205 protein-coding genes and 5 pseudogenes (2 of these 210 only partly in view) are annotated in these 227,603 nt (G+C 73.3%); 109 read left to right on the forward strand and 101 right to left on the reverse strand.

What is annotated here, in order from left to right:
• Window positions 1-42: the start of an acetyl/propionyl/methylcrotonyl-CoA carboxylase subunit alpha gene (locus RVR_RS23065; protein ID WP_202235706.1), read on the reverse strand. 1,719 nt of this gene lie to the left of the window's left edge; the window shows 42 of its 1,761 coding nt (coding positions 1-42); its start codon is at window positions 40-42; its stop codon lies beyond the left edge, outside the window.
• A gap of 444 nt (window positions 43-486) precedes the next feature.
• On the opposite strand from RVR_RS23065, the gene RVR_RS23070 reads away from it, so the two are divergent.
• Window positions 487-912, forward strand: coding sequence for a hypothetical protein (locus tag RVR_RS23070; RefSeq protein ID WP_237404906.1), 426 nt, complete (start codon window positions 487-489; stop codon window positions 910-912).
• Between the two features lie 4 nt (window positions 913-916).
• On the opposite strand, the gene RVR_RS23075 is transcribed toward RVR_RS23070, so the two are convergent.
• The 4 genes from RVR_RS23075 to RVR_RS23085 all read right to left on the reverse strand — a co-directional run bounded on the left by RVR_RS23075 (window position 917) and on the right by RVR_RS23085 (window position 3,760).
• Window positions 917-1,528, reverse strand: coding sequence for a nucleoside triphosphate pyrophosphatase (locus tag RVR_RS23075; RefSeq protein WP_202235708.1), 612 nt, complete (start codon window positions 1,526-1,528; stop codon window positions 917-919).
• A gap of 94 nt (window positions 1,529-1,622) precedes the next feature.
• Entirely contained in the window at window positions 1,623-1,757 is a 135-nt protein-coding gene (gene mmpB, locus RVR_RS38660) for a morphogenic membrane protein MmpB (protein WP_272933099.1), read from the reverse strand.
• Between the two features lie 135 nt (window positions 1,758-1,892).
• Window positions 1,893-2,102: an acyl-CoA carboxylase epsilon subunit gene (locus tag RVR_RS23080; protein WP_430393164.1), complete on the reverse strand. Its 210-nt coding sequence runs from the start codon at window positions 2,100-2,102 to the stop codon at window positions 1,893-1,895.
• Window positions 2,103-2,170: 68 nt separating this feature from the next.
• Complete coding sequence (locus RVR_RS23085) at window positions 2,171-3,760, reverse strand: acyl-CoA carboxylase subunit beta (protein ID WP_202235710.1); 1,590 nt, start codon at window positions 3,758-3,760, stop codon at window positions 2,171-2,173.
• Between the two features lie 184 nt (window positions 3,761-3,944).
• Between RVR_RS23085 and RVR_RS23090 the strand changes: the two genes are divergently transcribed.
• Both RVR_RS23090 and RVR_RS23095 read left to right on the forward strand, forming a co-directional pair.
• Window positions 3,945-4,823, forward strand: coding sequence for a biotin--[acetyl-CoA-carboxylase] ligase (locus tag RVR_RS23090; protein ID WP_202235712.1), 879 nt, complete (start codon window positions 3,945-3,947; stop codon window positions 4,821-4,823).
• Window positions 4,824-4,917: 94 nt separating this feature from the next.
• Window positions 4,918-6,402, forward strand: coding sequence for an adenylate/guanylate cyclase domain-containing protein (locus RVR_RS23095; protein WP_237404907.1), 1,485 nt, complete (start codon window positions 4,918-4,920; stop codon window positions 6,400-6,402).
• A gap of 665 nt (window positions 6,403-7,067) precedes the next feature.
• Here RVR_RS23095 and RVR_RS23100 read toward each other — a convergent pair.
• Together RVR_RS23100 and RVR_RS23105 are read right to left on the reverse strand one after the other, a co-directional pair.
• Window positions 7,068-8,222 carry a GGDEF domain-containing protein gene (locus RVR_RS23100; protein WP_202235714.1) on the reverse strand — a complete coding sequence of 385 codons (1,155 nt, stop codon included), beginning with the start codon at window positions 8,220-8,222 and terminating at the stop codon, window positions 7,068-7,070.
• Window positions 8,223-8,310: 88 nt separating this feature from the next.
• Window positions 8,311-9,126 (reverse strand): enoyl-CoA hydratase/isomerase family protein, encoded by an 816-nt coding sequence (locus RVR_RS23105; RefSeq protein ID WP_202235716.1) that lies wholly within the window; start codon window positions 9,124-9,126, stop codon window positions 8,311-8,313.
• 196 nt (window positions 9,127-9,322) lie between these two features.
• On the opposite strand from RVR_RS23105, the gene hutH reads away from it, so the two are divergent.
• Window positions 9,323-10,876, forward strand: a complete 1,554-nt coding sequence (hutH, locus tag RVR_RS23110; RefSeq protein ID WP_202235717.1) for a histidine ammonia-lyase — start codon at window positions 9,323-9,325, stop codon at window positions 10,874-10,876.
• 35 nt (window positions 10,877-10,911) lie between these two features.
• Here the strand turns inward: hutH and RVR_RS23115 are convergent, their stop codons facing one another.
• Window positions 10,912-11,241 carry a hypothetical protein gene (locus RVR_RS23115; protein ID WP_237404908.1) on the reverse strand — a complete coding sequence of 110 codons (330 nt, stop codon included), beginning with the start codon at window positions 11,239-11,241 and terminating at the stop codon, window positions 10,912-10,914.
• 295 nt (window positions 11,242-11,536) lie between these two features.
• Here RVR_RS23115 and RVR_RS23120 point away from each other — a divergent pair, with 295 nt between their 5' ends.
• On the forward strand, window positions 11,537-12,937 hold the full coding sequence (locus RVR_RS23120) for a L,D-transpeptidase (RefSeq protein ID WP_430393165.1): 1,401 nt from the start codon (window positions 11,537-11,539) through the stop codon (window positions 12,935-12,937).
• A gap of 154 nt (window positions 12,938-13,091) precedes the next feature.
• On the opposite strand, the gene RVR_RS23125 is transcribed toward RVR_RS23120, so the two are convergent.
• Together RVR_RS23125 and xylB are read right to left on the reverse strand one after the other, a co-directional pair.
• On the reverse strand, window positions 13,092-14,219 hold the full coding sequence (locus RVR_RS23125) for an ROK family transcriptional regulator (protein ID WP_202238972.1): 1,128 nt from the start codon (window positions 14,217-14,219) through the stop codon (window positions 13,092-13,094).
• A gap of 208 nt (window positions 14,220-14,427) precedes the next feature.
• The gene (xylB, locus tag RVR_RS23130) at window positions 14,428-15,837 is read right to left on the reverse strand and encodes a xylulokinase (protein ID WP_202235720.1); all 1,410 of its coding nucleotides are present in this window, start codon (window positions 15,835-15,837) and stop codon (window positions 14,428-14,430) included.
• Window positions 15,838-15,928: 91 nt separating this feature from the next.
• On the opposite strand from xylB, the gene xylA reads away from it, so the two are divergent.
• From xylA to RVR_RS23145, 3 genes are all read left to right on the forward strand, one after another.
• The gene (gene xylA / locus RVR_RS23135) at window positions 15,929-17,110 is read left to right on the forward strand and encodes a xylose isomerase (protein ID WP_202235721.1); all 1,182 of its coding nucleotides are present in this window, start codon (window positions 15,929-15,931) and stop codon (window positions 17,108-17,110) included.
• 340 nt (window positions 17,111-17,450) lie between these two features.
• The gene (locus RVR_RS23140) at window positions 17,451-18,926 is read left to right on the forward strand and encodes an ABC transporter permease (RefSeq protein ID WP_202235722.1); all 1,476 of its coding nucleotides are present in this window, start codon (window positions 17,451-17,453) and stop codon (window positions 18,924-18,926) included.
• 205 nt (window positions 18,927-19,131) lie between these two features.
• Window positions 19,132-19,815, forward strand: coding sequence for an ABC transporter ATP-binding protein (locus RVR_RS23145; RefSeq protein ID WP_202235723.1), 684 nt, complete (start codon window positions 19,132-19,134; stop codon window positions 19,813-19,815).
• 148 nt (window positions 19,816-19,963) lie between these two features.
• On the opposite strand, the gene RVR_RS23150 is transcribed toward RVR_RS23145, so the two are convergent.
• The gene (locus RVR_RS23150) at window positions 19,964-20,308 is read right to left on the reverse strand and encodes a winged helix-turn-helix transcriptional regulator (RefSeq protein ID WP_237405380.1); all 345 of its coding nucleotides are present in this window, start codon (window positions 20,306-20,308) and stop codon (window positions 19,964-19,966) included.
• A 294-nt stretch (window positions 20,309-20,602) separates the two neighbouring features.
• Here RVR_RS23150 and RVR_RS23155 point away from each other — a divergent pair, with 294 nt between their 5' ends.
• Together RVR_RS23155 and RVR_RS23160 are read left to right on the forward strand one after the other, a co-directional pair.
• On the forward strand, window positions 20,603-21,289 hold the full coding sequence (locus RVR_RS23155) for an NADPH-dependent F420 reductase (protein ID WP_202235725.1): 687 nt from the start codon (window positions 20,603-20,605) through the stop codon (window positions 21,287-21,289).
• 94 nt (window positions 21,290-21,383) lie between these two features.
• Entirely contained in the window at window positions 21,384-22,550 is a 1,167-nt protein-coding gene (locus RVR_RS23160) for a cystathionine gamma-synthase (protein ID WP_202235727.1), read from the forward strand.
• Window positions 22,551-22,989: 439 nt separating this feature from the next.
• Here RVR_RS23160 and RVR_RS23165 read toward each other — a convergent pair whose 3' ends face one another.
• The 3 genes from RVR_RS23165 to RVR_RS23175 form a co-directional block, all read right to left on the reverse strand.
• Window positions 22,990-23,196 (reverse strand): hypothetical protein, encoded by a 207-nt coding sequence (locus tag RVR_RS23165; RefSeq protein ID WP_202235728.1) that lies wholly within the window; start codon window positions 23,194-23,196, stop codon window positions 22,990-22,992.
• A complete protein-coding gene (locus RVR_RS23170; RefSeq protein ID WP_202235730.1) occupies window positions 23,193-23,660 on the reverse strand; it encodes a sigma factor-like helix-turn-helix DNA-binding protein in 468 nt (155 codons plus the stop codon). Before RVR_RS23170 ends, RVR_RS23165 begins: the two co-directional genes overlap by 4 nt.
• Window positions 23,661-23,742: 82 nt before the next feature.
• Window positions 23,743-24,252, reverse strand: a complete 510-nt coding sequence (locus RVR_RS23175) for a MarR family winged helix-turn-helix transcriptional regulator (protein WP_202235732.1) — start codon at window positions 24,250-24,252, stop codon at window positions 23,743-23,745.
• A 203-nt stretch (window positions 24,253-24,455) separates the two neighbouring features.
• Between RVR_RS23175 and ilvA the strand changes: the two genes are divergently transcribed.
• From ilvA to RVR_RS23190, 3 genes are all read left to right on the forward strand, one after another.
• Window positions 24,456-25,676, forward strand: a complete 1,221-nt coding sequence (gene ilvA, locus RVR_RS23180; RefSeq protein WP_202235734.1) for a threonine ammonia-lyase — start codon at window positions 24,456-24,458, stop codon at window positions 25,674-25,676.
• Window positions 25,677-25,904: 228 nt separating this feature from the next.
• Window positions 25,905-27,035, forward strand: a complete 1,131-nt coding sequence (locus RVR_RS23185) for an ATP-binding cassette domain-containing protein (RefSeq protein WP_202235735.1) — start codon at window positions 25,905-25,907, stop codon at window positions 27,033-27,035.
• Complete coding sequence (locus tag RVR_RS23190) at window positions 27,032-27,895, forward strand: ABC transporter permease (protein ID WP_202235736.1); 864 nt, start codon at window positions 27,032-27,034, stop codon at window positions 27,893-27,895. Before RVR_RS23185 ends, RVR_RS23190 begins: the two co-directional genes overlap by 4 nt.
• Before the next feature lie 91 nt (window positions 27,896-27,986).
• On the opposite strand, the gene greA is transcribed toward RVR_RS23190, so the two are convergent.
• Entirely contained in the window at window positions 27,987-28,484 is a 498-nt protein-coding gene (greA, locus tag RVR_RS23195) for a transcription elongation factor GreA (RefSeq protein WP_202235737.1), read from the reverse strand.
• Between the two features lie 177 nt (window positions 28,485-28,661).
• On the opposite strand from greA, the gene RVR_RS23200 reads away from it, so the two are divergent.
• Window positions 28,662-29,180: a hypothetical protein gene (locus RVR_RS23200; RefSeq protein ID WP_202235738.1), complete on the forward strand. Its 519-nt coding sequence runs from the start codon at window positions 28,662-28,664 to the stop codon at window positions 29,178-29,180.
• An 88-nt stretch (window positions 29,181-29,268) separates the two neighbouring features.
• On the opposite strand, the gene RVR_RS23205 is transcribed toward RVR_RS23200, so the two are convergent.
• On the reverse strand, window positions 29,269-29,697 hold the full coding sequence (locus tag RVR_RS23205) for a DUF4307 domain-containing protein (protein ID WP_202235739.1): 429 nt from the start codon (window positions 29,695-29,697) through the stop codon (window positions 29,269-29,271).
• Window positions 29,698-29,825: 128 nt separating this feature from the next.
• Between RVR_RS23205 and mca the strand changes: the two genes are divergently transcribed.
• Both mca and RVR_RS23215 read left to right on the forward strand, forming a co-directional pair.
• A complete protein-coding gene (mca, locus tag RVR_RS23210) occupies window positions 29,826-30,698 on the forward strand; it encodes a mycothiol conjugate amidase Mca (RefSeq protein ID WP_202235740.1) in 873 nt (290 codons plus the stop codon).
• A gap of 38 nt (window positions 30,699-30,736) precedes the next feature.
• Window positions 30,737-30,949, forward strand: a complete 213-nt coding sequence (locus RVR_RS23215; RefSeq protein WP_237404909.1) for a hypothetical protein — start codon at window positions 30,737-30,739, stop codon at window positions 30,947-30,949.
• Window positions 30,950-31,127: 178 nt separating this feature from the next.
• On the opposite strand, the gene RVR_RS23220 is transcribed toward RVR_RS23215, so the two are convergent.
• Entirely contained in the window at window positions 31,128-34,607 is a 3,480-nt protein-coding gene (locus tag RVR_RS23220) for a tetratricopeptide repeat protein (protein ID WP_202235742.1), read from the reverse strand.
• 282 nt (window positions 34,608-34,889) lie between these two features.
• Here RVR_RS23220 and RVR_RS37820 point away from each other — a divergent pair.
• A pseudogene (locus tag RVR_RS37820) lies at window positions 34,890-35,032 on the forward strand (Uma2 family endonuclease); the annotation flags it as partial.
• A 192-nt stretch (window positions 35,033-35,224) separates the two neighbouring features.
• The gene (locus tag RVR_RS23225) at window positions 35,225-35,770 is read left to right on the forward strand and encodes a Uma2 family endonuclease (protein ID WP_202235743.1); all 546 of its coding nucleotides are present in this window, start codon (window positions 35,225-35,227) and stop codon (window positions 35,768-35,770) included.
• Between the two features lie 128 nt (window positions 35,771-35,898).
• Here the strand turns inward: RVR_RS23225 and RVR_RS23230 are convergent, their stop codons facing one another.
• Window positions 35,899-36,465, reverse strand: a complete 567-nt coding sequence (locus RVR_RS23230; protein WP_202235745.1) for a Uma2 family endonuclease — start codon at window positions 36,463-36,465, stop codon at window positions 35,899-35,901.
• A 160-nt stretch (window positions 36,466-36,625) separates the two neighbouring features.
• On the opposite strand from RVR_RS23230, the gene RVR_RS23235 reads away from it, so the two are divergent.
• A complete protein-coding gene (locus RVR_RS23235; RefSeq protein WP_202235747.1) occupies window positions 36,626-38,659 on the forward strand; it encodes a thioredoxin domain-containing protein in 2,034 nt (677 codons plus the stop codon).
• An 81-nt stretch (window positions 38,660-38,740) separates the two neighbouring features.
• Here the strand turns inward: RVR_RS23235 and RVR_RS23240 are convergent, their stop codons facing one another.
• From RVR_RS23240 to trhA, 3 genes are all read right to left on the reverse strand, one after another.
• Window positions 38,741-39,370, reverse strand: a complete 630-nt coding sequence (locus RVR_RS23240; protein WP_346731471.1) for a TetR/AcrR family transcriptional regulator — start codon at window positions 39,368-39,370, stop codon at window positions 38,741-38,743.
• Window positions 39,371-39,375: 5 nt separating this feature from the next.
• On the reverse strand, window positions 39,376-41,001 hold the full coding sequence (locus RVR_RS23245; RefSeq protein WP_202235751.1) for an MFS transporter: 1,626 nt from the start codon (window positions 40,999-41,001) through the stop codon (window positions 39,376-39,378).
• A gap of 208 nt (window positions 41,002-41,209) precedes the next feature.
• Window positions 41,210-41,908 (reverse strand): PAQR family membrane homeostasis protein TrhA, encoded by a 699-nt coding sequence (gene trhA, locus RVR_RS23250; protein WP_202235753.1) that lies wholly within the window; start codon window positions 41,906-41,908, stop codon window positions 41,210-41,212.
• A 238-nt stretch (window positions 41,909-42,146) separates the two neighbouring features.
• Here trhA and RVR_RS23255 point away from each other — a divergent pair, with 238 nt between their 5' ends.
• Window positions 42,147-44,039: a phosphoenolpyruvate carboxykinase (GTP) gene (locus tag RVR_RS23255; RefSeq protein ID WP_202235754.1), complete on the forward strand. Its 1,893-nt coding sequence runs from the start codon at window positions 42,147-42,149 to the stop codon at window positions 44,037-44,039.
• Window positions 44,040-44,133: 94 nt separating this feature from the next.
• On the opposite strand, the gene RVR_RS23260 is transcribed toward RVR_RS23255, so the two are convergent.
• Window positions 44,134-45,345 carry a pyridoxal phosphate-dependent aminotransferase gene (locus RVR_RS23260; protein ID WP_202235755.1) on the reverse strand — a complete coding sequence of 404 codons (1,212 nt, stop codon included), beginning with the start codon at window positions 45,343-45,345 and terminating at the stop codon, window positions 44,134-44,136.
• 153 nt (window positions 45,346-45,498) lie between these two features.
• Here RVR_RS23260 and RVR_RS23265 point away from each other — a divergent pair, with 153 nt between their 5' ends.
• Complete coding sequence (locus RVR_RS23265; RefSeq protein ID WP_202235756.1) at window positions 45,499-47,847, forward strand: P-loop NTPase fold protein; 2,349 nt, start codon at window positions 45,499-45,501, stop codon at window positions 47,845-47,847.
• 76 nt (window positions 47,848-47,923) lie between these two features.
• Here RVR_RS23265 and RVR_RS23270 read toward each other — a convergent pair whose 3' ends face one another.
• Window positions 47,924-49,525, reverse strand: coding sequence for an N-acyl-D-amino-acid deacylase family protein (locus RVR_RS23270; RefSeq protein WP_237404910.1), 1,602 nt, complete (start codon window positions 49,523-49,525; stop codon window positions 47,924-47,926).
• A gap of 48 nt (window positions 49,526-49,573) precedes the next feature.
• The gene (locus RVR_RS23275) at window positions 49,574-50,857 is read right to left on the reverse strand and encodes an alanine racemase (protein WP_202235757.1); all 1,284 of its coding nucleotides are present in this window, start codon (window positions 50,855-50,857) and stop codon (window positions 49,574-49,576) included.
• Window positions 50,858-51,027: 170 nt separating this feature from the next.
• Between RVR_RS23275 and RVR_RS23280 the strand changes: the two genes are divergently transcribed.
• The 3 genes and pseudogenes from RVR_RS23280 to RVR_RS23290 all read left to right on the forward strand — a co-directional run bounded on the left by RVR_RS23280 (window position 51,028) and on the right by RVR_RS23290 (window position 53,641).
• Window positions 51,028-52,209 carry a sugar kinase gene (locus tag RVR_RS23280; RefSeq protein WP_272933100.1) on the forward strand — a complete coding sequence of 394 codons (1,182 nt, stop codon included), beginning with the start codon at window positions 51,028-51,030 and terminating at the stop codon, window positions 52,207-52,209.
• A pseudogene (locus RVR_RS23285) lies at window positions 52,206-52,961 on the forward strand (IclR family transcriptional regulator); the annotation flags it as partial. The gene RVR_RS23280 and the pseudogene RVR_RS23285, both read left to right, overlap by 4 nt.
• Window positions 52,962-53,182: 221 nt before the next feature.
• Window positions 53,183-53,641: a RidA family protein gene (locus tag RVR_RS23290; RefSeq protein ID WP_202235758.1), complete on the forward strand. Its 459-nt coding sequence runs from the start codon at window positions 53,183-53,185 to the stop codon at window positions 53,639-53,641.
• Between the two features lie 116 nt (window positions 53,642-53,757).
• Here the strand turns inward: RVR_RS23290 and RVR_RS23295 are convergent, their stop codons facing one another.
• Window positions 53,758-55,287 carry a chitinase gene (locus tag RVR_RS23295; protein WP_430393166.1) on the reverse strand — a complete coding sequence of 510 codons (1,530 nt, stop codon included), beginning with the start codon at window positions 55,285-55,287 and terminating at the stop codon, window positions 53,758-53,760.
• A gap of 268 nt (window positions 55,288-55,555) precedes the next feature.
• Between RVR_RS23295 and RVR_RS23300 the strand changes: the two genes are divergently transcribed.
• The 11 genes from RVR_RS23300 (at window position 55,556) to RVR_RS23350 (ending at window position 65,000) form a co-directional block, all read left to right on the forward strand.
• The gene (locus RVR_RS23300) at window positions 55,556-56,404 is read left to right on the forward strand and encodes a hypothetical protein (protein ID WP_202235760.1); all 849 of its coding nucleotides are present in this window, start codon (window positions 55,556-55,558) and stop codon (window positions 56,402-56,404) included.
• Between the two features lie 12 nt (window positions 56,405-56,416).
• Window positions 56,417-57,142, forward strand: coding sequence for a Flp pilus assembly protein CpaB (gene cpaB / locus RVR_RS23305; protein ID WP_202235761.1), 726 nt, complete (start codon window positions 56,417-56,419; stop codon window positions 57,140-57,142).
• A gap of 79 nt (window positions 57,143-57,221) precedes the next feature.
• Entirely contained in the window at window positions 57,222-58,808 is a 1,587-nt protein-coding gene (locus RVR_RS23310) for a CpaE/TadZ family protein (RefSeq protein ID WP_202235762.1), read from the forward strand.
• Window positions 58,805-59,320: a TadE/TadG family type IV pilus assembly protein gene (locus tag RVR_RS37825; RefSeq protein ID WP_237404912.1), complete on the forward strand. Its 516-nt coding sequence runs from the start codon at window positions 58,805-58,807 to the stop codon at window positions 59,318-59,320. The genes RVR_RS23310 and RVR_RS37825 overlap by 4 nt, the downstream gene beginning before the upstream one ends.
• A complete protein-coding gene (locus RVR_RS23320; protein ID WP_202235763.1) occupies window positions 59,317-60,651 on the forward strand; it encodes a TadA family conjugal transfer-associated ATPase in 1,335 nt (444 codons plus the stop codon). The genes RVR_RS37825 and RVR_RS23320 overlap by 4 nt, the downstream gene beginning before the upstream one ends.
• Window positions 60,652-60,713: 62 nt before the next feature.
• Window positions 60,714-61,670 carry a type II secretion system F family protein gene (locus RVR_RS23325; protein ID WP_202238990.1) on the forward strand — a complete coding sequence of 319 codons (957 nt, stop codon included), beginning with the start codon at window positions 60,714-60,716 and terminating at the stop codon, window positions 61,668-61,670.
• A gap of 13 nt (window positions 61,671-61,683) precedes the next feature.
• Window positions 61,684-62,583: a DUF5936 domain-containing protein gene (locus tag RVR_RS23330; RefSeq protein ID WP_202235764.1), complete on the forward strand. Its 900-nt coding sequence runs from the start codon at window positions 61,684-61,686 to the stop codon at window positions 62,581-62,583.
• Window positions 62,584-62,769: 186 nt separating this feature from the next.
• The gene (locus tag RVR_RS23335) at window positions 62,770-63,027 is read left to right on the forward strand and encodes a Flp family type IVb pilin (protein WP_237404913.1); all 258 of its coding nucleotides are present in this window, start codon (window positions 62,770-62,772) and stop codon (window positions 63,025-63,027) included.
• Window positions 63,028-63,062: 35 nt separating this feature from the next.
• Complete coding sequence (locus RVR_RS23340; RefSeq protein ID WP_488165673.1) at window positions 63,063-63,611, forward strand: pilus assembly protein TadG-related protein; 549 nt, start codon at window positions 63,063-63,065, stop codon at window positions 63,609-63,611.
• A gap of 251 nt (window positions 63,612-63,862) precedes the next feature.
• A complete protein-coding gene (locus tag RVR_RS37830; RefSeq protein ID WP_237404915.1) occupies window positions 63,863-64,222 on the forward strand; it encodes a hypothetical protein in 360 nt (119 codons plus the stop codon).
• A 160-nt stretch (window positions 64,223-64,382) separates the two neighbouring features.
• Entirely contained in the window at window positions 64,383-65,000 is a 618-nt protein-coding gene (locus RVR_RS23350; protein WP_237404916.1) for an OmpA family protein, read from the forward strand.
• Between the two features lie 106 nt (window positions 65,001-65,106).
• Here RVR_RS23350 and RVR_RS23355 read toward each other — a convergent pair whose 3' ends face one another.
• A complete protein-coding gene (locus RVR_RS23355) occupies window positions 65,107-65,457 on the reverse strand; it encodes a DUF192 domain-containing protein (RefSeq protein WP_202235770.1) in 351 nt (116 codons plus the stop codon).
• 102 nt (window positions 65,458-65,559) lie between these two features.
• Here RVR_RS23355 and RVR_RS23360 point away from each other — a divergent pair, with 102 nt between their 5' ends.
• Window positions 65,560-66,273, forward strand: a complete 714-nt coding sequence (locus RVR_RS23360) for a prepilin peptidase (protein ID WP_202235772.1) — start codon at window positions 65,560-65,562, stop codon at window positions 66,271-66,273.
• Between the two features lie 71 nt (window positions 66,274-66,344).
• Here RVR_RS23360 and mgrA read toward each other — a convergent pair whose 3' ends face one another.
• On the reverse strand, window positions 66,345-67,388 hold the full coding sequence (mgrA, locus tag RVR_RS23365) for an L-glyceraldehyde 3-phosphate reductase (RefSeq protein WP_272933101.1): 1,044 nt from the start codon (window positions 67,386-67,388) through the stop codon (window positions 66,345-66,347).
• Window positions 67,389-67,571: 183 nt separating this feature from the next.
• Here mgrA and RVR_RS23370 point away from each other — a divergent pair, with 183 nt between their 5' ends.
• The 4 genes from RVR_RS23370 to RVR_RS23385 all read left to right on the forward strand — a co-directional run bounded on the left by RVR_RS23370 (window position 67,572) and on the right by RVR_RS23385 (window position 72,659).
• Window positions 67,572-68,333: an isoprenyl transferase gene (locus RVR_RS23370; protein WP_202235774.1), complete on the forward strand. Its 762-nt coding sequence runs from the start codon at window positions 67,572-67,574 to the stop codon at window positions 68,331-68,333.
• A 171-nt stretch (window positions 68,334-68,504) separates the two neighbouring features.
• Window positions 68,505-69,824, forward strand: a complete 1,320-nt coding sequence (gene phoH2 / locus RVR_RS23375) for an RNA 5'-3' helicase PhoH2 (RefSeq protein WP_202235775.1) — start codon at window positions 68,505-68,507, stop codon at window positions 69,822-69,824.
• Window positions 69,825-70,244: 420 nt separating this feature from the next.
• Window positions 70,245-70,931: an aggregation-promoting factor C-terminal-like domain-containing protein gene (locus RVR_RS23380; RefSeq protein WP_237404917.1), complete on the forward strand. Its 687-nt coding sequence runs from the start codon at window positions 70,245-70,247 to the stop codon at window positions 70,929-70,931.
• Between the two features lie 135 nt (window positions 70,932-71,066).
• Window positions 71,067-72,659: an AI-2E family transporter gene (locus tag RVR_RS23385; RefSeq protein ID WP_202235777.1), complete on the forward strand. Its 1,593-nt coding sequence runs from the start codon at window positions 71,067-71,069 to the stop codon at window positions 72,657-72,659.
• Window positions 72,660-72,756: 97 nt separating this feature from the next.
• On the opposite strand, the gene RVR_RS23390 is transcribed toward RVR_RS23385, so the two are convergent.
• The 18 genes from RVR_RS23390 to RVR_RS23470 all read right to left on the reverse strand — a co-directional run bounded on the left by RVR_RS23390 (window position 72,757) and on the right by RVR_RS23470 (window position 90,900).
• Window positions 72,757-75,222 (reverse strand): ABC transporter permease, encoded by a 2,466-nt coding sequence (locus RVR_RS23390; protein WP_237404918.1) that lies wholly within the window; start codon window positions 75,220-75,222, stop codon window positions 72,757-72,759.
• Window positions 75,219-75,887: an ABC transporter ATP-binding protein gene (locus RVR_RS23395; RefSeq protein ID WP_202239005.1), complete on the reverse strand. Its 669-nt coding sequence runs from the start codon at window positions 75,885-75,887 to the stop codon at window positions 75,219-75,221. The genes RVR_RS23390 and RVR_RS23395 overlap by 4 nt, the downstream gene beginning before the upstream one ends.
• Before the next feature lie 92 nt (window positions 75,888-75,979).
• Window positions 75,980-76,504 (reverse strand): PadR family transcriptional regulator, encoded by a 525-nt coding sequence (locus RVR_RS23400; protein ID WP_202235778.1) that lies wholly within the window; start codon window positions 76,502-76,504, stop codon window positions 75,980-75,982.
• A 98-nt stretch (window positions 76,505-76,602) separates the two neighbouring features.
• Window positions 76,603-76,830, reverse strand: coding sequence for a type II toxin-antitoxin system antitoxin (locus RVR_RS23405; RefSeq protein WP_202235779.1), 228 nt, complete (start codon window positions 76,828-76,830; stop codon window positions 76,603-76,605).
• A 15-nt stretch (window positions 76,831-76,845) separates the two neighbouring features.
• Entirely contained in the window at window positions 76,846-77,790 is a 945-nt protein-coding gene (locus tag RVR_RS23410; protein WP_202235780.1) for an SPFH domain-containing protein, read from the reverse strand.
• A gap of 537 nt (window positions 77,791-78,327) precedes the next feature.
• On the reverse strand, window positions 78,328-78,771 hold the full coding sequence (locus RVR_RS23415; protein WP_202235781.1) for a catalase-related domain-containing protein: 444 nt from the start codon (window positions 78,769-78,771) through the stop codon (window positions 78,328-78,330).
• A gap of 233 nt (window positions 78,772-79,004) precedes the next feature.
• Window positions 79,005-81,200, reverse strand: coding sequence for an ATP-binding SpoIIE family protein phosphatase (locus RVR_RS23420; protein ID WP_202235783.1), 2,196 nt, complete (start codon window positions 81,198-81,200; stop codon window positions 79,005-79,007).
• Between the two features lie 67 nt (window positions 81,201-81,267).
• Window positions 81,268-81,966 (reverse strand): class I SAM-dependent methyltransferase, encoded by a 699-nt coding sequence (locus RVR_RS23425; protein WP_202235784.1) that lies wholly within the window; start codon window positions 81,964-81,966, stop codon window positions 81,268-81,270.
• Between the two features lie 320 nt (window positions 81,967-82,286).
• Entirely contained in the window at window positions 82,287-82,973 is a 687-nt protein-coding gene (fomD, locus tag RVR_RS23430) for a cytidylyl-2-hydroxypropylphosphonate hydrolase (protein WP_202235786.1), read from the reverse strand.
• 65 nt (window positions 82,974-83,038) lie between these two features.
• Window positions 83,039-84,424, reverse strand: coding sequence for a class II fumarate hydratase (locus RVR_RS23435; RefSeq protein ID WP_202239007.1), 1,386 nt, complete (start codon window positions 84,422-84,424; stop codon window positions 83,039-83,041).
• Between the two features lie 276 nt (window positions 84,425-84,700).
• A complete protein-coding gene (locus tag RVR_RS38925) occupies window positions 84,701-85,003 on the reverse strand; it encodes a hypothetical protein (RefSeq protein WP_346731472.1) in 303 nt (100 codons plus the stop codon).
• Window positions 85,000-85,803 (reverse strand): methyltransferase domain-containing protein, encoded by an 804-nt coding sequence (locus RVR_RS23440; protein WP_346731473.1) that lies wholly within the window; start codon window positions 85,801-85,803, stop codon window positions 85,000-85,002. The genes RVR_RS38925 and RVR_RS23440 overlap by 4 nt, the downstream gene beginning before the upstream one ends.
• A 242-nt stretch (window positions 85,804-86,045) precedes the next feature.
• Window positions 86,046-86,885 carry a DUF5753 domain-containing protein gene (locus RVR_RS23445; RefSeq protein WP_237405384.1) on the reverse strand — a complete coding sequence of 280 codons (840 nt, stop codon included), beginning with the start codon at window positions 86,883-86,885 and terminating at the stop codon, window positions 86,046-86,048.
• Window positions 86,882-87,406 (reverse strand): DUF6879 family protein, encoded by a 525-nt coding sequence (locus RVR_RS23450; protein ID WP_202235790.1) that lies wholly within the window; start codon window positions 87,404-87,406, stop codon window positions 86,882-86,884. The genes RVR_RS23445 and RVR_RS23450 overlap by 4 nt, the downstream gene beginning before the upstream one ends.
• Window positions 87,393-87,584: a hypothetical protein gene (locus RVR_RS23455; protein ID WP_202235792.1), complete on the reverse strand. Its 192-nt coding sequence runs from the start codon at window positions 87,582-87,584 to the stop codon at window positions 87,393-87,395. The genes RVR_RS23450 and RVR_RS23455 overlap by 14 nt, the downstream gene beginning before the upstream one ends.
• Before the next feature lie 235 nt (window positions 87,585-87,819).
• Complete coding sequence (locus RVR_RS23460) at window positions 87,820-88,041, reverse strand: DUF397 domain-containing protein (protein ID WP_202235794.1); 222 nt, start codon at window positions 88,039-88,041, stop codon at window positions 87,820-87,822.
• A complete protein-coding gene (locus RVR_RS23465) occupies window positions 88,038-88,874 on the reverse strand; it encodes a helix-turn-helix domain-containing protein (RefSeq protein WP_202235796.1) in 837 nt (278 codons plus the stop codon). The genes RVR_RS23460 and RVR_RS23465 overlap by 4 nt, the downstream gene beginning before the upstream one ends.
• A gap of 370 nt (window positions 88,875-89,244) precedes the next feature.
• Window positions 89,245-90,900, reverse strand: coding sequence for a fumarate hydratase (locus tag RVR_RS23470; RefSeq protein ID WP_202235798.1), 1,656 nt, complete (start codon window positions 90,898-90,900; stop codon window positions 89,245-89,247).
• A gap of 162 nt (window positions 90,901-91,062) precedes the next feature.
• Between RVR_RS23470 and RVR_RS23475 the strand changes: the two genes are divergently transcribed.
• Window positions 91,063-91,809, forward strand: coding sequence for a DUF1707 SHOCT-like domain-containing protein (locus tag RVR_RS23475; RefSeq protein WP_430393167.1), 747 nt, complete (start codon window positions 91,063-91,065; stop codon window positions 91,807-91,809).
• Window positions 91,810-92,311: 502 nt separating this feature from the next.
• Window positions 92,312-92,665, forward strand: coding sequence for a WhiB family transcriptional regulator (locus RVR_RS23480; protein ID WP_202235800.1), 354 nt, complete (start codon window positions 92,312-92,314; stop codon window positions 92,663-92,665).
• A 232-nt stretch (window positions 92,666-92,897) separates the two neighbouring features.
• Here RVR_RS23480 and glpX read toward each other — a convergent pair whose 3' ends face one another.
• Entirely contained in the window at window positions 92,898-93,929 is a 1,032-nt protein-coding gene (gene glpX, locus RVR_RS23485) for a class II fructose-bisphosphatase (protein ID WP_202235802.1), read from the reverse strand.
• Between the two features lie 160 nt (window positions 93,930-94,089).
• On the opposite strand from glpX, the gene RVR_RS23490 reads away from it, so the two are divergent.
• The gene (locus RVR_RS23490; protein ID WP_237404919.1) at window positions 94,090-94,626 is read left to right on the forward strand and encodes a DUF4245 domain-containing protein; all 537 of its coding nucleotides are present in this window, start codon (window positions 94,090-94,092) and stop codon (window positions 94,624-94,626) included.
• A 15-nt stretch (window positions 94,627-94,641) separates the two neighbouring features.
• Here the strand turns inward: RVR_RS23490 and RVR_RS23495 are convergent, their stop codons facing one another.
• Complete coding sequence (locus RVR_RS23495; protein WP_202235806.1) at window positions 94,642-94,881, reverse strand: exodeoxyribonuclease VII small subunit; 240 nt, start codon at window positions 94,879-94,881, stop codon at window positions 94,642-94,644.
• Between the two features lie 99 nt (window positions 94,882-94,980).
• The gene (locus RVR_RS23500) at window positions 94,981-95,322 is read right to left on the reverse strand and encodes a cupin domain-containing protein (protein WP_202235808.1); all 342 of its coding nucleotides are present in this window, start codon (window positions 95,320-95,322) and stop codon (window positions 94,981-94,983) included.
• A gap of 95 nt (window positions 95,323-95,417) precedes the next feature.
• On the opposite strand from RVR_RS23500, the gene RVR_RS23505 reads away from it, so the two are divergent.
• Window positions 95,418-95,606: a hypothetical protein gene (locus tag RVR_RS23505; protein ID WP_202235810.1), complete on the forward strand. Its 189-nt coding sequence runs from the start codon at window positions 95,418-95,420 to the stop codon at window positions 95,604-95,606.
• Between the two features lie 16 nt (window positions 95,607-95,622).
• Here the strand turns inward: RVR_RS23505 and xseA are convergent, their stop codons facing one another.
• Complete coding sequence (gene xseA, locus RVR_RS23510; RefSeq protein ID WP_202235813.1) at window positions 95,623-96,858, reverse strand: exodeoxyribonuclease VII large subunit; 1,236 nt, start codon at window positions 96,856-96,858, stop codon at window positions 95,623-95,625.
• Window positions 96,859-96,917: 59 nt separating this feature from the next.
• On the opposite strand from xseA, the gene RVR_RS23515 reads away from it, so the two are divergent.
• Both RVR_RS23515 and ppgK read left to right on the forward strand, forming a co-directional pair.
• Window positions 96,918-97,913 carry a 4-hydroxy-3-methylbut-2-enyl diphosphate reductase gene (locus RVR_RS23515; protein WP_202235815.1) on the forward strand — a complete coding sequence of 332 codons (996 nt, stop codon included), beginning with the start codon at window positions 96,918-96,920 and terminating at the stop codon, window positions 97,911-97,913.
• 30 nt (window positions 97,914-97,943) lie between these two features.
• Window positions 97,944-98,681 (forward strand): polyphosphate--glucose phosphotransferase, encoded by a 738-nt coding sequence (ppgK, locus tag RVR_RS23520; protein WP_202235817.1) that lies wholly within the window; start codon window positions 97,944-97,946, stop codon window positions 98,679-98,681.
• On the opposite strand, the gene RVR_RS23525 is transcribed toward ppgK, so the two are convergent.
• Window positions 98,602-99,408 carry a DUF6542 domain-containing protein gene (locus RVR_RS23525; RefSeq protein WP_202235819.1) on the reverse strand — a complete coding sequence of 269 codons (807 nt, stop codon included), beginning with the start codon at window positions 99,406-99,408 and terminating at the stop codon, window positions 98,602-98,604. The two genes, ppgK and RVR_RS23525, sit on opposite strands and share 80 nt — an antisense overlap.
• A 236-nt stretch (window positions 99,409-99,644) precedes the next feature.
• On the opposite strand from RVR_RS23525, the gene ychF reads away from it, so the two are divergent.
• Entirely contained in the window at window positions 99,645-100,733 is a 1,089-nt protein-coding gene (gene ychF, locus RVR_RS23530; RefSeq protein ID WP_202235821.1) for a redox-regulated ATPase YchF, read from the forward strand.
• Window positions 100,734-100,840: 107 nt separating this feature from the next.
• Here ychF and RVR_RS38665 read toward each other — a convergent pair whose 3' ends face one another.
• Complete coding sequence (locus RVR_RS38665; protein ID WP_272933102.1) at window positions 100,841-101,497, reverse strand: tyrosine-type recombinase/integrase; 657 nt, start codon at window positions 101,495-101,497, stop codon at window positions 100,841-100,843.
• A gap of 42 nt (window positions 101,498-101,539) precedes the next feature.
• The gene (locus tag RVR_RS37835) at window positions 101,540-101,767 is read right to left on the reverse strand and encodes a hypothetical protein (protein ID WP_237404921.1); all 228 of its coding nucleotides are present in this window, start codon (window positions 101,765-101,767) and stop codon (window positions 101,540-101,542) included.
• A gap of 469 nt (window positions 101,768-102,236) precedes the next feature.
• Here RVR_RS37835 and RVR_RS23545 point away from each other — a divergent pair, with 469 nt between their 5' ends.
• The 3 genes from RVR_RS23545 to RVR_RS23555 all read left to right on the forward strand — a co-directional run bounded on the left by RVR_RS23545 (window position 102,237) and on the right by RVR_RS23555 (window position 104,959).
• Complete coding sequence (locus RVR_RS23545; protein WP_202235823.1) at window positions 102,237-102,674, forward strand: MarR family winged helix-turn-helix transcriptional regulator; 438 nt, start codon at window positions 102,237-102,239, stop codon at window positions 102,672-102,674.
• A gap of 133 nt (window positions 102,675-102,807) precedes the next feature.
• The gene (locus RVR_RS23550) at window positions 102,808-104,214 is read left to right on the forward strand and encodes an MDR family MFS transporter (RefSeq protein ID WP_237404922.1); all 1,407 of its coding nucleotides are present in this window, start codon (window positions 102,808-102,810) and stop codon (window positions 104,212-104,214) included.
• Between the two features lie 172 nt (window positions 104,215-104,386).
• Window positions 104,387-104,959 (forward strand): YbhB/YbcL family Raf kinase inhibitor-like protein, encoded by a 573-nt coding sequence (locus RVR_RS23555; protein WP_202235827.1) that lies wholly within the window; start codon window positions 104,387-104,389, stop codon window positions 104,957-104,959.
• Between the two features lie 260 nt (window positions 104,960-105,219).
• On the opposite strand, the gene RVR_RS23560 is transcribed toward RVR_RS23555, so the two are convergent.
• The 4 genes and pseudogenes from RVR_RS23560 to RVR_RS23575 all read right to left on the reverse strand — a co-directional run bounded on the left by RVR_RS23560 (window position 105,220) and on the right by RVR_RS23575 (window position 106,750).
• Complete coding sequence (locus tag RVR_RS23560) at window positions 105,220-105,450, reverse strand: hypothetical protein (RefSeq protein ID WP_202235829.1); 231 nt, start codon at window positions 105,448-105,450, stop codon at window positions 105,220-105,222.
• Window positions 105,451-105,526: 76 nt separating this feature from the next.
• Window positions 105,527-105,850 carry a DMT family transporter gene (locus RVR_RS23565; protein ID WP_202235831.1) on the reverse strand — a complete coding sequence of 108 codons (324 nt, stop codon included), beginning with the start codon at window positions 105,848-105,850 and terminating at the stop codon, window positions 105,527-105,529.
• A gap of 88 nt (window positions 105,851-105,938) precedes the next feature.
• Window positions 105,939-106,205, reverse strand: a pseudogene (locus RVR_RS23570) (DMT family transporter); the annotation flags it as partial.
• Complete coding sequence (locus RVR_RS23575; RefSeq protein WP_202235833.1) at window positions 106,202-106,750, reverse strand: TetR/AcrR family transcriptional regulator; 549 nt, start codon at window positions 106,748-106,750, stop codon at window positions 106,202-106,204. The gene RVR_RS23575 and the pseudogene RVR_RS23570, both read right to left, overlap by 4 nt.
• 251 nt (window positions 106,751-107,001) lie before the next feature.
• On the opposite strand from RVR_RS23575, the pseudogene RVR_RS23580 reads away from it, so the two are divergent.
• The 3 genes and pseudogenes from RVR_RS23580 to RVR_RS23590 all read left to right on the forward strand — a co-directional run.
• Window positions 107,002-107,609, forward strand: a pseudogene (locus RVR_RS23580) (transposase); the annotation flags it as partial.
• Window positions 107,610-108,031: 422 nt separating this feature from the next.
• Window positions 108,032-108,316 carry a hypothetical protein gene (locus tag RVR_RS23585; protein WP_202235835.1) on the forward strand — a complete coding sequence of 95 codons (285 nt, stop codon included), beginning with the start codon at window positions 108,032-108,034 and terminating at the stop codon, window positions 108,314-108,316.
• Entirely contained in the window at window positions 108,298-108,711 is a 414-nt protein-coding gene (locus RVR_RS23590; RefSeq protein WP_202235837.1) for a DNA-binding protein, read from the forward strand. The genes RVR_RS23585 and RVR_RS23590 overlap by 19 nt, the downstream gene beginning before the upstream one ends.
• 479 nt (window positions 108,712-109,190) lie before the next feature.
• On the opposite strand, the gene RVR_RS23595 is transcribed toward RVR_RS23590, so the two are convergent.
• The gene (locus RVR_RS23595; RefSeq protein WP_202235839.1) at window positions 109,191-109,508 is read right to left on the reverse strand and encodes a helix-turn-helix domain-containing protein; all 318 of its coding nucleotides are present in this window, start codon (window positions 109,506-109,508) and stop codon (window positions 109,191-109,193) included.
• On the reverse strand, window positions 109,505-109,747 hold the full coding sequence (locus tag RVR_RS37840; protein ID WP_237404923.1) for a hypothetical protein: 243 nt from the start codon (window positions 109,745-109,747) through the stop codon (window positions 109,505-109,507). Before RVR_RS37840 ends, RVR_RS23595 begins: the two co-directional genes overlap by 4 nt.
• A gap of 153 nt (window positions 109,748-109,900) precedes the next feature.
• Between RVR_RS37840 and RVR_RS23605 the strand changes: the two genes are divergently transcribed.
• Together RVR_RS23605 and RVR_RS23610 are read left to right on the forward strand one after the other, a co-directional pair.
• Window positions 109,901-110,818, forward strand: a complete 918-nt coding sequence (locus RVR_RS23605) for an NADP-dependent oxidoreductase (protein WP_202235841.1) — start codon at window positions 109,901-109,903, stop codon at window positions 110,816-110,818.
• 129 nt (window positions 110,819-110,947) lie between these two features.
• Entirely contained in the window at window positions 110,948-111,484 is a 537-nt protein-coding gene (locus tag RVR_RS23610; protein WP_202235843.1) for a MarR family winged helix-turn-helix transcriptional regulator, read from the forward strand.
• Between the two features lie 88 nt (window positions 111,485-111,572).
• Here the strand turns inward: RVR_RS23610 and RVR_RS23615 are convergent, their stop codons facing one another.
• Window positions 111,573-112,175, reverse strand: a complete 603-nt coding sequence (locus tag RVR_RS23615) for a TetR/AcrR family transcriptional regulator (protein WP_202235845.1) — start codon at window positions 112,173-112,175, stop codon at window positions 111,573-111,575.
• 149 nt (window positions 112,176-112,324) lie between these two features.
• Between RVR_RS23615 and RVR_RS23620 the strand changes: the two genes are divergently transcribed.
• Both RVR_RS23620 and RVR_RS23625 read left to right on the forward strand, forming a co-directional pair.
• Window positions 112,325-113,581 carry an alpha/beta hydrolase family protein gene (locus RVR_RS23620; protein WP_202235846.1) on the forward strand — a complete coding sequence of 419 codons (1,257 nt, stop codon included), beginning with the start codon at window positions 112,325-112,327 and terminating at the stop codon, window positions 113,579-113,581.
• A gap of 29 nt (window positions 113,582-113,610) precedes the next feature.
• Entirely contained in the window at window positions 113,611-114,429 is an 819-nt protein-coding gene (locus tag RVR_RS23625; RefSeq protein WP_202239011.1) for a dienelactone hydrolase family protein, read from the forward strand.
• A gap of 128 nt (window positions 114,430-114,557) precedes the next feature.
• Here the strand turns inward: RVR_RS23625 and RVR_RS23630 are convergent, their stop codons facing one another.
• Window positions 114,558-116,804 (reverse strand): RICIN domain-containing protein, encoded by a 2,247-nt coding sequence (locus RVR_RS23630; protein ID WP_202235847.1) that lies wholly within the window; start codon window positions 116,802-116,804, stop codon window positions 114,558-114,560.
• A gap of 474 nt (window positions 116,805-117,278) precedes the next feature.
• On the opposite strand from RVR_RS23630, the gene RVR_RS23635 reads away from it, so the two are divergent.
• Window positions 117,279-118,625, forward strand: coding sequence for a chitinase (locus RVR_RS23635; RefSeq protein ID WP_202235848.1), 1,347 nt, complete (start codon window positions 117,279-117,281; stop codon window positions 118,623-118,625).
• 89 nt (window positions 118,626-118,714) lie between these two features.
• Here the strand turns inward: RVR_RS23635 and RVR_RS38670 are convergent, their stop codons facing one another.
• Window positions 118,715-121,150, reverse strand: coding sequence for an ATP-binding SpoIIE family protein phosphatase (locus RVR_RS38670; RefSeq protein ID WP_202235849.1), 2,436 nt, complete (start codon window positions 121,148-121,150; stop codon window positions 118,715-118,717).
• A gap of 669 nt (window positions 121,151-121,819) precedes the next feature.
• Between RVR_RS38670 and RVR_RS23645 the strand changes: the two genes are divergently transcribed.
• Genes RVR_RS23645 through RVR_RS23655 form a run of 3 tightly spaced genes read left to right on the forward strand, consistent with a single transcriptional unit; the run spans window position 121,820 to window position 124,867 of the window.
• Window positions 121,820-122,509: a hypothetical protein gene (locus RVR_RS23645; RefSeq protein WP_202235850.1), complete on the forward strand. Its 690-nt coding sequence runs from the start codon at window positions 121,820-121,822 to the stop codon at window positions 122,507-122,509.
• Entirely contained in the window at window positions 122,506-124,113 is a 1,608-nt protein-coding gene (locus RVR_RS23650; protein WP_237404924.1) for a hypothetical protein, read from the forward strand. The genes RVR_RS23645 and RVR_RS23650 overlap by 4 nt, the downstream gene beginning before the upstream one ends.
• Before the next feature lie 4 nt (window positions 124,114-124,117).
• Window positions 124,118-124,867, forward strand: coding sequence for a TIR domain-containing protein (locus tag RVR_RS23655; RefSeq protein WP_237404925.1), 750 nt, complete (start codon window positions 124,118-124,120; stop codon window positions 124,865-124,867).
• Window positions 124,868-125,036: 169 nt separating this feature from the next.
• Here the strand turns inward: RVR_RS23655 and RVR_RS23660 are convergent, their stop codons facing one another.
• On the reverse strand, window positions 125,037-125,873 hold the full coding sequence (locus RVR_RS23660) for a macro domain-containing protein (protein WP_237404926.1): 837 nt from the start codon (window positions 125,871-125,873) through the stop codon (window positions 125,037-125,039).
• A 260-nt stretch (window positions 125,874-126,133) separates the two neighbouring features.
• Here RVR_RS23660 and RVR_RS23665 point away from each other — a divergent pair, with 260 nt between their 5' ends.
• The 9 genes from RVR_RS23665 to RVR_RS23705 all read left to right on the forward strand — a co-directional run bounded on the left by RVR_RS23665 (window position 126,134) and on the right by RVR_RS23705 (window position 140,139).
• Window positions 126,134-127,522 carry an AfsR/SARP family transcriptional regulator gene (locus RVR_RS23665; RefSeq protein ID WP_237404927.1) on the forward strand — a complete coding sequence of 463 codons (1,389 nt, stop codon included), beginning with the start codon at window positions 126,134-126,136 and terminating at the stop codon, window positions 127,520-127,522.
• 564 nt (window positions 127,523-128,086) lie between these two features.
• On the forward strand, window positions 128,087-130,453 hold the full coding sequence (locus RVR_RS23670) for a carbohydrate-binding module family 20 domain-containing protein (RefSeq protein ID WP_202235852.1): 2,367 nt from the start codon (window positions 128,087-128,089) through the stop codon (window positions 130,451-130,453).
• Window positions 130,454-130,754: 301 nt separating this feature from the next.
• Window positions 130,755-131,543 carry a ferritin-like domain-containing protein gene (locus RVR_RS23675; protein ID WP_202235853.1) on the forward strand — a complete coding sequence of 263 codons (789 nt, stop codon included), beginning with the start codon at window positions 130,755-130,757 and terminating at the stop codon, window positions 131,541-131,543.
• 88 nt (window positions 131,544-131,631) lie between these two features.
• A complete protein-coding gene (locus tag RVR_RS23680; RefSeq protein ID WP_202235854.1) occupies window positions 131,632-132,147 on the forward strand; it encodes a DinB family protein in 516 nt (171 codons plus the stop codon).
• 26 nt (window positions 132,148-132,173) lie between these two features.
• The gene (locus RVR_RS23685; RefSeq protein ID WP_202235856.1) at window positions 132,174-133,208 is read left to right on the forward strand and encodes a DUF4190 domain-containing protein; all 1,035 of its coding nucleotides are present in this window, start codon (window positions 132,174-132,176) and stop codon (window positions 133,206-133,208) included.
• A gap of 230 nt (window positions 133,209-133,438) precedes the next feature.
• Window positions 133,439-134,191 (forward strand): GntR family transcriptional regulator, encoded by a 753-nt coding sequence (locus tag RVR_RS23690; RefSeq protein WP_202235858.1) that lies wholly within the window; start codon window positions 133,439-133,441, stop codon window positions 134,189-134,191.
• Between the two features lie 205 nt (window positions 134,192-134,396).
• Complete coding sequence (locus RVR_RS23695) at window positions 134,397-134,585, forward strand: SPOR domain-containing protein (protein WP_202235860.1); 189 nt, start codon at window positions 134,397-134,399, stop codon at window positions 134,583-134,585.
• Window positions 134,586-134,701: 116 nt separating this feature from the next.
• Window positions 134,702-137,341, forward strand: coding sequence for a SpoIIE family protein phosphatase (locus RVR_RS23700; protein ID WP_202235862.1), 2,640 nt, complete (start codon window positions 134,702-134,704; stop codon window positions 137,339-137,341).
• Between the two features lie 236 nt (window positions 137,342-137,577).
• A complete protein-coding gene (locus tag RVR_RS23705) occupies window positions 137,578-140,139 on the forward strand; it encodes a SpoIIE family protein phosphatase (protein WP_430393168.1) in 2,562 nt (853 codons plus the stop codon).
• A 143-nt stretch (window positions 140,140-140,282) separates the two neighbouring features.
• On the opposite strand, the gene RVR_RS23710 is transcribed toward RVR_RS23705, so the two are convergent.
• From RVR_RS23710 to RVR_RS23735, 6 genes are all read right to left on the reverse strand, one after another.
• Window positions 140,283-140,999 carry a PspA/IM30 family protein gene (locus tag RVR_RS23710; RefSeq protein ID WP_202235864.1) on the reverse strand — a complete coding sequence of 239 codons (717 nt, stop codon included), beginning with the start codon at window positions 140,997-140,999 and terminating at the stop codon, window positions 140,283-140,285.
• Window positions 141,000-141,127: 128 nt separating this feature from the next.
• Window positions 141,128-143,200: a TPM domain-containing protein gene (locus tag RVR_RS23715; protein WP_202239030.1), complete on the reverse strand. Its 2,073-nt coding sequence runs from the start codon at window positions 143,198-143,200 to the stop codon at window positions 141,128-141,130.
• A gap of 983 nt (window positions 143,201-144,183) precedes the next feature.
• The gene (locus tag RVR_RS23720) at window positions 144,184-144,957 is read right to left on the reverse strand and encodes a succinate dehydrogenase/fumarate reductase iron-sulfur subunit (protein WP_202235866.1); all 774 of its coding nucleotides are present in this window, start codon (window positions 144,955-144,957) and stop codon (window positions 144,184-144,186) included.
• Window positions 144,954-146,966: a fumarate reductase/succinate dehydrogenase flavoprotein subunit gene (locus RVR_RS23725; RefSeq protein ID WP_202235867.1), complete on the reverse strand. Its 2,013-nt coding sequence runs from the start codon at window positions 146,964-146,966 to the stop codon at window positions 144,954-144,956. The genes RVR_RS23720 and RVR_RS23725 overlap by 4 nt, the downstream gene beginning before the upstream one ends.
• Before the next feature lies 1 nt (window position 146,967).
• Window positions 146,968-147,843, reverse strand: a complete 876-nt coding sequence (locus RVR_RS23730) for a hypothetical protein (protein WP_430393169.1) — start codon at window positions 147,841-147,843, stop codon at window positions 146,968-146,970.
• Window positions 147,844-148,080: 237 nt separating this feature from the next.
• Complete coding sequence (locus RVR_RS23735; protein ID WP_202235868.1) at window positions 148,081-148,368, reverse strand: hypothetical protein; 288 nt, start codon at window positions 148,366-148,368, stop codon at window positions 148,081-148,083.
• Between the two features lie 592 nt (window positions 148,369-148,960).
• On the opposite strand from RVR_RS23735, the gene RVR_RS23740 reads away from it, so the two are divergent.
• From RVR_RS23740 to RVR_RS23795, 12 genes are all read left to right on the forward strand, one after another.
• The gene (locus tag RVR_RS23740; protein ID WP_202235869.1) at window positions 148,961-150,778 is read left to right on the forward strand and encodes an ABC transporter family substrate-binding protein; all 1,818 of its coding nucleotides are present in this window, start codon (window positions 148,961-148,963) and stop codon (window positions 150,776-150,778) included.
• Between the two features lie 332 nt (window positions 150,779-151,110).
• Window positions 151,111-152,976, forward strand: coding sequence for a translational GTPase TypA (gene typA / locus RVR_RS23745; RefSeq protein WP_202235870.1), 1,866 nt, complete (start codon window positions 151,111-151,113; stop codon window positions 152,974-152,976).
• Window positions 152,977-153,390: 414 nt separating this feature from the next.
• Window positions 153,391-155,025, forward strand: a complete 1,635-nt coding sequence (locus tag RVR_RS23750) for a peptide ABC transporter substrate-binding protein (RefSeq protein WP_202235871.1) — start codon at window positions 153,391-153,393, stop codon at window positions 155,023-155,025.
• Between the two features lie 78 nt (window positions 155,026-155,103).
• Window positions 155,104-156,027, forward strand: coding sequence for an ABC transporter permease (locus RVR_RS23755; protein ID WP_202235872.1), 924 nt, complete (start codon window positions 155,104-155,106; stop codon window positions 156,025-156,027).
• Complete coding sequence (locus RVR_RS23760) at window positions 156,020-156,958, forward strand: ABC transporter permease (protein ID WP_202235873.1); 939 nt, start codon at window positions 156,020-156,022, stop codon at window positions 156,956-156,958. The genes RVR_RS23755 and RVR_RS23760 overlap by 8 nt, the downstream gene beginning before the upstream one ends.
• A gap of 11 nt (window positions 156,959-156,969) precedes the next feature.
• Window positions 156,970-157,995 carry an ABC transporter ATP-binding protein gene (locus RVR_RS23765; protein ID WP_202235874.1) on the forward strand — a complete coding sequence of 342 codons (1,026 nt, stop codon included), beginning with the start codon at window positions 156,970-156,972 and terminating at the stop codon, window positions 157,993-157,995.
• The gene (locus RVR_RS23770; protein WP_202235875.1) at window positions 157,988-159,076 is read left to right on the forward strand and encodes an ABC transporter ATP-binding protein; all 1,089 of its coding nucleotides are present in this window, start codon (window positions 157,988-157,990) and stop codon (window positions 159,074-159,076) included. Before RVR_RS23765 ends, RVR_RS23770 begins: the two co-directional genes overlap by 8 nt.
• A 251-nt stretch (window positions 159,077-159,327) precedes the next feature.
• On the forward strand, window positions 159,328-160,962 hold the full coding sequence (locus RVR_RS23775) for a peptide ABC transporter substrate-binding protein (RefSeq protein WP_202235876.1): 1,635 nt from the start codon (window positions 159,328-159,330) through the stop codon (window positions 160,960-160,962).
• A 67-nt stretch (window positions 160,963-161,029) separates the two neighbouring features.
• On the forward strand, window positions 161,030-161,953 hold the full coding sequence (locus RVR_RS23780; RefSeq protein ID WP_202235878.1) for an ABC transporter permease: 924 nt from the start codon (window positions 161,030-161,032) through the stop codon (window positions 161,951-161,953).
• Complete coding sequence (locus tag RVR_RS23785; protein ID WP_202235880.1) at window positions 161,946-162,944, forward strand: ABC transporter permease; 999 nt, start codon at window positions 161,946-161,948, stop codon at window positions 162,942-162,944. The genes RVR_RS23780 and RVR_RS23785 overlap by 8 nt, the downstream gene beginning before the upstream one ends.
• Before the next feature lie 11 nt (window positions 162,945-162,955).
• Window positions 162,956-164,032, forward strand: a complete 1,077-nt coding sequence (locus RVR_RS23790) for an ABC transporter ATP-binding protein (protein ID WP_202235882.1) — start codon at window positions 162,956-162,958, stop codon at window positions 164,030-164,032.
• Window positions 164,001-165,086, forward strand: coding sequence for an ABC transporter ATP-binding protein (locus tag RVR_RS23795; protein WP_202235884.1), 1,086 nt, complete (start codon window positions 164,001-164,003; stop codon window positions 165,084-165,086). Before RVR_RS23790 ends, RVR_RS23795 begins: the two co-directional genes overlap by 32 nt.
• Window positions 165,087-165,216: 130 nt before the next feature.
• Here the strand turns inward: RVR_RS23795 and RVR_RS23800 are convergent, their stop codons facing one another.
• The 6 genes from RVR_RS23800 to RVR_RS23825 form a co-directional block, all read right to left on the reverse strand.
• Window positions 165,217-166,350, reverse strand: a complete 1,134-nt coding sequence (locus tag RVR_RS23800) for an ABC transporter ATP-binding protein (protein ID WP_202235886.1) — start codon at window positions 166,348-166,350, stop codon at window positions 165,217-165,219.
• 21 nt (window positions 166,351-166,371) lie between these two features.
• Window positions 166,372-167,433 (reverse strand): ABC transporter ATP-binding protein, encoded by a 1,062-nt coding sequence (locus RVR_RS23805; protein WP_202235888.1) that lies wholly within the window; start codon window positions 167,431-167,433, stop codon window positions 166,372-166,374.
• Between the two features lie 113 nt (window positions 167,434-167,546).
• On the reverse strand, window positions 167,547-168,530 hold the full coding sequence (locus tag RVR_RS23810) for an ABC transporter permease (protein WP_202235890.1): 984 nt from the start codon (window positions 168,528-168,530) through the stop codon (window positions 167,547-167,549).
• Between the two features lie 99 nt (window positions 168,531-168,629).
• The gene (locus RVR_RS23815) at window positions 168,630-170,411 is read right to left on the reverse strand and encodes an ABC transporter substrate-binding protein (RefSeq protein ID WP_202235892.1); all 1,782 of its coding nucleotides are present in this window, start codon (window positions 170,409-170,411) and stop codon (window positions 168,630-168,632) included.
• Between the two features lie 129 nt (window positions 170,412-170,540).
• On the reverse strand, window positions 170,541-171,572 hold the full coding sequence (locus RVR_RS23820) for an ABC transporter permease (protein ID WP_202235894.1): 1,032 nt from the start codon (window positions 171,570-171,572) through the stop codon (window positions 170,541-170,543).
• Window positions 171,573-172,109: 537 nt separating this feature from the next.
• Window positions 172,110-174,338 carry a S9 family peptidase gene (locus RVR_RS23825; RefSeq protein ID WP_202235897.1) on the reverse strand — a complete coding sequence of 743 codons (2,229 nt, stop codon included), beginning with the start codon at window positions 174,336-174,338 and terminating at the stop codon, window positions 172,110-172,112.
• Between the two features lie 259 nt (window positions 174,339-174,597).
• Between RVR_RS23825 and RVR_RS23830 the strand changes: the two genes are divergently transcribed.
• From RVR_RS23830 to RVR_RS23845, 4 genes are all read left to right on the forward strand, one after another.
• A complete protein-coding gene (locus tag RVR_RS23830) occupies window positions 174,598-174,792 on the forward strand; it encodes a hypothetical protein (protein WP_202235898.1) in 195 nt (64 codons plus the stop codon).
• A 68-nt stretch (window positions 174,793-174,860) separates the two neighbouring features.
• Window positions 174,861-175,808 carry an N-acetyl-1-D-myo-inositol-2-amino-2-deoxy-alpha-D-glucopyranoside deacetylase gene (gene mshB / locus RVR_RS23835; RefSeq protein WP_202235899.1) on the forward strand — a complete coding sequence of 316 codons (948 nt, stop codon included), beginning with the start codon at window positions 174,861-174,863 and terminating at the stop codon, window positions 175,806-175,808.
• Complete coding sequence (locus RVR_RS23840; protein WP_237404928.1) at window positions 175,805-176,245, forward strand: DUF6113 family protein; 441 nt, start codon at window positions 175,805-175,807, stop codon at window positions 176,243-176,245. Before mshB ends, RVR_RS23840 begins: the two co-directional genes overlap by 4 nt.
• A gap of 152 nt (window positions 176,246-176,397) precedes the next feature.
• The gene (locus RVR_RS23845; RefSeq protein ID WP_202235900.1) at window positions 176,398-178,773 is read left to right on the forward strand and encodes a hypothetical protein; all 2,376 of its coding nucleotides are present in this window, start codon (window positions 176,398-176,400) and stop codon (window positions 178,771-178,773) included.
• A gap of 247 nt (window positions 178,774-179,020) precedes the next feature.
• On the opposite strand, the gene RVR_RS23850 is transcribed toward RVR_RS23845, so the two are convergent.
• The 4 genes from RVR_RS23850 to RVR_RS23865 are packed head-to-tail and all read right to left on the reverse strand — an operon-like array spanning window position 179,021 to window position 182,967.
• Complete coding sequence (locus RVR_RS23850; RefSeq protein ID WP_202235901.1) at window positions 179,021-180,022, reverse strand: hypothetical protein; 1,002 nt, start codon at window positions 180,020-180,022, stop codon at window positions 179,021-179,023.
• A 13-nt stretch (window positions 180,023-180,035) separates the two neighbouring features.
• A complete protein-coding gene (locus RVR_RS23855) occupies window positions 180,036-181,253 on the reverse strand; it encodes a sensor histidine kinase (RefSeq protein WP_237405388.1) in 1,218 nt (405 codons plus the stop codon).
• A gap of 5 nt (window positions 181,254-181,258) precedes the next feature.
• Window positions 181,259-181,999: an ABC transporter permease gene (locus RVR_RS23860; protein WP_202235902.1), complete on the reverse strand. Its 741-nt coding sequence runs from the start codon at window positions 181,997-181,999 to the stop codon at window positions 181,259-181,261.
• A complete protein-coding gene (locus RVR_RS23865; protein ID WP_202235903.1) occupies window positions 181,996-182,967 on the reverse strand; it encodes an ABC transporter ATP-binding protein in 972 nt (323 codons plus the stop codon). Before RVR_RS23865 ends, RVR_RS23860 begins: the two co-directional genes overlap by 4 nt.
• A 201-nt stretch (window positions 182,968-183,168) precedes the next feature.
• Here RVR_RS23865 and RVR_RS23870 point away from each other — a divergent pair, with 201 nt between their 5' ends.
• Together RVR_RS23870 and RVR_RS23875 are read left to right on the forward strand one after the other, a co-directional pair.
• Window positions 183,169-183,498 (forward strand): nuclear transport factor 2 family protein, encoded by a 330-nt coding sequence (locus tag RVR_RS23870; RefSeq protein ID WP_202235904.1) that lies wholly within the window; start codon window positions 183,169-183,171, stop codon window positions 183,496-183,498.
• An 85-nt stretch (window positions 183,499-183,583) separates the two neighbouring features.
• Window positions 183,584-184,198, forward strand: coding sequence for a response regulator transcription factor (locus RVR_RS23875; protein WP_202235905.1), 615 nt, complete (start codon window positions 183,584-183,586; stop codon window positions 184,196-184,198).
• A gap of 27 nt (window positions 184,199-184,225) precedes the next feature.
• Here the strand turns inward: RVR_RS23875 and RVR_RS23880 are convergent, their stop codons facing one another.
• Window positions 184,226-185,110 carry a transglutaminase family protein gene (locus RVR_RS23880; RefSeq protein WP_202235906.1) on the reverse strand — a complete coding sequence of 295 codons (885 nt, stop codon included), beginning with the start codon at window positions 185,108-185,110 and terminating at the stop codon, window positions 184,226-184,228.
• On the reverse strand, window positions 185,107-186,174 hold the full coding sequence (locus tag RVR_RS23885) for a GNAT family N-acetyltransferase (RefSeq protein ID WP_202235907.1): 1,068 nt from the start codon (window positions 186,172-186,174) through the stop codon (window positions 185,107-185,109). The genes RVR_RS23880 and RVR_RS23885 overlap by 4 nt, the downstream gene beginning before the upstream one ends.
• A gap of 108 nt (window positions 186,175-186,282) precedes the next feature.
• Between RVR_RS23885 and fdxA the strand changes: the two genes are divergently transcribed.
• Both fdxA and dapC read left to right on the forward strand, forming a co-directional pair.
• On the forward strand, window positions 186,283-186,603 hold the full coding sequence (gene fdxA / locus RVR_RS23890) for a ferredoxin (protein ID WP_040248668.1): 321 nt from the start codon (window positions 186,283-186,285) through the stop codon (window positions 186,601-186,603).
• 111 nt (window positions 186,604-186,714) lie between these two features.
• Window positions 186,715-187,812, forward strand: a complete 1,098-nt coding sequence (gene dapC / locus RVR_RS23895) for a succinyldiaminopimelate transaminase (protein WP_202235908.1) — start codon at window positions 186,715-186,717, stop codon at window positions 187,810-187,812.
• 102 nt (window positions 187,813-187,914) lie between these two features.
• Here dapC and RVR_RS23900 read toward each other — a convergent pair whose 3' ends face one another.
• A complete protein-coding gene (locus tag RVR_RS23900) occupies window positions 187,915-188,868 on the reverse strand; it encodes a VldE C-terminal domain-containing protein (protein WP_237404929.1) in 954 nt (317 codons plus the stop codon).
• Between the two features lie 105 nt (window positions 188,869-188,973).
• Between RVR_RS23900 and dapE the strand changes: the two genes are divergently transcribed.
• On the forward strand, window positions 188,974-190,041 hold the full coding sequence (gene dapE, locus RVR_RS23905) for a succinyl-diaminopimelate desuccinylase (RefSeq protein ID WP_202235910.1): 1,068 nt from the start codon (window positions 188,974-188,976) through the stop codon (window positions 190,039-190,041).
• A 181-nt stretch (window positions 190,042-190,222) separates the two neighbouring features.
• On the forward strand, window positions 190,223-191,053 hold the full coding sequence (locus RVR_RS23910) for an LOG family protein (protein ID WP_202235912.1): 831 nt from the start codon (window positions 190,223-190,225) through the stop codon (window positions 191,051-191,053).
• 64 nt (window positions 191,054-191,117) lie between these two features.
• Here the strand turns inward: RVR_RS23910 and folP are convergent, their stop codons facing one another.
• Entirely contained in the window at window positions 191,118-191,930 is an 813-nt protein-coding gene (gene folP, locus RVR_RS23915) for a dihydropteroate synthase (protein ID WP_202239040.1), read from the reverse strand.
• A gap of 157 nt (window positions 191,931-192,087) precedes the next feature.
• On the opposite strand from folP, the gene RVR_RS23920 reads away from it, so the two are divergent.
• A complete protein-coding gene (locus RVR_RS23920; RefSeq protein WP_202235913.1) occupies window positions 192,088-192,579 on the forward strand; it encodes a DivIVA domain-containing protein in 492 nt (163 codons plus the stop codon).
• Window positions 192,572-193,159, forward strand: a complete 588-nt coding sequence (locus RVR_RS23925; protein ID WP_202235914.1) for a DNA-3-methyladenine glycosylase I — start codon at window positions 192,572-192,574, stop codon at window positions 193,157-193,159. The genes RVR_RS23920 and RVR_RS23925 overlap by 8 nt, the downstream gene beginning before the upstream one ends.
• Before the next feature lie 96 nt (window positions 193,160-193,255).
• On the opposite strand, the gene RVR_RS23930 is transcribed toward RVR_RS23925, so the two are convergent.
• Window positions 193,256-194,038, reverse strand: coding sequence for an enoyl-CoA hydratase-related protein (locus tag RVR_RS23930; RefSeq protein WP_202235915.1), 783 nt, complete (start codon window positions 194,036-194,038; stop codon window positions 193,256-193,258).
• 246 nt (window positions 194,039-194,284) lie between these two features.
• Here RVR_RS23930 and RVR_RS23935 point away from each other — a divergent pair, with 246 nt between their 5' ends.
• On the forward strand, window positions 194,285-194,452 hold the full coding sequence (locus RVR_RS23935; protein WP_073493047.1) for a DUF3117 domain-containing protein: 168 nt from the start codon (window positions 194,285-194,287) through the stop codon (window positions 194,450-194,452).
• A gap of 76 nt (window positions 194,453-194,528) precedes the next feature.
• On the opposite strand, the gene RVR_RS23940 is transcribed toward RVR_RS23935, so the two are convergent.
• Window positions 194,529-195,197, reverse strand: a complete 669-nt coding sequence (locus RVR_RS23940; protein WP_202235916.1) for an O-methyltransferase — start codon at window positions 195,195-195,197, stop codon at window positions 194,529-194,531.
• A gap of 162 nt (window positions 195,198-195,359) precedes the next feature.
• Here RVR_RS23940 and sigE point away from each other — a divergent pair, with 162 nt between their 5' ends.
• The 4 genes from sigE to RVR_RS23960 all read left to right on the forward strand — a co-directional run bounded on the left by sigE (window position 195,360) and on the right by RVR_RS23960 (window position 198,453).
• Window positions 195,360-196,127: an RNA polymerase sigma factor SigE gene (gene sigE, locus RVR_RS23945; RefSeq protein ID WP_202235926.1), complete on the forward strand. Its 768-nt coding sequence runs from the start codon at window positions 195,360-195,362 to the stop codon at window positions 196,125-196,127.
• Window positions 196,124-196,987 (forward strand): zf-HC2 domain-containing protein, encoded by an 864-nt coding sequence (locus RVR_RS23950; RefSeq protein WP_202235929.1) that lies wholly within the window; start codon window positions 196,124-196,126, stop codon window positions 196,985-196,987. Before sigE ends, RVR_RS23950 begins: the two co-directional genes overlap by 4 nt.
• Window positions 196,988-197,150: 163 nt before the next feature.
• Window positions 197,151-197,678, forward strand: coding sequence for a sec-independent translocase (locus tag RVR_RS23955; protein WP_202235930.1), 528 nt, complete (start codon window positions 197,151-197,153; stop codon window positions 197,676-197,678).
• 160 nt (window positions 197,679-197,838) lie between these two features.
• Window positions 197,839-198,453 carry a hypothetical protein gene (locus RVR_RS23960; protein ID WP_202235933.1) on the forward strand — a complete coding sequence of 205 codons (615 nt, stop codon included), beginning with the start codon at window positions 197,839-197,841 and terminating at the stop codon, window positions 198,451-198,453.
• A 94-nt stretch (window positions 198,454-198,547) separates the two neighbouring features.
• Here the strand turns inward: RVR_RS23960 and RVR_RS23965 are convergent, their stop codons facing one another.
• The 3 genes from RVR_RS23965 to RVR_RS23975 are packed head-to-tail and all read right to left on the reverse strand — an operon-like array spanning window position 198,548 to window position 201,788.
• The gene (locus RVR_RS23965; RefSeq protein ID WP_202235935.1) at window positions 198,548-199,717 is read right to left on the reverse strand and encodes an Mrp/NBP35 family ATP-binding protein; all 1,170 of its coding nucleotides are present in this window, start codon (window positions 199,715-199,717) and stop codon (window positions 198,548-198,550) included.
• 33 nt (window positions 199,718-199,750) lie between these two features.
• The gene (locus RVR_RS23970; protein ID WP_202235937.1) at window positions 199,751-200,407 is read right to left on the reverse strand and encodes a DUF1003 domain-containing protein; all 657 of its coding nucleotides are present in this window, start codon (window positions 200,405-200,407) and stop codon (window positions 199,751-199,753) included.
• A complete protein-coding gene (locus RVR_RS23975; RefSeq protein WP_202235939.1) occupies window positions 200,397-201,788 on the reverse strand; it encodes a magnesium transporter MgtE N-terminal domain-containing protein in 1,392 nt (463 codons plus the stop codon). The genes RVR_RS23970 and RVR_RS23975 overlap by 11 nt, the downstream gene beginning before the upstream one ends.
• 187 nt (window positions 201,789-201,975) lie before the next feature.
• Between RVR_RS23975 and RVR_RS23980 the strand changes: the two genes are divergently transcribed.
• Window positions 201,976-202,698, forward strand: coding sequence for a hypothetical protein (locus tag RVR_RS23980; protein ID WP_202235941.1), 723 nt, complete (start codon window positions 201,976-201,978; stop codon window positions 202,696-202,698).
• A 26-nt stretch (window positions 202,699-202,724) separates the two neighbouring features.
• Here RVR_RS23980 and RVR_RS23985 read toward each other — a convergent pair whose 3' ends face one another.
• From RVR_RS23985 to RVR_RS23995, 3 genes are all read right to left on the reverse strand, one after another.
• Window positions 202,725-203,273, reverse strand: a complete 549-nt coding sequence (locus tag RVR_RS23985) for a hypothetical protein (protein ID WP_237404930.1) — start codon at window positions 203,271-203,273, stop codon at window positions 202,725-202,727.
• Window positions 203,274-203,282: 9 nt separating this feature from the next.
• The gene (locus RVR_RS23990) at window positions 203,283-204,218 is read right to left on the reverse strand and encodes a DMT family transporter (RefSeq protein ID WP_202235943.1); all 936 of its coding nucleotides are present in this window, start codon (window positions 204,216-204,218) and stop codon (window positions 203,283-203,285) included.
• A 99-nt stretch (window positions 204,219-204,317) separates the two neighbouring features.
• The gene (locus tag RVR_RS23995; RefSeq protein ID WP_202235945.1) at window positions 204,318-205,463 is read right to left on the reverse strand and encodes a magnesium and cobalt transport protein CorA; all 1,146 of its coding nucleotides are present in this window, start codon (window positions 205,461-205,463) and stop codon (window positions 204,318-204,320) included.
• Window positions 205,464-205,885: 422 nt separating this feature from the next.
• Here RVR_RS23995 and RVR_RS24000 point away from each other — a divergent pair, with 422 nt between their 5' ends.
• The 4 genes from RVR_RS24000 to RVR_RS24015 all read left to right on the forward strand — a co-directional run bounded on the left by RVR_RS24000 (window position 205,886) and on the right by RVR_RS24015 (window position 209,022).
• Window positions 205,886-206,473 carry a suppressor of fused domain protein gene (locus tag RVR_RS24000; protein ID WP_202235946.1) on the forward strand — a complete coding sequence of 196 codons (588 nt, stop codon included), beginning with the start codon at window positions 205,886-205,888 and terminating at the stop codon, window positions 206,471-206,473.
• Window positions 206,474-206,643: 170 nt separating this feature from the next.
• Window positions 206,644-207,282: a DUF6758 family protein gene (locus tag RVR_RS24005; RefSeq protein ID WP_202235947.1), complete on the forward strand. Its 639-nt coding sequence runs from the start codon at window positions 206,644-206,646 to the stop codon at window positions 207,280-207,282.
• Between the two features lie 97 nt (window positions 207,283-207,379).
• The gene (locus RVR_RS24010) at window positions 207,380-208,243 is read left to right on the forward strand and encodes a PHP domain-containing protein (protein ID WP_202235948.1); all 864 of its coding nucleotides are present in this window, start codon (window positions 207,380-207,382) and stop codon (window positions 208,241-208,243) included.
• A gap of 170 nt (window positions 208,244-208,413) precedes the next feature.
• Complete coding sequence (locus RVR_RS24015) at window positions 208,414-209,022, forward strand: MarC family protein (RefSeq protein ID WP_202235949.1); 609 nt, start codon at window positions 208,414-208,416, stop codon at window positions 209,020-209,022.
• A 119-nt stretch (window positions 209,023-209,141) separates the two neighbouring features.
• On the opposite strand, the gene RVR_RS24020 is transcribed toward RVR_RS24015, so the two are convergent.
• The 3 genes from RVR_RS24020 to RVR_RS24030 all read right to left on the reverse strand — a co-directional run bounded on the left by RVR_RS24020 (window position 209,142) and on the right by RVR_RS24030 (window position 211,209).
• Window positions 209,142-209,282, reverse strand: a complete 141-nt coding sequence (locus RVR_RS24020) for a hypothetical protein (RefSeq protein ID WP_202235950.1) — start codon at window positions 209,280-209,282, stop codon at window positions 209,142-209,144.
• A 93-nt stretch (window positions 209,283-209,375) separates the two neighbouring features.
• A complete protein-coding gene (locus RVR_RS24025) occupies window positions 209,376-210,305 on the reverse strand; it encodes an alpha/beta fold hydrolase (RefSeq protein ID WP_202235951.1) in 930 nt (309 codons plus the stop codon).
• A 163-nt stretch (window positions 210,306-210,468) separates the two neighbouring features.
• A complete protein-coding gene (locus RVR_RS24030; protein WP_202235952.1) occupies window positions 210,469-211,209 on the reverse strand; it encodes a ferritin-like fold-containing protein in 741 nt (246 codons plus the stop codon).
• A gap of 458 nt (window positions 211,210-211,667) precedes the next feature.
• On the opposite strand from RVR_RS24030, the pseudogene RVR_RS24035 reads away from it, so the two are divergent.
• A pseudogene (locus RVR_RS24035) lies at window positions 211,668-213,215 on the forward strand (DEAD/DEAH box helicase); the annotation flags it as partial.
• 106 nt (window positions 213,216-213,321) lie between these two features.
• Here the strand turns inward: RVR_RS24035 and RVR_RS24040 are convergent.
• The 6 genes from RVR_RS24040 to RVR_RS24065 form a co-directional block, all read right to left on the reverse strand.
• On the reverse strand, window positions 213,322-213,591 hold the full coding sequence (locus RVR_RS24040; protein ID WP_202235953.1) for a hypothetical protein: 270 nt from the start codon (window positions 213,589-213,591) through the stop codon (window positions 213,322-213,324).
• A gap of 153 nt (window positions 213,592-213,744) precedes the next feature.
• Window positions 213,745-215,310 carry a DUF4832 domain-containing protein gene (locus RVR_RS24045; protein ID WP_202235954.1) on the reverse strand — a complete coding sequence of 522 codons (1,566 nt, stop codon included), beginning with the start codon at window positions 215,308-215,310 and terminating at the stop codon, window positions 213,745-213,747.
• A gap of 229 nt (window positions 215,311-215,539) precedes the next feature.
• Complete coding sequence (locus RVR_RS24050) at window positions 215,540-217,417, reverse strand: heparinase II/III family protein (RefSeq protein WP_202235956.1); 1,878 nt, start codon at window positions 217,415-217,417, stop codon at window positions 215,540-215,542.
• Window positions 217,418-217,484: 67 nt separating this feature from the next.
• Window positions 217,485-219,146: an extracellular solute-binding protein gene (locus RVR_RS24055; RefSeq protein ID WP_202235964.1), complete on the reverse strand. Its 1,662-nt coding sequence runs from the start codon at window positions 219,144-219,146 to the stop codon at window positions 217,485-217,487.
• Window positions 219,147-219,190: 44 nt separating this feature from the next.
• Window positions 219,191-220,081 (reverse strand): carbohydrate ABC transporter permease, encoded by an 891-nt coding sequence (locus RVR_RS24060; protein WP_202235965.1) that lies wholly within the window; start codon window positions 220,079-220,081, stop codon window positions 219,191-219,193.
• Window positions 220,078-221,058: an ABC transporter permease gene (locus RVR_RS24065; RefSeq protein WP_202235967.1), complete on the reverse strand. Its 981-nt coding sequence runs from the start codon at window positions 221,056-221,058 to the stop codon at window positions 220,078-220,080. Before RVR_RS24065 ends, RVR_RS24060 begins: the two co-directional genes overlap by 4 nt.
• A 153-nt stretch (window positions 221,059-221,211) precedes the next feature.
• Here RVR_RS24065 and RVR_RS24070 point away from each other — a divergent pair, with 153 nt between their 5' ends.
• From RVR_RS24070 to RVR_RS24085, 4 genes are all read left to right on the forward strand, one after another.
• On the forward strand, window positions 221,212-222,309 hold the full coding sequence (locus RVR_RS24070; protein WP_202235969.1) for a LacI family DNA-binding transcriptional regulator: 1,098 nt from the start codon (window positions 221,212-221,214) through the stop codon (window positions 222,307-222,309).
• Window positions 222,310-222,395: 86 nt separating this feature from the next.
• A complete protein-coding gene (locus RVR_RS24075) occupies window positions 222,396-223,454 on the forward strand; it encodes a hydroxyacid dehydrogenase (RefSeq protein WP_202235971.1) in 1,059 nt (352 codons plus the stop codon).
• Window positions 223,455-223,474: 20 nt separating this feature from the next.
• Window positions 223,475-224,512 (forward strand): family 43 glycosylhydrolase, encoded by a 1,038-nt coding sequence (locus tag RVR_RS24080; protein WP_202235973.1) that lies wholly within the window; start codon window positions 223,475-223,477, stop codon window positions 224,510-224,512.
• Window positions 224,509-226,473, forward strand: coding sequence for a DUF2264 domain-containing protein (locus RVR_RS24085; RefSeq protein ID WP_202235975.1), 1,965 nt, complete (start codon window positions 224,509-224,511; stop codon window positions 226,471-226,473). The genes RVR_RS24080 and RVR_RS24085 overlap by 4 nt, the downstream gene beginning before the upstream one ends.
• 95 nt (window positions 226,474-226,568) lie before the next feature.
• Here the strand turns inward: RVR_RS24085 and RVR_RS24090 are convergent, their stop codons facing one another.
• Window positions 226,569-226,799 carry a DUF3107 domain-containing protein gene (locus tag RVR_RS24090; protein WP_202235977.1) on the reverse strand — a complete coding sequence of 77 codons (231 nt, stop codon included), beginning with the start codon at window positions 226,797-226,799 and terminating at the stop codon, window positions 226,569-226,571.
• A 136-nt stretch (window positions 226,800-226,935) separates the two neighbouring features.
• Window positions 226,936-227,603 carry the 3' portion of a TetR/AcrR family transcriptional regulator gene (locus RVR_RS24095; protein ID WP_202235979.1) on the reverse strand. The gene runs 7 nt beyond the window's last position, so only the last 668 of its 675 coding nucleotides appear in the window; its start codon lies beyond the right edge, outside the window — the gene reads right to left on this strand; its stop codon occupies window positions 226,936-226,938.

A 227,603-nucleotide genomic window follows, 5' to 3' on the forward strand; every position in this document is an offset into this window, starting at 1 on the left:
GACAGCGATTTCACCGCGGTTGGCGATGAGCACCTTGCGCACGATGGCTCCCTCCTTGGAACAAGCAGAGTTTAGGCAATGGCCACACTTGAAACCGAGGCACCCCTACACGTGAGGTTGCCCACACAGAGGGTGATCCAGGGGCCCTGAGAACCCGTGAAAGCCTGCTCGTTCCAAGGTACGGCGCACATTGGCGCAATGTCCCGCACTCCCGTGTGTGGATCGCGTCTCGCATGTCGGTCTACCTGCGAAAGGCCGATCCTTTGTCGGGTTCCTACGAAGAGAGTGCGGAAAGTTTGCCACCCGGCGTTCCCGGACGAGTGGTTGGGTCCCGGCCCTTGCCGCCGCGCATACCCGCCAGTAGCCTGCGAGCCCGGGGTACCTGGGGTAACTCCCTTGTGGACTCCGGCGGGTCGGGCCGCGCCGCAGCCGCGCGCCGCGGGGACCAACCGGGCCGAACACGACCGGCACGACAAAGGGGACGATGTGCGCAGAGGTATAGCCGTGGCCACCGCGGTGGTGCTCGTGCTCGACGCGCTCACCATCGCGGCCGTCAACTGGATCCTCGGGGTGGCGGTCAAGCGCCAGGAGATGTCGCTCGGCGGGCTGCCGACCCACGCGATGGCCGTCGGGTCCTGGGTGGCCGGCGGGGTGTTCGCGCTCTTCCTGCTGTGCTGCGCGGTGCTGGTGGCCCGCATCGCGCTCCGCGACCGGATGGCCGGACGGGTGGGCCGCATCGTGCTCATCGTCTGCGCCGTCGTGCACGGCGTGGTCGGCGCCGCCGTGGTCGGTCTGGTCGGGTGGTACGCCTTCGCGGTGATGATGGTGATCCTGGCCCTGCTGGTCGGCACCCTGCTCATGTACGCGCCTGACGAACCGTCCGAACCGGCGGACGCCGCCCCGGCGACCTGAGCGGTCAGGTCCACAGGTCGGTGATCCGGGTGCCCAGTTCGGCCAGGAGGGTGCGCAGGAGGGGGAGGGACAGGCCGATGACGTTGCCCGGGTCGCCCTCGATGCCCTCGACGAAGGGGGCCGAGCGGCCGTCGAGGGTGAAGGCCCCGGCGACGTGGAGGGGTTCTCCGCCGGCGACGTAGGCCGCGACCTCGTCGTCGTCCGGGGTGCCGAAGTGCACCGTGGTGGAGGCGGTCCGGGAGACCCGGCGGCCGTCGGCCGTGTCGATGACGCAGTGCCCCGTGCGGAGCACCCCGCTGCGGCCGCGCATCTCCTGCCACCGCCGCGTGGCCTCGGCCGCGTCCTTCGGCTTGCCCAGCGCGCGGCCGTCGAGTTCGAGCACCGAGTCGCAGCCGACCACGAGTTCACCGCCCGCCAGCAGCCCGCCCTCCGCGACCGCGGTCGCCTTCGCCTCGGCCAGCACGCGGGCCAGCTCGGCGGGGGAGGGCGCGGTGATCGCCTCCTCGTCGACGCCGGAGACCACCACCCGGGGGTCGAGGCCCGCCTGTCGCAGCAGCCCGAGGCGGGCGGGCGAGGCGGAGGCGAGGACGAGGGCGCGGCGGGGTGTCGAGGTCACCGGGCCATCGTAGAGAACCCCGCGGCCGGGCCCGGGGCCCGCACACCTTCGTTCACGAGCCGGCCGGGCGGCCGGCCTCGCGGCGCCCGCCCGCTCACAGGTGCCAGGCGGCCACCGCCATGCCCACGACCGCCGCGACCGCGAGGACCAGCATCGCCCGGCGCACCATCACCTGGGCGCGGCGCAGCTCCTCGTCGCGCCCGCGGGGCTGATCGTCGGACCAGAGCATGCGGTCAAGGGTGGACCGCCGCGCGGACCCGCGCCTGAGTACGGGTACTCACTGCGCGGTGCCGCCCGCCCGGCCGCACACTCCGCCCGTCCGGACACCCCGCCCGGCCGCACACCCCGTCAGGCCGGCACCCCGTCAGGCCGGCCACCCCGAGGTGCGCCACGCCGCCGGCCCCGGGCGGGACGCGACGCCCGGCACCCTGCGCGCCGGGTCGGACCAGGCACTCCTGGCGGACGGTCGGCCGCCGCCGTCCGGGTCGGCCGCCGCCGCCCGCGCCTGGACCAGCGCGACCACCGCCGCCAGCTCCTCCGGGGTCGGCCGCCCCCGCTCCACCTTGATCATCATCTCTGCGGTCCTCCCTGCGAGCGTGCGGACGGCGCCGGTCACCGGCCGCCGGAGCGGCCCGGCCGGCGTCACAGCGGGATGTTGCCGTGCTTCTTCGGCGGCAGGCTCTCGCGCTTGTTGCGCAGCGTCCGCAGCGCCTTGACGAGGTGGGCGCGGGTCCTGGACGGCTCGACGACCGCGTCGACGTAGCCGCGCTCGGCCGCGACGTAAGGATTCAGCAGCGTGTCCTCGTAGTCGGTGACCAGCCGCTGGCGCAGCTCGTCGGCCTCCTCGGGGGTGGCCGCCTCGGCCAGGGTGCGGCGGTGCAGGATGTTGACCGCGCCCTGCGCGCCCATCACGGCGATTTGGGCCGTCGGCCAGGCGAGGTTGAGGTCCGCGCCCAGGTGCTTGGAGCCCATCACGTCGTACGCGCCGCCGTACGCCTTGCGGGTGATGATGGTGATGAGCGGGACGGTCGCCTCGGCGTAGGCGTAGATCAGCTTGGCGCCGCGGCGGATGATGCCGTCCCACTCCTGGCTGGTGCCGGGCAGGAAGCCGGGGACGTCGACGAAGGTGACCACCGGGATGTTGAAGCTGTCGCAGGTCCGCACGAAGCGCGCGGCCTTCTCCGAGGCGTTGATGTCCAGGCAGCCGGCGAACTGGAGCGGCTGGTTGGCGACCACGCCCACCGGCCGGCCCTCGATCCGGCCCAGACCGGTCAGGATGTTCGGCGCGAAGAGGGCCTGGGTCTCCAGGAACTCGCCGTCGTCCAGCACGTGTTCGACGACCTTGTGCATGTCGTACGGCTGGTTGGCCGAGTCGGGGATCAGCGTGTCCAGCTCGCGGTCCTCGTCGGTGGGCTCCAGGTCCGCCTCGGCGGGGAAGGCGGGCGGCTCCTCCAGGTTGTTGCTCGGCAGGTAGGACAGCAGCGCCTTGACGTACTCGAACGCGTCCTTCTCGTCGCCCGACAGGTGGTGCGCGTTGCCGGAGGTGGTGTTGTGGGTGCGCGCGCCGCCCAGCTCCTCCATTCCGACGTCCTCGCCGGTCACCGTCTTGATGACGTCCGGCCCGGTGATGAACATGTGCGAGGTCTGGTCGACCATCACCACGAAGTCGGTGATCGCGGGGGAGTAGACCGCGCCCCCGGCGCACGGGCCGACGATCAGGCTGATCTGCGGGATCACCCCGGAGGCGTGGGTGTTGCGGCGGAAGATCTCGCCGTACATGCCCAGGGACGTGACGCCCTCCTGGATGCGCGCGCCGCCGGAGTCGTTGATCCCGATCACCGGGCAGCCGGTCTTCAGCGCGAAGTCCATCACCTTGACGATCTTCTCGCCGAACACCTCGCCCAGCGCCCCGCCGAAGACCGTGAAGTCCTGCGAGAAGACCGCCACCGGGCGGCCCTCGACGGTGCCGTAGCCGGTGACCACCCCGTCGCCGTAGGGCCGGTTCGCCTCCAGCCCGAAGTTGGTGGAACGGTGCCGGGCCAGCTCGTCCAGCTCGGTGAAGGAACCCTCGTCCAGCAGCAGTTCGATCCGCTCCCGGGCGGTCAGCTTGCCCTTGGCGTGCTGTTTCTCCACCGCCCTGCGCGAGCCCGCGTGCGTCGCCTCCTCGATCCGGTGGCGCAGGTCGGCGAGCTTGCCCGCCGTCGTGTGGATGTCGTACTGCGGCTCGGCCATGGAGGCGGCTCCCCTGCTCTCGGCGGGTCGTACGCGTACCGTCCGCGCGTACGTGACTGGCGAGTAACGCTGTTGCGTAGCGTAGTGGTGACGCAGACGAACGAGCAGTGCGGCGTTCACCACATCGCGCCCGGGCCGGGCGGGCGCGGCGTCCGCCGGCGGGCGGGGCTCATAGGGTGGGGGCATGACCTCCAGCCGCTGGTCCGACCTGGAACGGCCCCCGCTCAACGCCGTGGCCCTGCGCAGGGCGGTGGTCGTGCCGGAAGCGGTGTGGACCTCGCTCGACGTGGTGCAGGCCACCGGCTCCACCAACAGCGACCTGTCCGCCCGGGCCGCGAGCGGCGCGCCGGAGGGCGCGGTGCTCGTCGCCGAGGAGCAGACCACGGGACGCGGCCGGCTGGACCGGCGGTGGAGCGCCCCGGCCCGCTCCGGGCTGTTCTTCTCGGTGCTGCTGCGCCCGGGAGAGGCAGCCGCGACCCCCGACGGCGTCCGCCCGCCGGTGCCCGTGCACCGGTGGGGGTGGCTGCCGCTGCTCGCCGGAGTGGCCACCGCCACCGCGCTGTCCCGCGCCGCCGGGGTGGACACGGCACTCAAATGGCCCAACGACCTGCTGCTCACCGTCGAGGGCGAGGAGCGCAAGGCCGGCGGCATCCTCGCCGAGCGGGTCGGGGAGACCGCCGTGGTCATCGGCATCGGGCTCAACGTGTCGCTGCGCGCCGAGGAACTGCCCGTCCCGACCGCCACCTCGCTCGCGCTCGCCGGCGCCGCCGGCACCGACCGCGACCCGCTGCTGCGGGCGGTGCTGCGCTCGCTCGGCGACTGGTACGACGCCTGGCGGGCGGAGGGCGGCGACCCGGCCGCGTCCCGGCTCCAGCAGACCTACGCGGCCGGCTGCGCCACCCTCGGCCGGCAGGTGCGGGCCGAGCTGCCAGGTGGCCGCGACCTGTCCGGCACGGCGGTGGCGGTCGACGGCGACGGGCGGCTGGTGATCGCCGGGCCGCAGGGCGAGCAGCCGGTCGGGGCGGGGGACGTCGTCCATCTGCGCCCCACCGAAGGAGAGTGAGCCAGGGCACACCTGCCGTATCGTTGAGGGGCTGCGTCGTCTCGATGATCGGAAGGGCTGTGCGCAGGGACTTCTCAGGGGCTGGACGGTAAACGTGGACAACGACAGCCCCCCACCGACCTCCTCCGGCGGCGACGCCGCCTCCGACGGTGCGCGTGCCGCGTCCGGCGGTGGCGACGCGTCGGGTGGTGCCGCGTCCGGCGACGCTCCTTCCGGCGATGCTCCTTCCGGCGACGCCGCGTCCGGTGACGCCCTCGCGGACGCGGCGGGCGACGGTTCCGGGGCCGGTTCCGGTTCCGGGGCCGGGGCCCGGGGTGCGGGCGCCGGGGAGCCGGCGTCCTCCGGCGAGCCGGGCGCGGAGGGCGCGCGTGGGTCCGGCGAGGAGCCCGGCGCGGGCGGCGGGGACGGGAGCGGCGGTGGAAGGGGCGGCGGGGACTCTGGCGAAGGGCCCGGCGGCGGCTCCGCGGACGGCTCCGGCGAGGATGTCCCGGGCGAGGTACCGGGCTGCGCCGCGGGCGACGGTCCGGCCGATCCCGAGGAGCCCGGCGAGGCGGGGGAGGCGGGGGAGCACCCGCTGGCGCTGCGGCTGGAGCAGCTGATCCTCGGCGCGCCGCGCCAGTACACCCCGTTCCAGGCGGCGCGCACCGCGGGCGTGTCGATGGACCTGGCCTCGCGCTTCTGGCGGGCCATGGGCTTCGCCGACATCGGCCAGGCCAAGGCGCTCACCGAGGCGGACGTCCTGGCGCTGCGCCGGCTGGCCGGCCTGGTCGAGGCCGGCCTGCTGAGCGAGTCGATGGCGATCCAGGTGGCGCGGTCCACCGGGCAGACCACCGCGCGGCTCGCCGACTGGCAGACCGACTCCTTCCTCGAAGGGCTCACCGAGCCGCCCGAGCCCGGCATGACCCGGGCCGAGGTGGCGTACCCGCTCGTCGAGCTGCTGCTGCCCGAGCTGGAGGAGTTCCTGATCTACGTGTGGCGCCGCCAGGTCGCGGCCGCCACCAGCCGGGTCGTGCAGTCCGACGACGAGGAGGCGGTGGACCGCCGGCTCGCCGTCGGCTTCGCCGACCTGGTGGGCTTCACCCGGCTCACCCGCCGGCTCGAGGAGGAGGAACTCGGCGAGCTGGTCGAGGCGTTCGAGACCACCGCGGCCGACCAGGTCGCGGCGTACGGCGGGCGGCTGATCAAGACGCTCGGCGACGAGGTGCTCTTCGTCGCCGATGACCCGGGCACGGCGGCGGAGATCGGCATGCGGCTGATCGAGACGATGACCGGCGACGAGACGATGCCGGCGCTGCGGGTGGGGATGGCCTTCGGCACGGTCACCACGCGGATGGGGGACGTGTTCGGCACGACCGTCAACCTCGCCTCGCGGCTCACCTCGATAGCGCCACGGGACGCGGTCCTGGTGGACGGGGACTTCGCGGAGGCGCTCGGTGCGGCGGGGGAGGCGCCCCTGTCCGAGGCGGACGTCGACGCGACCGCGGAGAAGTACCGCTTCGCGCTCCAGCCGATGTGGCGCCGCCCGGTCCGCGGGCTCGGCGTGGTCGAGCCCTGGCTGCTCTCCCGCCGCGACGCCTGACCCTCGGCGAACGCCGCCCGCGGGGAGCCCGGGCCCGCCCCGGCGGCGATGGCGACGGCTGGCCGTGGCCGTGGCCGGGCGTCCGGCCGTGTGGTGAGGGGCGGGCCGAGCCTGGTGGGGCGTCTGGCCGGGTGGCGAGGGGCGGGCCGAGCCTGGTGGGGCGTCTGGCCGTGTGGCGAGGGTGGACTCCCGCGGTGGCGCGGCGCCTGGTCCCCGTGGTGAGGGCGGGCCCCGGCGGTGGGGCGATGCGTGGCCGTGTGGTGCAGGCCGACTCCGGCTCTGGCGTGGTGCGTGCCCCTGGGGTGGCGGCTGTCTTCGGCGCCGGGGCGTTGTCCGGCCTTGCGGCCGGGGGCCCTCGGTCTGGCGCGACGTCTGGCCGTGTGGCGACGGTCAGACCCGAGCCTGGTGGGTCGCCTGGCCGTGTGGCGAGGGTGGACTCCCGCGGTGGCGCGGTGCCTGGTCCCCGTGGTGAGGGCGGGCCCCGGCGATGGGGCGATGCGTGGCCGCTCGGCGAAGAGGGCTCCCGCGGTGGCGTGGTGCCTGGTCCCGTGGCTACGGCCGGGCCCGGGCTCCGCGGGGCTGGGCTGGCTCCGCCGGGGCAGGCGGCGGTGGAGGAACGGGCGGGGCAGCGTGGGGGACGGACTTCGCGCCGGGCGGGAGCGGGCTCATGGGCGGTGGCCGCGCAGGGTGCGGCGCTCGGTGTCCGGGTGGGGCGGCGGCTTGTCGGCGAGGCGGACCACCGGGTCCTGGGGCCCCTCGCGGCCGGCGACCACCGGGTGGTCGGCGCGCAGCGCCTTCGCCCGGTACTGCGCCGCGTCCGCCAGCCGGAAAAGCCGCCGCGCGGACCGTACCGGCCCGATCGGGTCGCCGGTGGACGCCAGCCCGCAGGCGACCCCGTCGCCGACCTCCAGCTCGGCCGCCCGCCGGCACAACTCCTCCGCGGCCCTTACCACCTCGTCCGCGTGCTGCCCCACCGCCACGATGCAGAACTCGTCCCCGCCGAGCCGCGCGGCGAGACTGCCGGGGAGCATCGCCCCGCACAGCGACAGCAGCGAGCCGAACCGTTCCAGCAGCCGGTCCCCGACCGCGTGGCCGAGCCGGTCGTTGACCCGCTTCAGCCCGTTCAGGTCGCACACCACCAGGCTGACCACCACGCCCTGCCGCCGGTGCAGCTCCAGCGCCTCGTCCAGCCGGACGTCCACCGCCCTGCGGTTGCCGAGGCCGGTCAACGGGTCGGTGAACGCCAGGAGCCGGACCTCGGCCAGCCGTTCGGTCTGCGCGATGCCGGACGCGATCAGCGCGGCCAGCACCGTCGCGAAGTCCGCGTCCGCGCGGGCGAAGCCCGCCTCGCCCACCCGGCGCGCGACGTACAGCTCGCCCCAGGCCCGGCCGTGCAGCACGATCGGCGCGACCACGCAGCTCCCGCGGCCGCGCCGGCGCAGCGCCGCGGCCCGACCCCAGCTCCCGCCGCCCGGGGACGAACCCGTCGCGTCCTCGGTCTCCACCCAGGCGTGCGGCTCGCCGCCCGCGGCCCACGTGCCGTGCAGGAACTCGGCGATCTCCGGGAAGTCGTGCACCGAGTACGACTCGTCGGCCGGCTCCGCCTCCTCGCCGGGGGCGAGGTCGCCGTCGTTGACCAGCACCCGCAGCCGACCGGTGTCCCGCTCCCATGAGGAGACCGCGGCGAAGGCCCCCTGCATCGCCAGCCGGGCGCCGCGCGCCCCCGCCCGCACCGTCGCGCGCGGGCTCTGCGCCGTGGCCAGCGCCTGTGCCAGCTCGACGACCGCCCGCAGCCGTACATCGGCCGTACCTTCCGCCATCACTCCAGGCTAGGCACCTTTGCCCCGGCGCGACGCCCGACCCGGCCCCGCACTGGGCCGAACGGACCTCCGCTGTCGCGCGCCGGAATCAGAGCCCGGGCCAGGCCGGCCGCCGCTTCTCGTTGAACGCCGCGACCCCCTCGGCACGGTCCGCCGAGAAGGCGATGGTGCGCCAGGCCGCGTCCTCGACCTCCATGCCCGCGCGCAGGTCCAGGCCGTGGCCGAGCCGCAGCGCCCGCTTGGCGGCGCGCAGCCCCACCGGGGAGTTGGCCGCGATGCGCTCCGCGAGGTCGAGCGCGGCGCCGCGGGCCCGCCCCGCGGGCACCAGTTGGTCGACCATCCCCAGCTCCAGGGCCTCGGCGGCCGGCACGCGGCGGGCGGTGAAGACCAGTTCCGCGGCCCGGGCCGCGCCGACCCGGCGGGGCAGTAGCTGGGTGCCGCCGCCCCCGGGGATGACCCCCACGGAGACCTCGGGCAGCCCGACCACGGCGGCCTCGTCCGCGACGATCAGGTCGCAGGACAGGGCGAGTTCGTACCCGCCGCCGAGCGCGAAGCCGCCGACCGCGGCGATCGCGGGCATCGGCAGGTCCAGGACGCCGCCGTAGGCCGCCCTGGCCCGCGGGCGCTGGCGCAGCAGTTCCGCGTCGCTCAGCGCGTTGCGCTCCTTGAGGTCCGCGCCGGCGCAGAAGGCGCGCTCGCTGGAGGAGGTGAGGACCGCGACGCTCACCGTCGGGTCGGCGGACAACTCCGCGCACGCCGCCGCGATCGCGTCGGCCATCGCCGTGGAGACGGCGTTCATCGCCGCGGGACGGTCGAGCACCACCTCGGCGACGTGCCCGCCGTGCCGGCGGACATCGACGACGTCCCCGAACCTGCGCGTGCCCGCGTGCTCCTGCTCGCTCATTCCGCCCGTCCCTCCGGCACCGGTTAACGATCGCGAACCTCGCGCCATCCTCGCACGGCTCCCCGCCCGTCCGGCGCCGCGCTGCGCGTCGCGCGGCCGGCCGCGCGCGTGCGGCGGAGGCGGGAAGGGGCGGGGCGGTGCGGGGCCGCGGGGGGGCGGGTGACAGAGCGGGATTCAGTGCTTAGGGTTCGTGAATATGGATATGCAGAACGTGGTGGTGGGCGCGCACGGCGCATCGGCCGAGGACGTCACGGCCGTGGCCCGCGGGAACGCCCGCGTCGAGATCGGCCCGGAGGCGCTGGCGGGCGTCGCGCGGGCACGGGACGTGATCGACGCGCTCGCCGCGCGGCCGGAACCGGTCTACGGCGTCTCGACGGGCTTCGGCGCGCTGGCGGTGCGCCACATCAGCCCCGAACTGCGCGCCCAGCTCCAGCGCAGCCTCGTACGGTCGCACGCGGCGGGGATGGGGCCGCGGGTGGAGCGCGAGGTGGTGCGCGCCCTGATGTTCCTGCGGCTGAAGACGCTGGCGTCGGGCCGGACCGGGGTGCGCCCGGTGGTCGTGGAGACCATGGCCGCGGTGCTGAACGCGGGCATCACCCCGGTCGTGCACGAGTACGGCTCGCTCGGCTGCTCCGGCGACCTCGCGCCGCTCGCGCACTGCGCGCAGGTGCTGATGGGGGAGGGCGAGGCGGAGGGCCCGGACGGCACGGTGCGGCCGGCGGCGGACCTGCTCGCCGAGCACGGCATCGAGCCGGTCGAGCTGCGGGAGAAGGAGGGCCTGGCCCTCATCAACGGCACCGACGGCATGCTCGGCATGCTGGTGATGGCCTGCGCGGACCTGGCGGGGCTGTTCACCGCGGCCGACGTCACCGCCGCGCTCACCCTGGAGGCGCTGCTCGGCACCGACCGGGTGCTGGCGCCGGAGCTGCACGCGATCCGCCCGCACCCCGGGCAGGCGGCCAGCGCGGACAACATGCGCCGGGTGCTGGCCGGGTCCGGCCTGACCGGCCACCACCAGGACGACGCGCCGCGGGTGCAGGACGCGTACTCGGTGCGGTGCGCGCCGCAGGTCGCCGGTGCCGGGCGGGACACCCTCGCGCACGCCCGGCTGGTCGCCGACCGCGAGCTGGCCGCGGCGGTCGACAACCCGGTGGTGACCGACGCCGGCACCGTCGAGTCGAACGGCAACTTCCACGGCGCCCCGGTCGGCTACGTGCTGGACTTCCTCGCGATCGCCGCGGCCGACCTCGCCTCGATCGCGGAGCGGCGTACGGACCGGCTGCTCGACAAGAACCGGTCGCACGGCCTGCCGCCCTTCCTCGCGGACGACCCCGGCGTGGACTCCGGGTTGATGATCGCGCAGTACACGCAGGCGGCGCTGGTCAGCGAGATGAAGCGGCTCGCGGTGCCGGCGTCGGTCGACTCCATCCCCTCCTCGGCGATGCAGGAGGACCACGTGTCGATGGGGTGGTCCGCGGCGCGCAAGCTGCGGACCGCGGTGGACGCGCTGGCGCGCGTCGTCGCCGTCGAGATGTTCGCCGCGGCGCGGGCGCTTCAGATCCGCACCACCGGGACGCAGTTGCGCGCGGCGCCCGCGACCGCCGCCGTGCTCACGGCGCTGCGCGCCGCGGGGGTGCCCGGCCCCGGGCGGGACCGCTTCCTCGCGCCCGACCTGGAGGCCGCGCACGCCTTCGTCCGCGACGGCTCCCTGGTGCGCGCGGCCGAGTCCGTCACCGGCCCCCTGGCCTGAGGCACCGGGCGCCGCGGAGATCCGGGCGGAAAGCCCTAGTCCTCCGGGGCGGCTTCCTCCGCCTCCGCGGCCGCCTCCAGGGCGTGCCGGGAGCGGCGGGTGGCGTTGACGACGAGTCCGGCGCCGGCCAGGAGGAAGACGGCGCCGCCTATGACGTACGGCTTCGTGTCGATCATCCCGGTCTCGGCGAGCTGCCCGGCGGGCGCCGCCTGGCCGGTGGCCGCCGGTGCGGCGGAGGCGGTGCTCGCGGGGGCGGTGGCCGCCACGGGAGCCGTGTCCGCCGGGGTGTCCGCGTGCGCGGAGGGGACGAAGTAGAGCGCGGCCAGTACGGCGGCGGCGACCGCGGCGACGTACGGGCGGGGCATGGCCATCTGTTCCCCCAGCGGATGCGGCGAGTCGACCGTAGGGGCCGATGGTAGTGACTGGCGGCGGCCGGTGGGAAGCGGCGGGCCGGCCCGGCGGGCGGCCCGCGGTGTGCGCGGTGCGTGCCGGAGCCGCCACGGAAAGCCGCGTGACGGTCATCACGGAGACCACGTGTCAAAGCCCACAATTTCCAGCGGAAAGGACATACCCGGCGCGTCGGCTGTTTCCATGGGTGGTGGAAGAAGCCCCGCGCCGATCGCTTCGGCCTGCGGGCGACCCCGACCATGGGAGAGACGCGTGACGCCGCCCGACACCGGAAAAGCCCCCACCTCCGACCAGGACGGTCCCGCCGAGCACGGAGCCGCCGAAGCCGCCCGCCGGAAGCGGAAGGTCTTCCGTCGGAGCACCCTCGCCGCGCTCGCGGTGGTGGCCGGGGGCGCGGTGGCGCTGACCGCCTGCGGCGGGCACGACAGCACGGCCGACAGCCGGAACGCGGCCGCGACGGCCTCCCCGACCTCCGGCGCCGCGACCGGCACCACCGCCGCCGGCGCCAGCCCGTCCAAGCAGGCCAGCGCCGACGAGGCCGCCGCCAAGCAGACCTCGGCCGCGAAGATCACCATCACCCCGAAGTCCGGCACCACGGGTGCCGCGGTGAGCGGCGCGGTGAAGGTGAAGGCGACCGGCGGCAAGCTGACGAAGGTGACGATGGAGGGCGTCGCGTCCGGCCACACCGTGTCCGGCACGCTCTCCTCCGACGGCACCACCTGGACCCCGAAGGGGACCCTCGCGCACGGCATCGAGTTCCGGATATCCGCCACCGCCACCGACACGCAGGGGCGCACCACCAGCGCGCAGTCCACGTTCGGCACCAAGGCGGCCACCGGCAGCTTCGTCGGGTACTTCACCCCGGAGGACGGCTCCACGGTGGGCGTGGGCATGCCGGTCTCGATCAACTTCAGCAAGGCCATCTCCTCCGGCGACCGGGCCGCGGTCCAGCGCGGGATCACCGTGCAGTCCAGCAGCGGGCAGCAGGTCGTCGGCCACTGGTTCAGCTCCACCCGGCTCGACCTGCGGCCGGAGAGCTACTGGAAGGCCGGCTCGCACGTCTCGCTCACCCTGGACCTGGCCGGGGTCGAGGGCGCGCCGGGCGTCTACGGGACCCAGCACAAGACGGTGGGCTTCGACGTGGGCCGCTCGCAGGTCTCCACGGTGGACGCCGCCACGCACATGATGACCGTGGTCCGCGACGGCAAGGTGATCCGGACGCTGCCGATCTCCGCCGGCGGCGACGGGCACACCACCTACGACGGCCAGATGGTCATCGAGGAGAAGGACGAGACCACCCGGATGAACGGGGCGACGGTCGGCTTCACCGATGACGACGGCAAGGGCGAGTACGACATCCCGGACGTGCCGCACGCCATGCGGCTGAGCGACTCCGGGACGTTCATCCACGGCAACTACTGGGCCGACAAGTCCGTCTTCGGCACCGCCAACACCAGCCACGGCTGCATCGGCCTGAGCGACGTCAAGGGCGGCAAGGACGACACCACGGACGCGGCGTGGTTCTACAACAACTCGCTGCTCGGCGACGTCGTCGTGGTGAAGAACTCGCCGGACAAGACGATCCAGCCCTCCAACGGGCTCAACGGCTGGAACATGTCGTGGAGCCAGTGGGTGGCCGGCTCGGCGCTCTGAGCCGTCCCGGTGGCCTGAGCCAGCAGTCCCGCGCCCTGAGCGGCGCGCCCCGCCGACCCGGCGGGGCGCGCCGCTCAGGCGTCGCGGGCGGGACCGGCGTCGCGGGCGGGACCGGTGGACAGGGGCGGCCCCGGCGTTCCGCGCGGACCCCGCGTCACGCGGTGCGGTCGCGCTCCGCGGCGGCGTGGATCCAGGCGGCCGGGTCGTCCAGCACGGCCCGGACCGCGCTGTAGGCGGCGCCGCGCAGCACACCGTCGCGGCCCAGCCGCGAGGTGACCACGTCCTGCGGGCGCCACCGCCGGTCGGTGACACGGTCGGCCAGCTCGCGGCGTGCGCCGGGCAGCAGCCAGGGCGCGAGGTCCGCGAGCGGCCCGCCGACGACCACGGCCTGCGGGTCGAGCAGGTTGACCGCGCCGCTGAGCGCGATGCCCAGCGCCTCGCCCGCCTGCTCCAGGGCGCGGACGGCCGCGGCGGAGCCGGCGGCCGCGGCGGAGCGCAGCTCGGCCGCGGTGGCGACGCCGGCCGCGCGCAGCAGGGCCCGCTCGCCGGCGAAGGTCTCCAGGCAGCCGCGGGCGCCGCAGGAGCACGGCGGGCCGTCGGGGCGGACCGGCACGTGGCCCAGCTCGCCCGCGAAGCCGCGGGCGCCGCGGAAGAGCCGGCCCTCCACGACGAGGGCGGCGCCGATGCCGATCTCGGCGGAGACGTGCACGAAGTCGGCGAGGCGGTCGTGTCCGCCGAGCCACAGCTCGGCGAGCGCGCCGAGGTTCGCCTCGTTGTCCACGACGGTGGGCAACGGGCCCGGCGCCGCGACGGGGACGTCCTCCCAGCCGAGGTTGGGGGCGCGCAGCACGGTGCCGCGGTCCCGGCCGACCAGGCCGGGGACGGCGACGGTGACGCCCACCGGGCGCAGGTCCGTCGCGGCGGCGTCCCGCGTCACCCGCGCGATCAGGTCGGCGAGTTCGGCGAGGACCGCCGGGGCGGGGCGGCCGCGGTTCGCGGCGGGCGACGCGGTCCGGCAGCGGACCTCGCCGCGCAGGTCCACCACGCAGGCGGCGAGGTGGTCGACGCCGATCTCCGCGCCGATGCCCGCGGGACCGGTGGCCGGCAGCGCGAGGACGGTGCCGGGGCGGCCGACGGTGCCGGGGCGGTGGGCCCCGCGCTCTTCGAGGAGCCCCGCCGCGAGCAACTCGTCCACGAGCGTGGAGACGGTGGCGCGGGTGAGGCCGACCGTGGCGGCGACGGCGGCGCGGGTGAGGTCCTCCTCCGCGGCCAGGGCCCGCATGACCAGGGCGAGGTTGCGGTGGCGTAGTTCCGATTGGGCGCCGGTGCGTTTGATCGGGATCTCCTTCCTCGCCGTGCCGTCCACCCTATGTGCGGCTCCGCCCGGGGCTCCCGTCCGCCCACCCGCCTCCTTCCGGCCCCCCGGGCCCGCCCGCCGGGGTCCCCCGCCCGCCGGAGTCCCCGCGCCCCCGTACCCCCGCGCCCCGGGCTCAGCCCGCCAGCGGGAGGGCCGCGGCGAGGCGTTCGAGGGTCGCGTCGTCCCGGGGCACCGCCGGCAGCAGGTCGCCCCGGTCGGTGCCCCAGCGGGCGGCGACCTCCGCCGGCTCCTCCCGGGTGAGGAGGACGGCCGCTTGGACGGCCGCGCCGAGCGCGACGAGTTCGGAGGCGGCGGGCACCTGCACCGCCCGCCCGGACAGCCGGCGGACCGTCTCCCGCCACGCGGGCCCGCGGGCGCCGCCGCCGATCAGCAGGATCGGTTCGTCGGCGTCGCCCGCGCCGTCCACCGCGAGCACCAGGTCCAGCGCGGCGAGCAGCGCGTACACCGCGCCGTCGTAGGCGCCCTGGAGCACCTGCCCGGCGGTGGTGTCGTGGCGCACACCGGTCAGCAGGCCGGAGGCGTAGGGGAGGTTCGGGGTGCGCTCGCCGTCGAGGAAGGGCAGGAAGGCGACCGAGCCGCCCGGCTCGACCTGCTCGCGGTCCCGCCCGAGGAGCGCGGCGACCTTGTCCACGGCGAGCGTGCAGTTCAGCGTGCAGGCCAGCGGCAGCCAGCCGCCGTCCGCGGCGGCGAACCCGGCGACGGTGCCGGACGGGTCGGCCGGGCGCTGCCGGGCCACGGCGTAGACGGTGCCGGAGGTGCCGAGGCTGAGCACCGGCCGTCCCGGGGCGAGCCCGAGTCCGAGCGCGGCCGCGGCGTTGTCACCGGTGCCGGCGCCGACCAGCGCGCCGGGCCGCACGCCGGCGCCGTCCCGTACGGTGCCCGCCGCCGCCCCGGGCCCGAGCACCGCGGGCAGCAGCTTCGGGTCGAGTCCGACCTCGGCGAGCAGCGCGTCGTCGTACCCGCCGGTGCTGGACGCCCACCAGCCGGTGCCGGAGGCGTCGCCCCGGTCGGTGACCGCGGCGCCGCTGAGCCGTTCGGTGAGGAAGTCGTGCGGCAGCCGGATCGCGGCGGCGGCCGCGGCCGCGTCGGGCTCGTGGGCGCGCAGCCACTCCCACTTGGCGATGGTGAAGCTCGCCGCCGGCACCGAGCCGACCCGCTCGGCCCACCAGGCCGCGCCGTGCCGCTCCACCAGCGCCTGGGCCTGCGGGGCGGAGCGCACGTCGTTCCACAGCAGCGCGTCCCGCACCGGGCGGCCGCGGTCGTCGAGCACGACCAGGCCGTGCTGCTGGCCGCCGACCGCGATCGCGTCGGCACGCGCCGCGAGCCCGCCGAGCTGGCCCAGCGCGTCCTGGAGCGCCCTCCACCACACCTCGGGGTCGGTCTCGCGCCCGGCGCCGGTGCTCACGGTGTGCGCGGCCTGGCCGCGGCCGAGCACCTCGCCGCTGTCCACGTCCACCGCCAGCACCTTCGTGGACTGCGTCGAGCTGTCCACGCCGAGCACGATCTGCCCTTGTCGCGCCATGTGATCCGGGTCCTTTCCCACGGTCCCACTTCCCAACACCGGGCTCGCATACTAATTTGTTCAACAGTCTGACGAATAGGAGCCGGCCGCCATGACCTCCGCCACGAACCTCACCCCCACCCCCGCCGACAAGTTCACCTTCGGGCTGTGGACGGTCGGCTGGCAAGGACGCGACCCGTTCGGCGACGCCACCCGTGCGCCGCTCGACCCGGTCGAGTCGGTGCACCGCCTCGCCGAACTCGGCGCGTACGGCGTGACCTTCCACGACGACGACCTCATCCCCTTCGGCTCCTCCGACGCCGAGCGGGACGGCCGCGTCAAGCGCTTCCGGCAGGCGCTGGAGGCCACCGGCATGAAGGTGCCGATGGCCACCACCAACCTCTTCACCCACCCGGTGTTCAAGGACGGCGGCTTCACCTCCAACCTCCGCGAGGTGCGCCGCTTCGCGCTGCGCAAGGTGATCCGCAACATCGACCTCGCCGTGGAGCTGGGCGCCGAGACCTACGTCGCGTGGGGCGGCCGCGAGGGCGCGGAGTCCGGCGGCGCCAAGGACGTGCGGGTCGCCCTGGACCGGATGAAGGAGGCGTTCGACCTCCTCGGCCAGTACGTCACCGAGCAGGGCTACGACCTGCGGTTCGCGGTCGAGCCGAAGCCGAACGAGCCGCGCGGCGACATCCTGCTGCCCACCGTCGGCCACGCGCTGGCGTTCATCAACTCGCTGGAGCGCCCGGACATCGTGGGCGTCAACCCCGAGGTCGGCCACGAGCAGATGGCCGGGCTCAACTTCCCGCACGGCATCGCCCAGGCGCTGTGGCACGGCAAGCTCTTCCACCTCGACCTCAACGGGCAGACCGGCATCAAGTACGACCAGGACCTGCGGTTCGGCGCCGGCGACCTGCGCTCGGCCTTCTGGCTGGTGGACCTGCTGGAGCGCGGCGGCTACCAGGGCCCGCGGCACTTCGACTTCAAGCCGCCGCGCACCGAGGACATGAGCGGCGTGTGGGCGTCGGCGGCCGGCGGCATGCGCAACTACCTCATCCTGAAGGAGCGGGCGGCCGCCTTCCGCGCCGACCCGGCCGTCCAGGAGGCCCTGCGCACCTCCGGCCTCGACGAGCTGGGGCAGGGCACGCTCGGCGCCGGCGAGACGCTGGCCGACCTGCTCGCCGACCGCAGCGCGTACGAGGACTTCGACGCGGACGCGGTGGCCGAGCGCGGGATGGCCTTCGAGGCGCTGGACCAGCTTGCGATGGACCACCTGCTCGGCGTGCGCTGAGGCCGTCCCCCCGCGCCCCGGCACGCACCGCCGCACCCCGCCACGCCTCCGGTCCGGGCGACGGACGATCGTCCCGGACGGACCTGGGTACCGGCTGTGAACCGGCCGTGCGCGGGCTGTCCAAGGAAGAAATAACCTTCCTCCCAGCCCGCTCTCATTCTGGCGTGCTCATTCTCAACACTCCTTCACATTCGCCTCACCGCGCCCTCACCACCGATTCCTACCGTTGCGCGGCAGTGGGAGTGGGGGCGGACGCTTCGCCCTCCTCGCGTCCGTCCCGCTCTCCCGCACCCCTTCCCGGTGCGCTCCACTGCCTATCCCTGCCAACACGAGGAATCGGATGTTCTTCACGTATCTCCGGCGCGAGCTGCGCCGCCGGCGCAAGGCGGCGCTCGTGGTCGCGCTGGGCCTCGCGCTCGGCATCGGCCTCGTCATCACGGTCGACTCGGTCTCGTCCGGCATGGACCAGGCCCAGGGCAAGGTCCTCAAGTCGCTGTACGGCCTGGGCACCGACATGACGGTCACCAAGGCCGCACCCGCCTCGGGCACCGGCTCCACCACCCGGCCGAAGTTCAACTTCGACGCCAAGAGCGACGGCTCGTCGCAGAGCAGCGACCGGGTCACCGTGCAGGGCTTCCAGACCCTGGCCTCCTCGGTGGTCACGACCGTCGGCAAGCAGAAGAACGTGGCGACCGCGGTCGGCGGCCTCAACCTCCAGGTGCTGAAGATCAACGGCACCTTCACGCCCGGCCAGTTCCAGCAGAACAAGAGCAGCGGCACCGGCGGCGGTGGCGGCGGCTTCGGCGGCGGCTCCGGCAGCAGCACGCCGCAGGGCCAGGTCCGGGGCGGCGGCGCCCAGTTCGACGCCAACAGCTACACGCTCTACGGCGTGGACGTGTCGAACCTCACGCTCGGCCCGCTGTCCTCCTCCAAGATCACCTCGGGCGCGACCTTCACCGCGTCGGACACCGACGCCAAGGTGATGGTCGCCGACTCCGCGTACGCCAAGCAGAACAAGCTCAAGGTCGGCTCCACCGTCACCGTCAAGAGCACCAAGTACAAGGTGATCGGAATCGCCACCGCCGACAGCGGCGACGCGGCGGCCAACCTCTACCTGCCCCTGAAGCAGGCGCAGACCCTCGCCGCCTCGGCGAACAAGATCACCACGGTCTACGTCAAGGCGTCGGACTCCCAGCAGATTTCGGCCGTCAAGTCCGAGATCCAGAAGAACATCTCCGGCACCACCGTCACCACCTCCGCCGACCTCGCCTCCACGGTCTCCGGCTCGCTGTCCACGGCGTCCTCGCTGGCCAGCAACGTCGGCAAGTGGCTGTCCATCGCGGTGCTGATCGCCGCGTTCCTCGTCGCCGGCCTGCTCACCTCCTCGGCGGTCAGCCGCCGGGTCCGCGAGTTCGGCACGCTCAAGGCGCTCGGCTGGAAGAGCGGCCGGGTCACCCGCCAGGTGATGGGCGAGGCCCTGGTCAACGGCCTGATCGGCGGTGCGCTCGGGATCGCGCTGGGCCTGGTCGGCGCCTTCGTCGTCACCGAGATCAGCCCCACGCTCAGCGCCCAGCTCGGCTCCTCCGCCGCGACCGGCGGCGGCACGGGCGGCCCCGGCGGGGGCGGCGGCTTCGGCGGCGGCGCCCGGCAGGCCGCGGCCAAGACCCTCGACGTCGCGCTGACCGCGCCGGTCAGCGCCGGCACCATCGTGCTGGCCGTCGGCCTCGCCATCGGCGGCGGCCTGATCGCCGGCGCGTTCGGCGGCTGGCGCGCGTCCCGGCTGCGCCCGGCCGACGCACTGCGCCGCGTCGAGTAGCGGGCGCCGCGACCGGCCGCCGCCCGTTCCTCCCCTGGCCGGGCGGCGGCCGGCCCGCGGTCGCCGTCACCCCGGCGCCCGTACGACCCGCACGACCTGGCCGCCCCGGCGCCGCACGACCCGGCCGCTCCGGCGCCGTACGACCCGGCGGCCCCGGGGCCGCTCACCCCGCCGCACCTTCCCTTCCGCTTCCAGGAGTCCACCCATGTACCAGCTCAACGGCGTGACCAAGAGCTACCGCCGGGGCAAGACGAGCGTCGACGCCCTGCGCGGCATCGACCTCTCCATCGCCGACGGCGACCAGGTCGTCATCCAAGGCCCGACCGGCGGCGGCAAGTCCACCCTGCTCCAGATGCTCGGCGGGCTCGACCGCCCCACCTCCGGTGTGATCGACTTCGACGGCACCGACCTGGCCAAGCTGAGCGAGGCGCGGCTGACCCGGGTCCGCTCGGAGAACATCGGCTTCATCTTCCAGAGCTTCAACCTGATCCCCACGCTCACCGCGCAGGAGAACGTGGAGACCGCGCTGGTGCCGCTCGGGGTCAAGCCCGCCGAGCGCCGCACCCGGGCCGCGGCCGCCCTGGAGTCCGTCGGGCTCGGCGAGCGCCTGACCCACCTGCCCTCGGAGCTGTCCGGCGGCCAGCAGCAGCGCGTCGCCATCGCCCGGGCACTGGTCAAGGAGCCCAAGGTGCTGCTCGCCGACGAGCCCACCGGCAACCTCGACGAGAGCACCCGCGACGACATCATGGCGCTGCTCGAAGGGCTGTGGCGCGACCGCGGGCTGACGTTCATCCTGGTCACCCACGACTCCACGATCGCCAAGCGCGCGCCCCGGCTGGCCACCATCCGCAAGGGCACCCTGACGGTGCGGGAGTCCACCAGGAAGTGACGCCCGCTCCCCGGCCCGCCCCGCGCCCGGCCTCCGGGTGCCGCCCCGAGCCCTGACCCGTCGGCGCGGCGCCCTCCGAGGAGGCCGGGCGGCCCCGACCCCCTCGCCCCGCCCGTGCCCGGCTGCCTTGGGCACGGGCGGACCGGTGCTATCCCGCCGCCCGCCCGGCGGCGCGCTCCTGCGCTTCGAGCAGTTCCTCGCCGTGCTCCCGCGTCCAGTCGCCCATCGCGCGCAGCGGGCCCTCCACCAGGCTGGCGCCGAGCGGCGTCAGGCCGTAGTCGACCCGGGGCGGCGCGGTGCGGAAGGCGCGGCGCTCGACCAGGCCGTTGGCCAGCAGGCGGCGCAGCGACTCGGTGAGCACCTTGTCGCTGATCCCGCCGGAGAGCGCCCGCAACCCCGCGCGGCGCAGCGGACCCTGGCTCAGCCCGGCGAGGATCACCGGGTCCCAGGTGTGCGCGAACAGCTCGGTGGCCGCGCGCAGCCGGCAGTCCACGAGCGTGCGCTCGCAGGAGGAGTCCCGCCCGGCGGGGGGCCGGGACGCCTCCGGGGCCGTGGCGGTCGCCGGGGCCGGGGCGGTGGCCGGTGCCGGGGTCGTGGCGGTGGCCGGCGGGCCGGCGTGCTCGTCGTCCATGCTGCCTCCCCGTCCTTCCGCGGTTCCCCGCTCGATCCCCCGCCATTCTCCCGTATCCGTTTCCTACCGTCCGGTGCGCGTCGGTTCTCCTACGGTGGCGGTCCCGCGGCGGCCGTCAGAGGCAGGGCCGCCGCCCACACTTTCGGGAGCGACACCATGAGGATCGGGATTCTCGGCACCGGCGCCCTGGCGGCGTCCCTCGGCGGGGCCTGGGTACGGGCCGGGCACGACGTGCTGGTCGGCGGCCGTTCACCGGAGAAGGCGGCGGCCGCCGCGGCGGCGATGGGCGGCGGCGCGGGCGGCGGCAGCGCGCGAGCCGCCGCCGCCCCGGGCGAGGCCGTCGCCGGGCGGGACGCGGTGCTGCTCGCCGTCTCCTGGGCCGGGGTGCCCGACATCCTGCGCGCGGCGGGCGCGGCGGGCGGGGCGCTGGCCGGCACCGTGCTGGTCGACCCGGTCAACGCGGTGGACCACGGCGTCGGCGAGCACCTCCTGACCGACGGCCGCGCCGCCGCCGAGCACATCGCGGACCTCGCGCCGGGCGCGCACGTGGTCAAGGCGTTCCACCTCTTCCCCGCCGCCCGGTGGTCGGCGGCCGCCGCTTCGCCCACCGGACCGGCCGGCGGGCAGGTCACGGTGCCGCTCGCGGGTGACGACGAGGCGGCGCTGCGCACGGTCGGCGCCCTGGTGGCCGACGCCGGCGCGCGGCCGGTCACGGTCGGGCCGCTGCGCCGCGCCCGTCAACTGGAGGAGGCCGCCGGCCTGGTGATCGCCCTGGTCTTCGCCGGGCACGACCCGGGCGCGGTGGTCCCGCACGTGCCGGCCCGCGCGGCCGCGCGGGCCTGAGCGGGCGGCGACCCGGGCAGGCGGGTCCCGGCCCGCGGGCCGGCGGTCTGCGTCGTCCAGCGGGGGGCGGTGCCCGGCGGCTACGCTCGGCGGCATGAACGATAGCCCTCACCCCCCGCGTGCACACCAGCACTTCGAGACCCTGGCGATCCACGCCGGCCAACCGGCCGACGAGCAGACCGGTGCGGTGGTCACCCCCATCTACCAGGTGTCCACGTACAAGCAGGACGGCGTCGGCGGCCTGCGCGGCGGATACGAGTACAGCCGGTCGGCCAACCCGACCCGGACCGCACTCGAACAGAACCTCGCCGCCCTCGAAGGCGGCAGCCGCGGCCTCGCCTTCGCGTCCGGCCTGGCCGCGGAGGACTGCCTGCTGCGCACGCTGCTCACCCCCGGCGACCACGTGGTCATCCCCGACGACGCCTACGGCGGCACCTTCCGGCTCTTCTCGAAGGTCGCCGAGCGGTGGGGCGTGAAGTGGTCGGTCGCCGACACCTCCGACGTGCAGGCGGTGCGCGACGCCCTGCGGCCGGAGACCAAGGCCGTCTGGGTGGAGACGCCGTCGAACCCGCTGCTCGGCATCACCGACATCGCCGCGCTCGCCGGGGTGGCCCGGCAGGCCGGGGTGCGGCTCGTGGTCGACAACACCTTCGCCAGCCCCTACCTCCAGCAGCCGCTGGCGCTGGGCGCGGACGTGGTGGTGCACTCCACGACCAAGTACATGGGCGGGCACTCCGACGTGGTCGGCGGCGCGCTGGTGACCTCCGACGCCGCGCTCGGCGAGGAGTTGGCGTACCACCAGAACGCGATGGGCGCCGTCGCCGGGCCGTTCGACGCGTGGCTGGTCCTGCGCGGCATCAAGACGCTCGCGGTGCGGATGGACCGGCACAGCGCGAACGCCGGGCGGATCGCGGAGATGCTGGCGGGCCACGCCGAGGTCACCCGGGTTCACTATCCCGGGCTCGCCTCGCACCCCGGGCACGAGATCGCGGCGAAGCAGATGCGGGGCTTCGGCGGGATGGTGTCCTTCCAGGTGGCCGGCGGCGAGGAGGCGGCGGTCGCCGTCTGCGACCGTGCCCGGCTCTTCACCCTGGGGGAGTCGCTGGGCGGGGTGGAGTCCCTCATCGAGCACCCCGGGCGCATGACGCACGCGTCCGCCGCGGGGTCGGCGCTGGAGGTGCCGGCGGACCTCGTCCGCATCTCGGTCGGCATCGAGGCCGTCGACGACCTCGTCGAGGACCTGCGCCAGGCGCTCGGCTGACCTGCCCGCCAGCCCCTCCGGGCCGCCCGTCCGGCCGGCGGCGGACCGTACGATCCGGCGTGCCCGGTCGCGCGGTTCCGCCCGCCGGGCAAGTGTGGGCGCGGCCGGTTCCGCCCCGGGCGTGCGGGCGCGGTCGGCCCACCGCCCGGGCGTGCGGGCGCGGCCGGGCCCACCCGCGACCGGCGGGCGGTTCGCGTGCCGCTTCGGCCCGGTTCCCGGGGCGGCACCGTGCGGCCGGGCCCCGTCCGCCCCGATGGTGCGGGCGCGGTCGGCCCACCGCCCGGGCGTGCGGGCGCGGCCGGGCCCACCCGCGACCGGCGGGCGGTTCGCGTGCCGCTTCGGCCCGGTTCCCGGGGCGGCACCGTGCGGCCGGGCCCCACCACAGGCGGCCGGCCCCCGGCCGTCAGCACCGGCCGTCAGCACCGGCCGGCCCGGAGGGTCAGGCCAGCAGGACCGCCGCCGCGAGGGCGGCGGCGAGCAGCGCGGCGCCGAGCGCGTAGCGCAGGACGCGCCGCCGCCGCAGGAGCCCGCGGCCGCGGAGGGCGGCGCGCTCGGCGAGGTCGGGCGGCACCGCCGGGTGCGGGGTGTCCAGGAGCCGCCGCACCTCGGCCTCCCGCCGGTTCGGCGGCCGGCCGCCGGCACTCACCGGGCGGCCGTCCGGGCGGCGGCGGTCGCGCGGCCCGGTCCGCTGCGCAGCCGTGCCCCGCCGAGCGCGGCGATCGCCGCGACCCGCTCGCAGGCCATCCCGAGCACCGCCGCGGTCTGCTCCTCCCCGATCCCCTCGAAGTACCGCATGGTCACGACCAGCCGCTGGCGCGCGGTCAGCCCGTCGAGAGGGCCGCCGCGCGGGCGCCGCCACGGCCGGTAGGCGTAGCGCACGAACAACTCGGCGCGGGCCCGGTCGTAGGGGTCGTCGCCCTCCAGCCCCGGCCAGTCGGCGTAGAGCCGGGCGAGCGCGGCGGTGAGCAGCCGGTCGGCTTCGGCCGGGTCGCCGGTCAGCAGCACCGCGGAGTGCAGCAGCCGTCCGCCCGCGCCCGCGACGAACGCCGCGAACTCGGCGTCCCTGCGGGCCTCGTCAGCCGCCCGGCGGTTGCCACCTGGGGTTGCCACGCGGCCATGGGACGGCACGCGCGGGGGCGTGGTCAAGACCTGTGCGCACCCTGTGGCCCTCCCCGGGCCCCGGGGCGCGCGCTCAGCGGCCGACCGCACCCTCGTCGCGGTCCGCCTCGCGCTGCCCGAGCCCGGAGTGCCACTCGGCGAGCGCGATGTTGAAGCGGCCCAGCAGTTCGGTGAACAGCTCCCGCTCCTGCGTCGACCAGTCCTCGGTGACCTTGGCCATCAGCTGCCGCCGGGAGTCGCGTACCTCGCCGAGCCGTCCGCGGCCGCGCGGGGACAGCGCGAGGACGACCGCCCGCCCGTCCTCGGGGTGCGAGGTGCGCTTGACCAGGCCGGTGTCCACCAGCGGCGCGACCTGGCGGGTGACGGTCGAGGAGTCGATGCCCATCGCCTCGGCGAGGGCCTTGACGCCCATCGGACCCTCGTGGTCGAGCCGGTTGAGCAGGAGGTAGGCGGCGCGGTCCATGGAGTTGCGGGCCCTGCCGACACCGCCGAGCCGGGTCTGTTCGGCACGGCGGGCGAAGAGGGCGACCTGGTGCTGGAGGCTCTCGAGGAGTTCGGTCGAGGTCTCCGGAGGGTTGGACATGACCTTCAAGCTCGCGTTCTGTCGGTTCGGTGGGTGCGCCGGGGCGGAAGCCCGGTCGCGGGCCGGGCAGGCGGCGGTACGGCGCCGGGACGGCGGGAAGTTGGGAGAAGAGTACGCGGCCTCGGAGACCACCGGGAGCCCTCGCCGACTTCGCGTGCGAACGGTTGGCCGGGTTCGCCGGGCCGGACTGCGAGACTGGCCCCATGGACAACACGCGGTTCCAGCCGATCACCCTGGACGACGTGCGCGGGGCGCACAAGATGCTCTCCGGGGTCGCGCGGATCACCGCCATGGAGACCTCCCGCCACCTGTCGTCGCTGGTCGGGGCACCGGTGCACCTGAAGTGCGAGAACCTCCAGCGCACCGGGTCGTTCAAGATCCGCGGCGCGTACGTGCGCATCGCCGGGCTCCGTCCCGAGGAGCGGGCGGCCGGTGTGGTGGCCGCGAGCGCCGGCAACCACGCGCAGGGGGTCGCGCTCGCCGCCTCGCTGCTCGGGGTGCGCTCGACCGTGTTCATGCCGGTGGGCGCCCCGCTGCCCAAGGTCGCCGCGACCCGCGACTACGGCGCCGAGGTCCGGCTGCACGGCACGGTCGTGGACGAGACGCTGCGGGCGGCGATCGCGTACGCGGAGTCGACCGGCGCGGTCTTCATCCACCCCTTCGACCACCCGGACATCATCGCCGGCCAGGGGACGGTGGGCCTGGAGGTGCTGGAGCAGTGCCCCGAGGTGCGGACCGTGCTGGTCGGCGTCGGCGGCGGCGGGCTGCTGGCGGGGATGGCGGTGGCGATCAAGGCGCTGCGACCGGACGTGCGGGTGGTCGGGGTGCAGGCGGCGGGCGCGGCGGCGTACCCGCCCTCGCTCGCGGCGGGGCGGCCGCTGGCGCTGGGGTCGGTGGCGACCATGGCCGACGGCATCATGGTCGGCCGCCCCGGGGACGTGCCGTTCGCGGTGGTCCGGGACCTGGTCGACGACGTGGTGACGGTCTCCGAGGACGCCCTGTCGTCCGCGCTGCTGCTCTGCCTGGAGCGGGCGAAGCTCGTGGTGGAGCCGGCCGGGGCGAGTTCGGTGGCCGCGCTGCTGGCGTCGCCGCGGTCGTTCGAGGGCCCGGTGGTGGCGGTGCTGTCCGGCGGGAACGTCGACCCGCTGCTGATGCAGCGCATCCTGCGGCACGGCATGTCGGCGGCCGGGCGCTACCTGTCGCTGCGGCTGCGGCTCACCGACCGGCCGGGCGCGCTGGCCGGGCTGCTGGCCATGCTGTCGGCGGCCGACGCCAACGTGCTCGACATCAGCCACATGCGCACCGACCCCCGGCTCGGGCTCACCGAGGCGGAGGTGGAGGTCCACCTGGAGACCAAGGGGCCGGAGCACCGCGCGGCGGTGTCGGCGGCGCTGGAGGACGCCGGCTACACAGTGATCGGCTGACCCGTCGACCGACCCGCCGGAAAACCTGTTGACGCGATATATCGCGTCTGGCATGCTCGCGGACCATCGCGGGGGTGCCGGCCGGCCGATGAGTTCCGGTCGGCGCACCGGTCGAACGGGGACGAGGAGCGGGCCCGGCCGCGCGCACGGCCGCCGGGCACCGCGATCCGTGCGCCCCGGGCCGCCCCGCGGACGCGTACACACGGACAACCGACGGGAGCGAACGACATGGCCGGCGCCATCTACGCCGAGGGTCTGGTGAAGACCTTCGGAGAGGTCAGGGCACTGGGGGGAGTGGATCTCGACGTGCCGGAGGGCACCGTCCTCGGGCTGCTCGGCCCCAACGGGGCGGGCAAGACCACCGCCGTCCGCGTCCTGACCACGCTGCTGCGCCCGGACAGCGGCAAGGCGGTCGTCGCGGGCATCGACGTGCTCAAGCACCCCAACGAGGTCCGCCGGCACATCGGGCTGTCCGGCCAGTTCGCGGCCGTCGACGAGTACCTGACCGGCCGGGAGAACCTCCAGATGGTCGCGCAGCTCTACCAGCTCGACGCGAAGCGGGCCCGGGCGCGCGCCGACGAGCTGCTGGAGCGCTTCAACCTCGCCGACGCCGCGAACCGCGTCTCCAAGACCTACTCCGGCGGCATGCGCCGCCGGCTGGACCTTGCCGCGGCCCTCGTGGTGAGCCCGCCGGTGATGTTCATGGACGAGCCCACCACCGGCCTGGACCCGCGCAACCGGCAGCAGCTCTGGGAGGTCATCCAGGACCTGGTCGCCGGCGGCACCACGCTGCTGCTGACCACGCAGTACCTGGAGGAGGCCGACCACCTCGCGCACGACATCTGCGTCATCGACCACGGCCGGGTGATCGCCCGCGGCACCTCCGACCAGCTCAAGGCGCAGACCGGCGGCGAGCGGATCGAGGTCGTGGCCCACGACCCGGGACGGATCGAGGACACCGTGGCCGTACTGGTCCGGTACGGCAAGGGCGGGCGGGACGCCGTCAGTGTCGAGCGGCACACCCGCAAGGTCACCGTGCCGGTCGCCGGCGGCGCCAAGCTGCTCGCCGAGGTGATCCGCGAGCTGGACGCCGAGGGCATCGAGATCGACGACATCGGGCTGCGCCGCCCCACCCTCGACGACGTGTTCATCTCCCTGACCGGGCACGCCGCGGAGGCGTCCGAGACGTCGGGGACATCCGCGTCGTCATCCGGAGAATCCGAGGCATCCGAAGAATCCGGAGCATCCGCAGCGCCGGAGGGGGCCGAGGGCGCCGCGGCGCGGTCCGCGCGGTCCGCCGCCGGCACCGACCCCGGTGACGGCCCGCAGACCGACCAGTCGAAGGAGAGCACGAGATGAGCGCCGTCACCGGCACCCCGGACAGCCCGCGGACCACCCTCGCGCCCTCGGCGCGCGGCGGCCCGCTCGGCTCCCTGCACGACTCCCTGGTCGTCGCCAAGCGCAACCTGCTGCGGATGCTGCGCATCCCCGAGGTCGTCATCTTCGGCCTCTTCCAGCCGATCATGTTCGTGGTGCTGTTCAGCTACGTCTTCGGCGGCTCGGTCAACGTCGGAGGGTCCTTCAGCGCGGCGGACTACCGCAACTTCCTGATGGCCGGCATCTTCGCGCAGACCGTCACCTTCGCCACCGCGGGCGCCGGCGCGGGCATCGCCGACGACATGCACAAGGGCCTGATCGACCGGTTCCGCTCGCTGCCGATGTCCCGCGGCGCGGTGCTCACCGGCCGGACCCTCGCCGACCTGGTGCAGACGTCGCTGACCGTCGTCGTGCTCGCCTGCGTCGGGCTGCTGGTCGGCTGGCGCATCCACGACGGCCTGCCGAAGATGTTCGGCGCCTTCGCGCTCCTGCTGCTGCTCGGCTACGCCTTCTCCTGGATCGGCGCGCTGATCGGCCTGTCGGTGCGCACCCCCGAGGCGGCCACCTCCGGCGGCCTGGTCTGGCTCTTCCCGGTGACGTTCGTCTCGAACGCGTTCGTCTCCCCGGAGAACATGACGCCCTGGCTGCGGCACGTCGCCGAGTGGAACCCGTTCAGTGCCACCGTCCAGGCGTCCCGCACCCTCTTCGGCAACCCGGGCGTGGTCCGGTCCTCGGCCTGGCCGATGGAGCACCCGGTATGGGCGTCGCTGGCCTGGTCGGTGGTCATCGTCGCGGTCTTCCGCACCCTGGCCGTCCGCAAGTACCGCTCCGCGACGGCCTGACGGCCCGACGGTCCGCGCCCGCCCCTGCCGGGCGGACGCACGCGGCCCCGCCCGCCGGGTGGCGGGCGGGGCCGGGGCGGCGGGGGAGGGCTCAGCCCTGGTAGGGCTTCACGTCGAGGACCTGCACCGACGCCGTCTTGCCGTTCGGCAGTTCGTACGTGGCGTCCTCGCCCTTGCGCTTGCCGGTCACGCCGCGGCCGAGCGGTGACTGCGGCGAGTACGTGTCGAGGTCGCTGCTGACGCCCTCGCGCGAGCCGAGCAGGAAGGTCAGGGTGTCGTCCGGGTCGCCGTCGAAGGCGATGGTCACCACCATCCCGGGCGCGACCACGCCGTCGTCGGCCGGCGCCTCGCCGACCTTCGCGGTCTCCAGGATCTGGTTGAGCTGCCGGATGCGCAGCTCCAGCTTGCCCTGGTCCTCACGCGCCGCGTGGTAGCCGGCGTTCTCCTTGAGATCGCCTTCCTGACGGGCTTCCTCGATCTTGGCGACGATCTCGGCGCGGGCCGGACCAGACAGGTGCTCCAGCTCGGCCTTGAGCTGGTCGTACGCCGCCTGGGTGAGCCAGGTGACGTTGTCGCTGGTCTGGGTCACAGGTGCTCCTCGTCGGTACGGTCATGCGGTGTGCTCGTGCGCGTCCCTCCCCGGTGAACAAGTGCATTGCCAGCCGGTGCCGGGACGAAACCACGAGCCTAACAATTCCTGACCGGCGAGGCTGCACCATATGCGGTTACATCGTGGGGAGTGACGTTACGGCGCTAAGGGGCCACCATGCCGGACGACCCGGGCCAGGACACGGCGCACGTCCCCCCGGACGTGTCCAGGCAGCGCCTGCTGTTCGGCGGGGTGTACGGCACGGTGCTGGCCAGCTCGCTCGCCTCCGCGCTCGACCACGACAGCGGCCACCCCAACCCGGGCTACGACGCGCTGTGGATCCTGGTTGCCGCCGTCACCGCGGCCGCCGCCCACGGCTACGCGCACACCATCGCCCACTGGACGGCCGACGCGCGCCGGCTCACCGTCGAGACGGTCCGGTCGATGCTGTTCGAGTGGCCGCTGGTCGCCGCCGTCGTCCCCACCCTGGCCGCGCTGCTCGGCGCCTCGGCCGGGTGGTGGAGCGAGAGCGGCGCCATCAGCGTCGTCCTGGTCGTCAACACCGCGACCCTGTTCGGCTGGGGCCTGTGGGCGGCCCGCGCGGCCGGGCAGGGCTGGGGGCCGTCCTGCCGGGTCGGCGGCGTGGACGTGATGATCGGCCTGGTCGTCGTGGGTGCGAACGCGCTCAGCCACTGAACCGCCGGCCCGCCGGGGCGGCTGCCCCGTTCACCGCGGCCGGACCACCGCCGAGCCGCCGGCAGCCGGGACCGGCCGTCCCGCGGGCTCAGCCGCTCTTCGCGGACTGGCAGCCGACCAGCTCGCCGGTGGTGCCCACCGAGGTGGTGCGCAACGTCACGATCGTGTCGACGTCCTTGCTGTGCTGCGCGATCCGCACGTCCTTGCGGCCGACCTCGTTGTGGTCGGTGTCCTGGGAGCGGACCGTGCACACCACGGTGGAGCCCGCGCCCTTGTGGACCTCCAGGTGGATCTCCAGGGAGTGCGCCGACACCGCCTTGAAGGACACCACCTGCGCGCTGATCCTGCTCGCGTTCAGGGAGTGCCAGGCGAAGTACCCGATGGCGACGGCCAGGAGCGCGCCCAGCACGACCGCGGCCCTGCGCAGGACCCGGTCCTTGCGCGCGTCGGCGTCTGCGCCGCCGCCGTAACGCCCCTCGGGCAGCGACGGCGCCGGGCCCGGCTGCACGGCCGTCATGATCGTCCTCCCGTCGGGAACCGCGGAATTATTCGTCCCCGTCTCCCGTCACTATAGGGAGGTGCCCCGGGCCGACTTCGGAGGGGTTCGAGACTGTTGTGATGACCGGAGACCTAAGGAAGCCAGCCTTGACCGATCAGCTTCGACTGATGGCCGTGCACGCCCACCCCGACGACGAGTCGAGCAAGGGCGCGGCCACGATGGCCAAGTACGTGTCAGAGGGGGTCGACGTGCTGGTGGCGACGTGCACCGGCGGCGAGCGCGGCTCCGTCCTCAACCCCAAGCTCCAGGGCGACCCCTACATCGAGGAGCACATCCACGAGGTCCGGGCCAAGGAGATGGACGAGGCCCGGCAGATCCTCGGCGTGAAGCAGGCGTGGCTGGGCTACGTCGACTCCGGTCTGCCCGAGGGGGACCCGCTGCCGCCGCTGCCCGAGGGCTGCTTCGGCCTCCAGGACGTGGACACCGCGGCCGGCACGCTCGTGCGGCTCATCCGCGAGTTCCGGCCGCACGTCATCACCACCTACGACGAGAACGGCGGCTACCCGCACCCCGACCACATCATGACCCACAAGATCACGATGGTGGCGTTCGAGGCGGCGGGGGACCCCGAGCGCTATCCCGGGACCGGCGAGCCGTGGACGCCGCTGAAGCTCTACTACAACCAGGGCTTCAACAAGACCCGCACCCTCGCCCTGCACGAGGCGCTGCTCGCCCGCGGCCTGGAGTCGCCGTACGGGGACTGGATCAAGCGGTTCGAGCAGTCCGACCGCCCCGAGCGCAACCTCACCACGCACGTGCCGTGCGGCGACTTCTTCGAGGTCCGCGACAAGGCGCTGCTCGCGCACGCCACCCAGATCGACCCCGACGGCGGCTGGTTCCGGGTGCCGATGGACGTCCAGCGCGAGGTCTGGCCCACCGAGGACTACGAACTCGCCCGCTCCCGGGTGGACGTCTCGCTGCCCGAGGACGACCTGTTCGCGGGCGTTCGCGGGGCCTGACCGCAGGAGCCGCGCGGGGCTGAGCAACAATGGGGGGCGTGACCGACTACCACGCCCCCCACCCGCTCGTCCCGCTCGCCCAGGATCTCGACCCGAACAAGGTGACCCCCGGGCTGCTCGGGTTCGTGGTCTTCGCGGTGATCGCCGTGGGCCTGTGGGCCCTGATGAAGAACATGAACAAGCAGATGAAGAAGATCGACTTCGAGGAGCAGCCCGCCCCGGAGTCCAAGGTCCCCGCCCCGCGGGACTAGGTCCCCGCCCCGCGGGACCGGGGTCCGTCCGGCGGGACCGGGTCTCCGCCGCGCGCGACCTGCTCCTCCCGCGCCACGGCACGGCTTCCTCCCGCGCCACGGCACGGCTTCCTCCCGCGCCACGGCACGGCTTCCTTCCGCGCCGCGCGGCCACCGGTACCCGGTGTCAGGCGCGCCCTCACCGCGCCGGGACCGCCATCACCATGCGGGCGGACCTCGTCGGGGTCATGCCCAGCTCCCACGCGTTCCAGGGCGAGCCGGGCACGATGGAGCCGCGGGCGAGCAGCAGCAGGTGCGCCTCCGCGTACTCCGTGAGGTCGGGGTCGCGCCCGGGGAAGGGCTCGGCCAGCAGCGCCCGCAACTCCTCGGCCGCGCGGCTCGCGCCGTCCGGCCCGGCGGGGTCCGGCGGGAGCAGCGGCAGCACCGTGGCCCGCAGGAAGACCGCCCAGTCGTGGCCGCGCCGGTCGCCGAGACCGGCGAACAGCCCGCCCGCCTCGTCCAGCAGCGTCAGCGCCTCCAGCAGCCGTCCGTTGCCCGCGTCGATCACCGCCAGCTCCACGCACGACCACGCCTCGCCGTGCTCCACCCCGATCCGCCGGAAGTCCTGCCGCGCGTCCTGGAGCAGTTGCCGGGCGAACCCGCTGTTGCGCAGGTTCCCGGTGCGGGCCGCGCGCTGGTCGCGGGTCACCCGCGCGGAATGGTGCCGGGCGCACGCCAGCCCGTACACGTCCCGCATCCGGGAGAACATGCTGCGCGCCCGCTCCAGGGTGCGCAGCGCCGCGTCGGTGTCGCCGCTCTCCTCCAGCGCGTGCCCGAGGTAGTACAGGGTCCACGCCTCGCCGCGGGCGTCCTCGGTGGCCCGGTGCCGCTGCACCGCCTCGTCCAGGTCGGCGGCGGCCTCCCGCGCCTCGCCGCGCATCAGCCGCGCGCGGGCCCGCTGGGTCAGCGTCCACGCGGTGCCGCGCGGGTCGCGGGCCAGCGCGTAGCAGCGCCCGGCCGCGCGCAGCTCCTCCTCGCCCTCGTCCGCACGGCCCAACCGCAGGTAGACCTGGCCCAGTTGCAGGTGCGCCCACGCCTCGCCCTGCACGCTCTCGTTCCTCCGGTGCAGTTCCAGCGACTCCCGCAGCAGCGCGAGCGCCTGGCCGACCTGCCCCATGTCGCGCAGCACCGCCGCGAGCGCGTGCAGCGTCCACGCCCGGTCCTCCTCCAGCCCCGGCGCGGCCTGGATGTCGACCGCCTCGCGCAGCCGCCGCTCGGCCTCCCGCAGGTTGCCCTGGTGGTGCAGGGTGATGCCGAGGCTGTCCAGGGCGCGGGCGGCGCCGGCCGGGTGCTCGGCCTCGAAGTACAGCTCCACGACGGCGCTGAGGGTGGACTTCGCACGGTCCAGCTCGCCGAGCTGCCGGGCCGCGATGCCGGTGCGCCACTGCACCGACCGCACCAGCACCGAGCGGTCGTCCTCGGGGCCGGCGCGTGTCCCGGCCGCCTGCTGCGCCTGGGCCATCTCGCTGATCTCGCCCAGCCGGTACAGGTCGCCGCGCAGCAGGCAGTAGTCGCACAGCGCGCCCAGCAGCGCCTGCACGGCGGCCCGGTCCACACCGGCGGTGTCGCGCAGCGCCGCGGTGATGAAGGAGGACTCCTCGTCCAGCCAGCGCAGCGCGAGTTCGAGGGAGGCGAAGCCGTGCGGTCCGAAGCGCCCGGCCCGGGTCGAGGTCTTCCCCTCGACCAGCCGGATCACGGTGTCGGCCAGGTCGGCGTAGGAGCGGATCAGCCGCTCGTGGGCGGCGGCCCGCTCGACCGGGTCCTCCTCGTCGAGCAGCCGCTCCGCGGCGAAGGCCCGGACCAGGTCGTGCGGCCGGTAGCGGCTGCCGCGGACGTTCTCCAGCAGCCCGGCGGCGGCGAGTTCGGCCAGGCGGCGGCCGGCCTCCTGCTCGTCGGTGGCCAGCAGCGCCGCGGCCGCGGCCGCCCCGAAGCTGGCCCGGCCGGCGAGCGCGAGCCGGCGCAGCAGCCGGCGGGCCGGCTCGGGCTGGTCGTGGTAGCGCAGGGCGAGCACCCGGTCGACGGGGTCGCGCGGGCCGAACACCTCGATGTCGTCGGCCAGTCCGGCCGCGCCGCCGTGTACGGCGAGCCCGGAGGCCCCGATCCGCAGCGCGATCGGCAGGCCCGCGGTCAACTCGCGCAGCCGCTCGGCCTGTTCGGGCGGGGGAGTGTCGGTGCCGGCCGCGTCGGCGATCTCGCCGAGCAGCTCGAAGGTGGTGTCGAGGTCCAGCGGGCCGACCGGCAGGTGGTGCACCACCGCGCCCGGCACGTCGGGGTCGAACGGTTCCGCGGCCGTGACCAGCACCAGGCTCTCCGAGCGCTCGGGCACCAGCGGCCCGATCTGGTCGGCGCCGGCCGCGTCGTCCAGCACGATCACCACCGGCACGCCGGTCAGGTGCTGCTGGTACTGCTCGGCGAGGCGGCGCAGGTGCTGCCCGTGGTCCTGCCGCTCGGGCCGGTCCCGGAACAGGAGCTGGTCGCGGGGCGCGCCGAGCCGGTTGAGCAGGTGCAGCAGCGCGTCCCTGACCGGCAGGGGTGCGGTGCCCGCGCCGCGCAGGCCCACCACGCACGCCCCCCGGAACTGGTCCTTCAACTCCCGTGCGGCGCGCACCGCGAGGGCGCTGCGCCCGCTGCCCGCCGGACCGTGCAGCACAACGACCGTGGGGTGCACGGAAGTCGAGGCGCGCGCCTGGTGCACCCACTGGGCGATCCGGGCGAGGTGGGCGCGCCGACCGGCGAACGGCCCCTCGACCTCGGGGAGTTGCTGGAACGACTGCTCCAGGACGGCCCGGGCGCGGGCGGCGGCGCTGCGGTCACCGCCGCCGCGGCGCGCCTTCACGGGGGTGCGTTCCACAGCGCGGTGGGGCGGGGGGAGGGGGGCGCTCTCGCGGGCGGGGGCGGGGGCGGATGCGGCTGAGGTGATGGGTGCCGGTGCCGGTGCCGGTGCCGGTGCGGTCGGCGGTGCGGTCTGCGGTGGCGAGGCGGGCGTGGCCGTCCGCAGGGCGTGTTCCTGCCCGCGCTCCCGGGCGTCGTCCCGGGCGGGGAGGGGCGCCGGCGGCTGCGGCGTCGATCCGGTCCGGGCCCGGTCTCCGGCTTCGGCCCGGGCTTCGGCTCGGTCTCCGGCTTCGGCCCGGGCCCGGCGTATGAACGGCCCTATGGCGCGGGCCTCCACCGCCGACAGCCACGCCGCCCTGGCCTGCGCGGCGCCGGCCGGCAGCGCCTGGTGGGCCCGCAGGGTCCGCCACGCGGCCACGCCGAAGGTCGCGGCGCCGGTGACCAGGCCGGTGGCCACGGCCGCGCCGCCCGACAGCCCGTGGACGAGGTCGAGGCAGAACGCGGCCACCGCGGCCACGACCGCGGCCAGCCCGGGGACCGAGCCGGGCGCCGTAGCGGACACATGGGAGGCCGCGCGGCCCTCGCGCAGCGCCGTACGGTAGGCGGTGTACTCCTCGGGAGCGGCCCCGGCCAGTTCGTCCAACTGCCCCTTGCCGCGCGCCAGCAGCGCCCGCGCGTCGGCACCGGCCCTCCGGCCTCCGGCTTCCGGTTCGGCCACCGCCCGCCGCAGCAGCCGCTCCACCTCGGCCCGGTCCGCCGCCCGCAACGCGCTCCGCGCATCCGCCACATGCCCTCCCGACGCCTTCCGGCCCCCGTGGCACAGGACGGTCCACGGGTAGTAGGAGGTTCCCGTACGAGCCGCTCCTCAACCCCCGCCGCACACCGGCCCTTGACGGAGCAGGGCACACCGTCAGAGGACCCCCAGGTCCACGGAGACGGAGAACGGCGCGGACGGGGACAGGAGGCCGAGGCGCACCCGCACCGTGACCGACGGAAGGTCCTCGAAGGAGGGAGGCCGTATCCGCGGAGATGGCGGCACCCGCGTACATGCATACGCAGACCGGCGAGGGAGCAATACGCCAAGACCGGCATCCCCTTCTACTGGCGGGTCGAACAGACCGCGACCGGCGTCCCCATCACCTACACCTACGTTCTCGACCCTGGGCGCGGGACGGCCGACTTCGGAAGGGGACTGTTCGGCCCGCGTGTCCTGCGGATCGGGCGGGGGATCGGCTGCGCGAGGTCTCCTGGCCGGGGCCGCCGCTGTGGGAGGCTGACCCGTATGAACCGGCTGGCAGGCACGACGTCGCCCAGGGGCACGGTGCCTCAGTCGGCACTCTCGTTGCGGATGGCCGTAAAGGACAATCGTCCCATATCCTGAGAGGCGACAGGAAGGAGCCGTTGATGAGCGTTGACGCGGTCATGCACACCGAGTTCCCCGCCGGGTACGTGGTCTTCTTCGGTACCGACGGGAAGGTGGTCATGACTCCGCAGAGCTTTGAGCACTCCAGCACGATCAAGTCGATGCAGATCGACTCGCTCTCGCTCGGCCGGCACGCGAAGACCGCCTCCGACGTCTACCTGGACTTCCCGGCTGACGAGAACTCTGCCCCGGACTTCGCGATCCTGCGGGAGGACGCCCGGCGACAGGGCAAGCGCTACGGCTTCGACGACGTGCTGCTGATCGCCGAGGTGGTGTCGGTGTCCTCCGCGCGCAAGGACTACGACGACTGCACCGCGAAGTACGGCCGCTACGGTATCCCGGTCTACGTCGTGGTGGACCCGTACGCCGCGGAGGTCGTCGTCCACTCCCGGCCGACCGGCTCCGGCTACATCGCGGCGCACACGCACAAGTACGGCTCGGGCAAGCTTCCCATCGAGTTGGCCGACGGGCGGACGTACACCCTCGACCTGGACGAGTTGCCCCGGCCGGAGGACGACGCTCGCTGACGGACGTGCCGGCCTGCTTGACAGCGCCCGCCTCACGTCTTGCCGCTGCCCTCCACGCCTGCGGTTCGTGCAGCACCCTGATGCGGTCGCTGACGGTCAAGCCGCGATAGCGGGGCGGTTTCGGTTCCCTACAGGGCCCCAAGATCGACGGAGACGGAGAAGGGCGCGGTGGCCTTCACCGTGCCGGTGAACATCTCGCCGTCCCGGTATGCCTTGGTGGCGGGGTCGAGGACGTAGGTGTAGGTGATGGGGACGTCGGTCGCGGCTTGCTCGACCCGCCAGTAGAAGGGGATGCCGGCCTTGGCGTACTGGTCCACCTTCACGACGCGGTCCGTGGTCTCCGAACCGGGCGCAACGACCTCGACGACCAGGAGCACGTGCTCGGGCCGGGTGGGTGCGAGGTCGATGGTCTCCGCCCGGTAGACGACGACGTCCGGACGGCGGTTGGTGAGGGGGAGGTCCCGGAGGCGGACGTCGAAGTCCGTGTCGGCGTTCCAGTCGGTGCCCGCGGCGGCGTCCAGGGCGTTGGCCAGGACGCGGGCCAGCCGGCTGTGCCGCTTGGAGGCGCTGGGAGACGCCACGACCTTCCCGTCCACGATCTCGATCCCGGCGCACCGCTCCTCGGACCAGGAGTCGTACTGCTCCGCGCTGATCCGCGCGTGCATCCGCACGGGTGCCACCGTCTCCGCGGCCATGGCGTACCTCCTTCGAGGAGCTTCCGTCGTCACGGCGCGGGTGCGCCTCAGCCTATTGTTCCCGTGGGCGGGGGGCCGCCCGGTCCTTGCGGATCGGGCGGGGGAGATCGGCTCCGTGAGGTCTCCTGGCCGGGGCCGCCGCTGTGAGAGGCTGACCCGTATGAACCGGCTGGCAGGCACGACGTCGCCCTATCTGCTGCAGCACGCGGACAACCCGGTGGACTGGTGGCCGTGGGGGGAGGACGCCTTCGCCGCCGCGCGCAAGCGGGGGGTGCCGGTGCTGCTGAGCGTGGGCTACAGCAGTTGCCACTGGTGCCACGTGATGGCGCACGAGTCGTTCGAGGACGAGGCGGTCGCCGCCTACCTCAACGAGCACTTCGTCGCCGTCAAGGTGGACCGCGAGGAGCGCCCGGACGTCGACGCGGTCTACATGGAGGCCGTGCAGGCCGCCACCGGGCAGGGCGGCTGGCCGATGACCGTCTTCCTCACCCCCGACGGCGAGCCGTTCTACTTCGGCACCTACTTCCCGCCCACCCCGCGCGGCGGCATGCCCGGGTTCCGGGAGGTGCTGGAGGGCGTGGTCACCGCCTGGCGCGACCGCCGCGAGGAGGTCGGCGAGGTGGCCGGCCGGATCGTCCGCGAACTGGCCGAGCGGGCCGGGGCGTACGGCGACGCGACCGGCGGCGTCGGCGAGAGCGAACTCGCCGGCGCCCTGCTCGGCCTGACCCGGGCGTACGACGAGACGCACGGCGGCTTCGGCGGCGCACCGAAGTTCCCGCCGTCGATGGCGCTGGAGTTCCTGCTGCGGCACCACGCCCGCACCGGTGCCGAGAGCGCCCTCCGGATGGTCCGCGACACCTGCGAGGCGATGGCGCGCGGCGGGATCTACGACCAGCTCGCCGGCGGCTTCGCCCGGTACAGCGTGGACCGCGAGTGGGGGGTGCCGCACTTCGAGAAGATGCTCTACGACAACGCGCTGCTCACCCGCGTCTACGCGCACCTGTGGCGGGCCACCGGCTCCGACTTCGCGCGCCGGGTCGCGCTGGAGACCGCGGACTTCATGGTCGCCGAACTCGGCACCGCCGAGGGCGGGTTCGCCTCCGCGCTGGACGCCGACAGCGACGACGGCAGCGGCCGCGGTGTCGAAGGCGCCTACTACGTCTGGACACCCGCCCAGCTCGCGGACGTACTCGGCCCCGCCGACGGGGAGTTCGCGGCCGGCTACTTCGGCGTGACCGAGGAGGGCAGCTTCGAGGCGGGCACCTCGGTGCTGCGCCTGCCGCAGGGCAACGGTGTGGTGGACGCCGACCGGGTGGCCTCCGTACGCGACCGGCTGCTCACCGCCCGGGCGCGGCGGCCGCGGCCCGGCCGCGACGACAAGGTGGTCGCCGCCTGGAACGGGCTGGCCATCGCCGCGCTCGCCGAGACCGGTGCCTACTTCGACCGCCCCGACCTGGTGCAGGCCGCGGTCGACGCCGCCGACCTGCTGGTACGCGTCCACCTCGACCCGCACGGGCGGCTGCTGCGCACCTCCCGTGACGGCGCCCCCGGCGCCAACGCGGGCGTGCTGGAGGACTACGGCGACGTCGCCGAGGGCTTCCTCGCGCTCGCCTCCGCCACCGGGGAGGGCGTCTGGCTCGACTTCGCGGGGCTGCTGCTGGACACCGTCCTCGCCCGCTTCACCGCGCCCGACGGCACGCTCTACGACACCGCCGACGACGCCGAGGCGCTGATCCGCCGCCCGCAGGACCCGACGGACAACGCGGTGCCCTCCGGGTGGAACGCGGCGGCCGGGGCCCTGCTGTCCTACGCCGCGCACACCGGGTCCGAGCGGCACCGCACCACCGCCGAGCGCGCGCTCGGCGTGGTCGGCGCGCTGGCCGCCCGCGCGCCCCGCTTCGTGGGGTGGGGGCTCGCCGTGGCCGAGGCGGTGCTCGACGGGCCGCGCGAGGTGGCCGTCGTCGGCGCGGTCGGCGACCCGCTCACCGACGAGCTGCACCGCACCGCGCTGCTCGGCGCGGCGCCCGGCGCCGTGGTGGCGATCGGCGAGGAGGGGTCGGACGAGTTCCCGCTGCTGCGGGGGCGCCCGACCCGGGCGGGGCGGGCCGCGGCGTACGTCTGCCGCAGGTTCGTCTGCGACGCCCCCACCTCCGACCCCCGCGCCCTGCGCTCCCAACTGCGGGTGGACGGCTGACCGCCGCCCCGCCCCACGCCCGAGGCACGACGGAACCCGCCGGTCGGCGCCGTACCGCACGGGCTGCCGCGCCGGGACCGGTCAGCCGCGCGGGAACTCCAGGCCGGCGCGCAGCAGCCCCATGGTGCGGTCGATCAGCGCCGTCAGCTCCTCGTCCCGGCCGTGCTCGATCCAGTACATCGTGGTCTCGTGCAGCGCCCCGAACACGGCCGTGGTGAAGACCCGGACCTCCAGGGCGTCCGCCGGGCGGCCGGTGCGCTCCGCGATGATCCCGCCGAGCAGCCGCCCGGTGGTCGACATCGACTCGTGGGCGCGGGCGCGGATCGCCGGCACGTCGCGGACCAGTTCCTCGCGCCGGATCAGCTCCTCGCGCGCCTGCGGGTCGTGGAGCATCTGCCGCAGCACCTCGTGCATGACGTGCCGCACCGAGACCAGGGGCGGTTCGTCGACCGGCCGGGCCCGCAGGACGTCCGCCATGTCGTCGTCGTACTCGTCCGTGAGGACGATGTCCTCCTTGGTGGGGAAGTAGCGGAAGACGGTGCTCGGCGACACGTCCGCCTCGGCCGCGATCCGGTCGACCGGCGTCGCGTCGTACCCCTGCTCGGCGAAGAGCCGGTAGGCGGCGGTGCGGATGGCCTGGCGGGTGCGGACCTTCTTGCGCTCCCGCAGGCCGGGCGCGGGCGGTTCGGCGGGGGACGTACGAGGGCACATGCCGCTCATTGTCGGGCATCGGCGGCCCGCGCGGCCACGGGGGCGGCCGGCTCCGGCCGCGTCCCGTGCCCGTCGCCGCCGCCCTTCGCGCCGGTCTCCGCCCCGTCCGGCCGGCCGGGCAGGAGGAGTGCGACGAGTGCGGCGGCGGCCAGCGCGGCACCGCCGCAGACCACGAGCGCGACGTCCATGCCGTGCACGTACGCGGCGTTCGCGGCGGAGGCGAGCGCGCGGTCGCCGAGCGAGGCGGCCACGCCGTGCGCGCCGACCACGGAGTCCCGGGCGGTGCGGGCCGCCGAGCCGGTCAGCCCGGTGGTGCCGAGCCGGTCGCGGTAGCCCGCCGCCAGCACGCTGCCGAGGATCGCCACGCCGACGGCCGAGCCGGTCTGCCGCAGCGTCTGGAGCAGCCCGGAGCCGCTGCCGGCCCGGTCCCGGGGCAGCGCGCCGAGCGCGCCGTCCATCGAGGGCACGATCGCCAGGCCGAAGCCGAGCCCGGCCACCGGCTGCCAGGTCGCGGACAGGCCGAAGCCGTCGCCGCTGCCGGTGGTGGCGCCGAGGAAGGCCGCCGCGGCGAGCAGCAGCAGCCCGGTGCTGATCACCGGACGGGGACCGAACCGCCGCACCAGGGCGCCGCTGAGCCGGGCGGCGACCATGAGGCCGCCCATCATCGGCAGCAGCCGCAGTCCGGTGCCGAACGCGTCGTGGCCGAGCACGGTCTGGAGGTAGGACGGCAGCACGAACAGCAGCCCGGTGAGGATGAAGCTGACCAGGGTCGCGGCGACCGCGTTCCACAGGAAGCCGCGCTGGCGCAGCAGCGACAGGTCCAGCATCGGCCGCGCCACGCCGCGCTCGCGCAGCACCAGCGTGGTCAGCAGCAGCACCGACGCGGCCAGCGCGCCCAGCACCAGCGGGTCGGCCCAGCCGCGGTCGGGCGCCTCGATGATGCCGTAGACCAGGGCGCCCAGGCCCGCGGCCGCGCACACGGTGCCGATCGGGTCCACCCGCGGCGCGGCAGGGTCGCGGGTCTCCGGGAGCAGCAGCAGGCAGGCCACGATGCTGATCGCGACCAGCGGGATGTTGATCAGGAAGACCGAGCCCCACCAGAAGCGCGCCAGCAGCGCGCCGCCGATGATCGGGCCGAGCGGCATGCCCAGCGCCATCGCGGTGCTGGTGATGGCCACCGCCTTGGGCCGGTCGGCCGGGCCGAAGAGCGACGGGATCACCGACAGCGCCAGCGGCATCACGAACGCCCCGCCCACGCCCATCACGGTGCGGGCCGCGATCACCGTCCCGGGGCTGTGCGCGAGGGTGCCGACCAGGGAGCCGGCGAGGAAGACCACCAGGCCGGCCACCAGCATCCGGCGCCGGCCGAACCGGTCGCCGAGCAGGCCCGCGGGCAGCATCGCGGCCGCGAACACGACGGTGTACGAGTCCACGATCCACTGCATGTCGCCGGTGCCGGCGTGGATCTGCCCGGCCATGCTCGGCAGCGCCACGTTCAGGATCGTCATGTCGAAGCTGAGGACGAGGGTGCTGGCGACCAGGGCGCCCAGCGCCAGCCAGCGCCTCGGGTCGGTGCCCGGCGCGGCGGCGCCCGGCGGTGCGGTGGCGGGTGTTGCGGAGGGTGCGGACACGACGACTCCAGCGAGTAGATGTCAAATGACAGTGACTTCCAAAAAAGAGTAACCCTCATTCCGGGCATGCGAAAGCCCCGCACCCCCGGTGCCGGGGATGCGGGGCGGTGGGACGGGGCCGAGGGGACGGAGCCGAGGGGGACGGTCGCGGGGGTGGAGCCGCGGGGCCGCCGGCGGGGCCCGCCGGTGGGGTCGGCGGGTCGGCGGGTCAGTTGTGGCTGTAGGCGACCAGCGAGATCCCGACGTAGTGGACGATGAACGCCACCAGGGTGAAGGAGTGGAAGACCTCGTGGAACCCGAACCAGCGGGGCGAGGGGTTGGGGCGCTTGAAGCCGTAGACCGCCGCTCCGGTGCTGTAGAGGATGCCGCCGACGATCACGCAGACCATCACCGCGACGCCGCCGGTGCGCAGGAAGTCGGGCAGGAAGAACACCGCGACCCAGCCGAGCGCGATGTAGCAGGGCGTGTAGAGCCAGCGCGGGGCGCCGACCCAGAACACCCGGAAGGCGATGCCGGCGAGCGCGCCGGCCCACACCAGCCAGAGCAGCAGTTCGGAGGTGGCTCCGGGCAGCAGCAGGATCGTCAGCGGCGTGTAGGTGCCCGCGATGATCAGGAAGATGTTCGCATGGTCAAGTCGTCGCAAAATTCCGGCGCCCCGCGGACCCCAGTTGCCGCGGTGGTAGAGCGCGCTGACGCCGAAGAGCGCGCAGGCGGTCAGGGTGAAGATGGCGCAGGCGATCCGGCCCCGGGTGCTCTGGGCGAAGGCCGTCAGCACCACCCCGGAAATCAGGACAGCGGGGAACATTCCCGCATGGAGCCACCCTCTGAGCTTGGGTTTCGTGAGTGTGGGCGGCTCGACCGGAACAACGGCGGAGCGGGCGTCGTCGGTCTCGTCGGCAGCGGTCATGTCGCGGATCCTACCGACGAGATCGTAAGTTACTCGTAAGTAACATTACCGCCCTCCGAGTGGTGATGGTCACGGTGGGTGCTCTGGACAGAAGCATTTGGCGGGGACCACACTCATATGAGTGCGGTCGGCACCGGATGAGCACTCCACGAACGCGTCCGGGCCGCAGCCCCCAAGGGGCCGAGACAACACCCTCACACCACGCCGGTCTGTGCGGATCCGGCGGGACGGAGCGATCGTGGCGCGCGGTAATGCGGCTCCCACCAACCATCAGGAACTGATCGACTGGGTCGGCGAGATCGCCGAACTCACCCAGCCCGACGAGGTCGTGTGGTGCGACGGCTCGGAGGAGGAGTACCACCGCCTCGCCGAGGAACTCGTCGCCAAGGGCACCTTCGTCCGGCTCGACCCCACCCTGCGCCCCAACTCGTACTACGCGGCCTCGGACCCGACGGACGTGGCGCGGGTGGAGGACCGGACGTTCATCTGCTCGCGGCGCGAGGCCGACGCGGGCCCCACCAACCACTGGAAGGCCCCCGCCGAGATGCGGGAGATCTTCACCGGCCGGACGGACGGCGGCGCAGGCGCGGACGGCGCCGCGGAGAGCGGCCGAGAGAGCGGTGCGGACGGTGGCGCGGACAGCGGCGCTGGCGGGCTGTTCCGCGGTGCCATGCGCGGCCGGACCATGTACGTGGTGCCGTTCTGCATGGGCCCGCTCGGCTCGGAGCTGTCCGCGATGGGCGTGGAGCTCACCGACTCCGCCTACGTCGCGGTGTCGATGCGCACCATGACCCGGATGGGCCGCCCGGTGCTCGACGCGCTCGGCACCGACGGCGCCTTCGTCAAGGCCGTGCACTCCGTCGGCGCCCCGCTCACCGCCGACCGGGCCGACGTGCCGTGGCCCTGCAACGCGACGAAGTACATCTCGCACTTCCCCGAGGACCGCGAGATCTGGTCCTACGGCTCCGGCTACGGCGGCAACGCGCTGCTCGGCAAGAAGTGCTACGCGCTGCGGATCGCCTCGGTGATGGCCCGCGACGAGGGCTGGCTCGCCGAGCACATGCTGATCCTGAAACTCACCCCGCCGCAGGGCGAGCCCAGGTACGTCGCGGCGGCCTTCCCCTCGGCCTGCGGCAAGACCAACCTCGCCATGCTGGAGCCCACCGTCTCCGGCTGGAGCGTGGAGACCATCGGCGACGACATCGCCTGGATGCGGTTCGGCGCGGACGGCCGGCTGTACGCGATCAACCCCGAGGCCGGCTTCTTCGGCGTGGCCCCCGGCACCGGCGAGCACACCAACGCCAACGCCATGAAGACCATGTACGGCAACTCGATCTTCACCAACGTCGCCCTCACCGACGACGGCGACGTGTGGTGGGAGGGCATGACCGAGCAGCCGCCGGCGCACCTGACCGACTGGAAGGGCCAGGACTGGACACCGGAGAGCGGCACCCCGGCCGCCCACCCCAACGCCCGCTTCACGGTGCCGGCCGCCCAGTGCCCGATCATCGCGCCCGAGTGGGAGGACCCGCGCGGCGTGCCGATCTCCGCGATCCTCTTCGGCGGCCGCCGCGCCTCCGCGGTGCCGCTGGTCACCGAGTCCTTCGACTGGCAGCACGGCGTCTTCCTCGGCGCCAACGTGGCCAGCGAGAAGACCGCGGCCGCCGAGGGCCGGGTCGGCGAGCTGCGCCGGGACCCGTTCGCGATGCTGCCGTTCTGCGGCTACAACATGGGCGACTACTTCGGCCACTGGCTGAAGCTCGGCAAGGACCACGACCCGAGGGAACTGCCGAGGATCTACTACGTCAACTGGTTCCGCAAGGACGCCGCGGGGCGCTTCGTGTGGCCCGGGTTCGGCGAGAACAGCCGGGTGCTGAAGTGGATCGTGCAGCGCCTGGACGGCACGGCCGACGGGGTGCGCACCCCCATCGGCGTCCTGCCGGCCGAGGGCGCCCTCGACACGGACGGACTGGGCCTGTCCGCGGCCGACCTGGAACTGCTGCTGAGCGTGGACCGCGAGGTCTGGCGCGAGGAGGCGGCGCTCATCCCGGCCCACCTGGAGACCTTCGGGGCCCACACCCCGACCGAGCTGTGGGAGGAGTACAAGGCCCTGGTCTCGCGGCTGGGCTGACCCGGGGTGGCCCGGTCGACCTGGGCTGACCCGGGGCGGCCCAGGTCGACCGGGCTCGGGCGCGGGGAGTGGTCCCCGCGCCCGACCGGACCCCCTACGGCTGGCTGTACCCGTCGAGGAAGCGGCCGATCCGGCCGACCGCCTCGCGCAGGTCCTCCGCGCGCGGCAGCGTCACGATCCGGAAGTGGTCCGGCTCCATCCAGTTGAACCCGGTGCCGTGCACGATCATGATCTTCTCCGCGCGCAGCAGGTCCAGGACCATCTGCCGGTCGTCCTTGATCCTGTACACCTGCGGGTCGAGCCGCGGGAAGGCGTACAGCGCCCCCTTCGGCTTGACGCAGGTGACACCCGGGATGTCCAGCAGCGCCTCGTACGTCGCGTCGCGCTGGGCCCTCAGCCGGCCACCGGGCAGCACCAGCGAGTTGATCGACTGGTGGCCGCCCAGCGCGGTGGCGATGGCGTGCTGCGCCGGCATGTTCGCGCACAGCCGCATGTTCGCCAGGATGGTCAGGCCCTCGATGTAGCTGCCGGCGTGCTTCTTCGGGCCGCACACCGCCATCCACCCGCTGCGGAAGCCGGCCACCCGGTACGCCTTCGACAGGCCGTTGAAGGTGAGGGTGAGCAGGTCGGGGGCGATCGCCGCGGTGGGGGTGTGGGTGGCGTCGTCGTAGAGGATCTTGTCGTAGATCTCGTCGGAGCAGACCACCAGGCGGTGCCGGCGGGCGATGTCGGTGATGCCGCGCAGCAGCTCGTCGTCGTACACCGCGCCGGTGGGGTTGTTCGGGTTGATCACCACGATCGCCTTGGTGCGGTCGGTGACCTTGCGCTCGATGTCGGCGAGGTCCGGCATCCAGTCGGACTGCTCGTCGCAGCGGTAGTGCACCGCGGTGCCGCCGGCCAGCGAGACCGAGGCGGTCCACAGCGGGTAGTCCGGCGCGGGGACCAGCACCTCGTCGCCGTTGTCGAGCATCGCCTGCATCGACATCTGGATCAGTTCGGAGACGCCGTTGCCGAGGTAGATGTCCTCGACGTCCAGCGGGATGCCCTTGGTCTGGTAGTGCTGCATCACCGCGCGGCGCGCCGACAGCAGCCCCTTCGCGTCCCCGTAGCCGTGCGCGTCACCGAGGGTGCGCAGCATGTCCTCGAGGATCTCCGGCGGGCAGTCGAAACCGAAGGGAGCCGGGTTGCCGGTGTTCAGCTTCAGGATGCGGTGGCCGGCCGCCTCCAGCCGCATCGCCTCCTCGAGAACCGGACCCCGGATCTCATAACAGACGTTCGAGAGCTTCGTGGACTGGATCACCTGCATGCCGGTCACCTTACGGCGGCCCCGCCGCGGTCGCGCGGTGTTTTCCACCACGTGGACGCCGGCCCGGTTGCGGCGGATCGGCCCCCTTCCGGCGGATCGGCCCGGATCCGGCGGATCGGCCCGCGCCGGCGGCCGGGCTGGAACACTCGGAGGATGGCGCAGCACACGTCGTACGGCCCGCCGCCCGCCGCGCCCGTCGCCCCGCGGATGGGGGAGGGCGCCCGCGGCGGGTTGACGCTGCTCAACGACGAACCGGTCTCCGTCTCCGGCGACGACGAGCTGGGCGCGCTGTGGGTGGCGAAGCAGTTGTCCGCGCTGCTGCTGGCCGAGCGGCTCGCCACCCCCTTCACGCTCGCGGTGGACGGCGGCTGGGGGATGGGAAAGAGCAGCCTGATGCGGCTGCTCGACGCCGAGCTGGGACGGTCCCCCCGGGTCCACACCGTCTGGTACAACGCCTGGAGCTCGACCGGGGCCGACGCGCTCGAAGGGCTGATCAAGTCGGTGCTCGCGCAGCTCGACCCGAACATCCTGCGCCGCACGCTGCGCCGGCTGCGCGGCGGCAGCGGGCCGGCGCGGCTGCTGCGCGCGCTCGCGCTGCTCGCCGCGGCGCCGCTGGGGGTGGCGGGGACGGTGGACGGGCTGTGGCGCGCGCTGTCCGCGGACGCCACCGCGCGCAACCACATGCGGGACGCGCTGAGCGCCATGATGGCCGACTGGACGGCAGTGCCGCACCGGGGAGCCCCCGGCCGGCTGCTGGTGATCTTCATCGACGACCTCGACCGCTGCTCCCAGGAGACGGTGCTCGCGCTGTGCGAGGCGCTCAAGGTCTACCTGGACGTGCCCGGGCTGGTCTTCGTGGTCGGCTGCGACCACGACGCCATGGGCAAGCAGGGCATGCTGCGCAACCTCACGCCGGCCGGCGCGGCCTTCATGGAGAAGATCTTCCAGACCACCTACCGCATACCGGCCCTCGGCAACCACGACATCCAGCACTACGTGCGGCGGTGCGCGGGGAAGGCCGGGATCGCCGACCTGCTCGACCAGGACCGGCTGGTGGCGCTCATCGGCTACCGGACCGACCGCAACCCGCGCCGGATCAAGCGGCTGGTCAACGGCCTGCTGCTGGAGGCGAACCTCAACCCGATCTGGTCCGGGCTGAGCACCGAGGCGGTCATCCGCACGCTGCTGGTCCAGCAGCTCTACGGACCCTTCTACCGCCTGATGACGGCCCAGAACGAGCCCGGCTCGCAGCCTGAGGTGGTGGAGACCTTCTTCTCCTACTGCGAGGTCCGCATGCTGCTGCGGTCCGGCGCGGGCTGGTCGTCGGGCGACCAGCGCAGGCTCAGCGCCTTCCTGGTCCGGTACTCGATGGCACTGCCCGCCGAGAGCGACCAGAACGACCGCGACGCCGCCCTGCACACCCTGCAGAACGAACTGCCCGAGAGCTTCCCGGAACTGGCCGCCGACCAGGGGTTCGTGTCGCTGCTGCGCGGGCTGCGGATGCTCCAGGAGGCCGAGTTGGTCTTCCAGCGGCTGCGGGAGGGCGTGGACCGCCCGCCGGTGCCGCCGCTGCCGGGCCCCTGGGGCGTGTCGCCGTCGCCCTACGGGCAGCAGGAGCCGTACGGATGGCCCGGGCCGTACGACCGGCCCGAGTGGTACCGGCCGCCGGAGGGCCGGTTCGGTGCGCCGGGGATGACGCCGGCCCCGGGCAGCGGTGGTCCGGTGACGCTGCCCCCGCCCGCCGGCGATCCGGGGCCGGCCGCGGACCGGGGCGTCGAGCGGTCCGGGGCGCCGGCCGCCGACACCGGGGAGCGGTCCGGCGACGGGCCGAGGGGCCATGCCCCGGCCCGCTCCGGCGCCGAGCAGCTCGCGGACCCGGGGGCGTCGACCGCGCAGCCGGGCGGGCCGGCGGGCGCCCCCTACGCGGTGCCGCGCACCGGGGCCGGCGGCGCACCGCAGCAGTCCGGGGCCCGCCCGGCCGGGCCGGCCGACCCGGTCAGCCCGGTCCTCGACCCGCAGGGCACCGAGACCTACCCCGCGGACTACGCGCTGCCGGCCGGCTACGGGCGGCGCGTGCCCGCGCCGTCGCGGCCGCAGGCGGACGGGCCGGGCGGGCCGCCGCCGCTCGTGGTGGTCGTCGGCTTCACCGGACGGGCCGCCGGCTCGGTCGGGTACGCCCTGCAACGAGGCGGCCTGCGGAGGGAGTTCGCCTTCAACGGCGTGCTGTGGACCGACTGGCTCGCCCGCCGGCCGCCGGCGGTGCTGTGCCACGTGGCCGCGTTCGGCGAGCGCGGCCACGGCTTCGACCTGATCCGGGCGGCCCGGGAGGACCGGGACTACCAGGGCGTGGTCGTCTTCTACACCCCGACGCTGACCCCGAACGAGCGGACGGCCGCCGACGGGCTCGACGCCCACATCACCGACGACCCCGACGAGGCGGCGCAGTTGCTGCGGGACGCGCTGCACCGGCCGCCGAACACGCCCTCCACCGGCTCGGGTTGAGCGGCCGGCCGGCCGGAACCGGTCGGGGCGGCGGACGGGGCGGACCGTGCGGCCGGAGCGGACCGTGCGGCCGGGGTCACGCTCCGCGGCCGGCGCGGGCCGGTGAGCGGCGGACCGAGCGCCCGGCGAGCACCCCGGTGCGCCGCCCGTCGGCCATCACGAAGCGCCCGTCCACCAGCACGTGCGGGATGCCCGTCGGCGCGGTGCGCGGATGGTCGAAGGTGGCGCCGGCCGCGACCGTCTCCGGGTCGAAGAGCACCAGGTCGGCGCGGTAGCCGGCGCGGACCAGGCCGCGGTCGGGCAGCCGCAGCCGGGCCGCGGGCCGCCCGCTGAGGTGCGCCACGCACTCCTCCAGCGTGAGCACGCCGAGCTCCCGGACGTAGCGGCCGAGGTACTCGGGGAAGGTGCCGTAGGCGCGCGGGTGCGGCTTCGCGCCGCGCAGGATGCCGTCGGAGCCCGCGGTGTGCGCGCGGTGGCGCATGATCGTGCGGACGTTGGCCTCGTCGCCGACGTGCTGGAGGATCGTGGTGCCCAGGCGGTCGGCGAGCAGGAGCCGGCGTGCGGTGGGCCAGCCGTCCACCCGGGTGCCGACGCGGGAGGACAGGGCGGGGGAGGCGACGCCCGAGATCTCGATGGTGGACCAGTCGACGGGCACCCCGTGGCAGCCGTCGGAGCCCTCCACCTCCAGGGCGCGGCGGACCGCCTCGGCCGCGCTGTCGTCCCGCAGCCGCGCGAGGGTCGCCTCGGGTCCCCCCTCCGCGGCCCAGCTCGGCAGCAGGGCGACCAGGGTGGTGCAGCCGGGGGTGTACGGGTACGTGTCGAGGGTGACGTCCACGCCCGCGTCCAAGGCGCGGTCGAGCAGCGCGAGCAACTCGGGCGCGCGGCCGGTGTTCTCGTCGAAGTTCATGGTGGCGTGGGCCAGGTGCAGGGCGCACCCCGACTCGCGGGCGAGCGCGATCATCTCCGCGTACGCCTCCAGCGCGCCCGCGCCGTAGGACCGGTGGTGCGGGCAGTAGTAGCCGTCGTGGGCGGCCACCACCCGGCACAGCTCGGCCAGTTCGGCGTCGGAGGCGTACATGCCGGGGGTGTAGGTGAGCCCCGACGACATGCCGACGGCTCCCTCGGCCAGGCCGCGCGCGACCTCCTCCTTCATCCGGTCCAGCTCGCGCGGGGTGGCCGGCCGGTCCGTCCAGCCCATCACCAGCGCCCGGACGGTGCCCTGCGGCACCAGGTAGGCGGCGTTCACCGCGATGCCCCGGTCCAGCCGGTCCAGGTAGCCGCCGACCCCGCGCCAGGTGAACTCCGCGTCGGCGCCCGGCCCGTTCCACCCGGCGATCTGGGTCCGCAGCTCCTTGAGGGTGAGGTCGTCGACCGGCGCGTACGACAGGCCGTCCTGGCCCAGCACCTCCAGGGTGACGCCCTGGGCCGCCTTCGCCTCGTGGGCGGGGTCCTCCAGCAGGGCGAGGTCGCTGTGGGCGTGCATGTCGATGAACCCCGGGGCCAGGACCAGGCCGTCGGCGTCCACCACCCGCCGCGCGCCCGGCCGCGGCCCGCCGTCCCGCTCCCGCCGGATCTCGGTGATCCGCCCGCCGTCGACGCCGACGTCCGCCCGGTACGCCCGGCCGCCGGACCCGTCCACCACCCGCGCCCCGCGCACCACCAGTTCCAAGACGGCCATCTCCCCTTCGAGGATCGTGCGTTGCGGACGGACCGGCGGCGGGCGCGGTCAGAAGAAGGTGCGGACGTAGGAGGTGACCGTGCCGTCCGCCCGCGCGACCGGGATGAGCGCCCACTTGTCGAACGTGGTGCACGGGTGGGACACGCCGAGCGCGACCCAGTCGCCGACCTCCAGGCCGTCCGCCGGCGGCACCTTCAACCAGGCGTGCTGGTCGGAGAGCCTGACCACCTCCAGACCCTCCGGCGCGGCGCGCGTCGAGCCGTCGCGGGCGGAGCGGACCGCGCGCGGGGCCGGCAGCCCCAGGTCGTAGGGGGCGTCCCGCTTGCCCGCGTTGAGGAACGCCTGGTCCGGCGCGGGGCGGGAGACCACCTGGGTCCACAGCCGGAAGGCGGGGAGCAGGTCGCCGTCGTCCGGCACCCGGTTGAAGGGGGTGATCCGCCGGTAGTGGTCGTCGTCGTGGGTGACGTATGCGCCCGAGCGCAGCAGCTTCAGCACCGGCCGGGACAGCTCCGGTACCTCCGCCAGGACGTCGGCGACCGCGTCGAACCACGCGGAGCCGCCCGCGCTCACCACGATCGCGGCGGCGTCCGCGAACCGCCCGGCCCGGTCGAGCGTCCCGGCCAGCGCCACCAGCCGCCGCAGGTACGCCCGTACGCGCTCCGGGTCGGCGTCGGGCACCTCGCCCTCGTAGCCGGCCACGCCCACCAGCCGCAGGGTGCCGGTGGCCGACACCGCGGCGGCGACCGCCTCGGCCTCGCGTCCGGTGCGCACCCCGGTCCGCGCGCCCTGCCCGGCGCCCAGCTCCACCACCACGTCCAGCCGCCGCCGTACGCCGGCCGCGCGCAGGGCCGCGTCCATCAGCTCGACCGCGCGCAACGAGTCGACGTAGCAGACGAGTTCGAACGCGGGGTCGGCGTCCAGCTCGGCTCCGGCCCAGCGCAGGGCGGCCGGGTCGACAAGCTGGTTGGCGAGGAAGATCCGTGGCACCCCGAACGCCCGTGCCACCCGCACCTGGTGCGGCACCGCCAGGGTGATCCCCCAGGCCCCCCGGGCGAGTTGGCGGGCGAACAGCTGCGGGGCCATCGACGTCTTGCCGTGCGGTGCGAACGCCAGGCCGTACCGCTCGGCGTACTCCTCCAGCGCCGCCAGGTTGTGCTCCAGGGCCTCCTGCGACAGCACGAGCAGCGGGGTGCCGAAGCCGCCGTCGAACAGGTCGCGGCGCTGCGCGGCCAGCTCGCCCACGGTCAGCCCCTCGGCGTCCGGCGGCAGCCCCTTGAACCGGTGGTCGACCCGTTCGCCGTCCAGCGCCGCGATCCGCTCGTCGATGTCCATCCACCCTCCCGGGAAGCGGCCCCGGGGTGCCGGTGCCACGTCGTAGGATCGTTGCGCCCTGTGCAACGACCGTTGCGTGTCCTGTTCCCCGCTGTCTAACATCCTGGTCGGCGCGGGGTCAACGGCGCCAGGGCGGGCCGCGCCCGTGCCGAAGGGGAACGGAGACCCGCGTGATCGCAACGCCGAGCGCCGAACGCGTCGAGGTCGTCTGCCTGGGCGAGTCCATGGTCACCTTCGTCCCCTCCCGGCCGGGGCCGCTCGCCGACGTCCCCTCCTTCCACCGTGCCATCGGCGGCGCGGAGTCCAACGTGGCGTGCACGCTCGCCCGCGCCGGCCACCGCACGCGCTGGGTGAGCCGGGTCGGCGCCGACGGCTTCGGCGACCACCTGGTGGACACGATCGCCGCCGCCGGCGTGGACGTCGGCGCGGTGCAGCGCGACCCGCACCGGCCCACCGGCGTCTACTTCCGCACCGCGCAGGAGCGTTCCACCACCCTGTCCGGCGGGTCCGGGCGCGCCGAGGTGGTCTACTACCGCAAGGGCTCGGCGGCCTCCGCCCTGTCGCCCGACCTGGTCCGCCGCCAAGACGTGTGGAGCGGCGACGTCCTGCACCTGACCGGCATCACCGGCGCGCTCTCGGCGACCTGCCACGCCCTGATGACCCGCCTCACCCACCGCGAACCCGGCCGCCCCCTGGTCTCCTTCGACGTCAACCACCGCCCCGCGCTGTGGCGGGACGCCGACCCGCTGGACCTGGTCGCGCTCGCCCGCGGCTGCGACCTGGTCTTCGTCGGGGAGGACGAGGCGCAGGCGGCCTTCGGCCTGCCCGACGCGGACGCGGTGCGCGCCGCGCTGCCGGAGCCGGCGGTGCTGGTGGTCAAACAGGGCGCGGACGGCGCCACGGTGTTCGCCTCCGAGGGGGCGCTCCTGCCCGGCGGGCCGGGCGCCTCGGGCGCGCCCGGCGCTCCGGAGGGGGCGGCCGCTTCTCAGGGGGTGGACGGGCCGGTGGGGCCGGACCGGGCGGTGGGGTCGGACCGACCGGGTGCCGTGGGCGGCGGGGATGTCCGGCTGCACGTCCCCGCGCCGGTCGTGGACGTGGTCGCGCACGTCGGCGCGGGCGACGCCTTCGCCGCCGGCTTCCTGTCCGCGACGCTGCGCGGGCTGCCGCTGCGGGACCGGATGCGCCACGGCCACCTGCTGGCCGCCGCCGCCCTGACCGTGCCCGACGACCTGGCGGTGCCGCCCGGACGGGAGCGCTGCGACGCGCTGGCGGCCCTGGACGACGCCGCGTGGGGCGCCCTGCGGTTGGGCCCGGGGTGGGCCCGGGACGCGACCGGCGGGGGGACGCCGTGAGCCAGACCGTGGACCGGGCGCTGAGCATCCTGCCGCTCCTCGCGGAGGGGCCGGCCGGCCTGGAGCAGGTCGCCGCGCGGCTCGACGTGCACAAGTCGACCGCGCTGCGGCTGCTGCGCACCCTGCACGAGCACGGCCTCGTCTACCGCCAGCGCGACCAGCGCTACCGGCTCGGCGCCCGCCTCTTCGCCCTGGCCCAGCAGGCCGTCGAGGCGCTGGACATCCGCGAGATCGCCCACCCGCACCTGGCCGCGCTCAACGAGCGCACCGGCCACACCGTGCACCTGGCGGTGTACGAGCAGGGCGAGGTGGTCTACATCGACAAGGTGGACAGCCGCTACCCGGTGCGGATGCACTCCCGGATCGGCCGCCCGGTCGCCATCACGGTGGCCGCCGTCGCCAAGCTGCTCCTCGCCGACCTGCCGGAGCCCGAGCGGCGCACGGTCGCCGAGCGGCTGGACTACCCGCGCTACACCGCCCGTTCGACGCCGGACGCGGCCGCGTTCCTCGCCGAGCTGGAGCGGGTGCGCGCGCAGGGCTGGGCGAGCGACCTCGGCGGCCACGAGGAGTCCATCAACTGCGTCGGCGCGCCGATCCACGGACCGGACGGCCGGGTCTGGGCCGCGATGTCCCTCTCCGCCCCCAACGTGGTGGTCGGCGCCGACGCGCTGCTGCGGCTGCGCCCGCTGATCCTGCGGACCGCGCACGCGGTGGGGGAGGAACTGTCCGGCCGGCCGGGCGGCCCACCCGCCACCGGTGCGGACGGCGACCCCTTCGACGGCGAAGGGACGGACGGCGGTGCGGCCCGCACCGAAGCGCCCCCGGCCGGACCGGCCTGCGCTGGACCGGCCTCCGCCGGATCGCCCGCCGCTGGACCGGCCCCGGCTGAACCGGCGCCGGCCGGACCGGCCCACGAGGAACCCAGCGGCGCCGAACCCGGCGGCGACGTGACGAACGACGAGGACACCGACGCATGAGCGACCAGCCCGAGACCGGCGCCACCGAGACCGGCGCCGACCGGCACCCGCGCCTGACCAAGACCGCGATCACCCCGCCGACGCACACCGCCCCGCCGGCGAGGTTCTCGCACGGCGTCCGCAAGGGCGGCATCCTCCAGGTCGCCGGGCAGGTCGGCTTCCTGCCCGCCGTCGAGGGCCAGGCCCCCACCCCGGCCGGCCCGACGCTGCGTGAGCAGACCCTCCAGACGCTCGAGAACGTGCGCTCCGTGCTCACCGCCGGCGGGGCGAGCTGGGAGGACGTGGTCATGGTCCGCGTCTACCTCACCGACACCGCGCACTTCGCCGAGCTGAACGACCTCTACAACGCCTACTTCGCCGACCTCGAACAGCCCCCCGCGGCCCGCACGACGGTCTACGTCGGGCTGCCGGCCGGCCTGCTCGTCGAGATCGACGCGCTGGCCGTGCTCGGCTGAACGCCCCCCGCACGCCCGGCGGTCCGGGCGCGACGGCACGAAGGGAGCGCCCCCGGTGAGGGGACGCTCCCTTCGTGCGGTGCCCGCGCCGTCCGTCGGACGGCCCTCAGGCGCGCCTACGACATCGCGTGGACGTGGGCACCGACCGTGTTGGACCAGGAGTTGCCGTTGGAGGCGTCCCAGTTCGTGGACCAGGTCATGGCGCCGCGGATGGTGGGCCACTTCGCCGACGGGTGGAAGGTGCCGCAGTTGGTGCCGCTGGCCAGGCAGTCGAGCGCGTTGTCGACCACCGACGGGGAGACGTAGCCGGAGCTGGCCGCGCTGCCGGACGCCGGTGTGCCGATGCCGACCTGGGACGGGGCGAGCCCGGCCTGGATCGCGGTGCACGCCAGCGTGGTGATGAAGTCCACGCTGCCCTGGCTGTAGACCCCGCCGTCGCAGCCGTTCATCGAACCGCTGTTGTAGTACTGGGTGTTGACGACGGTGAGGATGTCCTTGATGTTCAGCGCGGTGGCCAGGTAGTCGCTGGACGGCGACAGCATGTCGATGGTCTGCGGCGCCATCGTGATGACCAGGCCGGAGCCCGCCTTCGCGCTGAGGCTGCGCAGCGCCTGCGACATGTAGGTCGGGTCGATCCCGTTCTCCAGGTCGATGTCCACGCCGTTGAAGCCGTAGGTCTGCATCAGGGTGTAGATGCTGTTGGCGAAGTTCGTCGCCGAGGCGGAGTCGCGCACCGAGATGGTGCCGTTCTGCCCGCCGACGGAGATGACGACCTTCTTGCCGGCCGCCTGCTTGGCCGCGATGTCCGCCTTGAACTGCGCCTCGCTGTAGTTCAGCGCCGGGTCCAGGGAGAAGGTGACGGCGCCGGGCGTGGTGGTCGCGGTGGCGAAGGCCACGGCGATGATGTCGTACTGGTTCTGCACCTGCGCCAGGGTCTGCACGGTCGCGCCGTTGTCGAAGTCCTGCCAGTAGCCGGTCACGGCGTGCTTGGGCAGGCCGGTGGCCGGCGGGTTGGTCGGCGGCGTGGTGGGCGGCGTGGTGGGCGGCGTGGTGGGGGGTGTCGTCGGCGGCGTGGTGGGCGGGGTGGTCGCGGTGCCGCCCGGGCCGGACAGCGTCACGTCGTCGGCGTAGTAGGCGGGTTGGGCGTACCAGCCGTGGGTGTAGACGGTCACCGAGGTGGTGCCGGCACCGGTGGTGAAGTTGACGCTGAGCTGGGTGTAGGAGGAGGCGCTCGGCGTCCAGGTGGACGGGTCGGTGCCGCCGGTACCGGTCGCGCCGAGGTAGACGTACGACCCCTGCACCCATGCGCTCAGCGTGTAGGCGGAGTTGGGCTGCACGCTGATGGTCTGCGAGCACTGGCCGGTGTCGCTCGCGGACGGGGTGGCCTTCAGGGCGCTCGTCCCTGAGTGCACCGGACTGGAGACGGCCGCGCCGCTGCCGGCGGTGCAGGTCCAGCCCGAGAGCCCGCTCTCGAAGCCGGAGTCGGTGACCAGGTTGGTGGTGGCGGCGGAGGCGGCGCCCTGAGTGACGAGGGCGACGCCCGAGCCGATCACGGCGGCGGCGCTCAGTCCGGCGATCAGACGGCGCCTCACGGTTGCTCTCGACTTCGCATGGATCGCTCGATTGGCGCGCGATGCACGTTCCACGACTGCCTCCTGGGGGCAAGGAGTTGGGGGGTGGTGGGTGTGCGGGTGGCCCGGATGTCCACGCTTGGCATGGACACATGTAGTAGGGAGAAAGTTGGTCCAGACCAATCGGGTTGTCAAGACCTCTGATGGACACCGGTCGTTCACCTCATCCGATCCGCAACTTTCCGCGCTCAACTTGCTACACATCGATAAGCTGACCACCGCGTACGGCCAGGCGGACCCCCGCTCGACCCGACCGGCGCGCCCAGATGGGGAGGGGTACCGCATGCCGAGCGTCATCACGGTGACCGCGGACGACCTCGCGCTGCCGCTGGAGGAGCAGGTGGTGCGCACCTCCACCGCGCTCGACATGCACGGCCACCTGATCGCGCTCGCCCCCGCCGAGGCCGACGACCCCGCCCGGCGCCGGATGCACACCGTGCGCTCCGCGCTGGAGGGCGACCGGATCGCGATCGTGCCGCTGACCCTGCCGCCGCTGGCCCGCACCCTGCTCGGCGAGCAGTTACGGCAACTGTCCGGCACGGATCTGGGCCCGGGCGTGCTCGCCGGCGCCGCCCGCCTGCTCTCGTACTACCTGCACTCCGGCGCGCTGCTGGCCTCGGTCAGCAAGCTGGACCGGGTGCCGGTGAGCGTCGGCAGCCATGTGCGGTCCCTCGTGCCCGGGCGGCACTTCGCGGTGCTCGCGCACCCCGAGCCGTACCTCGGCGAGGCCGACGCCGAGCACGTGCCGCCCGGGCCGGGGTACGCCACGCAGCTCGCGGTGGCCGGCAACGGCCTCGACCCCGGCTGGGTGGCGGGCCCGCTCGCCGGCGGCTGGCAGACCCAGGCCCTGCGCGAGGTGCCGCTGCCGTCGGACTCGGCCCGCTGGTGGGGCACGTCGCGGCTGGTCGAGTTCACCGCGTACATCGCCGACGTCGGCATGCTCTACCAGCTCGTCACCTCGGTGCGCCGCGACACCTGCACCTGGTGCGGGCTCGAAGTCATCGGCGACCAGTGCCTGTTCTGCGCCACCCGGGTCAACGAGCGCGGCACCCCCGCCAAGCACGCCGCCCGTCCGCCCGACCGGGCGGTCGAGACGCCCCGCCGCCCCCAACTCGAACCCCACAAGCGATAGGTCCACCCGCACATGAACTCACGTCAGCGCCGTGGCGTCGTCCTCCTGGTGGTCTCCGTGGTCTGCGCGGTGGCCGCCTTCGCCGGGGTGCTCGCCGTCGTCAGCAACGCCCGCTCCCAGGTGGGCCAGAAGGTGACGGCGTACGAACTGTCCGCGGACGTGCCCGCGTACACCGCGCTGGACTCCTCCAAGGTGCACCGGATATCCATGCCGAAGCGGTGGCTGCCGGACACCGCGGTGCGCGACCTCGGCGAGTTCCAGGGGAAGATCGCCGCGGTCCCGCTGAAGAAGGGCTCGCTGCTGGAGTCCGACATGGTCGCCGCCCGGCCCGAACTCAAGCCCGGGCAGATGGAGATCGCCATCATGATCGACGCGGAGACCGGGGTGGCGGGCAAGATCACCCCGGGTGCCCGGGTGAACATCTTCGCCACCTTCGCCGGCCGCAAGGACACCGACCCGGACGTCTCGAAGATCATCGTGGCGAACGCGTCCGTCCTCGACGTCGGCCAGATCAAGGCGTTCGACAAGAGCGAGGACGCCCAGCGGCTCTCCGAGGAAGGCGTCCCGATCACCTTCGCGCTCGACGCCGAGGACGCCCAACGCGTCGCCTATGCCGAGTCGTTCGCCGAGCACGTCCGGCTCGCGCTGGTCGCCCCGGGCGACACCGAGGCGCCGCCGGAGAGCGACCGCACCTACACGCTCTCCGGCGACACGTCCGCGGCGGGAGCCGCGCGATGAGGCCGGGACCGGCCGCGGGACGCGGCGCCGCCCGCCGCCCCCGTACGTCGCCGCGCCGGCCGGACCGGGGAGGGTCGAGATGACCGTCCGCATCCTCGCCGGCACCGCCGACGCCGACGCCGCCCGCGCGCTGCTCGGCCTGCTCGGCCAACTCCCCGACGCCGAACCGGCACCCGCCCTGCCCAGCTCCACCGCGCTGCTCGAAGCCCTGGCCCGCTCGGCCGAGTCCGGCGTCGACGACCTGCCCGAGGTCGTCGTCGTCCACGACCTGATCGGCCCGATGCCCGCGCTCGACCTGGTGCGGGACATCGCGCTGCGCTTCCCCGCGGTCGGCGTGGTGCTGCTCACCGCCGACCCGAGCCCGGCGATGCTCGCCTCGGCGATGAACTCCGGAGCCCGCGGCGTGATCGGCATGCCGCTCGCCTACGACGAGCTGGGCGCCCGGGTGGAGGCCGCCGCGTCCTGGGCCGAGGGGGTGCGGCGCCACCTCGCGCCCGGCCGGAGCACCCTGCCGGCCGTCACCGGCGGCACCCTGGTCGCGGTGGCGGGCGCCAAGGGCGGTGTCGGCACCACCGTCACCGCCGTCCAACTCGCCCTGGCCGCCCACGCGTCGGGCCGTTCCACCGCCCTGGTCGACCTCGACCTGCAAGGCGGCGACGTCGCGTCGTACCTGGACGTGCAGTTCCGCCGCTCCATCGCCGACCTGGCCGACATCGCCGACGTCTCCTCGCGGGTCCTGAACGACGCGATGTACGTCCACGAGTCCGGGATCGCGCTGCTGCTCGCCCCCGCCGAGGGCGAGCGCGGCGAGGACGTCACCGACCGCGCCGCCCGGCTGGTGCTCACCGCCCTGCGGCAGCGGTACGAAGTGGTGGTCGTCGACTGCGGCACCCAGGTCACCAGCGCCAACGCCGTGGCCGTCGAGACCGCCGACACCGCGGTGCTGGTCACCACGCCCGACGTCGTCGCCGTGCGCGCCGCCAAGCGGCTGGTGCGGATGTGGGACCGGCTCCAGGTCCGCAAGGCCCAGGACACCACCACCGTGGTCAACCGGCACACCCGCGCCAGCGAGATCCAGCCCTCGCTGATCGGCCGGATCACCGGCACCAGGGTCGCCGAGGCCGCGATCCCGGCCGGATTCCGCGAGTTGCAGCCCGTCATCGACGCCGGCCGCCTGCACGACCTCGACGGGCGCTCCACCGTACGCGCCGGGATCTGGTCGCTGGCCGGGGAGTTGGGCCTGGTCACCGTGACGGCGCCGACCGGGAGGTCCGGCGGGAAGCGGCTGCGCCGGGCGGACCGGGACCGCGGCCAGGTCACCCTGGAGACGCTGGGCATGACCCCGGTCATCCTGATCACGCTGATCCTCGTCTGGCAGGCCGTGCTGGCCGGCTACACCTTCACCCTCGCGGGCAACGCCGCCGACCAGGCGGCCAGCGCCGCCGCCGTCGGGGACGACTTCCACGCGGCCGCGGCCGAGGACCTGCCCGGCGCCTGGGCCTCCGACATGCAGGGGCCGGACGTCAGCCGCGGCGACGGCCAGGTCTCCGTCTCCCTCGGGCTGAAGGTGCCGGTCCTCTTCCCGGGCGCCATCGACTTCCCCGTCACGGTGCACGGCCACGCCTCCGCGGTGGACGAGGACGCCGGCAAGGAGGCGACGCCGTGAGGAGCCGGGGCGGCGCCACGACGGGCGGCGCGTGGACGGGCGGTGCCACGACGGGCGGCTCGCGGGCGGGCAGCGGGTACGGCAGCGGCCGCGGCCGTCCGCGCAGCGGGTGGTCCGGCGCGCGTCGGGGCGGAGCCATAGCCGGGCGGCGCTCGGCCGGGCAGGCGTCCCTGGAGTACCTCGGCATGCTGCCCTTCCTCCTGCTCATCGCGCTCGCCGGCATCCAGCTCGGGATCGCCGCCTACTGCGGCTCCCAGGCCGGCACCGCGGCGCGCACCGCCGCGCGCACCGCGGCACTGCACGCCCCGCAGGGCGGCACCGACAACGGCTCCCGGGCGGGCGAGGCCGCGGTCAGCGGATGGGTGAACCCCGACATCAGCTGGCCGGTGGACACCACCGAGAAGGTCACCGCGCGCGCCAGCGTCCACATCCCGTCCGTCCTGCCCGGGCTCCACCTGTTCGATCCGGTGCAGCGCGAGGCGACCATGCCGAAGGAGGACTGGACGCCATGAGCCTGCGTGCCCGCCTCGCCGTCGAAGAGGCCACCCCGCAGACCCAGGAGGGCCACCTCGTGGCCGTCTACCGGGCGAAGCTGCTCCAGGAGATCGACCTCGCCGAGATGTCCGCGCTGGCCGCCGCCGAGCGCCGCGCCCGCCTCGAACGCGTCCTGGGCCACATCATCAGCCGCGAGGGCCCGGTCCTGTCCAGCGCCGAACGCGCCGCCCTCATCCGCCGGGTGGTCGACGAGGCGCTCGGCCTGGGCATCCTCGAACCGCTGCTGGAGGACCCCTCCGTCACCGAGATCATGGTCAACGGACCGGACCGGATCTACGTCGAGCGCGGCGGCCGGGTCGAACTCGTCCCGGCCCGCTTCTCCTCCGCCGACCAGCTCCTCCAGACCATCGAGCGCATCGTCTCCACCGTCAACCGCCGCGTGGACGAGTCCAATCCGATGGTCGACGCCCGCCTGCCCTCGGGCGAGCGCGTCAACGTCATCATCCCGCCGCTCTCGCTGACCGGCCCGACGCTGACCATCCGCCGCTTCCCGCGCGCGTACACGCTCCAGGAACTCATCGGCCTGGGCACCCTCGACGAGCACATGCTGCTCCTGCTGTCGGCGTTCGTGCGCGCCAAGTGCAACATCATCGTCAGCGGCGGCACCGGCTCCGGCAAGACCACCCTGCTCAACGCGCTGTCCGGCCTGATCCCCGACGGCGAGCGGATCATCACCGTCGAGGACGCCGCCGAACTCCAGCTCCAGCAGGAGCACGTGATCCGGCTGGAGTCGCGCCCGCCGAACGTCGAGGGCGAGGGCCGCATCACCATCCGCGACCTGGTCCGCAACTCGCTGCGCATGCGCCCCGACCGCATCATCGTCGGCGAGGTCCGCGGCGGCGAGACCCTGGACATGCTCCAGGCGATGTCCACCGGCCACGACGGCTCGCTGGCCACCGTGCACGCCAACTCCGCCGAGGACGCCGTCCTGCGCCTTCAGACCCTCGCGTCCATGAGCGAGGTCAAGGTGCCCTTCGAGGCGCTGCGCGACCAGATCAACTCCGCGGTGGACGTGCTGGTCCAGCTCCAGCGGCACGTCGACGGCACCCGGCGCATCGCCGAGGTCGCCGTGCTCTCCTCCCGCGGCCGCGACACCTTCCGGCTCACCTCCGCCACCCGCTTCCGCGCCGAACCCCTCGGCGTGGACCGCATCGTGCGCGGCTGGTACGAACACCACCCGCTGCCCCGCGAGATCGGCGAGCGGCTGTACCTGTCCGGCGAGCACATACCCGCCGCGTACGGCGTCGGTGCGACCGAACTCGAACTCGACAGCCGGGAGGCGAAGTGACCCCCATCCCCGCCTCCCTCCCGGGCGGCGCCCTCACCGCGGGGACGGCCACCCCGGCCACCCTGGCCGGCACCCAGTTCGCCTCCGGGCCCTACCCGCTGGTCGTGCTCGCCGCCGCCACCCTCGCGCTCGCGCTGGGCGTGTGGGGCGTGCACGCCTGGTGGGGCGGCCGCGCCGACCGCGCCGCCCTGGTCGAACGGCTCGCCGGCGACCTCGGCGACGACCGCGCCGCGCGGCCCGCCTTCGCCGCCCTGGACCGCCGGGTGCGCCGGTACGCCTGGGGCCGCCGGCTGGCCGGACGGCTCGCCGCCACCGGCACCAACCTCACCCCCGGCCAGTTCACCGCGGCCGTGGCCGGCGTCGTCGCCGCGGCCTGGGTGGTCGCCGCCACCCTGCTCGCGCCGTTCTTCGGCCCGATCGCCGCGATCCTCGCCGGCTGGGCGGGCCTGTCCTTCCTGTCCTGGCGCCGGCGGGTGCGCAACGAACGCTTCATCGCCCAACTCCCCGAGCTGGCCCGGGTGCTGGCCAACGCCACCCAGGCCGGCCTGGCCCTGCGCACCGCGGTCTCCATGGCCGCGGACGAGCTGGAGGCGCCCGCGGGCGAGGAGTTGAAGCAGGTCGCCGACGCCATGGCGGTCGGCCACTCCGTGGAGGACGCCCTCGGCGAGCTCCAGCTCCGCCTGCCCAGCCGCGAGTTGGTCGTCCTGGTGTCCACCCTGGTGCTGTCCAGCCGGGCCGGCGGCTCCGTCGTGGAGTCCCTGCGCAACCTCACCGTCACCCTGGAGGAGCGCAAGGAGACCCGCCGCGAGATCCGCACCCAGATGTCCCAGGTCACCGTCACCGCCTACGCGGTCCCGGTGATCGGCATCGGCTCGCTGCTCCTGCTCAACCGGATCATGCCCGGCTCGCTCAGCGCCATGACCGGCTCCAACATCGGCCGGATCTGCGTGCTGGTCTCGCTGGGCCTGTACGTGGTCGGGTTCGCCCTCATCCGCCGCATGTCGCGGATCGACGTGTGAGGGGCCCGACACGATGACCCTGACCGGACTCGGCCTCGCCGTCCTGCTCGCCGCCGCCGTGACCGGCGTCGTGTACGCCGTCGGCCTGCTGCGCGCGGACGCCAAGCTCCCGGACGACCTCGCGCTCGCCCTGGAGGTCGGCCGCACCCGCACCACCCGCACCGGCAACGCCGTCGACCGGGTCGGCATGCGCTGGTCGCCCATGGTGCTGCGGATGATGGGCCCCGCCCGGATCGCCCGGATGCGCGCCCGGATCGACCACGCGGGGCACCCCTACGGCCTCACCGTCGAGCGGTACGCCGCCCGCCGCGCCGTCTACGGGTTCCTCGGCGGGGTCGCCGCGCTGGCCCTGCTCGGCAGCGGCCACTGGTTCCTCGCGCTGCTGCTGCTCGCCTACGCCTGGTGGTGGGCGGACCTCGGCCTCTGGCTGGCGGTGCGCCGCCGCCGCGACGACATCGAGCGCACCCTGCCGGACTTCCTCGACGTGCTCGCGGTCGTGGTCAGCGCCGGCCTCGGCTTCCGCCAGGCCCTGGAGCGGGTCAACTCCGTCTACACCGGCCCCTGGTCGGACGAGATCCGGGTGGCCCTGCGGCAGATGGACGTCGGGGTCAGCCGCCGGGACGCCTTCGACCAACTGCGCAGGCGCAACGGCAGCGACCAGGTCGGGCAGTTCGTCACGGCGCTCCAGCAGGGCGAGGAACTCGGTGCGCCGATCGCGCGCACCCTGCTCCAGATCGCCACCGACATGCGCCGCACCGAGGCGCAGAACGCCCGCCGCCGCGCGGCCCGGATGGTCCCGCGCGCGACCGGCGTCATCACGATCCTGCTCGTCCCGGCCACCATGATCCTGCTCATCGCGGGCACGATCATCGGCTCGCAGATTCACTTCGGTGATCTCTTCGGGAGCGGGTGAGCCGGTTGTTTTGCGTGAACGGGGTACGACTCAGCGTGAGTTCGCGTCATGCTGGCCTACCGGGCGCCGACGCGCCCGGTACGGGCAGCAGGACCAGCGAAGGGCGGTGTGCCGTGCCCACCGAACCCGACCGGCCGGAACCGGCCGCCGTGACCAGGAGCCAGGTGATCAGGAATGGGGCCATCGATGAACAGGTGGGTTCTGCAGCACTACACGGACGCCGGGGTCTGGGTCCGCTCCCGCACGGACCGTCTGGCCACCCGGCTGGCCGCCCGGACGGCGGCCCGCTCGGACCGCGGTCAGACGTCCTTCGAGTACCTCGGGATCGCCGTGGTGATCGCCGTGATCATCGGCGTCCTGGCGGGGACGACGGACATCGGCACGAAGATCAAGGACGCGATCACCGACACCATCAGCAAGATCACCAGCGGCAGCGGCAAATAGGCCGGTTCGGCGACGACGCCGGCCAGACCGTCGGCATCTACATCGTCGCCATCGGCGCGCTGTTCTTCCTGGCCTTCGCGTACTTCGCGGTGGGCCAGGCGGCAGTGACCCGCAACGGCGCCCAGACGGCCGCCGACGCGGCGGCGCTCGCGGCGGCACGCGAGAACCGTGACGACGTCCAGGAGGCGTTCCTCGCCGCCCTGAAGGGCGACGACGTCACGGCGCTCGCGCGCCTGCTCGAAAGCGCCAGCCTGGACGACCTGGCCGCGTGCGGCGCCGCCTCCGACTACGCCGACGCCAACGACGCGAGGGTCGACGACTGCGTCCCGCTGGACGGGAAGCCGGGCTATACCGTGACCGTCATGACCAACGGCACCGTGGGCAGTTCGGTGATCGACAGCACCAAGGACACGCACGCGATGGCGACCGCGACCGCCGTGGTCGAGCCCCGGTGCAGTCTGGGGGCCAAGGACGGGGACCTCCTGCGCTTCACCTGTGACGGCGGTCCGCTGGAGGTCGATCCGAAGGCGGGCGACTTCACGCTGGACCTGTCGGACTTCTTCACCGTCCACCTGGCCAAGTGACCACCGAACGAGCAGCGAGGAAATGGGGAGCGATGGGGTACGGGCGCAGGGCGACGACCGTGGTGGCATGCGCGGCCCTTGCCGTCGTATCGCTGGCGGGGTGCGGCGGCGGGGGTGACAAGAAGAGCGACGACAAGCCGTCCCCGTCGGGCAGCGGTCAGGCGAGCGCCTCGACGAGCGCGGGCACGACGTCGCCGTCCCCCAGCCCGAGCCAGGTGCTCGCGCAGATCAGGGGGGAGAAGGACATCGAGGTGACCATCAACTCCGCGGTGCGCGACTCCGGTGGTTTCGTCACCGTGCAGGGCGAGGTCACCAACAACGGCACCTCGGAGTTCGACGCCAACGACTGGGTCGGCAACGAGACGGCCCTCTCCGCCTCAGGAGCGTCCGTCGCCGGAGCGGTGCTCGTGGACGAGGCGGGCAAGAAGCGGTACTACGTCCTCAGGGACACCGAGGGCAAGTGCCTGTGCACGATGAAGCTGCTCAGCATCGAACCCCAGGAGACCCGCCCCTTCTTCGCCCAGTTCCCCTCCCCGCCGGAGTCCACCACCTCCGTCGAGTTCGAACTGCCCACCATGCCCCCCGCCAAGATCTCCATCTCCGAGGGGTGACCCCGCCGTGACCCGCACACCCCGACCCCACCCGGCTCCCGCTTCCCAGCCGGCTCCCACTCCCGCCCCCCACCCCCGCGCCGCTTCGGGCCCCGCCCCCGACTGCGTGGCCGGCCCCCGCTCCCGCCCCCGGCCGCGCCGGGGAGCCGCCGCGGCCGGTGTGCTCACCGCCGCGCTCGCCCTCGTCTGCGCGGTTCCGCTCCCCGCCGGTGCGGACCCGAACCCGCCGCCGACCGCCGGCGACCCGACCCCCAGCGCCCCCGTCCCCATCGACGCCACCTCGCCGGACCTCAAGCTCGCGCAGGGCGCCACACTCGCCCCGCCGAAGGTCCTCGACATCGTCTCGGTCACCGACCAGGGCTCGGTCTCCGCCAGCCAGCCGGAGGAACGGCAGGAGACGTCGAACACCACCGTGACGTACGCCCTCCAGGCGGAGGTGCTCTTCACGAAGGACAGCGCGAAGCTCTCGGCGACCGCCACGTCCCGTATCCAGGCGATCGCGGGCGACATCAACGCCCAGCACGTCACCTCGGCCATCCGCGTCTTCGGGTTCACCGACAACCTGGGCAGCAGCGCGCACGGCGACGTGCTGTCGAAGCAGCGGGCCACCGCCGTGTACAACGTGCTGGCCGCGCAGCTCTCGACGCTCGGCGACCCGGGCCACACCTTCCAGGTCCGCGGCTACGGCGAGCAGTACCCGATCGCCGACAACTCCTCCGAGAGCGGCCGCCGCGAGAACCGCCGGGTGGAGATCACCTTCACCCCGCCCGCGTCGTAGCGCACCGGACGCCGCCCGGCGCGGTACGGTGCAAGTCCCCCCCTCGGGCCGGTTCGCGCTCCCCCCCTGCGAACCGGCCCGTTCTCCGTCGCCGGCCCGCCCGGCGTCAGTCCGGGACCTCCAGCGTGACGCCCTTGGCCACACCCCACCGGGCGAACGCGCCCGCCTCCGCCTCCAGGACGTGCCGGGCGCGCAGCCGGGGGCGGCCGAGGCGGCCGGGCGGCATGGTGCGCACCGCGAGCACCCGCAGCCGCCGGTCGAGGTAGGCGACGTCGATCGCGAACCGCATCCGTACCGTGTGGATGCTGGAGGCGGGGGTGAGCAGCAGCGCGCCGTCGAGCCCGTCGCTGCCGAGCAGGCCCCGGGTGCGGGAGCGGTAGGAGGCGGCGACGCGCAGCGCCACCTCGCCGCCGGGCGTGCGCAGCACCCCCTCGCCGTCCCGCCATCGTCGGCGCATGGTCCGTCCCTCCCGTCCGCGGCGGGCCGCCGTTCCCGGGCGTGCCCCTTCGCGGACACGGCCCCTCCCGGACGGCACGGCCGCCCGTGTACGGTCGGCCCGGTGCATGTCTATCTGATCGCGGGCGCCGCCGTCTGGGGAACGGCCGCCGGGCTGCTCCTGCCGCGCGCCGCCTACCGGTTGGCGGTCCCCGCCGAGGAGCCGTGGGCGGCCGTCTGCCCGGCCGGGCACCCGGTCGGCGGCTGGTTCGGCCCGGCGCGCTGCGGGCGGTGCCCGGAGGGGCGCCGCCGCCATGGTGCGGGCGCCGGCGCCGCGCTCGGTTGCGCGCTGGTGTGCGCGGCGCTGGCCTGGCGGCTGGGCGGCCATCCCGAACTCGCCGTCTGGCTGCTGCTGGTGCCGGTCGGCGGCGTCCTCGCCCGCGTCGACCTCGCCGTCCACCGGCTGCCCGACGTGCTCACGCTGCCCGCGCTCGGGCTCACCGCGCTCCTGCTGGCCGGCGCGGCCCTGCTGCCGTCCGCGCACGGCTCGTGGACGCGGGCGCTGCTGGCCGCCGCGGTCCTCGGGGTGCTGTACGCCGTGCTGTTCTTCGTCAACCCGGCCGGGATGGGCTTCGGCGACGTGAAGCTCGCCCCCACCCTCGGGCTCGTCCTGGGCTGGTACGGCTGGGGCGCGGTGGTCACCGGCACGTTCGCCGGGTTCCTGCTGGGCGCCCTCGTCGGGCTCGTCCTCATCGCCACCCGCCGTGCCACCCGCAAGACCGCGATGCCCTTCGGGCCGTTCATGCTCGCGGGGGCGCTGGCGGCCCTGCTCGCCTGACCCCTTCGGCGGGGTGCCCCGCCGTTACGGGACCTCGCGGTCCGGCGGGCGGGGCACCCGGGCGGGGCCGGTCAGGCGCCGCTGCTCACGCTCCAGAGGTTCACGCCCTCCGGCTCCACCGCGTGGCGGTCGATCTCGGCCAGCTCCTCCGCGGTCAGCGGCGCCGCCCCGACCGCGGCCACGTTCGCCTCCAACTGCCCGACGGAGGACGCGCCGATCAGCGCCGAGGTCACCCGCGGGTCCCGCAGCGCCCACGACAGCGCCAGTTGCGCCAGGGACTGGCCCCGGGCGGCGGCGACGTCGTTGAGGGCGCGCAGCCGGGTGACCGTCTCGTCGTTGACCAGCTCCGGGTTGAGCGACTTGCCCTGCGCGGCGCGCGAGTCGGCCGGGATGCCGCCGAGGTAGCGGTCGGTGAGCAGGCCCTGGGCCAGCGGCACGAACCCGATGCAGCCCATGCCCTCCTCGTCGAGCACGTCCAGCAGCCCGTCGTCCTCGATCCAGCGGTTGATCATCGAGTACGACGGCTGGTGGATCAGCGCCGGCACGCCCAGCCCGCGCAGGATGCGCGCGGCCTCGCGGGTGCGCTCCGGGCCGTAGGAGGAGATGCCGACGTAGAGGGCCTTGCCCTGCTGGACCGCGGTGGCCAGGGCCCCCATGGTCTCCTCGAGCGGGGTCTCCGGGTCGAAGCGGTGGGAGTAGAAGATGTCGACGTAGTCCAGGCCCATCCGGGACAGCGACTGGTCGAGCGAGGCGAGCAGGTACTTCCGCGAGCCCCACTCGCCGTACGGGCCCGGCCACATGTCGTAGCCGGCCTTGGTGGAGATGACCAGCTCGTCGCGGTAGGGGCGGAAGTCCTGCGCGAAGAGGGTGCCGAAGTTGGCCTCGGCGGCGCCGTAGGGCGGGCCGTAGTTGTTGGCCAGGTCGAAGTGGGTGACCCCGAGGTCGAAGGCGCGGCGCAGGATGGCGCGCTGCGAGTCCAGGGTGCGGTCGTCGCCGAAGTTGTGCCACAGGCCGAGCGAGATCGCCGGCAGTTTGAGGCCGCTGCGGCCGGTGCGGCGGTACTCCATCGAGTCGTAGCGCTCGTCGGCGGCGCGGTAGCTGTTTCTGATGTTCACGTGCATCTGCTTATCACGGATGGTTGAAACTTCTCCCGTTCGTCGCGGCCCCCTCCGGGGCCCGCCGACCCCGCGCCGAGCCGCCCCGCACCGCCCGCGGGCGCTCGACCCGGTTCGTGCGTACGGCTGTTCGCGCAGTAGTGTGGCCGCTCGGGCGACGAGCACATGAGGGGCTGGTACGCGATGAATCTGCGCGACCTGGTGTACGGGTTGTACTCCCGCCGGGTGGAACGCCGGATCGACGTGTCGCAGGCCCCCAAGCACATCGGCGTGATCCTGGACGGCAACCGGCGCTGGGCGAAGGCGTCCGGCGGCAGCCCCGAGCAGGGCCACCGGGCCGGCGCGGACAAGATCGCCGAGATGCTGGGCTGGTGCGAGGAGACCGGCGTCGAGGTGGTCACCCTGTGGCTGCTGTCCACCGACAACCTGGACCGCCCGGCCGACCAGCTCGTGCCGCTGCTGCGGATCATCGAGGACGCCGTCACCGAGCTGGCCGCGGCCGGCCGCTGGCGGGTGCACCACGTGGGCACGATGGACCTGCTGCCCTCCCACACCCAGAACGTGCTCAAGGAGGCCGAGCAGGCCACCGACGGCCGCGACGGCATCCTCGTCAACGTGGCGGTCGGCTACGGCGGCCGGCAGGAGATCGCCGACGCGGTCCGCTCGCTGCTGCACGAGCACGCCGGGCGCGGCACCTCCATCGAGGACCTGGCCGAGATCCTCGACGTCGAACACATCGCCGAGCACCTCTACACCCGCGGCCAGCCCGACCCCGACCTGGTGATCCGCACCTCGGGCGAGCAGCGGCTGTCCGGTTTCATGCTGTGGCAGAGCGCGCACTCGGAGTACTACTTCTGCGAGGTCTTCTGGCCCGCCTTCCGCAAGGTGGACTTCCTCCGGGCGCTGCGCGACTACGCCGCCCGGCACCGCCGCTTCGGGTCGTGAGGCGCCCGTAAGCGGGGGTGAGCGCTGCGTGGCGGAGCGATGACCGTCGGGTGACTGTCGTATGCGTCCGCATGCGCGCGGCCGTTCCAGGGCATATCACTGGCAGACCGGCATCCGGACCTTGGGTGCCGGACCGCAAGACTCACCTCTCCCGAGGGGGTTCGTCCACACGTGGTGACCAGCAAGAACCGCCGTGATCACGACCGGCGCACATATGTACTCGACACCAGCGTGCTGCTCGCCGACCCAGGCGCCTTCACCCGTTTCGACGAGCACGAGGTCGTGCTCCCGGTCGTGGTGGTGACGGAGCTGGAGGCCAAGCGCCACCACCCGGAACTCGGCTACTTCGCCCGCCAGGCGTTGCGGACGCTCGACGAGTTCCGGATCAGGTACGGCAGGCTCGACGCGCCGATCCCGATCGGCGACATCGGCGGCACGCTGCGGGTCGAGCTCAACCACTCGGACCCCGGGGTGCTGCCCGCGGGCTTCCGGCTCGGTGACAACGACTCGCGCATCCTCGCCGTCGCCCGCAACCTCCAGGCCGAGGGGTACGACGTCACCGTCGTCTCCAAGGACCTGCCGCTGCGGGTCAAGGCGTCCTCGGTCGGGCTGCTCGCCGAGGAGTACCGCGCGGAGCTCGCCATCACCTCCGGCTGGACCGGGATGGAGGAGCTGCAGGTCGGCGCCGAGGCCGTGGACGCCCTCTTCGCACAGGAGGTCGTCGACCTGCCCGAGGTGGCGGACCTGCCGGTGCACACCGGCCTGGTGCTGCAGTCCGAGCGCGGCAAGGCGCTGGGACGGGTCACCGAGGACGGCCGGGTGCGCCTGGTGCGCGGCGACCGCGAGGCGTTCGGCATCCACGGCCGCAGCGCCGAGCAGCGGATCGCGCTGGACCTGCTGCTCGACCCGGAGGTCGGCATCGTGTCGATGGGCGGGCGGGCCGGTACCGGCAAGTCCGCGCTGGCGCTGTGCGCGGGCCTGGAGGCGGTCCTGGAGCGCCGCCAGCACCGCAAGGTGATGGTCTTCCGCCCGCTGTACGCGGTCGGCGGGCAGGAACTGGGCTATCTGCCGGGCAGCGAGGCGGAGAAGATGAGCCCGTGGGCCCAGGCGGTCTTCGACACCCTCGCGGCGGTGACGTCGAAGGAGGTCATCGAGGAGGTGGTCGCGCGCGGCATGCTGGAGGTGCTGCCGCTGACCCACATCCGGGGCCGCTCCCTGCACGACGCGTTCGTGATCGTGGACGAGGCCCAGTCCCTGGAGCGGAACGTCCTGCTGACCGTGCTGTCCCGGATCGGGTCCGGCTCGCGGGTGGTGCTCACCCATGACGTGGCCCAGCGCGACAACCTCAGGGTCGGCCGGTACGACGGCGTGGTCGCGGTGGTGGAGAAGCTGAAGGGCCATCCGCTCTTCGCGCACGTGACGCTCAGCCGGTCCGAGCGGTCGCCGATCGCCGCGCTCGTCACCGAGATGCTGGAGGACGCCGGAAGCTGAGCAATGGCCGTATCTGTCCGATAATAAGGTGAGTTGAGGCTGCTGCGTCCGGGAGAACCGGGCGCAGCAGCTTAGCGTTCGGGGGGTGCGGACGCAGGGAATTACCTCCTTCCGCAGCATGTGAAGTTTGCCACTCAACCGGAAATTGCCGCACGGCGTCGGAGTACGGCAGGGTGTGAGGCTGTCAGGCCCCGCTCATGGCACTCCCGTACTCCTCGGGGCACGGGAACGCGTCACCCACAAGTCCACATCGACGCCATGAGCCGCCCGAGCACCACGCGGACCCCGCAAGGGACTTCGCACCGGGCCAGTACCCCCGTGACCGCCCGGCCCGTACGGCGGACCGGCCCAGGGAGACCGCGCCAGGGGCACGATTCCGTCCGTGCGGTCACCAAGCGGGCGATTCCGGAAGGAAACCGTGTGAGCCGGATCTCGGTCCGGGGACTCGCGGTGGCGTCAGCCACTGCGGTCACCACTGTGGGCGCCGTGGTCGGCGTCGCGTCGGGCGCAGACCAGGGCAGCGGCACCGCCGAGCAGCCCGTCGAAGCCGCGGGCACGACCACCCTCCTCGCGGACATCCCCGCCGGCCAGCAGGTGCAGCAGGCGTCGTTGACGGAGCAGGTACAGGCTCAGTCCGACGCCGCGGACGCCTCGGCCCGGCAGTCCGCGGAGCAGGCAGCCCGTGTCCAGGCCGCGAAGGACGCCGCCAAGAAGAAGAAGGCGGACGACGCCGCGGCCGCGGCCAAAGCGGCCCAGATCAAGGCGGACGCCGCCAAGGGCGACGCGAACGCGACCTTCTCGGTCCAGTCCTCGTACACCGCCGCACAGGTGCAGGCCATGGCCCAGCAGATCGTCGGCAGCGGTCAGTACATGTGCTTCTCCAACATCGTGACGCGCGAGAGCGGTTGGGACTACACCGCGACCAACGCGTCCAGCGGCGCCTACGGCCTCGTCCAGGCGCTGCCCGGCTCCAAGATGGCCTCGGTGGGCGCCGACTGGCGGACCAACCCGGCCACGCAGATCAAGTGGGGCCTGAACTACATGAACAGCCGGTACGGCAGTCCGTGTGACGCCTGGCAGTTCTGGCAGGTCAACCACTACTACTAGGATCCGGCGCCGGACCGGCGTCCGGCACGTGCCGTTGGCCCGGCCGCCCGCGCGGCCGGATCAACCCTGGTCCCGGGTAACGTCGTCTCCCACAGCAGTGCCACAGACGGCCGAGGGGTCAGGGGGAGAGCAGCGATGCCGGACAAACGCCACTGGAGCGCGACGCTCGCGTCCGGTCTGGCGAATCTCGCCGGGCGACTGGACGAGAGACACAACACCGTTTCCGCGCGCGACGCGGAGCACCGGGGGGCCGTGACCACCACGGCCCCCTCCGGTGTGCCCGCCCAGCCGGAGTCCGCCGGGCAGCCGCCGGAGGGCGGGCCGGCGGGCACCGACGCGGCGTCACCTGCGGTACCGGCCGAGGCCCCCGCGGCCGCCGTGCCCCCGCAGGCCGTCGCGCCGCAGCCGGCCGCGCCGGCGCCGAACCCCGTCGTGGTCGTGCCCTGGAGCATGCGGGTGGCCGCCGAGATCGGCTGGCGGCTGCTGGTCCTGGCCGGCACCGTGTGGGTGATGATGCGCGTGATCGGCGCGGTCCGGCTGGTGGTGCTGGCGTTCGTGGCCGCGCTGCTGATCACCGCGCTGCTCCAGCCGTTCGTGGCCCGCCTCAAGCGCAGGGGGGTGCCGCGGGGGCTCGCCACCGCGATGGTCTTCATCGGCGGCTTCGTGGTGATGGGCCTGGTCGGCTGGTTCGTGGTGTGGCAGGTGATGGACAACGTCGACAACCTGACCTCCAGCCTCCAGGACGGTATCGACCAGGGGAAGAAGTGGCTGCTCAACAGCCCCTTCCACGTCACCGACGACCAGATCAACCAGGTCGCCAACAACCTCAGCAACGCCATCGGGCACAACAGCAAGCAGCTCACGGACGCGGGCCTGCAGGGCGTCACCGTCATCGTGGAGTTCCTGACCGGGGTGCTGCTGGCGATGTTCAGCACCCTGTTCCTGCTCTACGACGGGCCGAACATCTGGAACTGGGTGCTGCGGCTGTTCCCGCTGGACGCCCGCGCCGGGCTGGCCGAGGCCGGCCCGCGCGCCTGGCGGACCCTGACGCTGTACGTGCGCGGGACCGTGATCGTGGCGATGATCGACGCGATCTGCATCGGCGTCGGGATCTTCTTCCTCGGCGTGCCGATGGCGGTGCCGCTGGCGGTGGTCATCTTCCTGTCGTCGTTCGTCCCGCTGGTCGGCGCGGTCGCCTCAGGCGCGGTGGCGGTCGTCGTCGCGCTGGTCACCCAGGGGCCGTTCACCGCGCTGATGGTGCTGCTGGTGGTCCTCGCGGTGCAGCAGATCGAGGGCCACGTGCTCCAGCCGTTCATCCTCGGCCGCGCGGTGCGGGTCCACCCGCTCGCGGTGGTGCTGTCGGTGGCGGCCGGGTCGATGATCGCCGGGATCGGCGGCGCGGTCAGCGCGGTGCCGCTGGTCGCGGTGAGCAACACGGTGGTCGGTGTGCTCCGGGCCCGCGCCAAGTCCGGCGCCGCGGCGAGCGGGGCGCTGGCGGCGCCGCCGACCGGGCCCGCCGGACCGGTGTCCGCGCCCCCCGTGGCGGACGCCGCCCCGCAGCCCGGCCCCGCCGCGGCGGACGAGGACGCGGCGGCGGCCGACAGCGGACAGGGCGCCGGCAAGGACACGGACCAGGACGCGGGCACGGCTACGGGCACGGGTGCGGCGGAGCCGGCAGGCGGCGGCGACGCCGTGTCACGCGAACTGGCCGACGACAAGGCCAAGTGACCGCGCGCCGGACCACGCGCCGCACCGCGCTCCGCCCGGGGGAAGTCCCCGGGCGGAGCGCGGTGCCGTGTCCGGCGGTCGCCGGCCGTGGGCGCGGCTACTCGGTGCGGAGCCCGTCCGCCCGCATCAGCCGCCACAGCGGCGGCAGGCTCAGCAGCGTGACCGCGAGGACGACACCCGCCCCGACACCGGCCATCGTGCCGACCCCGGCCCAGTCGGTGTGGAAGGGCCGCCGCACCATGGCGAGCAGCGCGGCGCCGAGCCCGATGCCGCCTGCGACGGCCAGCAGCAGCCCGAGCACCACCGGGACCGCGGTCTGCCACAGCACCGACCAGCCCAGCACCGAGCGCCGGGTGCCGAAGGCGACCAGCACCGCCAGCAGCTTCCTGCGCTCCCGCAACTGCTCCAGCATCGTGACCAGCAGCCCGGCGCCGATGAGCGCCATGGTGAAGGCCGCCCCGGCGAACAGCCCGCGGCGGATCTGCACGAAGCCGGCCTTCGTCCTGGTGTCGTAGAGCGTGAAGACGTCCAGGTCGGGGCCGAGCGCGGCCACGGCGTTGCGGGCGTGCTCGATCGCGTCGGTCCGGTCCGGGTCGAGCACCACCGACAGCCATCCGTCCAGCTCGCCGAGCGACGCGCCCGCGACCGCCTGCGGAGTGGCGAGCACCCCCCAGGCGTGCGACCCGGTCGCGTCCGCCCGGCTGCGGACACCGACCGCCGCCGCCGGTATCCGCCACAGCCGGGGGCTGCCGGTGTAGGTGTCGCCGTCCGGCCCGTTGAGGTCGATCCGCGCACCGGGCCTGAGGTACTTCCGGTAGTCGGCGGCCCCGTACGCGTCGTCGGTCGGGGGCACCAGGAACACGCTGCCGGGCCGGCAGGAGGTGATCCGGGCCATCTGCCGCAGCGCGGTGCAGTCGCCGACGTCCAGCGGCAGGTCGGGGTACTGCGTGTCCGCGCGCCGGGGCAGCGAGCCGGCGTCCGGGCGGGTGGCCTCCACCCGTCCGTAGCCGTAGACCTGCCGGACACCGGGCGCCGCGGCGATCGCCCGCGCGTCGGCGGCCAGGCGGGCGGTGTCCGCCATCGTGCCGTCCACGACCGCCTGGGCGCGCCGGGTGTCGGCGCCGGTGGAGTGGACGTAGTCGCCGCTGACGCCGTTGAAGAGCATCTGGAGGGCGATCGCGCCGGCCACCGCGACGGTCACCCCGCTCACCATCCGGGCGGACGCGCTGCTGCTCAGCTGGAGCCTACGGGTGGCCAGTTGCCAGGCCACCGGTCCGCCGCGCAACCGTCCCACCGCGGCCTCCACCGCCCACGGCAGCACCGCGGTCACGCCGATGAGCAGCAGGACGGCGCCGGCCGCGACCTGGTACTCGTTGATCCCCGAGCCGTTGTGGACCTTGCCGAACAGCGGCGCCAGCAGGGCCAGTCCGGCCGCGGGCGGCAGCAGCCGCCACCACAGCCGGCGCCGCCTGCCGAGGGCCTGCCGGACGACGCCCAGCGGTTCGATCGCGGTGCCGCGCAGGCCGGCCAGCGTCACCGCGATCGACGCCAGGGGCACGGCCAGCACGATCAGCACGGTCAGCGCCGGGTTCGGCGCCAGGTCCGAGGGGAAGGCGGACATCGACATCACGCTCACCTCCGCGGCGAGCTGCCGGCCGGCCAGGAACAGCACCGTGCCGAGGGCCAGCCCGAACAGCGCGCCGAGCAGGGCCTCGCCGGCCGCGATGCGGCGGGCCATCCGGATGTCCGCGCCGACCAGCCGCAGCGCGGCCAGCCGCCGGTCCCGGCGCTCGCCCCCGAGGCGCACCGCGGTGCCGATGAACACCGCGACCGGCAGCAGCAGCACCACCAGGACGACGATCAGCAGCATTTCCAGCGGCGCGCCGAGTGCGTCGGACCGGTCGGGGGAGCCGAACCCGCTGATCCGGTCGGCGTTGCCGTGCCGGTACTGGGCGTCGCGGGCGACCAGGTGGTCGCTGCCGGCGTAGAAGTACAGGTCCGCCGGGCCCACCAGGCCGGCCTTCCCGATGGTGCCCGTCACCTTGTGGTCCAGCCGCTGGCGCAGCAGCGGCGCGGAGGCCAGCAGCTCGCGCAGGGCGGGGGAGACCACCATGGTGCCGTCGGCCGGCCAGCTCTCCAGGCCCGGCGGCAGTTGGGCCTGCTTCCCCTCGGGGTGCAGCAGGTACCCGGTGATGTCGTGGTCGTGGTAGGTCGTCCCGGCGTCCGCCCACAGCAGGGTGCGGTCGCCGGGGTGGGCGATGTAGCCCTCGCTCGCGCTCTCGCGGGCGTGCTCCTTGCCGCTGTGGGTGTGCACCATCGCCGGCACCGAAGCGGTCAGCAGCAGCAGGGTGACGCCGAGCCCCACACCGACCGCGGTGAGCAGGGTGCGGGTCCAGCCCTCCCGGCCGCCGCCGACCGCGAAGCGCGCGCCGAGGGCGAGGTCGCGCAGCCAGGTGCGCAGGTCGGCGGAGCGCTCGCCGGGCCCCGGCCGGGGCGGCCCGCCGCCGGCCGCGTCGAAGCCGGCGAACGGCTCGGACCGCGGAGGTGCCTGTCCGGAGCTCATGACACCCGTTCCATGTCGCGCGACTTCCCGTCCCGCACGACGATCTCCCGGTCGGAGTAGGCGGCCACCCGCGGTTCGTGGGTGACCAGGACGACGGCGGCGCCGGTGTCGTGGGCGGCGTCGGTCAGCAGCCGCATCACGCGCTCGCCGTTGAGCGAGTCCAGCGCGCCGGTCGGCTCGTCGGCGAAGACCACCCGGGGGTCGTCGACCAGCGCGCGGGCCACCGCGACCCGCTGGCCCTGACCACCGGAGACCTCGCCGGGCCGCTTGCCGGAGACGTCGGCCACCTCCAGCCGCTCCAGCCACTCGGCCGCCTTCCGCTCGGCGGTCCGGCGCCGGACGCCCCCCAGCCGCATCGGCATCGCCACGTTCTCCAGGCAGGTCAGCTCGGGGACGAGCTGGCCGAACTGGAAGACGAAGCCGAAGTCGGTACGGCGCAGGGCGCTGCGCTCGCCGTCGGACATCGCCGACAGCTCCTGCCCGCGGTAGCGGACCTCGCCGGAGTCGGGCGTCACGATGCCGGCCAGGCAGTGCAGCAGGGTGGACTTGCCGGACCCGGACGGGCCCATCACGGCCACCACCTCGCCGGCGCGGATGGTCAGGTCCGCCCCGTCGAGCGCCGCGGTCGGCCCGTACGCCTTGCGCACCGCGTGTGCCCGCAGCAGCGGCTCGGGGCGCGGCGCCCCGCCGTCCGGGTGCGCGCCGGCCGCGGCGGCCCCCCGCCCACCGGCCCCGCGCCGGTCGGCCGTGCCCGCGCTCACGCCGACACCTCCGCGGCGAGCTGGTCGAGGCGGGCCGCGGTCAGCTCCAGCCAGCGCAGGTCCGCCTCCAGGTGGAACAGGGCGTGGTCGCAGATGAGCTGGTCGGCGAGGTCGCCGTCCCGCTTGCGCCGGGTCAGCTCGCGCATCAGCCGCAGGTGTTCGGCCCGCTGGGTGTCCAGCAGGTCCACCGCGGACCTGCCGGTCAGCAGGGCCAGCACGACCTTGGTGTAGAGGGTGGTCTGCAGGTAGGGCTCGGGCTTCTCCGGCTGCGCGAGCCAGCCCGCCACGTCGGTGACGCCGGCGTCGGTGATCGCGTACCGCTTGCGCTCCGGGCCGCCCCCGGGCTCTATGCCGTCCACCTCGACCAGGCCGTTCCTCAGCAGCCGGGCCATGGTCGAGTAGACCTGGCCGTACGCGAGGGGCCGGTCGTGTCCGAAGCGTTCGTCGAAGGCGCGCTTGAGGTCGTAACCGTGGCGCGGGCCGGACTCCAGGAGTCCGAGCAGGGTCTGGCCGATTGACATGCCGAGCACACTACACCATGGGTATACATCGCGTGTATACCCATGGTGCATAACCTGTCAGGGCCTGCGTTCTCCCACGTCGAGCCGGTGGGGCCGGGTCACTCGGCCTCCGGTGGCGGCTCCTTCGCCGGGCGGCCCCGGCGCGGGATCGGCCGGACCGCCGAGGGCATCCGGCCCGCCTCGGCGAGCGCCCGCCGGAGCAGGTACTCGATCTGCGCGTTCGTGCTGCGCAGCTCGCCCGCCGCCCACGTGGCGAGGGCGTCGTGGACGGCCGGGTCGAGCCTGAGCAGCACCTGCTTGCGGGCCGGGCGGCTGGATTCGGTCACGGGCTGCGCGCCGCCTCACTGGTAGAGCGTGCCGGTGTTCAGCACCGGCTGCGCCGCCCGTTCGCCGCAGAGCACGACCAGCAGGTTGCTCACCATCGACGCCTTCCGTTCCTCGTCCAGGACGACGATGTCCTGCTCGGCGATCCGCGACAGCGCCGACTCCACCATCCCGACCGCGCCGTCCACGATGGTCTGGCGCGCCGCCACGATCGCGCCCGCCTGCTGGCGTTGGAGCATCGCCGAGGCGATCTCGGCGGCGTACGCGAGGTGCGTGAACCGCGACTCGATGATCCGCACCCCCGCCGACTCCACCCGGGCGGCGATCTCCGCGGAGAGCCGCTCGGTGATCTCCTCGCTGTTCTCGCGCAGCGACAGCCCGGCGGTGTCGTGGCTGTCGTACGGGTAGCGGGTGGCGATGTGCCGTACCGCGGTGTCGGTCTGGATCGACACGAAGCGGACGAAGTCGTCGACCTCGAAGACCGCCTGGGCGGTGTCCTCGACCTGCCACACCACGACCGCGGCCAGTTCGATCGGGTTGCCGTAGGCGTCGTTGACCTTCAGGACCGCCGTCTCCTGGTTGCGCAGCCGGGTGGAGACCCGGCGCCGGCTGGTGAACGGGTTCACCCAGCGCAGGCCGTCCTGCCGGATCGTCCCCTGGTACCGCCCGAAGAGCTGGCAGACCCGGGCCTGCCCCGGCGCGACCTGCGTCAGCCCGAAGAGCATCACGAAGGCCACCACCGCCACCACGACGCCGACCGTCACCAGTACGGCCGCGGTGCCCCCGCCCGCCCCGGCGCCCGCGATCACCAGCGCCACCCCGCCCGCGATCACCAGCAGGGCGAGCAGCAGGAACGGCAGCCCGGGCATGCCGGCCGCCCGCCGCTCGGAGACCCGCGGCGCGGGCATCTCGGGGATGTCGCTGCGCTCGGCCTCGGCCGTCCCCTGTGGTTGCTCGGTCATGACGCCACCCCGTTCTCGTGATTCCGTGTGTCTAGCTAAGTGATAGCACAAAAAGGGAAGAGGGTCACGGGTGGGGACGGAGGGAAGAGCCGGCGAGGGCGGTCACGCGGGTGGAGGGGAAGGCGGTGCAGCGGGCGGGCGGGGGAGGGGAAGAGGTGCGGGCGTGTGTGGGGGTCGACGGCGGTCGCACGGGTGGGGCGGGGGAGAAGAGCTGGCGAGGGCAGTTACGAGGATGGTGGGGAAGGCGGGCAGCGGGCGGGTGGGGCGGGGGAGAAGCGGCGTGGGGGCGTTACGCGGGTGGAGGGGGAGGCGGGGCAGTGGGCGGGCGGGGGAAGGGGGGAAGAGTGCGGGTGTGCGTGGGGTCGACGGGGGCACGGGTGGGGCCGGGCGTCGGCGTTGGGTGCGGGTGCGGGTGCGGGTGCGGGCGGGGCGGAGGCGGGGTGGCGGCGGTGGGCGGCGGTGGACGCGGGGCAGCCCCGGGACACGGGAGGGGGCACGTGTTCCGGGGCTGCGTCCTACGGGGCGGGCGCGACCGGGTCAGGGCCGCGCGACCGCCTGGGCGATGCGGTCACCCGCCGTCCGGTCGATGCTGCGCCAGTACGCGAAGGCCCGCTCCAGCACCGGCGCGCTGACACCGTCGGACAGGTGCCCGACCACGTTGCCGACCAGCCGGTCGCGCGCCGCGTCGTCCAGCACCTCGCGCACCAGGGTCCCCGGCTGCCCGAAGTCGTCGTAGCGGTACGGCGAGTACGGCGAGTACGCCTCCCGTACCATCTCGCCGGCCGCCTGCCATCCGGCGATGTCCCCGTACGCCTGAGGTGACGCGGCGGGCCCGCCGCAGGAGTTCGGCGTGTACGGCGCGCCGGTGTGGGCCGGCCCGCACCGCACCGGGCCGTCGGGGACGAGGGCCGGCGAGTGCTCGTCGCTCTCCACCGGGACCCCGGCGTCGTCAGTGGTGGGCGGCAGGTTGGACGTACCCATGGAGCGTCCCTCCGGGATCCGCCGTCCGGCATGGCGGCGGCGGTTCCACCGTCGCACCCGCCCCGCCACTCGGCACCTGGAAGGGGCCGGCCGTGCGGGGCGGCCGCACCGTGCCCGGGCACTGAGCCGCAGGGGGCGCCGGTCTCCAACCCCCCGGAGGCGGACGGCCGGAGGAGAAAGGCCCCGAGCGGGTGCCCTCGCGGAAGAGCGGCACCCCTCGGAGCGGCACCGCCTCAGAGCGGCAGTTCGAACCAGACGACCTTGCCGGCACCCAGGCGGGTGGCGCCCCAGCGCTGCGCCATCCGGTTGACGAGGTACAGCCCCCGGCCGCCCTCCTCCTCCGGAGCGGCGTGGCGCATCCGGGGCAGCAGCGGGGCGTCGTCGCCCACCTCGCAGCGCAGCACGTCGGTGCGCAGCAGCCGCAGGGTCACCGGGCGTTCGGCGTACCGCACCGCGTTGGTGACGATCTCGCTGACCAGCAGCTCGGCGGCGTCGACCTGGTCGTCCAGCCCCCAGCGGGTCAGCGCCTGGCGGACCAGCCGCCGGGCCCGCCCGGCGGTCTGCGCCTGCGGCTCCAGGAACCAGTACGCCACGTCGCTCGGCGCGATCCCGGCGAAACGCGCCGCGAGCAGCGCGATGTCGTCGTCGCGGTCGCCGGGCCCGAGGATCTCCAGCACCTCGTCGCACAGCGGCTCCAGCGGCGGCGGCGAGACCACCGTGGCGGCGTCGTGCAGCCGCTCGCGCAGCAGCTCGATGCCGCCCCAGACGTCACGGCTGCGGGACTCCACCAGCCCGTCGGTGTAGAGCAGCAGCGTCGCGCCGGCCGGCGCGGGCAGCTCGACGGCCTCGAACGGCACCCCGCCGACGCCGATCGGCGCACCCGGGGGCACCCGCAGAACCTCCGCCAGGCCGTCGGCGTGCAGCAGCACCGGCGGCGGGTGGCCGGCGTTCGCCACCACCAGGCGGTGCGCGATCGGGTCGTACACCGCGTTGACGCAGGTGGCCATCCGGTCCTGGCCGAGCCGCTGGGCCTGCTCGTCGAGGTGGTAGAGCACCTCCTGCGGGGCGAGGTCCAGCCCGGCGAGGGTCTGCACCGTGGTGCGCAACTGGCCCATGATCGCCGCCGACGTCATGGAGTGGCCCATCACGTCGCCGACCACCAGGGCCACCCGGCTGCCGGGCAGCGGGATCGCGTCGTACCAGTCGCCGCCGACCCGGGCGGACTCCGCGGCGGGCAGGTAGCGGCTGGCGAGCTGCACCCCGGTCGGCTGCGGCAGCGAGTCCGGCAGCATCTCGCGCTGCAGCGCGTCGGCGATGTACGCCTCGCGGCCGTAGAGCACCGCCTTGTCGACGCCGAGCGCGGTGTGCGTGGCGAGTTGGGCGGCGACCAGCAGGTCGTCGGCCTCGAACGGGGGCCGGTCGGCGCGCCGCAGCAGCACCGCGGCGCCGATCACCCGGCGCCGGCCGCGCAGCGGGGCCAGCAGGGCGCGCCGTCCGGTCGGGAGCAGGCCGGGCGGGTTGCCGAGCAGCTCGGCCATCGCGTCGGCGGCCCGCTGCGACTCCGCGAAGACCGGGCGCACCCCGCGCAGCACCTCCGCCAGCGGCCCGTCCAGCAGCACCCCGATGGTCTCGGCGGCGGCGCCGTACGGCGTCTCCAGCGAGGGGAGGTGGCCCACCGGCAGGTCCGGCGTGTCGCCCGGGCCCTCCAGCCCGCCGTCGGCCCGGCGCAGCCGCAACCGCAGCGGGCCCGACGGGCGTTCGTCACCGACCGGCAGCGGCTCGCGCAGGTAGACCAGGATCGCGTCGGCGAAGGCGGGCACCGCCGAGCGGCACAGTCCGAGCAGGATCTCGTCCAGGTCGAGCCCGCGGGCGATCCGCCGGGTGGCCGCGCCGACGTACCGCAGCCGGTCCGCCTCGGGGCCGGTCTGCACCGGCATCGGGATGCGCATGCCCACCGAGTCCTCTTCCGCGGTGTGTCCGGCCGCCTCCAGCGCCGTGCCCCGCGGCGGTGTGCTCACAAACGAGCTCAACGCCTCGCTCCCCTCCGTCACTGCCGGCACCCATCCCGTGTCGTGCGCCGCGGCGGGAGGCCGGGCGGGTCCCTCGGGACGGGCCCCGCCGCGCGCCTCGCCGGGCGCCGTTTCCGCGCGGTGCTGCCCGGCAGCCGGGGCACCATCGCTCCGCGGTGCACTGTACGCCCCGGACCGGGCCGGTGCGGCGGGCTCGGCGGCCGGCTCGTCGTGCGCGCGGGCGGCGGGTGCCGTCCCGTCGTGGTCGTGGTCGTGTGCCTCGGACCCGGGGGTGTCCGGTGCCGCGGCGGTGTCGTCCTCGGCCGGCGGCACCGGGGCGCGCAGCCCGAACCCGCCGCGCGGGTCCTGCGGGGACGGCGCGGCGTGCGGCCGGGGCGGGTGTGGCGGGTCCGTGGTCACGCGAGTAGGTCCATCCGTCGGTGCTCCGCAGCGGCCGGTGCCGGGCGGGGCGTCGGCCTGGGCTGGTTCAGGCGCGTCGGCAGTAGAGGAAGATCTGCTCCTCCGGCGGCACGTCGGTGCTCGCCGGCGCGTACGTGTACGACATCTCCTTGATCACCTCGAAGCCCGCGTCCTCGACGACGGCGCGCAGCTCGTCCTTCAGGTACCCCGAGACGCGGATGGTGTGCCCGAGGAAGGGGATGGACACGTCGTCCACGTCCGCCTCGACCATGCCGAGTGCCAGCAGGCCGCCGGGCGCGAGCAGGTCGCGGACGGCGGTCAGCGCGCCGGGGATCTCGGCTCTGGGCAGCATCAGCAGGGTGAAGAACGCCGCGGCCGCGGAGAAGCTCCCGGCCGCCAGCGGCCCGCCCTCGACCAGGTCGGCCACGTCGGCCTGGAGGAACTCCGCCTCGGGGACGTTGTGCCGGGCCCGGGCCAGCATGCCGGCGGACAGGTCCACCCCGGTCACCCGCATGCCGGCGTCGGTGAACTGACGGGCGGTCGGCAGCCCCGTGCCGCAGCCGAGGTCCAGCACCCGGGAGCCGGGTGCCAGCTCGGCGATCGCCCAGCCGCCCGCGGTGATCTGGCCCTCCTTGTGCGGGAACGCCTCGTCGTACCGGTCGCCGATGGCGTCGAACGCCTCGGCCTGGCCGGTACGGTCCCGCCCCGCTGCCGCCGCGGGGTCGGTGGGGGGCGTGCCAACGGGCTCGTAACCGTCGGTATCCACTGCTCAGGGCCTCCCTGACTGCTGTGACTGTCGTGGCGGACGGGACTGGAACGGGGCCGGGGTGAAGCGGTGACGGGCGGGGTGGGGCCAGTGGTGCGGTGTCGGGCATATGCATGGGAGCGGCACTCGTTTGTACCCCCGTGACGTGGCGTCAAACTCTAGGCCGTACCCGGCAATTGCGCAGGCTTCCGTTGAACGATCCTACGGTTCGCGGCGGGGGGCGTGCCAAGGGGACCGCGCCCGGCGCCAGGACCCGTGCCGCGCGCCCCCCGTTCCGGGCACGCCCCGGATACCGGCGCGGCCGCGCGGACGGGGTGCGCTCATCGCGCCGGACGGTCCCAGTCGGCCGGCAGTTCGGGCACCGGCCAGGCCGGGTCGGGCCGCCAGTCCTGCCAGCCGTCGCGGAACGGCGGCTCCCAGGCCCTGATCGCGCGCACCGCCTCCCGGCCGGCCCGCCGCACCCGCGCGGCCTGCTCGGCCGGCATCAGCCCGTCGGCCTGCGCCTGCGCGAACTCGTCCTCGTCGCGCCAGTACCAGGTGCGGTCCGGGTGGACCGAGATGTCGAGGAAGTGGTCCTCCGAATCCACCCCGCGCGACCATCGGTCCAGCGGCTCCTCCAGGTTCACGTACCAGTTCTTGAAGCGCCAGTCCGGCTCCCAGAACAGCCAGACCGACCAGGGCTGCCCCGGCCTGGCCAGCTTCAGCACCCCCGCGCCGAACCACTCCTCCACCGCCCGGGTGCGCGGCTTGGTGTACCGGGTGGCCAGCGGCTCCCGGTACACCGGTGTGCCGTCGGCCAGCACCGGCTTGATGCAGCGCGTGCCGGGGGCCAGCCACACCGCGAGCAGGTCCGGCTCGTCCCGCACCACCGTCACCGGACGGCAGATGTGCACCTCGTCCGTGCCGTTGCCGCGGTAGCGCCACAGCACCTGGTCCCCAGGTGCCCAGCGGCGCGGCCGCGGCGCGTTCGATCCGTCCGGTTGCGTGGTGTCGAGGTCGGCTGTCATGAACGGAGTTTACGGAACCACTGTTACGGGTGGGTCATCTCCCGCTACGGACGGGTCGCCCCCGGCTACGGACGGGTCATCCGCAGCACGTCCAGGGCCTCGTCGAGCTGGGCCTCGGTCAGGTCGCCGCGCTCCACGTACCCCTCCTCGATCACCACCTGGCGGATCGTCCTGCGCTCGGCCAGCGACTTCTTGGCGACCTTCGCCGCCTCCTCGTAGCCGATGTAGCGGTTGAGCGGGGTCACCACGGACGGGGAGGACTCGGCGTACTCCCGGGCGCGCTCCGGGTGGGCGGTGACGCCCTCGATCGTGCGGTCCGCGAGCAGCCGGGAGACGTTCGCCAGCAGGCGCACGGACTCCAGGACGTTGCGGGCGATCACCGGGAGCATCACGTTCAGCTCGAAGTTGCCCGCGGCGCCCGCGACGGTGATCGCCGTGTCGTTGCCGATCACCTGCGCGGCCACCATCAGCACCGCCTCCGGGATGACCGGGTTGACCTTCCCGGGCATGATCGAGGAGCCCGGCTGGAGGTCGGGCAGGCTGATCTCGAAGAGCCCGGTGCGCGGGCCCGAGGCCATCCAGCGCAGGTCGTTGGCGATCTTCGTCAGGCCCACCGCGATCGTCCGGAGCTGGCCGGAGGTCTCCACGATGCCGTCCCGGGCGCCCTGCGCCTCGAAGTGGTCGCGCGCCTCGGTCAGGGGCAGCCCGGTCGCCCGCGCCACCTCCGCGATCACCGCGGCGGGGAACCCCGGCGGGGTGTTGATGCCGGTGCCCACCGCGGTGCCGCCGAGCGGCAGTTCCGCCAGCCGCGGCAGCGCCGCCCGCAGCCGCTCGACGCCGTACCGCACCTGGGCGGCGTACCCGCCGAACTCCTGGCCCAGCGTCACCGGCGTGGCGTCCATCAGGTGGGTGCGGCCGGCCTTCACCACGTCCGCGAACTCGGCCGCCTTGCGCTCCAGGGCCTCCGCGAGCCGCTCCAGGGCGGGGACGAGGTCGCCGGTGACCGCGGCGGTCGCCGCGATGTGGATCGACGAGGGGAAGACGTCGTTGGACGACTGGGAGGCGTTCACGTGGTCGTTCGGGTGGACCGTGCGGCCCAGCCGCTCGGTGGCCAGCGCCGCGATCACCTCGTTGGTGTTCATGTTGGAGGAGGTGCCCGAGCCGGTCTGGAACACGTCGATCGGGAAGTGCGCGTCCCACTGCCCCTCGGCGACCTCCTCGGCGGCCGCCGTGATGGCCGCCGCCATGTCGGCGTCGATCACGCCCAGTTCGGCGTTGACCTTCGCGGCCGCCGCCTTGATCCGGGCCAGCGCCTCGATGTGCGGGCGGCTGATCCGCTGCCCCGAGATGGGGAAGTTCTCCACGGCCCGCTGCGTCTGGGCGGCCCACTTGGCCGCCGCGGGAACCCGCACCTCGCCCATCGAGTCGTGCTCGATCCGGAAGTCGTCCATGCCCTCGTCCATACCTTCTACAGTGCCCCCTCCACCCGGTTTGTTCCCCCTTTCCGTGCCCGTGGCGCACCCGCCCGTGGAATGGATCACTCCCGGCCGGCGGCGTGCATATGCAGGTGGCGTCTGCCAGCGGGCCGTCTGCCAGCGGGCCCGCCCGCCGGGTGGACGTCCGCCGGATGGGCATCCGCCGGATGGGCACCCGGCCCGGGGTTCCCGCCCGCCCGGGAGCGGCTCCGGGGCCGACGTGCGTGCTCCCGCAGCCCCGGCCCCTCCCGCTCAGCGGTCCCGGAGCCGATTGCCGGGCGTGTCCAGCCACACCCACGCCTCCTCGGCCGTGACCGCCAGGCCGAAACGGTCGGCCGCCGGTCGGTCGAGGGACCGCCACCAGCGCACCGCCGCCGCCACCTCCTCCCACAGCCGGCGGGGCCCCGACTGCCATACCGCCGCTTCCCGTTGACCGTCACGGAAGACGACGACGGCCCACGAGGGGTCGCCCAGGCCGTAGAACCAGACCGGGCGGGTGTCGCCGCGCTTCTCGGCGACCGCCTGGACGCAGCCGGGCACCCGCAGGCCGATCACGAAGGGGCCGTCCCCGCCCGTGTCGCCGAGCAGATCCCCTCGGTCAGTGCCGTGGTGGACGCCTCGGCCGCGGCGGTGCCCTCGGGCGGGACACGGTCGTGGTGCCGTACCGCGGTGCGCTGGGCGCGCAGCTTCATGAACTCCACCCGCCGGGTGAACCGTCCCGACGCGCATTGGCCCGCGACCTCCAGTCGGACCACGGCGTCACCGTTGCCGAAGTGCGTCCCCCACGGAGCGAGGACCACGCCGCCCTGCGCGGTCTGCTGCACCCACGCGTACGGGATCTCGCGCACCCCGCAGGTCGCGATGACCCGGTCGTACGGTGCCCGCGCCGCGTGCCCGGCCCTGCCGTCGCCGCTGAGCACGGTCGGGCGGTACCCGGCGCGCTCCAGGGCGCCCCGGGCCGCCGCCGCCACCGCCGGTTCCACCTCGACCGTCGTCACGCGGTCGTCGCCCAGCCGGTGGGACAGCAGCGCGGCGTTCCACCCCGTACCGGTGCCGACCTCCAGCACGCGGTCGCCGTCGGCCACGCGCAGGTCGCCGAGCATGGCCGCGACGACCGACGGCATCGACGCGGACGAGGTGGACACGCGTCCCGGGCTCGTGCCCTCGTGGGCACCGTCGTCCCACTGCGTGACGATCGGCACGTCCGCGTCGGCGAACGCCCGCCAGCTCTCGGGCGCTTCGGACCGTGCGACGGTCACGGCCCGCCGTCGGCCCATGTCGTACGGCCACATCACGTCCGGCAGGAACGCCGACCGCGGCACGGCCTCGAACGCGGCCTCCCACCCGGGGGCCACGCCGTCCCCGCGCCACGCGGCCGGCGTCCCCCCGGCCCTCACTTCCGGTGCGTCCCGTCCCCGGGCGGCGTCGTCCCATCCGGACTCGGCGGCTCCTGCGGCGGTGTCCACGGCGCCCCCGGATGCCCGTCCCCGTCCCCGCCTGCCCGGACGTTCATCGAAATGTCCTTCATGGTTATCAACTCCGTTGTACAGTCGGACGATTGCGTCCACTGAACGGTAGTGGAACTTCCTGCGCGCATTCACCCGGTTTCTCGTTCCCGCAAGAACTCGTCCCTGACCGTTTCCACGGTCGACCGCATGGCGTGACCGGAAAGTGCCGACTCGAAGAACCCCTCGAACTTCTCGACGTACTCCCTGATGTCCCGAGGATCGGTCACCACGAGTTCGGCATGGACGGTCTCGACCGTGACCAGTCGCTCGTCCCTGATCACGAAGGAATGCGACGGGAAGTCGCGCTGGGGGGCCGTCTGGGATACGACACGTATGTCGACGCGGGGAAGGTGGGAGACGGAGATCAGCCGCTCCATCTGTTCGGCCATGACGTCCGGAGGTGCGATTCTCCAGCGGAGTACCGACTCGGTGATGATGAACCGTAGTTGCTTGGCGTCATCGTGGAGGACGTGCTGGCGATCCATTCGTGCCGCGAGCATGCGCGCATGTGCGTCCGGCGTGAGTCCGTGTCGTGACACCACCGCGCTGATGTATGCCGGGGTTTGGAGGAGTCCGGGGACAAGAGCTGGCTGGAAGAGACGCAGCAGTCGCATCTGCCGGTCCAGCGCCTGGACCTGCTGCTGTCCTCTGTAGGGTCCCGTGCGTGCCAGAAGCCGCCACGCGATGACCTCCGTGGCGGCGATCCTGGCCACTTCCATGTACTCGGCCATCACCTCGTCGGAGACGCCGATGGCCATGAGGATGCTCTGTACGTCGACGACGCTCGGGGCCAGCTTGCCGGTCTCGATCTTGCCGACCTTGCTGGCGGACATGGCGGACATGGCGGCACTGCGGGCAACCGCTTTGGCCTCCTTGCCGGACGCCCTCCGCAACTCCCTCAGCGCTGAACCGAGTTGGTTTCTCCTCACACTCCTCCGTGTTGTTCCCACCATGGTGCGAACGGTTGTGCGTGATCGAGCGCGACGTTCCGGTATGTGACGTACTCCGCTGACCGGGGCAGTGGGACGATCTCGGCGCCGAGGAACCTCCCGGATTCGTCATACCTCATCGTCGCTGCCTCCGTGCTGTCGAAGAGCCAGAAGTCCCCCACATCGGCGAGCGGGCTGTGGCCGTCGGTCGTGTCGAGGATGAAGAACTCCTCGCCCGCGGTCGAGTTCTTCCGGTATCCCCACCCCAATTCGAACCGGAGATACGGGGTCAGGGGGCGCTTGAGCACATGCACCCGGTAGATGCGCTTACCCGATCGCGTCGCGGCCTCGACCTCCGCTACCCATTCCGCGTTGTAGTCCTTCGGCTGGGGCCCACCCGAAAGAAACGTCCGAAAGGCATCGACGTTGCCCGACGCGCTGTAGTCGTCCAGCGTCTCAAGTCGGAACGCCTCATGTTTGAAGGAGTCGAAGAGATCGCCCAGGGAATTAGAGGACGCCATCGGCAACAGCCTTCTTCAGCAGTTCCACCGGAATCTCCACGATCCCTTCGCCGTTCGGCACGTTGAGTCCGTGCTCGTCCCCTGTGTAACCCTGGACCAGGAGCGTGCCCCGGTCGGTCCGGTACAGCGTCGGCCAGTCCTTCTTGTCGCAGATTCTGGTGAGGACGGTGACCTGCATCGGCATCCCCTTCTCGCTTGCCTCCTTTCAATGCTCCGGGTGAGGTCGGCGGCCGGTCAAGGATCGGCGTGTGCGGGAACGGGAAACCGTGGTGCGCGGCGTCAGTCCCGCCAGTCGAGTTGGGCTTCGGGGATGCCGATGATGCGGGCGTAGGCGGCGACGTCGGCGCGTGCCGCGGGAGTAGCGAGACGAGCTACGCCGGCGAGGGTGTGGGCCTCCTTACGGTGGACGGGGGTCAGGCGGTGGGGAGTTCGCCGCTGCGGACCGCGGTGACGAAGGCGGTCCAGGCGGAGGGGGTGAAGGTGAGGGCGGGCCCGTGGGGGTCCTTGGAGTCGCGTACGGGCACAGTGCCGCGGGAGGCGAGAGTCGGCGCCCATTCGAGGCAGTTGCCGCCCTCACCGCCGCTGTAGCTGCTCTTGACCCAGGCGGTGTCGGCGGGGTCGGGGATGATGCTCATCTGGCGTGCTCCTCCGCGATGCTTCGGATGAGGGACGGCGAGTCCTGCGGGGACACGGCCGCGGCGCGGAGCCGGTCGTACGTCGTCCGGGCGCTTTCCACCGCTTCCGCGGACTCGTCCACGTGGCCCGCGTGACGGGTCTCCGAGTACACCACCCGGGTCCCGTCCCAGGACGACAAAATGATAAAGGGCACGGAGGAGGCGGGAGAACCCGCCGAGAACGGCAGGACCTGGATGGTGATGTTCGGGTTCGCCGCCTGGAGGGCCAGGTGTTCCAACTGCGCTGCCATCACCTCCCGTCCGCCCACCTCGGTGCGCAGCACCGCCTCGTGCAGGATCACCCACAGCAGGGGTGGCCGCTTCCCCTCCATCACGGCATACCGCTGCCGCCGCGCCTCGACCCGCGTCGCGATCTGTCCGTCGTCCTCCCGGGGGTTGGCCGCCCGGAAGGTCGCCTCCGCGTACTCCGGGGTCTGCAACATGCCCATCAGTAAGGTGCTCGAGTAGTCGCAGATCTCTTTCGCGCCCTGTTCCAGCTTCACGTACGGCACGAACCAGCCCGGGTGGCCGCGCTCGGTCACCCGTTCCCGTAGTCGCGTGAAGAAGCCCGAGGTCTCGAAGATGCGGTCGCACGCCTTCACGAACTGCTCGGACGCGAGGAGCTGTCCGCTCTCCACCCGCGACACGTACGGCCGTTCGTATCCCGTCTCGTCGGCGAGCTGCTGCTGCGTCATCCCCCGGTGCTCGCGGGCGAACCTGACCTCCTGCCCCAGGTAGGCCGCGCCGTCCTTCCGGCCCTGCCGCCACCTGTCCTGCTCCTGAACGTCCGTCATTTCTGCACCCCCGGTACGCCGAAGGTTCCGAACCGTTCGGAACCCCTCCGCCTCTGGTCGAGCACGCCCAGCCGGGCCACGCTGGCCGGGCCGGACCGCTCCCGGAGGGCGGACGATCGTCCGTTTCCCTCCGCATTCGAGAGCTTATGGACGGATACGTCCCGCAGGGAAGAGAAGCGAACGTTATTCGCTCTTTCGAGCTAACGTTCGACGGAGTCTGCGCTGCCCTGCCCCCGGTCCCGGCGGATCCGGACGCACCGCGGCCCCCGGGAGGGCCGGTGAGGGCCGGGCCGGGGGCCGCGTCGAACGGTGGAAGGGGGGTCGATGGAAGGGGCGGTCGGTGGAAGGCGGCGCGCCGGCGGGGGAGCGGTCAGGCGCCCGGGCGGATCGGGATCGAGGTGAAGGTGGGGGAGGGGGCCGGGTCCTGGAAGAAGTCGTTGCCCTTGTCGTCCACGACGACGAACGCCGGGAAGTCCTCCACCTCGATCTTCCAGACCGCCTCCATCCCGAGCTCGGCGTACTCCAGGACGTCGACCTTCTTGATGCAGTCCTGCGCCAGGCGGGCCGCGGGCCCGCCGATCGAGCCGAGGTAGAAGCCACCGTGCGCGGCGCACGCGTCGGTCACCTGCTGCGAGCGGTTCCCCTTGGCGAGCATGACGAACGAGCCGCCCGCCGCCTGGAACTGCTCGACGTACGCGTCCATCCGCCCCGCCGTGGTCGGCCCGAACGAACCCGAGGCGTACCCCTCGGGCGTCTTGGCCGGGCCGGCGTAGTACACCGCGTGGTCCCGCAGGTACCGCGGCATCTCCTCGCCCGCGTCCAGCCGCTCCTTGATCTTCGCGTGCGCGATGTCGCGCGCGACGACCAGCGGCCCGGACAGCGACAGCCGGGTCTTGACCGGGTACTTGGTCAGCTCGGCGCGGATCTCCTCCATCGGCCGGTTCAGGTCGATGCGCACCACGTCGTCGTCGAGGTGCTCGTCGGTGGTCTCCGGCAGGAACCGCGCCGGGTCGGTCTCCAACTGCTCCAGGAAGACGCCCTCCGCGGTGATCTTCGCCAGCGCCTGCCGGTCGGCCGAGCAGGACACCGCGATGGCCACCGGGCAGGATGCGCCGTGCCGGGGCAGCCGCACCACGCGCACGTCGTGGCAGAAGTACTTCCCGCCGAACTGCGCCCCGATCCCGATCTTCTGGGTCAGCTCGAAGACCTGCTGCTCCAGCTCCCTGTCCCGGAAGCCCTGCCCGGCCGGCGACCCTTCGGCGGGCAGCTCGTCCAGGTAGTGCGCGGAGGCGTACTTCGCCGTTTTCAGCGCGAACTCCGCGCTGGTGCCGCCCACCACGATCGCCAGGTGGTACGGCGGGCAGGCGGCGGTGCCGAGCGAGCGGATCTTCTCCTCCAGGAAGCGCATCATGGACGCCTCGTTGAGCACCGCCTTCGTCTCCTGGTAGAGGAAGGACTTGTTGGCGCTGCCGCCGCCCTTGGCCATGAACAGGAACTTGTACGCGCCGCCGTCGGTGGCGTACAGCTCGATCTGGGCGGGCAGGTTGGAGCCGGTGTTCCTCTCCTCCCACATGGTCAGCGGGGCCATCTGGGAGTAGCGCAGGTTCAGCTTCGTGTAGGCGTCGTAGATGCCGCGGGACAGGGCCTCCTCGTCGCCGCCCGCGGTGAGCACCTGCTGGCCGCGCTTGCCCATCACGATCGCGGTGCCGGTGTCCTGGCACATCGGGAGCACGCCCGCCGCCGCGATGTTCGCGTTCTTCAGCAGGTCCAGCGCGACGAAGCGGTCGTTCGGGCTGGCCTGGGGGTCGTCCAGGATGCGCCGCAACTGGGCGAGGTGGGTGGGGCGCAGGTAGTGGGAGATGTCGTGCATGGCCTCGGCCGCCAGCCGCCGCAGCGCCTCGGGCTCGACCTTCAGGAAGGTGCGCCCGTCCGCCTCGAACGTGCTGACGCCCTCGGCGGTGACCAGCCGGTACGAAGTGGGGTCCGCACCGAGCGGGAGCAGATCCGTGTACGTGAACTCGGGCATGTGCGGCAATCCTCACTCAGGCTGCGTCGACGCTGAAGCCTCTTCAGGGTAGATCCCCCTCCCACGGCGCTTTCCCTGGGGCGGCGGGAAGCCGTCCCCTAGGGGAGCGGTCAGGGGTCTTGGGGGTGGTTGCGATCTATCGCGTCTGTGTACCGTGGTCGCGTGGACGAATCGCCGCTCCAGAAGCCCTCGCCGCCCGTCGGGACTCCCGCGCAGGTCTCCGTGGAGAAGTCCCCGCGGACGCCTGCGGAGACCTCCGGCGCTCCCGCCGCCGCCCCCGTGCCCCAGAGCGCGGAGAGCGCGCTGCGGGCCTCGGACGCCGACCGGGACCGCATCGCCGACATCCTGCGCGAGGCCCTGGCCGAGGGCCGGCTCGACGCGGAGGAGCACTCCGAGCGGCTGGACCGGGTCTACGCCGCCAAGACCGTCGGCGAACTGGAGCCGCTGGTACGGGACCTGCCCGCCGGCAGCGCCGCCGCGCCGTCCCCCGCGTCAGCGGCGCGCGCGTACGCCGGCGAGCCCGCCGGCGAGAACCCCACCCTCGTCGGGGTCCTCAGCGGGACCGAGCGCAAGGGGCGCTGGCGGGTCGGCAACCGGATCACCGCGGTCGCGGTCATGGGCGGCGTGGAGATCGACCTGACCGAGGCGACCTTCACGGCGCCCGAACTGGTCATCCACTGCACCGCGGTCATGGGCGGCGTGAGCATCAAGGTGCCGGAGAACGTGACGCTGCACGGCAGCGGTGTGATCGGCATCATGGGCGGCGCCGACGTACGGGCCTTCGAGGCGCCGGACCCGCGGGCGCCGTCGGTGCGGGTCGTCGGCGTCGCCTTCTGGGGCGGGGTCGAGGCCAAGGCCAAGCGCGGCAAGAAGGTCGTCGACTGGGCGAAGAAGCGGCTCCAGGGCTGACGCGTCCGGACGGGGCCGGGCTTTCTCCCGACCGGGCCGGTCTCCTCGCGGCGGGGCGGACTCCTGCCGACGGGCCGGTCTCGTGCCGACGGGGCGGGTCTCCTCCCGACCGCCCTGGACTCCTCCCGACGGGTCCGGACCCCTCCCGACGGCTTCAGACGTTTCCTGACGCGCCCTGACACGCGCTGACACGGCGTGCCCGGTCCCCGCCCGCGCGGCCGGACAGACGGTCCCATCGGCGGACGAACCACCGCCGCTTCCGCCCCGACTCCCCTCCCCGGAGCCCCGATCGGGGCCCGCCGCGGCGTACGCCGGAGCGAGCGTCGTACGGGGGAACGAACACGGTGCGCATGAAGTCGCGCACAGCGGGTAGGGGAACGGCACGCCGCCGCACGGCAGTTCCGCCCCAGCACCGCCCGGGCGCCGAGTGGTGACGGGCAAGCGTGGCAATCCCCCCAGAGCCGCGCCTGGGGGCCCCGAACGCCGTCGTCAGGAGTTTCCCGTGCTTCAACCGATCGAGCCCGCCCCGGACCCCACGCTCCCGCTCGGACATCCGCGGGACCTCGGTGGCCCCTGGCACTCGGAGGCCGCCTGCCGCAGCGACGAGGCGGGGCTGTTCTTCGCGCCGTCGAAGGAGCCGACGGCGGCACGGCTGTCGCGCGAGGAGGCCGCCAAGCGCGTCTGCGCGCGTTGCCCGGTGATGCTCGAATGCCGCGAACACGCCATTCTCCAGCCGGAGCCGTACGGCGTGTGGGGCGGCATGACGGCGGCCGAGCGGCGCGTGGTGCTCGCCCGGCGACGGCGCCGCGAGGTCGAGCTCCAGCACGCCGCCCCCCGTATCGCCGCCGCCGGCTGAGCCCGGCGGCGGCGCTGTCCTGCGAGGGCGCGGTCCTGCGAGGGCGCGGTCCGGCGGCGGCTCCTGCTCCGTCCGGCGCGTGGCGGTACGCGGCCGCCACGCCGCCGTCAGGACGTCGGCGAGGGCCTCGGGCCGGAGTGCTGCGCCCGCGTGTGCCGGGCGCCCCTGCCGCCCCGGGCGGGTGCCCGCCCGGGTGGGAGCGGGCCGGGCGCCCGGCCGGGGCGGGGGCGGATCAGTTCGCGCGGTCGAAGTCGATCGCGCTGTACGCCCGCAGCTTCGACAGCCGGTGCACCGAGTCGATCTCCCGGATCGTGCCGGACTTCGACCGCATCACCAGGGACGAGGTGGTGGCCGTCTCGGCGCGGTACCGCACCCCGCGCAGCAGCTCGCCGTCGGTGATGCCGGTCGCCACGAAGAACACGTTGTCGCCGCTGACCAGGTCGCCGGTGTGCAGCACGCGGTCCAGGTCGTGGCCGGCGTCCAGCGCCCTGCGCCGCTCCGCGTCGTCCTTCGGCCACAGCCGGCCCTGGATCGTGCCGCCCATGCAGGCCATCGCGCAGGCGGTGATGATGCCCTCCGGGGTACCGCCGATGCCCAGCAGCAGGTCCACGCCGGTGCCCTCGCGGGCGGCCATGATCGCGCCCGCCACGTCGCCGTCCGCGATGAACTTGATGCGGGCACCGGTCTCCCGGATCTGACGGGCCAGGTCCTCGTGGCGCGGCCGGTCGAGCACCACGACCGTCACGTTCTCCACGGCGACGCCCTTGGCCTTCGCCACCCGGCGGATGTTCACTGCGGGCGGCGCGGTGATGTCGACGAACTCGGCCGCCTCCGGACCCGCCACCAGCTTGTCCATGTAGAAGACCGCCGACGGGTCGTACATGGTGCCGCGGTCCGCGGCGGCGAGCACCGACACGGCGTTCGGCATGCCCTTGGCGGTCAGCGTGGTGCCGTCCACCGGGTCCACGGCGACGTCGCACTCCGGGCCGGTGCCGTCGCCGATCCGCTCGCCGTTGTAGAGCATCGGCGCCTCGTCCTTCTCGCCCTCGCCGATGACGACCACGCCGTTCATCGACACGGTGTGCACGAGGGTGCGCATGGCCCTGACGGCGGCGCCGTCCGCTCCGTTCTTGTCGCCCCGGCCCACCCAGCGGGCGGAGGCCAGCGCCGCGGCCTCGGTGACCCGGACCAGTTCGAGGGCGAGGTTGCGGTCGGGCGCCTCCGGGCTGACTTCGAGTTGCGGAGGCAAGTGCTGTTCGGTCATCACGCGCACCTTTCTGTACGAGGACGGCCGGAAAATGAGGGTAGTGCGACCCTATCGGGTGAACTGCGAATCTGAGCAGGGGGCATGTCACATGAGCGGTCGCCGCTTTCCGGGTACCCGGCGGGCGGTTCGCAAACGCCCATGGGGGACCATAGGGCGCGTGGCAGCGGACAAGCGTGGTGGCAACAAGACGGTGCGGGACCTGATCCTGTCGATGCTGGTACTCGGCGTCGCGGTCTACCTGATCTACCTGTTCATCCCGCACGACTCCAAGGCGACGCCGGTCAAGACCGAGAGCGTCGGGTACACCGTGGAACTCCAGCAGGCCAGGCGGGACGCGCCCTACCCGGTGGCCGGACCCACCGGGCTCGGTTCGAAGTGGAGCGCCACCTCCGTGACGTACTCCGGGAGCGACCGCAAGAACGTCACCTGGCACATCGGCTTCGTCGACCCGGACCAGCAGTACGTCGCCCTGGAGCAGACCAACGGCGACGCGGCCGAGTTCATCACGCAGGTGACCATCAACGGCCACCGCGACGCCGGGCGCACGCTCCCCGTCGACGGCGTGGCCTGGCAGTACTACACCGGCGGCCGCTACGACGCCCTCGTCCACGAGGAGGGCGGGGTGACCACGGTGGTGCTCGGCACCGCGCCCGACGCGCAGCTCCAGCGTTTCGCCGCGACCCTGACGTCGTAGCGGGCCCGCGCGGCGCTACTCGGGGGCCGGCCCGTCCGCCTCCTCGGCCTCCTCGGCCGCCAGAGCCGCGTCCAGCCGGGCCCGGGCGCCCTCCAGCCAGCGCCGGCAGACCTTGGCCAGCTCCTCGCCCCGCTCCCACAGGGCGAGCGACTCCTCCAAGGTGGCGCCGCCCGCCTCCAGGCGGCGCACCACGTCCACGAGCTCGTCGCGTGCCTGTTCGTAGCCGAGTACGGCGCTGGGTTCCTGGTCAGCCATGCCCGCAAGCCTAGGGCGTACCGCGGACACTCCCGCGCGGCGCGGAACGGGGCCGTCCCGCGCCGCGGTCACCCCGCGGCGCGGGCTCTCCGTGCGCGCTCACCGCGGGGTGCGGATCTCCAGCATCACGCACCCGGTCCGCGTGCGGTACGGGCCGTGCGGCATGCCCGGCGGACGCGAGGCGTAGTACCCGGCGGTGAAGGTGCGGCCGAGCGTGAGGTCCTCCAACTCGCCCTCCAGCAGGTACACCTCCTCGTAGTAGCCGTGCCGGATCACCCCGGCCGCGGAGGTGTCCAGCCCCGGAGCCCAGCGCGCCAGCCGGGTCTGCTCGACCGCGGGGTCCGCCCCGGCGGACAGCCGCCGCTCACCCACCCCCGGCGCTCCCGCGTCCTCCCGCCACGCGACCTCCGCCGCGTCGTAGAACTCCCGCTCGTCCTTCATCCCTCGCCCTCCTCCGCTCGGGCGGCAACCTTTCCGGGTCCCCGTGCGTCTGACAGCCGCCCATCACCGACCCCTCGACGGAGACTTCCCTCATCGTGTCCCCCAGATTCCCCGCCGGACCCGGCGTGATCGCCCTGACGGTGCTCGCCGCGGGAGCGGTCACCGCCCTGTCCGGCTGCGGCGGCCACGCCGCCGCCCATGCCGCCGGCACGACGCCGCACACGCCGCCGCCCGCCGCGAGCGCCCCCGTGCACGCCGAGGCGCCTTCCGGGGCGCGGGGCTGATGAGGGGCCCGCGGGGCTACGCGGGTGCGGGGCCGGGGCCGTCGGGCGGCTCCACGCGGACCGTGAAGTCGCCCTCCGCCACGCGTGCGCGCAGGGTCTCGCCCGCGGCGACCTCGGCGGGGGCGCGGACCGCCGCGCCGTCCTCCCGCTGGAGGACCGCGTACCCGCGGCGCAGGGTGGCCGCGGGGGAGAGGGCGACCACCCGGGCGAGGGTGTGCGTCAGGTCGGCGTCGGCCCGGTCGAGCAGGTGCCCCAGGGTGCGCCGGGCCCGGTCCAGCCGGTCGGCGACCTCCGTCTCGCGCTGCTCGACCATGCGGTACGGCGCCGCGAGCGCCGGACGGCTGAGCGCCGCCTCCAGGCCCCGCTCCTCCCGGTCGAGGATGCCGCGCAGCACCCGCAGCGCCCGGTCCCGTACCAGCCGGACGCGGGCCAGCTCCTCCCGCACGTCCGGCACGATCCGCTTGGCGGCGTCGGTCGGGGTGGACGCGCGCAGGTCGGCGACCAGGTCGAGCAGCGGCGTGTCCGGCTCGTGCCCGATCGCGGAGACCACCGGGGTGCCGCACGCCGCGACCGCCCGCACCAGCCGCTCGTCGGAGAAGGGCAGCAGGTCCTCGACGCTGCCGCCGCCGCGGGCCACCACGATGACGTCCACCTCCGGGTGGGCGTCGAGCTGCTGCACCGCCTCGATCACCCGGGGGACCGCGGTCGCGCCCTGCACTGGCACGTTGCGCACCTCGAAGCGCACCGCGGGCCAGCGCAGCCGCGCGTTCTCCCGCACGTCCCGCTCGGCGGCCGACGCGCGCCCGGTGACCAGGCCGATCAGCCCGGGCAGGAACGGCAGCGGCCGCTTGCGGTCCGCCGCGAAGAGCCCCTCGGCCGCCAGCGCCTTCTTCAACTGCTCCAGCCGCGCCAGCAGTTCGCCCATCCCGACCGGCCGGATCTCGGCCGCCCGCAACGACAGCGTGCCGCGCGGCCCGTACCACTCCGGCCGGGCGTGCACCACGACCCGCGCGCCCTCGCCGACCACGTCGGCCACCTGTTCGTACACCGCGCGGTAGCAGGTCACGGAGATCGAGGTGTCGTGCGAGGGGTCGCGCAGCGTCAGGAACACCACGCCGGCGCCCGGGCGGCGGGAGAGCTGCGTGATCTGGCCCTCCACCCACACCGCGCCGAGCCGGTCGATCCACCCGCCGATCAGCCGCGACACCTCGCCGACCGGAATCGGCGCTTCCGCCGAGGTGTTCAGAGCCATACCGGCACCCTAGTGCGCCCCGCCGACACCCCGCCCCGCGCCGGGGGCGGCCCCGTACGATGGACGGCATGACCTCTGACTCCGCCCGCCGTGTCCTCCTCGCCGCCCCTCGCGGGTACTGCGCGGGGGTGGACCGTGCCGTCATCACCGTCGAGAAGGCGCTGGAGCAGTACGGCGCCCCGGTCTACGTCCGCAAGCAGATCGTCCACAACAAGTACGTGGTCCAGACCCTGGAGAAGAAGGGCGCCGTCTTCGTCGACGAGACGGAGGAGGTGCCGGAGAACGCGATCGTGATCTTCTCCGCCCACGGCGTGGCCCCGGTCGTCCACCAGGAGGCCGCCGAGCGCAGTCTCGCCTCCATCGACGCCACCTGCCCGCTGGTCACCAAGGTCCACAAGGAAGCCGTCCGCTACGCCGGCGAGGACTACGACATCCTGCTCATCGGGCACGAGGGCCACGAGGAGGTCGTCGGCACCATGGGCGAGGCCCCCGAGCGCATGCACCTGGTCGACGGCCCCGCCGACGCGGCGAAGGTGAAGGTGCGCGACGAGTCCAAGGTGGTCTGGCTCTCGCAGACGACCCTCTCGGTCGACGAGACCATGGAGACCGTCGAGGCCCTCCAGGACCGCTTCCCGAGGCTCGTCTCGCCGCCCAGCGACGACATCTGCTACGCCACGCAGAACCGCCAGGTCGCGGTGAAGCAGATCGCCGCCGAGGCCGACCTGGTGATCGTGGTCGGCTCGCGCAACTCCTCCAACTCCATCCGGCTCGTCGAGGTCGCCCTCCAGGCCGGCGCCGGCGCGTCGTACCTGGTGGACTTCGCCGAGGAGTGCGAGGACGCCTGGCTGGAGGGCGTGCGCACCGTCGGCGTCACCTCGGGCGCGTCCGTGCCGGAGGTGCTGGTCGACGGGGTGCTGGAGTGGCTGGCCGCGCGCGGCTTCGACGACGTGTCGGTGGTGACCTCCGCGCAGGAGTCGATCCAGTTCTCGCTGCCGAAGGAACTGCGCCGGGATCTGCGTGCGGAGGCCGCGGAGCGGGCATCGGCCAAGAGGTGAGCGCTTCCACCCACCTTTAACCTGGGGGCCATGAACATGTTCGGTGTGGACATCGGCGGTACGGGAATCAAGGGCGCTCCGGTCGACCTCGACCGGGGCGACCTGGCGGACGAGCGGTTCAAGGTGCTGACCCCCCACCCGGCGACCCCGGAGAGCGTCGCCGACGGCGTCGCCGAGGTGGTCGGCCACTTCGGCCACACCGGGCCGCTCGGCGTCACCTTCCCCGGTGTCGTGGTCGACGGCGTGACCCGCACCGCCGCCAACGTGGACAGCGGCTGGGTGGGCCAGGACGCCCGGAAGCTGCTCAGCGACCGCCTCGGCCAGCCGGTGGTCGTGCTCAACGACGCCGACGCCGCCGGGGTCGCCGAGATGACCTTCGGGGCCGGCCGCGGCCGCGGCGGCACCGTCCTGCTGCTCACGCTCGGCACCGGGATCGGCAGCGCCCTGTTCGTGGACGGCCACCTGGTGCCCAACACCGAACTGGGCCACCTCGAACTGCACGGCCACGACGCGGAGAAGCGCGCGTCGGTCAAGGCGCGCGAGGACGAGGACCTGAGCTGGGAGCACTGGGCGCGCCGGCTGAGGAAGTACCTGGCGCACGTGGAGATGCTCTTCTCGCCGGACCTGTTCGTGATCGGCGGCGGGGTGAGCCGGAAGCCCGAGAAGTTCCTGCCGCTGATCCACGGGATCAGCGCGGAGATCGTCCCCGCGGAGTTGCAGAACAACGCCGGGATCGTCGGCGCCGCGATGGCTGCCGCAAAGCTCTGACCGCCACGATCGCGGCGGCCAGCACCGTACCGGTGTAGAGCCAGCCGGTCATCAGGGCCAGGCCGGTGAAGACCCCGACCACGCGCCCCACCAGACCGCCGTCGCCGCCGTCGGCCGTCAGGGTGATGCCCACCGCGAACGCGATGGGTGCGGCGACCGGGGCCGCCACCAGGTCGTAGGGCCGCACGTACACCGCGGCGGCCACGCACACGGCCACGAACACCAGCCCGAAGAAGACGCCGGGGCCGTCGAAGAGCAGGGAGTCGGCGGCCCCGGCGAGCACCGTCACGACGGTGGTCAGGGCGCCGGTGCCGAGGCCGGTCAGGCGCGCGCGGGGGCGGGGCAGGGCGCGCAGTCGGTCGGCGGCCACCGCGAGTGCGCCGCCCGGGCGGCGCACTCGCGGTGACGTGGCGCGGGCGGGCGGGGCGGCGGCGCGCGCCTGGGCCTGGGAGGCCCGCGCCTGGGCCTGGGCGGACCTGACACGGGTGCTGGCGCGGGTGTCGGCCTGGGTCCGGGCGGCCTGTGCCTGGGCGGCCCGGGCGGCTTGGCCTTGTGCCTGGGCCCTGGTGCGGCTGCCGGCCTGGGCGGCCCGGGCCCTGGCGGGGGCGTCGGCCCGTGCCCGCGCCGAGGCCGCCGGCGGTGACGCGGGGGCCGCCGGCGGTGGGGACGCAGGCGCGGTGGGGACGGTCCGGGCGGTGATGCTCGTACGCGCTGTGTGTTGCTCCACCTACTCAACGTAGGCGCGGTGCGCGCGCCGCGCGCGCCCGGGACACGCGGATTCGCTCGCGTGGGTCTTCTGTTCGAAGTGCTCCGTTCGAGTGAGGGGGAGGGGGCCGGGCGGGTGGGCCGGGTGCGCCCGCGGGCGGCCGGTCGCCGGCCCCGCGGGCGGGGAGCGGGCGATGGTGCGGCGGCCCGTAGACTGGTCGGCGCCCAGCTCCCCTCCTGCCCACGGGAAGTCGTCACGTGTCGCTCTCCATCGGAATCGTCGGCCTGCCCAATGTCGGCAAGTCGACGCTCTTCAACGCCCTGACCAAGAACGACGTGCTGGCGGCCAACTACCCGTTCGCCACCATCGAGCCGAACGTCGGCGTGGTCGGGGTGCCCGACCCCCGGCTGGACAAGCTCGCCGAGATCTTCGCGTCGGCCCGGATACTGCCCGCGACGGTGGACTTCGTGGACATCGCCGGCATCGTGCGCGGCGCGTCCGAGGGCGAGGGCCTGGGCAACAAGTTCCTCGCGAACATCCGCGAGTCCGACGCCATCTGCCAGGTCATCCGCGCCTTCAAGGACGAGAACGTGGTCCACGTGGACGGCAAGGTCTCGCCCCGGGACGACATCGAGACGATCAACACCGAGCTGATCCTCGCCGACCTGCAGTCCGTGGAGAAGGCGATCCCGCGCCTGACCAAGGAATCGCGGATGCAGAAGGACAAGGCGAAGGTGCTGGCCGCGGCCGAGGCCGCGCAGGCGATCCTGGCCGCCGGCGACACCCTCTTCGCGCACGGCATCACCAAGGGCACCGAGCAGGGCGTCCTCCTGCACGAGCTGCACCTGCTCACCACGAAGCCCTTCCTCTACGTGTTCAACGTCGACGAGGACGAGCTGACCGACGAGGCGTTCAAGGAGGAGCAGCGCGCGCTGATCGCGCCGGCCGAGGCGATCTTCCTGAACGCCAAGCTGGAGGCGGACCTGGCGGAACTCGACGACGCGGAGGCCCTCGAACTCCTCCAGTCCGTCGGCCAGGAGGAGCCCGGGCTCGCCACGCTCGCGCGGGTCGGCTTCAACACCCTGGGGCTCCAGACGTACCTCACGGCGGGCCCCAAGGAGTCCCGCGCGTGGACGATCAAGCGGGGGGCCACGGCCCCGGAGGCCGCGGGGGTCATCCACACGGACTTCCAGAAGGGCTTCATCAAGGCCGAGGTGATCTCCTTCGACGACCTGGTGGCCACCGGCTCCGTCGCCGAGGCCCGCGCGAAGGGCAAGGCCCGCATGGAGGGCAAGGACTACGTCATGCAAGACGGCGACGTGGTCGAGTTCCGCTTCAACGTGTAATACGTCTGGCAAAAGGCGGTCTGACCTGCGGCGGAGCGGGTGGGGCGGCTCGGCGGTCCGCACTCAGTCCGCAAGCGCGCTGACGAAGGGTCGGCGCGGGGGAGTGGCTATGCCGCCTCGGTGGCTTGCGCTTCGCCCTCGTCGGGGCGGTCTGCGTATGCCTTGTCGACGGCGGCCCGGGACCGTTCCTCGGAGTCGGGCCACAGGTGGGTGTAGATGTTCAGCGTCATGGCCGCGTTGGTGTGGCCGAGGCGCTCGGAGACGGTCTTCACGGACTCGCCATGCTTGATGAGCAAGCTGGCGTAGTGGTGCCGCAGAGCGTGGGGTCCAGTGCCCTTCGGGATGCCGGCCTTGCCGCAGGCGGGCCGCCAGGCGTGGTCCATGAAGTGGGTGTAGACGATGGGTCCGTCCTCGGGCGCGGTGAAGAGCCAGCCCTCGGCCCCCTCGACGGGGAAGCCCCTCAGGTGGGCCTTGAGCGCGGTGACGGCCATGCGCGGCAGTGGGACCGTGCGGTGGGAGCGGTCCGTCTTGGGCGGGCAGACGTAGACCCCGTGCTTCGCGGTCTGCTGGATTGACCGGCGGCTCCGGGGCGGGGGCGTCCTCCTCGGTGGCGGTGTGGTCGGGCAGGAGGTCGGCGATGGCCGTCCGGATCGGACCGCGGCTGACCCGGTGGTCGCGGGTGAGGGCGGCGATGGAGCGGCCTTCGAGGTACGCGGTGCGCACCCCGGTGGCCGTCGCGGCCGCGACGGCGGGGCGGCGTCCACCTTTGGTGCCCTTGGCCTCGGCGGCGCGCAGACCGTCGTAGGTCAGTTCCCGCTGGAGGTCGCGCCGGAGTTCGCCGGCGGCGGCGCCTCCACCGTGAACTTCACGGTGGACAGCAACTCGCCGGTGCGCGGATGGCGTGCGGTGAGGCGCGTCGCGGAGAACGCGCCCTCATGGATGCGCAGCGCCACCTGGTCACGGTGGAGGACGTCGAACACGTCGAGGATGTGCCCGGTGCCGCGCACCAGGCGGAACATCTCGGAGATGTGCACGGTGTCGCCCGGCCGCGCGTACGTCAGCAGCTCGCCGGGCTCGGGCAGCCCGGGGGTGGAGGTGGCTGAAGGTGCCCGGATCCTCCTCGAAGGGGACCGGGTCCTCGATCCCGGCCTCGGCCAGAACGAGGTCCTGGCGGGCGGTGGACTGCTGGTCGGTCGAGACCCGCTTGTAGACCAGGTTCGCCACCGAGGGGCCCTCTCCGTACGGACGACCTGACTCAATCTGTCGTCAAACCCTGTAGGCAATCACCATCGGATCTGATTGGATCCGCGCCGCCGTGAACCCACGGATTGCGCGGGTTCATTGGACGCTCCGGCTGCCTGTCGTCAAACGATGACGGCCGGCAGGCCCTGGCGTGGGCCGGGCCTGGCGATGTCGGGGTCGGCCCGTCGGGTTCCTAGCGTCGGACGCGGGGGCGCGATGCCCTGATTTTAATAAGGCAGGTTGATAAGGTAGGTTGATCGTATGAGTGAGGAGCTGGATGCCCGTGAGACCGCCGCCGCCCTGCTGGCCAGCGTTGGTGCGCTGCTGAGGCGTGTGCGTCAGGTGCGGGTCGAGGGCGAGCTCGCGATGCCCGAGCGTGCCGCCTTGTCACATTTGGACCGTATCGGCCCGACAACGTCCGCGGAGCTGGCCCGACGGGAGCAGATCACCGCGCAGGCGATGGGGGCCACACTCGGCGGCCTCCAGGCGCGCGGGCTGGTCGAGCGCGGAGCCGATCCGCGGGACGGCCGGCGCGTGCTGCTGGCGCTGACCGACGCGGGTCGGCAGGCGCTGGCGGACAAGCGCAGTGCCCGCACGGAGCAGGTCGCGCAGGCCCTTGCGGACGGCTTCACGCCGCAGGAGTTGGAACAGCTCGCGGTGGCCGCCCCGCTGCTCGATCGGCTGGCGCAAAGGATCTGATCCCCGACCGATGGGTAAGCAGGGCGGCCGCCGCGAGCCGTTCGAGGACCGGTGCCCAGTCCCGGCACGAGAAGGAGAGGTAGGGGTCGCTGTGGCCGAAGCAACCGCAGGGGATCGCATCGATCCGAAAGTCATGAAAGTCGCCGTCGCGCTCATCGTGGGCTCGTTGGCCGTGGTCTTCGACACCACGATCGTCAGCGTTGCGCTGCAGACCCTCTCGCAGGAACTACATGTGCCCATCTCCACGATCCAGTGGGTGAGCACCGGCTACCTGCTGGCGCTCGGCGTGTCCATTCCGCTGGCGGGCTGGGCGCAGTCCCGCTTCGGCGGCAGGCGGGTGTGGATGTTCGCGCTGGCCGTGTTCCTGGTCGGCTCGGTCCTGTGCAGTGTGGCCTGGAGCGCCGGAAGTCTCATCGTCTTCCGGATCGTCGAGGGGCTCGGCGGGGGACTCATGCTCCCTTTGTTCTCGACGCTGATCATGCAGGCGGCCGCGGGCAAGGCTTTGGGGCGCACGATGTCGATCGTCACCCTGCCGTTCGTGGTGGGTCCGATCGCGGGCCCGGTGATCGGCGGCGTCCTGTTGAACTGGCTCGACTGGCGGTGGCTGTTCTGGGTGAACGTCCCGTTCTGTGTCGTCGGGTTCGTCCTCGCCTGGCGGATGCTGGACCCGGACACCACCGAAGCGCGGCCGCGCTTCGACACCCTGGGCTGGCTGCTGCTGTCACCCAGCCTGGTCGCGTTCCTGTTCGGGCTGGCCAACTCCTCGAAGGGCGGCGGCTTCGGCCGGACGGACTCCTTCGCTCCGCTGTTGGCCGGCGCGCTCCTGCTGCTGGTCTTCGCCCTGTATTCGGTCCGTCGTTCCGGCGACGCCCTTGTCGATGTCCGGCTGCTTGCGCACCGCCCGCTCGCCTCGGCGTCCGCGTCGATGTTCCTGTCAGGGGCCGCGCTCTACGGCAGCATGGCGCTGCTGCCGCTGTACTGGCAGCAGGTGCGTGGTGCCCACGCGCTCCAAGCCGGCCTGCTGGTCGCGCCACTGGGCCTCGGCGCGCTCCTGAGCCGCCCGCTGGCCGGCGGACTCAGCGACAAGTTCGGGGCCAGGTGGGTCGCCTTCACCGGATTCGCCATCGTGGGACTGTCCACCGTGCCCTTCGCCCTGGCCACGGACACGACGAACAAGTGGCTCCTGATGGCAGTACTGGTGGTCCGCGGGTTCGGACTCGCCGCCGTGTCCATCCCCCTGCAAGCAGCCGCGTTCGTCGGCCTGCGCCGCGACCAGATACCGCACGCCGGCATCATCACCCGCATCACCCAGCAGATCGGCGGGTCCTTCGGCGTCGCGGTGCTCGCCGTCATCCTCGACATCGCCCTGCGCCACCACACGGGGTCAGCAACGCAGGCCGCCCACGCCTTCGACCAGGCGTTCTGGTGGGCGGTCGGCTTCACCGCCCTCGCGCTCGCCCTGAGCTTGCTGCTGCCCGGACGAACCCCGATGGAAGCGCCTAAGAAGCCGGAGACCGGCAAAGCCCCTCAGACCGTCTGACGTGCCAGCGAGGGACGCCGGCACATGCGGAATCCCCCCACACACACACGCACGTCGACCCCACCAGCACCGGCCCGGACACCGAGCCACGCCACCACACCGAACCGCGCCTTCATCAACGCGGCAGAACCACAACCCACGACAAGACCCTCGACATGCTGGGAGCACCGCCATGCCCGTCCTCGGCCGACTTCTGAAGAACCGCAGGTCAGGCGATGCCCACGCCGCGTGGAATCGCCCGAACCTCCAGGGGCCCGAACTCCTGGAACTCAGCAGCCGCAGCTTCGACCGCCTCGGTACGATCCCGCCGGAGCACCACGCCAAGAACGCAGGCGGCCAGAACATCTCCCCCCACCTGGCCTGGAACCCACCGCCGACCGGCACCGCCCAGCTCCTGCTGGTCGTCGAGGACACCGACGTCCCCACCCCCAAGCCCGCGGTGCACTGCGTCGTCCTGATCGACCCCGCCGTACGCTCCCTCGCCCCCGGCGCCCTCGCCGCGAAAGAGCCGGCTCCCGGCGTCACGATACTGCGCTCGGTCATCGGACGCGGATACCAAGGGCCCGCACCCATCAGGGGCCACGGCCCTCACCACTACACCTTCCAACTCTTCGCCCTCGCCACCCCGCTGGGCGAGACCGCGGGCAAGTCCGCACCGGACAGCGCAAGGCCCAGCGCCCTTCTGCCCTCCATCACTGCGCCTGTCCTCGCCCGCGGCCGACTCATCGGCACTGTCGAACGCTGATCCCTCCTTCACGACGGCCTGCGACACGAACCCCGCCGTCTCCGAGGAGTTCTGGGGGCACGCCGTGCGCCGCTTGGTCAGACACAGCCCGTCGCTTCCCGACCGCCCCCGTCATCGTCCTCGTCCAGCTCTGGCGCGTCCGGATCGCGCAGCGGTGAGGCCGACTTCCGGCTGTCCGCGGCGCGTCGCCTCCGGTCTGATTCCACGGGGGTTTGGCGCTCTCCCCATGGAGGCATGGTCCCGAGCCCTGTCGTTGTCGTTCAGTGGTTCAGCTGAGTCTGGCGGGGTGCGGGCTGCCGGATTTCGGTGGCGAGGCGGCGGCCGTTGCGCACTGCTGTCTCCTGGGCCCAGGCGCTGGTTGAGAGCGCTCCGAGGATCGTGGCGAGGACTCCGCAGGTCCCGAGGACGGTCCAGGCGGTACGGCTGGAGGAGACGAAGCCGCGGCCGGTGCCGGTCACGATGGAGCCGGTGCCGGCGACATCAATCGCCATCCCGAACTGCCGGGCGCCGGCTCCCAACCCTGGGGCTTCGGCAGCGCCCCGACCGGCCACCGGTGCGGACAGGCGTTCAGCGGGCGGCGCCGATCTCGATGCACAGGACGCCGACGGCGATGAGGCCGATGCCGGTGTCCATGACCTTGGTGAGGGGTTCGTGGAACAGCAGGCGTGAGGCCACGGCGGTCAGGGCGACACCGCTGGCCGCCCAGATGCCGTAGGCGACGCCGAGGGCGAGGCCGTCTTTGAGCGCCAGGGTGATGCAGGTGAACGAGGCCAGATACCCGGCGAGTACGGCCAGGAGCCATTTCCTGCCTCCCCTGCCAGAGGCCATGCGCAGCGACAGGGTGGCGGCGACTTCGGTCAGCACTCCGCACATCAGGAAGACCAGGGTCATGAGTGGCCCCTTCCTCACGGATCTGGCGGGCAGGGTCTGCCGGCGCGCCCAGTTCGACGCACAGCACCCCGGCGGTCACCAGGGCGATACCGACGCCGGTGGCCGCGGTCAGCGGGTCGCCGAAGATGACGGCCGCCAGAACAGCGGTCAGGGCGACACCGCTGGCCGCCCAGATTCCGTAGGCGACACCGAGGGCCATTCCCGCGCGCAGCACGAAGGCCAGAACCGTGAAGGAACCGGTGTAGCCGACCGCGACAACGGTGTAGAGCGCCGGATGGTGGAGCGCTGCGCGCAGGCAGAGGGTGGCGGTGACTTCCAGCATGATCACCGCGATCAGCAGCAGCCATTTCCTCACCGGGAGGTCTCCTCCTTCAGCAGGTCCTCGGCGACCGCCATGAGCTGGTCGCGGTCGCGGGCAGGGACGAGGAAGACGCCGGTGGCGGCGGAGGTCCAGTAGCCGTCGGCGAGCAGCCGGGCCGCGGTGAGGCGGGCGCGCGCCGCCTGCGGCAGGGAGTCGGGCAGGGCGAGCCACGGTTCGATGCGGCGGACCCAGCTGTCGGTCAGAGCGGCGCGGTAGTGGGCGTCGGCGTAGATCGCGAAGTCCGCCCGGTCGAAGGGAACGGTCAGGGAGATCTCCACGTAGGCCCGGAACCGTTGGTACGGCGAAGCGGTCTCCGTCGGCTCGTCCAGCCGCGAGACCAGAAGCTCGACCCACCGCTGCGCGACGTGGTCGACGACCGCGACCATCAGGGCCTCCTTGGTCGGGAAGTGGTACATCAGCCCCGGCTTGGTCAGCCCGGCAGCCCTGGCCGCCGCATCCAGAGTGATGGATCCGCCGCCCTCGACCCGCAGCAGGTCCACAGCGCCATCCAGAATCTTCTGCCTCGCATCTCTCGCCATCCTTTACTTTACCATCCGGACGGTAAAGTCCAGCTTCCTGAAGCGTCGCCCTGCGGAGGGCGTGCCGACGCGGGACGACACCCCAGACGGCAGGCTTGGCGCACACTCCTTCAGCTTGTTCCTTTTCTTCCGGCCTCGAACGACGTGTCGTACTGAGTCGCTCACCTGGGGATTCGCGAGATACGGGGGCGGCCTTCGTCTGATCATGTGCTCCGACCAAGGTGCACGTGACCGAGACGAAGGCCGTGAGAGTGAGTCTGCTGCTTGATGCTGTTCGGGGGGAAGCGTTCGCGGAGGCGTCCCGCTTCCGGGGAGAGTTCTACGAGTGCCTGACCGCGCGGCGCGACGCGTTGTTCGAACTCACCGACGCGGTGCTGTGTGCCGACGGTGCGGTGAAGTCCCCGGTGGACCTGACGCTGACGGCCGAGCATCGGCGTGGGCACGGAGGGATGTACGGCGGCCTGAACCACGGCCGGATCGACGTCGGCCGGCTGCGGACGGTGCCGGCCTGCCGTTGCCGCGGTTCGATGGCGGGCGCCTGGTCATGGCGGTCGACGTGTCGCCGTGGCTCCGCTCGGACGCGCCATGCTCGGCAGACCGGCTGTTCTGCCACGTCCACGGCCGCGCGAAGACGGCATCGCGGTTCATTCCGGGCTGGCCCTACTCCTTCGTCGCCGTGCTGGAGCCGGGGGCCACCTCATGGACCGCGATCCCGGACGCGGTCCGGCTCGGCCCGGCAGACGACGCGACCGCCGTCACCGCCGACCAGCTCCGGGGGGTCGTTGAACGATTCATCGCCGCTGGCCAGTGGCAGGCCGGGGACCCGGAATTCGTGATCGTCAGCGATGCCGGCTACGACGTCACCCCCTGGCCTGGGTCCTGCGCGACCTGCTGGCGCACCACGCATTTCGCGTCGGCAGCCCGTCCTTCCAGTCCGCAGCGAGTCCGCAGGACACCCGTAAACCCCCGTCGGAAGCCAACGCATGCCAACGCGGAAACACCTGGTCAGCGCCATGATCGGCGCCCCGCCGCAGGTCAGGTTCGGCCCGGATACGTTCCGCTTCAACGTGTGACCTAACACCACGTCGCTGATCTGGCAAACGTGCAGTTCAGATAGGGCCCGACTCTTCGGAGTCGGGCCCTATGTTTTCTCCCGTGCTGGGATCGTGTTGGGATGGGATGGGGGTGCCCGTGCTGGGATTGTGTGAGTGGGGCGCTGACCGAGCTGTGAAGGTAGTGCGGACGTGGCGCTTTTCCTACTCGTTTGACACAATCGGGGGCATGGCTGAGGCGACGTACAGCATCGGGGAAGGGCCAGCGACGCGGGTGAGCTTGTCGCTGCCGGAGGGGACCGCGGAGGCGATCCGGGCTCGGGTGGGCAAGCGGGAGTTCTCCGCGTTCATCACCGAGGCGGTCGAGCGTGAGCTGCGCGGGCAGGTCCTGGACGAGTACCTGGCGGACTACGAGAGCCGCAAGGGGCCGGTCTCCGAGTCGGCTCGGCAGCGGGCGCGGCAGGTCTTCGACGAGGTGTTCGCCGAGGAGGCCGAGTGGCCCGCCGCAGGCTGAGTCACGAGGGGACGCTGGTCCTCGACAGCGAGGGACTCTCGAAGCTGCTCGCTGACGAAGAGCAGGTGGTGGCCCTGATCGCTGAGGCGCGCTCGCGCGGCATGGAGGTCGTGATCAGTGCGCTCACCATCATCGAGGCCGTCCACGCGCGTTCGAACAAGTCCCGCCTGAACTGGGTGCTTTCCGGGCTGCGAGTCGTCCCGGTCGGTGACGAGGAGGCGAGAGCTGCCTCGAAGTTGCTGATGAGTGCCGGCTTGCACGGACACAAGTACGCGATCGATGCGGCCGTCGCCGAGGCCGCGCTGCGACAGCACCGCCCCGTGGTCATGCTGACTTCCGATATCGACGACATGGTCAAGCTCTGCGGCGATCGGGTCCGGCTCGTAGAAGTCTGATCCCTGCGGTCACGACTGGTCCAGAAGGCTCCTGGGCGACCTTGCCCCACAGACGGCTGGCTGAACCAATCCCGATTTCGCCGGTTCCCGGGCCCCTTCGCCGACGGAGCTCACACCTTGAGGACTTCCGCGGTGGGCAGCACAGGAGTGTCAGGTCCTCGGGGTCGGAGGTGGGAACGGTGCACGGGCGGAGGGCGGTGCGGGCGATGACGGCGTCGATCGCGTACTTGTGACCGTGGAGGTCGTGGGTGGCGCAGGAGCGCGGCGGCCTGAACGGTGACGTCCTCGGTGATGCCGTGGACGTCGACCCGGGAGAGGACTCGGGAGATCCGTGCGGGGTGAACGCGGTCGTAGTCGGCCTCAAGGGGGGTCATGGCACTGGTGGCCACGCGGACTTCCTCTTCCGAGGCCGCCTGGACCAGGGCCACGACGGGCGCGGTCCGTCGCCCCCCCGGGTCGGAGTGCAAGGGTGTGCTGCGTCAGGCGATCGCCGCGATGTCGCCGTTGTCGAAGTAGATCGCCTGGTGCAGTTGCCCGCCGAGGGCCGCGGCGTAGCGGGTGAGCACCTCCCGGCCGGAGATGTGGCCCTGCTCGATCTGGGAGACGTGGCCCTTGGTGACGCCCATCCGCTCCGCTACCTGTTCCTGGTTCAGCTTGCGGGACTTGCGGATCTCGGCGAGGCGGTGGCCGAGCACCTCGGCCAGGAGTTCCCTCTTGCCCTCGGTCACGGTCTCCTCGCCGCCGGCTCGGGCGACGTGCTCGGCGCGGATGTCCTGCCAGCGGGTGTATTCCGTCATCGTGGGTCCTCCTCTTCGGCGCGGGACTTCAGATAGGCGGTGTAGCGGTGTTCGGCAAGCGGGATGGCCTCTTCGTACCACTCGTTGCAGCGGTCGCGCTTGTCCCCGGCCACCAGAAGGATGCTCGATCGCCACGGATCGAACGCAGCGATGGCGTGCGGTCCGTCGTGGGTCGGCGAGCGCCGGCGGTCGCGCCGGGGCTCGCCGGTGGTGGTCCCCGTTCCGGCGCCGAGCCTCATCCTCACGCGGGTGCCGTGGTGGCCGGTCGGGCGGGGCTGGGGAACTGTTCCGAGGGATTAGTTGGCTAGCCACGCAATCGGTGCTACTTTTTATGTGGCTGGCCACGTAACGCCCGGGTCGGCCGTGAACCGCCCCTCCGAAGGAGACACGTCATGAAGGCCATCGTTTTCGACACGTTCGGCGGCACCGAGGTCCTGCACGAGGCCGAGATCGAGGTTCCCCGGCCCGGCCCCGGCCAGGTCCGCGTCCGCGTGCGGGCCGTCGGGGTCAACCCGGTGGACGGCAAGATCCGCTCCGGCGGCATGGAGGCCATCTTCCCCACCACGCTGCCCGCCGTGCCCGGCGGCGAGATCGCCGGCGTGGTCGACGCCGTCGGTGAGGGCGTCGACGACCTGAAGGAAGGCGACGAGGTGCTGGGCTGGTCCGACACCGGCGCCTACGCCCAGTACGCGCTGGCGCCCGCGACCGTGCTCGCCCCCAAGCCGGCCGGGCTGGACTGGACGCACGCCGCCGCCCTGCCCGTGGCGAGCGACGGCGCCGAACGCGTACTGGACCTGCTCGGCGTCGCGCCGGGCGAGACCCTGCTGATCCACGGCGCGTCCGGCGCGCTCGGCACCATCGCCGTCCAACTGGCCGTCGCCCGCGGCGCCCGCGTCATCGGCACCGCCGGCCCGGCCAACCAGGAGTACGTCGCCTCGCTCGGCGCCACCGCGCTGGTCTACGGGGAGAACCTGGTCGAGCGGGTCCGCGCGCTCGCCCCCGAGGGGGTGGACGCGGTCTTCGACGCCGCGGGCAAGGGCGCGTTGGAGGACTCCATCACCCTGCGCGGCGGCACCACCGACCGGATCGTCACCACCGCCGACTTCCGCGCCCGCGAACTCGGCGTCGTCTTCGCCGAAGGCCCGCAGCGCCGCTCGGGCGCCCGGCTGGCCGAGTTGGCCCGGCAGGCCGCCGACGGCACGCTGGCCACCACGGTCGGTGCCGCCTACCCGCTGGCGGAAGCCGCCAGGGCCCAGCAGGTCAGCGACGCCGGCCACAGCCGCGGCAAGCTCGTCCTCACCGTCGACTGAGTGCCGGGCGTCGGCCGTACGAGGCAGCCGCCCTGTACGGTGCCGGGCGGTGGCCGGCCGCCGCCGTACGGAAGCGGAACCGCGCGCCGCCCGTCCCCGTATCCGCCCCACCCCACCGAAGGAGCAGCGATGTCCGACGCACCCGAGACCGCGCCCTCACCCCCGCCTTCGACGCCACCCGCGCCCTCACCCCCGTCCGCGCCTTCGACGCCACCCCCACCCGAACCGCCGGCCACGGCCCGCGACGGCCGCCTGAGCTACGCCGTCTTCCAGCTCGCGCGCGCCCACCGCGCCCGCGCCGCCGCCATGCTGCGCACCATGAACCTGCACCCGGGCCAGGAACTGCTGCTGATGCAGCTCTTCGACCGGGACGGCCAGACCCAGGCCGAACTGCTGGAACGCGTCGGCCTCGACCACTCGACCGTCTCCAAGTCCCTGCGCCGCATGCAGGAGTCGGGGCTGCTCACCCGGGAGCCGGCCGCCCACGACCGGCGGGTCATGGTGGTCAGCCTCACCGACGCCGGCCGCGCGCTCCAGGAGCCCATCGCGGAGATGTGGCGCACCCTGGAACGCATCTCCGTACGCGATCTGGCCCCCGACCAGGTCGAGGCGTTCACCGCGTGGGCGTACGTGGTCGAGCGGTCGGTCAGGGAGGACGGCCGCTAGGGAGGACCGCCTCTGGGGAGGACCACTGCCGGGGAGAACGGCCTCTGGAAAGAACGGCCTCCGGGGAGAGCGGGGCGCGCCCGGCGGCTCAGGGCTCGGGTCGCACGAGGGGCAGGAAGATCGTGTCCACGATCTCCTCGATGCCTTCCTCCGGCATCGGCCGCGCCGCCAGGAAGACGTGGTGCCGCAGGAGGTCGATCGGCAGCGAGCGGACGCGCGGCGTCAACCGGCCGGGATCGGCCTCGCCGCGGTCGACGGCGGCGTCGAGGATCTCGTCGAGCACCTCGCCGTCCGCGCCGAGCAGGACGTCGCGCAGGGCGAAGAGCGACTCGCCCGTCTCCTGGTAGTAGCCGCCGAGTTGGGCGCCCAGTACCGTCGCGATCTCGCTCCGGGAGTCGTTGAGCCCGCGCATGAGGGCGATGAGGTCGCCGCGCAGGCTCCCGGTGTCGGCCCGCGGTGAGGGCTGCGCGGCGCCGATGTGCGCGATGGTCGCCCGCAGCAGTTCGTGCCGTCCTGCCCAGCGGCGGGCGAGGACCGGGCGGCTGGTGCCCGCACGCTGGGCCACGGCCTCCAGGGTGAACCCGGCGTAGCCGTGGTCGCGCAGCACCTCCCACGCCGCGGTGAGCAGTGCTTCTTCCAACGCGGCGCCACGGCGCCGCTGTCCGGGTACGGGCTCTTCTTTAGGATGCACTTGCGCATCCTATCCGATCGCCGTACGCTCAGCCGTACAAGATGCGGTTCTGCATCTTAACGGTGCCGGTTCTCCTTCGGGAGCCGCACCGACCGGTCGGCGTCGCGGCCGCTGCGGCCGCGACGGGACGAGAGGAAGAGGAAGCAGCCATGATCACGGAGAACTCCGGTACGGCGGTGCGCGCGGACGAGACGGTCTTCATGTCGACCGCCGGCCTCCCCCGCCGGTTCCGCTCGAACTTCGACTTCCAACTGGCCCTCGCCCTGGGGTCGGCCGACCACGGAGGGGCCGCGGTCGGCGAGTGCTACGCGACCGCCGCGCGGATCGAGGACGGCGACCTCGCCGGATGGCACCGGGCCTGGTCCGAGACGGCGCGGCGGGTGCAGGAGACCGGCTCCCGCTGCCTCGCCGAGGGGCACCATGTCAGCGCGGGCGAGGCGTTCCTGCGCGCGTCGACGTACTGGCGCGCCGCCGGGATGTTCCTGGGCCGGGCCGACGCCTCCAGGATCCCGACCTGGGAGAAGAACCGCGAGTGCTTCCGGACGGGACTGCGGCTGACCGGAGTTCCGTTCGAGGAGGTGCGGGTCCCCTACGAGAACGGCAAGTTCCTGCCCGGGTACTTCCTGACCCCGGACGGTCCGAGCCGGCCGCGGGCCACGGCCGTCGTCATCGGCGGTGGCGACATGACCGCGGAGGAACTGTACTTCTTCACCGCCGCGGCCGCGGTCCGGCGCGGCTACAACGCGTTCGTCGTCGAACTCCCGGGCCAGCGCGGCGCCTACTACTCCGACCCCGACCTGACCTTCCGCCCCGACCTGGACGTCCAGATGGGCTACGTCGTGGACTACGCGCTGAGCCGCGCCGACGTCGATCCCGAGCGCCTCTCGCTCACCGGGTACAGCATGGGCGGCCTGTTCGTCCCGCGGGCCGTCGCCCGCGAGAAGCGGATCAAGGCCGCGGTGGCGAGCACGCTCACCCCGTCGTTCCGTCCCTCCATTCTCAGCCTGATCGGCCTCAAGGAGGACGAGTCGTACGCGGACATCGACGACCTCGACTCCCGCGTCGACCTGTCGTCACCGATGGCGAGCCTGCTGCTCGGCGACGTGCGGGAGCGGTTCGGCATGCTCGACCGCCCGCTCCGGGACTACCTCGACTACCTGGGCGAGTTCGACATCTGGGGTCTGGAGGACCAGATCACCTGCCCGCTGCTGAACATCGGCGGCGCCGGCGAGGGCAGCCTGGCGAGCGAGCGCCGGGCGTTCTACGAGCGGCTGTCCTGCGTCAAGGCCGAACGCTTCATCGCGGAGTCCGAAGGCGGCGAGGCCCACTGCGCGGCGAACAACCGCGTGCTGGCCAACCAGATCGAGTTCGACTTCCTGGACGACGTCTTCGCACGGAACCGGTGACCGGCGTGACGACCACCGGAGGGCACCCCGTGCGCACCGAGACGCTGTACGTTCCCACCGAGGACGGCCGGGCCGACGCGTTCGCCGCCTTCCCCCAGGGCGGCGGCCGGCACCCAGGGGTGCTGATGTACGCGGACGTCTTCGGCATCCGGCCCGCGACGCGGGAGATGGCCTGCGAACTCGCCGGCCACGGGTACTGCGTCCTCGTCCCCAACTTCCTTTACCGGCACGGGCCGACGCCGCTGGTCGACCTCCCCGCGTACATCTCGAAGGAGGCCCGGCCCGCGATCGTGGCGCGGCTCATGCCCGCGATCGAGGCGCACACGGGTGATCAGGCGCGGCGCGACGCCGCCGCGTACCTGGCGTTCCTCGGTGCGCGGCCGGAGGTCTCCGCCGGGCCGGTCGCGGTGACCGGCTACTGCGTGGGCGGCCTCCTGGCGATGCGCGCCGCGGCGACCCACCCCGGCCGGGTGGCCGCCGTGGCCGGATTCCACAACCCGGTGGGGCCCGTCGCCGCCTTCCACGGCCCCCTGGGCGACGACGGACCCGGCAGCCTGCCCGGCTTCCTCGCCGGGCTCACCGCCGAGGTCCATCTCGGCCACGCCGAGAGCGACATGACCCCGGCGGCCCTCGACGGGCTCAACCGGGTCCTGGACGAGGCGGGTACGCGCCACACCTCCGAGATCCACCCGGGGACGGTGCACGGCTTCACGATGTCCGACACCCACGTCTTCGATCCCGCCGCGACCCGGCGTCACTGGGACCGCCTCCTGGACCTGCTCGACCGGACCCTGCGAGGCGACGCTCCCGCGCCCGCCGACCGTACCCCGTCTCCGCCCGCCGGCTGAACACCCGTGCACGCAGCCCGATATCCCCCCGGGCCACCCGCACCCATGGCCCGGGGCGGTCGGGGCCGGGCGCGCTCGGGGGCGCGCTCCGGGCCCTTTCCGCTCCGGTCAGGCCGCCGTCCGGCGCCTCACGGTCCCGACGTCAGGTACGTCACCGTGGTGCTGCCCGACACCTTCCCGCCGGAGTTGTTGATCACATGGGTGATGGTGCCGTCACCGCCGAGGGAGACGGTCACCATGTCCTTGAACGTCGAGCCGGTGGCGGGCACCTCGATGGCACGGTCGGCCACCACCGACGGGTTCGTGCTCATGTAGCAGTAGACGCCGAGCCCCCACGCCTGGTGCGAGGTCACCGAGGCGGCCACCTTGTACGAGGGGTAGCCGTTCTCCCCGCCGCCGGGTGTCCAACTGGCGTTGTCCGGGACGTCGTAGGGCATCTCGGACTGGTAGAAGTACGTCCGCCCGCCGTTGCCGTTCCACAGCGTCTGGTACTTCTGGTAGTGCTCGACGGCCAGGCCGTACATGGTGACGTCGTCGCCGTTGACCACCAGGCCGTTGGCGGCGGTGTTGGTGTTCCAGCCGACGGTGCCCCCGTTGCCGTGGTCGGCCCGCCAGATCCACAGGTCGCTGCCGATGGTGTCGTCGGCGTTCACCACCAGGGACTGCGTGGCCTTGCCGGCGACGTCGCCGCCGACCCGGAAGAACACGTCCTGAAGCGTGGTCGGGTCGGCCGCGTGGTCGGCGGAGGAGCCGGACGGCCCGATCTGCACCAGGGAGTTGCTGTTGGTGGTGCCCGCGCTGACGATCAGCCCGGCGATGTCGATCCCGTTCACGTCGGCGGTGGTGATCGCGGTGACCCCGCCGTCCGGCACCAGCGTGGCCAGGCCGAGGCCGAGGACCACGGTGTCCGGCCGGGTGATGTTGATCGGCGCGTTCAGGTGGTACACCCCGGGCGTGAACAGCAGGTTGGACCCGGCGGCGAGCGCCGCGTTGATGGTCGCGGCGGTGTCACCGGACTTCACCACGTGGAACTTGGTGATCGGGATCGAGGTGCCCGCCGTCGAACCGCCGGTCCAGTCGGGGCCGGTGGCGTTCGTGCGCAGCCCCGGCACCATCACGTTGTACAGCCCGGTCGAGTCGGTGTAGAGGTACGGCTTCTCGCGTACCGCGGGGGACTGGCCGACCGTGGTGTAGGTGGGGAACGACTGGGCCGGGGCGCCGTTGTCGCCGACGAAGACCATGTTCCAGTTGGACCCGCCCCAACTGCCCATGGACGTGTCCTGGGTCAGGAACTGCTGCTGGGTACCGGAGTTGATCTGGCCGGAGACGCGCGAGTCGCCGATGAAGCCGCCCGAGGACCAGTTGCTGCTGGTGTTCCCGGAGGTGTTGTCGTCCAGGATCATGTTGCCGTGCACGTCCACCCGCCGGAACGGGTCGGCCTGCGAGACGGCGTACTCCAGCGTCCCCGAACTCGGCGTGTCGGAGAGGTTCTCCACGTCGCGCCAGAAGTTCTGCGTGGCGTTGCCGCCCGACCAGCCGGCGTCCACGTGCACCCCGCCACCGGTCAGCGAGACGTCGTCCGGGGAGGCGCCGAGGCCGGCCACCTCGGTGTAGAAGCCCACGGGCACGTCCACGTTGTAGCTGCCCGGCGTGAACAGCAGCGCGTAGCGGTTGGTGCCGAACTGGTTGGACTGCTGCGAGGCGTAGACCGAGTTGACGGTCGACTGGATCGACGACGCGGACATCGACGGGTCGAAGATCTTGACGTTGGGGCCGAGATCGGGGTTGTCCGGGTTGGTCGGCGGAGGAGTGCCGCCGCCGCCCGTGCCGCCGAGCGCGAACGACTGCGCACTCGTGCCGTTGCACGTGTACTGCTGCAACTGGACCGAGTCGGCCGTCGAGGCGCTGGGGACGTCCAGGCACAGGCCGCTGTAGTGGTTGACGAAGTGGTAGTTCCCGCCGGACTCCTGGACCGGCTTCCACTCCTGGCTGCTCCAACCGCCGTTGGACCACAGGTGGATGAGGGCGCCGCCGGCGGTGGACGGGCCGTCCACGTCGATGGCCGGCTGGGCGCCGTTCTCGTTGACGATCGTGTAGTAACCGGAGTCGGCGGCCGGGTGCAGCTGCCACTGCTGCGCGGTGCTGCCGTTGCAGGTGTACTGCTGCACCGCGGTGCCGTTCGCGGTCGCGGCGGCCGCCGCGTCCACGCACTTGCCGCTGTTGGCGGCCACCATGGTGTACCAGGTCGACGGCGACACGGCGGCGTGCGCGCCGGTCGCGCCGAACGTCTGGAGCGCGGCGGCCACGAGGACCGCGGCCACACCGGGTCCGGCCGCGCGACGCGCCGTCCGGCCCAGTTTCAGGAAACGTTTCATGAGGCCCTTTCCCGGCAGGGTTCGTGTTTCTGAAACAAGAAGTGCGGCACATCCCGGAACGGCGGACGCCGGCGGCACGGTCGCGCGCCGGCGGCCGGTGGTCTTCCGGCCTCTCGACAATGTGTGTTTCCTGAAGGAAGCAGAGCGGTCGCAGACATGTCAAGACGTCGGCGCGCGCCCGGGGCTTCACCTCCTGGAGGCGGTCTGTGCCTGCTGGGGCGGGATGTGCGCGTGCGGCCGCGGCTGCCTACGGCTTGTGAACGCACAGGTCGAGGGCGGTCCGCGGGTCAACGCCGGGGGAGGGCGCCGGGCTTGCCGCGGTGGCCGGAACGCGTCCGATCGGGCGGCCCGAACTCACCCGTCAGGAAGGTTTACTTACAGAAGCCTTGACGCGGTCTCGTGTTCCGTCGCAGACTCCCGTTCTGCTCGGCCGACATGAAACACCCCCCACCACCGGCCCACACGGAGCCACGCATGCGCCTCAGACACGGCATCGCGTCCCTTGCCACGATGGCCCTCGCCTCGGCGGCCGCCCTCCTCGGCGCCACCGGCGAAGCCCACGCCGCAACGGGCCTTCCCGCCCACTTCGCCGCCCCCTACCTCCAGATCGACGGCAACACGGCCAACGACATGGCGTCCGACATGAACGCCACCGGGCTGAAGTACTACACGCTGGCGTTCCTCATCCCGAAGTCCGGCTGCACCGCGCAGTGGGAGGCCAGCGGCGACTCGGTCGGCGCGTACTCCTCGCAGATCAACGCGCTCAAGTCGGCCGGCGGCACCGCGATCGTCTCCTTCGGCGGTGCCGAGGGCGGGGAGCTGGCCCAGACCTGCACCTCCGTCTCCTCGCTGACGGCCGCCTACGCCAACGTCGTCAACACCTACGGGATCACCCGGCTCGACTTCGACATCGAGGGCGGCACCCTCGGTGACACCGCCTCCAACCAGCGCCGCAACCAGGCCCTGGCCGCGCTCCAGGCGCAGAACCCGGCGGTGCAGGTGGCCTACACCCTCGCGGTGGCCCCCAACGGCCTGCCCTCGCAGGAGTACAACGTGCTCAGCGACGCCAAGAGCAAGGGCGTCAACGTGAGCGCGGTGAACATCATGACGATGGACTTCGGCGACGGCCAGAACGCCCTGGCCGACGCCGAGTCCGGGGCCCGTGCCACCGCCGGCCAGCTCGCGACGCTCTACGGCATCTCCACCTCGGCCGCCTACAACCGGATCGGACTGACCCCGATCGCCGGCCAGAACGACGACAACGAGTACTTCTCGCAGTCCGACGCGCAGACCCTGGAGAGCTTCGCGGCCTCCAACGGCGTGCAGGAGCTGTCGTTCTGGGAGGTCGACTACTACGACAAGCCGGTCGGCTACGCCTACTCCCGGATCTTCAACCAGATCGGCGGGGGCAGCACCGGCGGCGGGACCGGCGGCGGCACCACCGGCCAGATCACCGGGTACGGCGGCAAGTGCGTGGACGTGGCCTCCGCCTCCACCGCCAACGGCGCCGCGGTGCAGCTGTACGACTGCAACGGCACCAACGCGCAGCAGTGGACCGTGGGTTCGGACGGCACCGTAAGGGCGCTGGGCAAGTGCATGGACGTGACGGCGGCCGGCACCGCCGACGGCACGCAGGTGCAGTTGTACGACTGCAACGGCACCGGCGCCCAGGTCTGGCAGCACCAGTCCAACGGCGAGCTGGTCAACCCGGTGTCCGGCAAGTGCCTGGACGCGACCGGGCCCAGCTCGGCGAACGGCACCCGGCTGCAGATCTGGACCTGCTTCGACAGCGCCAACCAGCAGTGGAGCGTGCCGAGCTGAGGTGGCGTCGCCTGCGTACCACCGGTGCGGAGGCGACCTCGGAGGGATCGCTGGGCCGGCCGGGTGGCGTTCACGCGCCCCCGGCCGGCTCAGCCAGGGGTGAGGAGCTGCTCGGTCCAGATGGTCTTGCCGCCGGGCGTGTAGCGGCTGCCCCAGCGGTGGGTGAGCTGGGCGATCAGGAACAGGCCGCGGCCGCCCTCGTCCGTGAGGCGGGCACGGCGCAGGTGCGGCTGGGTCTGGCTGGGGTCGGACACCTCGCAGATCAGCCGCTGGTCGAGGATGAGCCGGACGGTGATCGGGGCGCCCGCGTAGCGGATCGCGTTGGTGACCAGCTCGCTGACGATCAGCTCGGTGCTGAACGCCAGGTCGTCGAGGTCCCAGTCGGCCATCCGGGCGGTGACGCCGGAGCGGACCTCGGCGACCGCCTCGGGACCCGCGGCCACCGTCCAGCCGGCGGTCCGGTCGGCCGGCAGCTCCCGGGTACGGGCCAGCAGCAGCGTCTGGTCGTGGTCGGGCGCGGGGTCCGAGAGCCGCCCGAGCAGTTCGCGGCCTGCGTCCGCCATCGGGCGGCCGCTCTCCGCCGCGGCGCGCGCCACCTCCTCGACCGCGGCCTGCCGCCGGGCCCTGGCCGGGTCGTCCTGCCGCACCGCGCCGTCGCTGTGGAAGGCCAGCACGTCTCCGGCCGACAGCAGCAACTCGGTCGTCTCGAAGGGGCCGCCGCCGGTGCCGAGCGGCGGCCCGGCGTTGAGTTCGACGTGCTCGACCGCCAGGGGCGCGGCCAACGGCGGTTCGGGAGGGGGCCGTTCGGGCGGTGACGGGTCTGCGGACGGGTCGGCGGGGGCGCCGGCGGGGGTGTCGGCGGCCGGCTCGGCCGGTTCCCCGGCGGGCGCTGTGGCGGGCGGTGCGGGTGCGGGAGCTTCCCCGGCACCCGGTGATCCGGCGGCGGATGCCGCGGCCGGCGTCCCCTCGACGGGCGGCGACGGGGCCGCGGCGCCTCCCCGTACCAGCACCGGCCCGGGGTGGCCCGCCGAGGCGATCACGCAGCGGCCGGTCAGCGGGTCGTACGTCGCGTAGACGCAGGACGCGCCGCGCAGCGCCGTCTCGATTCCCGCCTGCACCGGGTCGCCGTCGTCGGTGTTCGCGAAGCGCACCACCAGGTCGTCCAGGTGGCTGAGGAGCTCGTCGGGCGCCGGGTCGAGGTCGGCGAGCGTGCCCACCGCGGCCCGCAGCCGGCCCATCGCCGCCGTCGCGCCGAGGCCGTGTCCGGGCACCCTCCCGACCAGGAACGCCACCCGTGCGGAGGAGAGTTCGATGACGTCGAACCAACTCCCGCCGATGCCCTCGGGGGTGCCGCCGGGCACGTACACCCCCGACGTCTCGGCGGCCGTGCTGTCGCCCACCACCCGTGGCAGCAGGCTGCGTTGCAGCGTCTCCACGGCCCGCCGCTCCTTGGTGTAGCGGCGGGCGTTGTCGATGCTCAGGGCGGCCCGCGAGGCGATCTCGTCGGCGAGCCCCGCGTCGTCCTCGTCGAACCGGCGGCGGTCGCCCAGCCGCCAGAGCAGCACGGTGCCGAGCACCAGGCCGCGCGCCTGCACCGGCATCAGCAGCAGCGACGTGGCGTCGGGCGGGAGGAACAGCCGGGCCCGCTCGTTCGCCGACAGCAGCGACCGCAGTTCGGTGAGGTCGGGCAGCGCGCCCGCGGCGCCGCGCCGCACCTGCTCGCTCGCGACATCGCCGACGGCCAGCGTGGCCCCGCGCGGGTAGACCTCCCGCGGCCACCCGCCGACCGCCGCCACGGCCACCCGGCGCAGCGGCGTGTCCCCGGTGAACGGGGCGGGCTCCTCGCCCTGGAGCACCGAGACGGTCAGGTCGACCGCCGCCAGGTCCGCGAAGGCGGGGACGAGCACGGCGGCCAGGTCGTCGGCGTTGCGGGTGATGTCCAGCGACCCGCCGATCGCCGAGGCGGAGGCATAGCGCAGGTCGGCCCGCAGCGACGCGTCCGGACCCGCGGTGGCCAGCCGGGGGCGCCGCAGCGGGCCGACCTCGGCGCGCGGCGCGTCGTCCCCGGCGGCCGATTCCTGCGCGGCGGCCCCCGCTTCCGCCCTGTTCCCGGACGTCCCGTTCCCGGTCGTCCCGTTCCCGGCCGCGCCGGGAGCGGCGTCGGGCGCCCGCGCGGCCGGTTCCGGCCCGGGCTCCTCGGGACCCGGCGGACCGCCCTGGGCCATCCGCAGCAGGAAGTGCGCGCCGTGCGGGCCGTCCGGCGCCAGGACGGACACCCGCAGCCGGACGGGCAGCGTGCCGCCGCCCGGGCGCAGCAGCACCACCCCGCCGGTGTTCTGCCGGCCGTCCCGCGCCCCCGCCTCCAGGACGGACCAGGTGCCCGGGCTCTCGAACAGCTCCGCGACCCCGCGGCCACGCAGCGTACCGGGGGCGCACCCGAACAGGTCCGCCGCCCGCCCGGTGCAGCTCACCACCGTCCCGCGGGCGTCCACCACCAGCGCCGCGTCGCCGCGCGCCCGGCGCACCGGACCCTCCGGCCCGGCGGCATCGGTCCTTCGCCCAGGCCCGCTCGAACCCATACGCCCATTGAAACGCGGGCCGCCGCCGCCCGCGCGCCGGGCGCCCCGACCAGGGCGGCGGGGGAGCGCCGCGTGCGCCGGGACGCGACGGGCCCGCGCCGCGGTCCCGGCCCGCGCCCCGGAACCCCGCCCCGGAACCCCGCCCCGGAACCCCGCCCCGGAACCCCGGGCCGGAACCTCGGGCCGGAACCTCGGCCGCGTCCCGGCCCGCCGGGCGTGACGGGGGCGGTGGCTGGTGCGGGTGGGGCGCGGGGAGGGGCGCCGGAAGCGGATCGGAAGCGGACCGGAAGCGGTCGGCGCTGGCCGCGGAAGCGGCCGTACTGGTCGCATCGACAGGGCGCAGGAGTTCCGCTCCGCCGCACCGCACGCAGGGGTGGTGCCGGTCGGGCACCGTGAATCGGCCGTCCGCGGCCTACTGAAATATGACGATGTATCAGCAGCCGTGCCGCATGGCCGGATCCTGCCGTGTAAGCAGGGCGGTGAGCGCGACGGCGCTGTCCATCAGCGATGGAGTGGCACATGAATGACCTCGGAGCATCCGCTCGCCCGTCCGGACCGCCCCGCCCGCCGAAGCCGCCCGGAAGGACGCAGGCCGCCCCCGGACCGTACCCGGCGGTGGGCCTGACCCTCGGCGCCGGACCGGTGCGCACCCGCGCCCTGGTGGCGATCGGGATTCCGCTGCTGGTCGTGGTCGTGCTCGGCCTGTGGGCCGGTCCGTCGTCGTCCGGGTCCGCGTCCGGCGGCTCACGGAGCGTCCCGACCAGCGGACTGTTCGGCGCGCCCGGCGCCGCCCCCGACGACCGGCAGCCCACGGCCGCGCCGACGGACACCGGCTCCTCCGACCCCTTCGGCGACCTGTTCACGACGCCCTCCGGCACGCCGACGGACCCGGACGGCTACGGCGCCGACGACGGCACGGCCCCCGACGGCTACGGAGACGGCACCGGCACGGACGACGGCACGGGCGACGGCACGGCCGACGCGGGCATATCGGGCGCGTCGCCGTCCGCCACCCCGGTCCCCGCCGCGGTCGTCACCGGTTTCTACGACGACGTCGACGACGGCGACTACGCCGACGCCTGGGACCTCGGCGGCAAGAACCTCGACGAGGGCTACGACGACTTCGTCGCCGGCTTCTCCGACACGGCGTCCGTCGACGTCACCGTCACGTCCGTCACCGGCGGCACGGTCTTTGTGAGCGTCGAGTCGGTGCACACCGACGGCACGCACCACACGTACTCCGGCGCCTACCAGGTGGCCGACGGGGTCATCACCGGCGGTCACCTCGTCGAGGACGACCGATGAGCGACGACAGGGGAGACCCCATGGGGAACACGCCCGACCGGCAGTTCGCGACGAGCAACGCCACCCGGCTGCTGAGCGCCGGCACCTACCTCGACCCGGTCTACCGCAAGTCGGTGATCAGGGAACTGCTCGCCCACCGCTTCCGGGTGGTCGCGCCGGCGTACGGCTACGACACGGTGACGGTCCTCGCGCACGCGCTCGCCGCCCACAAGCTGCGCCGCGACCAGTTGCTGGTCATGGCGGGGGGCACGGCGCTGCTGGTGGTGCTCATGGCCACCGGCGCGATCAGCGTCGCGCTCGGGCTGCCGGTCATCGTCTGGCTGGTCTGGGCGGCGGCCTTCCTGCGCCGGATCGCGACCCTGCACATCCTGGCCGGGCGCCTCGGCCCGGGGGAGGGCGGCGGTTTCGACGGGGGATACCCGGTCACCAAGGCCCTCACCGGCGACCTCGTCCGCAAGATCGCGGCGGAGCAGGTCGCCGACCGCGGCGTGGTCCTGTACGGCGGCTACCGCCCGTTCGTGGGCGCGGGCGCCCTGGTGCACCGCTGGTCGAACGCCGAACTGCTCGTCGGCGCCCGGCTCGGCCTGCTCGACGAGGGCTTCGCCGATCCGGCGCACCTGCCGCCGGACATGCTCGCCCATGTGGCGGCCACCGTGCCCGAGCACCTGCCGGAGCCCGGATCACACCGCGGGCAGGCGGCGGACCCGGTCCGGCGCAAGGAGGTGATCCCGTTCACGGTGGACGAGATCACCGGCTACGTCGGCGCCCGGATGAGTGCCGAACTGCGCGACGAGGCGCCGCCGGAGCAGCGCGTCGAGGGCCTCACCGTCGAGCGCCGCAGCTACGCCACCGCCCTCACCGCCGTCCGCGACCTGCCGCGCCAGTGGCCGGCCCGGTCCGGCGCGCCGGCCGCGCACTGGGAGGAGGAGTACGACGCCGCCCGCGAGTACCTCTGCGTGCGGGTCGGCTCCTGGGACGAGGAACTGGTCACCTCGATCTTCGTGGGGTTCGACCTCAAGGGCCGCACGCTGCACACCGAGTTCTCCACGTACGTGCTGCCGCCGCTGATCCAGAGCTTCCACCTCGCCGACCGGCTGACCGGGCGGCTGACCGGACGCCTCATGGCGCGCGTCGCCTGGCACGTGGTCAGGAGCGCCCCGTCGGACCTGGCGCGGCTGATCCTCAACCCGCTGCGCGAGCGGCTGCCGCGGCGGCTGCGGCGCGGCCGGGTCCTGGTCGAGATCGAACAGCCGGTCGACACCAGCGAATTCCGGTTGGGCCGCTACGCGGAGGACGCCGTGAACCGCGGCGCGCTGATCAGCGTGCGGGAAATGGCCACCCGCGGCGACTTCCCGCACTACTTCCAGGAGTCGGACACGATCAAGTACACGCGGATCGTGGAACGCCGGCTGCTCCAGATCATCCGCACCTTCCTCCAGGAGCACAACGTCGATCTCGCCGACCACGACGCCCAGCAGACCAACGTCCTCCAGCAGCATTTCGGCGACAACAACGACAACTCCGGTACCGGCAACACCATGCACACCCGGACCGGCGGCAATCGGCCGGCCGGCGGCAACCCGCCCATCGGCCAGGGAGCGTGAACTCGTGAGTCCGATCCGATCCGTCCACTACGGCGACAACAACGACAACTCGGGGTCCGGCAACACCATGTACACCCGGGCGGGGGGCAACTCGACGTACGGCGCGAACGCGCCGATCCACCTCGGGGCGCAGGCTCCCGCGGCTCCGCCCCCCGCCGCCCCGCCCGCCGCGGGCGGGGACGACCAGGGGACGCGGCCCGCCGCGTCCGCGCCGGGCCGCACCCGCCGGGTCTTCGTGGTGTACGGCCGCGACGAGCAGGTGCGCCGCGAGATGTTCGAGCTGCTGCGCCGGCTCGACCTGCGCCCGCTGGAGTGGGAGGACCTGGTCAGGGCGACCGGCCAGGCATCCCCCTTCCTCGGCGACGTGGTCGCGCAGGCCCCCGCGCAGGCCCAGGCCGCGCTGGTGCTGCTCACCCCGGACGACGTCGCCCACCTGCATCCGCGGCTGGCCGGCCCGAACGAGCCGGTCCACGAGATCGAGCCGACCGGCCAGCCGCGCCAGAACGTGCTGATCGAGCTCGGCATGGTGTTGATGGCCTACCCCGAGCGCACCCTCATCGTGGAGGTCGGCGCGCTGCGGCCGGCCGCCGACACCACCGGACGCAACGTCATCCGCTTCGACGGTTCGGAGACCGCGCTCGGGAAGATCGTCGAACGGCTGAAGCAGGCCGGCTGCGACGTGAACGACACCGGCTCGGACTGGCGGCAGACCTGGCCGTTCCGCCACCTGGACGCGTACGTCCGGCGTCCCTGAGCGCCATTGGGCGCCCCGCGGAGTCCTGCCGGGCGCCGCCGGGCGCCGATGGGCTCGCCGGGTGCCCCGCGGGGCCGCGGCCCCGGGACGGCATCCCGGGGCCCGCGGTCCCGCGGCCCGCGTCCGGACGGCGGGCGGGCGGCGTCCGGGCGGCCGGCGGGTGAGGGGCTCAGCGGCGGTCCAGCCCCGACGCGAGCGAGGCGAGGAACGCCTCGACCTCGGGCACGTTGATCCGGGCCAGGTCGGCCGGCCGGAGCACCACCCGCAGTTCGCGGCAGATCGCGCGCTCGCGCGAGTGCGCCACGAAGGACAGCAGGATCAGCCGCAGCAGGCTCTCCTGGTCCAGGTAGTCCAGCCGGGAGAGCCCGGAGCCGACCAGCGGCATGGCCACGCACCCGTGCTGCGCGTGCCGGTGGACCGCGTCCCACAGCCGGTTCAGGCTGTACCAGAACTCCTCGACGCTCGACCCGGCCACGTAGTCGTTGCCGATCCTGCTGTAGGCCGACGCGAACACCAGCCGCGGCAGGGCGCCGAGCACCGCGACCGTGCCGACCGGGTAGCGGTCGAGCTTCCCCAGCGGCTTGCGCTCGCGCGCCTCGCGGGAGAGCGGCGCAGCCCCCGCCAGCGCCGCGCCCAACTCCGCGTCCAGCCGCCCCAGGTCACCGCCGTAGCGGCGCGCCAGCAACTGCGCCTGCACGCTCGACCCGTTGATGAGCAGGCCGTCGGCGGCGGCGGTGTCGAAGGTGTCGCTGAACCCGACCACCAGGTGCCCGGGCTGGTCGAAGAGGTCGCCCGCCTCGACCACCACCGTCATCGCCGGACGGGCGAACTCCTGCCGCACCGACGGCGCCGGGCGGGCCCGGACGAGGCCCCACGCCGCGCACAACGCCACCGACACGAGGGTGACCGCGCCCGGGTCGGGGAAATTCCGCGGAAAGAGCTGGTCGAAGAACTGCACGACCGCGGATATCCCGCCGAAGGCGGCCATCGCATTGCGCAGGAACACCCGCCGGGTGCGCCTGCCGGCCGGGGTCCACCACAAAGCGCCGCACGCCCCTGCGACCGGCGGCGCGGCGCCCGTTCCCGGCGCCGCCGCGATACGGCCCGACCCCGTTCGCCGTACCCACCGGGACGCCGCCGACATTCCTGAACGCACTTTCCCTCCAAGGCGTTTTGCTATGCTGCGGACTCCGCTTCCGGAAAAAGCGCCGTTGTCGAACCGGCGCGGGGGACGAGCGTCTGGAGTGGCGAATGGCGCATATCCGGGTGAGCGTTCTGGGACCGGCGAAACTCGAGGTGGACGGCGCCCCGGTCCATCTCACCCCGCTCAGTACCCGGTTGCTGGTCCGGCTGGTGGCGGCCGACGGCGAACCGGTGCCGGTCCGCTCGCTGCGCCGCGAGGTGTGGGGGCTGAACGCCGAACTGCCCGGCCAGGCGCAGCGCGACCGCAACGAGGTGCAGAAGCGCGTGCTGGAGCTGCGCCGCGCCCTCGACCCGGAGCGCACCGGCGAGGGCGCCCGGGTGATCACCACCGACCAGCTCCCGACGGCCCGCGGATCGGAGACGACGTACCAACTGGTGCTGCGGCCGAGTGAGTTGGACAGTGCGGAGTTCACCGAGCTGGTCAACGGCGCCCTGCACGCCGCTCCCGCGACCGCGGCACGTGCGTTCGCCGACGCGCTCGCCATGCTGCGCGGCCGGCCGCTGGCGGAGGTCGCCGAGGAGCCGTTCGCCGCCGGGTTGATCCGGCGGCTCGACGAACTGCGGGACGCCGCGCGCGAGGGGCTCATCCGGGCCCAGACCGACCTGGGCCGCCCCGACCTGGCCCTCCCGGTCGCCGAACGGATGGTCCGCGAGCGGCCGGACGACCCGCGGGCGGTGGCCGGACTCGCCGCGCTGCGCGCGCTGTTGCGCGAGCGGCACGGCGGGGAACTGCTGCGGCACCGGGTGCCCGGCACCGGCACGGACGTGGTGCTGGTCCGCGGCGACCTCTTCGACCAGGCGGACGCCAACCTCGTGGTCGGGTTCACCGACACCTTCGACACGGCCACCGAGCAGGACGTGGTGATCAGCCGGGAGAGCGTGCAGGCGCAGCTCGTCGAGCGGGTCTTCGGCGGCCAGCGCCGCGCGTTCGACGAGCGGCTGCGGGTCGGGCTGCGGGCGTTCACCCCGGTCGGCACCGAGAGCGCGCGGGACAAGCCGCGCGGGCGGCGCACCCGGTACCCGATCGGCACCACCGTGGTGCTGCCGGTCGACGGACGGCGGATCTTCGCCGTCGCGTACTCCCGGCTGGGCAACGACCTGGTGGCCCGCGCCGATCCGGCGGAGCTGCGGCTCGGCCTGGAGCGGCTGTGGCCCACCGTGGCCAGGTACGGGCTGTTCAAGCCGGTGGCCGTGCCGCTGATCGGCTCCGGGCTGGCCCGGGTGGTCGAACTGGACCGGGCGCAGTTGGTGAACCTGGTCATCGGGACGTTCGCGGCGTACTGCGGCCACGACCCGGCCGTGGCCCGCGAGTTGCGGATCGTGATCCACCCGGACGAACTGGCGGCCATCGACCTGGCGCCGGTGGAGGCGTGTCTGCGGAGCCTGGACGGCGCGGGGCGGGAGGGACGGGACGGCGCGGGGCGGGAGGGCGCCGCGCGCGGCGCCGGCTGAGCCCGGGGCCGGGCGGACCTGCTCCCCGCGCGCGGCTCCTGCGGCCCCGCGGCCCGCGCCCGCCGCGCCGTGCGGTGACCCTCTTCCCATCGGGCATCCCCATCGTGTGCTGTCGCCTCGCCCGGACGGACCCCGGTGCTGCCGGGCCCTTCCGCACCGATCGCACCACCGCAACCGCTTCCGGCGACAGCCACCGTCCGCTTCCCACCCGCTGCCGGGCCGCTTCCGGCGGGGTGCGCCGGTGAGCCGGTCGGACGAGGTGGGCAGGGCGGCCAGGTCGGAATGCGGTACTCCGCCACGGCCTGCGCGCATCCGAACGGAGACATCCGATCCGACCCGATTCACACCGCGCAATCTTTCTGCAAACCGAGGAAAGGTGTTGCAGGACGTCTTGACGGCGTCGCCGCTCGGGAGCATGGTCTACCTCGCGTTCAACCGCCGCGCCCGCCGCGGTGGTTGGAGGGGGCGGCCCACGGGAGGGCCGCCGGGCCGCTCGTCCGAGGCGCGTCGGAACCGGGTGGCGTACGCATGCCGTTCGTCCTCCACGATCAGCGGGAGCCATCCATGCTTCGCTCACCAGACCGCGCCGATCCCCCCCACCGCGCGCGGGCGTCCGCCGCGCAGCCCTCCTCGGCGCCGCCGCACGCCGACCAGCCGTCCTCCGCACGGCCGCACGCCGACCAGCCGTCCTCCGCACGGCCGCCCGCCGGGCCGCCGCCGCGCACCGCCGGGCGGCGTGCCGCGCGGGCCGCCGCCCCCGACGTCCCCCGGCCCCTCGGCCGCCGCCGCGTCCGCCGGGCGCTGCTCGCCGCCACCGCGCTGGTGGCCGGCGCGGTGGTACCGCTCGCCGCGGTCCAGCCCGCCGCGCACGCCGGCCCCGCGGCCACCGCGGCCGCGAGCGGGGGCAACGGCGGCGACGTGACGGCCAACCTCTTCATGTGGAACTGGCCGTCCGTCGCCGACGAGTGCACCACCGAACTCGGCCCCAAGGGCTACGGATCGGTGCTGGTCTCCCCGCCGGAGGACTCGATCCGGCTCGCCGGCGCGCACCCCTGGTGGGAGATCTACCAGCCGGTCGGCTACGACCTCGACAGCCGGATGGGCACCGAGGCGCAGTTCCGGTCGATGGTCACCGCCTGCCACGCCGCGGGCGTCAAGGTCTACGCCGACGCGGTGATCAACCACATGTCCGGCAACGACCAGTCCAGCAAGGACTCCTACGGCGGCGACGGCTTCGACGTCGGCTCGAAGTCCTACGGCCAGGTCCCGTACACCGCCTCGGACTTCCACACCTCGCCCGCCAACTGCCCCAACTCCGACCTGGCCATCGACGACTGGAACAGCCAGACGCAGGTCCAGGAGTGCGACCTGTCCAACCTCGCCGACCTCTACACCGAGACCGACGACGTGCGCGGCAAGATCGCCGGGTACCTCGGCAAGCTGATCGGCTACGGCGTCGACGGCTTCCGGGTCGACGCCGCCAAGCACATCAACCAGTCCGACCTGGCGAACATCGAGTCCCGGCTCCCCGACACCCAGTGGGGCGCGCGGCCCTACGTCCTCCAGGAGATCGCCCTCGGCGGCAGCGGCAACCTCGCGCCCTCCGCGTTCGAGTCCAACGGCAGCGTGATCGGCTTCGACTACGCCAACGCGATGAAGTCGCAGTTCCAGGGGAACATCGCCAACCTGAAGACGTTCGGACAGAGTTGGGGCCTGGAGCCGTCCGACAAGGACGGCGCCATGGTCACCAACCACGACACCGAGCGCAACGGCAGCACCCTGAACTACAAGAACGGCTCGCAGTACACGCTGGCCACCGAGTTCATGCTGGCCTGGGGCTACGGCGCCCCGACGGTCTACTCCGGCTTCGCGTTCAACGGCTCCGACGACTCCCCGCCGGCGGACGGCAACGGCCTCGTCACCGACACCGACTGCACCTCCGGCGCGTGGGTGTGCACCGACCGGGTCCGGGGGATCGCGAACATGGTCGGCTGGCACAACGCCGCCCAGGGCCAGCAGGTCGCCAACTGGTGGGACAACGGCGCCAACGCCATCGCGTTCAGCCGCGGTGACCGGGCCTGGATCGGCATCGACAACGGCGACTCCGCGGTGACCGGGACCTTCAGCACCGGCCTGGCCGCGGGCACGTACTGCGACGTCGTCCACGCGGACCCCACCTCCGACGGCGGCTGCACCGGCGCCACGGTCACCGTCGGCGCGGACGGCAGGGCCGCGGTGACCGTGCCCGCGCACGACTCGGTGGCCCTCTACCGGGCCGGCACCTCGACGACCACACCGCCCACCTCGCCCCCGACCGGCCCCCCGGCGGGCACCGTCGCCGAGACGTTCCACGAGACCGAGGCCGCGCCCTCGGGCCGGCAGGTCTACCTGGTCGGCTCCGTCCCGGCCCTGGGCGGCTGGGACACCGGCCAGGCGATTCCGCTCGACTCCACCGACGGCACGCACTGGTCCGGCACGGTGGACCTGCCGGCGAACACGTCCTTCGAGTACAAGTACATCCTCAAGGACGCGTCGGGGAACGTGACCTGGGAACCGGGGGACAACCACACGGCCGACACCGGCGGCGCGGGCGGCTCCCTCGACGACACCTGGGGCGTCCGTTCCGGCGGCGGCAGCGGCCAGGTCGCCGTCGCCTTCCACGAGGCGGAGTCCGCGCCCGCCGGCCAGAAGGTCTACGTGGCCGGGTCGGTTCCGGCCCTCGGCAGTTGGGACACCGGCCAGGCGGTCGCGCTCAGTTCCGCCGACCAGGCGCACTGGTCCGGCACGGTGGACCTGCCGGCGAACACGTCCTTCGAGTACAAGTACATCCTCAAGGACGCGTCGGGGAACGTGACCTGGGAGTCGGGCGCCAACCGTACGGCGGGCACCGGGAGTTCGGCCACCCTCACGCTGGACGACACCTGGAAGTAGCGCGCTCGCGCGCGGCGGGGCTCCGGACCGGCACACGTCCGGAGCCCCACCGCCACACCCGGCGGACGCCCCGCCGCCACACCCGGGTGCCCCGGCCCCCCGGCACCCGCCCCGGCCCCCCGGCCCCGGACTCCTGAGCCCCGGTCCCCCGGCCCCGGACCTCGCCCCGCGACCCTGCTCCCGCGGCCTCCGCCGGGGCGGTCGCCCGGATGGGCCAGCGGCGGCCCCGGTCCGGTTGCTGGGCAGGCCGGGCCGTCCTTGACTGCTGCTGATACCTGCCGGGCGGCGAGAGGAGCACGAGATGCTGTCGGTACGCGGGCTGTTCACCTCGATCGTGGACAACGACGACTCCTACCGGCTCTTCTGCTCCATCGCCGCCAGCGGCGAGGCGCAGGGCGGCTGGGAGAACGGCCGGATCGCCGCGCTGGTGCCGCCCGCGCAGCGCGCGCTGGCCCCGAAGATCGCCCGGCACGGCGCCGACGAGGACAAGCACGGACGGATCTTCACCGCGCTGCTGCGCAAGCGCGGGCTGGAGCCGGAGCCGGTGCCGGCCGACACCGACTACACGATGCTGCTGGAGCGCGCCGGGATCGGGCTCGCCCACACCCGGCTGCGCCAGGACCAGCCGCTGACCGAGCAGGACATCGTCACCTACCTCGCGCACAGCCGGGTCACCGAGCAGCGCGCGTCCGAGCAGATGGCGCTGCTGATGCGGCACTTCGCGGAGCACCCCGAGATCGGCCGGGCGGTGCGGGCGATCTCGCACGACGAGGACAACCACCTCGCCTACTGCCACGAGGAGTTGCTGCGGCTGGCCGCCGCCGGCCACGGCCGGGCCATCCACCGCGCGCTGCGCGAGTGCGCGCACGCCGAGATCCGGGTGCACCGCGACGTGAGCCTGGCGGTGATGGCGCGGATGGGCCGCATCCTGCGCTGGCCGGCCGCCACCGCGGCCCTCGTCCGCCTCGGCATCCACCTCACCTACCTCTACGAGCGGGCGTACGGCTGGCGCCGCATGACCACCCTCGCGATGCCGGAGCGGCGCGACGCCCTCGGCACCCCCGCCCCGGCGCCGCAGACCGCCGTCTGAGCCCGGCCCTTCCCCGCCGCCCGCCCCGGTCCGGCGGGCCCGTCGCCCGGCGGCGACGGGCCCGGCGGGGCTCGCTACCCTCGCGGGCATGGACGAGATCGAGGACGTACGCGTCGGGCCGCCGAGTTCCGGGACGGAGCGCGAGACGCTGCGCGCGTTCCTGGACTACCAGCGGGCCACGCTGGCGATGAAGTGCGCCGGACTCGACGACGAGCAGTTGCGGCGGCGCTCCATGCCGCCGTCCACGCTGACCCTGCTGGGCCTGGTACGCCACATGGCCGAGGTCGAACGGGCCTGGTTCCGCAGGGTGTTCGAGGACCACGACGCCCCCATGGTGTGGTCGCGGGAGATCGACTTCCAGGCGGCGTACGACGCGAGCGCCTCGACCCGGGCCGAGGCGTTCACCGCGTGGGAGGCGGAGGTCGCCGCCTCCCGGCGGATCGAGGCGGCGGCCGCGTCGCTGGACGTGGCCGGCCACCAGCCCCGGTGGGGGGAGGACGTGAGCCTGCGGATGGTGATGGTGCACGTGTTGCTGGAGTACGGGCGGCACAACGGCCACGCGGACTTCCTGCGCGAGGGAGTGGACGGGACCGTGGGGGCGTAGGGGTAAGGGGATCGTAAACTCCCCTGGTGGACATATCCCCGCCGCCGCCCCCCGAGGACCAGTCGCCGCCCGCCGCGGGCTACCCCGGCGGCCCCCCGCCGCCGCCCCCCGCGCCCGCCCCGCCCTACGCCGGCTCCGGCTCGCCGTACGACTCCGGCCGGTCGTACGGCTATCCGCAGACGCCGTACGGGCAGCCCTCGCCCTACGGCGGCGAGGGCCAGCCGCCCTACGGCTCCTCCGGCCCGGGGCCCTACCAGCAGCCGAACCCCAACCCGTACGCGGCCCCCGGCGCGCAGGGGATGCCCGGGCCGTACCCGTACCCGGTGCCGCAGCAGGGCTGGTACGCGGCGAACCGCACCACCAACGGGCTGTCGATCGCCTCGCTGGTCACGTCCTTCAGCTGCATCCCGCTGCTGGGCCTGGGCCTGGGCATCGCCGGGCTCAAGCAGGGCAGGCGCCAGGGGCAGCGCGGGCGGGGGCTCGCGATCGCGGGCATCACGATCAACTCGGTCACCACCCTCCTCACGGTGCTGCTGATCACGCTCGGCGCGCTGGGCGTGATCGGCGACGACGGCAACACCAAGGTCCAGGACATCAAGGCCGGCCAGTGCTTCAACACGACCGGGCACTCGCTCAGCGACATCGAGCAGGGGTCCAAGGCGTCCCGGCGGGTGAACGTGGTCGACTGCGACCAGGCCCACGAGGCCGAGGCGTACTACACGTACACGCTCGACCCGAGCACGAGCGGCTCCTATCCGGGCATCGACGCGATCACCAGTGAGGCGCAGTCCACCTGCGGCAAGCAGATGGGCACCTATCTGGACGGCCACTCGCTCCAGGACGGCATGCGGCTGTTCTTCTTCGGCCCGGAGAAGTCCCTCTGGGAGACCGGCGACCGCTCGGTGACCTGCTTCTTCGGCGACGTCGACGGCAAGGTGACCGGATCGGTGCGGGACGGCGGCTCCTCCGACGACGGCTCGGGCGGCGGCGCGGACGGCGGGTCCGACGGCGGTTCGACCGGCGGTTCCGACGACGGCGGCGACACGGGGGTGGGGGTCTGACCGCCCGCTGACCCGCCCGCCGACCGCCCTACCGGGCCCTCCCGCCCTCCCGGCGGCGTCACGCCCGCCCTCCCGCGCGAGCCCGGTGCGAGCCCGATGGCGGCAGGAGTCCGAGCGCCGACCTGCTCCGATCCGGCCACCGCACGGTGCGTGACGCCCAGGGGAGAGCTTGCGGACGCGCACCGAGGGTTGCCAAGCTGTCGCACACAGTCAACCCCTGGGAGGGGCACGTGGCGTTCGGTGAGCAGCCCGCCTACCTTCGCGTTGCCGGGGACCTTCGGCGCAAGATCCTCGACGGCACGCTGCCGCCGCACGCCCGCCTGCCCTCGCAGGCCCGCATCCGCAGCGACTACGGCGTCTCGGACACCGTGGCCCTGGAGGCCCGCAAGGTGCTGATGGCGGAGGGCTACGTGGAGGGCCGCTCCGGCTCGGGCACCTACGTGCGCGAGCGGCCCGAGCGGCGCCGGGTCGTCCGCAGCGGGTTCCGGCCCACGGGCGCCCCGAGCCCCTACCGCCAGGAGCAGGCCGACGAGGCGTGCGTGGGCACCTGGGAGTCGCGCAGCGCGCAGGGGGCGGCGTCCGCCGACGTCGCCGAGCGGCTGGGCATCCAGGCCGGCGACCGGGTCATGTGCACCCGGTACCTCTTCCGGACCGAGGGCGAGCCGTCGATGCTCTCCACCTCCTGGGAGCCGCTGGCGCTGACCGCCCGCACCCCGGTGCTGCTGCCGGAGGAGGGCCCGGTCCGCGGCCAGGGCGTGGTGCCCAGGATGGCCGCGATCGACGTGCTGGTCGACCACATGGCCGAGGAGGTCGGCGCGCGACCCGGCCTGGCCGAGGAGACCTCCGCGCTGGGCGGCGTGCCCGGGCACATCGTGATCGAGATCCGCCGCACCTACTTCGCGTCGGGCCGGCCGGTGGAGACCGCCGACGTGGTGATCCCGGCGGAGCGCTACCGTGCGGTCTACCACCTCCCCGTTCGCTGAGGGCGTGCGCCGGCGCACCCGGCCGGCGCTCTGACGGATCGTCAACTTCTGGTCGAACGCGTGGCCGGATCGGTCTCTCTTCGTGTCATTCCGTACCCGCCGGGTGAACCTCGGGCGTAGGGTCGGGCATATGCGCGCCGCCGATTCCCTGAGCACGGGACCCGACGGCGCGCGGTGGTCGACGCGCGAAGGAGGGGGCGGCTCAGTGACGTCGGAGTTCGGTTGGGTCCTCATACGGCAGGACGAGGGCGGCAACCGCTACCGGGTGGGGCGGTTCGCGACGCGCGCGGAGGCCGAGCGGGTCGCCGAGACGCTGACCTACCCCGCCTCCCCGCCGGTGCCGCCGCAGGTGTACGTGATCGAGCAGGTCGTGCCCCGCGCGGCCGAGGCGTGACCGTCCCGCCCGCGCACACCGGCGCGGAAGGGGGCAATATCGGGTAAGAGGGGGAAAACCTCTCTTGGAGGCCGGGTGTGCGCACACCCGGCCCGACCCGGTCGGGGGTGCACCGTATGAGCGCCAGCGGCGACGACGCGGAGGCGTCGCCCGACCGCGCGCGCCGGCCCGCCCCGCCCCCGCCCGGACGGGGGACGAGCGCCTTCGCCGGGCCGCGGGCCCCCGGGCCGTTGCTGGACATCCTCCGGGTCGCCGTCGTGATGCTGGACACCGGCGGCCGGGTGCTGCTGTGGAGCCCGCTGGCGGAGGAGGTCCTCGGCTGGGCCGGCGAGCACATCGTCGGCCGCAGGGTGGGCGGCCTCCTCGGCCCGCCCGAGCCGTTCCCCGAGGACGCGGAACCCGGGCGGACCACGAACGGGCGGACCGCGGAACCCGGCGGCCGCGCGTCGGAGGGCGGGGCCGGCGGGCCGGACGGGGCGGGCGGGCCGGGCGGGAGCACCGACACCGGCACCGACGACGGCGATCCGGCGCGGATCCTCGCCGAGCTGCTGCGCACCGGCCGCTGGAGCGGCGTCCTGTCGCTGCGCCACCGCGACGGCCACACCGTGCAGGTCGACACCCGCACCAGCCTGCTCGTCGACGGCGACGGCCGCCCGTTCGTCCTCGCCTCCCTGGTGGAGACCAGCCGGCTGCGGACCCTGGAGCACGACCTCGCCTCGCTGGACGCCCTCTTCGACTCCTCCCCGCTCGGCGTCGCGATCCTCGACCGCGACCTGCGCTACGTACGGGTCAACGACGCGCTCGCCGCCATGAACGGCATGCCGCGCGACGACCTGCTCGGCCGCGGCGTCGACGAGCTGCTCGACGCCGCGACCGCCCGCGAGCTGGCCACGCTCCAGCGGCACGTCCTGGCGACGGGGGAGCCGGTGATCGACGTGATCGCGCCCGGCCCGCGCGGCCGCGGCCACCGCTCGCTGTCGTACCACCGGCTGGTGGACCGGGCCGGGCGCGTCCTGGGCGTCAGCGCCACCGTCATGGACGTCACCGAGCGGATGCAGGCCGCCGAGCGCGCCGAGCGGGCCCGCCGCCGGCTCGCGCTGCTCAACGACGTCGGCTCGCGGATCGCCGGCGTCCTCGACGTCCGCCGGGTCTCGGAGACCATCGCCGAGGCGCTGGTGCCCACCTTCACCGACTACTCCGGGGTGATCCTGCACCCGCAGGTGGCCGTCGGCGGCGACCTGCCGGCCGCCGGGTTCCGCGAGAGCCAGCCGCTGCGCCAGCTCGGCGTGGGCGCGGTGCGCTGGACGCCGCGGGCCGAGCGGATGCTGCGGCGCGGCCAGTCGATCGCGTTCACCCGGGACTCCGTCTTCGGCACGGTGCTGGCCGGCGGCGAGCCGCGGCTGCTCGACGGCGAGGAGCAGGTGCGCGCCACCACCTACCCCGACGACCCCAAGGTGCAGGCCGCCGTGGAACTGGGCGTCAGCTCGATGCTGGTGCTGCCGCTGCGCGCCCGCGGGGTGGTGCTCGGGCTGCTGGTGGTCGCCCGGGCCGGGGGCCGCGAGCCGTTCGACCGGGACGACCTCGCCCTCGGCGTGGAGCTGGCCGACCGGGCCGGCACCGCCCTGGACAACGCGCGGCTGTACGTCCGCGAGCGCGAGGGCGCGCTCACCCTCCAGCGCAGCCTGCTGCCGCGCACCGTCCCCGAGCCGCCGGGCGTCAGCATCGCCTACCGCTACGTGCCCGGCAGTAGCGGCGCGGAGGTCGGCGGCGACTGGTTCGACGTGATCCCGCTGGGCGGCGGGCGGCTCGCCTTCGTGGTCGGCGACGTGATGGGCCACGGCCTGGTGGCCGCCGCCACCATGGGCCGGCTGCGCACCGCCGTCCGCACCCTCGCCGGCCTCGACATGCCGCCCGACGAGCTGCTGCGCCGGGTCAACGAGTTGGGCGACGACCTCGCGCAGAACCGTACCGAGGGCTGGATGGCCACCGCGGTGTACGCCGTCTACGACCCCTCCACCCGGCGCTGCGCCATCGCCCAGGCAGGCCACCCGCCGCCGGTGCTGGTCGAGCGCCGGGCCGCCCCGGACCTCTGCCGGGCGCGCCTGCTGGACCTGCCCACCGGGGTGCCGCTCGGCGTCGGCGGGGTCCGGTTCGAGACCGCCGAACTCGACGTCCCCGACGGCGCCGTCCTGGTGCTCTACACCGACGGGCTGGTGGAGTCCCGCGGCCAGGACATCGACCAGGGCATCGAACGGATGCGGCGGACCCTGTGCCGCCGGCTGGGCTCGCTGGAGGACACCTGCGACGACCTGCTGGCCGCCATGGACCCCGACCGCGAGCCCGACGACGTGGCGCTGCTGGTGGCCAGGCTCGGCGGCCTGCCGGCCGGTTCGACCGTGTCCTGGTCCTTCCCGGCCGAGGCCAGCGCGGTGCGGCTGGCCCGCCGCCGGGTGCGCGACACCCTCGTGTCCTGGGAGCTGGCACCGCTGTCCGACGTGACGGTGCTGCTCGTCAGCGAGCTGGTCACCAACTCGCTGCGGTACGCGCACGGCCCGATCGGGGTGCGGATGGTGCGCGGCGGCTCGCTGCTGGTGGAGGTCTCGGACCCGCTGCCCGACCCGCCGCGCGAGCGGGTGGCGACCGAGGAGGACGAGGGCGGCCGCGGGCTGCAACTGGTGGCGGGAGCGTCCCGGCGCTGGGGGACCCGGCACGGTTCGCTCGGCAAGACCGTGTGGTTCGAGCTGGCGCTGCCGTGACGCGGCCGCCCGCGGCGGCGCCTCCCGCCCCGGTGGGCGCGAGGGTTCGGAGCGACTGTGCCGGGTATGCCGAAGAGGCGGGAGCGAGAGGTGCGACCGCGGTGTTCCGGGGAAGGCCCCCGCGCCCCAGGAGCTGAGATGATGCTGTGATCCACAAGACCGTGTGCTGGACGGTCCGCATGCTGAATACTCGGTTCCAACCGGTCCATGTGTGCTGAGCTGGAGGGGTCGGGCGAGTGAGCGACATGCCAGCAGGGGCGGTTCCGCCCGGCGACGACGACGCGGACGCGGCAAAGGCCGGCGTCTGGCAGTCCAGTCCGCCCGGGTCCCTGTATGACTACATACGCGTCGCCTCGTTCTCCCTCGACCGCGAGGGCCGGATCGACCAGTGGAGCGAGCGCGCCACCGAGTTCTTCGGCCTGACGGCCGGCGAGGCCGTCGGCAAGGACCCGATCGCCGCCTTCGCGCCCCCGGACGTGCAGTCGCGCGCGCACCGGCGGCTGGCGGAGATCCTCGACGGCCGCGAGTGGCAGGGCCTGGTGCCCTACCGCGACGCCTCCGGCGCCGAGGGCCGCGCCGAGGTCTACGTCATGCCGGCCGACCACGGCGCGCTGTGCCTGGCGGTCGACGTGGCCGCGCTGCGCCAGATCGAGACGGACCTGGCCGCCTCCCAGGCGGTCTTCGGGCAGTCCCCGATGGGCTTCGTGCTCTTCGACACCCGGCTGCGCCTGGTCCGGGTCAACGAGCGTTTCGCCGCGGTCTTCGGCCGCCCCACCGAGCAACCCGGCCGCGGGCCCCAGGACTTCCTGTCCCGGGTGGAGGCCGACCGGCTGTCCGCCGCGCTGCGGCAGGTGCTGGAGACCGGCGACGCGGTGCTGGACATGCCGCTGGTCGGCACCGTGCCGGGCGACCCGGCCCGCCGCCGCTGGTCCATCTCGCTGTACCGGCTGCACAGCAACTCCGGGCGCCCGATCGGCGTCGCCGGCCTGGCGATGGACGTCACCGGCCGGCAGCGCGCCGAGCGCGAGGCCGCCCACGCCCGCCGCAACCTCGCCCTGCTCAACGAGGCCGGCTCGCGCATCGGCACCTCGCTCGACCTGGAGACCACCGCCCGCGAACTGCTCGACGTGGCCGTGCCGCACTTCTGCGACCTCGCCTCCGTCGACCTCTACCAGGCGCTGCTGTCCGGTGCCGAGGACCTGACCGGCACCACCGACGGCAGCGGCGAGGTCCGCCGGGTGGCCTTCGCCAGTTCGGTCTCCGACGCCCCCGTGGCGATGGCCGGCGACGACGACGTGGAGCCCAGCGAGGGCCCGGTCGCGGTCGGGTCCGTGCACCGCTTCCGCTTCGCCTCCGCCAGCGCCCGCGCGCTGCGCACCGCGCAGCTCCAGGTGCTCGACGGCGAGGGCGGCCACGACCTGGGCGGCACCCCGCTGGTGCAGTCCACGCTGGTGGTGCCGATGGTGGCCCGCGACACCGTGCTCGGCCTGGTGCAGTTCTCCCGGGCCAAGGGCAGCGAGCCGTTCACCGAGCGGGACCGGATGCTCGCCGAGGAACTGGCCGCCCGCGCCGCCATCTTCCTCGACAACGCCCGGCTCTACCGCCGGGAGCACGAACGCGCCCTGATCCTCCAGCGCAGCCTGCTGCCCCCGGACGACCCGGAGGCGACCGGCCTGGACATCGCCTGCCGCTACCTGCCCGGCAGCATGGAGACCGAGGTCGGCGGCGACTGGTTCGACGTCATCGAACTGCCCGGCCACCGCACCGCGCTGGTCGTCGGCGACGTGATGGGCCGCGGGCTGCGCGCGGCCGTCGCGATGGGCGAACTGCGCACCGCCGTCCGCACCCTGGCCATGCTCGACCTCGAACCGGCCGAGGTGCTGGGCGCGTTGGACGAGGTCGCCGAGGGGCTCGGCTCGTCCTCGGCCGGCCGCACCCGCCGCTCGAAGAACCCCGCCGACACCGACCTCGCCGAGGTCTACCTGGCCACCTGCATCTACGTCGTCTACGACGCGGTGACCCGCCGGTGCACCATCGCCAACGCCGGGCACCTGCCGCCGGTGGTGGTCGAGCCCGGCGAGGACCCGCTGCTGCTCGAAGTGCCCCGCGGGGTGCCGCTGGGCGTCGGCGGCGAGCCGTTCGAGGAGGTGGAGGTCGAGCTGACCGAGGGCGCCTTGCTCGCCCTCTACACCGACGGGCTGGTCGAGTCCCGCAGCCACCCGCTCGACGAGGGGCTGGACGCCTTCCGCGCGTCGCTGGCCGGTCCGGCCCGCCCGCTGGAGGACGTCTGCGACCACGTCCTGGCCACCCTCGACACCGCCCACGGCGAGGACGACATCGCGCTGCTGATGGCCCGGATCCGCGGGCTGCCCGCCGAGCAGGTCGGCGACTGGACGCTCGCGCCGCAGCCCACCTCCGTCGCCCGGGCCCGCGAACTCGCCCGCGACCAGCTCCTGCACTGGGGCCTGGACGACCTCGTGGACACCACCGAACTGCTGGTCAGCGAACTGGTCACCAACGCGCTGCGGCACGGCTTCGGCGACATACGGCTCCGGCTGCTGCTGGACCGCACCCTGGTCTGCGAGGTGTGGGACAACGCGCTGATGCAGCCGCGCCGGCGCCGCGCCCGGGACACCGACGAGGGCGGGCGCGGCCTGCAACTCGTCGCGATGCTCAGCCAGAGCTGGGGCAGCCGCCGCACCCACCGCGGCAAGACCGTCTGGTTCGAGCTGGCGCTGCGCGGCGGCGAGCCGGGTTCGGCCGGGCCGTCGGTGGACGACCTGCTCAGCATGTTCTGACGCCGCCGCGCGCCGCGCCGCCGCGGCCGGCTGCCCCCGCCCCGCGCCGCGCCCACCGCCGCGCCCACCGCCGCGGCCCCGCGGCCGGCTCCCCTCCCGTGCCCCCGGCGCCGCCGCCCGCTGCCGCGGCCCGGCGCCCTGGGTCAGGCGGCGCCGGACTTCAGCCGGGCCAGCCGGGCGTCGATCTCCGCGCTGTCGCCCATCGCGTCCAGCGACTCGAACTGCCTGTCCAGCGAGGACGCCGCCAGCTCCTGGCGGCCCTGCGCCCGGGCCTCCTCGCGCCGCACCTTGTCCTCGAACCGGCCCAACTCGCTCGTCGGGTCGAGGACGTTGACGCTCTTGACCGCGTCCACCATGGTGTTCTGCGCGTGCGCGGTGCGCGAGCGGGCCACCAGCTCGTCCCGCCTGGAACGGAGTTGCCGCAGCCGCTCCTTCATGTCGTCCAGGCCGCCGCGGAGTTGCTCCACCACCTCCCGCTGCGAGGCGATCACCGGCTGCGCGGTCCGCGCCTCCTTCTCCGACTGGAGCTGGCGGCCGAGCGCCACCTTGGCGAGGTTGTCGAACCGGTCGGCCTCGCCGGAGGCGCCCGACGCCCGCAGCTCGTCCGCCTTGCGGCTGGCCGCGGCCGCCTTGCCGCCCCACTCCGCCGCCGCCGACACGTCCTCGGCGTGGTCCTGCTCCATCATCCGCAGGTTGCCGATGGTGCCGGCGACGGCGTCCTCGGCCTCCCGGATGTTGTCGGTGTACTCCCGGATGAGCTGGTCGATCATCTTCTGCGGGTCCTCGGCCTGGTCGAGGAGCGCGTTGATGTTCGCCTTGGCGAGCTGCGCCACCCGGCCGAGGATCGTCTGCTTCGTCATCGCCACTCCTTGGCTGACCTGGTGTCCTGCGGTTCTCGGTGTCCTGCCGTCTGTGCGGTGCGTGCGGTGCGTTCGGTGGGGTGCGGTGCGGTGGGCCGGGGGAGCGGTGCGATCCGGGGCCGCCCGACCTAGAACCGCCCGCCGCCGCCCATCCGGCCGCGGGTACCGCCGCCGCCGAAGCTGCCCGGGCCCGCGCCGCCGCCCATCCCGCCGCCGTACCCGCCGTAGCCGCCCATGCCGTAGCCGCGGGTCCGGCCGCCGCCGAGCAGGTCGCCCAGCAGGATGCCGCCGAGCACGGCGCCGCCGACCCCGGCCATGCCGCCCCCGCCGCCGTAGCCGCCGCGCCCCCGCCGCCCGCCGAAGCCGGAGACGTCGTCCTGCGCGTGGGCCTGCGCCTCCCGGGCCAGCCGGTCCGCCTCGCGGGCGTGCTCCAGAGCCTGCGGCGGGTCGTCCGCCGCCAGCGCCTCCGCCCGGTGCAGGCGGCGCTCCGCCTCGGTCAGCCGGGTCCTGGCCCGGCTGCCGATCGCGCCGCGGTGCGTGGTGACCGCGTCCCGGGCCGCCGCGACCTCGCTGCGCGCCGCCAGCAGCGCCTGGTCCAGCAACCCCGCGGTCCGGCGCTGCCCGGCCTCCTGCTCCCGGGCGCCGGCCAGCGAGCCGTCGAGCGCGGCGTCCGCCTCCTCCACCCGCCGCAGCGCCGCGATCGGGTCGGGCCGGCCCCCGGCCAGCTCCGCGCGCACCGCCGCGACCACGCTCTCCGCCCGCGCCACCCGCCCGCGCAGCTCGGCATGGGCCGGACCGGCGCCGCCGGGTGCGTCTCCGCCCGGCCCCGGGCCCAGGACGGCTCGCGCCTCGGCGAGATCGGCCTCGGTCTCCGCCAGCGCCTCGGCCAGCTTCGTGTCGGCGGCGCGCAGTTCCTGCTCCCTGCGGGTGACGGAGTCGGCGAGCACCGTCGCCTGGTCGAGGGCTCCCTCGGCGGCGCGCACGAAGACCGCGGCCCGGCCGTGGTCGGTGCCGATCGCGGCGTGCGCCTGCTCCAGACTGGTGCGGGCGAAGTCCAGCCGGTCGCGGGCCTCGGCCGGGTAGCCGGCCACCGGTTCGAGCGCGGAGGCGGCGTAGCGCTCCGCCAGCGGGCCGAGCGCGGCCGCCGCCGCGTCGATCCGGGCCGGCAGCGCCGCCGCCTTCTCCTCCGCCCGCGCCAGCACCTGCGGGGCGTTCGCCTCCATCGCGCGCAGCCGGTCGAACGCCTCCGACTCCGCGTCCAGCCGCCGGTTCGCCTGGGTGCAGCGGGACAGGATCTCGTCGAGCATCTGGCGCCGGGTCGTGTCGTCCTCCTGCCCGGCGTGCCCGGCGTCGTCCAGCTTCTGCCGTAGCCGGAACGCCGCGGTCAGCTCGCCCTTGGCGTACTCCACCGCCTCGCCGAACGGCCGCGCGGCGTCCTCGCCGAACTGCGCCGCCGCGAACCCCACGTCCTCCTCGCTGGTGCGCACCGCGTCGTCGGTGGCCACCAGCAGTTCGCGCGCCTGGGCGTCCAGCTCCGGCAGCGGGGTGACCGGCACCGGCTGCTTCGGCCGCGTCCGCCACTGCTCCGCGCCCCGGCCCGCGGAGGTGCGCACCGGCCGCTGCCGGTCCGCGCGCCTGCGGTACGCCCACACGCCCAGCAGCAGCGCCGCGCCCAGCGCGACCACCGGAATCCACACCGAGCCGGAGGTGCGGCCGCTCGTGCCGCCCGGGTCGGCGGCGCCGGGGGTGATCGCCGGGGCGGTGACCGGGGCGCCGTCGAGCACCGCGTCGTAGCCGCCGGCCGCGCCGACCGCCGCGCCCGCCCAGTCGTTCTGCCGCAGCGCCGGCTCGATCGCCCGGTCGCCCACCTCGTCGATCTGCGCCTGGCTCAGGCCCGACTGCTCGTCCGCGGAGACGGCGTAGCGCCGGTCGTGGGTGGCCACCGCGAGCAGCACGTCCTTGCGGCCCAGTCCGTTCCGCACGGCGGTCGCGTTCGCCCAGTCCTGCGGGGAGGCGCCGGAGAAGCCGCTGACGTAGACCGCGAAGAGCTGGACCCGGTGCCGGTCGTAGAGGCGGTCCAGCGCGGAGCGCACCTCGCCCGTCCGGTCCTGGAGCGCGTCGACCCGGTCGGTGACCTGGCCGGTCCTGGCCAGGGGTATCGGGGCGTCCGCGGCCGCCCGCGGGGGCGGTCCCGCGCCCATCGCCAGCGCGGCCAGGGCGGCCAGCGCGGCGGCCGACGACTTACGTTTGTGGCGCACCGCGTTGCCTCCCGCTGTCCGCGCCACGGTCCACCGCGTGGCTCTTTTCGGGAGCGTATGTGCCCCTTATGCGTCGCGCGACTGGGGAACGGCCCCGCGGCCCGGCTCCGGGAGGGGTCCCCGGCGTCCCGGTCCAACCTCCGTACTCCGCCGAACGGGGGATCGCGGCCGGGCTTCGCGGCGACGTCGCCGCGCGTCGCGCACCGGCCCGGAACGCGCCGCGCACGGTCCCCGGCCTCCCCGGCCGCGCCTCGGCCATCCCGACGGCGCCGGCGACGGGTTCTCGCGCACGGCGGGAGGCATGGGAGACGACGGACGGCGGGCTGTACGGCCGGGTGCGAGGTGGTGGAGTCCACCAGGGACGCGCTCGGACGCACCGGCGTGCCCGGGCAGCCGCTGCCCGTCGTGCTGCTCGTCGGCGCGCGCGGTAGCGGCCGCTCGGTGCTGCTCGACCGGCGGCGGCGGGAGTTCGGCGGGCGCTGCCCGCGCGGTCAGCGGCCCGCCGACTGCCTGCTGCTCGACGACGCGGGCAGCCGGGCGGGCTGTTCCTGGAACCGCTCGCCGAGTGCCGCCGTGGGAGCCCACAGGGCGCGTGAGCGGCCCGACCCCGTGCTGGTGGTGGCCGTCCGGCGCGGCCCGGCGCGCACGCGACGGCACCGCTCGCCTCGACCGCCGGACGGCTGGACGTCGCCGTCCGGCGCCCCGTCGCTCCGGCCGGCGAGGACCACCCGGTGTGGTGGTACCCGGTCCGGTCTCACCGACCTCGGCCACGAGGACGTGGTGGCGATGTGCGGCAGCGGCGTGCCCGGCGGCCGGCAGCCGGCAGCACGACGCGAGCCACCTGTGCGACCTGACCGGCGGCCACCTGGAGGCGGTCGACCGGCTCGCCCACCTGCGGGCGCGGCGACGGTCGCGGCGGACGGGGGCTACTGGCCGCGGCGCCTGATCTTCGAGCCGAGCCACACCAGCGGGTCGTACTTGCGGTCCACGGCACGCTCCTTGAGCGGGATCAGCGCGTTGTCGGTGATGTGGATGTGCTCGGGGCAGACCTCCGTGCAGCACTTGGTGATGTTGCAGTAGCCCAGGCCGTGGTCGTCCTGCGCGGACTCCGCGCGGGTCGGGCCGCCGCCCGCGGCCGCGGCGTCCAGCGGGTGCATGTCCAGCTCGGCGACCCGCATCAGGAACCGCGGCCCGGCGAACGCGCCCTTGTTCTCCTCGTGGTCGCGCACCACGTGGCAGGTGTCCTGGCACAGGAAGCACTCGATGCACTTGCGGAACTCCTGCGAGCGCTCCACGTCCACCTGCGCCATCCGGTACTCGCCGGCCGCCACGCCCTCGGGCGGCACGAACGACGGGATCTCGCGCGCCTTGGCGTAGTTGAAGGACACGTCGGTGACCAGGTCGCGGACCACCGGGAAGGCCCGCAGCGGGGTGACGGTCACCGTCTCGCCGCGGTCGAAGACCGACATCCGGGTCATGCACATCAGCCGCGGCCGCCCGTTGATCTCCGCGCTGCACGAACCGCACTTGCCCGCCTTGCAGTTCCAGCGCACCGCGAGGTCGTTCGCCTGGGTGGCCTGGAGCCGGTGGATGATGTCGAGCACCACCTCGCCGTCGTTGACCTCGACGTCGTAGTCCGCGAGGTCGCCGCCGCCGGCGTCGCCCCGCCACACCCGGAACCGGGCCGTGTACGTGCTCACGCGTCCAACTCCTCGTCCGTCAGGTACTTCCGGAGCTCGTCCCGTTCGAACAGGGCGAGCAGGTCGGGCCGGATCGGGGTGGTCGGGCTGCGGCGCAGCGCCACCGCGCCGCCGGCCCCGTCCGACAGCTCGCACACCAGGTTGACCTTGCGCCAGGCGCGGTCCATGCCGGGGTGGTCGTCGCGGGTGTGGCCGCCGCGGCTCTCGGTGCGCTCCAGCGCCGCCCGTGCCACGCACTCGCTGACCAGCAGCATGTTGCGCAGGTCGATGGCCAGGTGCCAGCCCGGGTTGAACTGCCGGTGGCCCTCCACCCCGGCGCGCCCGGCCCGCTCGCGCAGCGCCGCCAGCCGCTGGAGCGCCTGCTCCATCTCCGGTGCCCGCCGGATGATCCCGACCAGGTCGTTCATCACCTGCTGGAGCTCCTGGTGCAGGGTGTAGGGGTTCTCGACGGTGCCGCCCGTGCCCGTGCCCGTACCCGTGCCGGTGCCGCCGTCCGTGCCGCCACCGGTGCCGCCGCCCGGGCCCGCGCCGCCCGGCTCCGCCCCCGCTCCCGCCAGGGCCTCCGCCAGGGCCTCCGCCACGCCGAACGGCCGCAGCGCCTCCGCCGCCGCCTCGTCGATCTGCGCGTCGTCGGCGACCGGGCGGCCCTCGCCCAGCGCGGCCGCGTGGCGTGCCGCGTGCAGCCCGGCGCGGCGGCCGAACACCAGCAGGTCCGACAGCGAGTTGCCGCCCAGCCGGTTCGAGCCGTGCATGCCGCCGGCCACCTCGCCGGCCGCGAACAGGCCCGGCACCCCGGTGGCCGCCGCGGTGTCCGGGTCCACCTCGACCCCGCCCATCATGTAGTGGCAGGTCGGCCCGACCTCCATCGGCTCGGCGGTGATGTCGACGTCGGCCAGCTCCTTGAACTGGTGGTGCATCGACGGCAGCCGGCGGGTGATCTCCTCCGGGGTGAGCCGGCTCGACACGTCCAGGTACACCCCGCCGTGCGGGGAGCCGCGGCCGGCCTTCACCTCGGAGTTGATCGCGCGGGCCACCTCGTCGCGCGGCAGCAGCTCCGGCGGCCTGCGGTGCCGGTCCGGGTCGGAGTACCAGCCGTCGGCCTCCTCCTCCGACTGCGCGTACTTCTCCTTGAAGACGTCCGGCACGTAGCCGAACATGAACCGCTCGCCCTCGCTGTTGCGCAGCACCCCGCCGTCGCCGCGCACCGACTCGGTGACGAGGATCCCCTTCACCGACGGCGGCCAGACCATCCCGGTCGGGTGGAACTGGATGAACTCCATGTTGATCAGCGGCGCCCCGGCCAGCAGCGCCAGCGCGTGCCCGTCGCCGGTGTACTCCCACGAGTTGGAGGTGACCTTGAACGACTTGCCGATGCCGCCGGTGGCCAGCACCACCGCGGGCGCGTCGATCACGAACAGCCGCCCCGACTCGCGGACGTAGCCGAAGACCCCGGCGACCTCGCCGCCGGGGCCCTTGAGCACCCGGGTGACCGTGCACTCCTGGAAGACCCTCAGCCCCGACTCGTAGGAGCCGCCGGCGGCGTGGTCCTCCTGCTGGAGCGAGACGATCTTCTGCTGGAGGGTGCGGATCAGCTCCAGGCCGGTACGGTCGCCGACGTGCGCCAGCCGCGGGTACTCGTGGCCGCCGAAGTTGCGCTGGGATATCCGCCCGTCCGCGGTGCGGTCGAACAGCGCCCCCCAGGTCTCCAGCTCCCACACCCGGTCCGGCGCCTCCTTGGCGTGCAGCTCGGCCATCCGCCAGTGGTTGAGGAACTTCCCGCCGCGCATGGTGTCGCGGAAGTGCACCTGCCAGTTGTCGCCGGAGTTGACGTTGCCCATGCTCGCCGCGATGCCGCCCTCGGCCATCACCGTGTGCGCCTTGCCGAACAGGGACTTGCAGATCACCGCGGTGCGCAGCCCCTGCGCGCGGGCCTCGATCGCGGCGCGCAGCCCGGCGCCGCCCGCGCCGACCACGACCACGTCGTACGCGTGCCGTTCCACGTTTGCCATCTCAGAAGAACCTCGGATCGTCGAATGCGCCGCTGGACACCAGGTACACGTACAGGTCCGCGACACCGACGCTGATCAGCGAGGACCAGGCGAGCAGCATGTGGCGGCCGTTGAGCACCCCGACCCATCCCCACAGCCGGTAGCGCACCGGGTGGGCGGAGAAGTGCCGCAGCTTGCCGCCGATGATGTGCCGGCAGGAGTGGCAGGAGAGGGTGTACGCCCAGATCAGGGCGATGTTCACCAGGAGCACCAGGGTGCCGAGTCCGGCGTGGCCCCAGTGGCCGTGCCGGTCGCGGAAGGCGAGCACGGTGTCGTAGCTGAGGATGCCCGCGACCACGACGGCCAGGTAGAAGAAGTAGCGGTGGACGTTCTGCAGGACCAGCGGCAGCCGGGTCTCGCCGCTGTACGACGCGTGCGGCTCCGCCACGGCGCAGGCCGGCGGGGACAACCAGAACGACCGGTAGTACGTCTTGCGGTAGTAGTAGCAGGTCAGCCGGAAGCCCAGCGGGAAGACCAGCACCAGCAGCGCCGGGGACAGGCCCCACCAGTTCCCGAACAGGTGCCAGTCGGCGCCGCCGTTCATGTCGGTGCAGTTCGAGGCGAGGCAGGGCGAGTAGAACGGCGACACGTAGGGCGCCGCGTAGTAGTGCGCGTTCGCGAACGCCCGCCAGGTCGAGTAGCCGATGAACGCCGCCAGCCCGAGCGCGCTGACCAGGGGTGGCAGCCACCACCGGTCGGTTCTCAGGTGCGGTGCGGAGATCGCCGCGCGGCCGGGGCTGCCGACGCCGGCGGTGATCCGCGCGGGGACGGTCGGCCGCGGGCCCGGCGCGGGGCTCGGCGGGGTGTTCGGGGTGCTCGGCGTGGTTCCGGTGGACAAGGGTCACTCCGCGGTGGAGGGCAGGGAGCACACCCGCCGCGCGGCGGCGGGTCAGGGCCCGTGGGAGGGCCGCGGGGGCGGCGCCGGCGGCGTACACCGTAGCCGCAGGGAAGGCCCGGATCGCCCCGGATCGCCGGGGAGGGCGGATCGCCGGGGAGGGCGGGGCGCCGGCCGGCCCGGCCCCGGGCGCGCGGTGACGCGCGGGGCAGGCGGGCGGCCGGCGGCGGGCGCCGGGTCTCAGGGCGCGTGCCGGTGGGGCGAGCCCAGCCCCTCGTCCTCGGCGTCCGCCCACAGCCCCCGGTCGTAGGGCGCGTCCGGGATCGAGACGATCTCGGGGACGCGCCGGCCCGTGGCCTCGGGCACCGACTCCCGCAGCAGGGTCAGGCTGTCCCGCAGGTGGTCCGCGGCCGAGCGCACGCGGCGCATGTCCAGGGTCTGGCCGGCGTGCTCGTCGAGCCGGCCCACGCAGCGCATCAGGTCGTCCAGCCGCCGCTGGACCGAAGTCAGGTCGTCGTGCAGGGACATGGAGTGCCCTCGCCATCTGTCGCCGTGCGAAGTTGCGAAGCAGCGCTTGGGCCTGTCGTCCGGATCTCCGTGGGCGAAGGAGCGGGGCCGACGCCCTCCATGGCCGTGCGGCACGGGAGGTCCCCCCGGTGCAAGGCGCAGGAGGAGGTCGACGCGGTGGAGGCACCTCCCACGCCGCAGGCCGCAGGGGGAGCCGGGTGACCGGCGGGAAAACAGCAGGTGTGCGTGCCGGGCACCATGACGCCACGGGGATCCGAACAACAAGCCCTAGGAGTGTCGCGTGTCACACCGGCTCTTGTGAAGACCGCTGCACCGACCGGGTGCGACCGGGCGGCTCCCGTCCGTACCCGGGTGGGCCGCACGGGCGGCGGCCGTACCAGCGCCCCGGCGTACGGCGGTCGGCGGCGGTTTCTGAGCCGTCCGGGTGGACCCCGGGCGCAGGTGCGTCGTGTCCCGGGCGGAAGGGGCACAGCTCTCCTTGCAGTGAGGGCAGGGCCCTCGCTCTCCCGTCCCCGTGCTTCAGGCCGATCGATGACGTCCCGGTCGTGCGCCGTGCAGTGGCGCCTGCCGGGACGCGGAGGTGTCCGAGCCCATGAACCACAGCGCGAAACCGGCCGCCGTACCGCCGGCGGCCCCCCAGCGGCGCCGCCGCGCCGTGTCGACCACGGCATGCGTCGCCATGGCGGTGGCGGTCGGCGCCACCGCGCTGACCGCCTGCTCCTCGTCCGGCACCAAGGCCGCCGGCACCGCCGGCACCGACGTGGCCGCCGTCTCCCGCGCCGGGGTGCGCGACGGCGGCACCCTCGACTGGGCCGTCGACGCGATGCCGAAGACCCTCAACGCCTACCAGTCCGACGCGGACGCCGGCACCACCACCGTCACCGGCGCGACCCTGCCGGCGATGTTCCGGCTGGACGCCCACGGCGCCCCCCGGCTGGACACCGACTACGTCACCTCCGCGAAGGTCACCGCCCAGGACCCGCGCCAGGTCGTCACCTACGACCTCAACCCGAAGGCGAAGTGGAGCGACGGCCGGGCGATCGGCGCCGACGACTTCGCTGCGCAGTGGAAGGCGCTCGGCGGCAAGGACTCCGCCTTCTGGAGCGCCCGCAACGCCGGCTACGACCGGATCTCCGCGATCGGCCGCGGCGCCGGCGCGCACCAGGTCAAGGTCACCTTCGCCACCCCCTACGCCGACTGGCGCTCGCTGTTCGCGCCGCTGTACCCGAAGACGGTGACCGGCAGCGCGGACGCGTTCAACGACGGGGTGCGCACTTCGCTGCCGGTGTCCGCGGGACCGTTCACGGTCCGGGCGGAGGACGCCGACGCCGGCACCGTCACCCTCGCGCGCAGCGACCGGTGGTGGGGCGCCCGGGCCAAGCTCGACCGGATCGTGCTGACCACGGTGGCGCGCGACAAGCGCCCGGCGCAGTTGTCGGCCGGCAAGCTCGACGTCGCCGAGATCGATCCGGGCGAGCTGTCCGCGGCCAAGCGCGCCAAGGGCGTCGGGGTGCGCACCGCGCCGGACGCCGCGTACGCGCAGCTCGCGCTGAACGGCAGTTCCGGCCCGCTCGCCGACGAGAAGGTGCGGCACGCGGTGGCCCGCGCGATCGACCGGAAGAAGATCGCCGCGAGCGTGCTCGAACCGCTCGGCCTGCCCGCCGAGCCGCTCGGCAACCACCTGGTGCTGCCCTCGCAGGCCGGGTACGCCGACCACAGCTCCGCGCTGGGCAGCGCCGACGTCGAGCAGGCCGCGGCGCTGCTCGCCGACGCCGGCTGGCAGCGGCCGGCCGCCGGCAGGACCGGCGACCAGGCCGCCGGGCCCGAGGGGCCGACCCGTACCACCGCGTCCGGGGCGCTGACCGTGGTGGAGCCGGCCCGGGCGGCGACGAAGAACGGCAAGGGCCTGACCATGCGGTTCGTGCTGCCGGCCGGCTCGCCCACGCTCGACCGGGTCGGCGGGCAGATCGCGAGGATGCTCTCGCAGATCGGCATCCGCACGGAGATCAGCAAGGTCGCCGACGACAGCTTCTTCCAGGACCACGTCGCGTCCGGCGACTTCGACCTGGCGCTGTACTCCTGGCCCGGCACCGCCTTCCCGGCCACCGACGACACACCGATCTTCGCCAAGCCGGTGCCCGCGCCGGACGGGTCACTCGCCGTCGCGGAGAACTACACGCGGGTCGGCACCGACCAGATCGACCAGCTCATGGCGCGGGCCGGCAGCGAGCTGGACGCCGGGCAGGCGCGCAGCCTCACCAACCAGGCCGACGAGCGGATCTGGGCGGCCGCGGCGTCGATCCCGCTCTACCAGCGGCCCGAGGTCGTCGCGCTGCGGACGAACGTGGCGAACGCGGGGGCCTTCGGGTTCGAGACGCCGGCCTACCAGAACATCGGGTTCCGCAAGTAGCGGCCCCTCGGCGGACCCTCCGGGGCGGGTGGTGCCGGTGGTTCACGGGACCACCCGCCGGCGGGGCTGGTCGCGCGTTCCCCGCGCCCCTCGGGGGCGCGGGCTTCTTCGCGGACAGAGCCGAGCAGACACGGGGGCGTGGGGGACTGCGCGACAGGCCGCCCGCCGGCAGATGGCCCCGGAACGGGCCAGGTGGGGCAGGCTGGAAGGTCCTGCCCCCGCCGGAGGCCCTACCATGGGGTGAGGCCGTGGCGTGACCCTGCCCGGCGGGCGACTCGCGTCGAAGGAGAAGGCGCGACGCCATCCACGATCCCGGGAGAAGCGCCGCATTCATGTCCACGCGCCACGACATCCGTAACGTCGCCATCGTCGCCCACGTCGACCACGGGAAGACGACCCTGGTGGACGCCATGCTGAAGCAGGCCGGGGCGTTCGCCGCGCACCAGCATCTGGACGACCGGATGATGGACTCCAACGACCTGGAGCGCGAGAAGGGCATCACCATTCTCGCGAAGAACACCGCCGTCAAGTACCACCCGAAGGACGGCGGCGACCCGGTCACGATCAACATCATCGACACCCCCGGCCACGCCGACTTCGGCGGCGAGGTCGAGCGCGGCCTGTCCATGGTGGACGCGGTGGTGCTCCTGGTGGACGCCTCCGAGGGCCCGCTGCCGCAGACCCGCTTCGTGCTGCGCAAGGCGCTGTCCGCGCGGCTGCCGGTGATCCTGTGCATCAACAAGACCGACCGCCCGGACTCCCGCATCGACGAGGTCGTCAACGAGACGTACGACCTCTTCCTGGACCTGGACGCGGACGAGGACCAGATCGAGTTCCCGATCGTCTACGCCTGCGCGCGGGACGGCATCGCCTCGCTCACCAAGCCGGAGAACGGCACGGTGCCGGCCGACAGCGACAACCTGGAGCCGTTCTTCTCGACCATCCTGTCCACCGTCCCCGCGCCGACCTACGACGAGCAGGCGCCGCTCCAGGCCCACGTCACCAACCTCGACGCGGACAACTTCCTCGGCCGCATCGCGCTGCTGCGGGTCGAGCAGGGCCACCTGCAGAAGGGCCAGACGGTCGCCTGGATCAAGCGCGACGGCACCATCGCCAACGTCCGCATCACCGAGCTGATGATGACCGAGGCGCTGACCCGCAAGCCCGCCGAGTCCGCCGGGCCCGGCGACATCTGCGCGGTGGCGGGCATCCCCGACATCATGATCGGCGAGACGCTCGCCGACCCGGAGAACCCGATCGCGCTGCCGCTGATCACGGTGGACGAGCCGGCCATCTCGATGACGATCGGCACCAACACCTCGCCGCTGGTCGGCAAGGGCGGCAAGGGCCACAAGGTGACCGCGCGCCTGGTGAAGGACCGGCTGGAGCGCGAACTCGTCGGCAACGTGTCCCTGCGGGTGCTGCCGACCGAGCGTCCGGACGCCTGGGAGGTGCAGGGCCGCGGTGAGCTGGCGCTGGCGATCCTGGTGGAGACGATGCGCCGGGAGGGCTTCGAGCTGACCGTCGGCAAGCCCGAGGTGGTCACCCGGGAGATCAACGGCAAGCTGCACGAGCCGATCGAGCGGATGACCATCGACTCGCCGGAGGAGCATCTGGGCGCGATCACCCAGCTCATGGCGACCCGCAAGGGCCGGATGGAGACGATGACCAACCACGGCTCGGGCTGGATCCGGATGGAGTGGATCGTGCCGTCGCGCGGCCTGATCGGATTCCGGACGGAGTTCCTCACCCAGACCCGCGGCACCGGCATCGCGCACTCCATCTTCGAGGGCCACGAGCCGTGGTTCGGCGAGCTGCGCACCCGCAACAACGGCTCGCTGGTCGCGGACCGCGCCGGCGTCGTGACGCCGTTCGCGATGACCAACCTCCAGGAGCGCGGCGTGCTGTTCTGCGAGCCGACCACGGAGGTCTACGAGGGCATGATCGTGGGCGAGAACTCCCGCTCCGACGACATGGACGTGAACATCACCAAGGAGAAGAAGCTCACCAACATGCGGTCGTCCACCGCGGACGTGACCGAGTCGATCGTGCCGCCGCGGAAGCTGTCGCTGGAGCAGTCGCTGGAGTTCTGCCGCGACGACGAGTGCATCGAGGTCACCCCGGAGACCGTGCGCATCCGCAAGGTCGTCCTGGACCAGAAGGAGCGCGGCCGGGCGGCCGCCCGCGCCAAGCGGTAGAGCGGCCCTTGGAAGGGGCGCTGGGAACCACGTCCAGCGCCCCTTCGGCATGTCCGGCGCACGTTCCGGCAGGTCAGACGCAGGGTGCGCGGCGCGTCCGGATATCGGACACATGTGTCCGTTAGTTAATTCACATTTCATGTTTTGCGGGTGTCTGTATACGTTCCGGATTGTCCGCTTTTCAGGACGGTGTGTGCCTTCCGCCGTTACCTGTGCGTGACCACGGCCGCCCGGCGGCCGCCGCCCGTGACGGATAGTGGATCGGGTTGAGCCCGGGTCAACGGGTCAGGCGCGGCCACGCCGCGCCGGCCCGAGAGCGGGAAGGGCCGCGGTCGCTGTCAGGGGGGTCAGGGCCGTCCGGCCTCCCCCCACCTCGACACACGTATCGACAGTGACGCCTGAGGAGGCATACCCATGCGCGGTGCCAGGAGCGCCAAGTGGGTCGTGGGAGCGGCGGTGGTCGCGCTGGCCGCGACCGCATGCGGTTCCGGCAGCACGGACAAGGCCGGCGGTTCCGACGACGGGATCGTCAGGGCCTGGTGGGGCGACCCGCAGAACCCGCTCGAGCCCGCGAACACCAACGAGGTGCAGGGCGGCAAGGTCCTGGACATGATCTTCATGGACCTCAAGGAGTACGACCCGAAGACGGGCAAGGCCAACCTCGAGGCGGCCCAGTCGATCGACACGACCGACCAGCAGAACTTCACCGTCAAGCTCAAGCCGGGCCTGAAGTTCTCCGACGGCACCCCGGTCACCGCCAAGTCCTTCGTGGACGCGTGGAACTACGGCGCGCTGCTCACCAACAAGCAGCTCAACGCGTACTTCTTCGAGGACATCGAGGGCTACGACAAGGTGCACCCGGACAGCGGCGCGCCGACGGCGAAGACCATGTCCGGCCTGAAGGTCGTCGACAGCACCACCTTCACCGTCAAGCTCACCCAGAAGTTCTCCACCTGGCCGGACCGGCTCGGCTACAAGGCGTTCGCGCCGCTGCCGACGTCCTTCTTCACCGACCACTCCGGCTACCTGGACAAGCCGGTCGGCGACGGCCCGTACAAGATCGTGTCGTACGCGAAGGGCTCCAGCATGAAGCTGGTGCCGAACCCGTACTACACCGGGCCGAGCAAGCCGAAGAACAAGGGCGTGCTGCTCAAGGTCTACACCGACTCCAACACCGCCTACGCCGACCTCCAGGCCGGCAACCTGGACGTGCTGGACGACATCCCGGCCGAGCAGCTCACGCACGCCAAGTCCGACCTGGACGGCCGCTACCTCAACCAGCCGGCCGGCATCGTGCAGACCGTGTCGTTCCCGCTGAACCAGAAGGCGTGGAACGCGCCCGGCATGGACAAGGTACGGCTCGGCCTGTCGATGGCGATCGACCGCAAGACCATCACCGAGAAGATCTTCCAGGGCACCCGCACCCCGGCCGGCGACCTCACCTCGCCCGTGCTGGGCGCGGCCGGCGGCTACAGCGCGACCATCGCGGGCGACGCGGTGACGTACGACCCGGCCAAGGCCCGCGAGCTGATCAAGGCGGGCGGCGGCATCCCCGGCGGCCACATGACGATCGGCTACAACGCCGACTCCGGCTCGCACAAGCAGTGGGTGGACGCGGTCTGCAACAGCATCAACAACGTCCTGGGCGACAACAAGGCCTGCGTCGGCGCCCCCACCGGCACCTTCGCCGACTTCCGGAACCAGATCACCAAGGGGGAGATGACCAACCCCTTCCGGTCCGGCTGGCAGATGGACTACCCGCTGATCGACGACTTCCTGACGCCGCTGTACGCGACCGGCGGCAGCTCGAACGACTCGCACTACAGCAACCCGCGGTTCGACGCGCTGATCAAGCAGGCCAACGCCGAGCCGGACACCGCCAAGGCGACGCGGCTCTACCAGCAGGCCGAGAAGCTGCTGTTCACGGACATGCCGGTGATCCCGCTCTGGTACCAGAACGGCGAGGCGGGCTGGTCCTCCCGCGTCTCGAACGTGACCGAGAACGCGTTCAGCTACCCCGTCTACACGGACATCACGGTCAACAGCTGACCCGATGCCGTGCCGTGCCCGCCCCGGTGATCCCGGGGCGGGCACGCACCACCGTCTGGTCCGATCCCTGGAGGACACATGGGGCGCTACGTCATCAGGCGACTGCTCCAGATGGTGCCGGTCTTCATCGGCACGACGTTTCTGATCTTCGTCATGGTCTACGCCCTCGGCGACCCCGTGGCGGCCATGTTCGGCGACAAGGCGCCGGACCCGGCGACCGCGGCGCAGATCAGGCACGCGATGTACCTGGACCACCCGTTGCCGGCCCAGTACGTCCACTACATGAAGCAGATCTTCACCGGTGACTTCGGCACCTCGGCCAGCGGCCAGCCGGTCACCGAGCTGATGGGCACCGCCTTCCCGGTCACCATCCGGCTGACCCTGGTCGCCTTCGTGATCGAGGCGGTGGCCGGCGTCGGCCTCGGCCTGGTCGCGGGTCTGCGCCGCGGCCGGCTCGCCGACTCCGGCGTGCTCGCGTTCACCCTGATCGTGGTCGCCGTGCCCACCTTCGTGACCGGCTACCTGCTCCAGTACTTCTTCGGCGTCAAGTGGCACATCGCCGACCCCGCGGTCGCCGAGGGCGCCCCGATCGGCGACCTGATCATGCCGGGCCTGGTGCTGGCCGGCGTCTCGCTGGCGTACGTGGCCCGGCTGACCCGCACCTCGGTCGCGGAGAACTCCCGCGCCGACTACCTGCGCACGGCCGTCGCCAAGGGCCTGCCCAGGCGCCGGGTGGTCACCGTGCACCTGCTGCGCAACTCGCTGATACCCGTGGTGACCTTCCTCGGCACCGACGTGGGCGCCCTGATGGGCGGCGCGGTCGTCACCGAGCGGATCTTCAACATCCACGGCGTCGGCTACCAGCTCTACCAGGGCATCCTGCGGCAGAACCCGCCGACGGTGGTCGGCTTCGTCACCATCCTGGTGATCATCTTCCTCGCCGCCAACCTGCTCGTCGACCTGCTCTACGCGGTCCTGGACCCGAGGATTCGGTATGCCTGAGATCACCGACAGCCCCGCGGTGGCCGGCGGCGGCGCCGTGGCCACCGCCCCGCAGCCGCCCGCCGGCCCGGGCGGGGAGCGCGCGAAGGCGCGCAGCCTGTGGTCCGACGCGTTGCAGGACCTCAGCCGCAAACCGATGTTCTACGTCTCCGGCCTGCTCATCCTCTTCCTGGTCTTCGTCTCGATCTGGCCGGGCGCCATCGCCGGGGGCAACCCGCTCTCCTGCGACCTGGCCAAGTCCCAGATGGGCGCGACCTCCGGGCACCCGTTCGGCTTCGACACCCAGGGCTGCGACGTGTACACCCGCACCGTGTACGGCGCCCGGGCGTCGGTGTCGGTCGGCATCTTCTCCACCGTCGGGGTGGCGGTGCTCGGCTCGCTGCTGGGGGGCCTGGCCGGCTTCTTCGGCGGCTGGTGGGACGCGATCCTCTCCCGGATCAGCGACGTGTTCTTCGGCATCCCGATCCTGCTGGGCGGCGTGGTGTTCCTGTCGGTGGTGAAGGGCGGCACCGTCACCACGGTGTCGGTCTTCATCGTGCTGCTGGGCTGGCCGCAGATCGCGCGCATCGCCCGCGGCGCGGTGATCACCGCCAAGCAGCAGGACTACGTGCAGGCCGCCCGCGCGCTCGGGGCGAGCAACACCCGGATGCTGCTGCGGCACATCGCGCCCAACGCGCTCGCGCCGATCATCGTGGTGGCCACCATCGCGCTGGGCACGTTCATCTCGCTGGAGGCGACGCTGTCCTTCCTCGGCGTGGGCCTGAAGCCGCCGGCCGTCTCCTGGGGCATCGACATCTCCCAGGCGTCCAGCGAGATCCGCAACGCGCCGCACATGCTGCTGTGGCCGGCGGGCGCGCTGAGCATCACGGTGCTGGCGTTCATCATGCTCGGCGACGCGGTCCGCGACGCCCTCGACCCCAAGCTGCGCTAGGAGGCGTCACGGTGACTGTCACCGACGAGAGGCCGGGCGCCGCGGCGCCCGCGTCCACCACCCCGCTGCTCGACGTGCGGGACCTGCACGTGGAGTTCCACACCCGCGACGGGGTCGCCCGCGCCGTCAACGGCGTGAACTACTCCGTCCGCGCCGGCGAGACGCTGGCGGTGCTCGGCGAGTCCGGCTCCGGCAAGTCCGTGACCGCGCAGACGGTGATGGGCATCCTCGACATGCCGCCCGGCCGGATCACGCACGGCGAGATCCTCTTCCAGGGCCAGGACATGCTGAAGATGTCCGCGGAGCAGCGGCGCCGCATCCGCGGCCGGAAGATCGCGATGATCTTCCAGGACGCGCTGTCCTCGCTGAACCCGGTGCTCAGCGTGGGCTACCAGCTCGGCGAGATGTTCCGGGTGCACCAGGGGCTGTCCCGCAGGCAGGCGCGCGCCAAGGCGGTCGAGCTGATGGACCGGGTGCGCATCCCGGCCGCGAAGGACCGGGTCGGCGACTACCCGCACCAGTTCTCCGGCGGCATGCGGCAGCGGATCATGATCGCGATGGCGCTGGCCCTGGAGCCGGACCTGATCATCGCGGACGAGCCGACGACGGCGCTGGACGTGACGGTGCAGGCGCAGGTGATGGACCTGCTGGCGGAGTTGCAGCGCGAGTACCACATGGGGCTGATCCTGATCACCCACGACCTGGGGGTGGTCGCGGACGTGGCCGACAAGATCGCGGTGATGTACGCGGGGCGGATCGTGGAGACCTCGCCCGTCCACGACATCTACCGGTCGCCGGCGCACCCGTACACCAAGGGCCTGCTCCAGTCGATCCCGCGGTTGGACCGCAAGGGGCAGGAGCTGTACGCGATCAAGGGCCTGCCGCCCAACCTGACCCGCATCCCCGGCGGTTGCGCGTTCCACCCGCGCTGCCCGATCGCGCGGGACGTGTGCCGGACCGAGGTTCCGCCGCTGCACACCGTCGGCGCCGAGCGGGGCAGCGCCTGCCACTTCTGGAAGGAGACGATCGGTGACTGAACCCATCCTGCGGGTCCGCAACCTGGTCAAGCACTTCCCGCTGACCCGCGGCATCCTCTTCAAGAAGGAGGTCGGCGCGGTCAAGGCCGTGGACGGCATCTCCTTCGACCTGTACGCGGGGGAGACGCTGGGGATCGTCGGCGAGTCCGGCTGCGGCAAGTCGACCGTGGCCAAGCTGCTGATGAACCTGGAGCGGGCCACCTCCGGCGAGGTGTTCTACAAGGGCGAGGACATCACCAGGCTGTCCGGGCGGGCGCTGAAGGCGGTCCGCCGGAACATCCAGATGGTCTTCCAGGACCCCTACACCTCGCTGAACCCGCGGATGACGGTCGGCGACATCATCGGCGAGCCCTTCGAGATCCATCCCGAGGCGGCGCCCAAGGGCGATCGCCGGCGCCGGGTGCGCGAGCTGCTGGACGTGGTCGGGCTCAACCCCGAGTACATCAACCGCTACCCGCACCAGTTCTCCGGCGGGCAGCGCCAGCGCATCGGCATCGCCCGCGGCCTCGCCCTCAACCCGGAGATCATCATATGCGACGAGCCGGTCTCCGCGCTGGACGTCTCGGTGCAGGCGCAGGTGGTCAACCTGATGGAGAAGTTGCAGGACGAGTTCGGCCTGTCCTACCTCTTCATCGCGCACGACCTGTCGATCGTGCGGCACATCTCCGACCGGGTCGGCGTGATGTACCTGGGGCGGATGGCGGAGATCGGCACGGACGCCGAGATCTACGAGCACCCGACCCACCCCTACACCCAGGCGCTGCTGTCCGCGGTGCCGGTGCCCGACCCGGCGGGCCGCGAGGAGCGGGTGGGGGCCGCCGCGGGCAGCGAGGGCGGCGCCCCCGACGGGGGCCGGGGCAGGATCATCCTCACCGGCGACGTGCCCTCGCCGGCGAACCCGCCGTCCGGCTGCCGGTTCCGCACCCGCTGCTGGAAGGCGGAGGAGCGGTGCGCGCAGGAGACCCCGGTGCTCGCGGTGCCGGCGGTCTTCGCCGGTACCTCCGGCCCGGCCGCGCACGCGTCGGCGTGCCACTTCGCGGCGGAGCGCGACGTGGCCGGCAAGGCGGCCGACGCCGCCTGACGCACCGTCGCCCGCCGCCGTACGGACGGCGCCCCCGGCGCCCCGGCCCGCCTCGACGCGGACCGGGGCGCTGCGCCGTGCCGGGCCCGGCGACCGCGCGGGCGCGTCCACCCGGGTGAACTTCGGTTGCCCGGCCGCCTCCTGACCCGCACTTTGGCCCCGCGACACGGGGAGTCAAGAAGTGCGGTTATGTCCTTATTGCGGTGTCATGGGTACTTACATGCCATTGGTGACCCATGAGGAGGCGTTCGATGCGCGGAGCCACACGCGTGAGGTGTGCGGTGGGCGTGCTGGCGGTCGCGCTGGCCGCGACGGCCTGCGGCGGCGGGAGCAGCAGCGGCGACGGCGGCGGCAGCGGGATCGTCCGCGCCTCCTGGGGTGACCCGCAGAACCCGCTGGAGCCCGCCGACACCAACGAGGTGCAGGGCGGCAAGGTGCTCGACATGATCTTCCGGGGACTGAAGAAGTACAACCCGAAGACCGCCGAGGCCGAGAACATGATCGCCCAGTCGATCACCACCACCGACTCGCAGAACTTCGACATCAAGATCAAGTCCGGATGGAAGTTCAGCAACGGCGAGCCGGTCACCTCCGACTCCTTCATCAACGCCTGGAACTACGGCGCCCTGCTGAAGAACGCCCAGCTCAACGCCTTCTTCTTCGAGCAGATCGACGGCTACGACAAAGTGCACCCCGACGCCGCCGGGGCCAAGTCGACCGCCACTAAGCTCTCCGGTCTGACGAAGGTGTCGGACACCGAGTTCAAGGTGAAGCTCAACCAGAAGTTCTCGCTGTGGCCGGACACCCTCGGCTACTCGGCGTTCTACCCGCTGCCGCAGTCGTTCTTCAGCAACCACTCGGCCTGGCTGAAGAGCCCGGTCGGCGACGGCCCGTACACGATCCAGAAGTACACCAAGGGCACCCAGATGTCGCTGCGCAAGTGGGACGGGTACAAGGGCCCCGACGCGGCCGAGAACAACGGTGTCGACCTGCGGGTGTACACCGACAACAACACCGCGTACACCGACCTGCAGGCCGGCAACATCGACCTGGTCGACGACATCCCGGCCACGCAGCTGAAGAACGTCAAGTCCGACCTCGGCAGCCGCTACATCAACGAGCCGGCCGGCATCATCCAGACCATCGCCTTCCCGCTCTACGACGACCGCTGGTCGTCGGCGAAGTCCGCGCTGGTCCGGCAGGGCCTGTCGATGGCGATCAACCGCAAGCAGATCACCCAGCAGATCTTCCAGAACACCCGCACCCCGGCCACCGACTGGACCTCGCCGGTGCTCGGCGACGCGGGCGGCTACAAGGAGGGGCTGTGCGGTGACACCTGCGACTACAACCCCACCAAGGCCAAGCAACTGATCCAGCAGGGCGGCGGCCTGCCCGGCGGACGGATCACCATCGGCTACAACGCCGACACCGGCTCGCACAAGGACTGGGTGGACGCGGTCTGCAACAGCATCAACAACGTGCTGGACAACAACAAGGCGTGCGTGGGCGAGCCGACCGGCACCTTCGCCGACTTCCGGAACAAGATCACCAACAAGCAGATGACCAACCCGTTCCGGTCCGGCTGGCAGATGGACTACCCGCTGATCCAGGACTTCCTGCAGCCGCTGTACTACACCGACGCCTCCTCGAACGACTCGCACTACAGCAACCCGCAGTTCGACAAGCTCGTCAACGAGGCGAACGCCGAGAGCGACACGGGCAAGGCCGTCGGCACCTTCCAGGACGCGGAGAAGCTGCTGGTCAAGGATATGCCGGCGATCCCGCTGTGGTACCAGAACGGCAGCGCGGGCTACTCCACGAACCTGAGCAACGTCACCCTCAACCCGTTCAGCGTGCCGGTCTACAACGAGATCAAGGTCAAGTGAGACCGGCCGGAGGCCGCACCGGGCCGCCCCGGTGCGGCCTCCGCCCGCACCCCGTGCAGGAGGCCCCGTGGGACGCTATGTGATCCGGCGGCTGCTCCAGATGATCCCGGTGTTCATCGGCAGCACGTTCCTGATCTTCTTCATGGTCTACGCGCTCGGCGACCCCGTCGCCGCGCTCTTCGGCGACAAGGCGCCCGACCCGGCCACCGCCGCCCAGATCCGGCACGACCTGTACCTCGACCACTCGCTGGGGGCCCAGTACCTGCACTACATGAAGAACATCTTCGTCGGGGACTTCGGCACCGCCTTCAACGGCGAGTCGGTGACCTCGCTGATGGGCAGCGCCTTCCCGATCACCATCCGGCTGACCATCGTGGCGATCATCTTCGAGATCATCATCGGCATCCTGCTCGGCGTGATCACCGGCATGCGGCGCGGCAAGCCGGTCGACACCGGCGTGCTGCTGCTGACGCTGGTGGTCATCTCGGTGCCCACCTTCGTGACCGGCTACGTGCTCCAGTACGTCTTCGGCGTGGAGCTGAAGTGGACCGCGCCCTCGGTGTCGCCGAGCGCGCCGTTCAACGAGCTGATCCTGCCCGGTCTGGTGCTGGCCCTGGTCTCGCTCGCCTACGTCACCCGGCTCACCCGCACCTCGATCGCCGAGAACACCCGCGCCGACTACGTGCGCACCGCCGTCGCCAAGGGCCTGCCCCGGCACCGGGTGATCACCCGGCACCTGCTGCGCAACTCGCTGATCCCGGTGGTGACCTTCATCGGCACCGACATCGGCGCCCTGATGGGCGGCGCGATCGTCACCGAGCGCATCTTCAACATCCACGGTGTCGGCTACCAGCTCTACCAGGGCATCCTGCGCAACAACGCTCCCACCGTGGTCGGCTTCGTCACCATCCTGGTGCTGGTGTTCCTGCTGGCCAACCTGCTGGTCGACCTGCTCTACGCGGTCCTGGACCCGAGGATTCGCTATGCCTGAACCGATGGACCCCAAAGAGCCGCTCGACCCCAACCAGGCGATCGCGCCGACCGGCGGCTTCGGCGGCGGCATGGACCTGGCCGCCACCGACGCGGAGACCCTGGAGAAGCCGCCGGGGGAGGACCAGGAGGGCGGCCCCGCCGCCAAGCCCCGCAGCCTGTGGTCCGACGCCTGGCGGGACCTGCGGCGCAACCCGATCTTCATCATCTCCGCGCTGATCATCCTCTTCCTGGTCTTCATCTCGATCTGGCCCGGCACCATCGCCACCCAGGACCCGTTGAAGGCCAACCTGGCCAGGGCGCAGGAGGGTTCGGCACCCGGCCACCCCTTCGGCTTCGACAACCAGGGCCGCGACGTCTACACCCGCGTCGTGTACGGCGCCCGGGCGTCGGTCACCGTCGGCGTCTGCGCCACCGCCGGCGTGGTGATCCTCGGCAGCGTGCTGGGCGGCCTGGCCGGGTTCTTCGGGGGCTGGTGGGACTCGATCCTCTCCCGGATCAGCGACGTGTTCTTCGGCATCCCGGTGGTCCTGGGCGGCCTGGTCTTCCTGTCGGTGGTCACCAACTCCACGGTGTGGCCGGTGGTCGGCTTCATGGTGCTGCTCGGCTGGCCGCAGATCGCGCGCATCGCCCGCGGCTCGGTGATCACCGCCCGGCAGAACGACTACGTGCAGGCCGCCCGCGCCCTCGGCGCCGGCAACTCCCGGATGCTGGTGCGCCACATCGCGCCCAACGCGGTCGCCCCGGTGATCGTGGTCGGCACCATCGCGCTGGGCACGTACATCGCGCTGGAGGCCACCTTGTCCTACCTCGGCGTGGGCCTGAAGCCGCCCACCGTCTCCTGGGGCATCGACATCTCCGACGCGTCCAGCGAGATCCGCAACGCGCCGCACATGCTGCTGTGGCCGGCGGGCGCGCTGAGCATCACGGTGCTGGCGTTCATCATGCTCGGCGACGCGGTCCGCGACGCCCTCGACCCCAAGCTGCGCTAGGAGGCGTCGCGATGCCAACAGGTGGCACAGGAGCCACGGACGCGGCGGAGGCGCCGTCCGGGCGGCCGCCCGCCGGCGCCGGCGACGGCCCGCTGCTCGACGTGCGGGACCTGCACGTGGAGTTCCGTACCCGGGAGGGCACCGCGAAGGCGGTCAACGGCGTCAACTACTCCGTCCACGCGGGCGAGACGCTGGCGGTGCTCGGCGAGTCCGGGTCCGGCAAGTCCGTGACCGCGCAGGCGATCATGGGCATCCTCGACTCGCCACCGGGGTTCGTCACCCAGGGCGAGGTCGTCTTCCAGGGCCGCGACCTGCTCAGGCTCGGCACCGAGGAGCGCCGCCGGGTCCGCGGCGCGAAGATGGCGATGATCTTCCAGGACGCGCTGTCCTCGCTGAACCCGGTGCTGAGCGTCGGCGACCAGCTCGGCGAGATGTTCCGGGTGCACCACAAGGCATCCCGCAAGGACGCCCGCGCCAAGGCGATCGAGCTGATGGAGCGTGTCCGCATCCCCGCCGCGCGCGAGCGCGTCAAGCAGTACCCGCACCAGTTCTCCGGCGGCATGCGGCAGCGCGTCATGATCGCGATGGCGCTGGCCCTGGAGCCGGACCTGATCATCGCGGACGAGCCGACGACGGCGCTGGACGTGACGGTGCAGGCGCAGGTGATGGACCTGCTGGCGGAGTTGCAGCGCGAGTACAACATGGGGCTGATCCTGATCACCCACGACCTGGGGGTGGTCGCGGACGTGGCCGACAAGATCGCGGTGATGTACGCGGGGCGGATCGTGGAGACCTCGCCCGTCCACGACATCTACCGCGCCCCCGCCCACCCGTACACCAAGGGCCTGCTCGACTCGATTCCGCGGCTGGACCGCAAGGGGCAGGAGCTGTACGCGATCAAGGGCCTGCCGCCCAACCTGCTGCACATCCCGCCGGGCTGCGCCTTCAACCCGCGCTGCCCGCGCGCGCAGCAGGTGTGCCGCACCGACGTGCCCCCGCTGTACCGGGTCAGCCAGGACCGGGCGAGCGCCTGCCACTTCTGGAAGGAGACCCTGGATGACGACAGCCTCCCATCCGCAGACGCCTGAGCTGCCGGTGCCGCCCGACCCCGGCGGCCGGGAGCCGATCCTGCGGGTCCGCCGCCTCGTCAAGCACTTCCCGCTGACCCGCGGCATCCTCTTCAAGAAGCAGATCGGCGCCGTGCAGGCGGTCGACGGCGTCACCTTCGACCTGTACGCGGGGGAGACGCTGGGGATCGTCGGCGAGTCCGGCTGCGGCAAGTCGACCGTGGCCAAGCTGCTGATGAACCTGGAGCAGCCCACCGCGGGCGAGATCCTCTACAAGGGCGAGGACATCACCAGGCTGTCCGGGCGGGCGCTGAAGGCGGTCCGCCGGAACATCCAGATGGTCTTCCAGGACCCCTACACCTCGCTGAACCCGCGGATGACGGTCGGGGACATCATCGGCGAGCCGTACGACATCCACCCCGAGGTGGCGCCCAAGGGCGACCGGCGGCGCCGGGTGCGGGAACTGCTGGACGTGGTCGGGCTCAACCCCGAGTACATCAACCGCTACCCGCACCAGTTCTCCGGCGGTCAGCGCCAGCGCATCGGCATCGCCCGCGGCCTCGCCCTGCGCCCGGAGGTCATCGTGGCCGACGAGCCGGTCTCCGCGCTGGACGTCTCGGTGCAGGCGCAGGTGGTCAACCTGATGGAGCGCCTACAGGACGAGTTCCAGTTGTCGTACATGTTCATCGCGCACGACCTGTCGATCGTGCGGCACATCGCGGACCGGGTCGGGGTGATGTACCTCGGCAAGATCGTGGAGATCGGCTCGGACACCGAGATCTACGAGCACCCGACGCACCCCTACACCCAGGCGCTGCTGTCCGCGGTGCCGGTGCCCGACCCGGAGGCGCGCGAGCATCGCGAGCGGATCATCCTCGCCGGCGACGTGCCCTCGCCGGCGAACCCGCCGTCCGGCTGCCGGTTCCGCACCCGCTGCTGGAAGGCCCAGGAGATCTGCGCCGAGCAGGAGCCGCTGCTGGCGGTGCCCGAGGTCTTCCGGGCCACCGCCGGTCCGACCGAGCACCCCTCGGCGTGCCACTTCGCGGAGGAGAAGCAGATCGTGCCGCCCGAGTGAGCGGCCGCCGACCGCGCCGGCCTCCCGGAGGAGGAACCGGAGACGGACGAACGCCGGGGCCGTGCCCGCCCCCCGAGGAGGGGGCGGGCACGGCCCCGGCGTTCACGGGTACCGCGGCGGTGGCCGGAGGTCAGGCGGTCTCCTCCGCGGAGGCCGCCGCCGGCCCGGAGTCCTCGATCGCGGCGAGCGCCGGGTCGAGGACGATGTCCTCCTTGCGCGCCTCCACCGAGGGCTCCTCCGGGAAGTGGCACGCCGTCAGGTGGCCGTCGGAGCTGCCGCCGAGCTGCACCAGCGGCGGCTCCTGCTCCGCGCAGAGGTCCTGGGCCTTCCAGCAGCGGGTGCGGAACCGGCAGCCGGACGGCGGGTTGATCGGCGAGGGCACGTCGCCCGCCAGCCGGATGCGCTCGCGGCCGTCGTCGTCCGGGTCCGCCTCCGGCGCCGCCGACAGCAGCGCGTGCGTGTACGGGTGGCGCGGCTTGTCGTAGATCGACTCGCGGTCGCCGATCTCCACGATCTTGCCGAGGTACATCACCGCGATGCGCTGCGAGAAGTGCCGGACGATCGCCAGGTCGTGCGCGATGAACAGGAAGGCGATGCCGAGCTCCCGCTGCACCTTCTGCAGCAGGTTCACCACCTGGGCCTGGATGGAGACGTCGAGCGCGGAGACCGGCTCGTCGGCCACGATCAGCTTCGGGTTCACCGACAGCGCCCGGGCCACGCCGATGCGCTGCCGCTGGCCGCCGGAGAACTCGTGCGGGAAGCGGTTGTAGTGCTCGGGGTTCAGGCCGACGATCTCCAGCAGCTCGCGGACCCGCTTCTCGCGGCCCCCGGCCGGGTTGATCCCGTTGATCTCCATCGGCGCCGAGACGATGCTGCCGACCGTCTGCCGCGGGTTCAGCGAGGCGTACGGGTCCTGGAAGATCATCTGGATCTCGGACCGGATCGGCGCCAGTTCCTTGCGGGAGGAGTGCGTGATGTCCTGCCCGGCGTACGCCAGCCGGCCGGCGGTCGGCTCCAGCAGCCGGGTGACGAGCCGGCCGGTGGTGGACTTGCCGCAGCCGGACTCGCCGACCATGCCGAGCGCCTCGCCCGCGTCGATGTGGAAGTCGAGCCCGTCCACCGCGCGGACGCTGCCCACCCGGCGCTGGAAGACGAAGCCCCCGGTGATCGGGAAGTACTTCTGCAGCCCCGACACCTCGAGCAGTTTCTCACCCGAACCGGGGCGCGGCTCGGGGACCTTGTCCAGGGTCACCTGTTCAGTCATTGCTTGTTCCTCGACTCCTGGTCAGCGCAGCCGCGGCTGGATCTGCTCGATGAAGATGTCACGCTTCTGGTCCGCCGTGAGGTGGCACGCCGCACCGCGTCCCGCAGGCAGCGTGGGCCGCTCCGTGGTGCACAGGCTGTCCGGCACCTGGTCGACGAACGCGCAGCGCGGGTGGAACGGGCACCCCGACGGCGGGTTCAGCAGGCTGGGCGGCGAACCCGGGACCGGCGCGAGCGGCACGTCCACGGACGCGGACAGGCGCGGGATGGAGCCCAGCAGGCCCCAGGCGTACGGGTGCTGGGGCGTCTTGAGGATGTCCCGCACGGTGCCGCGCTCGGCGGCCCGGCCGGCGTACATCACGACCACGTCGTCCGCGGTGTTGGCGATCACGCCCAGGTCGTGGGTGATCAGGATGATCGCGGTGCCGCTCTCCTGCTGGAGGTCCTTGAGCAGGTCCAGGATCTGGGCCTGCACGGTCACGTCCAGCGCCGTGGTCGGCTCGTCCGCGATCACCAGCTCGGGGTCGCAGACCAGCGCCATCGCGATCATCGCGCGCTGCCGCATACCGCCGGAGAACTGGTGCGGGTAGTCGTCCACCCGCGACTTGGGGTGCGGGATGCCGACCCGGTCCAGCATCTCGATGGCCCGTGACCGCGCCTCCTTCTTGGAGGCGCCCATGTGCTTCATGTAGGGCTCGGCGATCTGCCGCCCGACCGTGTAGTACGGCGACAGGGCGGTGAGCGAGTCCTGGAAGACCATGGACATCTTCTTGCCGCGCAGCTTCTCCAGCGTGTGCTCGGAGGCGCCGGTCAGCTCCTGGCCGTCGAGCACGATCTCGCCGGTGATGGTGGCGTTGCGCGGGTTGTGCAGGCCCAGGATCGCCAGGTTGGTGACCGACTTGCCGGAGCCGGACTCGCCCACGATGCCGAGGGTCTTGCCCCGGTCGAGGTCGAAGGACAGGCCGTCGACGGCCTTCACGACGCCGTCCTCCGTCGCGAACTGGACGTACAGGTCGCGCACCGAGAGGAAGTGCTCGGATTCCTGAGGCGTCGGCTCGGCCTCGGGCTTCGTCAGGATGGTCACGGGCGGGGTCTCCTACCGGGTGGTGCGCTGGTGGTCGCGGCTTGGGGGTCCCCCCGCCGGCCGCCGGAGGGGGTTCCCTCCGGCGCGACCACGGGGGTGGTGCGGGGCCGCGGTCACGACAGCCTGATCCGCGGGTCGATGAGGGCGTAGCAGGCGTCGATGATGATGTTGAAGGTGACGATCGCGGTGGCGCTGAAGAGCATGACGGCCATCTCCAGCGGCAGGTCGGTCTGCGTCACCGCGTTCACCGCGAGCATTCCGAGGCCGTGCAGGCCGAACGTCGACTCGGTGATGATCGCGCCGCCGAAGACGGAGCCGAGGTCGATGCCGAAGATCGTGATGATGGAGGCCGCGGCGCCGCGCAGGGCGTAGCGGTAGAACACGTACTTCGAGCCCATGCCCTTGGCGCGGGCGGCGCGGATGTGGTCCTCGGAGAGCTGCTCGATCATCAGCGAGCGGGTCTGCCGGCTGTAGTTGGACCAGAAGATCACCGACATGACCAGGCAGGGGAGCACCAGGCCGCTGATCGAGCCGACCGGGTCGGAGGACCACGTCGGGTCGTGGCCGTGGTCGAACCAGCCGAGGTTGTCGGCGAACAGCGCGATGGCCAGCGGGCCGATGAAGTAGATCTGCACCGAGTTGCCGAGCAGCGAGATGGAGCTGGCGACGCGGTCGAAGGTCTTGCCCTGCTGCCAGGCGGCGAGCATGCCCAGGCCGACGCCGATGATCAGGAACGCGGCGGAACCGCCGATCGCCAGCGACAGGGTGGTCGGGTAGCGGTCGGCGATGGTCGGCCAGATCGCCTGGTCGTTGGCGAAGGAGAAGCCGAAGCAGGGGGCCGGGCAGTTCTGCCCGTCGGGCATGTGCCGGCCGGTGAAGATGCCGGTCATGTAGTCCCAGTACTGCTGGTAGACCGGCAGGTCCAGGCCCATGCGGTGGTGGATGTCCCGCACGATGCCGGGGTTGGAGCAGTTCTTGCCGCACGCGAGCTGAGCCGGGTCGGCGGGTAGTACGAAGAACAGGAAATAGGTGACGGCGCTGATGGCCACCAGGATCACGATCGCGCCCAGAACGCGACGTGTGAGGAAACGGAGCATCGGTGAGCTCTTCCGTGGGGGCGCGGGCGGCGGCCGCGCGGTCAGATCCGGGGGCAGCCGGCCCAGGCGGTCGCCTGGGCCGGCTGCCCGGTTGTCGGACTACTGCTTGACGAACACGGTGTTGGCGTTGATGGTGCCGACGACCGAGTTGTAGGTCACACCACCCAGGCCGGAGCCGTAGATGTTGAAGTACTTGTCGAAGAGGAACGGCACCTGGGCGGTGTCCTTCGACAGGGAGTACTCCGACAGCTTCTCCCACTCGGCGGTCTGGGTCTTGACGTCAGCGATGTTCTTGATCCGCTGGATCTCGCTGTTGATGTGCGGGTCGTTCAGGAACGAGTAGTTGTTCGTTCCGTCGGTCAGGTTCGTACCGTCCATGGTCGGCGGGACCACGGTGGAGGCGTTCGGCCAGTCCGCGCCCCAGCCGGTGCGGTAGATGTCGAACTGGTTGTTCACCTTGCCGACGATCGTGTAGAAGGACGTCGCGTCGATCGCCTTGCGGACGACCTGGAAGCCGGCCTTCTCCAGCGCGTTGGCGATGGTCAGCGAGACCGTGGACCACTTCGGGGTGTTCGCGTACGGGAAGACCAGCTTCGGGTGCGGCTGACCGGCCTCCTTCAGCAGCTCCTTGGCCTTCTCCACGTTACCGGTCGGCTGGGTGAGCTTGCCGAACGGGTCGTACTTCTTCCACCCGGCGATGGTCGGGCTGAGCAGCGTGGTGCCCAGGTCGCCCTGCGGCGAGCCGCCCATGGCCTGCTGGACCTGCGACATCGGGAACGCGTAGGCGATCGCCTGGCGGACCTTCGGGTCGGTGATCCGCTTGGTGTTGATGTCGAGGGTCTCGACGTACGGCTGGTACTGGTTGATCGTCCGCGCCTTGTACTCCGCGTCCGTCGTCAGCTTGGCCATCTGCGAGGTGTCCGCGACACCGGACAGGTCGATCGCGTCCTTGTCGGTGCCCGAGCCGGCCATGATCCGCTGGGTCAGACCCGGCTGCTGGATGCCGAGCTGGAAGTTCCAGGAGTCCGGGTAGGCGTTGCGGATCGGGTCGGTCTTCGGGTCCCAGTACGGGTTGCGCTTGAAGACCAGGGACTTGCCGGGCTTGTACGAGGCGATCTCGTACGGGCCGGAGGAGACCGGGTGGTTGTTGTACGCGGCCTTGTCGTCCTTGGACTTCTCGACCGGAGCCGTCACCGGCATCGCCATCGCGTAGGGCGCGTCGGCGTGCGGGGTCTGGAAGTGGAAGACGACCGTCTTGTCGTCCGGCGTGGCGAGGATGCTGTCCGGGATCTCCTTGCCGTCGTACGGCCCCGCGTAGGCGTCCTTGAAGTTCGTGCCGTACAGCCAGCTCTGGATGTAGACCGGGCCCTGCGTGACGAAGCTCGCGAACAGCCGCTCGATGCTGTACTTCACGTCCTTGGACGTGATCGTCGTGCCGTCCTGGAACTTCAGGCCGCTCTTGAGCGTGAAGGTCCAGGTCTTGCCGCCGTCCGACATCTTGCCGGTGTCGGTGGCCATGTCGCCGACGAGGATCGTCTTACCGGTCTTCGGGTCGATCTTGTAGCCGGTCAGCGTACGGGCGTACAGCGGCGAGACCGACAACTGGTCGCTCACGTACTGCTGGGCCGGGTCCAGGTAGTCGAAGCCCGCCTGGTCCAGGTCCTGGACGGTGCCGCCCTTGGTCGCGCCCGCCACCGCAGGAGCCGGACCCGTGGAGTCGGCAGCGGTGCCGAGGCCGTAGTTCGGGACCGGTGCCTTGCTGGCGCCCCCTGCGCCGCTCGGGCTGGTGTCGCCACCACCGCTGCTGCACGCGGAGGCGGTCAGCGACAGAGCTCCGACGGCCGCGACCGCGGCCACCAAGCGAGCTTTGCTGTGTCTCATGAAATCCTGCCTGTCTGGACTGAACTGCCACTGATGCCGACGCCCGGCGGCCGCGTGCACGGACCGGTCCGACGACCTGGACAACTGGAACGATGAGCTGGCGGACCCGCACCCCGGGTACGGGGACCGCTAGCGAAGGGTCTTGGGGTCGAGAGCGTCCCGGACCGAGTCCCCGAGCAGGTTGAAGGCGACCACGAAGATCACCATCGCGATGCCGGGGAAGAACATGAAGGTGATGTCACTGTCGTAGAACGTGGCGCCGGTCTGGAACATCAGGCCCCAGTCCGGCGTGGGGTCGACGATGCCGACGCCGAGGTAGGACAGGCCCGCCTCCGCCGTCACGAAGACCGGGAGCATCAGGGTGGACTGCACCAGAATGGTGCTCCAGATGTTGGGCAGGAGCTCCTTGCTGATGATCCGCCACGAGGAGGCACCGCTGATCCGGGCCGCCTCCACGAACTCCCGCTCGCGCAGGCTCAGCACCTGGGCGCGCACCAGTCGGCCGATGCTCATCCAGCCCAGGATGAACTGCACCCCGATCAGCACCACCGGGCGGACCCACCAGGACTCCTGCTCGCCGGGCTTGACGAAGAAGAGGATCACGACCGGGGAGAACGCGATGAAGAAGAGCTGGCTGGGGAAGGACAGCATGAAGTCGGAGAACCGGCCCATGAAGTAGTCGGTCTTCCCGCCGAGGTAGCCCTGGGTCAGGCCGAAGAGCACGCCGACCCCGACCGCGAGCACGGTGACCGCGAGCGCGATCAGCAGCGAGGTGCGGATGCCGTAGAGCAGCAGCATGAACACGTCGCGGCCCAGGCGCGGCTCGATGCCGAACCAGTGGTCGCCGCTGATGCCGCCGTTCGGCTTGATCGGCAGGCCGAAGCCGTTCAGCAGGCCGTCGTCCTGACCGTACAGGTCGTACGCGTTCTTGCCGTAGAGCTTGCTGATGAGCGGCGCGCACAGCGGAAGGATGATGAACAGCGCCACGACGATCGCGCAGGCGATACCGGTCTTGTCGCGCTTGAAGCGCATCCAGGCCAGCTGTCCGGGGGTGCGTCCGGCGAGTTCACGGGGGTCCTTCGTGCCCGGGGTGCCGGAGTTGCCCTCGGGCTCGAGGGTGAGGCTGTCGCCATCGGCGGCAGCCTGGCTTGGACTCGTCATCTGGTTACTTCCCCGGGGGCCGAGAGCGTGCGATGCGACGCAGGTTGTGCGTCATGGGTTGAGCGGACTTTCGCAATGGAATCAACTTCCAGTCAAGGGGGGGAGGAAGGAAGAAAGCTTGTTGTTTGGCATCTTGAGCGAAGGTTTTGCAGATTGGTGTCCCTACGTGCTTGACAACGGTCATATCAAACGGACATAACGGATGTACTGGTACGTACCGCGTTTACATGTAAGCAACTTTTCTGTCGCAGCTCCGATATACGGACCGAGCAGTCTGAACAACGTACGGCCGTGCGGGTGCCGTAGGTCGGCCGGGGCTCGTGAAGACGGGTTCCCGGCCGGCCGTTCCGCCCACCTTCCGCCCGCCTTCCCGGACCCCCGCGGCCGGGTCGGGCGCGCGCCGTCATCACCCGACCGGCGGCAACCGAAGAAGCCCCCGACACATCAAGTGTCGAGGGCTTCGGTCGGGCGCCGCACGCCGGGTCCGCACCCGCGGGCGGTGCCCGGATGTCAGCGGCGCCCCGGGCGCCGCCTCCGCTACTTCTGCGGGCGCATGCCGAGGGCGCGCTTGAGGAAGTCCACCTGGAGCAGCAGCAGGTTCTCGGCCACCTGCTCCTGGGGCGTCATGTGGGTGACCCCGGACAGCGGCAGCACCTCGTGCGGCCGGCCGGCCGCCAGCAGCGCGGTGGACAGCCGCAGCGAGTGGGCGACCAGCACGTTGTCGTCGGCGAGGCCGTGGATCACCATCATCGGCCGGGCCGGCTCCGCGGCCTGGACCAGGCCGTGCTCGCCCACCAGGGAGTTCGCCTCGTAGACCTCCGGGTGCTCGCGGGGGTCGCCGAGGTAGCGCTCCATGTAGTGCGTGTCGTACAGCCGCAGGTCGGTGACCGGGGCGCCGACCACCGCCGCGTGGAAGACGTCCGGGCGGCGCAGCGCCGCGAGGCCGGCGAGGTAGCCGCCGTAGGACCAGCCGCGGATCGCCACCCGGCCCAGGTCGAGCGGGTACAGCTCGGCGACCGCGCGCAGGGCCGCCACCTGGTCGGGCAGCGAGACCCCGGCGAAGTCGCCGGCGACGGCCTTCTCCCACGCCGGGGACCGCCCCGGGGTGCCGCGGCCGTCGGCCACGATCACCGCGAAGCCCTGGTCGGCGAACCACTGCGAGACCAGGTGCGGGTTGTGCGCCGCGTACACCCGCTGGCCGTGCGGGCCGCCGTACGGGTCGAGGAGCACCGGCAGCGGGCCGTCGCCCTCGCGCCAGCCGGTCGGCAGCAGGACCGCGGTCGGGATGCGCAGCGGCCCCGCCTCCAGCAGCCGGGGGCGCGCGGTCAGCGACGGGGTCTCGGCGCGTGACGCGATCCGGCCGATCTCGGTGCCGCCGCGCAGCACCCGGGTCACCGGACCGGGACGGTCGAGGGTGGAGGAGGTCAGCACGGTCACGTCGCCGGCCCGGACCGCGGTGTGCACACCGGGCCGGTCCGAGACCCTGACCGGGGCGGCCTGGGCGCCGCCGCCGTCCACCCGGTAGACGTGCACCTCGCCGATCTCCGGATCGGCCGCAGCCTCGCCGGCGGACGCGGTCACCAGGAAGTCGTCCTCCCCGGCGTCCAGCACCGCCCGCAGGTGCAGCTCCGGGCCGGTCAGCGCCCGCCCGCCCACGGTGAGGGCGCGGGCGCCCGACGCGTCGGAGAGGGTGACCAGTTCACCGTCGGAGGTCCGGACCGGCACACCGGGGAAGAGATCCAGCCAAGTTGGATCTTCCTCGACGGCCACCGCCTCGGTCGCGCCCGTCACGGGGTCCACCGACAGGTACGCCTGCGCGCGCTGGTCCCGGCTCTGCACCAGCAGCAGCGCGGGGCCGCCCGACGACCAGCGCACCGACGCGAGGTAGGGGTAGCGGTCGCGGTCCCAGTCGATGTCCGTGCGCGAGCCGTCCAGGCCGAACAGGGCGAGGGTCACCTCCGCGTTGGGCGTGCCGGCCCGCGGGTAGGCGACCTCGACCGGTGCCCGGTCCGGGTGGGCGGGCTGCGAGATCCACCAGCGCTGGACCGGGGACTCGTCCACCCGCGCGACGAGCAGCGCGCTGCTGTCCGGCGCCCACCAGAAGCCGCGGGTGCGGTCCATCTCCTCCGCGGCCACGAACTCCGCGAGCCCCCACGTCACCGACGGGCCGTCGGGCTCGGCGAGCGCGCGGTCGGCCGGACCCGCGCCGCCGGCCGGCCCGGCGTCCGCGGGCGCCCCGCTGCGGGCCACCCGCAGCGCGCCGCCCGCCGCGTACGCCACCCAGCGGCCGTCCGGGGACGGGCGCGGGTCCACCACCGGGCCCGGCACGGGCAGTTCGCGCAACGCGGCCGCGCCCTCCGCCCCGCCCGGGCCCGGTGCGCCGGCCAGGTCCGCCACGAACAGCCGCCCCGACAGCGCGAAGGCGGCCAGCGCCACCGCGCGGTCCACGGCGAAGGCCACCACGCCCGCGGAGCCCTCCCGGCTGCGCTCGCGCCGGGCCCGCTCCGCCGCGGACAGCTCCTCGTCCGCACCGCCCAGCACGGCCGCGGGGTCGGCCACCAGCCGCTCCACCGCCGAGCCGGCCGGCTCCCCCTCGCCGGCGGGCGGCAGGTCCAGCACCCACAGCAACTGCTCCCGGTCGGTGCCGGACCGGGAGCGCACGAACGCCACCCGCTCCCCGCCGGGCGCGACCGCGAACGCCCGCGGGGCCCCGAGGGTGAACCGCTGTGTCCGCGCGTGCTGCCGGGGGAATGAGAGGTACGTCATACCCGCGACCCTAGAGGCTGGCACCGACAATCGCCCCCGGATTACCGCCGGTGTCGCCCGCGCCACGCTGACCTGGTCATCTGTCCCGGGCCCAGGAGCCTTACCGGACACGGGCGTTGGCTGGATCTGTTCATGCGCCCCCGCGTGCTTCCGTGCTCCGACTTATGCGGTCGCACGGAAAGTTATGATCCGTAGCCGTGGGTGGGTAATAAGCATGTGGCAACTGACATGGACCCTGCGTATGAGGAGGTGAGCCGCTGTGGCACTCTCGATTTCGGCGGTGCTGCTGCTGCTGATCATCGTGTTCCTGCTGATCCGCCGTTCAGGGCTCAAGGCAGGGCACGCGGTGGCCTGTACGTTGCTCGGCTTCTATCTCGCCAGTTCCTCGTGGGCGCCCCAGATCACCAACCTCACCAGCAACGTGGCGCAGACCATCTCCAACATCAAGATCTGAGTACGGGCGCGCGGGCGGCGGCACGGGCCGCCGCCCGGGTCCGGTGTGCGGAGCCGTAGGCTTCGACCATGACCGATGCTCCCGGCGGCACCCCCGAGCGGCGCCTGCTGTTCGTCCACGCCCACCCGGACGACGAGACGATCAACAACGGCGCCACCATGGCCAGGTACGCGGCCGAGGGGGCACGCGTCACCCTCGTCACCTGCACCCTCGGCGAGGAGGGCGAGGTGATCCCGCCGGAGCTGGCGCACCTCGCCGCCGACCGCGACGACACCCTCGGCGCGCACCGGATCGGCGAGCTGGGCGCGGCCATGGCCGAGTTGGGGGTCACCGACCACCGGTTCCTGGGCGGCCCCGGCCGCTACCGGGACTCCGGGATGATGGGCGCCGCCCAGAACGACAACCCGGCCTGCCTGTGGCGTGCCGACCTGGACGAGGCGGCCGGCCACCTCGCCGACGTCATCCTGGAGGTGCGCCCCCAGGTCCTGGTCACCTATGACGACAACGGCGGCTACGGCCACCCGGACCACATCCAGGCGCACCGCATCGCCCTGCGCGGCTACGAACTCGCCGCCGGGCGCGGCCACCGGGTCGACCGGGTCTACGAGATCTGCACGCCCCGCTCGGTCGTGCAGGCCGGCTTCGACCGGCTCGCCGCCCGGGGCCGGGACGTCCCCTTCGCCGGCGTCGCGACCCCGGACGACGTCCCCGGCGTGGTCGACGACGCCCTCGTGACGGTGTCGGTGGACGGCTCCGCCCACGCCGGCCGCAAGACGGCCGCGATGCGCGCGCACGCCTCGCAGATCGCCGTCGACGGCCCCTTCTTCGCGCTCTCCAACGACCTCGGGCAGCCGATCTTCGCCGTCGAGTACTACCGGCAGGTGCGCGGCGAGCCCTCCGGCCGGGCGGACGACCTGTTCGGCCCCGGCCCGCGGCCCGCGGCGCGTTCGGCGAAAGCGCCGGTCGGCGCCGCCGGGGGCGGCGAGGACGGCGGGACCGCCGGAGGCGGACGATGAGCCGCCCCGCCGACGGCCGCGGACGTCCCGTGCCCGCCCGCACGCCGATCTTCGGCCCGCTGTCCAGCCATCCGCGCGGGACGCAGGGCGCCCGCGTCGCGGGGTACGTCGGCCTCGCCGTCCTCGCGGTGGCCGTCGCGGTGGCCGGCGCCCTCGTCCAGGCCGCCTGGGAGCCGGGCGGCCTGCTGCTGGCGCTCGCCGGGTGCGTGGGCCTGTTCCTGGGGGGCGGCCGGCTCACCGGCACCCGGCTGGGCACCGTGGTGCCCGCCGCCGTCTGGCTGATCTGCGTGATCCTGCTCAGCGGCTCCCAGCCGGAGGGCGACTTCCTGCTCGCCGCCGGCATCGGCCCCTACGTCTACCTGCTCGGCGGTGCCCTGGGCGCGGTGATCTGCGCCACGCTGCCCCAAGTACCCCCATCCGGCACGAATAGGACCTGACTTGGCGGGCAGGGGCCGCCGCATGGTTGGGTGTGGCCCAGCGTTCCGCCGGACCGCAGCCGCCCCAGCGCACAGGTCGGTATGGTGGGTGCGCCGGCGAGCCGCCCGCCGACTGACGTGCCGGGTGGCGTGGAAAACCGGGAGAGCCTGCTTTGAGTCGTGAAACTGACAGTTCGTCCTCCGGTCCCCAGGGACGCGGCGGTGCCGCGTACCCGTCAGGGACCCCGCCTTACGGCCCCCGCCCCTTCCCGTCGCTGCACCCGCAGGAGCGGCCGCAGGCCGACCAGGAGCAGGACGGCGCCGGCGCGGCCGAACAGGGCAGGAACGCGGACGCGGCCGGCGAACCCAGGACCGAGACGACGCTGACCACCCGGATCAGGATCAACATCCCCGGCTCCCGGCCGATTCCGCCGGTCGTCATGCGGACCACCGTCGAGGAGGGCGCGGCCGCCTCCGCCGGCCCCCAGGCCGCCGGAGCCGCCGACACCCCCGACGCGGGCGGCGCGGCCGCCTCCGCCGGTGAACCGGCCGCCGAGGGCGGGCAGGGCGGGCAGGACGGCGAGGAGCCGTCGGAGCGCGCCGAGAAGGCGGAGAAGAAGGACAAGAAGGAGAAGACCAGCGACTGGTTCGTGCCGCGCAAGCCGGTCGGGTCCTCGGGCCCGGGCGCGAGCCCGGCCACCGGTCCGGGCGCCGGGCAGGCGCCTGGCAACGGCCCGCGCGGCGACGGGTTCCAGGGCGGCGCGGCCGCGGGCGCGCCCGGCGCCGGGCCGGCCCCCGCCGGCTTCCCCCCGGGCGTGCCGGCGACGGGCGACGGGTTCTCCGAAGGCTTCTCCGGCGACGGCTTCCAGGGCGACTTCCCGCGCGGTGCCGCGCCCGCGGGCGGGACGTCCGGCGGCGGCTTCACGGTGCCGCCGGCCGCGGACGGGAGCTTCTTCGGCGCCGGCACCCCCGCCGCGGGCACCCCGCAGGCGAACGACCCCTTCCCGGCGCCGTACACCGAGCAGTTCTCCGACCCCGACACCGGTACGCAGCAGATCCCGCAGGCGTTCCTGCCGCCGCCGGTGGGCTCGCCGTTCGACGACGGCCCCGCCGCGCGCGGCCCGCACGACACGCCCTCGGACGGGTTCCCGAGGTCCTTCGAGACGCCCCCGGGCGCGGCGGGCGGCGCCGAACAGGGCACCGGGAACGGTCCGTTCGGCACCGAGGGCTTCCCGCCCGGAGTGCCGCGCGGCATCCCCACCGACCCGTTCGGGGACGGCGGCGCGCCGCTGCCGCCCGCCGGGGCCACCACCGGGCCGGCCACCGGCGACATGGCGGTGCCGCCGGTGACCGGGGACACCGGCGAGCACGCCTTCCGCCCGCCGAACCCGGCCGGCTCCCGCCCGTCCGGGAAGCGGTCCGCGAGCGACACCCTGGTCGGCGGCATCCCGCCGGTACCGGCGGACGAGGGCCGCGACCGGTCGGCCGGGCGGCCCGGCGCCGCCGGCCCTGGGTCCGTGCCGCCGGGAGCGAAGGCGGCGGCCGGCTCCGCCGCGGGCGCCCCCGCGCCGTCCTCCCCGGCCGCGTCGGCCAAGCCGGCGAAGAAGGGCCGCTCCAAGCCGGCGCTGCTCGGTGCCGCGGTGGTCGGCGTCGCCGTCGTCGCCTACGGCGCCGGGCTGCTGATGAACCACTCCGACGTGCCCAAGGGCACCACCGTGCTGGGCGTGGACATCGGCAACACCAGCCAGGCGGCTGCCGTCAAGAAGCTCGACACCGCGCTCGGCAACCGGGGGACCGCGGCGCTGACGATCACCGTCGGCGGCAAGCAGCACTCCCTCAAGCCGTCGATCGCGGGCCTGTCCGTCGACACCGACGCCACCGTCCGCAAGGTCGCGCACCCCGACTACAACCCGGTCTCGGTGGTCGGCTCGCTCTTCGGCCAGACCCGGGTCGAGGAGCCGGTGGTGGTGGTCGACCAGGACAAGCTCAAGGCGGCGCTGACGTCCGTGGCGGGCCCGTCCGCCCAGGGCTCCGACGGCATGGTGCGCTTCGAGGACGGCAAGGCCGTCCCGGTGCCCGGCAAGCCGAGCCAGGCCGTCGACGTGGACGCCGCCGCGACCCAGGTCTCCGCCGCCTACCGGCAGCGGGCCGAGTCCGGCCGCAACACCCCGGTCGACCTGAAGGTCACCACGGTCCAGCCGAAGGTCACGCAGGCGGCCCTGGACAAGGCCGTCAGCGGCTTCGGCAAGACCGCGATGATGGGCCCGGTGCACATCCTCGCCGCAGGCCACGACGTGCCGTTCGAGAACACGCTGCCGCAGTTCCTCACCATGCAGGCCACCGCAGACGGGCAGCTCGCCCCGCACATCGACCTGAAGACCCTCCAGTCGCTGTACGGCAACTCCTTCGACGGAGTGCTCCTGGAGCGCGGCGACGGGTCGAAGACCGCGGTCACCCCGCAGGACGTCGCCACCGCGCTGATCCAGGCGCTCAACTCCAAGACGATCGCCGGGCGGAGCGTGACGCTCCCGGACGCGGTGCTCGGCTAGGGCCTGTCCGGCGGGGCGTGCCGGTCGGGCTCGCGGGGTCCGGTGCCGTGCGTCGCAAGGCGGAGAAGCATCCGCGTACCGGGTCGTCCGTGGGTGGTTCGACACCGCAGGGAGGTGCGGGTGCCGGGCGCAGTGGGCCCGGCAGGATCCGCCGGACAGGAACCAGGGGAACCGGGAGCACTCGCCGCCGGCAGCCCCGCGGGCCGGGGCGGGCCCTCAGAGCCCGGCGGCCCCCGCCGGACACGCCTCAGCCGCGCTGCCACCAGTGGCGCCTGCGGCGGGGGGCCAGCGCGTGGATCGCGGAGCGCAGTTCGGCGAAGGTGACCACGGTCGCCGGTGCGTCCGGGCCGCCCGCGCCCGGCAGCGCGACCCCCAGGCACAGCAGTTTCAACTGCTCGTCGGGCAGCGGCAGGGCGGCGAAGACCGGCGCGCCGTCGAAACCGGTGGGCAGCGGGTCCGACCAGGTCAGCGGGGCGTCGGGGGCCGCGCGGCGCACCTCGCCCGGCAGCAGGGACTGCGGCCGGTCCGGGTGCGCGGACGTGCCGCTGTCGTCGGCCGCGTGCCCCAGGACGTAGGCCGGCAGCGGCCCCTCGCCGAGCGCCGCGATGTCCTCGGCCCGCGCGGCGAGCCCGTCGGTGACCTCCTGGGTGTCCCAGCGCCAGCCCTTGCGTTCGGCGTGCAGGTGCAGGTCCACGGTGGGCATCACCGCGACGCCGAGGTCGCCGAGCACCGTCCAGCGCTTGGCGAAGCCGGCCATCACCAGCTCGTCGAGGGGCTGTTCGGGGTCGGTGAGGTCGCCGCGCAGCGTCCACTGCCCGATCTCGAAGCGGGTGCGGGGCGCGGCCGTGACGAGGTACTGCCGGATCACCTCGTGGTCGCCGCCGGTCTCGATCAGGTCGTTGTACCAGAACGCGGTGGCGAAGCTGCGGTCCGCGCGGGCCGCCTGGAACGGCAGCGTGGCGCGCACGGCGATCTGCAGCACGGAGTCCGGGACGAGGCCCCCGGTGACCCCGACCGCCGCGGAGCGGGCGAAGCCGGGCTCGCCGGGGTCCGCTCCGGCGCCGCCGTGGCCGGTCCCGGGCCGGACGGCCGCCTCGCCGCTGTCGTCGCCGTCGGCTGCGGTGTCCGGTGCGGGCGCCGCCCCGACGGGTCCCGCTGCCGCGGTCGCACCGCCGGCGCCGGCTTCGGGATCGTCGGGGGCGGCCGGGCTCGGCGCGGGGATCTCGGGCAACTCGGGGGTCTCGGGCACAGCCCGGACCCTACTACTCGCCACCCGGCGGCCGGTTCGCGCCCACCGGAGCCGGGTCGAGCGGCACCACCGCGGTCAGCGTGAAGCCGCCGTCCCCCGCGCGGGAGGTGCGCAGGGTGCCGCCGGCCAGCACCAGCCGCTCACCCAGCCCGGTCAGCCCGTTCCCCGCCGGGCGGGAGTGATCCGGCCCGCGTCCGTCGTCGGACACCGTCAGCGTCGCGTTGCCCCCGCCGGTCTCCAGTGCCACCACGCAGGTCGCCGCGCCGCTGTGCCGCACCACGTTGGTCGCCGCCTCGCGCAGCGCCCAGGCGAGCGCGCCCTCCGCTGCCGGGGTGAGGCCGTCCACCCGCTCGGGGACGTGCAGCCGGGCCGAGACGCCCGCCGCGGCCAGCGCGCTGCGGGCCGAGACGACCTCGGTGGCCAGCGTCGGGCGCCGGTAGCCGCTGACCGCCTCGCGCACGTCCACCAGCGCCTGGCGGCTGACCGACTCGATGTCGAAGACCTGCCGGGCCGCGTCGTGCGGCCGGTCCGGCAGCATCCGGCCGGCCAGTTCGCTCTTGAGGGTGATCAGGGAGAGCGAGTGCCCGAGCAGGTCGTGCAGGTCGCGGGCGAGCCGCAGCCGCTCCTCGGTGGCGGCGAGCTGGGCCACGGTGTCCCGGGCGGCCCGCAGCTCCCGCATGGTGCGCACGAGCTGCTGCACGCCGATCATCGCGAAGCCGCCGAGCAGCGCGGGCAGCAGCAGTTCCGGGTAGAGCGAGGCGGACCGGTCGACGACCAGCGCGGTCGCGACGAGCAGGCCGGCCGACAGGGGGACCGCCCACCGCGAGTGCCTGCCCGGCAGGGCGGCCCCGCACGCCACGGAGACGTACACGTACAGCACCAGCCAGTCCTTGCCGAGCGTGAGCGACAAGGTCAGCGACAGCGCCGCCAGCCCGACGAGCGTCGCGTGCACCCAGGGGGCGGGCGGCTCCGGGTCGCTGGTGCGGAAGAGCGCCAGCACCAGGTACGCGCCGACGAAGGCGGCCAGGCCGAGGGCGGCGGGCACGACGACGGCCGCCGGGTGGCCGCCGTCGACCAGGTCGCCCACCGGCGAGCCGAGGTAGGCGAGCCAGACGCCGATCCACATCAGCTTGATCAGCGCCTGCCTGCGGGTCTCGGGCGGCCGCCCCATCGGGCTGGTGTCGGCCTCCTCCACCTCCCGCCGCCACTGCGGCCACGCCTCGCCGGTCATACGGGTCACGCCTTCCGGGTGTCCTTGCGGTAGAGCCAGGCCGCCGCCCCCGCGAAGAGCAGCAGGTAGACGATCAGGACGGTGACGTCCTTGGCGTGCGGGGAGCTCCCCACCTCGATCGCCTGGCTCACGGCCACGTACGGCCGCGCCGGGAGGTAGCCGGCGAGGTTCTGCAGCCACTGCGGGAAACTGTAGATCGGCACCCACAGACCGCCGAGGACCGCCAGGCCGAAGTAGAAGAGCATGGACACCGGCCGGGCCACGTCCGCGGTGGCCAGGTAGCCGATCGCCACCCCGAGCGCCGCGAAGACCAGGCTGCCGGCCCAGGTGCTGAAGGCGATCGCCACCCACTGCCAGGCGTCCAGCCGGACGTCCTTCACGGTGCCGCCGATCAGCAGCACCACCAGGATCGAGGGCAGGCTGACGGTGGCCGCGGAGGCGACCTTCGCGGTGACGTAGCCGCGGCCGGGCAGCGCGGTCAGCCGTAGCTGGCGCACCCAGCCCTTCTCCCGCTCGCGGGCGATCCGCTCGGCGTTGCCCATCAGCACCGCCGTCATCGCGCCGAACGCGGCCATCGAGACCATCAGGTAGGCCACCGCCGACAGCCCGTGGCCCCCGACCGTGTCGCCCTTCTTGTAGCTCAGGCCGACCGCCAGGAACAGGAACGCCGGGTACAGCACCGAGAAGAACATGAACTTGCGGTTCCGCAGGGTGCGGGTGATCTCCAGCCGGATCAGCGTCGTCATCGCCGTCCCGCCTCCTCTGCGCTGGTCGCGGCGTCGGTGATGGCGAGGAACGCCTGCTCCAGGCCGAGCCCGGCGACCTCCAGGTTGCGCGGGTACAGGCCCAGCCCGTAGACCGCGTGCACGGTGGCGTCCGCGTCGTCGGAGCGGATGCGCACGGTCGGGCCGGTCACGTCCAGGCCCACCACGTTCGGCAGCGCGCGCAGCGCCGCCTCGTCGACGGCGCCGGCCAGGTCGAAGGTGATCCGGCGGGCCCCCGCGCGCGCCTTGATCTCGGCCGCCGTGCCGTCCGCGATCAGCCGGCCCCGGTGCAGGACCAGCACGCGGTCCGCGATCGCGTCCGCCTCCTCCAGGTAGTGCGTGGCGAACAGCACCGTACGGCCCCGGTCGACCTGGGCGCGCATCGTCGCCCAGAACGCCTGCCGCGCGCTCACGTCCATGCCCGTGGTCGGCTCGTCGAGCACGATCAGGTCGTTCTCGCCGGCCGTGGCCATCGCGAACCGGACCCGCTGCTCCTGGCCGCCGGAGAGCTTGTTCACCTTCCGGTCCCGGATTCCGGTGAGGTCGGCGGCGGCCAGCACCTGGTCCACCGGGTACGCCCTCGGGTGCAGGTCGCAGGCGAGCGCGACCAGTTCGCGCACGGTGACCTCCTCCATCAGCCCGCCGCTTTGGAGCATCGCGCCGAGCCGCCCCTTGGCGATGGCCTGCGCCGGGGTGGAGCCGAACACCCTCACCTCCCCCTGGTCGGCGTTCTTCAGGCCGAGGAGCAGGTCGAGCGCGGTGGACTTGCCGGCGCCGTTGGGCCCGAGCAGCGCCACCGTCTCGCCGGGGTGCAGTTCCAGGCTCAGTTCGGCCACCGCGCGTACGGCCCCGAAGCTCTTGCCCACGTCCCGGAAGCTCACCACGGCTTCCCCCGGGGCCCGGCCCCCGCCCTGTGCCTGCGTGTTCGTGCTCACTGATGGTGCGGTCATGGCACCACTGTCCCGCGCCGGGCGGGTCCGGCGGCAGTGCGCCCGGTCGTGACATCCGCATGACAGATGTCATACGGTCCGGCGCCGGGCCGTACGGTGCCGGCCGGGTGCGCCCCGCCACCCGGCCCGGGTGCCCGGTGCGGGCCGCCCGATCGGCCGAGCCGGTGCGTGACCCGCCGTGCGGGCCGTCGTTGAGCGGGCATGACCAGCCCTGAGCCCCTGCCGATCCCCGTCGCCGCAGCCCTGGAGGCGGCGGACGCGGGGAACACCGAGGACTTCCTCGCCGCGTTCGCCCCGGACGGCGCGGTGGACGACTGGGGCCGCGTCTTCCGCGGCCACGACGCCATCCGGCAGTGGAGCGACGCGGAGTTCATCGGCAAGCAGGTCACCCTCCGGGTCACCGGCACCCGCACCGACGACGGCACCACGACCGTCTCCACCCGGGTCGGCGGGAACGGCTTCAACGGCCTGTCCGACTTCGCCTTCACCGTCTCCGGCGACCACGTCGAGCTGATGCGCATCACCGGGTGACCGCCCGCCCCGGGTCCGGACCCCGCCCCGGGTCCGGACCCCGCCCGGGTCCGGATCCGGCCGCGGGAGCCGCTAACCTGCCGGGGTGACGGGGATCATCCGGGTTCTGCTGGCCGACGACCAGTCGATGGTCCGGGAGGCGCTGGCCACGCTCCTCGGCCTTGAGGAGGACATCGAGGTCGTGGCGCAGGTCGCGCGGGGCGACGAGGTGGTGGCCGCGGTGCTGGAGCACCGGCCCGACGTGGCGCTGCTCGACATCGAGATGCCCGGGCTGACCGGTATCGAGGCGGCCGGCCGGGTCCGCGAGGCGGCTCCGGCGGTGAAGGTCGTCATCGTGACCACCTTCGGCCGGCCCGGGTACCTGCGGCGCGCGATGGAGTCGGGCGCGCAGGCGTTCCTCGTGAAGGACGCGCCCGCCTCCCAACTCGCCGACGCGGTGCGGCGGGTGCTGGCCGGCGAGCGCGTGATCGACCCCTCGCTGGCCGCGGCCGCGCTGGCGGAGGGCGCGGACCCGCTCACCGGACGCGAACGCGAGGTGCTCAACGCCGCCGCCGACGGCTCGGTCAACGCGGAGATCGCGCGGCGGCTGCTGCTGTCCGAGGGCACCGTGCGGAACTACCTGTCCACCGCCATCCAGAAGACGGGCGCCCGCAACCGGGCGGAGGCGGTGCGGATCGCCCGTGAGAAGGGCTGGCTCTGACCCCTTCGGGCGCCCCTGCCCGCGGGGTCAGTTCAGCCGGGCCCGCGCCGCACGCGCCTGCGTACGGATGGCGGCCGCGGTCTCCGGGTCGAACGAGCCGATCACCTCGGCGTACTCCTCCATCTCCGCGGCGCCGCCCAGGAAGTCGCCCATCTGCACCAGCACCTGCGCCCGCTCGTAGCGCAGCCGCGCCGGGTGGCGGGGGAGGAGCAGCGTCAGGTCGAGGGACCACAGTTGGACGGGGAGCCGCTCGGGCCGCGGCGCCGCCCAGGCCCGGATGTTGTTGAGCACGCGGCGGACGATGTCGAGCGTGTCCGCGGCGGCGGGGGCGTACGGCGCGGGCCCGCCCGTACGCCCGCGGACGCCGCCGAGCGCGCCCGCCGTCAGCCGCTCGGCGTCCGGCCCGGACAGCACGCGTCCCGCGTCGAACGGATCGACCAGGACGTACGGTGCCGGGCCCGTCCCGCCCTCCGGCCCGAACCGCCCGCCGTCCGGATCCAGGTCGCCCAGCGCCACCACGAAGTGCCCGGGCAGCCCCACCCCGTGGACCGGCGCCCCCGCGCGCCGTGCCACCTCCATCCACACCACCGACAGCAGGATCGGCAGGCCGCGCCGCCGCCGCAGCACCTCCTGGAGCAGCGACGACGACAGCCGCCCGTAGTCCGAGGGCGTGCCGTGGAAGCCGTGCCCGGCGCCCAGCACCCGGCCGAGCCCCCGCGCCCACTCCAGCGGGGTGGCCGCACCGTAGGGGAGCAGCCCGGCCAGCCGGTCCAGCTCGATCTGGGCGAGGTCGGCGACCGGGCCGTCCAGCGCGGGGTCGGCCTCCGCGCCGATCAGCAGGCACAGCTCCGCCAGGTCGGGCCGCTCCTCGCGGGCGGCGGCGGCGAACCGTTCGCGTACCGAGGACGTCATGCCGGGGAGCGCCGGTAGTGGTAGCGGTGGTGGTCGGTGAAGCCCAGCCCGTCGTAGAGCGCCCGGGCGGCGGCGTTGTCCGCCTCCACCTGGAGGTAGGCGGCCCGCGCTCCCTCGTCGTACGCCCGGCGGGCCAGCGCGCCCATCACCGCGGTGGCCAGGCCCCGGCGGCGCTGCCCGGGCGCCACCTCGACCGCGCCGAACAGCACCCAGGGCCCCTCGACGACGGCCCGGCCGATGGCGCCGGGCGCGCCGGCGAACCACACCGACGGACCGCCGGAGACCACCCGGAGCGCGGCGTCGGCGAGTTCGCCGGTGCGGTGGTAGGCGGCGAGCCACGCCGCGTCCGGCGCCCGGGACAGCTCCACGCCGGCGCCCGGCGGCTCCGGCAGGTCCGTCAGCGGCCCCAGCGGCGCGGTACGCACCAGGGTGTCCGCCTCGTGGGTCCACCCCGCGCGCGCCACCTCGTCCGCGTAGGGAGAGGAGTCGGGCACCTGGAGGAGCGGCGCGAGGCCGCGCTCCCGGTACCAGCGGGTGACGGCCGCCAGGGCCCGGGGCAGCGGCACGCCCGGGTCGCCGGTCACCAGCACGGAGTTCGCCCGCCGGGTGAAGCCGCCCGCCGCGCGCAGCGTCCACCCGCCCAGCGGCGCCGACTCCACCGCCGGCCAGGCCCGCGACGCCACCGCCTCGATCTCCTCGGCGGTCACCACCGGGACGCCGGACCCACCGGCGTCTCCTGCCCTACCGGTCCCGTACGCCCCTTCCGACACGCCCGGCGCCACCGCCGCTCCCGCCCCTCGCCCGCCGGCGCCGCGCCGCTCGGGCGCGGGCGGCACCACCTTCCCCGCCACCAGCGTCTCCTCCCCGATCCGCACCGTCTCCCCGGTCCGCCGAGTGACGCAGACCACTCCCGTATCCCAGGATGCGAGAACACCGACCGTATCGGTGAACGTAGGATGCCCGTCGGTAACCTGGATCACCTGGCGGACCGAGACGCGTTTTCCCACGTCAGCGGGGGTGATCCGGATTTCGAGTCGAACCCCGGACGAGAAATCCCCTGGCATGCGTGCCCCTCCTGTTCGGAACGTGCCCAGGAACGGAGATACTAGGTGCGGGCATCGACGACGCCGCGCTCCCGCGCGAGATGAGCCCTACCGAGGAGGAACGACAGCGTGACCTACGTCATCGCGCAGCCTTGTGTCGACGTCAAGGACAAGGCGTGCATCGAAGAGTGCCCGGTCGACTGCATCTACGAGGGCTCACGGTCCTTGTACATCCATCCGGACGAGTGTGTCGACTGCGGCGCGTGTGAGCCGGTTTGCCCGGTCGAGGCGATCTTCTACGAGGACGACACCCCGGAGGAGTGGAAGGACTACTACAAGGCCAACGTGGAGTTCTTCGACGAGCTCGGCTCGCCGGGCGGGGCCTCGAAGCTCGGGCTCATCGAGCGCGACCACCCCTTCGTCGCGGAACTGCCGCCGCAGAACCAGTGACCCGGTGACCGACCCCCGGAGCTGACGACCGCCGGGCCCCGTAGCGGCAGCGCCGCTGTCGGGGCCCGGTGTGCTGTGCCACCGTACGAACCACCTGCGAGAGTGAGCCCGTTGAGCATCTCCGCCCGCCTTCCGGTCTTCCCCTGGGACCGCCTGGAGCCCTACCTGGACACGGCGGCCGCGCACCCCGACGGGGTGGTCGACCTGTCCGTCGGCACTCCGGTGGACCCCGTCCCCGAGGTGATCCGGCAGGCGCTGGCCGCCGCCGCGGACAGCCCCGGCTACCCGCTCACCTACGGCACGGCCGCGCTGCGGGAGGCCGCCGCGCAGTACCTGCGGGAGTGGCACGGCGTCAGCGGGGCGGCCCCGGCGCACATCCTGCCGCTGATCGGCTCCAAGGAACTGGTCGGCTGGCTGCCCACCCTGCTCGACCTCCGGGAGGGCGACCAGGTCGGCTACCCCGCGCTCGCCTACCCGACCTACGAGATCGGGGCGCTCATCGCCCGCGCGGGGGCGGCCCGCTACGACGACCCGGTCGCCGACCTCGACCCGGTCCGGACCCGGCTGCTCTGGCTCAACAGCCCCTCCAACCCGACCGGCCGCGTGCTTCCGGCCGCCGAACTGCGCCGGATCGTGGCGTGGGCCCGCGAGCACGGCATCCTCGTCGTCTCCGACGAGTGCTACATCGAACTGGGCTGGGAGGGCACCGAGCCGGTCTCCGTGCTGCACCCCGACGTCTGCGGCGACAGCCACGACGGGCTGGTCGCCGTGCACTCCCTGTCCAAGCGGTCCAACTTCGCCGGCTACCGGGGGGCCTTCCTCGCCGGCGACCCCGCGGTCGTGGCGGAACTCCTCGGGGTGCGCAAGCACGCGGGGATGATCGTTCCCCAGCCGGTGCAGGCGGCGATGACCGCCGCGCTCGGCGACCGTGCGCACGCGGTGGAGCAGAAGGAGCGGTACGCCCGGCGCCGCGCCGCGCTGCGCGGCGCCTTCGAGGCCGCGGGATTCCGGGTCGAGCACAGCGAGGCCAGCCTCTACCTGTGGGCGACCCGGGACGAGGAGTGCTGGCAGACCGTGGGGGACCTGGCCAAGCACGGCGTCCTCGTCGCCCCCGGCGAGTTCTACGGTCCCGCCGGACGGAACTTCGTCCGCGTCGCCTTCACCGCCACCGACGAGCGCGTGGCCGCGGCGGTCTCCCGCCTGGGCTGACCCTCCGGCGCGGGTGGTCCGCCGCTTCGGGGACCACCCGCCGGGGCGGGCCAGCGGCGGGCCGCCTCCAGGAGGCGAGGGTGCGCCGTCGCCGGGGCGCCCTCAGGAGGTGACGGTGATGCGGACCACCGTGTCGGCGGCCGGCGCGGACGCCCCCGCCGCCTTCGTGCCGCCCTTGTCCGCCACCTTCTGCCACCCCTTGCCGGACTTCGCCGCCTGCCAGCGCACGTCGCCGAAGGCCACCTGTTCCACCTTCAGGTCGTGCGCGTGCGCCACCGCCCACTGCGCCACCTGCCAGCCGCGCTGCTCACCCTGGCCCGCAGCGGCGGTCCCCGACGGGACGGAGGGCACCGCGACCGTGCGCGGCAGGCTGTCGTCGTGCGGCTTCACCTGGCCGCCGAACTCCCGCTCCAGCCGCGCCGTCACCTTCGCGGGGTCGCCCAGCCGCCCGCCGGCGCTGTAGGCGGTGTCCGCGCCGGTGGTGCAGCTCAGCGCCCCGCTCTCCTGCCCGGTCAGCGCGGCGGCCAGGGAGGTGGCGTCCTGCTCGTGCTGCGCGTACGCCTCCGGGTAGCCGCTGCGCTGCACCTCCTGCGCCGCCACGGTCACCGGGAGCTTGGTGTACCCCTGGATCTTGACCAGGCTGTCGTAGAACGCGTTCGAGGCGTAGACCGGGTCCTGGATTTGCTGGACGGTGCCCCAGCCCTGGGACGGGCGCTGCTGGAAGAGCCCGAGGGAGTCGCGGTCGCCGTGGTCGAGGTTGTGAAGCTGGGACTCCTGGAGCGCGGTGGCCAGCGCTATCGTCACCGCGCGTTCGGGCAGGCCGCGGGACATCGCCACGGCGGCGATCGTCGCGGCGTTGCCCGCCTGGTCCTGGTCGAGGTCCAGGTCGTTGCCGTCGGTCTTGACGGTGCAGCCGGCGGCGGCCGGGTTGTTGCCGATCTCGACGCGGTAGGCGATGTAGCCGCCGACGGCGAGCAGCACGACGAGTCCGGCGGTCAGGCGCAGGCCGCAGCCGCGCCTCTTCTTCTCGTTCGCGGGGGACGGCGCATCGGGCACGCCCGAACCATACCGAAGTCGGGGCCCGCTCCCCGCCCTTCCGCCCGCTCGCCCGTTGCCGGGCCGGCCGCCGGCGCGGCGCGGCACGGCCCTTAGGGTGGCGGGATGGGAAACGGTCTGGATCTTGAGCAGGACGTCGCCGCGCTGACGGCGCAGCTCGTGGACGTGCGGTCGGTGAGCCGGGAGGAGGGGGAGCTGGCCGACCTGGTGGAGGCGGCGCTGGCCGCGCTGCCGCACCTGCGGGTGGACCGGGACGGCCACGCGGTGGTGGCGAGGACCGGGCTCGGCCGGGCCGAACGCGTGGTGCTGGCTGGCCACCTGGACACCGTGCCGATCGCGGACAACCTGCCCTCGCGGCTGGACGCGGACGGCGTGCTGTGGGGCTGCGGCACCTCCGACATGAAGGCGGGCGTCGCGGTGCAGCTGAAGCTGGCCGCCGGCCTGCCGGCCCCCAACCGCGACCTGACCTTCGTCTTCTACGACGCGGAGGAGATCGCCGCCGAGTTCAACGGCCTGAAGCGGCTGGCCGACCGCCATCCGGACTGGCTCGCCGGCGACTTCGCGGTGCTGATGGAGCCCACCGACGGCCGGGTGGACGGCGGCTGCCAGGGCACCCTGCGGGTCCAGGTGCGGACCACCGGCCGCCGCGCCCACTCCGCCCGTAGCTGGCTGGGCGAGAACGCCATCCACAAGGCCGCCCCGATCCTGGCCCGGCTGGCGGCGTACGAGCCGCGCCGGGTGGAGATCGACGGCCTGGTCTACCCGGAGGGCCTGAACGCGGTGCTGATCGAGGGCGGCCACGCCGGGAACGTCATCCCGGACAGCTGCGCGGTCACCGTCAACTACCGCTTCGCGCCGGACCAGAGCGAGGACGAGGCGCTGGAGCGGGTGCGCGGGGTCTTCGACGGCTTCGAGGTGGTGCTCACCGACAGCGCGCCGGGCGCGCTGCCCGGCCTGTCGCAGCCGGCCGCGGCCGCGTTCGTCGAGGCGATCGGCACCCCGCCGGCCGCCAAGGAGGCGTGGACGGACGTCGCGCGCTTCTCCGCGCTCGGCGTGCCCGCGGTGAACTACGGCCCGGGCGACCCGACGCTCGCGCACACCCGTGAGGAGCACGTGCGGACCGCCGCCGTCCGGGAGGCCGAGCGCAAGCTGCGGCAGTGGCTCACCGCGTAGCCCCCGCGCCCTGTGGCCCCGCCTCCCGCCGGGCGTACGACGACGGCTGCGGCGCTTCGTCGTACGCCCGGATCATCCGTGTACGTCCCGGTATCGGGGCGTCCTCCGCCCTGCGATCCACCGCATCCGGCGCCGCACGCTCATCCGCCGGGGATCGCGGGACAGCCCTTACGCTGCGGGTATGACAACAGACGCGAACGACCCCGACGACGCGAAGGGGAACGCGGGTGACTGGCAGGACGTCGCGGCCGCGGCCAACGCCGCCGCCGAGGGCCGCCCGGAGGGCAAGGGCTGGCCGGAACGGCACACCGGTCCGGTGATCCGCCGACGGGGGCAGGTGCTGTCCGGCACCACCGACCAGCGGCTGCTGGACAGCCGCGGCGGCGCCGAGTGGGTGCACAGCGACCCGTGGCGGGTGCTGCGCATCCAGTCCGAGTTCGTGGAGGGCTTCGGCGCGCTCGCCGAACTGGGCTCCGCGGTCAGCGTGTTCGGCTCCGCCCGCACCCCGGTCGACTCCCGCGAGTACGACGCCGGGGTCCGGATCGGCCGCGCCCTCGCCGAGGCCGGCTTCGCCGTGATCACCGGCGGCGGCCCGGGCGCCATGGAAGCGGCCAACAAGGGCGCCCTCGAAGCCGGCGGCGTCTCCGTCGGCCTCGGCATCGAGCTGCCCTTCGAGCAGGGGCTCAACCCCTACGTCGACATCGGCGTCAACTTCCGCTACTTCTTCGTCCGCAAGACCATGTTCGTGAAGTACGCCCACGGGTTCGTGGTCCTGCCCGGCGGCTTCGGCACGCTCGACGAGCTGTTCGAGGCGCTCACCCTGGTGCAGACGAAGAAGGTCACGCGCTTCCCGATCGTGCTGTTCGGCAGCGAGTACTGGGGCGGCCTGGTCTCCTGGGTCCGCCAGACCCTCGTCGCCGAGGGCAAGGCGTCCCCGGCCGACCTGGAGCTCTTCCACGTCACCGACGACGTCGATGAAGCGGTCGAGCGGGTCACCAAGGAGAGCGCGTAAGGACGGCGCCCCTGACCCTCCGGGGTGGAACCGTCCCGGCCGCGGGGACCACCGACCGGGAGGGTCAGGCGAGCCCCCTGCGGGCCACCGCGGGGGCCCGGTGGCCCGCGATCGCGGCGACCATCTCCAGGACCTGCCGGGTCTCCGGCACCTCGTGCACCCGGTACACCCGCGCGCCGAGCCACGCCGAGACGGCGGTGGTCGCGAGCGTGCCGACCAGCCGCTCCCTGACGGGCCGGTCGAGGGTCTCTCCGACGAAGTCCTTGTTGGACAGGGAGACCAGCACCGGCCACCCGGTGGCCGTCATCTCGGGCAGCCGCCGCGTCGCCTCCAGCGAGTGGCGGGTGTTCTTCCCGAAGTCGTGCCCGGGGTCGATGAGGATGCCGTCGCGCCGCACCCCGAGCCCCGCCGCGCGCTCGGCGAGCCCGACCGTGACGTCGAGGATGTCGGCCATCACGTCCTCGTAGGCGACCCGGTGCGGGCGGGTCCGCGGCCGGGCGCCGCCCGCGTGGGTGCACACCAGCCCCACGCCGTACCGCGCGGCGACCTCGGCCAGCCGCGGGTCCACTCCGCCCCACGCGTCGTTGAGCAGGTCGGCGCCGACCTCGCAGACGGCCTCGGCGACCTCGTGCCGCCAGGTGTCCACGCTGATCACGACGTCGGGGTGGCGCCGCCGCACCTCCGCGACGAAGCCGACCGTGCGCCGGATCTCCTCCCCCGCCGACACCTCCTCGCCGGGACCGGCCTTGACCCCGCCGACGTCCACGATCGCGGCGCCCTCGTCCACGACCCGCGCGACCCGTTCGAGCGCCGGCTCGTCGGTGAAGGTGGCCCCCTGGTCGTAGAACGAGTCGGGCGTGCGGTTCACGATCGCCATGATCACCGGCTCCCGCTCACCGAATTCCCGGCTGCCCAGCCGAAGTCCCACGGTCACTCCTCATCTCAGACTCATGCGATCGTGGCACGATCGTGCCTGACATGGAGGACCTGCCGATCCGGACGGCAGGTCCCTGGGCCGTACCCCGGGAGATCGAGTGTTCTGGTTCATGCTCATCGCGCTGGTCGCGGTGGTCGCCGCGGTGGCGCTGGCCGTGCTCGGCGACGGCGGCGCGCTGGCGGACGCCCAGCCCGACCGGCTCGAGGACCGGCTGCCCCCCGACCGTCCGCTGGCCCGCGCCGACGTGGACGCGGTCCGGCTGCCGGTGGGCCTGCGCGGCTACCGGATGGTCGACGTGGACGAGGTGCTGGAGCGGCTCGGCGCGGAGCTGGCCGAGCGCGACGCCCGGATCGCCGAGCTGGAGGCCCACCTCGCCGGCGTCCAGGCGGGCGCGCACCGCCACGGCACCCCCGCCGCCGGCGGGCCGGCCCCGGAAACGGCCCCGGAGGGCCCGTACGGCGGCGGGGAGGGCTTCGGCCGGGGATACGGCCGGGAGTACGGCCAGGAGCCCGGTGCGGGCCCCGGCGACGCCTACGGGCAGCCGCCCGCGCCCGGTGCCGACGGCCGCCCGGGCGGCGCCGGTGAGTGACGGCGCCGCCCTCGCGGGCCCCGACGGGCTGCTCCGCTGCCCCTGGGGGCTGTCCACTCCCGACTACGTGGACTACCACGACACGGAGTGGGGCAAGCCGGTGCACGGCGACGACGCGCTCTTCGAGCGGATCTGCCTGGAGGCGTTCCAGTCCGGGCTGTCGTGGATCACGATCCTGCGCCGCCGCGAGACCTTCAGGACCGCCTTCCGGCGTTTCGCCATCGACGAGGTCGCCGCCTTCACCGACGAGGACCGCACCAGGCTGCTCGCCGATCCCGGGATCATCCGCAACCGCGCCAAGGTCGACGCGGCGATCTCCAACGCGGCCGCCGCCCGCACCGTGCGCGAGACCCATGACGGCGGCCTCGACGCCCTGATCTGGTCCTTCGCACCCGACCCGGCGACCCGCCCGGCCCCCCGCACCCTGTCCGACGTCGCGGCCACCACCCCGGAGTCCACCGCGCTGTCCAAGGACCTGAAGAAGCGCGGCTTCCGCTTCGTGGGCCCCACCACCGCCCACGCGCTGATGCAGGCGTGCGGCCTGGTCAACGACCACCTGGCGGACTGCGCGGCCCGCTGACCGCCGCGGCCCGGGCCCGGGCCCGGTCCCGCGGCGGCTCGCGCGGGCCGCCCGCGGTGGTTCCCGGGCCCGGCCCGCGGCGAGCCCCGCGGCCCGTCAGCGGCCCTCGAAGTGCGGCTTCCGCTTGGCGACGAAGGCCGCGACGCCCTCCCGGTGGTCCGCCGACCCGCCCGCCCGCGCCTGGAGCACGTCCTCGCGGGCCAGCGTCTCCTCCAGCGTGTGCGACGCCCCGTAGGCCAGTGCCTCCTTGATCGCCGCGTACGCGACCGTCGGGCCGTCGGCGAGCCGCCGGGCGACCGCGACCGCCGCCTGCGCCAGCTCCTCCGCCGGGAGCACCCGGTGCACCAGGCCGAGCTCCAGCGCCTCCTGCGCGGGCACCGACCGCGGGAACAGCAGCAGTTCCGCCGCCCGCGCCTGGCCGACCAGCCGCGGCAGCGTCCACGACATCCCCGAGTCCGTGGACAGCGCCACCCCGGCGAACGCGGTGGTGAAGGACGCGGTGTCCGCCGCGAGCCGGTAGTCCGCGGCGAAGGCGAACCCCGCCCCCGCGCCGGCCGCGGCCCCGTTGACCGCGGCCACCACCGGCTTCGGCATGGTGGCCAGCGCGGTGGTGATCGGGTTGTAGTGCTCGGCGACCGTCGACAGCCCGCCGCCCGCCTCCAGGGTCGCGACGTGCTCCTTGAGGTCCTGCCCCACGCAGAAGGCCCGGCCCCGGGCGGTGAGCAGCACGGCGCGCACCGCCCGGTCGGAGCCCGCCGCGACCAGCGCGTCCCGCAGCGCGTCCTTCGTCCCCGTGTCGAGCGCGTTCATCGCCTCCGGCCGGTTCAGGGTGACCGTCGCCAAGCCGTCCTCGACCTCGTACAGCACGCTCTCGCCCATGCCAGAACCCCTTCGTCGCGGCAAGTGTCCTGGCCAGGATGCCGGACCGGCCGACCGCCCGACATGTGACGTACGTCAAACCGCGCAGCGCCTCCGAGCCGTCCGGCCCGCCGGAATAGCCGGTTTTGGGGGATCGGAATGTACAACGGGGTGCTACGGCTATTGGTCATCGGGTCGACTGATGCGGGATAATGGCCGAGAACCAATGTGTTCGAGTCCGAGCTGGTTTCAGGAAGGGGAACGAGCATGGCGGCCATGAAGCCGCGGACGGGTGACGGCCCGCTCGAGGTGACCAAGGAGGGGCGGAGCATCATCATGCGCGTTCCGCTGGAGGGTGGCGGGCGGCTTGTCGTCGAGCTGACCCCGGACGAGGCGGACGCCCTGGGCGACGCGCTGAAGAAGGCCATCGTCTGAGACCAGCGGTCCGAAACCACCACGGCCACGTACGTCGATCCGCGTACGTGGCCGTGCGCCTTTTCCGGGGCGGGCGTCAGGCGCGGCGCACCGCGCACAGCAGTCCGTCGTCGGTGGGCAGCAGCACCGGGGCCAGCCGCGGGCTGTCGCGTACCGCGCGCATCAGCTCGCGCAAGTGCACGGACTCCGCGTCCTGGTGGGCGGCGTCCAGCGCGCGGCCCTGGGCGAAGGTCCCCTCGAAGCAGAGCACGCCGCCCGGGCGCAGCAGCCGCAGCGACTCGTCGAGGTAGGCCAGGCACTCCAGCCGGTCGGCGTCGCAGAAGACCAGGTCGTAACCGCCGTCGGTGAGCCGGGGCAGCACGTCGAGGGCGCGGCCGCAGATGAAGCGGGCCCGGTTCGCCGCGATCCCGGCCTCGCGGTACGCCTGGCGGGCGAGCTGCTGCCGGTCGGGCTCGGAGTCCACGGTCGTCAGCACCCCGTCGGGCCGCATGCCGCGCATCAGGTGGATACCGGAGACGCCGGCGCCGGTGCCGATCTCCACCACGGCTTTCGCGTCGCAGGCGCCGGCGAGCAGCCGCAGGGCCGCGCCGGTGCCGGGGGAGACCGCGCGCAGCGCGGCCGCGTGCGAGCGGGCGCGCGCGTCGACCAGGGCGTCGTCCTCGGCCACGAACGCGTCCGCGAACGCCCAGCTCGCCTGCCGGTTGCCGATGATGGCCGCTCCCCTTGTCCGGTGTTCTCCTTGCAATTGCGCCGACCGGGCGACTGTATCCGCTGCCGACGGGAACCTGCTGATGGGACCGGGCGTTAGACAGCACGGGTGGCAACAGCCCCCGGCGGGGACGGAGCACAAGCCCCCTTCCCGCTTCGGCAGCAGCGCACTTATCCGGAACTAACGGGCGAGGTGGATATGGTAGGGGCTCTACTGGAGACCACCAGAGCCGACAGGGGAGGTGCGGCTGTGACCGGTGACCGGGGAATGCTCGACCGCTTCCGCAAGTCCACCGGACAGCCCAAATCCGTGACCGACACCGCTGATGACAGTTCACGCACGACCGACTCCGCGACCGCGACCGCGACGTTCGCCACCGACGGAGACGGCCCGACGTGGACGCCTCCTTCCTGGGAGGAGATCGTCAGCACGCACAGTGCCCGGGTGTACCGGCTGGCCTACCGCCTGACCGGGAACCAGCACGACGCGGAGGACCTCACCCAGGAGGTCTTCGTGCGGGTCTTCCGCTCCCTGTCCACCTACACGCCCGGCACCTTCGAGGGCTGGCTGCACCGCATCACCACGAACCTCTTCCTGGACATGGTGCGGCGCCGCCAGCGCATCCGTTTCGACGCCCTCGGCGACGACGCGGCGGAGCGGCTGCCCAGCCGCGAGCCGTCCCCGGCGCAGCACTTCAGCGACACCCACTTCGACGCGGACGTCCAGCAGGCGCTGGACACCCTCGCGCCGGAGTTCCGTGCCGCCGTGGTGCTCTGCGACATCGAGGGGCTGTCGTACGAGGAGATCGCCGCGACGCTCGGGGTGAAGCTGGGCACCGTGCGGAGCCGCATCCACCGCGGCCGCTCGCACCTGCGCAAGGCTCTGGAGCACCGGGCGCCCGGAGCGCGCCCGGCGCCCGCACTCGCTGCCACCGCACCCAAACCCCTGGAGGGCGGCAGAGCGTGAGCAGCAGCGGTTCAGGCGAGCAGCACCGTCCCCAACGTCCTGCACCCGCCGAGCAGCACCTCGGTGACCGACTCGCCGCCTTCGTCGACGGCGAACTCTCGGACGACAGCCGGGACCGGGTGATGGCCCATCTCGCGACATGCGCACAGTGTAAGACCGCTGCTGCCGAGCAGCGGCGGCTCAAGAGCGTGATCGCCGGCTCGGAGCTGCCGGCCATCTCGGCCGGCCTGCTGGCGCGCCTCCAGGGCCTGCCGGCGATGGACGGCGAGGACGGACCGGGCGGCCCGACCCGCCCCCGGGGCCTGTCGGCCGACGAGGCGGGCGGCCCCGGCCACCGCCGCGGCCCGTTCGACGGCGGCTTCTTCGGTTCGCGGCCCCCGGTGCCCGATCCGGTGCTCTCCGACCCGGGCGGTCCGGACGCCGACCGTTCCGGCTCGGGCCTGGCCCGGTCCGGGGGCGCGCGGCGCGAGGAGTACTCCTTCCTCGGCCCGGCCGCCGACCTGGTGCCCGCCGGTGACGGCCGCGGCCGCGGCTTCCGGGTCCACGACAGCACCTCCCGCGGGCGCCGGTTCGCCTTCGCCGCCGCCGGCGCCTTCTCGATGGCGGCGATCGCCATCGGCAGCGCGCTGCCGATGGAGGCGTCGATGGACGGCGGTGCCCGACCCGACGACGGCCCCGCGGTCAGCCCGCTCAGCGCCGGCCAGGTCTCCGACACCCGCGGGAGCATCCCGCGCGGGGTGCTCGGCGCGGAGCGCGAGGAGCAGCAGCGGCGCGGGCGGACGGTGCTCGCCTCCGCCACGTCCGTCCCGTTGATAGCGCCGGTCCAGCAGGCGTCGGACCACTCGTTCCCGTTGCGCTGAGCGGTGGTCCGGCACCCGGGCCCGGCCGGTGCCGGCCCGGGGTTCCGCCAGGCGGCGGCATAGTGTTGGCCACAGCCACTCCCGTATCGCCTGCTCGGGCAGGTACCGTGAATTCCGCCGGTCCCCGCCCACGCCGGCCGTGGACGTCACAAGGAGCTGCAAGGTGTTCTTCGACATAGGCCCGCTGGAGCTGGTCGCGCTCGTCGTCCTTGCGGTGCTCGTCTTCGGTCCGGACAAGCTGCCCAAGCTCATCCAGGACGCCATGGCGTTCATCCGGAAGGTGCGGGAGTTCTCCGACAGCGCCAAGGAGGACATCCGCCGCGAGCTGGGTCCGGAGTTCAAGGACTTCGAGTTCGAGGACCTCAACCCGAAGACCTTCATCCGCAAGAACCTGATCAACAGCGAGAACGACGAGTACGGACTCGGCGAGCTGAAGGACCTCGGCAAGAGCCTCGACCTGCGCAAGGACCTCGACGTCACCGACCTGCGCAAGGACATGGCGGAGGTCACCGACGCGGTCAACGGGGTGAAGACGGGCGTCAACGGCTCGTCCGCCGCGTCAGCCTCCTCGGCGGCGTCCGCCGGGTCGGGTGCCGCCGGGGCCGGGGCCGCGGAATCCGGTGGCACCCCGGACCGGCTGAGGAAGCCGGGAGCCGAGGAGCCGCCGCCGTTTGACACCGACGCGACCTGACCGGCGCCGCGTCAACCCGAATCCGCAATTTCACCCGATTGCATGGCCGTTGTCCGTGTGTTCGGCGTCACCCCGCGCCGTTTCGCGTCCCGAAACCGCCCATGGTCGGGCAAGATGACATGTCGCCCAGGAGGGCGGTCATCGAGGAGGCGCGACCCATATGGAGACGAAGACCGGCACGCGACAGGGGGCGGTCGAGGGCTACCTGTCGGCCGACTTCCCCTGGTACGGGCTGGACCAGGCGTTCACCGGGCCCCGGTGGCTCGGCCAGCTCGGCGCCGGCGCGGACGGGACCGTCGAACACGGGGCGATCGGACACGGCGACGAGCCCTCGCTCAAGGCCGAGGCCGCCGACCCCGAGGGGCAGAAGTTCGCGGTCGTGGTGACCGTCGCCGAGCGCCCGCTGCGGCGCAGCGCGGACGGCACCGGCGTCATGGAGGCCACGTCGGTCTCCTCCGCGGCCTGGCTGGCCGGCTCGGGGCTGCTGTCGGCGACCTGGCCCACCCGGATGGACCGCGCGCTGCGGCAGGACTGGCTCGACCAGCAGATCTCGGCGGCGTGGGAGCTCGCGGACGAGCTGACCGGGGCCGGCTGGTCCTCGCTCACCCTTCCGGTCGACGGGGTGCCGACCGCCTTCCACTACCGCGAGTCGGAGTACGGCTGGGTGATGGCCGGGTCGGCCTCCGGGGTGCACCTCGGCGCCTACGGCCGCAACCTCTCCGCCTACGGCCTGGCCCTGGCGGCCGTCCCCGACCTCTCGGCGTACGCGGGATAGCGGCAACGGCCCGGGTCGGGTACCCCGATCTGCCCGGGTACCCCGATCTTCCGGGGTTCCCCGGGGCCGGCGGGACCGACCCCGGGGAGACCGGTCAGAACTTGTTGCGGGGGGTGATCCCGAGGGACATCCCCGCCAGCCCGCGCGAGCGGTTCGTGAGCTTGCCGGCGATGCCCCGCAGCGCCGCGCCCGCCGGGGAGTCGGGCGCCGCGAGCGTCACCGGCGTGCCGTCGTCGCCGCCCTCCCGCAGCCGCACGTCGATCGGGATGCGGCCGAGCACGGGCACCGTCGTCCCGGTGGTGCGGGACAGCCCCTCGGCCACCCGGTCACCGCCGCCGGTGCCGAACACCTCGACGACCTCGTCGCAGTGCGGGCACGGCATGCCCGCCATGTTCTCCACGACGCCGACGATCTTCTGGTGGGTCTGCACGGCGATCGACCCGGCCCGCTCGGCGACCTCCGCCGCCGCCTGCTGCGGGGTGGTCACCACCAGGATCTCCGCGTTCGGCATGAGCTGCGCGACCGAGATCGCGATGTCGCCGGTGCCGGGCGGCAGGTCCAGCAGCAGGACGTCGAGGTCGCCCCAGTACACGTCCGCGAGGAACTGCTGGAGCGCGCGGTGCAGCATCGGCCCGCGCCACACCACCGGCGCGTTGCCCGGGGTGAACATGCCGATCGAGATGACCTTCACGCCGTTCGCCGACGGCGGCATGATCATGTTCTCGACCTGGGTGGGGCGGCCCTCCGCGCCGAGCATCCGCGGCACGCTGTGCCCGTAGATGTCCGCGTCGACCACGCCGACCTTCAGGCCGTCGGCGGCCATCGCGGCCGCGAGGTTGACCGTCACCGACGACTTGCCGACGCCGCCCTTGCCGGAGGCGACCGCGTAGACCCGGGTCAGCGAGCCGGGCTGGGCGAAGGGGATCTCCTTCTCGGCCTGGCCGCCGCGCAGCGAGGCCGCCAGCTCCCGGCGCTGCTCGTCGCTCATCACGTCCAGCTCGACCCGTACCGAGGTCACCCCGGCCACGCCCTCGACGGCGGCGGTGACCCGGCCGCTGATCTCGTCCCGCATCGGGCAGCCGGACACGGTGAGGTAGACGGTGACGGCGACGGAGCCGTCGTCGGCGATGTCCACGGATTTCACCATGCCGAGCTCGGTGATCGGCTTGTGGATCTCCGGGTCGTCAACGGTCGCCAGGGCGGCGCGTACGGCGTCGTCGGTGGGGGTGCCGGTCGGAGTCGAACCGTGCAGAGCGGTAGCCATACGCACGAGGATACGGCGGACCGGAGCGGCCCTTCAGCGGCCCCGGCCGTCGCCTTCGTCACGGGTCGGCCGCTGCCGGTCGGCGCCCTGTCGGCCGGTGCCGTGCCGGTCGGCGCCCTGCCGGCCGGTGCCGTGCCGCTCGGTGCCGTGCCGTTCGGATTCCTGGCGCCGCTCCTCGATCTCCTTGACCAGGTCCTGCAGCTCCGAGCGGATCCAGTCCCGGGTGGCGACCTCGCCCAGGCCCATCCGCAGCGCGGCCACCTCGCGGGTCAGGTACTCGGTGTCGGCGATGCTCCGCTCGTTCTGCTTGCGGTCCTGTTCGAGGTTCACCCGGTCCCGGTCGTCCTGCCGGTTCTGCGCGAGCAGGATCAGCGGCGCCGCGTAGGAGGCCTGGAGCGAGAGCATCAGGGTCAGGAAGATGAACGGGTAGTGGTCGAACTGGATGGCCCGCGGCGCGAAGACGTTCCACAGCACCCAGACGATGATGATCACCGTCATCCAGACGATGAACCGCCCGGTGCCCAGGAACCGCGCCACCCGCTCGGAGAGCTTGCCGAACGCGTCCGGGTCGTAGGACGGCAGCAGGCTGCGGCGCGGCTCGCGCGGCTGGTCCAGCCGGTTCTTGCGGGGGCGCCCGGTCGCCGTCGCGCCCGAGGGGTGGCGCGTGCGCTCGCGCTCGTCAGCGGCCATCGGGTGCCTCCGCGCGCTCGTCCGCCCCGCGGCCGTCGGCGCCGTCGTCCGGCTCGGTACCGTCCTCAGCGCCGTAGGCCGCGGTCTCCCGCCAGTCGTCGGGCAGCAGGTGGTCCAGCACGTCGTCCACGGTCACCGCGCCCAGCAGCGAGCCGCTGTCGTCGACCACGGGCGCCGAGATCATGTTGTACGTGGCCAGGAAGCTGGTCACCGACGGCAGCCCGGTGTCCGGCTCCAGCGGTTGCAGGTCGGTGTCCACGATCGAGCCGAGCAGCGTGAACGGCGGGTCGCGCAGCAGCCGCTGGAAGTGCACCAGGCCGAGGTACTTGCCGGTCGGGGTGTCGTCCGGCGGCCGGCACACGTACACCTGGGCGGCCAGCGCCGGGGACAGGTCGGGGTTGCGGATGCGGGCCAGCGCGTCGGCGACCGTCGCGTCCGGGCGCAGCACGATCGGCTCGGTCGTCATCAGCCCGCCCGCGGTGCGCTCCTCGTACGACAGCAGCCGCCGCACGCCCGCGGCCTCCTGGGGCTGCATCAGGGTGAGCAGGCGCTCCTGCTCGTCGGGCGGCAGCTCGGCGAGCAGGTCGGCGGCGTCGTCGGGGTCCATCGCCTCCAGCACGTCGGCGGCCCGCTCCTCCTTCAGCTTGCCGAGGATCTCCACCTGGTCGTCGTCCGGCAGCTCCTCCAGGACGTCGGCGAGCCGGTCGTCGTCGAGGGCGGCGGCCACCTCGCCGCGGCGCTTGGGCGACAGGTGGTGCAGCACGTTCGCCAGGTCGGCCGGGCGCAACTGCTCGAAGGTCGCCACCAGGTTCTCCGCGCCCTGGCCCTCCTCGGCGAGCGAGAACCCGCTGACCACCGACCAGTCCACGGTCAGCGCCTCGCCCCGGCGCCGCAGCGCCCTGCCCCTGCCGCGCCGGACGAAGACCTTGTCGATCTCCCAGTCCCGCCGGGAGGGCAGCTGCGTCATCGACACGTCGAGCACGGTGACCTCGACGGAGGGCGCCTGTCCGGCGGCGGAGCGGGCCGCGGCGGCGGGCGTCTCGGCGGGGGAGCCCGACTCGTCCGTGGCCAGCCGCACCCGGCGGTCCAGCAGCTCGCCCAGCACCAGCGTCTCGGTCGGCCGCTGCTCGAAGCGCCGCATGTTCACCACGCCGGTGGTGATGACCTGCCCGGACTCCACGCCGGTGACCCGCGTCATGGGCAGGAAGATCTGCCGCCGGCTGACCACCTCGACCACCAGGCCGAGCACCCGCGGCGGGCGACCGCGGACACGCAGCATCACGACCACGTCGCGCACCCGTCCGACCTGGTCGCCGTTCGGATCGAAGACGGCGACCCCGGCCAGGTGCGAGACGAAGACCCGGGGGGCTCCTGCCGCCATGTCGGTGGCCTCCTACGGTCCGCGGTGGGCTGCTCCGGTGGGCTGCTCCGGTGCCGGCGGGACGCACCCGCCGCACCGCCACAGGCTACTCCGGGCCGATCTTGCCCGCCCCGCGGGATGGTCCCCGGGAGTAACCCTGCGGTAGCTTCGGGGCGGCCCGCAGCCGCCGTCCCTGGAGGAACCACCCGTGCACCACGGCCGCAGGACACTCGCCGCCGCCCTGACCGTCCTCGGCGCGGGCGGCCTGCTCACCGGCTGCCTCGGCCTCGGCGGCGACCCCGACGCCGGCACCAACGGCGTCGGCAAGCTCCCGGCGGCGACCATCGAGCAGAAGGCGAAGTCCGCGGCCGCGGGAGCCACCGCGGTCCGGCTGGCCGGCACGGTGGTCAGCGGCGGCCGCACCTACCGCCTCGACATGCGGCTGCGCGGCAACGGGGGCGTCGGCGAGGTCAGCAGCAAGGGCGACACCTTCCAACTGCTGCGCGTCGGCGACGACCTCTACCTCAAGGCGGGAGCCGACTTCTACGGCGACGGCGGCACCGACGAGGACAGCAAGGCCGCGGCCCAGAAGCTCAACGGCAAGTACGTCAAGGTGCCCACCACCGACCCGTCCTACCAGCAGTTCTCCGGGTTCACCGACAAGAAGACGCTGCTCGCCGACCTGTTCGTGCTCGACGGCGAGGTCAGGACCGGTGCCCACCGCAAGGTCGGCTCCACCAGGACCATCGCGCTGGACGGGTCCAAGGGCGGGTCCCTGGACATCTCCCTGAAGGGCTCGCCGTACCCGCTGCGCTACGAGCGGGCGGGCGACGCGGGCACGCTGACCCTCTCGGACTGGGGCCAGGACTTCACCCTCGCCGCCCCCGCCAAGTCCGAGGTGCTGGACTACGGCAAGACCGTCGGCAAGTAGCGCGCGCCGCGCCCGGGCGGGGGCGGTCAGGTCCGGCGGCGCCGGGCCAGCAGCTTCGGCAGGCCCGCGGGAGCCGGCCGGCGGGTGGTCGCGGAGGTGGCGGGGGGCACGGCGGCGCCCGAGGAGTCCGGCATCGCGCCCGGGTGCTCCGGCACGCTCCCGGTCGGCGCCAGCCGGAAGACCCGGCACTCGGCCGCCCACCGCGACGGCACCGCCTCGGCGTCGACCGCGTTCAGCCGCTTGCCCTTCAGCTCGGCGACGGCCGCCTCCCAGGGCTCGCCGTGCGGCGCCAGCACCTCCACCCGCGCCGACCAGGTGACCAGCCGGCCGCCCTTGTCCTTGCTGCGGGCGGTCACGGTCGCCGTGCCGCCGTCCGCCAGGTCCGGCACCGGCTGCTCGCCGGGCCCGGCGACCAGGTGCAGGCCCCCGTCCAGCCACAGGTGCCACACGGCCTGGCCGTTGACCCAGACCAGCCCGGACTTCTTCGCGGCCTCCTCCACCAGCGCGGCCAGTTCCTCGTCGGCGGAGGGCTCGGCGGACGGCGCGGGGGAGGGCTGCGTGGACGGCGTCGACATGTGCCCAGGCTAGCGGCGGCGGTCGGCGAGGATCACGAGGGCCAGCCCCCCGAGGATCACCGCGAGCGCCGGGTAGGCGGCCGCCGGCGGGGTCTGGCCGAGCCACAGGCCCGCGATCAGCGCGGCACCCGGGGTCTCCAGCAGGATCGCGGTCGAGGTGGTGGACGGTCCCAGGCCGCGCACCACCCGGTTCAGCAGCGAGTGCCCCAGCAGTTGCGCCGCGACCGTCAGCGCCGCGATCTTCAGCCAGGTCCGCCCGTCGTACCCGCCCAGCGCCGACCCGGAGACCAGGCACGCGCACAGCAGCGCCACCGCCGTGGTCGTGTAGCAGACGAAGGTGTAGGCGGTGGTCGTCGCGGTGCGCCGCACCTCGGAGCCGAGCAGCATGTAGACCGCCGCGGCGAGCCCGGCGCCGAGCGCCAGCGCGTCGCCGGCCAGGGCCCGCCCGTCGGTCGACAGGTCGAGTCCGGTGAGGATCAGCACGCCGACGACGGCGAGCGCGGTGCCGCCCCACACCAGCCGGGGCGGGCGGTGGCCGCGCAGCCGCAGGATCAGCGTGGTCCAGATCGGGGTGGTGGTGACCAGCGCGGTCGAGGTGGCCACCGACGTCATGCCCAGGCTGGGCAGCCACAACCCGAAGTGCGCGGCCAGCACCAGCCCGGCGAGCACCGACAGGCCGGTCGCCCGCCGGCCCATCCGCCGCAGTTCGCCCCGGTGCCGCCACAGCGCCACCGGGGTGAGCACCCCCACCGCCATCGCGTTGCGCCAGAAGGCGATCGCCAGCGCGGGGGCGGCCGTGGCCGCTATCAGCGGCGCGGACAGCGACACCCCGGAGATCGCCACGGCCAGCAGCGCCAGGTCCACCCCGCGCCCGCCCTCGGACGCGCCCGCCTGTGCCGTCGACGCGGCGGCGGGTCGGGCGGCGGTCTGCTCGGGAGTGGTCACCGCACAAGCGTACGGAACGTCCCCGCCCTTCCGGCACCCGCCGGGTCCGACCGGACACACCGGCCGCGCGGCCGGGGCAGGCGCTGGGGCAGGCCCCGGCTAGAGCCAGCCGTTGCGGCGGAACCCGCGGTGGATCGCGTAGCAGATGGCCAGGATCGAGGCGAGCACCACCGGGTAGCTGTACGTCCAGCCGAGTTCGGGCATGTGCTTGAAGTTCATGCCGTACACGCCGGTGATCATCGTCGGCACCGCCAGGATCGCGGCCCACGCGGTGATCTTGCGCATGTCCTCGTTCTGGACGACGGTGGCCTGCGCGAGGTTCGCCTGGAGAATCGAGTTGAGCAGGTCGTCGAAGCCGGTGACCTGCTCGTGCACCCGCGCGACGTGGTCGGCCACGTCGCGGAAGTACTTCTGGATCTCCGGGTCGATCAGCCGCATCGGCCGCTCGCCGAGCAACTGCATGGGCCGCAGCAGCGGGGAGACCGCCCGCTTGAACTCCAGCACCTCCCGCTTGAGCTGGTAGATCCGCCCGGCGTCGCCACCGCGCGAGGTCTTCCCGTTGTGCGCGGAGAAGACGTCGATCTCCACCTCGTCGATGTCGTCCTGCACCGCCTCGGAGACCGCGAGGTAGTCGTCCACCACCCGGTCGGCGATCGCGTGCAGCACCGCGGAGGGTCCCTTGGCCAGCAGCTCCGGGTCGTCCTCCAGCCGGTGCCGCAGCGCGCGCAGCGACCCGTGGCCGCCGTGCCGGACGGTGATCACGAAGTACCGGCCGGTGAAGACCATCACCTCGCCGCTCTCCACCACCTCGCTGGTGGAGGTGAGTTCGGCGTGCTCGACGTAGCGGATGGTCTTGAAGACGGCGAACAGCGAGTTGTCGTACCGCTCCAGCTTCGGCCGCTGGTGGGCGTGGACGGCGTCCTCCACCGCCAGCGGGTGCAGGTCGAACTCCTCGGCGATGCCGGCGAACTCCTGCTCGGTGGGTTCGTGCAGCCCGATCCACACGAAGCCGTCGCTGCCGTCGCACTGCGCCCCGGTCCGCCCGGCGCGCACCGCGTCCAGCGCCGAGCGCAGGTCCGTGGCGTCGTCGTGGCGCACGCCGTCGCGGTAGACCGCGCAGTCCACGATCGCACTGGTCGGGTGCGGGGCGCGGGCGGGTTCGTACTCGTACGTCGTGGTGGACCTGCGGAGGGTCGGTCGCAGGGCGGGGCGCACGACTGCACGCAGGTCGCGGATCATCGACATGGCAAGCTCCTTCACGGACTGGCCGACGGCATGGCGCCGCGCTGAAATGCGGATCAGGGCGTGGTGATCGCAGGCAGTTCAGGGCGCTCTTCCGCTGCGGCGGGCTCCGCGGGAGCTGGGGTCTGCGCACCCGGACGGGGTGCGGAGGACCGTGACTCGTCGATGTGGCGCGTTTCGGGCCCGGTCAGCCGGGTAAGGAACGCGGGACGTGCGAGTACGGCGGGGAACTCAGCGCGCGAAACGGCATACGGAAGAGCTGCCGGTACTGCACGGTCGACTCGGATCCATGTCAGTCCCCACCTCCTCCGGTCGATCCCCGCTGGGGGATGTCCTTGGTGCGCGAGTGAACGCCCTACCTTAGCAAGCCCGAGGACCTCCTCGGTGCCGCCTTACCGGTTCTGTACGCGTTCTATGCTCGCCGTATGGCTGATGTTCCGGCGCTCGTCGAGGCGCGGCTGTCCGAGACCTTCGGGGCGCCCGACGCCCGCGCCGCGGTCACCTTCGTGGGCACCGACCGGATCGAGGTGCTCCGCTTCACCGCCGGCGACCTGGTGCGCTACGCCACGCTCGGGATGTCCGCGCAGCCGATGGCCGACCCGCTGGCCACCGTGGCGGACCCGCTGCGCGGGCCGCGCGCCGAACTGGTGCTCACCGTCCGGGCGGGGCTCGCCCGCACCGACGAGGTGCTACGGCCGCTGGCGGTGTTCGCCGCCTCCCCGCAGGTGGAGGGCGTGGTCGTCGCGCCCGGCGGCTCCCTGGACGCCACCGAGCCGCTGTGGCCCGGCGCCCCCTTTCGCGCGGTGCTCGTCGCCGAGCCCGGCGGTCTGGTGCCGGACCTCCCGCTGCCCGATCCCCTCGACCCGGTCCGCTTCCTCCCGCTGCTCCCGATGACGCCCGCGGAGGCCGCCTGGAAGCGGGTGCACGGCGCCGCCGCGCTCCAGGACCGCTGGCTCGCCCGGCAGACGGACCTGCGCGACCCCCTCAGGAAAGCGGTGGACCTGGCCACCTGAGGGCTGTTCCGGGGCCCGCGCCGCCGCGGCGATGCCTCGCGGCTACGGGGCCGGGGCGGGGTGCGGGTCCGCGCGACCACGTCCTCGCCCGTCGGCGGCGCCGGGAACGGGGGTCCGGACGGGTGATCGTCCTTGACGCGGGGGAGGGGCCAGGAGGAACGTGGTGATTCATGAGGGGCGAACCCAGTTGCCCGAAGTGCGGTGGCAGGGTCCGTGCGCCCGGACTCTTCGCCGATTCCTGGCAGTGTGATCTGCACGGGACCGTGCACCCGCTCCAACCGGTGGTTCCCCCCAGCGTCGAGGCCCTGGGTGTCGTGGTGCACCGCGCCCGGGTGCCGGTCTGGATGCCGTGGCCGCTACCGGTCGGCTGGCTCTTCTCCGGGGTCGCCGCCGCAGGCGACGACCGCAGCGGCGGCCGCGCCACCGCCGTCTCCTGCTCGGGACCCGGCCCCCTCGGCGGCCCGGGTGAACTGATCCTGGTGGCCGAGGAGTTGGGAGTGGGTCTCGGCGCCCGCTTCGCCGGGATCGACGGGCCGGACCCGGGACCGGACATGTGCGTGGACACCGCGCCGCACGCCAAGGTCCTGGCCGCCGGACGCCCCACGCCCCTCTGGCACGTCGGGGGCGTCCCCGACGACCGCGTCGTCTTCGCCGGCGAGGCGCGCGGGCTCTGGCTGTGGGCGATCGTCTGGCCGGAGCAGACCGGACTGCTGATGTACGACGAGCTGGTCCTGACGGACCTGCGGGACGCCGGCGCCGAGGTGGACCTGCTCCCCTGCGGCGCCCTCACCCCCCGCCTGCTCGCGTAGCGGGGCGCCCTCCCTCCGGGAGGACTCCACGGGCGCACCACCGCGGAGGGTTATGCTGGCCACGCCCACCATCCCCCCGAGACCCGCGGAGCGCGTCGTGCGTGTCGACCTGCACACCCACTCCTCGGCGTCCGACGGGACCGACTCCCCGGCCGAACTCGTGCGGAACGCCGCGGCCGCGGGGCTGGACGTGGTGGCGCTCACGGACCACGACACGGTGGGCGGCTACGCCGAGGCGACCGCCGCCCTCGCCGGGCCGGAAGCCGCCGGCAGGCTCACGCTGGTGACCGGAGCCGAGCTGTCCTGCCGGATCGACGGCATCAGCATGCACATGCTGGCGTACCTCTTCGACCCGGCCGAACCCGAGCTGTACCGCGAGCGCGAACTGGTGCGGGACGACCGGGTGCCGAGGGCGCGCGGCATGGTCGCCAGGCTCCGCGAGATGGGCGTTCCGGTGACCTGGGAGCAGGTCGCCCGGATCGCCGGGGACGGCTCGGTGGGCCGTCCGCACATCGCCACGGCGATGGTCGAACTGGGCGTGGTGGACAGCGTCTCGGACGCCTTCACCGGCGAGTGGCTCGCCAACGACGGCCGCGCGTACGTCCCGAAGCACGAGTTGGACCCGTTCGAGGCGGTGCGGCTGGTGAAGGGCGCCGGCGGGGTGAGCGTCTTCGCGCACCCGGGGGCCCACAAGCGCGGCGAGACGGTGCCGGAGTCGGTGATCGCGGAGCTGGCCGCCGCCGGTCTCGACGGCATCGAGGTGGACCACGTGGACCACGACGACGCGACCAGGGCGCGGCTGCGCGCGTTCGCCGCCGCGCACGACCTGCTCGCCACCGGTTCGAGCGACTACCACGGCGACCGCAAGGCTGTCCGGCTGGGCGACTGCGTCACCGATCCCGAGGTCTACCGGGAGATCGCGCGCCGGGCCACCGGCGCGGTGCCCATCTCGGCGGTCTAGCGCTCCAGCGGCTCCGCGCTCCAGCGGTCCGGCGTCCGGGGTCCGGCGGCCCCCTCCTCCCTCCCTTCCACGCGTTTCCGCACGTCCGCGGCGGCGCCCGCGCGCTCCCGCGCGCCCCTTCCCCCACGCCCCTGCGGGGCGGCACGGCCACGTCCAGAAAGCCTTCACCCATGTTCGACATCACCCTGTTCGGGTCCGTCTTCTTCACCCTGTTCGTGATCATGGACCCGCCCGGGATCACCCCGATCTTCCTCGCGCTGACGTCGGGGCGCGCGACCAAGGTCCAGCGGCGCATGGCGTGGCAGGCCGCGTCCGTCGCGCTCGGGGTGATCGCCGTGTTCGGCGTCTGCGGCCAGCAGATCCTGGACTACCTGCACGTCTCGGTGCCGGCGCTGCGGGTGGCCGGCGGACTGCTGCTGCTGTTGATCGCGCTCGACCTGCTGACGGGCAAGGCGGACGAGCCGACGCAGACGAAGGACGTGAACGTGGCGCTGGTGCCGCTCGGCATGCCGCTGCTGGCCGGACCGGGCGCGATCGTCACCGTGATCCTGGCGGTGCAGCACGCGGACGGCTTCGGGCAGCAGCTCTCGGTGTGGGTGGCGATCGTGGCGATGCACGCGGTCCTGTGGCTGACCATGCGCTACTCGCTGGCGATCATCCGGCTGATCAAGGAGGGCGGGGTGGTGCTGGTGACCCGGCTGTCGGGGATGCTGCTGTCGGCGATCGCCGTCCAGTCGGTGGCCAACGGCATCCTCGGCTTCGTCCACGGCGAGGGCTGAGCCGGGCGGCTCGCCGGGTGGCGGGCCGGGACGACGACCCCCGGCACGAACGCCCCGGGAAGGCGAAAGCGCCCCGTACATCCCTTCGGTACGGGGCGCCGTTGCGTCAGAGCCTGCGATCAGTCCGCGGGGCGGATGTAGATGCGCTGGCCGAGAGCGGCGGCCTGCTGCACGATCCCGTCGACAGCGTGGGCGTCCACGACGGTGCTGTCCACGGCCTCGCCGTTGACGTCGTCGAGTCGCATGATCTCAAAGCGCATGGGGCTTCTCCCTTCGTCGCGCGTTACATGTGTGGTCAACGAACACCCCCTTCTAAACATTCCTGAGGCTAACGAAAAAATTTCCCGCCTCAACTACTCTCCGGTGAGGGAGTCCCCCTGCCGCTCCTCGGTGTCCCCCCAGAAGGCGATCAGCGCGGCCGCGGTCTCGGCCGGCTGCTCCGCGTTGGGCGAGTGCCCGGCGTCCTTGATCACGACGCGCCGGGCACCGAGGCGCTCCGCCATCTCGTCCAGCCACGGCACCGGCCAGGCGTAGTCCGCCTCGCCGGAGAGTACGAGTTTAGGCAGCGGCAGTAGGGCCAACTCCGCCACTCGGTCGGTTTCGGTCATCAACTGCCGTGCCGTGGCGAGAAGTTGCTCCGGCCTGGTGCCGAGCCAGCGGCGGTGCAGGAAATCCGACAGCCAGCCCGGCGTGGCCTCCTGCACGTCGCCCGCGCCGTCCGCGCCGGCGCCGGCCTCCAGCGTCCGCATCGCCTGCCACGCGCCCTCCATGCCCAACACCGGCAGGTGGTCGAGCAGAAGCTGCGTGCGCGCCTGCTGCTGCGCCTCGATCGCGGCCGGCCCCGAACTCATCAGGGTCAGCGACGCGTACGGCGCCGCGGGTACGGACAGCAGTGCGGCCCGGACGATCTGGCCGCCCAGCGAGTGGCCCACCACGTGCACGGGCGCGTCCGCGCCGGACCCGGCGGTGAGCGCCGCCGTCTGCGCCAGTACGTCCGCCGCCAGCTCGGCGCGGGCGTAGGCCGCCTCGTCGGCCGGACCGGCCGTCTCGAACTGGCCGCGGCCGTCCACCGCGACCACGTGGAAGCCGGCGGCGGTCAGCGGGGCCATCAGGTCGAGGAAGTCCTCCTTGCTCCCCGTGAAGCCGGGGACCATCAGGACGTGGCCGCGCACCGGCGCGCCCTGTGCGGGGGCGCCGTCCAGCACCGCGAACGGGCCGCGCGAGGTGTCGAGCTGGCGGGAGACGACGTTCGTCGGGAGGTCGAGGGCGGTGGGTCGGCTCATGGAGCGAGGTTACGCAGCCCACGTGTCCGCGAGGTTGCGGTTCGTGGGTGCCCGACCACGCCCGGCCGGGCCCGTCCTGCCGGCTCCGGGACCACCGCCGGCTCCGGGACCCGCCCGGCGGCTCCCGCACCACCGGGCGGTGGAGGCTCCCCCGGGGCGCCCCCTACGCGGCGAGGCCCAGGGAGGCCATCCGCTTGGTGTGGGCCTCGGTGATGCGGGAGAACATCCGCCCCACCTCCGCGAGGTCGAACCCGTCCGCCACCCCGCCGACCAGCATCGTGGAGAGCGCGTCGCGGTCCGCGACCACCCGCTGCGCCTGGGACAGCGCCTCCCCCATCAGCCGCCGCGCCCACAGCGCCAGCCGCCCGCCGACCCGCGGTTCCGCCGCGATCGCGGCCCGCACCTTCTCCACCGCGAACGTGGCGTGCCCGGTGTCGTCGAGCACGGCAAGCACCAGCGTGCGGCTGTCCGAGTCCAGCCGCGCCGCCACCTCGCGGTAGAAGTCGGAGGCGATCGAGTCGCCGACGTACGCCTTGACCAGGCCCTCCAGCCAGTCCGACGGCGCGGTCTGGCGGTGGAAGCCGTCGAGCGCGGCGGCGAACGGCTCCATGGCCGCGTGCGGCTCCTCGCCGATCTCGGCGAGCCGGGCCCGCAACTGCTCGAAGTGGTGGAACTCGGCTGACGCCATCGCGGCCAGCTCCGCCTTGTCCGCCAGCGTCGGGGCGAGCTTCGCGTCCTCCGCGAGCCGTTCGAACGCGGCGAGCTCGCCGTACGCCAGCGCGCCGAGCAGGTCGACGACGGCGGCGCGGTACTGCGGCTGCGCGGACGCCGCGGCCCAGTCCTGGGCGGCGATACCGGTGACGGTCGGCTGGTTGTCGGTGGGCGTGTCAGCAGGCGTGTCCATGCTGGGCACAATAGCCAAGTTCCCGGCCCCGGACGGCCCCCGCGGCGGCTTCCGCGGCCCGCCCGGGACCGCCCCGCGCCCTGCCCGGCGGCGGCCGCTCCCGGACCGCCGGGAACCGATGACGTCCCGAACGAAACATTTGATCGGGTGCAGCTACGTGTTTCCGGGGTAGAGTGGTAATGCACCCGTCCAGAGTCGGCCTGGCACCGACTCACGACGGGCCCCGTGTGCAACACCTGGATGCCCGGTCGGTGGCCCGATCGGCTCCGAACCGACCGCCCTCCCGCCATCGGGAGGGGCCCGCTCGCGGCTTGAGCGAGGGCAGCGGTCCCGCGCCTGAACGGCCGACCTATGGCCGTACGACAACTCTGCGCGGTCAGTGAACGGTTCGTCACACCCGACGTACCGGATGCTCGACCCCCTCGCCCGCCAGTGCCGCGTCTCACAGAAGAGGCAACATCCTGACCACCACGACTTTTCGCAGCCTGGGAATCCTCGACGAGACCGCCGATGCCCTTGAGGCCGTCGGTATCACGACTCCCTTCCCGATCCAGGAGATGACACTCCCGGTCGCCCTCGCGGGCAACGACGTCATCGGCCAGGCCAAGACCGGCACCGGCAAGACGCTGGGCTTCGGCCTGCCCCTGCTGGAGCGGGTCACCGTCGCCGCCGACGTCGAGGCCGGCCGCGCCACCCCCGAGCAGCTCACCGACGCGCCGCAGGCGCTCGTCGTCGTGCCCACCCGCGAGCTGTGCCAGCAGGTCACCAACGACCTGCTCACCGCGGGCAAGGTCCGCGCCGTGCGGATCGCCGCGATCTACGGCGGCCGGGCCTACGAACCGCAGGTCGAGGCGTTGAAGAAGGGCGTCGACATCGTCGTCGGCACCCCCGGCCGCCTGCTCGACCTGTCCGGCCAGAAGAAGCTGAACCTCAAGCACGTCCGCGCCCTGGTGCTCGACGAGGCCGACGAGATGCTCGACCTCGGCTTCCTGCCCGACGTCGAGAAGATCATGGCGATGCTGCCCGCGCGGCGCCAGACCATGCTCTTCTCCGCGACCATGCCCGGCGCCGTGATCAGCCTGGCCCGGCGCTACATGTCGCAGCCGACACACATCCGCGCCACCGCGCCCGACGACCACGGCGCCACCGTGGCCAACACCACGCAGCACGTCTTCCGCGCGCACTCCCTGGACAAGCCGGAGCTGGTCTCCCGCATCCTCCAGGCCGACGGCCGCGGCCTGGCGATGATCTTCTGCCGCACCAAGCGGACCGCGGCCGACGTGGCCGAGCAGTTGGAGAAGCGCGGGTTCGCCGCCGGCGCGGTGCACGGCGACCTCGGCCAGGGCGCACGCGAGCAGGCGCTGCGCGCCTTCCGCAACGGCAAGGTGGACGTCCTCGTCTGCACCGACGTCGCCGCCCGCGGCATCGACGTCGAGGGCGTCACCCACGTGATCAACTACCAGACGCCCGAGGACGAGAAGACGTACCTGCACCGGATCGGCCGCACCGGCCGGGCCGGCGCCTCCGGTACCGCGATCACCCTGGTCGACTGGGACGACATCCCGCGCTGGCAGCTCATCAACAAGGCGCTGGAGCTGACCTTCAACGACCCGGAGGAGACGTACTCCACGTCCCCGCACCTGTACGAACTGCTCGGCATCCCCGCGGGGACCAAGGGAATACTGCCCCGGGCCGAGCGGACCAGGGCCGGGCTCGACGCGGAAGTGGTCGAGGACCTCGGGGAGACCGGTGGCCGCGGACGCAAGGGCGGTACGCGTGAGCGCGCGGCGGCGGCTCCGGCCGCCGAGCGCACGCCCCGTACCCGCACCCCGCGGCAGCGCCGGCGCACCCGCGGCGGGGCCGCGGTCGGCGGCAGCGCCGCGGCCGAGGCCGCGACCCCGGCCGTCGAGGCCGCACCCGCCGTGCCCGCGCCCGCGGCCGGCGAGGCGGAGGAGCCGCGCAAGCCGCGCCGCCGCCGTACCCGCAGCCGTTCCTCGGCCACCCCCGAGCAGTCCTCCTGACGGTGGCGGGAGCGCCGCCCGCCACCGCGCACGGCGACCGCGCGCCGGCGGGCGGTTCGGCTGATGCCGGAACCGCCCGCCGGCGCGGGGATCAGCCGAGCGCCTTCGCGTGGCGACCGCGGCGGGGCGGCCGGGACAGCACGCTGAGCAGGGCCGCGGAGGTGAGCAGTGCCGCGGGGAAGGTCGCCTCGGGGTGGTGGACGCCGACGATGCTGTAGGTGACCAGTCCGCCGACGAGCGAGGCGACCGGGCCGGTCGTGAGGACCAGCGGCGACGCGGGGAGCCGGAGCGGGAACATTCGGCTCGCCGACCACGCGGCGAGCAGCCCGAGGGCGGCGAAGACGACGGCTTCCCACAACATCGTGAAATCCCTCCGGTGGCACGTACGGAACGGACCGGTCCGTACGACTCCTACCCCGGAGTAGGCGCGGGCAAAGCGTTCTCACCCGTCTGCGTAGGGGAGTTGGCGGTCGAAGGGCGCGCCCGGCTCGCGGACGCACCCTCCGCCCCGACCTCACACGACCTGCACGTCACCCACCACGAGCCAGCCGCCCGCGGTGGTGCCCTGGGCGGCGAGCGCGATCCCGGGCGTGTCGCCCTTCGTGGTGTCGACCAGGGCGATGCCCCAGCGGTACGCCCCCTTCGCGACACCGAGTGCCGGGGAGCGGAACGTGTACGACGTCGTGCTGCCGTTGAGCCAGGTCGACGGGTCGCTGTCGGCGTCCACGAAGACCTTCGCCGCCGTGCCGTCGGCCTTGAGCAGCGCGATCGCCACCTTGTACCGCTGGTTCCACGCCGGGATGTTGTTCGGCAGGTAGCCCCAGCCGAGGTTCGCCCAGGTGTGCGTGAAGTCGGCGGTCGCGGCGGCGGCGACGCTGCTCGGTGCGACGACCTGCGTCGGGTAGAGCCGGTAGCCCCCGCCGCCGTCGAACTGCTGCACCAGGGGATAGGCGTCCGCGAACCACGTCAGGCACTCGCCCACCCGGAAGTCCATCATGTTGACGTGCGCCTCGGCGGAGTCGTCGTACTCGCCCTGCCGCACGTCGGCGACGGTCGTGTACCCGCGCGGGTCGATGCTGTAGTTCATCGACCCGGTCACCCACCCGCCTTCCATGATGATCGGCCGCTTGTACTTCCATTTCGCGGCAATGGCCTTTTCCCAGTCGCTGTAGTACGTCGTCATGCCGAATGCGTCGTGCCGCAGGACGTATCCGCTGTCGAATGCGATGTCGAGCAGCCGCTCGCTGTCGGGGTCCGGATCCCCCCATCCTATTCCGGTGCCGATCAGGCGGTGGTAGTTCATCGCGAGCGCCACCTTCGGGAAAGCGGCGGAATACTCGCCGATGATCCAGCGGAACACCGACTCGCGGTTCGCGGAGTCGAGGTAGAGGACCGTGTGGCCCTCGCCCCACAGCCCCAGGCCGTACCCGTCGACGTAGTCCGTGACGGCCGGGTCGCCGTACTGGGCGCCGAACGCCCGGAGGAAGGCGGCGAACTTCTCCTGGAACACCGGGTCGTCCGGGTACGGCGACCACACCGTGACGCTTCCGGTCTGCGTCTCGTAGCCCTGGGCGCCGGCGTCGCGGACGTAGGACGGGGTGAAGTCGTACGCCTTGTCCCGGCTGTCGACGACGATGCGGAAGGCCAGCCGCAGGCCGCGGGAGCGGGCCTCGTCGATGGCCAGCTTGATCGGGGTGTCCGACTGCCACGCGTAGACGCCCTCGGAGGGTTCGAGCAGCGACCAGGCGACCCGCATGTAGTACACGGACGCGTAGTCGCTCACCTTGGCGGTGCCGGTGGAATCCTCCACCGGTACCGCGTCGTACTGCGTCCAGTAGTTCGACGGGAAGGAGGTGTTGGCGTACAGCGACCAGCCGTCGAGCGGGTTGCGCAACACCGTGGTGGTGTCGGGGGTGAAGGCGGCGGTGATCCTGGGGCCGACGCCGCCGTGCCCGTGGGCATGGCGGCCGCCGGACCTCGTCGCCGCGGACGCCGGCCCGGCGAGGAACGTGCCGGACGCCGCCGTGGCCAGTCCAAGGCCGAGGGCGGTCCTCCGGCTGATCTTGTTCGACTCCGTCATGCGTTCTCTCCCTTGAAAACGACGAAAACGACGTTGTTTTTTTATGATGCGCTTTCGTGAATCCGCCGGGCAAGGGCCGCGTGCGAAGAGAACACATCTCGCACATTCGCGGTGCGGGAGAGAGGGCTCCGGAATCTGTGCGGCCGATTATTCCGGACCATTCGGTGAATCCGGGAAAGCCGGTGGTTCCGGATTCGCGGGTGAACGCGGAACCACCGGTGAATACGCGTCAGGAGGTGGCGGCGCGGGTCACCCGGAGGACGTGCCCGCCGGCGGGGGCGGGCACGCGCTGCACCAGCCGGGTGCGGAACACCCGCCCGTTCCAGGCCCGCGCGAGCTTCGCGTCGTCGAGGTCGATCGACTCGACGACCACCTCGAACCCGGCCGTGTCGACCGCCACGTGGGCCGCGCCGACCCGCAGCCCGCCCTCCTCCGGCTCGGGTTCGAGCGCGGTCATGAGCACGAGCGTCATGGTGCCGTCCTTGCCGAAGGCCCACGTGTCGCGGATCTCGACGGCCGGGTCCCGGCGGTCGAGCAGCACGGTGCGCCCGCAGCGCAGCAGACCGCTCTCGGGCGGGTACGCGGCGGTGAGGTCCATCTCCAGCCGTGTGGTGGTCCCGTCGTCGTCGAAGGCGGTGCCGGTGGCGCGGTACTCCGCCCCGTGCGGCTGTTCCACACCGTTCGGCAGCGGGACGTTGTGCCATCCGCTGCGCATGGTCCAGATCGTGTACCGGGTCGCCGGCTCGAAGGTCTCGCGCCGGTAGACGCCCACGCCCGCGTCGATCAGGACGGGGTCGCCGTCCAGCGCGACGATGACGCCGCCCGCGTCGTTGTGGTTGTGGCTGACGTCGTTGTGGCCCCCCTTGGCCGCCACGAACAGCCCCTCGATGCCGCCCGCGCGCTCGCGGGCCACCGCGACCTCGGTGCCGGGCAGGTAGAGCGCCGCCGGCATGCCGGGTGCGGCCTCCCCGTCCGCCCAGCCCGGCGCGCGCAGCGCGGTGAGGGTGCGCCGGAACAGCGGCGCGAGCTGGCCGTCGAAGCGCAGGGGGTGCGTGCGGCCCATCCACCGCGCGTGCCGGACCACCTCCTCGTCGCCGACGCGGGCGCCGAAGCGGGCCAGCAGGTGCCAGTTGGCGTTCTCCGGCAGGACCGGCGAGCCGTCGGAGTAGTTGACCTGCGAGCCGGTGCCGATCTGCATGCTCATCGGGAAGCGGGCCATCTGCGGGACCGGCGCGACCGGGAAGCCGTTCAGCGTCCCCGCCGTCAGCTCCTCCAGCAGGTCCAGGGCCTCGAACAGGGTGGCCCCCGCCCACCACCAGTAGGTGGCGCCCTCGTCGCAGCTTCCGTCGTCGTCGTAGCCGGCGCGGAAGCGGTCGAGGATGACCAGCGCGCGGTCGACGGTGGCGGTCAGCCGCTCCTTGTCGGTCTCCACGACGGCGGCGCAGACCAGGACGTTCGACACGATCCACGGCGCCCAGTTGTTCGGCGGGCCGTCGACCCCGTGCCAGAAGTAGACCTCGTTCTCCCAGGGGTCCAGTACCCGGCGGCGGATCTCGTGGTGCACCCGGGCGCGCAGGCCCGGGTAGTCCTGTTCGAGGCGTTCGCCGGCGATCGCGTCGATGCCGGCGAGCATGGCCCCGATCGACGCGTCCGCCAGGTCGAGGACGTCCCGGCCCGGAACGGGCAGGAACGGCCGCTCGCCCGACTCCGGCAGGGCGTAGTGCGACGGCAGGCACCAGGCGCTCAGCTCGCACATCCGCCAGACGCCGTCCGCCAGGCGCGGCACCAGCTCATCGTCGCCGGTGACCCCGAGCATCAGGGCGGTGGTCCCCACCAGCCCGCAGAGCGCGTGCTCGGCGCGCTCCTGGGGCACCCGGTCGCCGGTGCGGCTGTAGGCCGCCCACCGGCTGAGGCTGTGCGGCTCGTTCGCCGCCCTCTCCCGCCAGCGCAGGAGTTCGGCGTGCAGGGCGTGCCGGTCGTGCTCGTCGACGGCCGCCCACGCGGCGCGGTCCTGCACCGGCGGAGCCGGCGACCAGCCGCCGACCCGCACCGCGGCGCGGACGTCCGGAGTGAGGAGGGAACGGAAGGAGGTTTCGCTGCTGTGCACGGGTGCGGGTCCCTTGGTGATCGGCCGGACGGCGCCGCCGGCGCCCCGGGTCGGACGGCGCTCCGGATCAGGCGTGCTGCTTGTCGTACGCCTTCTCGTACTCGCCGCGGATGGTGTTGCCGACGCTGGAGGTCCAGGTCTTGATGGCGCTGCGCACCTTGGAGAGGTTCGCGCGGCCCAGGATGTAGTCGTTCATGGTGTCCAGGACCGCCGACTCGGCGGACGCGGACTGCGACGCGGTGGCCGAGTACAGCCCGGTGACCGGGTTCTGGACCAGCATGTCCTGGGTGGCGACCTGCCAGGCGTGCGAGCGGCGAAGCTGCTCGTCCATGCGGATCGCGAGGTTGAGCACCTGCGGTCCCGCCGCGAGGCGGTACAGCGAGCTGGCGTTGACCATGGTGTCGCCGGCCTTGGTCAGCGTGGCGTTCGCGCCGGAACCGGTGTAGTGGACGCCCTCCTCGCCGTGGGTGAGGTCGAAGGACTCCTTCGACCCGAACGGCGCGGCCAGGTAGTCCAGCAGGCGCAGCTGCTCCTTGATCTTCGCCGGGCTCGCCTTCTTCAGCGCGGTGAAGGAGAAGCTCGACGAGCCCTGGTAGTTCGCGCCCTTGCCGCCGTCGGCGCCGAACGGCACGACCGCCCCGGTCACGGCGTCCTTGGGCAGCGTGGTGTCCAGCAGCGCGGAGATGCCGTCCATGTGCATCAGCACGGTGCCGTTGGCGATGTACGTCTTCGCCTGCGCGCTCTGCATGCTGGGGGAGTCGGGGTGGTAGTAGCCGGCCGAGTACAGCTTCTTGATGTAGCTGACCGCGCGCACCCACTCCTCGGTCTCGTACTTGCTGACGAACTTGCCGCCGGTGCGCTTCCAGCCGTTCGGCACCCCGAAGACGGCGCCGATGATGTCGTAGGCCCAGTCGACGCCGTCGGCGCCGCCCTGGCCGGTGATGGCGTAGCGGTTCGCCTTGGCGTCGGTCACCGCCTTGCACAGCTCGGTGAAGTCGTCCTCGTTCTTCGGCGCGGGCTCCTGGCCGGTGAGCTTCTTGATGATGTCCGGACGGCACACCAGGATGCTGCCGAACGGCGGCCGGTGCTCGGGAACGCCGTAGATCTTGCCGTTGATCCGGGCACTCACCCACGACGGGGTGGGGATGTTCGCGAGGTTCGGGTAGTCCTTGACCTTGTCGCCGGACAGGTACTCGGACAGGTCCTGGAACCGGGAGGCGAGGATCTGCGGGTAGCGCGGCGGCATCGCGAAGGTCAGGAACTCGACCATCTCCGGCAGGGTGTTGCCGGCGATCATGGTCGCGAACTTTTCGGCGAAGGAGTCGCCGGGCACGAAGGTCAGGTCGAACTTGGCGTTCGCCTGCTTCTCTATGTACCGCAGGAAGGTGTTGTTCGCCGGCGGCGGGGCGTCGTAGGTCACGACGAACCCGGACGTGGTGCTGCCGTCGCCGATGCTGCCGGTGACCGACTGGAACAGCTCGCTGTTCGCCGGGGACGCGTAGTAGACCGGCTGCACGATCGCGTTGCCGGGCAGGTCGGGCTTGGGGCCTTTGGTCACCGGTACGTACGTCGGCAGCGGTACGAGGGTGTCGGAGAGCTTGTTCATGCTGGCGGCGTCGCTGGAGGAACAGCCGGACAGCGCGCCTCCCGTGCCGAGGGCCAGGAGCCCGAACGCGGCGCCCCCGAGGAGCTTGCGGCGGCTGATCGAACCGGGGGTGGGCTGGTTCATCGGACTTCTCCTTCGAAGTGGACTCGGTGTCTGCTGGCGGCGGCTCAGCCCTTGACGGCCCCGGTGAGCACACCCTTGGTGAGGTGCCGCTGGACGAACGGGTAGGCGAGGGCGATCGGGGCGATCGCGATCATGACGACCGCCATCTGCACGGACTGGGCGGCGGGGTGGATCGTGGTGTCACCGACACCGGAGACGAGGGAGGACCCCTGGAGCACGTAGGTGCGCAGGACCAGTTGCAGCGTCCACTTCGTCGAGTCGTTGATGTAGAGGAGGGCGTTGAAGAACGCGTTCCAGTAGCCGACGGCGTAGAAGAGGGTGACGACGGCGATGACCGCGCGGGACAGCGGGAGGACGATCCTCCACAGCACGCGCCATTCCCCGGCGCCGTCCATCTTCGCGCTGTCGATGAGTTCCTTCGGTATTCCCATCATGAATCCGCGCACGACGACCAGGTTGAAGACGCTGAACGCCGAAGGCAGGATCAGCGCCCAGTAGTTGTTCACCAGGCCGAGCTGTTTCACCACCAGGTAGAGCGGTATGAGACCGGGGGTGAAGAGGAACGTGACGAGCACGAAGGTCAGCAGCGGCCGCTGGAAGAGCGATCCGGGACGGCTCAGCGCCCAAGCGGCGAGCACCGTCGAAGTCACGCTGATCGCCGTGCCGATGAGCGTGACCAGCGCGGTCACCACGATGGCCCGGGTGACGATCCCGCCGGACAGGATCTGCGAGTACGCCGACAGGTTGAAGGACTTCGGCCAGACGACGTAGCCGCCGGCGGCGGTGATGTCGTCGTTGTCCGACACGCTCGTCGAGAAGACGATGAGGAAGGGGAACAGGATGAGGGCGAGCAGGAAGAGGACGGCGACACCCTTGAGCGCCAGCACGACGGGCTTGGGTTTTCCGGCCCAGACCGGACGGCGAATAGTGCTCATGACCGCGAGTACACCCCTTGTTCTCCGAGCATGTGGGCCGCCTTGTTCGCGCCCAGGATGAGCACGAACCCGACCACGCCCTTGATGAGTCCCACCGCTATGCCGACACCCCAGTTGCCGTCGACCACGCCGTGGTAATAGACGTAGGTGTCGAGCACTTCGGCCGCGTGCGCCCCCACCGCGTTGCGTTGCAGGATGATCTGCTCGAACCCGACGGACAGCGCCTCGCCGAGCCGCAGGATGAGCAGCAGCACGATGATCGGCCGGATGCCGGGCAGCGTGACGTGCCAGAACCGGCTCCACGCCCCCGAACCGTCGATGGCCGCCGCCTCGTAGAGCGAGTCGTCGATCGCGGCGAGCGCGGCGAGGAAGATGATCGTGCCCCAGCCGGCGTCCTTCCAGATCAGCTGCGAGGTCAGCAGCAGCTTGAACGTCGACGGGTCGCTCATGACGGTGATCGTCGACTCGTTGGCCTGCCGCAGCATGTGGTTGACCACGCCGCCGGAGCCGAGGGACTCCTGGAAGAAGCCGACGACGATCACCCAGGACAGGAAGTGCGGCAGGTACAGCACCGACTGGACGAGGATGCGCAGCCACGGCCACACCAGCGAGTGGATCAGCAGCGCGAGGGCGATCGGCACCGGGAAGAAGAGCACGAGCTGCATCAGCGTGATCTCGAGGGTGTTGACCACCGCACGCCAGAACGTCGGGTCGGCGAAGAGCGTCTGGAAGTTCTGCAGGCCGATCCACGGGCTCTGCGTGATCGGCACGTAGGGCTGGTAGTCCATGAACGCGATCACGTTGCCGAACAGCGGCACGTAGACGAACAGCAGCAGCAGGACCACTGCCGGCGTCACCATGATCAGCAGCGGGTAGTCCTGCCGAAGCCTGGCGAGGAACGGGACCCGGCGCTCGACCAGTGCACGACCGTGGCGGTCGGTACGGGTCGCTGCTGGGGCGACCAACTTCGCGCTCATGCGGCTCCTTTGCCTCAGATATTCGGGTGTCCGGGAGTTGGCTCGGCGACGACCACGGTGCGGCGTTCGAACACTTCGACATCTCTAAGTGCTCATATGATGAGAGTCAAGAGCGAATATTCATCCGCACACCAAACGCACATGGGAGCGACGATGCACCCGAGTCAGCGCCAGGAGCGCATCCTGGCCGAGTTGCGTGTCCACGGAAGCTTGTCTGCAACCGACTTCGCCGCCCGGGAGGGCGTCTCGGCGATGACCGTCCGGCGGGATCTCGGCGAACTGGCCGACCGCGGCGCGCTGCGGCGCGTGCACGGCGGTGCCGTTTCGGTGGAGACGTACCCGACCGCGGGTGTCCCGCACCGCCCGGCGCCACGGTCGGCGCCGGGGGAGCCGACCACCGCGCTGTTCACGCTCGGACTGGTGGTCCCCGACCCCGGATACTATTTTCCGAAGGTCGTGGCCGGTGTCGCCGAGCGTACCGAAGCCCTCGGCGGACGCGTCGTGCTCGGCGTCTCGCAGTACGACCGGGCGCTGGAACGGCAGCAGATCAAGCGCTTCATGTCGAGCGGCATCGACGGGCTGCTCGTCACCACCACGGTCGCCGACGCCCTCCCGACGCTGGAGCTGCTGAGCGAGGCGACGATGCCGGTGGTGATCGTCGAACGGGCCGTGACCGAGGCCCCCACCGGGGCCTCCACCTTGGAGTCCGTCCGCAGCGACCACAGCGCCGGAGCCGCGGTCGCCATCCGGCACCTGGCCGATCTCGGGCACCGCTCGGTCGGCGTCGCGATGTTCGACACCCCCACCTCGCCGCAACTGCGCACCGGCTACGAGCGGACCGTGCGGCAGCTCGGGCTGCGCACCGACGCGCCGGTGGAGATCATCGACGAGACCGCCTCGGTGGGCGCCGCGACCCGCCGGTTCGTCACGCGGTGCCTGGACGCCGGCACCACCGCGGTGTTCGTGCACTCCGACCACTACGCGGTGGAGTTCGTGAAGACGGTGCTCGAGATGGGGGTCTCCATACCGGGCGACCTGTCGGTCGTGGCGTACGACGACGAGGTCGCCGCCTTCGCCGCCGTGCCGCTGACCGCGGTCGCCCCGCCGAAGCACGACGTCGGCCGTTTCGCCGCCACGATGTGTTTCGAACGTCTTTCGGCCGCCGCCGAGTTGGGTTTCGCCCGCCGCCACATGACGCTGACGCCGACGCTCAGCGTGCGGGAGTCGGCCCGTCCGGTGTTCGACTCCTGATCGATTGCACCCCGCGCCTTGACTTCGCACATCGCTCCGGGCTGAGGTGGGATCCGCTGCTCGCCGGAGAGGGAGTCCACCGACATATGACGTCGAACATCAACACCATGGGGCCGCCGCCCGTCGACGCGGTGCGCTCCGTCGCGGTCGCGTTCGCGATGCCGGACTCGACCTTCGGCCGGGTCTTCCACGGCGCCGACCTCGCGGCGCTGCACGCCGCGCACACGGTCCGGCTGCTCGCCGACCGGCCGCTGGACCTCGACGGCGCGGCCGACACCGCGCGCCTGGCCGAGGTCGAGGTGCTCGTGACCGGCTGGGGCTCACCCGTCCTGGACACCGGACGGCTGGACCGGATGCCGCGGCTGCGCGCCGTGGTGCACTCCGCCGGCTCGATCCGGCCCGTCGTCGACGACGCGGTGTGGGAGCGCGGCATCGCGGTCGCGTCGAGCGCCACCGCCAACGCGGTACCCGTCGCGGAGTACTCGGTCGCCATGATCGTCCTCGCCGCGAAGCGGGCGCTCGCCGGCGCCGACCTGCTGCGCGCGGCGGACGGGCACGCGGTCGACATCGAGGGCTCGTGGCCGGTGGTCGGCATGCACGGGATCACGGTCGGCGTCGTCGGGGCCTCCCGCGTCGGCCGCGCCGTGATCGAGCGGCTGCGCGGGTACGACGTCCGCGTCGTGCTGGCCGACCCGCACATCGACGAGGACGAGGTGGCCCGGCTCGGAGTGGCCCGGATGGAACTGGGCGACCTGTGCGCGGCCAGCGACGTCGTCTCGCTGCACGCGCCGCTGCTGCCGAGCACCGTCGGCATGCTGGACCGCGCCGCCATCGACCGGATGCGCCCGGGCGCGACGCTGCTGAACACCGCCCGCGGCGGGCTGGTGGACCAGGAGGCGCTCGCCGACCGGCTCGACCGGGGCGACCTCGCCGCGATCCTCGACGTCACCGAGCCGGAGGTGCTCCCGCCCGGCGCCCGGCTGCGGTCCACGCCGAACACCTTCATCACCCCGCACCTGGCCGGGTCGCAGGGCAACGAGCTGCGCCGGCTCGCCGGCAACGCCGTCCGCGAGACGCTGGCGTTCAGCCTGACCGGGACGTTCGCCGAACCGATCGCCTTCGAGCGGTCCATCCTCCAGGCCTGAAGACCGGAGCCCCGCCCACGATGACCGACATCACCACCACCCGCCCGTTCCTCGACCAGTACGGGCGGTTCGCCCAGTTGCACGGCGTCGGTGTGCTGCGGACCGGCGACCGCTTCCACGCCTGGGGCGAGGACAAGAGCGCGGGCGGCACCTTCGCGGGCATCGCCTGCTACTCCTCCGCCGACCTCGCCACCTGGCGGCACGAGGGCACCGCTTTGGAGGTCGGCACCGGCGACCTCGCGCCCGGCCGCGTGGTCGAACGGCCCAAAGTGCTGCGCAACCCGCGCACCGGCGGGTACGTGATGTACCTCCACATCGACTCCGCCGACTACGCCGACGCGCGCGTCGGGTTCGCCACCAGCGACGGCCCGGCCGGCCCGTACACCTACCGCGGCAGCGTGCGTCCGTTGGGGAATCTCAGCCGTGACATCGGTGTCTACGCCGAGGACGGCGTCGGCTACCTGCTGTCCGAGGACCGGGACCACGGGCTGCACGTCTACCGGCTGACCGAGGACCTGCTCGGCGTCGAGGCACTCGTCTCCACCACGCTCGGCGAACGCGGCGACCACGGCTACGAGTCGCCGGCGCTGGTCCGCGTCGACGGCACCTACTACCTGTTCGGCTCGGACCTCACCGGCTGGGCGGCCAACGACAACCGGTACGCGACGGCTCCCTCGCTCGCCGGACCGTGGTCGCCCTGGCGCCGGTTCGCCCCGGCCGGGTCCGCGACGTACGACTCCCAGATCAGCACGGTCGTCACGGTGGAGGGCAGCGCGGGCACCACCCACGTGTACGTCGGCGACCGGTGGGTCCCGGACGCGCTGGAGCGCTCGCTGCCGGTGTGGCTGCCCCTGCGGATCGGCGGCGGGCGGGCCCGGCTCGACTGGGTGGACCGGTGGAGCCTCGACGTCGCGTCGGGCACGGTCACGGTCGGGGAGGCGGGCGCCGAGGCGGGGCCCGAAGCGGGGTCCGAGGCGGGCGCGGGCCCTGGGCCGGGCACCGCCCCGGTACCGGGTCCGGACGCTCCCGCCGGGCCGGCGCGGGGGCAGGACGAGTGAGCGCCGTCGCGCCCGGCGCCTTCGTGCTGCCGGCGGACGACCGGGCGCGCTCGCCCCTGACCGGCTGGACGCGCGCGCACTGGGAGGCCGTCGGCCGGCGCTGGCTGTCGCGGATCGAGCCCTACGACAGTCCCGGCGGCGCCCTGCCGCGGCTGCCCGGTCGCGTCACCGGCGACGGCGAGCGGCGGGAGAGCATGGAGACGGTCGGGCGGTCCTTCCTGCTCGCCGCCCCGCTCATCGCCGGCGCCCGGGGCGACGAGGCCGAGGCGCTGACCGAGCGGTACGCCCGCGCCCTGCTGGCCGGGACGCAGCCCGACGGCGCCGAGTCCTGGCCCCGCGGCGTCACCTGCCGGGCCCCGGTCACCGGGGTGACGAACTCGATCGTCGAGGCCGCGAACATCGCCTTCGGGCTGTACGTCAGCCGGGACCGGCTCTGGGAGCGGCTGACGCCCGCCGAGCGGCGGCGGATCGCCGACTGGCTGCGCCACCACGCCCGGCTGGAGGTCTGGCACAACAACTGGCAGCTCTTCCCGGCGATGGCGGAGGGCTTCCTGCGCTCGGTCGGCGAGGACGTCTCCGGCTGCACCGGCACGCGCAACGTCCGCCGCGTCGAGTCCTGGTACCTCGAACAGGGCTGGTACACCGACGGCCCCGAGCACGCGATCGACCACTACAACGCGTGGGCCATCCACCCCTACCTGTGGGCGTGGTACCGGATGACCGGCCGGACCGCGACGGCGGACGGCGCGCGCCACCTCGAACGGCTCGGCGCGTTCGCCGAGTCCTGGGCGGACACCGTCGCGCCGGACGGCTCCCTGCTGCACGTCGGCCGGTCGCTCACCTACCGGTCGGCGGCGCTGGCGGCGCTGTGGTGCGCGGAGATCTCCGGGGTCAACCCGCTGACGCCCGGCGCCACCCGGCGGCTCGCGTCGGGGGTGCTCGCCCGGTTCACCGACGCCGGCGTGGGTGTCGAGCGGCCGCCGGACCTCGGCTGGTACCGCCCCTACGAGCCGATCGCGCAGACCTACAGCGGGTTCGGTTCGCCCTACCTGGCGGGCATCGGGTTCCTGGGGCTGGCCCTCGACCGGGACGCCCCGGTGTGGACGGCGGTCGAGGAACCCCAGCCGACCGAGGGCGGGCCGCGGACCCGGGTCATGCCGTCGCTGGGGTGGCTGCTGCGGACGCAGCGGGACGGCATTGTCCGGCTGGTGAACCACGGCAGCGACCACTGCGAGATCCCGGTCGAGCCGACCCGGGCCGACCCGGACGACCCGCACTACGCGAAGCTCGGCTACTCCAGCCACACCGCGCCCGGCACGGCGGCCGGCTGGACCTCCAACGTCGACGGGCACCTCGCGCTGCTCGACACCGGCGGGCGGGCCAGCCACCGCGGCGTCATCCGCGCGATGCGCGTGCAGGGGCCGGTCGCCGGGTCGGTCCACCTGCCGCAGATCGACGGCCGCCTGCTGCCCGGGTGCAGCGTGGTCAGCGTCAGCATCCTGGAGGGGGACCTCGAACTGCGCGCCCACCTCGTGCGGGCACCGCGGCCGTACCCGGTGCGCGAGGGCGGCTGGGCGGTCGCCGACGGGGCGGCCCCCGAGGCGTCCACGGACGCGAAGGCCCTCACCGCCGCCGTGTCCCGCGCCGACGGCCTCACCTCGACGGTCGTCGGCCTGCACGGCTGGACCGGCGCGGCCACCCACGCCGAGCTGGACACCAACGCCATGGGCCCGTGCTCCGCGGTGCCGGTGCTCACCGCCACGGCCGGCACCCCGGCCACGGTGCTCGTCTCCCTCCACGCCCTCACCCGCGCGGCACCGCCCCCCGCCGACCTGGCGGCCGCGGTCCGCGTGGAGATCGAGGGCACCGCTGTGCGCGCCCACTGGTCGACGGGCACGCACCACACCCTCGACCTCGCCGCCTTCGTCCCCTGGGACGGGGTCGTGCCCGCCCCGCGCTGACCACCGGGGCGGCCGGCGGGGAGAAGCCGGGACGCAGACGAAGCCGCGTCCCCCGATGCGGGGGACGCGGCTTCGTCGTGCGGAGAGCCGCCGGGCTAGAGCGCGGCGCCGAAGCCGACGCGACGGGTCGCGGGCTCGCCGATCTCCACGTAGGCGAGGCGGTCGGCGGGGACCAGGACCTTGCGGCCGTGCTCGTCCACCAGGCTCAGCAGCTTGCTGCTGCCGGACAGCGCGTCGGCGACGGCCGCTTCCACCTCGGCCGTCGACTGCGAGCTCTCGATGACGATCTCGCGCGGCGCGTGCTGCACGCCGATCTTGACCTCCACGGCTTGGATACCTCCGATGGTCGGGCGGTGTGCGCGGTCGAATCGCGCCGTACGCAGGAAAGAGTAGCCCCGCCCGAGCGGCCGCAACGGCACGGCGAAGACGCCGTGAGCGAACAACCGCGCCCGGTCACCGGGCTCAGTGCTCGTCCGCGCCGCCCTGCTCCGGCCGGTGGTCGCCCTCGGCGCCGTGCAGCGGGAAGCCGGCGATGCCGCGCCAGGCCAGCGACGTCAGCAACTGGACCGCGGTGTCACGCGGCATGTCGCTGCCGCTGGCCAGCCAGTAGCGGGCCACCACCTGCGAGACCCCGCCGAGGCCGACCGCGAGCAGCATGGACTGCTCGGCCGGCAGGCCGGTGTCCTCCGTGATGACCTCGCTGATCGCCTCGGCGCACTGGAGCGCGACCTTGTCCACCCGCTCCCGCACCGCGGGCTCGTTCGTCAGGTCGGACTCGAAGACCAGCCGGAACGCGCCGCCCTCGCCCTCGACGTAGGCGAAGTACGCGTCCATCGTCGCCTCGACGCGCTTCTTGTTGTCCGTGGTGGACGCCAGCGCGGTGCGCACCGCCTGGAGGAGCGACTCGCAGTGCTGGTCCAGCAGCGCGAGGTAGAGCTCCAGCTTCCCGGGGAAGTGCTGGTAGAGGACCGGCTTGCTGACCCCGGCCCGCTCGGCGATGTCGTCCATGGCCGCGGAGTGGTAACCCTGCGCGACGAACACCTCCTGGGCCGCGCCCAGCAGTTGCTCCCGCCGCGCCCTGCGGGGCAGGCGGGTGCCACGCGGCCGTGCCGCCTGAGTCTGCTCGATGG

The sequence above is a fragment of the Streptomyces sp. SN-593 genome, from assembly GCF_016756395.1.
GTDB classification, from domain to species: Bacteria; Actinomycetota; Actinomycetes; order Streptomycetales; family Streptomycetaceae; genus Actinacidiphila; species Actinacidiphila reveromycinica.

Excerpts from the sequence above, each read along its gene's own strand:
- mmpB (WP_272933099.1), bottom strand. The coding sequence starts at position 1,757 with ATGCTCTGGTCCGACGATCAGCCCCGCGGGCGCGACGAGGAGCTGCGC.
- RVR_RS23080 (WP_430393164.1), bottom strand. The coding sequence starts at position 2,102 with ATGATGATCAAGGTGGAGCGGGGGCGGCCGACCCCGGAGGAGCTGGCG.
- RVR_RS23085 (WP_202235710.1), bottom strand. The coding sequence starts at position 3,760 with ATGGCCGAGCCGCAGTACGACATCCACACGACGGCGGGCAAGCTCGCC.
- RVR_RS23090 (WP_202235712.1), top strand. The coding sequence starts at position 3,945 with ATGACCTCCAGCCGCTGGTCCGACCTGGAACGGCCCCCGCTCAACGCC.
- RVR_RS23100 (WP_202235714.1), bottom strand. The coding sequence starts at position 8,222 with ATGGCGGAAGGTACGGCCGATGTACGGCTGCGGGCGGTCGTCGAGCTG.
- RVR_RS23105 (WP_202235716.1), bottom strand. The coding sequence starts at position 9,126 with ATGAGCGAGCAGGAGCACGCGGGCACGCGCAGGTTCGGGGACGTCGTC.
- hutH (WP_202235717.1), top strand. The coding sequence starts at position 9,323 with ATGGATATGCAGAACGTGGTGGTGGGCGCGCACGGCGCATCGGCCGAG.
- RVR_RS23115 (WP_237404908.1), bottom strand. The coding sequence starts at position 11,241 with ATGCCCCGCCCGTACGTCGCCGCGGTCGCCGCCGCCGTACTGGCCGCG.
- RVR_RS23125 (WP_202238972.1), bottom strand. The coding sequence starts at position 14,219 with ATGCGGGCCCTGGCCGCGGAGGAGGACCTCACCCGCGCCGCCGTCGCC.
- xylB (WP_202235720.1), bottom strand. The coding sequence starts at position 15,837 with ATGGCGCGACAAGGGCAGATCGTGCTCGGCGTGGACAGCTCGACGCAG.
- xylA (WP_202235721.1), top strand. The coding sequence starts at position 15,929 with ATGACCTCCGCCACGAACCTCACCCCCACCCCCGCCGACAAGTTCACC.
- RVR_RS23140 (WP_202235722.1), top strand. The coding sequence starts at position 17,451 with ATGTTCTTCACGTATCTCCGGCGCGAGCTGCGCCGCCGGCGCAAGGCG.
- RVR_RS23145 (WP_202235723.1), top strand. The coding sequence starts at position 19,132 with ATGTACCAGCTCAACGGCGTGACCAAGAGCTACCGCCGGGGCAAGACG.
- RVR_RS23155 (WP_202235725.1), top strand. The coding sequence starts at position 20,603 with ATGAGGATCGGGATTCTCGGCACCGGCGCCCTGGCGGCGTCCCTCGGC.
- RVR_RS23160 (WP_202235727.1), top strand. The coding sequence starts at position 21,384 with ATGAACGATAGCCCTCACCCCCCGCGTGCACACCAGCACTTCGAGACC.
- RVR_RS23175 (WP_202235732.1), bottom strand. The coding sequence starts at position 24,252 with ATGTCCAACCCTCCGGAGACCTCGACCGAACTCCTCGAGAGCCTCCAG.
- ilvA (WP_202235734.1), top strand. The coding sequence starts at position 24,456 with ATGGACAACACGCGGTTCCAGCCGATCACCCTGGACGACGTGCGCGGG.
- RVR_RS23185 (WP_202235735.1), top strand. The coding sequence starts at position 25,905 with ATGGCCGGCGCCATCTACGCCGAGGGTCTGGTGAAGACCTTCGGAGAG.
- RVR_RS23190 (WP_202235736.1), top strand. The coding sequence starts at position 27,032 with ATGAGCGCCGTCACCGGCACCCCGGACAGCCCGCGGACCACCCTCGCG.
- RVR_RS23200 (WP_202235738.1), top strand. The coding sequence starts at position 28,662 with ATGCCGGACGACCCGGGCCAGGACACGGCGCACGTCCCCCCGGACGTG.
- RVR_RS23205 (WP_202235739.1), bottom strand. The coding sequence starts at position 29,697 with ATGACGGCCGTGCAGCCGGGCCCGGCGCCGTCGCTGCCCGAGGGGCGT.
- RVR_RS23225 (WP_202235743.1), top strand. The coding sequence starts at position 35,225 with ATGAGCGTTGACGCGGTCATGCACACCGAGTTCCCCGCCGGGTACGTG.
- RVR_RS23230 (WP_202235745.1), bottom strand. The coding sequence starts at position 36,465 with ATGGCCGCGGAGACGGTGGCACCCGTGCGGATGCACGCGCGGATCAGC.
- RVR_RS23235 (WP_202235747.1), top strand. The coding sequence starts at position 36,626 with ATGAACCGGCTGGCAGGCACGACGTCGCCCTATCTGCTGCAGCACGCG.
- RVR_RS23240 (WP_346731471.1), bottom strand. The coding sequence starts at position 39,370 with ATGTGCCCTCGTACGTCCCCCGCCGAACCGCCCGCGCCCGGCCTGCGG.
- trhA (WP_202235753.1), bottom strand. The coding sequence starts at position 41,908 with ATGACCGCTGCCGACGAGACCGACGACGCCCGCTCCGCCGTTGTTCCG.
- RVR_RS23260 (WP_202235755.1), bottom strand. The coding sequence starts at position 45,345 with ATGCAGGTGATCCAGTCCACGAAGCTCTCGAACGTCTGTTATGAGATC.
- RVR_RS23265 (WP_202235756.1), top strand. The coding sequence starts at position 45,499 with ATGGCGCAGCACACGTCGTACGGCCCGCCGCCCGCCGCGCCCGTCGCC.
- RVR_RS23270 (WP_237404910.1), bottom strand. The coding sequence starts at position 49,525 with ATGGCCGTCTTGGAACTGGTGGTGCGCGGGGCGCGGGTGGTGGACGGG.
- RVR_RS23275 (WP_202235757.1), bottom strand. The coding sequence starts at position 50,857 with ATGGACATCGACGAGCGGATCGCGGCGCTGGACGGCGAACGGGTCGAC.
- RVR_RS23290 (WP_202235758.1), top strand. The coding sequence starts at position 53,183 with ATGAGCGACCAGCCCGAGACCGGCGCCACCGAGACCGGCGCCGACCGG.
- RVR_RS23300 (WP_202235760.1), top strand. The coding sequence starts at position 55,556 with ATGCCGAGCGTCATCACGGTGACCGCGGACGACCTCGCGCTGCCGCTG.
- cpaB (WP_202235761.1), top strand. The coding sequence starts at position 56,417 with ATGAACTCACGTCAGCGCCGTGGCGTCGTCCTCCTGGTGGTCTCCGTG.
- RVR_RS23310 (WP_202235762.1), top strand. The coding sequence starts at position 57,222 with ATGACCGTCCGCATCCTCGCCGGCACCGCCGACGCCGACGCCGCCCGC.
- RVR_RS23320 (WP_202235763.1), top strand. The coding sequence starts at position 59,317 with ATGAGCCTGCGTGCCCGCCTCGCCGTCGAAGAGGCCACCCCGCAGACC.
- RVR_RS23330 (WP_202235764.1), top strand. The coding sequence starts at position 61,684 with ATGACCCTGACCGGACTCGGCCTCGCCGTCCTGCTCGCCGCCGCCGTG.
- RVR_RS23335 (WP_237404913.1), top strand. The coding sequence starts at position 62,770 with ATGAACAGGTGGGTTCTGCAGCACTACACGGACGCCGGGGTCTGGGTC.
- RVR_RS23355 (WP_202235770.1), bottom strand. The coding sequence starts at position 65,457 with ATGCGCCGACGATGGCGGGACGGCGAGGGGGTGCTGCGCACGCCCGGC.
- RVR_RS23370 (WP_202235774.1), top strand. The coding sequence starts at position 67,572 with ATGAATCTGCGCGACCTGGTGTACGGGTTGTACTCCCGCCGGGTGGAA.
- RVR_RS23385 (WP_202235777.1), top strand. The coding sequence starts at position 71,067 with ATGCCGGACAAACGCCACTGGAGCGCGACGCTCGCGTCCGGTCTGGCG.
- RVR_RS23390 (WP_237404918.1), bottom strand. The coding sequence starts at position 75,222 with ATGAGCTCCGGACAGGCACCTCCGCGGTCCGAGCCGTTCGCCGGCTTC.
- RVR_RS23400 (WP_202235778.1), bottom strand. The coding sequence starts at position 76,504 with ATGTCAATCGGCCAGACCCTGCTCGGACTCCTGGAGTCCGGCCCGCGC.
- RVR_RS23410 (WP_202235780.1), bottom strand. The coding sequence starts at position 77,790 with ATGACCGAGCAACCACAGGGGACGGCCGAGGCCGAGCGCAGCGACATC.
- RVR_RS23415 (WP_202235781.1), bottom strand. The coding sequence starts at position 78,771 with ATGGGTACGTCCAACCTGCCGCCCACCACTGACGACGCCGGGGTCCCG.
- fomD (WP_202235786.1), bottom strand. The coding sequence starts at position 82,973 with ATGACAGCCGACCTCGACACCACGCAACCGGACGGATCGAACGCGCCG.
- RVR_RS23435 (WP_202239007.1), bottom strand. The coding sequence starts at position 84,424 with ATGGACGACTTCCGGATCGAGCACGACTCGATGGGCGAGGTGCGGGTT.
- RVR_RS23450 (WP_202235790.1), bottom strand. The coding sequence starts at position 87,406 with ATGGCGTCCTCTAATTCCCTGGGCGATCTCTTCGACTCCTTCAAACAT.
- RVR_RS23455 (WP_202235792.1), bottom strand. The coding sequence starts at position 87,584 with ATGCAGGTCACCGTCCTCACCAGAATCTGCGACAAGAAGGACTGGCCG.
- RVR_RS23460 (WP_202235794.1), bottom strand. The coding sequence starts at position 88,041 with ATGAGCATCATCCCCGACCCCGCCGACACCGCCTGGGTCAAGAGCAGC.
- RVR_RS23465 (WP_202235796.1), bottom strand. The coding sequence starts at position 88,874 with ATGACGGACGTTCAGGAGCAGGACAGGTGGCGGCAGGGCCGGAAGGAC.
- RVR_RS23470 (WP_202235798.1), bottom strand. The coding sequence starts at position 90,900 with ATGCCCGAGTTCACGTACACGGATCTGCTCCCGCTCGGTGCGGACCCC.
- glpX (WP_202235802.1), bottom strand. The coding sequence starts at position 93,929 with ATGACCGAACAGCACTTGCCTCCGCAACTCGAAGTCAGCCCGGAGGCG.
- RVR_RS23495 (WP_202235806.1), bottom strand. The coding sequence starts at position 94,881 with ATGGCTGACCAGGAACCCAGCGCCGTACTCGGCTACGAACAGGCACGC.
- RVR_RS23500 (WP_202235808.1), bottom strand. The coding sequence starts at position 95,322 with ATGAAGGACGAGCGGGAGTTCTACGACGCGGCGGAGGTCGCGTGGCGG.
- xseA (WP_202235813.1), bottom strand. The coding sequence starts at position 96,858 with ATGGCTCTGAACACCTCGGCGGAAGCGCCGATTCCGGTCGGCGAGGTG.
- RVR_RS23515 (WP_202235815.1), top strand. The coding sequence starts at position 96,918 with ATGGACGGCATGACCTCTGACTCCGCCCGCCGTGTCCTCCTCGCCGCC.
- ppgK (WP_202235817.1), top strand. The coding sequence starts at position 97,944 with ATGAACATGTTCGGTGTGGACATCGGCGGTACGGGAATCAAGGGCGCT.
- RVR_RS23545 (WP_202235823.1), top strand. The coding sequence starts at position 102,237 with ATGAGTGAGGAGCTGGATGCCCGTGAGACCGCCGCCGCCCTGCTGGCC.
- RVR_RS23550 (WP_237404922.1), top strand. The coding sequence starts at position 102,808 with ATGAAAGTCGCCGTCGCGCTCATCGTGGGCTCGTTGGCCGTGGTCTTC.
- RVR_RS23555 (WP_202235827.1), top strand. The coding sequence starts at position 104,387 with ATGCCCGTCCTCGGCCGACTTCTGAAGAACCGCAGGTCAGGCGATGCC.
- RVR_RS23560 (WP_202235829.1), bottom strand. The coding sequence starts at position 105,450 with ATGGCGATTGATGTCGCCGGCACCGGCTCCATCGTGACCGGCACCGGC.
- RVR_RS23565 (WP_202235831.1), bottom strand. The coding sequence starts at position 105,850 with ATGACCCTGGTCTTCCTGATGTGCGGAGTGCTGACCGAAGTCGCCGCC.
- RVR_RS23575 (WP_202235833.1), bottom strand. The coding sequence starts at position 106,750 with ATGGCGAGAGATGCGAGGCAGAAGATTCTGGATGGCGCTGTGGACCTG.
- RVR_RS23585 (WP_202235835.1), top strand. The coding sequence starts at position 108,032 with ATGGCTGAGGCGACGTACAGCATCGGGGAAGGGCCAGCGACGCGGGTG.
- RVR_RS23595 (WP_202235839.1), bottom strand. The coding sequence starts at position 109,508 with ATGACGGAATACACCCGCTGGCAGGACATCCGCGCCGAGCACGTCGCC.
- RVR_RS37840 (WP_237404923.1), bottom strand. The coding sequence starts at position 109,747 with ATGAGGCTCGGCGCCGGAACGGGGACCACCACCGGCGAGCCCCGGCGC.
- RVR_RS23605 (WP_202235841.1), top strand. The coding sequence starts at position 109,901 with ATGAAGGCCATCGTTTTCGACACGTTCGGCGGCACCGAGGTCCTGCAC.
- RVR_RS23610 (WP_202235843.1), top strand. The coding sequence starts at position 110,948 with ATGTCCGACGCACCCGAGACCGCGCCCTCACCCCCGCCTTCGACGCCA.
- RVR_RS23620 (WP_202235846.1), top strand. The coding sequence starts at position 112,325 with ATGATCACGGAGAACTCCGGTACGGCGGTGCGCGCGGACGAGACGGTC.
- RVR_RS23630 (WP_202235847.1), bottom strand. The coding sequence starts at position 116,804 with ATGAAACGTTTCCTGAAACTGGGCCGGACGGCGCGTCGCGCGGCCGGA.
- RVR_RS23635 (WP_202235848.1), top strand. The coding sequence starts at position 117,279 with ATGCGCCTCAGACACGGCATCGCGTCCCTTGCCACGATGGCCCTCGCC.
- RVR_RS23650 (WP_237404924.1), top strand. The coding sequence starts at position 122,506 with ATGAGCGACGACAGGGGAGACCCCATGGGGAACACGCCCGACCGGCAG.
- RVR_RS23670 (WP_202235852.1), top strand. The coding sequence starts at position 128,087 with ATGCTTCGCTCACCAGACCGCGCCGATCCCCCCCACCGCGCGCGGGCG.
- RVR_RS23675 (WP_202235853.1), top strand. The coding sequence starts at position 130,755 with ATGCTGTCGGTACGCGGGCTGTTCACCTCGATCGTGGACAACGACGAC.
- RVR_RS23680 (WP_202235854.1), top strand. The coding sequence starts at position 131,632 with ATGGACGAGATCGAGGACGTACGCGTCGGGCCGCCGAGTTCCGGGACG.
- RVR_RS23700 (WP_202235862.1), top strand. The coding sequence starts at position 134,702 with ATGAGCGCCAGCGGCGACGACGCGGAGGCGTCGCCCGACCGCGCGCGC.
- RVR_RS23710 (WP_202235864.1), bottom strand. The coding sequence starts at position 140,999 with ATGACGAAGCAGACGATCCTCGGCCGGGTGGCGCAGCTCGCCAAGGCG.
- RVR_RS23715 (WP_202239030.1), bottom strand. The coding sequence starts at position 143,200 with ATGGGCGCGGGACCGCCCCCGCGGGCGGCCGCGGACGCCCCGATACCC.
- RVR_RS23725 (WP_202235867.1), bottom strand. The coding sequence starts at position 146,966 with ATGGCAAACGTGGAACGGCACGCGTACGACGTGGTCGTGGTCGGCGCG.
- RVR_RS23735 (WP_202235868.1), bottom strand. The coding sequence starts at position 148,368 with ATGTCCCTGCACGACGACCTGACTTCGGTCCAGCGGCGGCTGGACGAC.
- RVR_RS23740 (WP_202235869.1), top strand. The coding sequence starts at position 148,961 with ATGAACCACAGCGCGAAACCGGCCGCCGTACCGCCGGCGGCCCCCCAG.
- typA (WP_202235870.1), top strand. The coding sequence starts at position 151,111 with ATGTCCACGCGCCACGACATCCGTAACGTCGCCATCGTCGCCCACGTC.
- RVR_RS23750 (WP_202235871.1), top strand. The coding sequence starts at position 153,391 with ATGCGCGGTGCCAGGAGCGCCAAGTGGGTCGTGGGAGCGGCGGTGGTC.
- RVR_RS23755 (WP_202235872.1), top strand. The coding sequence starts at position 155,104 with ATGGGGCGCTACGTCATCAGGCGACTGCTCCAGATGGTGCCGGTCTTC.
- RVR_RS23760 (WP_202235873.1), top strand. The coding sequence starts at position 156,020 with ATGCCTGAGATCACCGACAGCCCCGCGGTGGCCGGCGGCGGCGCCGTG.
- RVR_RS23775 (WP_202235876.1), top strand. The coding sequence starts at position 159,328 with ATGCGCGGAGCCACACGCGTGAGGTGTGCGGTGGGCGTGCTGGCGGTC.
- RVR_RS23785 (WP_202235880.1), top strand. The coding sequence starts at position 161,946 with ATGCCTGAACCGATGGACCCCAAAGAGCCGCTCGACCCCAACCAGGCG.
- RVR_RS23790 (WP_202235882.1), top strand. The coding sequence starts at position 162,956 with ATGCCAACAGGTGGCACAGGAGCCACGGACGCGGCGGAGGCGCCGTCC.
- RVR_RS23795 (WP_202235884.1), top strand. The coding sequence starts at position 164,001 with ATGACGACAGCCTCCCATCCGCAGACGCCTGAGCTGCCGGTGCCGCCC.
- RVR_RS23800 (WP_202235886.1), bottom strand. The coding sequence starts at position 166,350 with ATGACTGAACAGGTGACCCTGGACAAGGTCCCCGAGCCGCGCCCCGGT.
- RVR_RS23810 (WP_202235890.1), bottom strand. The coding sequence starts at position 168,530 with ATGCTCCGTTTCCTCACACGTCGCGTTCTGGGCGCGATCGTGATCCTG.
- RVR_RS23815 (WP_202235892.1), bottom strand. The coding sequence starts at position 170,411 with ATGAGACACAGCAAAGCTCGCTTGGTGGCCGCGGTCGCGGCCGTCGGA.
- RVR_RS23820 (WP_202235894.1), bottom strand. The coding sequence starts at position 171,572 with ATGACGAGTCCAAGCCAGGCTGCCGCCGATGGCGACAGCCTCACCCTC.
- RVR_RS23825 (WP_202235897.1), bottom strand. The coding sequence starts at position 174,338 with ATGACGTACCTCTCATTCCCCCGGCAGCACGCGCGGACACAGCGGTTC.
- mshB (WP_202235899.1), top strand. The coding sequence starts at position 174,861 with ATGACCGATGCTCCCGGCGGCACCCCCGAGCGGCGCCTGCTGTTCGTC.
- RVR_RS23840 (WP_237404928.1), top strand. The coding sequence starts at position 175,805 with ATGAGCCGCCCCGCCGACGGCCGCGGACGTCCCGTGCCCGCCCGCACG.
- RVR_RS23855 (WP_237405388.1), bottom strand. The coding sequence starts at position 181,253 with ATGACCGGCGAGGCGTGGCCGCAGTGGCGGCGGGAGGTGGAGGAGGCC.
- RVR_RS23860 (WP_202235902.1), bottom strand. The coding sequence starts at position 181,999 with ATGACGACGCTGATCCGGCTGGAGATCACCCGCACCCTGCGGAACCGC.
- RVR_RS23865 (WP_202235903.1), bottom strand. The coding sequence starts at position 182,967 with ATGACCGCACCATCAGTGAGCACGAACACGCAGGCACAGGGCGGGGGC.
- RVR_RS23870 (WP_202235904.1), top strand. The coding sequence starts at position 183,169 with ATGACCAGCCCTGAGCCCCTGCCGATCCCCGTCGCCGCAGCCCTGGAG.
- RVR_RS23880 (WP_202235906.1), bottom strand. The coding sequence starts at position 185,110 with ATGACGTCCTCGGTACGCGAACGGTTCGCCGCCGCCGCCCGCGAGGAG.
- RVR_RS23885 (WP_202235907.1), bottom strand. The coding sequence starts at position 186,174 with ATGCCAGGGGATTTCTCGTCCGGGGTTCGACTCGAAATCCGGATCACC.
- dapE (WP_202235910.1), top strand. The coding sequence starts at position 188,974 with ATGGGAAACGGTCTGGATCTTGAGCAGGACGTCGCCGCGCTGACGGCG.
- RVR_RS23910 (WP_202235912.1), top strand. The coding sequence starts at position 190,223 with ATGACAACAGACGCGAACGACCCCGACGACGCGAAGGGGAACGCGGGT.
- folP (WP_202239040.1), bottom strand. The coding sequence starts at position 191,930 with ATGGCGATCGTGAACCGCACGCCCGACTCGTTCTACGACCAGGGGGCC.
- RVR_RS23930 (WP_202235915.1), bottom strand. The coding sequence starts at position 194,038 with ATGGGCGAGAGCGTGCTGTACGAGGTCGAGGACGGCTTGGCGACGGTC.
- RVR_RS23935 (WP_073493047.1), top strand. The coding sequence starts at position 194,285 with ATGGCGGCCATGAAGCCGCGGACGGGTGACGGCCCGCTCGAGGTGACC.
- sigE (WP_202235926.1), top strand. The coding sequence starts at position 195,360 with ATGGTAGGGGCTCTACTGGAGACCACCAGAGCCGACAGGGGAGGTGCG.
- RVR_RS23960 (WP_202235933.1), top strand. The coding sequence starts at position 197,839 with ATGGAGACGAAGACCGGCACGCGACAGGGGGCGGTCGAGGGCTACCTG.
- RVR_RS23965 (WP_202235935.1), bottom strand. The coding sequence starts at position 199,717 with ATGGCTACCGCTCTGCACGGTTCGACTCCGACCGGCACCCCCACCGAC.
- RVR_RS23970 (WP_202235937.1), bottom strand. The coding sequence starts at position 200,407 with ATGGCCGCTGACGAGCGCGAGCGCACGCGCCACCCCTCGGGCGCGACG.
- RVR_RS23975 (WP_202235939.1), bottom strand. The coding sequence starts at position 201,788 with ATGGCGGCAGGAGCCCCCCGGGTCTTCGTCTCGCACCTGGCCGGGGTC.
- RVR_RS23985 (WP_237404930.1), bottom strand. The coding sequence starts at position 203,273 with ATGTCGACGCCGTCCACGCAGCCCTCCCCCGCGCCGTCCGCCGAGCCC.
- RVR_RS23995 (WP_202235945.1), bottom strand. The coding sequence starts at position 205,463 with ATGTCGATGATCCGCGACCTGCGTGCAGTCGTGCGCCCCGCCCTGCGA.
- RVR_RS24000 (WP_202235946.1), top strand. The coding sequence starts at position 205,886 with ATGGCTGATGTTCCGGCGCTCGTCGAGGCGCGGCTGTCCGAGACCTTC.
- RVR_RS24005 (WP_202235947.1), top strand. The coding sequence starts at position 206,644 with ATGAGGGGCGAACCCAGTTGCCCGAAGTGCGGTGGCAGGGTCCGTGCG.
- RVR_RS24015 (WP_202235949.1), top strand. The coding sequence starts at position 208,414 with ATGTTCGACATCACCCTGTTCGGGTCCGTCTTCTTCACCCTGTTCGTG.
- RVR_RS24020 (WP_202235950.1), bottom strand. The coding sequence starts at position 209,282 with ATGCGCTTTGAGATCATGCGACTCGACGACGTCAACGGCGAGGCCGTG.
- RVR_RS24025 (WP_202235951.1), bottom strand. The coding sequence starts at position 210,305 with ATGAGCCGACCCACCGCCCTCGACCTCCCGACGAACGTCGTCTCCCGC.
- RVR_RS24030 (WP_202235952.1), bottom strand. The coding sequence starts at position 211,209 with ATGGACACGCCTGCTGACACGCCCACCGACAACCAGCCGACCGTCACC.
- RVR_RS24040 (WP_202235953.1), bottom strand. The coding sequence starts at position 213,591 with ATGTTGTGGGAAGCCGTCGTCTTCGCCGCCCTCGGGCTGCTCGCCGCG.
- RVR_RS24045 (WP_202235954.1), bottom strand. The coding sequence starts at position 215,310 with ATGACGGAGTCGAACAAGATCAGCCGGAGGACCGCCCTCGGCCTTGGA.
- RVR_RS24055 (WP_202235964.1), bottom strand. The coding sequence starts at position 219,146 with ATGAACCAGCCCACCCCCGGTTCGATCAGCCGCCGCAAGCTCCTCGGG.
- RVR_RS24060 (WP_202235965.1), bottom strand. The coding sequence starts at position 220,081 with ATGAGCACTATTCGCCGTCCGGTCTGGGCCGGAAAACCCAAGCCCGTC.
- RVR_RS24065 (WP_202235967.1), bottom strand. The coding sequence starts at position 221,058 with ATGAGCGCGAAGTTGGTCGCCCCAGCAGCGACCCGTACCGACCGCCAC.
- RVR_RS24070 (WP_202235969.1), top strand. The coding sequence starts at position 221,212 with ATGCACCCGAGTCAGCGCCAGGAGCGCATCCTGGCCGAGTTGCGTGTC.
- RVR_RS24075 (WP_202235971.1), top strand. The coding sequence starts at position 222,396 with ATGACGTCGAACATCAACACCATGGGGCCGCCGCCCGTCGACGCGGTG.
- RVR_RS24080 (WP_202235973.1), top strand. The coding sequence starts at position 223,475 with ATGACCGACATCACCACCACCCGCCCGTTCCTCGACCAGTACGGGCGG.